We start from the raw sequence: 230,686 nt of genomic DNA on the forward strand, positions 1-230,686 counted from the left end.
CTTTAAAATTACCGCCCTTTTTCACATATTTGATGTCTGCGACAGTGCGTGTTGTATTCACAATTTCTACTTTTTCACCAATGCGAGGAATAACAGGTACATTCTCCCAAATCCCTAATAAATCTATATTTTGATTATCTTTTTCATAAAACCATAGTTTCATATTTGATCTCCTTTCGGTAGTTACGATTACATTTTTATTCATAATATATCATATTTATACTTTTGTGAAGGGGTTTTAAAAAAATATCGCATCTTGTATACAAAATGTATTATGATACAAGAAGGATTTGCAGAAAGGAGTTTATAATGGAAGCGTGTGAAGAGTTTGAACAATTACAGGAACGGATACAAATGTGGGAAATGATTTTAGATGAACGACTTGCCGGTTGTCATGTTTGGCAAGCGATTAAACGGATTGTAAGAACAGTTATGATCATCATTCCTGCCTTATTTCTGCAACTGATTTTACATTTAGGCTATGCTAAATACTATTGATAACTAGCATTTGTTGATGGATTTAAAATTTTTATAGAAAAAAGTAAGAATATTTTGTATAATAATAAAAACATCAAGAGAAACGAGGGAACGTACATGACAGAATTTCCGGCAATTACAAAAGTAGAAACGCTATTGGTGATGGCTAAAGAGAATGAAAAACGAAGAAAAGAGTTTTATGAAGCCTTGCTTGAATCGCATTTATATACATTCGGCACACTGGAGGCAGAAGAGGGAGCAGCAACTGGTCAGGTAACGCTCCGTTATTTCCAGGGAGACGGCAGATGGGTGCTACCTATCTTTACACGATTGGATTATATGCGAGAGGCCATGCCGGAAGATGTGTTAAAAGACGCTTCTGCCATCATGATTCGCGGAAAAGAGTTATTTGATATTGTTGATACAAAAGCGGCAGTTGTATTGAACGTTGGTTCTGAAGTGGACAAGTCATTTACAGAAGATGAAATCGAGGACATTAAAACAGGTAAAATTTTTACGTACTATAAATAAGAAGGGAGATCCCTTCTTTTTTTGTGACGTGCTGTCGCCAATTCTATTTCTTGCAATATAGTAGTAGTAAATGCACGAAAGGAACTGGTGAAAGTGGCAAAAAACAAAAATTCCAAGAAAAAAGCTACGCCGCAAGCAAAGCCTGTTCAGGCGCAAAAAGCTGCGAGCAAAAACAATAAAAATAAAAAGAAAAAATAGAGAAGCTGTCTTACATTGTATAGTCATACAAGAAGGTGTCCAGTAGTTTAGGACACCTTTTGTTTAATTTGCTATAACACCTGGTTCAATCGTAAGTGTTCCACTTTGTCCATCCATAGTTGCATAGCTTCCGAGCGGAATACCAATATTAGGGGTGCAATGACCAATTGAGAAACCGTTTAAAATGGGGATACCATACGGCACAATATGTGTGTAAACAATTTCTTCAATAGATAAAGATGTATTACCACCTGCCTCGCAATCATGAAAATCCGTTAAGAGAATGCCTGCGCATTCATTAAATTTGCCTGCAAGGCGCAATTGATTTAGCATACGATCTATACGATAAGGAGCTTCACCAATATCCTCCAGCAGCAAGATTTTTCCGCGCGTGTCGATTTCATATGGTGTACCAAGTGTGGAAAGGAGTACGGTTAAATTGCCGCCAACGATAGGCGCACGCACAGTATGAAAAAAGGGCGGATAATCAGGTCTGGAAGCTGTGAGCGAAATAGCAGTGGGAGAAAACAATTGGCCTAAAGAAGAAAATGTCTCGTGTGCTACATCTTCGGCGCCGCATTCTTCCATCATTGGCCCGTGAAACGTAACGAGCTCTGCAAATTGATTACATATAATATGTAAGAAGGTAATGTCGCTGTAACCCCAAAAAATTTTCGGTTGCCTTTTAAGAGGTTCAAGGTCTAGGTAAGGAAGCAAACGTGCGCTACCGTAGCCGCCGCGCGAACAAAAAATCGCCTTTATATTAGGATTTGTGATGGCGTCTTGCAAATCTGCAAGACGCAGTGCATCTTCTCCTGCTAAAAAACCATTTTGACGAAACATATTATTACCGAGTTTGACATGTACCCCCATCTCTTCTAGTCGCAGTTTCATTCGCATTACTCGTTCCTTATTCACCGGTCCCGCCGGTGCGACAATCATTACCGTATCACCGCTTTGTAACATATGTGGTTTGTTCATTCCCCTAACTCCTCTGCTGCAATATAAGTTTCATCTCATTTTATTCAAGATATAAAAGGTTTTTTCCTGTATGCATAGAATTGTTTCTAAAAGGTACTTATGTGGGGATAAGAGAAGAAGCACAAAGTGAAGTGGAAATGCATATAAAAGGATAAGTTATATAAAAAAGCTTGAGGCAAGCGCCTCAAGCTTAGTTTGTTATGTGATGGAACTGTTTTAATGATTCATTCATATAAACCCAGCCTTTCCAGCCGATGTGAATGGTATCCTTCATGAAATATGTGTCGTATTCATGAGCAGAAAAGTCAGCGACTGGGAAACCATCTTTTTCTATAAAGTGACGAATCTTTTGATAATAGACGTAGCGGCGTTCTTTTGGAAACTCTGCATAGTCATACCAAGGACCGTTTACCGGAATGGAAACGAACAACGCCTTGGTGTTATTTTGTTTCAGTAAATCTAAAATCATTTGCAAATCCTCATACTCAGGTGATTTGTCATATGATTCCATTGCTTTATAGCCTTTGAGCTCGGAAAGCTTTGGTGCAACTTTATGATGATAGTATTTGTCCACAATACCAAACGTATTAGAACGTGATTCTCGAGCACCCGTTTGCTCCGCATGAGCAGATAGTTGTTCGAGTGATAAACCTTTTAAGGAAGCATCTGTATTTGGCTTTCGCTTCTTACCGTTTGTTAATGTAGTTACGATATCTTTACGCTCTAGCACGTTTTTATACGTGTAGGCGAATGGCTTCATAACACCGGCTTTACATGTGCGAATAAAATCATCATGGACCAAACCCTCAAGCATGGTAGTCAGCAATTTGTCTTGTCTGACAACTTCAAACTTAAGAAGACGTTTCGCCGCCTTTTTTTTCATTTTTGGTGTTAAATTACTGTTGAAAACAAAGTCATATGCCTGTAATGTCGAGAAGTTAGGTGAAAAGTGTGCATCGTCTAATCCCTCTTTAATAAACCATTGAGGAGACAAGATAAACACGATGCGTTGGTTTTTTATTTCATTTGATGTTGCTGCCAAACTTAAAAAATGCACAAGAGACTGTGTACCACCACGTCCAATCAGATAAGGCGTAAAGCCTTCCGGATTGATTTTAAAATAGTTGGAAGGGTGGTATATGTCCAGTCGTGATAATTCAGATGAACCGTATAACGGTAAGTATTTGTGGTCTTGTAACATTTTCTTTTGTATCGCGGTTCCTTGAAACATATCTGTATCCAAAGAGGTTGCTGCTTGTTCCACTTTATCATCACTAATTAAAGGGAATAAGTACTGTACAGGCATAAACAGTAGTATGCCAAACAGAGCTAGTGCTAAAAGAAAAGGACCGAATTTCGGGTGTTTCATTTCATGTCAGCCAACTTTTGAACAATCATGTTCGGTGTTGCCCATTCATCGCGGTCAAAGTCAGAGATGGATACTTCAATGTTCAAACGCTCTTGAATTTCTACAAGCAATGTTACTGTTCCAAATGAATCAAGAATCCCTTCTTCAAATAAAAGAATATCTGGATTTTCTTTGACGATGTCGTTTTCGCATACTTCTTCTAATAAGTCCAATACTTGCTCTTTAAATTGTGTCATGATAGATAGTCTCCTTTTAGATCAATTGTTATAAAAGTCGTCCTGAGAAAATCAAGAAACCGAACGCCACAAAGTGAAAGGTAATAATAATAGAAACAACAGACATCCACTTGTGCTGTGGCCAAAATTTATGCTGCTTGTTTTTCCGTTCAAACCAATCAAACAGAACAAACAATAAAGCATGATATAAGCCGTATACGACATAATGTAGCTGTAAACCGTGCCAAATGCCCATAAGAAAGAAATTTAGGAAAAATCCAATATTGGATACAACATAGCGATTTTTAATAATTTTCTTCTTGGTCATAAAGAACACAAAGCGCATATAGACATAATCACGGAACCAGAATGATAGGCTCATATGCCAGCGATTCCAAAAGTCTTTAATATTCCGGCTCAAAAATGGCTTATTAAAGTTTTCGGGTGTTTTAATCCCCATTAAATAGCTTACACCGATAGCAAATGCGCTATATCCAGCAAAGTCAAAAAACAAGTACAAGCTGTAGCCATACATATAAGTAATTTGTGGAATAAGACTGTCGCCTTTTACTACATCCGTTAGTAAAATGTATTGATTAATTAAGTAACCAATAATGAACTTATACAAAAATCCTTGGAAAATTCTGTTGATGCCCGTATACAAAAATTCGCGATATTCTTCTTTAGACGGTATCTGGGCAATATCTTTTTGAAAACGGCGGTATCGATCAATTGGACCAGATGTAATCGTCGGGAAGAACAATAAAAAGCGTAAGAAGTCATACAAGGATACTTCTTTGATTTGTCCATCTCGAATTTCCATAATCATTTGCACGGCTTTGAATGTTAAATAGGAAATTCCTAAAAATCCAATTGCGCTAATGTCCGATAAAAACGGAATTACTTTCACAAGCACGAGCGGCAAAATCGACAGAATAACAGCACCATAAAACCTACGCGTTATATTATTTTGCTTACGAAGTTGTAAATACCCCTTCACAAGACTGGTTTGCCATATGGTAAATGCAATAAGAGAAAGAGCCTGCACTGGCTTACCACCAAAAATAATTGCCAATATCACAATCGTTACAATGGAGTTATACGTTCGTAAAGAATGACCTCGCAGTCCCGCGATGATAGAGGGCGCTAAAAGCAACGCCACAATGACAAAGAAGTAAAAGGTTGCGTAAGGTGTCATGCCGTAACCTCACTCATCAGCTTCTTGCGGTCTGCTTTTCCATTCGGTGTCATAGGAATAGATGACTGATACATAAATTTTCTTGGGATCATATAACTCGGAAGCAGAGAAGCTACCTCTTTTTTGATGGCGGAAGTAAGCTGAAACTCTTTTGCAAATGTATGATCTTCCGGTACAATGACTGCTAACAAGTGGTCGTACTTGCCATCTTTTTGAATGGGTAAAACCACAACGGATTTCACATAGCTGCTGCTGCGCAGATGATGTTCGATTTCTTCAAGTTCCATACGATAACCGTGTAGCTTGATTTGGAAATCCAAACGACCATTGTAAAATAATAGGTCATCCATCATATAACCTGCATCACCTGTTTTATATGCACGTTCACCATTTATGATAGTAAAGGATTTTTCTGTTAACTCTGGGCTACCAAGATAGCCAGTGCTCACACTTGGTCCCACAATCACAATTTCACCTTTTTCGCCTTCAGCTGCAATCGTACCATCTTCCTTTGTAATCAAAATACGGCAATCTGATTTACAACGACCCACAGGCAATGATTGATACTGATCAAGAATTTCTTTTGTCACTTCAATTTTTGTTACGGCAACAGTTGCTTCCGTTGGTCCGTATGTGTTCATAATGCGTGCGTTTGGAAAGCGCTCAGATAAATGACGCGCCACATTATTGGATAAAACTTCTCCGCAGAACAAAAATGTTCTCAAAGAAGGAAGCATTTCTGTGTTGAAAGATGGCTCCATTAAACACATTTCCGCAAAGGAAGGGGTTGATGTCCACACTTCCGTTCCTGATGCGGCTAACGAAGCAAATAATTCTTTTGGTTTCGCAATCATATCTTTATCGATTGCCCAAATTGTACCTCCTGTTACTAATGAAGGATATAAATCCATAACAGATAAGTCAAATGAGAACGGTGCTTGGTTTAAAAATACCTTCCCGGTACCAAGATCAAAATCAGATGTCATCCAATCCGTGAAGCTTGTTAAGCAACTATGTGTAATTTGTACGCCTTTGGGGTTTCCTGTGCTTCCGGACGTATAAATAATATAGAAGTTTTTATCATTTTCTTGTTTTATAGGTGCAGGTTTATCCGTCATAAATAAAGCTTTTAAAGCATCGCCTGCTTTCACAGTAAGCGGTAAGTCTGGTGCATCAGAAGCAGCAAGCATCAGCTTTGCACCAGAACTTTGCGCAATGCGAAGAACACGTTCTGTTGGAATGGATGTATCAACTGGAATATATGCATGACCCGCTTTGACGCACGCTAGAAAGGATACAATCATTTCAGGTTGCATATGACCATATACCATAATAGGGGCATCATCACTGTACTGTGCCGCGATCCAATGCGCAAGTGAATCGGAGTATGCTTTCAGCTCTCCATATGTTAATGTGCGGTCACGCCATATAAATGCGAGTGTATCAGGTTGTGTGACAGCCCATTGATCAATTTTTTTTAGTAAACTCATATTTTATCCCACCTAAAACTCGTTATAAATAAAGGTACTTGTATTTGTGTCGGTAAACCCGTATAACCACAGAAGTCCAAGTAAAATGCTGAAGTAATACAGTGTTTTACAAACCCATTGTGTAGCAGGCTTGTTCCATAGCGCTTTTACTGCTTTCATATGTTCCTCCTGTCTTACCTTTCTGGTACATAAAACAAAAAATCCCATGATTTGGATAAAAGGGAAGAGGTGTTCTTTTCTGATAGTAGCATTAATATGACAAAAAGAAAATCCTTTCTGTAACATTTTTGTAGTTGACATTTACAGGATGTAATAGAAAGGAGAAAAGGAAAGAAATCCAGAAAATAGTATAGTACATGTATGAATAAAAGTATATGGATCATGGAGATTTTACAATTTCAACACAATTTAGAAGGAGATGATAACAATAGAACAATCCATTCGTACAGAACGGCTAGTTAAGTGGCGCCGTTTTATGCATGCCAATCCAGAACTATCTTTTCAAGAAGTAAACACATCGCAATTTGTTTATGACACCCTACTTTCATTTGAGGGGCTAGAAGTTTCTAGACCTACTCAATATAGTGTGATGGCTGTACTTAGAGGCGCAAAGTCGGGAAAAACAATCGGACTTCGTGCTGATATGGATGCTCTTCCTATTCAAGAGGAAAATGAAACACCGTATAAATCTAGTGTGCCCGGTGTTATGCATGCATGCGGACATGATGGTCATACGGCTATTTTATTAGAAACAGCCTGTGTGCTATCACAACATAAAGATGAAGTTGCGGGAGAAATTCGTTTTTTCTTTCAACATGCTGAGGAGCAATTTCCAGGTGGTGGAGAAGAAATGGTAGAAGCAGGTGTGATGGAAGGCGTAGATGCGGTAATTGGTCTTCATCTTATGTCTGGACTACCTACGGGTAAAATTGGAATTGCATATGGACCGATGATGGCAGCACCTGATGTATTTGAAATCGTAATTCAAGGCAAGGGGGGACATGCAGCGCATCCGCAAGAGACAGTCGATCCTATAGTAATAGGGGCGCAAATCATTTCTAATTTACAACACATCGTTTCTAGAAATACGGATGCCTTTAAGCAACGTGTAGTGTCAGTGACGCAGTTCAATGCAGGAACAGCTGATAACATTATACCCGATACAGCTTTTTTATTGGGAACGGTGCGTTGTTTTGATGAGGAATTGCGCAAGGATGCAAAGCGCCGTATTGAACAGATGATACAAGGAATCACGGCTGCCCACGGAGCAACGTATACATATGATTATCGCTACGGTTATAGACCAGTGATTAACGAAGAAACCATCACAAAAGTAGTAGAACAAAGCGCCCTGGAGTTGTTTGGAAAAGAGGATGTGACATATGTATCTCCTTCAATGGGCGGAGAGGATTTTTCCGCGTTTTTACAAAAAGCAAAGGGATGCTTCTTTAAACTTGGTTCAGGTAATCCAGAAAAGGGCACAAATTACCCACATCATCACCCGCGTTTTGATATTGATGAAGATGCGCTCCCACTTGGTGTCCAAATGTTTCTGCGCGTTGTAAAAAATCTGAATTCGTAAAAGAAGACTCTGGTTACCAGAGTCTTTTTCGCATAGAAACATAAAAAGGACGGCTACAAGAGTAGCCGCCAAAACCGGACTGGAGAGGGTTGAAAAAACTATGTCCACTAGTAATGATATGCTTGGCTACTAGAAAAGCTTGTACATTTGCCTTATCTTCAAAAAATAGGCGCGCTTAAGTTCATTGTAAATAAGAAATAAGTAGAACAATAAAAATGATGCCAAACACAACAGCCCCCATTAATAATGGAGATAGACGAGGGGATTCTTCCTTTCTAATATCCTGCCGATAACCGGGTGAAATTTCTGCTGCATATTCTTCTTGATGAGATTTATCAGTATGGTCCATTGGGTTTGCTCCTTTTTGCTTAGCATCGGCTAATGAGAAAACTTTTATACATTTCGCCGAAAAATAATGTATCTTAATCTCTCTATGAAAAATATAGGAGAAAGAAGGAAAAGATTATTTTTCAGAGAATTACAAATAATAGAAATAGGCGATGTAAAAAGAGTGCATGAAATGAGAAGTACGAGGTGAGCGTTCTTGCCGTAATAAAAAAGCTGTACAATGAAGTGTGATGATTTAGAAGCCAACACGTATATATCAGTATTAGGGACTATATCAAACAAAACCGAGATAATGAAATATACTCGGTTCGGATGTCAGTACAAGCAAGGGGAGATGAAAATATGAATATAGAAGAAAAAGTGAAAAGGCTAGAAAAGAGAATTGCCCACTTGGAATCATCTCAGCTGTACCAATATAGAAGATCTAATACAAAAAAAGTAACTTTAGTTACGATATATATCGTAGTCAGTTTGTTTTTACTGTACTGTGTAATCGGTATCTTGTCTAATCATAACATAAATTTCGGTACGTTTTTTCCTGAATCCCATCATTATCAGCAACCAATGGAGTAAATAAAAGCATTGTCTCAAAAGAGGACAATGCTTTTATCAAGTCATTTAATAAGTTAAGCATTGTGCAAGCACCCAACCGATAGACAGGGATAGTAATAGCACCATAATCCCCACAGCTTTGTTGTCAGCTTCAATGGCATCTTTAATGCTAAAGCGAATTGTAACGAGTTCGGCTAAGTAGAAAAAGACGATTTGCGCTACAATGCCGATAACACCCCATAGCAACATATCCGTAATGGAAACAGAGTTAGCAATAGCTGAACCAAGAACAAATGCCAAACCAAGGAGTTTACCCCCAAGTGACATCGCAGCTGCTTGATTCCCTTCACCAATAAGTTTAAATTCTTTTGTTGTTGTGGTAATTTCAAACATCAGTAAACCAACAAATAACATCGCAATGCCAATACCTGCATAAGAGAGAAAATTTAAAATTAGTTCCATAGTATGTAAGAACTCCTTTCTAGATTTACTACTATCATAGCATAGTAGATGGAAGAAAAAGAATATTTTTCATAATTTCAGTATATGCCTCTTGATATGTAAATATATGAAGGTTGTTCGTAAAAGAAGTGCCTCTTTAGAGGAATTAGATAAGTGTATGTACTAATGATGAGAGTGCAACTAAATGAACAATATAAATTTGGGAGTGTCTTCACTTTTCTTATCCTGCAGCATGCAGTAATAGAAAGCAGACATATCTTGACATATGATTGCGCTTTCATTTATAATATAAATTGCATTTAAGTTAACCGTTTAACCGGAGGTTTTATGAAGAAAAAAGTTACAATTCGAGATGTTGCGAAGCATGCCGGCGTTTCCGTAGCCAGTGTTTCATATGTCGTGAATGGTATTCAAAAGGTATCTGAGGAAACAAAGGAGCGTGTACAACAGGCCATTGCAGAGCTTGGATATCAGCCCAATTTTGCTGCCGTCAGTTTATCAAAAAACAGATCGTATATGATTGGTGTGGTTATGCCGCTTATCGAAGATACACTCGCTCCCATTTTTAAAGAGAATTCATATTATAGTGAGTTTATTAGTGGTATTGAATATGTCGCTCGCAAAAATGGATATGACTTTTTAATTACGGGTGTGAATAAAGCGGAAGAGTGTAAAAACTGGATTGCTAAACGCAATCTTGACGGTATTATCTTTCTCGGTATGTTTCCGGAGCATTTACATGAAGAAATGAAAGCGTTATCTATCCCTATTCTGCTTATCGATGCGTATGAGGAATATGCTGATCATTTTCATACCATTCGTATCGCTGATGAAGAGGGGGGATTTTTAGCGGGGCAGCACTTGTTGCAAAAAGGGCATACCAAAATTGCTTATGTAGCTCATAGTGAAAATAGCCCTGTTGATGCAAGACGTTATATTGGTTACCAACGAGCACTGTATCGTGGAAACGTAAAAGAAGCCCTTCATTTAACGGCAAAATACAGTACTTTTAAAGAAGGATATAAAATAGGTGAGAAACTTAGTTCTTCCGATGTCACAGCTGTATTTGCTTCTTCTGACCTGGTGGCGCTCGGAATTATGAAAGCGCTACAAGATAGGGGGAAGAAAGTGCCGACAGACATTGCGGTTGTGGGGTTTGATGATTTGACGGTAAGCAGTTATACATCACCTGAACTCTCAACCGTTCGGCAGGATGTATTTCATAAAGGGTCGCTCTCAGCTCAAACATTAATTGATGTCATCACAGATCGCCCGCAAGAGACAAAGCATATTGAATTGCCGGTTGAACTCGTTGTTAGAGAATCATCAAATACATAGAAAGCAAGGTGCTTATATGCGTGTAACAGTATGGAATGAAAATCGACATGAACAAAAAAATCCGCTTGTAGCAGAAATATATCCACAAGGAATTCATACAACTATTGCGTCATTCTTACAAGAAGCGGGTATGCAAGTAGGGACAGCAACACTTGATGAGCCAGAACACGGCTTGACAGATGAGGTACTTGTAGCTACAGACGTACTCGTATGGTGGGGACATATCGCGCACGAAGAGGTGTCTGATGAGATTGTAAAAAAAGTCCAGCAACGTGTACTAGATGGTATGGGATTGATTGTTCTTCACTCTGGTCACTTCTCAAAAATCTTTAAAGAATTAATGGGAACAAGTTGTGATTTGAAATGGCGCGAAGCTGGTGAAAAAGAGCGTCTGTGGGTGCTTGACCCGTCTCATCCAATTGCTGATGGAATTGGTGAATACATTGAGCTTGAACAGGAAGAGATGTACGGTGAGCATTTTGATATCCCAGTGCCTGACGAACTAGTATTTATGAGCTGGTTCCAAGGCGGCGAGGTATTCCGCAGCGGCTGTACGTATAAGCGCGGCAACGGGAAAATCTTTTACTTCCGTCCTGGTCACGAAACATATCCAACATATCACAACAAAGAGATTCAGCGCGTCATTACAAATGGTGTAAAATGGGCGGCACCAACAGAACGTAATCGACCTGTTTACGGAAATGCAAAACCGCTTGAAAAGCTGTAAAACATATAAGGGGGAAGTTATGATGAAATTAAAAGTGGGAGTTATTGGATGTGGTAGCATCGCACAGCATCGCCATCTACCGGAATACGCAGCAAATGAGCAAGTAGAGTTAGTAGCAGTCTGTGATATTGTATCAGAGCGAGCTGAAGAAATTGCGACAAAGTATGGTGTACAAGCGTACACAAATTATGAAGATCTGTTTGCACACGTAGATGCAGTGAGCGTTTGTACACCAAACTACTTACATGCATCAATCACCATCGCGGCACTGCGTGCAGGGGTACATGTATTATGTGAAAAACCAATGGCAACATCGAAGGAAGAGGCACAGGCCATGATTGCTGCAGCAAAAGAGAGCGGGAAAAAGCTTATGATTGCGCACAATCAACGTTTTGTCGCTTCTCATGAAAAAGCGCGTCAGCTGATTCAAAACGGAGAAGTCGGTAAAATTTATAGCTTCCGCACAGCATTTGGTCATCCGGGACCTGAGGGATGGAGCGTAGATGGTAAAGAGAGCTGGTTCTTCCAAAAGGAAAAAGCATTTCTCGGTGCAATGGGAGACCTTGGTGTTCATAAAACAGATTTACTGCGTTATGTACTCGGTGAGGAATTTACAGAGGTTGGTGCCTTTGTAGAAACAACAGCAAAAGAATTTGCTGATGTTGATGACACAGCAGTATGTGTATTAAAAACGGAGAGTGGAATCATTGGTACCCTTGCGGCAAGCTGGTCATACCGCCGCGAAGATAACTCTACTATTATTTATGGTGAAAAAGCACTGCTTCGCATAGAAGATGACAGTACGTATGGCTTGATTGTACAGTATGCGACGGGTGAAACGGTCAAATATGAGCTTGGCAAAATTCAAACAAATGAGTCTGGTGGACAGCGAAACTCTCTTGTTATTGAAAAGTTTGTTGGCGCGATTCTCAACGATGAAGAGCCGGCTATTTCTGGCGAAGAGGGTATGAAATCGTTAGCAGTTATTCTAGCTGCACTGGAGTCAAATGAAACAAAACAAATTGTGAAGGTGACAGTATGATTCGAGTTGGTATCATCGGGGTGGGTGGTATTGCCAAAGGGCGCCACATCCCAGCTTTTTTACAGCTGTCTGACTTGTGTCAAGTGAAGGCGCTGAGCGATGTGAATATGGTACAAGCAAAAGAAGCGGCAGCACAATTTAACATTCCACACGTATTTGAGAATTACCAGGATATGTTTACGGAAGTTGATGCAGTATGTATTTGTACGCCGAATAAATTTCACGCGGAAATTTCCATTGCTGCGCTGGAAGCTGGTGTGCATGTATTATGTGAAAAGCCGATGGCATTGTCTGCGGCAGAGTGTGAAGCGATGCTTGCTGCCTCTAAAAAAAGCGGTAAAGTACTTGCCATTGCATATCATTACCGCTTCATGAAAGAATTGCAGGCTGCGAAAAAGCTTATGCAAGAAGGAGAAATCGGTACACCGCTTGTGGCGCGGGTACAAGCGCTTCGCTACCGCAAAGTACCCGGTTGGGGCGTGTTTACTAACAAAGCGTTGCAGGGCGGAGGTAGCTTAATTGATTATGGCTGTCATCTTTTGGACAGCGCTATTTGGTTAATGGGTAATCCAAAGCATGTGACGGTAAATGGGTGCACTTATAATGTACTCAGCAAAACGCCAGGACAGGTGAATCAATGGGGTTCATTCAATCATGAAACGTTTGATGTAGATGATCACGTAACAGCGTACATTACATTTGAAAATGGCGCCTCGTTATTGCTCGAGACCTCATGGGCGGCGAATATTAAGCAAGATACGGAGCACATTAGTATTTCAGGCACGGCGGGCGGTCTCAACGTATTTCCGTTTGAATGGTACGGTGCTAAGCACGGTATGCTGTTTAACAGCGAAGCGGCGTGGATTCCAGGAGAAGAAGATCCAAGCATACCGCAGGCGGCTAACTTTTTAGCAGCTTGCATGGGAAAAGCTGAGCTTGTTGTAAAACCGGAAGAAGCATTACAGGTTTCGCAAATTATTGATGCTATTTATGAAAGTGCAGGACAATTGTAAAGGGGGAGAATCATTTGAAATTGGGAGTGTTCACGGTACTATTTGCCGATAAATCATTTACAGATATGCTGGATACGGTGCAAGCAGCAGGATTACAGGCGGTTGAAATTGGCACGGGCTGCTATCCGGGTAGTGCACATTGCGACCTTGATGGATTGCTTGCAAGTGAAGAGGCGCGCAAAGCATACATGCATGAAATTGACAAACGCGGTTTAACTATTAGTGCGTTCAGCTGTCACGGTAATCCGATTTCACCAGACACAGATTTTGCCCAAGTATCGCATGAAACGCTACTAAAAACAATTGAGTTAGCTTCTTTGCTACAAGTGCCGGTGGTGAACTGCTTCTCAGGAACAGCAGGCGACCATGAAGGCGCTAAGCACCCGAACTGGCCGGTAACGGCTTGGCCAAACGAATACAATGATGTACTTCGCTGGCAGTGGGAAGAAAAACTAATACCGTATTGGAAAGAAGTAGGTGCATTTGCGAAGAAGCGTAACGTAAAAATTGGTTTAGAACTGCACGGCGGCTTTTTAGTGCATACACCCTATACCCTTCTTAAGCTTCGTGAAGCAACATGCGACGCAATTGGTGCTAACCTTGACCCAAGTCACTTATGGTGGCAAGGCATTGACCCAGTAGCTGCTATTAAAATTTTAGCAAAAGAAGGCGCCATTCATCATTTTCATGCAAAGGACACTTATATCGATCAGGACAATGTCAATATGTATGGTTTAACGGATATGCAGCCGTACGGCAGTGTGCAAACACGCGCATGGACATTCCGCTCTGTCGGTTGCGGTCATAGTCTACAAGAATGGTCTGATATGATGAGCATGCTGCGCACATATGGCTATGACTATGTTGTGAGTATTGAACATGAGGACCCAATCATGTCGATTGAAGAAGGTTTTAAGCGAGCGGTAACAAATCTGTCAGCGGTTTTAATTAAAGAACAACCTTCTCAAATGTGGTGGGTGTAGAAGACGCAAATGCGTCTTCTTTGTTTTATATGAAAATTGTATCTTTTTAAGAACGGTATAAGAACAGAGTATGATAGGAAACGTGTAAAAATCATATAATCTATCAATTATCACATCGAAATTGTATATGTTTTTTCTGATAATTTATATTGACCTGTTCACTATAAAGAACTAAAATGATATAGTACATGAATATATTATGGTTATTGAAATCAGTTCCGCCTTCAACCATAACATGACCGACCGGGAATATACACGGAGATGCTGGTGGTTTGTACGTACAAAAAATAATAAACGGAGGGAACCATGGAAAAAGAGATTAATTTAAAAAGCCTGTTCAACGTTATTAAAAGAAGAATAATGGTTGTTGCCGTGTTTACTCTATTGGCAGGACTGGTCGGTACTATATATACATTCTACCTAAAAACACCATTGTACGCTTCTTCAGCACGAATTCTAATTCAGGCTACACCTGAAGCAATGAATACATTACGCGTTATTATTAAAGAACCGGTTGTGATGCAGCGTGTTGCACAAGAACTTAACTTGCCACAATCACTAGGTGCGTTAAGTGGGCAAATTAGTACAGAAAATCTACAAGGATCCCAAATTGTTATCATTACCGCAGTTGATCCAATTGCTGCTAGAGCAGTGGATATCGTGAATGCTACAGCCACGATTTACAAAGAAGAAGTTGCGCGCATTATGAACTTTAGCGGTGTACAAATTCTTGCCGAGGCTGAAATGTCTCCTTATCCGATGCCTATTAACCAAAATCATGTATCTACCATTATCATGGCTCTGTTAGTGGGTTGTGTACTTAGCATTGGTTTAGTATTCTTGTTAGATTCCTTTGATGATACAATTAAATCTGAGCGAGATGTTGAGAAGCTACTGGGTGTTCCTGTATTGGGAAGTGTGTCTAAAAACACTCGTCAAAACACGTCTGATAAGTACAGCAAAAAGCACCTTGAAGCACTGAGGGGGGAATCCATTGGTTCATAATAAAAAGCCTGTGTCGTATACGGCGCCAAATTCTAAGGTTTCTGAGCAGTATCGTTTAGTTCGAACAAATTTACAATTCTCTGCAGAAGAAGAAAAAACCATTATTATTACATCACCTAGTTATGGGGAAGGAAAAACAACAGTAGCTGCCAACATTGCAGTTTCAATGGCACAGCAGGGAGAAAATGTGCTGCTGATTGATGCTGATTTAAGAAAACCGGAACTACATATCATCTTTGCTGCAGATAACAGTACAGGATTAACGAGCATTCTAGCAGGAAAAGCAAAGTACGAAGCAACGCTACAAGAAACTGAGATTGCGGGATTGCATATATTAACAGCAGGTCCGTATGTTCACAATCCAGCAGAACATTTGAGTATGCCAACAATGAAACAACTGATTGATATGGTACGTAAACAATATGATTTTATATTATTTGATACACCCCCTATTTTAGAGGTAACCGATACAAATGTATTGGCAAATCAATGCGATGGTGTTGTACTGGTTATAAAAAGCAATCATACAGATGCAGAAGCCGCTAAAGAAGCGCAGCGTATCTTAGGATTCGCCAACAGTAAACTTTTAGGTGCTGTACTGAATCATAAGTAATACATATAGCTTGAACCACAAGTCTATGTTCTTTTTTAAGAACATAGACTTGTGTAAGCTAAAAAATCATTTTTATGATAAGAGTATTCCGTTATTAAAAATCTATAGTTTATATTAGAGAAATATGTACTGTTTTATAAGGTGATGTCTCCTAACCTTTAGCAATGGAGGCACTCGGTTATGCTGTGGGCTGTTGCCTTAGACGTTCATCGTCGAGAGTGTGGCGTGAGGAAGGGTTCGATGCCCTGTATTTTATAAAGTTTTTGCCTGGAACACCTTGAAACAGGGTGCTGCAGGCAAAAACTTTATTATATTTCAGGAAGGAGTTCTTTATGACGTACAAACAAAGAATGACTGCGCTGATTACCATGGATTCGGCAATCGTTATGGGGACTATTTTTTTCGGTCATTTTCTGGTAAACGCAAGTTTGCAAGTCATTACGATGCCTATTGTAATTAGTGCCATTACATTGCTGATGAGTCATCATGTATATGCACTCAGGTACAAGTTGTACAAAAAAGCATGGGAATATGCCAGTGTTGGTGAGTTATTAGGTATTTTTAAAGCTGTTACTTTGTCTATTTTCACAACAGCCGTTATGCAACGAGTTTTTATACATGAAACACATTTTCGCCTGCTCATTATTACTTGGATGATACACATTATGCTTATCGGCGGGTCTCGCTTTATATGGCGTATGTACCGAGATACTTACATGAATCAGGGAACGAGTGCAAAGCGTACGTTAATTATCGGTGCCGGTGCGGCTGGGACGATGATTGCAAGACAACTCCATCAAAAAGATGCCACACTTTATCCTGTAGCCTTTATTGATGATAATCCGAAAAAACATGGACTGGACATTTTAGGTATACCAGTCGTGGGCGGGGTCGGTTCTATTGCTATGGCAGTAGAACATTTTGATATTGAGCACATTGTAATTGCTATTCCTTCTCTTCAAAAAAGAGAATTGAATGTCATCTTCAAAGAATGCTGCAAAACAAATGCGAAAACACAAATCCTTCCGATGCTAGAAGATCTTGTAACAGGTAAAGTGTCCGTGAATGAATTTCGTGATGTGCAAGTAGAGGATCTATTAGGTCGTGATCCAATTGAACTTGATATGCAAAGCATATCTGCATCAGTTACAGGAAAAACAGTTTTGGTAACGGGTGCAGGAGGATCAATTGGCTCTGAAATATGTAGGCAAATTTCAACGTTTATGCCGAAGCAACTTGTTTTGCTTGGACACGGTGAAAATAGTATTTACTCTATTGAAATGGAATTAAAGGAACGGTACAAAAACAGTGATATCGTGTTCATCACAGAAATTGCAGACATTCAAGATGATAAGAAGATGATAGATGTCATGAGTAAACACCAACCGCATGTTGTGTATCATGCAGCTGCACATAAGCATGTACCATTGATGGAACGAAACCCCGAGGAAGCCATTAAGAATAATGTAATTGGAACAACAAATGTTGCTAAAGCGGCGAGTTGGTGCGGTGTAGAAACGTTCGTTATGATTTCAAGCGATAAAGCAGTCAATCCCACTAGCGTTATGGGGGCGACGAAACGGTTGGCGGAAATGATAATTCAGCATCTTGATAAAACAAGCTCCACTAGGTTTGTTGCTGTTCGATTTGGAAATGTGCTTGGAAGTCGTGGGAGTGTGATCCCATTATTTAAAAAGCAAATTCAAAATGGTGGCCCCATCACTGTTACCCATCCTGACATGGAACGCTATTTCATGACCATTCCTGAGGCATCAAGACTTGTGATTCAAGCGGGAGCATTAGCCAAGGGTGGAGAGATCTTTGTGCTGGATATGGGCGATCCTGTAAAAATTGTAGATTTAGCAAAAAATCTAATTAAATTATCCGGTCACTCTTTAGAAGATATTGAGATTCAATATAGTGGCATTAGACCTGGAGAAAAATTGTATGAAGAACTTTTACAAACCGATGAGGTGCACGAGCAACAAATTCATCCAAAAATTTATATAGGAAAAACGTCAAATCTTTATATTGATGAAATCCATCACATTGTTCATTCCTATCATACGTTGTCTCAAGAGCAAATTCGTGAACAAGTACTTTTACTAGCAAATAAACGCGAGCATAAAATGTCTGTTATGGGATAAAAATCAGAAAGACCTAATATATAAACAGGGTGATGAAAATGCCAAATAAAATACTATTTTGTGCGACTGTAGATTTTCACTTTAAAGCATTTCATTTGCCGTATATGAGATGGTTTCAAGAGCGCGGTTGGGAAGTACATGTCGCTGCAGCAGGAGACATGGAGTTACCATATACGGACAAGCGGTATTATCTATCAATTCAACGTTCACCATTTCATTTGGCAAACATAAAAGCATATCGTGAAATACATCAAGTGATACATACAAACGAATTTCAAATCATTCATGCACATACACCAATGGGCGGTATGTTGGCGAGGTTAGCGGCAAGACACACGCGTAAATTTGGAACTAATGTGTTTTATACAGCACACGGCTTTCACTTTTGTAAAGGGGCGCCTTTTTGGCATTGGCTATTATATTATCCGATTGAAAAGATACTCTCTCACTATACGGATTGTTTAATTACCATTAATCAGGAAGATTATGTTTTAGCACAACGCTTACATGCTTCCAAAGTGGTACATGTACATGGCGTAGGGGTTGATACAACAAGGTTTCAACCAGCTGATTCTGTAAGGAAACTTGCTTTGCGTGAAAAACTTGGCTATCAAGAGAGAGACTTTCTATTATTTTATGCGGCTGAATTCAATCGTAATAAAAATCAACAACTCCTTATACAAGTACTGGCGCATATAAAAAACGATGTGCCGCATATACGTCTGTTACTAGCGGGTATCGGACCACTGCAGGAACAATGTCGACAACTAGCGAGGAAACTAGGGGTAGAGGAGAATGTAGACTTCCTTGGCTATCGTAACGACTTGGATCAAGTGCTACCAGCTTGCGATATTGCAGTTGCGTCCAGCCTTCGAGAAGGGTTACCCGTCAATATCATGGAAGCGATGGCATGCGGATTGCCTGTAGTGGCAACTGCGAATCGGGGGCATTTGGAGCTTGTTCATGATGGAGTGAATGGATATATTGTAAGTGAAGAAAATGTAAGGAAATTCGCAACAAATATTTATAAGCTTAGTCAATCTACAGAGCTAGTAAATGAAATGGGGAAACAAAATCAGCAAATCATCATGAAATATGCTATTTCATCCGTCAAGCGCGAACTATGTGATATTTACGATCAGTTTAATACGGAGGGAAGAAATGGAACCGAAAGTAAGTATTATCGTGCCTATTTATAATATGGAGAAATTCTTGAGTAGATGCATGGACAGTCTCTTAAATCAGACATTACAAGATATTGAAATTATTGCAGTAAATGACGGATCAGTTGATGGAAGTTTATCACTTTTACAACACTATGCTGCACTTGATACACGTATAAAAGTGATAGATAAAGAGAATGGTGGTGTTTCTTCAGCTAGAAACACTGGACTACAAGTAGCACGAGCACCGTACATTGGATTTGTTGATCCCGATGATTGGATAGACGATACTATGTACGAAACATTATATCGTGAAGCGATTACACACCATGCTGATATTGTGATGTGCACATATGTACGTGAATTCGAAACACATTCGAAAGTCAAAGATTTTCGGTTACCTTCTCCTGTGATTTACCAAGGGAATGAAGTAAAACAGCATGTTGTGAGGAGATTGATTGGACCTATACATCAAGAAATAGGACAACCTGACATGATAGATGCCTGGGGAACTATTTGGAATAAGTTGTATCGAGCAAACTGCATTAAGAACGGAAGGGTTTTATTTACTGATTTGCAAATTATAGGAACTAATGAAGACACGTTATTCAACTTACAAGTAAGTTGTAATGCCGAAACATTTGTTTTCATTAATACTCCGTTTTATCATTATTGGAAAGGAAATGAGACATCTGTCACAAGTGGCTACAAGCCAAAGTTGATTGAGCGTTGGTTTGTACTGTTTGATAAGATGGAAGATATTTTAAAATCTCATAACATGGAAGAAAAGTATTATCAAGCATTAGACAATCGTATTAGTTTAAACGTTTTAGGATTGGGGTTAAATACAATAAGTAAAACAAATAACGCCACAGCCTTAAAGAAACTATTAGAAGTTAGGGCCATCTTACGAAATTCTCGTATTCAGCGTTCGTTTAAACAATTGGATACAAGCTATCTTCCTATCATTTGGAAGTTTTTTTATGGATGCGCGAAATACAGACTCTCCGTAGTCTTTTACACCATGTTAATTACGATTGAATGGCTCAGAATAAGAGTACGATAGGAGTGAGACAATTGAAGCCAATTCGAATTCTCCAAGTGGTAACCGTGATGAACCGCGGTGGATTGGAGACGATGCTAATGAATTACTATCGAAAAGTAGATCGTAGAAAAATTCAATTTGATTTTATGGTTCATCGTTCGGAAGAGGGGCATTACGATAGAGAAATTACAAGTCTTGGCGGAAGAATTTATCGTATGCCTGCTATCAAACCTGGTAATTATCGTAAATATTTTCGAATGTTAGCTGAATTTTTTAAAGAGCATACCGAGTATGAAATTGTACATGCTCATAACAATGAGAATAGTAGTTTTGTGTTACGAGCAGCAAAGCGTGCCGGTGTTAAGTGTCGTATTGCTCATAGTCATTTGAGTGATCTTGGGTTTGATATCAAGCTTCCGTTTCGTTTATATGCAAGAATGGTAATGAAAGGCGCACCAAATCAATATTTCGCCTGTTCAGAACGTGCCGGTACATGGTTGTTTGGGAAACATGTGTCCCATATTCAAGTACTAAATAATGCCGTTGATGTAGCACAATTTAGTTATAATCCATTAAAAAGAGAAGAGATTCGCTCAGAATTACAAGCAGAAGAAAAGTTTGTAATTGGCCATGTGGGAAGATTCAATCGACAGAAGAATCATGAATTTTTAATTGATATTTTTGCTGCTATACATAAAAAAAATGAAAATGTGTTACTTGTGTTGATTGGAGACGGAGAGTTACGCCCCTCTATACAGGAGAAGGTACGGAATTTGGGTCTAGAAGAACATGTCAGGTTTTTAGGTGTACGAGAAGATATTGCAAATCTTTTACAAGGGTTTGATTTATTTCTGTTTCCTTCACTATTTGAGGGATTACCGGTTGTTTTAGTGGAAGCACAGGCAGCGGGATTGCCTTGCGTGGTTTCAAATAATATTACAACAGAAAGTAATGTAACCGGGATTGTACAATTCAAAAGTTTAAAAGAGAGTGCTGATAAATGGGCGCAACATATTTTATCGATGCCTGTACATCGTTTTGAGACGGCTCGTACTTTGAAAGAGACAGGATATGATACAACGACCATGTCTCAATGGCTCTCAGACTATTATGTAAGTCATTACAGTTCACGTTAAACTTACATGGAGGAATGAATATATGAAGCCAACATTAACTGTTTTTACACCTGCATTTAATCGAGCTTATACATTACACCTATGCTACGAAAGTTTGAAGCGTCAGACAAGTAAGGATTTTATATGGCTAATTATAGATGATGGTTCTACGGACAATACAAAGGGTGTAGTACAAAAGTGGATAGATGAAAATCATATTCCTATTGTATATCATTACCAGGAAAATCAAGGCATGCATGGTGCACATAATACAGCTTATCAACTAATAGATACAGAGTTAAATGTCTGTATAGACTCCGATGACTACATGCCAGATGATGCGGTTGAAAAAATTGTTTATTTTTGGGGAAGTAATAAGAGTGACAGGTACGCAGGAATTGTAGGTTTAGATGCAACGCCTGATGGAAGAATTATAGGTACAAAATTACCCGATCAAATAAAGGCTTTTACTTTGTCGGGACTATATAGCATTCATGGGGTTAAGGGCGACAAAAAACTCGTCTACAGGTCGGATATTACAAAGCAAATACCACCGTATCCCGTATTTGAAAACGAAAAATACTGTCCGCTTAGTTACAAATATATTTTAATTGACCAGCAATATACTTTATTACTGATGAATGAAGTACTGTGTCATGTAGAATATTTAGAAGATGGATCTAGCATGAATATTATTAATCAATATAAAAAGAATCCACGTGGCTTTTCCTTTTTTCGAAAAGTGGCTATGCAGTATGCACCGACCTGGAAAGATAGATTACGAGAATGTGCGCACTATGTCTCTAGTAGTTTAATTAGTAAAAATTATCGCTTTTTATTAGAATCGCCTTGTAAAGTATGTACAGTACTAGCAACACCTATTGGTTTATTATTATACATATATATTCAAAATACAAGTCGAAAAACGGTTATGAAAAAGGCGTAATAAAGTAAGAAGGGAGGTTTTTATATTGACAATGCTTTGGTTAAATTTAATAGTTGTATTCGTGTTTGCCTCCCTAGCCAGGTACTTTTCTGCACCAGCACTTGTAGGTCACAATGTTGTTAAACCAAACATTCTACTTTCATTATTTGCCTTGTCTTCATTAGTATTGGTGTCCGGTTTACGAAATAACATTGGTGATACTTTTTTTTATATGCATACATATGAACATACAGAGTTTACATGGGAACATATCATAGCAAATAAAGATATGGGGTTTGGTTTGTTGCAAATGTTGTTGCAACAAATATCTAAAGATTCACAAATTCTTCTTTTTACTACAGCTTTAATTACAAATGTTTTAATTGTTATGACGTTGTATAAGTATTCTAGAATGCTGGAGCTTAGTCTATACGTGTATATTACTAGCGGATTGTTTACAGTTTCTATGAACGGTATAAGACAGTTTTTAGCAGCAGCTATTATTTTTGCTGCAACAAAGTACCTATTGAGCGGTAATTGGAAGAAATACATTTTAGTGATACTGTTTGCTTCTACAATTCATCAGAGTGCACTAGTTTTAATACCCATTTACTTTATTGTTCGTACGAAAGCATGGACTAAGATGACATTTCTTTTGTTATCGGTTGCTTTGCTAATTGTAATAGGATTTAATCAATTTTCTGATTTGTTTTTTTCTTTAATAGGAGATACGCAATATGGGGAATACGGCAACTTTAATGAAGGCGGCGCTAACATTGTCAGGGTGATGGTAGATGCAGTCCCATTATTTATTGCTTTCTTAGGAAGAGAAAGGTTAAGAGAGTTGTTTTCTAAAAGTGATTATATTGTAAATATGGCTCTTATAGGATTTATGTTCATGATTGTCGCAACTCAAAACTGGATTTTCGCTAGGTTTACAATTTACTTTGGACTTTATCAATTAATCTTAGTATCCTGGGTTGTCAAACTGTTTGCATCAAATAATCAACGATTGGTCTACTACAGCATATTATTATTTTATTTTTTATATCACTTTTTTGAGCAAGTAATTGCATTACGAATGGTTTATAAGAGTGATTTTTTCTCATTGTAGTAGAACATAAATCTTGGAGGGGCAGCAATGGATAATAACAAGATTCCAAAAGTGATACATTACTGTTGGTTTGGTCGCGGTGACAAACCTGAAATAGTAAAAAAGTGCATAGCCTCATGGAAGTCTGTTTTACAAGATTATAAAATTATGGAATGGAATGAAGATAACTTTGATATAACGTGTAACTCATATGTGCAACAAGCGTATGAATGCCGGAAATTTGCATTTGTAAGTGATTATGTGAGAGTTCATGCGTTATATGAGTATGGCGGAATTTATCTTGATACGGATGTAGAGGTATTTCGGCCATTCGATCGATTTTTGATGCATGATTCCTTTTGGGGATTTGAGCAAGCAAATTATATTGCGACAAGCACGATTGGTGCGGCAAAAGGAAATGTTCTTATTAAAAGATTTTTAGATTCATATACTAGTAAAATGTTCTTAAAAGAGGATGGAAGTCATGATGAACTTACTAATGTAGCTATTGTGAGTGACATCTTAAAAAAACAGGGGTTACGATTGGATGGAACATACCAAGAAATAGAAAAAATCGGTGTTTTTTATCCTCAGACATTCTTTTCGCCTTATGATTACATCAATTGTCGAACACTTATGACAGAAGACACATGTGCAATGCATCATTTCTATAAGAGTTGGTTACCCTTTACAGTTCGAATCAAGGGGAATATGAAGAAGGTGCTGGCAAAATGCATAGGTGGGGACAATATCGCTAAACTAAGGGAGCGATTGTAATGATTATACAAAAAGTACTATGTACGTTAAATAACGAGAGGAAAAATAGAGGATTATATTTTGCGTTATTAATGAATATATCATATCTTGTTGCAGCAATGCGGGGTGCTTTTTTTAAACTCTTATATTTTAAAAATATAAAAGCTTCCATATTCTTTTTGCAAACAAATAGTAAGTTAGAGATATTTAATAAACATTCGAGCATTACAATTGGTAAGTTTGTGTTTATGAGAAAAAACATTAGCATTCGTATGGACGGTGAAGGAATATTAGAGATAGGAGACAAAACCTTTATTAATGACAATTGTAATATTAACTGCATTCATAAGGTTTCAATTGGCGCATATACGAAAATAGCACCTAATGTCTCAATTAATGATCACGACCACAATTATAAAGGTTTTGCAGAGGAACATTTATTAAAAGGTGAAGTGAAAATAGGTAATCATGTGTGGATTGGTTCTAATGTTGTTATTTTAAGAGATACAGTTATCGGTGATCACGCAGTAATAGCTGCAGGAAGTGTAGTAAAGGGCAATGTGCCAGCTCACACACTCTTCGTTAATAAGCGGGAAAATATATATATTAATTATGCTGAAAAGAGTAGCTAATAAGGGAGATGCAATGAAGAAAAGAATTCTAATTACCATGTATGATATGGAAATTGGCGGCGCAGAACGAAGTCTTATTAATATGTTACATACGTTTGATTATGAACAGTATCACGTTGATTTGTTTATTTGTCATCATGTTGGAGAATTTATAAAATTGATTCCAGCACAAGTCAATGTATTGCCAGAGGTTGAGGCATACACGACATTTCGAAAGTCTATTAAGCAAAGTATTCAGGATGGTTATTTGATTATACCTGCTATTAGAGTAATCAGTAAGTTGATAGGTAATAAGATAGCACACAAATACGGGTTTCATGAGGGATCGGGCTATGTTGAAATGCAGCTGGTATCAAAATATGCGATGAGGGTTCTCCCGTACTTTCAAAAAGAATACGATGTTGCAATTAGTTATGCTTGGCCCCATGATATTGTAGCAAGTAAAGTACAGGCGAAAAAGAAAATTGCTTGGATTCATACCGATTACAGCACTTTAGAAGTACAACGTACTATTGACTTGGAAATGTGGTCAAAGTTTGATTGTATTGTTGCGGTTTCGGAAGAATGTAAAAATGCTTTTTTAACTGCGTACCCTGAGCTAATAGAACAGGTAATGGTGATAGAGAATATTACCTCTCCTCAATTTATAAAGGATATGTCCTGTGAGGACGTTGAGCTACCGCTGCAAAAGAATGGGGAATTTTATTTAGTATCTGTTGGGAGGCTTTCTCATGCTAAGGGATTTGATAACGCTATTCAAGCACTGAGATTGCTTCATAATAAAGGTTATACGAATATCAAATGGTATGTTGTTGGCTATGGTGGTGAAGAAAAAGCATTACGTCAATTGATTCATGGTACTAACTTAGAGAATTCTTTTGTTCTTCTTGGGAAGCAATTAAATCCATATCCATACATACAAGTATGTGATCTTTACGTCCAGCCATCTAGATATGAAGGAAAAGCTGTAACTGTAACAGAAGCAAAAATATTAGGAAAGCCGATTCTGATTACAAACTATCCTACGGCTAAAAGTCAGCTGAATCATCTATTAGAAGGAATGATATGTGAGGGTAATGTAGAGGCGCTTGCTGAAGCAATTGAAAGTCTATATTTACAAAGTGAGCTACGTGAGAAGCTAAGTCAGTATGTGAAGAGTAGAGATTATAGTAATAGCTATGAATTAGATAAGCTGTATGACATGATTAATTAATCATTTTTGATAAGTAGGGAGGTGCAACATGGTTAAAGTAAGTGTCATTATACCTGTTTATAATTCTGCTACATATCTCAATGAATGTATCGAGTCGTTACTACAGCAAACCTTATATGATTGTGAATTCATATTCGTCAATGATGGTTCACAGGACAACAGCAAAGAAATTATTGAGAGCTATCAAGCACTTGATGCTCGAATCATTTTGTTAAACCAAGAGAATCAAGGGGTAAGTGTTGCACGAAACAACGGAATGAACGTAGCTACTGGGGAATATATTGGGTTTGTTGATGCTGATGATTATGTAAAGAAGGATATGTTTGCAAAACTATACAAGCAGGCAAAGTATTGTGATTGTGATTCTGTTTTGTCGGACTTTGAGAGCAAAATAGAAGGTCGTACAGTCATTACAACGTACCCATTTCAACAGGAAAAATGTCTTGACGCGAGTGTTATAAAGAAGGAAATTCTCCCCTATTTATTGCAGTATGAAGATTTAAATCAAGTCTGGAATAAACTCTATAAACGTAATGTTATTGAAGAGTATAAAATATGTTTTCCAGTCGGAATTGATTTAGGTGAAGATGGAATGTTTAATCTTCGTTTCTTTAGTAAGGCTAAATCATTAATATATGTACAAAAGTCTTACTATTACTATCGTGAAGTACAAGGAAGTGCCACAAGGAATATTAGTCAAAAAGATTATTTTAAAAATGCTTTAGAAGTATATTTACATAATCATGATAATGTTATAGTAGGCGAGGATAAGAGAGTAGAGGAGTTAAAGGCTAATAAATTAATTAGGAGTGTAATATCTTATACACATATATACTTTACGCCAACAAAAGATATGAGTTTTTTGAGACGATATTCATACGTTTCAAAGATGATTAATAACGAAGAAGTTATAAAAGCACTTGTTATATATAACAGACATGAGAGTAAACAATCCTCTAAATATGAGCAGTTATTGTTGCAAATGATACGAAAGAAACTTGTACTAGGTTTATATGTTCTTACAGCCTATAGTAGATATAGAAATAAATAGATCCGGAGGAAAAGTTATGAAAATTGTAATGTTCATGCATGGCGGAAGTGAAAATAGAGGTTGTGAAGCGATAGTGCGTTCATCAACGGATTTATTGAAAAAGGAAATTGAAGATGTAAAAGTACATCTAATATCAGATAAGCCAGAAACTGATAAATTGTTGAAGCAATTAGATGGCATCCATGATGGTGCTGCTCAGCCACTGCAAGAATATTCTGTGCCATGGTTTATTTCTTCATTCATGGTAAAATTATTTAAAGATGAGTCTTACGCGCTAAGCAAAATTCATGGGAAAGTTATTGAATCAATTAAAGACATGGATATCTGTCTATCAATTGGTGGAGATAATTACTGTTATGGAGAGCAACCTGGCTGGTATGAGGTGAATAAAAGGGCAAAATCTTTAGGGAAAAAGCTAGTTTTATGGGGTTGTTCTATCGGAGAAGAGGACATGTCTGAACGCAAGTTAAAAGATTTAAAGAACTTTGATTTAATCTTAGCCAGAGAAACATTGACACGTGATATGCTCATTAATAAAGGTATTACTAATGTGCAACTTTGCGCGGATGTAGCTTTTACAATGGAAAAGGAAGAACTACCTTTACCCAATGGCTGGCAGGAAGGAAATACAATTGGTTTAAACTTTAGTCCTTTAGTATACAAAAAAAATCAAGGTTCTCAACAAGCGGTAAGAGAGTTGATGCAACACATTTTAGATACAACTGAGGCAACAATTGCGCTTACACCGCATGTAATACAAGAAGGTAATAATGATTATGAAGTACTGCAAGCATATTATCAGGAATTTAAGCATACCAACAGAGTCATTTTGTTACCGGATAACTTGAATGCCATTCAATATAAGGGTTATATCGCAAGAATGCGATTTTTTATTGGTGCCAGAACACATGCAACAATTGCTGCTTACTCAAACTATGTTCCAACGATGGTGCTTGGGTACAGTGTGAAATCTAAAGGAATTGCCAAAGATATCTTTGGAGAAGAAAAGCTAGTTCTCAATATTGAACAAATCTCCAATGGTGCTCTGTTAAAAGCAAAGTTTGATGAGATGGTAAGGGAGGAAGAGGAGCTCACGCAAACACTTATGCAAAGTATCCCGCATATTAAAAAAATGTCGTATAAAGCGGTAGAGTATTTACAAGAGCTGGCGAACTAGATTGGGGATGAATATGAAGAAAAAAATATTGTTTGTTATCCCAAGTTTAACTGCTGGGGGCGGAGAGAAAAGTTTAGTAAACCTGTTGTCTCAAATTGATTTCAGTTTGTATGAGGTAGATTTGTTTCTGTTTCACCATGAAGGACTATTTGTTGATTTTGTACCAAAAGAAGTACGCATTATACCTTTACCCGAATCTTATCAAACATTTACTTTACCACTAATTTCATCGGTACGAAACTTTTTAAGTAAGGGAAATGTTTCATTGGCTTGGAAACGGGTGTTATTTTCTATGCAAAGTAGACTAGGGAAAAATGTTTCAGTTCGTGAGCAGTATAGCTGGAGGTACATGGCAGATGCGTTACCAACTTTAGAAGGGAAATATGATGCAGCCATTGGATTTCTTGAAAAAACAGCAACCTATTTTTGTATTGATAAGGTACAAGCCCATAAAACTATTGGCTGGGTCCATATCGATTATAATAAGTTAGGCATGGATGCTACTTTTGATAGACCTTATTTCCAGAAAGTAAATCATATTGTTACTGTATCTGAGGAATGTGCAAATATTTTAATCGACTGTTTTCCTGACGTTCAAGATAAAGTTCGCGTTATATATAATATCGTATCTCCTACAGTAATATGTAATATGGCGAAAAAAGATTTAGCTGATACGTACTTGTTTCAATCTGAGCAAATTAAAATTTTATCTATTGGTAGACTTCATTATCAAAAGGGATTGGAATTTGCAATAGAAGCATGCAAGATTCTAGTGGATAAGGGTTACAATGTACAGTGGAATATCATTGGTGAGGGAGAAGAAAGAGAGAAATTAACGTCTCTAATTGTAAATAAAGGGTTAGAAAATCATGTGAAACTTTTGGGACTAAAGGCCAATCCGTATCCGTATATACAACAAGCTGATATATATGCCCAAACATCCCGCTTTGAAGGGAAATCTATCGCTATTGATGAGGCGAAAATTTTACAAAAGCCTATTCTTGTGACGAATTTTAGTACAGCAAAGGATCAAATTATGGATGGTCATAACGGTTTAATTGTAGACATGACTCCTCAGGCAATTGCGCAAGGGATAGAGAAATTAATGGATAAGACCCTTCGGCAGCAACTTGCATACAATTTAGCCAAGGAAAAGCTTGGTACGGAAGAAGAAATTCAAAAGCTGTACGATATTATCTAGTAGGTGACACAATGAAAAAAAATATATTGTTTGTAATGAACAATTTAGTTTGTGGAGGGGCTGAAAAAGCCCTTCTTTCTTTATTACAATGCTTTGACTATAACAAATACAATGTAGACTTGTTTTTATTTAAACATGATGGAATATTTCTTAAAAAGTTGCCAAGAGAAGTTCATTTGTTGCCAGAACCTGAACATTATCAGTATTTTGATATGCCGGTGAAGGATGCAGCAACATCATTATTGAAGAAGCGAAAGTTTGATATCTTGTTTTACCGTCTTATGTTAGGATATTTTTCAAAGAAAGAGCGCAATGGTGCGGTAGTTGAGCAAAAGCTATGGAAGTATCTCTCTAAAGCGGTTGGTACACCGTCTAAACAATATGATGTAGCAATCGGTTTTCAGGAGAAAAACCCAATATATTTTTGTGTAGATAATGTAACAGCTAAGAAGAAAATTGGTTGGATTCATACCGATTATAATAAGTTAGGAATTGATTTTAAAAGAGAAAGTTTTTATTTTCAAACCTTAGGTCATATAGTGACTGTATCAGAAGATTTAGTTCGGTTATTACAGCAAGCATTCCCGAATCAACATCAAAAATTCACTTATATTCATAATGTTGTATCTGTTGATATGATACGAAATATGGCTAAGGAGCGTATCAATCTACCTGCGACAAAAGGAACTACATTAGTTTCGGTAGGGAGACTTGCGAAAGAAAAGGGACTAGAACTTTCTTTACAGGCAGTAGATTTGCTAGTGAAGAAAGGGTATCACATCATCTGGTATGTTATTGGAGAAGGAAATATGAGGAGTTACTTAGAAAACGAGATTGCAATTCGAGATTTACATAATCATATTAAGCTATTGGGGCTACAAGAAAATCCATATCCTTATATCAAAGCTGCTGATATATATATCCAGACATCCAGATACGAGGGAAAATCTATTTCTATTGATGAAGCTAAGATTTTACAAAAGCCAATTGTTATTACAAATTTTGAAACTGCGAAAGATCACATTGATGACGGAAAGAATGGCTTAATTGCAGATATGAACGCACATGATGTAGCAGAGAAAATTGAACAGTTTATACAAGATCAAGAGATGAGAAAGTTAGTTATACATAACCTTAGTGAAGAACAACTGGGCACTGAAGCAGAAGTACAAAAGTTATATGAAATCATAGAGAGATAAGTTATTGTAGGAAGGTGCGGTAAAAATGGTTTGGAGCATCATAAGTAGCATAGTACTCATTACTGTATGTATTATTTTTATAATAGACGTAGTACCAAAATTAAAGGATTGGTTCTCTCGTATTCATATTGGTCGGTATGAAAATACGAGTACTTGGCAGAAAAAAATGATAGAGCAAGGTAGCAAATGGCTTTTACGTACACCAAAGATCCCAGTGACAGATAATACGAGACTAATTGTTATTGATATGTTGAAGGGGAATTATACAAAGGCTGCGATCCAGCATTGGCAAGAAGCGGCGTTGTTGCTGGGCCTAGGAGAGTATGTGAAAACACATCAAGATGCTAAGCACAAACATATCATTGAAAGCTATCTTAACAAGACATTCACAACAGATGGAAATTGGGTGAAAGAGCCTGTCTATGTAGATGGTGCTATTCTGGCATATGCGGTAATGAAATTAGATTTTTTAGATACGAACAAGTATAAGAAAGCATTTGATGCTACCTGGGAGATGATTCAAAAGCATATAGGAGAAGACGATACAGTTGCCTATCGAACTTTTATGAAGGATTATCGATACGTAGATACAATTGGTTTTATTTGTCCGTTCTTAATAAAATACGGTTTAACTTATGATAAACTAGAGTGTGTTGACCTTGCAGTAAGGCAGATTAGAGCATATAACGCCTTCGGTATGCATCCCAAACTACATATTCCTTCTCATGCGTATCATATCAAAAGCGAAGCGCCGCTTGGTTTGTACGGGTGGGGAAGAGGATTGGGTTGGTATGCAATAGGGTTAGTAGATGCTTGGAAGGAATTACCTCATGATCGTATGGATAAAGCAGAGCTCAAGACGTATGTAAGAGAGTTTGCTAAAGTTGCTCTTTGTTGGCAACAAGCGCATGGGGGATGGAATTGGATCGTTACTAGGTCGGAATCTGTGACAGACTCTTCTGCAACCGCTACTTTAGCTTGGCTCCTTTTAGCAGCTTCAGAGCTGGAGGATATCTCGGTCGAGTGTTTACAAGGATATAAGAAAGCTATCCATTATTTAATGTCTGTAACAAGAAAAAGTGGATCGGTTGATTTTTCACAAGGAGATACAAAGGATATTGGGGTTTATTCTACGCTCTTTAGTATACTTCCTTTTGCACAGGGATTCTGTATAAGGGCAGTAAGTGCTATGGACAACAATAAAAGTTAATTACGTGTTGGTAGCTTTAATATTTAACGTTTAATCAAATATTCTTTTAACTTTAACCGGTATTTAATGGTTTTATATTTATAGCGAATTAATAAAAGGGAGTGCACTATATGCAAATTACAGTATTTACTCCAACCTATAATAGGGGCTATATCGTTGAAAATCTATATAAATCATTACAAAAACAAACATATAATAATTTTGAGTGGTTAGTGATTGATGATGGATCAATTGATAATACGGAAGAGTTGTTTACAGAGTGGGCGCATGAAAAGAATCTTTTTCCGATAAGATATTATAAAGTAGAAAACGGTGGAAAGCATCGAGCGATCAATAAGGCAATAGACTTAGCAAATGGAGAAGTGTTCTTTATAGTAGACTCTGATGATTATTTGGTACCAACCGCACTCGAAAAAGTAGCAAGTTGGTTCCATACCATTGAAAATCAGGATGGCTTTTGCGGTGTTTCTGGGAATAGAGGTCGTACCGAAATAGATGTTATCGGTACTACTTTTACAGGAGAGTATATAGATGCGACTTCATTAGAGCGAAATCAGTTTCAGATTACGGGAGATAAAGCGGAAGTGTTTTATACTCATGTATTAAAGAAATATAAGTTTCCTGAATATGAAGGAGAACGTTTTATTAGTGAAGCAACAGTATGGGAAAAAATGGCCTACGAAGGGTATAAAATACGTTGGTTTAACGAAACGATTTACATATGTAACTATCTTGAGGATGGTTTAACACAAAATATGATTCAAACATTTGCAAAAAGTCCGAAAGGAACGGCGCGGTATCTGAAGCAACAAATACAATTTCATAATTGTAATTGGAAAGGAAAAATGTCATATTACAATCTATATTATAGTTTTGTTAGATCTGAAGTGACTCTTAAGCAAGCTGCAGTACATATGGAAATTTCTTTGTTTACAATGATTACTAGTGTAACCTTAGTGAAAATTAAAAACATGTTGAGTGGATGGCGTTTCTATGCGAATTAAACATTCTCTTATCAATATTTCTACTGGTCTTGTAAATCAAATTATTATCACTTCGTTAAGTTTTATCTCGAGAACTGTGTTTATTTACACTTTAGGAGTAGAATACTTAGGTATTAACGGCCTTTTAACTAATATATTAGCAATGCTTTCTCTTGCTGAAGCTGGCATTGGAGCAAGTATTATGTATAGTTTATACAAACCTGTTGCCGAGAACGATCAACAAAAGATCAGTGTACTAATGCAGCTCTATAAAAGGGCCTATTTGGTAATTGCTGTAGTGGTCTTTTTACTCGGTTTAGCACTTTTACCTTTTCTTGATTATTTTATAAAAGATTCTAACGTTGAAAATGTGCATGTAATCTATCTCATTTTCTTATTTAATACAGTAGTTCCTTACTTTTATTTACATAAAAATTCCTTTTTAAACGTTTGTCAAAAGGGGTATATCGTTACAATCATGTATTCTGCATCAGCTATTCTTTCTACAGGGCTGAAGATTGGTATTTTACACTTTACAAAGAATTATATTTTATATCTAGCAATTGACAGTGTTATCACAGTTGCTACGAGCCTTATTCTAGCAAAATTGGTGAACAAGAGGTATCCTTTTTTAAGAAAGAAGGTTACAGAAAAGTTAGATGAAGAAACAAAGGCAAATATTATTAAAAATATTAAAGCAATTATGCTACAAAATGTAGGAAACTATTTAATCGTCGGAACAGATAATATTCTTATCTCATCGTTTGTGAGTGTCGCAGCTGTAGGTTTATATTCAAATTATCACATGTTAATTGAGATTTGTCGTAATTTCACCTATCAAATCTTTAACAACATGTATCACAGTATAGGAAATTTAGTGGCGAAAGAAAGCACTGAAAAGGTCTATAGTGTATATAAAGTGTACTTGCTTCTTAATTTTTGGCTCTATTCCTTTTTTGCAATTTCATTATGTATAATTCTCGATCCCTTTATCAGGTTATGGATTGGCTCTAAGTTTTTACTTAGTAAAAGTATACTTATTGTACTAATGCTTACCTTTTATGAGAGAGGGATGAGAAACGCTATTACAACGATAAAAACAACGGCGGGGGTATTTTACGCAGATCGATATGGCCCATTGGTACAAGCAGCTGTTAACTTAGTTATATCAATTGTATTAGTCAAACAAATAGGGCTAATAGGGGTTTTTATTGGTACATTAGTTAGCTCGTTAGTAATTCCCTTTTGGTTGACGCCTTATTTAGTTTATAAACATGTATTCCAAATGTCTATTTTTTCGCATTTTACCAAATATGTGTATTATGCAATGGTAGGTCTTACTGCATTTATACTTACATATTGGAGCAGCCAACTAGTAGTGATAGGTGGATGGTGGGGTCTTATCTTACAAAGTATGATTTGTATATGTGTACCGAATGTATTGTATGTTGTGATTTTTAAAAATACAAACGAATTTCAATACCTACGAGGGATTCTAGTAGGACTTTTAAGCTTAGGGCTACAAAGGCTAAAGAGTCAAAAAGGAATAAAATCTAGTATATAAGTAGATGATTCCTAGCACATGTATAAACAACTCTTTGTAGCTTTTATAAATGTTTATGGTACAATGTGTAAATTTTATAAAGCTGAAGTATATACCCAAACTATTTTCTGTTGTTAATCATAATATACAGAAACAGAAGAAAGGTGTGGTTATACAGGATGCCTAATCTAGAAGATTTAAGTAATGTGGACTTAACTACGAATTCTCCAATTGACGGAGATGTATTAACTTACAATAGCACGCAAGCTAAATGGGTAGCTGATAAGCCTTTTATTTCCACTGTTAGTGGAGGTAAGCCCTATATTATTGAATTAGATCGTTGGGGCATTAAAAATAATGGGACTGAATCTACTTTAACAACAAAAGGAATAAATAATGCTATTATGTGGGCAAAAGCACAAGGGTATACACATGTGAAGTTACAAGCAGGAACATATAGTATTAAGCTAGACGATACAACGTTTTCTGGAATTGTTATGCCGAGTAATATGCATTTTGAAATGGATGATAATAGTATCTTACAATTAGAAGCAACCTCATCACCAAAGTATCGTATATTCGATGTAAAAGGAATTAAACATTCAAAGATTTCTGGAGGTACTATTATAGGTGATAAAAAGTCACACATATATGAACTTCGTGTAAAGTTTATGCGTGGTGGTGTGAACGCGGATGGAACATTAAATAATAACCCTAACTTTATTCGCAGTGAAGTGATTGATCGATATGCGTCTCCAGGAATTCTTCGTGCGTTTCGCTTATGGTCTATCTCAGGAATTACAGCTAAAAACTATAATTTTTTTCAATACAAAGATACTATTTCTTCGACAACGCTTGTTGGTACACGAACAAATGGGCAGTTTGCTCCTAGTGCTTCAACTGGAAGAGGTTGGTTTGCGCCTATTGAATCCGCAAATAAGATGATTTTTACAATTGATATTACATCCTCTCCATTAACAGATGTACAAATTGCACAAATTAATGCCAAAATAGATAGTGAAAATTATACCCATGAATGGGGACAAGGTATTGAAATTCTCGGGTCAAGCTATATTGAGGTTGAACGTGTGAATATTAGTAATTGTACAGGTGATGCCATCTCAACAGGGTGGTTGGAATATAAATTAAACCCTGCAGAATATACACAAGAGCAGATGGGAGCACATGTATATATTCATAATTGTGAATTGCACCATTGTCGCCGTCAAGGTATCTCACTCTGTAGCGCCAATGATGTATATGTGTTTAATAATAAGATTCATTCTATTGGTAAAGCGGATGATGGTGTTACTGTTGATGGAATTGCACCAATGTTTGGTATTGATATTGAATCCATGTGGTCAGAAAGTAACATTCCTACGTGGAGGCCGGAATTAAATAGAGAAGGATTTGAACTTAACACGAGAATTCACATTTATAATAACCATATCTTCAATAATGCTCGTGGCCATTTCGTCAATGCTGACGGTATTCATGTTACAGTAGAAAATAATATATTTGAAGGTTCTAACGTTGGGGGAGTCAGTTCATATCAGAACAACTGGTATGTTAAATATATTAACAACACATTTATCGGCTGTGAGTTTACAATTAAAGGTGATAATTTCGTAAACGGTGCAATCTGTAATAAAGCAAATATTAAGATGCAGGATGTACGCGGCGCCGTAGTACAGAACTGTCAAATACAAAATGGTGTATTTTATGGATCGAGTGTATATGGTTATTTTGGACCACCAACAGTAAATGTTGCAACAAGTACGTTTAGTTATAATACACCTCATGGTATGGGTAACGGTGCGAAAATTTGTTTCGAGCAGTGGGTTGGTAAAGTACCAGCAGGAATTAGTGTTGATAAATTATATTATACGGTCAATATAACATCTACAAGTTTTCAAGTTTCAGAGACACTTGGAGGTAAGCCGGTTAGCATTAGCGATGCTGGTCAACCGGGCTTTCATATTAGCCGTTTTGATTATGGGCGCTGTTATATCTCAAATGTCACTGTAGAAAGAGAGTGGCGAAATGATAACGCAGTAGCGGTCGGATTTGGTTTATTAGTAACAGGTGCAATTCTAAAAAACATTAACGTTAAAAATTACGATGTAGATATTAAGCCACCTGCTAATTATGCAGGCCGTCCAATAACAGTAGAAAGTCTTACTGTTATTGAAGGTGCTACAAATATAGAGTGCAGTAATATAAGTGATTGTAAGTTTATCAGAGCTAAATCGAGTCGAATGGGTGGAGATATAGCGTTAGGTTCTACAAGTCCACAATACACTAGACGTGTTCAGGTACAAGATGTCTTGTTTCAAAACGTTGGTGTCAACTTTGAAGGAAATGTTGTTACTACTAACAGCACATTTCTAAACGTTAATATTGGAAAAAGTGATACTGCTGCAGTTGCAATTATTGCACAGTGTTACTTAGAAAGCACTAAAATCAATTTGCGTTGGCTTACAAAAGAAAAAACGGTAACTTTTGCGAATTGTGTTTTCAATAATATTACTTCAAATGTTAGCGCGAGCACAAGATTCATTGCCAATACCACATTGTAAACAGAAAACCGTCACATTTGTGACGGTTTTCTCATAGTGTTGAAAAACAATCTCGTCAATAGACAATCCATGTTTACAATGTTTTGTATAAGTATATAGGGGTGATGAGGTATTGTTTTATAAGGGGGTGTGATAGATGGAAAATACGTCGTCTCCATTTATCTTTACAGTAGATGTAGAAGATTGGTTTACTAACGGTAGAACAATTAAGATAGAGGAATGGGGGAATTATAAGCTACGCGTAGAAAGAAATGTGGAAAAGCTGCTATATCTATTAGATAAAACGCAACAGAAAGGCACTTTTTTTGTGCTGGGATGGATAGCAAAGCAACTTCCTTTACTTATTAAACGTATTCATCAGCACGGACATGAAATTGCGTCTCATGGCTATGCCCATGAACTGGTTTATCGTCAAAAGCCGCATATATTTCGGAAAGATGTTAGAAACGCCAAAATAGTACTAGAGGATTTGATTGGCGAACAGGTGTTAGGTTACCGAGCTCCATGTTTTTCAATTACACCGTGGGCTATTGATATATTACAACAAGAAGGGTACGTTTATGATTCAAGTATTGCACTTAATACGTGGAGACGAACATATGAACCAGAAATGCATATAATAAGTAATAATCATTTTATAGAGATACGGAATCAATTCTATGAATTTATGTTACCCTTTAGAAGGATAGGTTCCTATACTATTCCTTTAGGTGGTGGAGGATATTTTCGATTATATCCGTATTTTATATACAAGCGAATGCTTTATCATATCAGTCAAATACCATTTGTTTTTTACATCCATCCATACGAATTGGATGTGAGGCATCCACGTTATTGGAGCACAAACATTATGGAAAATGTAAGGATGTACTATGGTGTACATAGTACATATCAAAAGCTAGAACACCTTCTCTCTGCATTTCCGTTTACTACTATGAGAAGTTATTATGATGCATTTTTACGAAACAGTAACAATATTAAATGGTTTACAGAGTTTTAGCTAGGATGATGAAGGAGATGCTAATGAATTTATATCAACGTATTTTAGCGGATCATACATTATTAAAGGGAGTCGCATACTATTATTGCAAAGAAATAGGTGTACATTATCAGTCATTAAGTGCACCTTCACCAGAAACAGTAAAAACATTAAAAAATTTACGAATATTATCATCGGACATGATTGTTCTTTATAGAGAATTAGGGTATGCTTGCTATGAGCACTATCGACAGTGTTACGAAGAAAACGTATTTGATCAATTGCTTATGAAAGAAGGGATAGGTAGACAGCGAATATTAGATCTTTGCTGCGGTGCTGGTGCCACTATTAATAACCTAACTTCTTTAGGACCAGAAACAATTTATGCTATAGATAAAAACCAAGATTATATAGACTTTGTTAATACTGCTTATCCCCATGTAATAACATATTGTATGGATGCACATGTTTTACCTTTACATGATCATGCAGTTGATTATGTTATATGTCGTGTTGCCTTACAGTATTTGTATATAAAGCAAGTTTTAAAAGAGATTTATCGTACTTTAGATAAAGACGGTAAGTTTTTTGGAGTTGTGCATGGATCAGGATATATATTAGATTATCTATTTAATAGAAAAATGTTATTTCATTCACAAACTTGGTATACTTTATTACCAGGAAAAAAACAATCTATTCAACAGGGTTCGTTCTTAATGAAGAATAATGTTGTGAAGATAATGAAAGAAATCGGTTTTTCAAAGGTTAGTATATGTAAGGATGCACAGCATTGTATAGTTGGTATTCTTCCTGTATATTTTGCTGTTATAGCAGAGAAATAAGAACAAAAGAAGGTGTATACATATGAAAAGATGTCTAGACATCACCGCTGCAATTATTGGTCTGTTTCTAGGTTCTATTGTTATTGGCGTGGTATCCTTACTCGTTCGAACAAAGTTAGGCTCCCCAATTATATTTAAACAAGAGCGACCTGGCCTGTACGGTAAACCATTCTATCTTTACAAGTTTCGAACCATGACAGATAAACGAGACAGTGCAGGAAACCTGCTTCCTGATGCTGTAAGGTTAACTTCATTCGGCCAATTCCTCAGGAAATATAGTTTAGATGAACTGCCACAACTTTACAACGTTTTAAAAGGTGATATTAGTTTAGTAGGACCACGACCTTTATTAATGGAGTATATGGAACTTTATACGGACAGGCAAGCTCGTCGTCATGATGTTCGTCCTGGTATTACAGGATGGGCACAAGTAAATGGAAGAAATGCCATATCATGGGAAGAAAAATTCGAACTTGACGTTTGGTATGTCGAAAATCAATCCATCTGGCTAGATCTTAAAATTTTATTTCTTACAGCAAAAAAAGTTATAAAATCCGAAGGGATCAGCCAAGTTGGACATGTCACAGTAGAACGCTTTACAGGAACGAAGGGAATGTGAGAGAGCGATGAAGTTGGTGTTAATTGGGGCTGGGGGACATAGCAAGGTAATTCGAGATGTTGCACATAATGCAGAGCATACAATTGTTGCTTGCCTGGATGATCGTTACAAAGAGCTGTACTTTACAAGCGGTATGTACTTTGGTCCAATTTCAGCTGTTAAAGCAGTACTATTGGTTCATCCGGATGCAAAGCTAGTTATTGCGATTGGAGATAATGGAACGAGAAAAACAATTATGCAAAAGTTAATGCTACCAAGCAGTTTGTACGCAACTATTGTGCATCAACAAGCTGTAATCAGCCCAAGTGCAAAGATAGGATATGGTACAGTTATTATGCCGGGGGCTGTTATCAACGCGGATGCAGTTGTAGGAGAACATACAATTATTAATACAAGGGCTGTGATCGAGCATGATAATGCTGTTGAAGATTTTGCTCATATCTCTCCGGGAGCTGTGCTAGCTGGTGGTGTATGCATTAAACAAGGCGTGCACATTGGTGCAAATGCAACGGTTTTACCAAATGTGCTGGTAGGAGAATGGACGACCATTGGCGCAGGCGCTGTTGTAGTTACCAATATGCCCTCTTATGTAACTGCGGTAGGTGTGCCTGCAACAATTATAAAAACAAAAATGGTTAGGGGGATTTGAAGATGCTACAAGCAGAAAAAAAGAGAATATATCTATCTGCTCCTCACATGAGCGGAAATGAGCAAAAGTATATTCAAGAAGCATTTGAAACAAATTGGATTGCTCCGCTTGGTCCAAATGTTGATGAGTTTGAAAAAGCAATTGCTGAAACGGTGGGAGTAAATGATGCGGCTGCGGTAAGTTCTGGAACGGCAGCTATTCATTTGGCTCTACAACTACTTGGTGTTCAGCAGGGAGACAGTGTTTTTTGTTCTACCCTCACCTTTGTTGCTAGTGCGAATCCCATTCGATATATGAATGCTGAGCCGGTATTTATTGATTCAGAGCCTGATACGTGGAATATGTCGCCCAAGGCGCTTTCTCGCGCTCTGCAAGAAGCTAAGGAAAAAGAAAAAATGCCTAAGGCTGTCATTGTTGTGAACTTATATGGACAGAGTGCAAAGATGGATGAAATTATGCAACTATGTAATCAATATGGTGTGCCAGTCATTGAAGATGCCGCAGAGTCATTGGGTTCCTATTATAAGGGAAAGGCGAGCGGAACATTTGGAGCATTTGGTGTCTATTCCTTCAATGGTAATAAGATTATTACGACTTCTGGCGGTGGTATGTTGATTTCCAATGATACAGAAGCTATTCAGAAAGCTCGTTTTTTATCTACACAGGCTAGGGACGAAGCAGTGCACTATGAACATAGCCAAATGGGCTACAATTATCGTATGAGCAATATTCTTGCTGGGATTGGGAGAGCGCAGCTAGAAGTACTTCAGGATCGGGTTGAAAAAAAGCGCGCTATTTTTGACAGATACACCGATGCGTTAACAGACATCTCAAGTGTTACATTTATGCCTGAGTTGAAAGAAACATACTCTAACCGCTGGCTCACAGTAATAACAGTGGACGAAGAGCGCGCAGGGGTCTCAGTCTCTGACATTATTACATATTTAGACAGAGAAAACATTGAGGCGCGCCCCGTATGGAAACCGCTTCATATGCAACCTGTATTTAAAGGTTGTACATATTACACACATGAAGAAAATAGAGATTTCTCTGAAACTTTATTTCGTACGGGAATTTGCTTGCCGTCTGGAACCGGTATGTTAGATGAGGAGCAACAACGCGTAATTTCATCGCTTTTACATGTGCTTGCGGTTCCAGTTTGATGACTGTGCTTAATTGAAATTGCAGCGACTTTTTTGATACTTCATGCTAACAAACATTTTTTCTTAATATGGGAGTCGTTGCAATCTCGATATAAAGCAAAATAATAGCTGTACATATATGTATGATAAAAGTTCAACATTTTTTTCATTAAGAAATCCTCTCTTTCTATGGTGCAAAGAAAGAACATCACTAATCATCTATATTAAGGTGTTTCTTTGTCCTCTCACGCACATATGTGATGTTCCATCTGTTATCTGTGTATATACGTAACATATATGATAGTATTCATCCAGTAAAACCTCATTATAATAAGCTAATAGCTAATAGTGTTAAGTAATAGGGAAGAACAAAATGAAGGATAGGAGTAGGTAACGTCATGATTGGAAAAAACATTAGGAGACTGCGTGAACAAAAAGGATTGACCCTTTCAGATTTGGCGGATCAAGCGGGTGTTTCGAAGTCTTATCTGAGTGGAATGGAGAGGGATTTAAAACAAAATCCCTCTATACATATTATTGAGAAGGTATGTGGTGTACTGGATGTAACATTAGAAACGATATTAGAAACAAAAAGCATGTACGGAAATGCCCAGCAACTTGAAAGTGAGTGGTTAGAGTTAATCGAAGAATTGCGTGAACTATCGGTGGATAAAGAACAATTGCTTGAATACAAAGCATTAATGAGGTATATCAAATGGAAAGCAGAAAAGAATACAGACAAAGTTAACTCTTAGAAAAATCCTATTACATATGTTGACAAGTTAGGAAGAGACCATCACGTTTGAGAGCGCAAACAATAAATGATATGGATTAGAATACAATACTATGATTTTTAGATTGCTATCCTCTCTTGTAATTATCTTTCAATACATAATATCTATGTAATGATATAAAAAAACATTTTATATTTCTAGTATACGGATAATTGACAAGTAATTCGCAAGATGATAATCTTTAGATGTGTTCTCTATAAAGAATTTTTGTGTTCTTTTTAATGTGATTAATCTGTTTAAATACGAGCAACTATGCTTGCCATTAGATAATAGAGATGTCGCGACGGTGTTAAATTTATTGTATATCAGGAGGATAACATGAGTGCGATAGCGGGCATATATCAAACTACAAATGAACCAGTCGCTATAGATAACTGTAAGAGGATGATGAGTAGTCTTCAATGTTACCCTGCTGATCAAGTAGACGTTTGGGTGCAAAATCATATATTTTTAGGGTGCCATGCGCAGTGGATTACACCTGAATCAAGAGGAGAGCGTTTGCCGTATTATGATTGTAGTCGCAAGCTAGCTATTACTGCGGATGCCATTATTGATAATAGACAAGAATTATTTGATCGAATAGGTGTATCTTACGAACATAGAAAGTTGATGTCTGACAGTGAATTAATTTTATTAGCGTACGAAAAGTGGGGTGAAGAATTACCCGCTTATTTAATAGGTGACTTTGCGTTTATGATTTGGAATGAACAAACGCAAGAGTTGTTTGGAGCAAGAGATTTCTCAGGAGGACGAACATTATATTTTCATCATGACGAAAAACGATTTTCGTTTTGTACGGTAATTGAGCCGTTATTCAGTTTACCTTACATAGAAAAAAAACTAAATGAACAATGGCTCGCTGAATTTTTAGCAATCGTAGGAATGGTAGATGTAGCAGACTCGTTTATTACACCGTATCTTGGAATTCAACAAGTACCACCTTCACATAGCATAAAAGTTAAAAATGGAAAAGTCTCATTCTCTAGGTATTGTACGTTAGAGCGGAACACATCTATTAAATTTAAATCAAATGAAGAATACATAGAAGCATTTAGAGATATATTCCAAGAAGCTGTAAATTCACGAATGCGTACATATAAAGAAGTAAGTGCACAGTTGAGCGGCGGACTGGACTCCGGATCCATTGTTGGATTCGCAGCCAGAGGGTTGCGTGCTCAAAATAAACAGCTACATACCCTCAGTTATATACCAACAAGTGATTTTCCTGATTTTACGCCATATTACTTAATGCCAAACGAACAGGAATACATGAAGGAAACCGTTCAATTTGTAGGCAATATAAATGATCAGTATTTAGATTTTAAAGGAAGAAATTCGTATACGGAAATAGATGCTTTTTTGACTGCGATGGAGATGCCGTATAAGTTCTTTGAAAATTCTTTCTGGATGAAAGGGATGTTTGAACAGGCTAGCATTCACGGTGCAGGTGTATTACTAAATGGTGGTCGAGGCAATCTATCTATATCTTGGGGTTCCGCTACCGATTACTATGCGTTACTTTTAAAGAGATTAAAGTGGGTAAGGTTATATCGGGAGCTAGACCAATACAGTAAGCGCACAGGAGGAATGCGGTTACGAAGAATACCTTACATCGCTCGTCAAGCTTTTCCTGTTCTTGAAAGACACAATGCAGTAGAGGCTGCACCACCTGTTTTAATTCACCCTCAATTCGCCCATCGTACCCATGTTTATGAGAAGTTGCAAGGATATGGCATGAATTCTTCAGGATGGTTTTCCATGTCAGATCCATTTGAACAGAGAAATTCTCATTTTAAAGAATTGTTTCATTGGAATGCAAGTAACACGATCTCTACTAAACTTTCACTACAATACGGAGTATGGAAACGTGACCCCAGTAATGATCTTCGTGTAATACGCTTCTGCCTATCGATTCCAGAAGAGCAATATGTGCAGGACGGGTTAGATCGAGCCCTTATTCGTAGGGCAACAGAAGATATTCTTCCTGATAAAGTACGACTGAATCAACATATATACGGCGTACAGGGAGCCGACTGGGTGTATCGTATGACACCCCATTGGGAGAGATTTATGGATGAGGTAAGAGAAATGAAAAAAGATATAGATCTCTTAGTATTTGTCAATCCAGAAGCACTTCGGTTGGGCTTAGATATTGCAAAACAGGGACCAAAGGCTGAACATGCGATTGACTTTAACCATAAAAATCTTATGCGCAGTGTAATTATTTATCGATTTCTGAAACAGTTTTCTTGAAAGGGGGTGAGAATATGAAAAAGGCATGGCAACAACCTACACTAGAAGTTTTAGATGTAAACATGACAATGGCTTCTACGGTTACTGGTCCGTATACAGATGAGGCTTATGTACCAGGTAAAGCAGTTGATGAAAAAAATCCAGCTACATGGAAGCGATTTACAAGCTGATAGTATGGTACATAGAAATACTATTGTGCCAGACTGAGTTTGGTCAATTACATTTATTGTAGAATGCGTGTCAAAAACCCTTATGCTGTGAATACTGTATAGGGGTTTTTTCTTAAAGATAGTATTGGAGTGAATGTCCATGGTTACAGCTCAACAAACTTTTTTATATAAAGCATTTGGTTTTGTCATTACAAGTGAAATTGCTTTACCAGAACTAGTAACAGCAAATCCTGCTGCCCCTGATATTAGTATTATAATTGCAGATAGTAAGGTGGATTCAATGCTAATTGAAAAACCCTATTATCACTTTGTAGAAGATGATACAGTGAGGTTTTACATACCTGATGTAGGGAGTTTTTTTATAGCAGCAGGGAAGGAAATTATTATTTACCCTGTTGAAGGAGCTGACGAAGGGTTATTGCGTTTATATGTGTTAGGAACATGCATGGGAGTTATTTTGATGCAAAGGCGCATATTACCACTACATGGTAGCGCCGTTGTAATAGAAGGAAAGGCTTACGCTTTTATTGGTGAATCCGGTGCCGGAAAATCGACGCTTGCCTCTACTTTATTACAACGAGGATACCAACTTTTGAGTGACGATGTTATCGCTATATCTCTATTAGGAAATGTCCCGTTCGTCACACCTTCATATCCGCAACAAAAATTATGGCAAGATAGCTTGCAAAGCTTGAAAATGGATTCTAAGGAATACCTATCCATATATGGTCGAGAAGATAAGTATAGTGTACCAGTTTCTTCATATGTTCTAGATCAAGTACCTTTAGCGGGAATTTTTGAACTAGATAAAACAGATAATGACGAGATATATTTTCGTGCAATGAATACGCTTGAAGGGTTACAGCTTTCATTTAGTCATACGTATCGAAATTTTTTGCTTCCGCGTTTAGGGCTGATGGAATGGCATTTTCAAATGTCTGCGAGTATCGTTAATCAAATTGATGTGTATCAGCTGCATCGCCCAACTTCCCGATTTTGCGCAGAAGAGCTTGTAGCTATTATTATAAATACGGTAAAAAAGGAGCATGAAAAAGTATGAATCAAACATTGAATTTACAGCAAAAAATTGTCCGAACACAAGGAAATTTAGTAAGTGATATGGGCGGAGAAAAAGTGATGCTCAGCATCGAGAACGGTAAATACTATAATCTAGGGGAAATTGGCGGTGTTATATGGGATTTACTTGTAGAACCTATTTACATTGCTGAGCTAGTTGAAAAATTAGTAAGGGAATACGATGTTGAACAAAATGTTTGTAGAGCACATGTAATCTCATTTATATCTATGTTAGAACAAGAGAATTTAATTAAATTTGTAGTATAGTATTAATATTATGATTTTTTTAAAAAAACTGAAGAAAATTTGTTCCCTACATCCTAAAACATGTTTATTATTAGGAGAGGCATTTGTTTATCTGGCTTGGGCGCGGATTTTAAAAGCGCTACCGTTTGCAAAAGTAGCGCCATTACTAGGTGAACAAATGAATGAAACATCAACGGATGCTTGTCATACGAACTCGATTATACTGCAAGATATTTCAGATGCCGTACATGCTATGAGTTTGCATACATACTGGGAGAGTATGTGCCTAGTTAGGGCCATCGCGGCAATGAAAATGCTAGAAAGGCGGGGTATTGAGAGTACCTTGTATTTAGGAACGGCGCGAGATGAGAATGGGCAGATGATTGCACATGCCTGGTTGCGAAGCGGGCCGTTTTATATAACCGGAGCAGAGGAAATGCATCGATTTAGTGTAGTAGGGAAATTTGCCCGCAAACTGGGCTAAGTATAAAGGGAGATTAGCATGCAAGTAAGTTATACGTTAAACCTGAATCGCGTTCCCAAAGAGTTAAAACTATTACTCACACTGCTGCAAGATGAGGGGAATGTAGATGAAATAAATTTGCAAGACATAAATTGGAATACATTCTTAGAGTTAGTGATGCATCATCGAGTGTTTCCTATTTTACACAGACGGTTGCAGAAGTTGAATTTGCCAATAGACGGTTCTATTTTACAAGCGTTGCAGCAAGATTTTAAAAATAATACCTTTCAAATGTTGCATTTGAGCGCGGAGATGCAATACATGAGTCGTTTACTTGCAGAGAGAGGAATCCGGTCTCTGTTTTTAAAAGGCCCTATACTAGCTACGGAACTGTATAGAGACCTATCTTTACGAACATCTTGTGATTTAGATGTACTGGTCCCATTAGCAGATTTGCAACTGACAGAAGAACTGTTAATAGAACAGGGATATGAAAAGGATGACTATATTGAAACTGTACTTGGAGATTGGAAATGGCGACATCATCATGTTACGTATTTTCATCCTGTAAAGGGAATTAAGTTTGAGGTACACTGGCGTTTAAACCCAGGTCCTGCTATAGAGCCTCGTTTTCAAGATTTATGGCAAAGAAGACGAACGCGTCGCTTTGGCCATGAAGATGTTGCATTTTTAGGGCAAGAAGATCTATTCTTTTTTTTGGTTGCACACGGTGCTCGTCATGGTTGGTCGAGATTGCGCTGGCTTCTGGACATCCATCAATTTGTAAAGCAGGATGTAGATTGGAAAAAGGTCAGTCGCACCTTACAAGCACATGGATATTTACAAGTGGGTGGGCAAGCGCTCATCCTCGCTTCTTCTTTGTTAAAAACAAGTCTCTCAACGAATATGGTCACACTACTAAAAGGAAAACACCCTGAGCGCTTGGCGCAGGAAGCTGTTTTTTATTTAGAGAGCATGATTAATTTACATACAGAGCCATTGCCACATGATGTATCTGTGTACCATAAAAAGCATTTGGTTTCTCTAATGTCTCCCATGCAAAAGACGATGTTCTTAATAAGCTTTTTGTATCCATACCCAGAAGATGCGAAGACATTGCCACTTCCGAAGTCATTGCACTTTTTGTATTTCCCCTTACGTCCGGCCATTTGGGCATGGAAGAAAATTGTGCGATAGGAAAGGGGGATAAGTATATGAAAGAACTGCGATATTATATGAGGGAACTGCATATGTTCTCGGGAAAAGTTTTATATATAAATATGATAGCGATGGTGTTAATCAGTTTACTTGAAGGTGCCGGTATTTTATTGTTAGTTCCAATGATTCAGGCAAGTGGGATTATAGGAGAAATGGCCGGTGCTTCTTGGTTACAAAACTTTTTTGCATTTATTAATAAAGTACCGGAAACATGGGCACTTCCTGTTGTTTTACTGATATATGTAATTTTAATTTTGTTTCAAACTATCATACAGCAAAAATTGAATGTGAGAAATATGCAGATTTTAATAAAGTTCACAAATTATATCCGCTTAAGAATTTACCGTTCGTTGTTAGAAGTGGAATGGAGCTTTTTTGTGAAAAAACGAAAGTCTGATTTAATTAATATGTTGACGAGTGAATTTGGACGTTTTGTAAATGGAATAAACTTATGTTTGCAACTGCTTACCTCTTTTTTATTTACCTGCATCCAAATTTGCATTGCGTTTTGCTTGTCACCTAGTATTACGTTATTCGTACTTGTATCGGGGCTACTACTAAGCTATTTTTCTAGACGTTTTATTAAGCGTTCGCAATCACTTGGTAGTAGATCGACTGATATTGCAAAAGATTATCTCAGTGGTATAACTGATCACTTTAATGGTGTAAAAGATATTAAAAGCAATGCTTTAGAACGCTCACGCTATACATGGCTACAAACATGGTGTGAAACTGTGCAAAAAGAGCAACTGGCTTACGCAAAGTTGAGCAATAGCTCACAACTGTTTTATAAAGTTGTATCGGCTATACTGGTCGCACTTCTCATCTACGCCTCTATTCAAATGTTTCAGTCGAAACCAGCACAGCTACTCCTTATTGTGTTAATCTTTTCGAGGTTATGGCCAAGGTTTACTGGTCTTCAGTCTAACTTAGAACAGGTTGGAGCAACTATTCCGGTTTTTCAATCGTTTTTTCAACTGCAACAACAGTGCGAAAAGTGGCGTGAACTGAATCTTGCGAATCAGGAAAAAATAGTTCCTTTGCAAATACAAGAGGGGCTTACATGTAAAAATCTTTCCTTTCAATATAAAAACGAAGAGAATGCTTATGCGCTACGAAATATAAACTTACATATCCCTGTAAATAGCATGACAGCTATAGCTGGTCGTTCCGGTGCAGGAAAAAGTACACTTATTGATTTGATTATGGGATTGATGCAACCGGATACAGGAAATGTATATCTAGACCAAAAGCCTTTAACTCAAACAGAACTACCAGCTTTGCGAAAGGAAATGAGCTATGTAGCGCAAGATCCATTTTTATTTAATGCAAGTATCCGGGATAATTTACTAGTTGTGCGACCTGCTGCTACAGAGAAAGAAATATGGGAGGCTCTCGAATTTGCATCAGCTATATTTGTGAAACAATTACCGCAGGGATTGGATACAGTTATCGGTGATAGGGGTGTTCGGTTATCTGGAGGAGAGCGTCAGCGCCTTGTTTTGGCGCGTGCTATTTTACGAAAACCAACTATTTTAGTGCTTGACGAAGCCACAAGTGCTCTGGATATGGAAAATGAGAGACACATTCAACAAGCGCTCAATCGTTTAAAAGGGCAGATGACTATTATTGTAATTGCGCATCGCTTATCTACTATTTCAAATGCAGATCAAGTTATTGTAATTGACAAAGGAGAAGTAGTACAAACGGGAACCTTCGCTGATCTTGCCAAAGACAGCAAAGGCTTATTTCACAAGCTATTGGGTAATCAAGTAACTTTTCTGGCTGAGAAAACAGTGTCTGAAGCTGTACAATATTATTAAATTATGGCTTCTTTGTAATGTGAAAGGTTTTTCCGTCACACTGCAAGTATAATTTCTATCTTTATACTTTTATATAAAATTATAATCGTTCCTGATGTAGACACGGAAAGGAGGTGAGACAATGAAAGTAGTAAAAAAAATGCTAGTTCTACTTATATTTATAAGTGCATTTGCTTTTCCTACCTCTTCGTTTGCATCAGGATATAATTATCAACAAAAAAACACATATCAAACATACGTATATCAAGTGAAAACGTATTACCATACTAGCAAACAAATAAACTATTACTTTTCTTCTAAAGGAAACAGCCATTATACATATAGGTATGATTGCTATGATGATTACAAGGATTCCCTTGATATTTGGAGAGATTGGTATTGTAACTGGGACTGGTTCAGTAAATGGTATGAGTGGGTATGGGGTAAAAAGAAATAGGTAAGTGGACTTCACTGTATACGGTGAAGTCCTTTTTGTATACATTTTCATAACATATAATAATATTTAATTTTATAAATTCATAAGGTGTACCAGCTTCAAGAGCCGTTTTATCTTTATATAATAATGTGATAGAGTCGATTTCTACAAAAGAAGGGCAGTTTTTTGTGACGGTGTTTGAAAAGGCGCCCGGGCGGCATCCAAACATTCATGATTGGAAGCGTGACTTTTTTATAGAATGGGGTAGAACAACGGGGGCTATGCATAAAGCAGCAGTCTTGTTCGATTATACAACCAAGCGCCCAATGTGGCAGAATGAATATAATATTACAGCCATTCATACGTACGGTGAGCCTGATTTGATTGAAGTACAGCGGCAGCTCATCTGTGATCTAGAGGCTTTACCGAAGGATGAGAGTGTCTATGGTATCATTCACTCTGATTTTGAGGACGGCAACTTCTTCATTCATCATGGTACAATTCGTCCATTTGATTTTGATGAGTGTCAGTATCATTGGTTCGCATATGATATTGGCAATGCAGTGCGTGCAGCTTCATGGTTTGTGGCTGATACGAATCCTGTATATACAGTAGAGGAATTTTTGAACGATTTTTTAGAAGGATACTATAGTGAGTATCACTTAGATTTTCATTGGATCGAAAAACTTCCTACATTTATCCGTTTACGCGATTTATGTATTTATGTATATCTCATTGGTAAGCGCGATCACGATATGTCCGAGTGGGAGAAGCGTTTTTTAGCAAGCATGAAGGAAGAAATTCGTGCAAAAAAACCTTGTGTACAAATTAATTTTAGTCACATACGTCGTTATTAAGAAAGAGGTTCCATATGTCATGGAACCCTTTTTTGAAACGGTTACTACAAAGAAAAAGTAAGTTTTCCTTAAGTAAACTTATGAATTGTATAAGCAAATGATTAGACGGATAGAAGGGTATGATTATATAATAGGCTTCATTATTACACATAATGAAATATTTTGTAAGAATCTTTCTTACATGGAATTTGATATGAGAAGGTGTGTGAATGAATATAAAAATATCTGTATTAGATCTAGCCCCCATTGTCCAAGGAGGTACGGCGGCAGACTCCTTTCGCAATACACTGGATTTGGCGCAGCATGCGGAAAAATGGGGATATAACCGGTACTGGCTGGCGGAACATCATAATATGGCTGGTGTTGCGAGTTCGGCTACCTCTGTTGTGATTGGTTATGTGGCAGGCGGCACATCTCGCATTCGTGTCGGCTCAGGCGGAATCATGCTTCCCAATCATGCACCGCTGGTCATCGCTGAGCAATTTGGTACACTTGCTTCTATGTATCCAGGCCGTATTGACCTTGGGCTCGGACGCGCGCCAGGAACAGATCAGCTTACAGCACGCGCTCTGCGCCGTGATTTGCGAAATGCTGACGACTTTCCGGAGCAATTAGAAGAATTACGTGCGTACTTTGCCGGCGATGTAGAAAATGTTCGAGCAGTACCAGGTGAAGGACTAGATGTACCGATTTGGCTTCTTGGCTCAAGTGGATTCAGTGCACGTTTAGCTGGACAACTTGGTTTACCATTTGCTTTTGCTAGTCATTTTTCGCCTGACTATACATTACCTGCTATTGAGGCGTATCGCAGTACGTTTACCCCATCACAAGTATTGGATAAACCATACGTCATGGTAGGTGCCAATGTGATTGTGGCAGAAGCGGATGAAAAAGCGCGCTATCTTGCAACATCGCAGCAGCAACAATTCCTCAATCTCATTCGTGGCCGTACAGCGCCGCTGCAGCCACCAGTAGAAAGCATGGATTATCTGTGGAGCGAATATGAAAAGGCAGCTCTTGAACGTCAATTTGGTTCAGCAATTGTTGGCAGTCGGGAAACTGTAAAAGCAAAGCTTGAAGACTTTGTGAACATGACCGGTGCAGATGAAGTGATTGCGAGCGCGCACATTTTTCATCACGATGACCGGTTACGTTCTTATGAAATGTTAGCTGAAATTGTAAGCGGGTAAAAACTCTCTCACCGGAGAGTTTTTTTCTTTGGTATACTAGAGAGTAAGAAAGACAGCGGAGGAAGTACACATGAAAGTTCGTTACAAATTAATTTTGCTAGCACTACTTGCTTTAGTGGTAATACGCGTGTTTGATTGGTTCGGTGTATCATCTGATGATTTTCCAGCAGAATATAAAATGCCGCAAAAGCAGGAGTAATAGATTGTGAGATAGGGGGATGCTATGATAGCAAAATTGCTTGCAAGAATAAAAGAAACAGAGGAGGTGCAATGGCGTAACCCATACCTCCTGCCGTTGGCGACCGCAATTCACAACGCACGTATTACAGCGGAAAATGTGAAAGCAGCGGAAGAGCGTTTACGCAGATTTGAGCCATATATCGCGAAGGTATTTCCGCAAACCAATGGTGTTATTGAATCACCTCTTGTTACCATACCAGCTATGGAGCAGCACCTGCAAGTAAAATGGAAGTTGTTATTAAAGTGTGATAGCCACCTGTCTATCTCTGGATCAATTAAAGCAAGGGGTGGCATTTATGAGGTGCTGAAACATGCGGAACAACTGGCAGTAAGGCAGGGTATGTTGGCATTGGAAGATTGCTATTCTCGTCTAGATAGCGAAGTGTTTCGTACATTTTTCTCACAATACCGCATTGCAGTCGGCTCTACGGGGAATTTAGGACTCAGCATCGGCATAAAGGAAAAGAAACCTCTAATCTAGAATTATCTTGATTTAGTAATGTATTAAAAATATTGTTAAATTATAATAGTTCTAGGGGGTATGTTTATCATCAGGGGAGGGTATAAAACGAAAATAAAAGCAGCGACTTTGTTGCTCGGAGCAGTGGGGATGTTTACCACAGTATTTTCATCGTCTTGCTGCTCCTGTCACGGTAACAAACACACACAGTTACATTGATGCGCCGGATGCAACAGAAACAATCAGCGGTAACTACACAGTGTCCGGATGGTTTTTAGATCGGGCAGGTGTAGGAAGAGTGGAAGTATTAATAGACGGTGCTATGGTAGGAAACGCGGTATACGGCCAGCCAAGATTTGACGTACAGCAAGTATATCCGCAGTACAACAACTTGAATGCCGGCTACCGATTTGTATTGGATACGAAAAAATTCAGTAATGGTAATCATACGCTAACAATTCGAGAGCGGGGTAAAAACAATCGAGTGGTAACGTTGTCGAACGTACCGATTGTGATTGCAAATCATTAAATACGAGTAAAAATTAATCAGTGTGACTGAATTTTTGCGTTACACTGATATTGTGTAGTTCGATGAAACTTACATAAAATACGTGTACTAAGGGGAAATTGTGATGAAGACAAACAGATTATCGTTACGTCTGTTAACTTTAGAGGATGCAGCCGATGTATGGCAGCACTTTGCAGATCCGGCAGTAACAGAATTTATGGATATTGAGCCGTGCAAAGATATCGAGACAGCTAGGGAAATCATTCGGTTTCATATGATGGACAGTGGATGCCGATATGGTATATACAACCAAATAGGTGTATTTATTGGTACGTGCGGTTTTCACTATTTGCGCCAAAGTAAGCATAAACACATTACTGCTGAAATCGGATTTGATTTAGCAAAGGCCTATTGGGGTAACGGCTACATGAATGAAGCAGTACAAGCTTTGATTCAGAGTGGATTCACAGAGCTAGGATATCATACTATAGATGCGACCGTGGAACCGGGTAACAGTAGGTCAATTCGTTTACTGGAAAAGCTGGGGTTTGAGAGGGCTGAAGAAATGCAGGAGGGTTTGGTATATTTCCAGCTTAAGCGAGATAAGTGGCTGAAACGCGTAGCTAAGTAAAAATCGCTGGATAAGAAAGTAGATAAATTTCTACATGTTGGATATTTGGGTTTCAGGATAGTTATTGTGTTCAAGCAGTAACTGTTCAAAAAAGCCGTCTTTTTTCATTATTAAAATATGAGGAAAAAGCAGCACTATAGTAAGGTGAAGTGCGATAAAAGCCACACTTCACTTTATTTCCAACACAAATGCATACACCGCATCACCCTTTGAAATCTCCGGGTTCTTTTTACCAAACCAACGCACACTATATCCGTAATAATACACGCCTTTTTCAATCGGCGCTTGAAACTCTGACTTTTCCGCAACGGTTTCATAGTCGTAGCCGATTACATGTTTAGATAGAATGACTTCATCAGGCTTCGTTTGATAATCAATCTGCAGCTTTATCTGTTCGCCGCCCTTTACAATGATAGGTGTTTTGCCTTTTAACAGCTCAGCCGGCGCCTCGGTGTCAGCGCATATATGCTTCCAGCAATACGAACCAACCGTTGTATCATAGGAATGTTCTCCAATCATAATGACTGCTTGGGGTGGATTCGCTTGCTTGAGCTGTTGACAAGATGTCAACAGCAACACTACAAGAAGAAAGGAAAGTCTTTTCACGGTGTATCCCCCTTTATATAGATGCGTAACAATCATAAATGATAGCTATCCAACTCATACTTTTCTGATAAAAGCACCCCCGTCAAATACGTCCCATTAAAAAAAAGCAAAGTGTATATAGCTTCCAAGTAATCTTCATATCGAGTTTCCTCCCTATTTTTATGTAGTTCACGTCAAAACAGGGAGAGCTGGACGTACGACTTATCAGCAAGGTGGTCTAATTTTTATCAAATCTCTTCTTTACTACAATAACTTCGCCATACTATATTCATCAACGTATTGCCCATTTATGAGAAGTGATTGCTTACGCAAACCCTCTACGCCAAACCCGACTTTCTTATATAAAGATATGGCAGCTTCGTTGTGTTTCATGACAGTCAATTCTAAGCGTGTGATACCGACTGTTTTCGCGAAGGCTTCTGCTTCTTGAAATAGAAACTTTCCCCATCCCTTTCCAACATGTGATTGTAGTAGACCGATTGCGATATGAGCAGTATGTTTTTGTCGCGGTGCTTTACCGCCCATGAGCATTAACAAGCCAACTAATCGTTCTTGTTCTTCCACTACAAAGATATTGGCACTTTCTTGATTGAGAAAGCTTTCTATCATCTTAGTAGCTTGAACCTCTGTCATATTGCGCTCGCCTGCCCCATACAAAAGAAAATCTGTTTCTGCTTCAATGGTGGTCAGGAGTGCAGCGTAAGCTTTTGCATCTTCAAAGCGGATAGATCGAATCATATATATTCACTCCTTTGGAAATAGTATATCATGAGTTTATATTGTATTTTGAATTATTTTAAAATTGAACCAGCGAGGGGGAAAGGAAATGAAAGAGATCCTTATAGAAACATTGCAGCGCATTGAACGCGAGTATGATGTGAAAATTTTGTTCGCTTGTGAATCAGGAAGCAGAGCCTGGGGCTTTCCGTCTCAAGATAGTGACTATGATGTGCGCTTTATCTACGTACATAAGAAAGAAGCATATTTAACAATTGACCCGATAGGAGTAGGCTCTAAGCGCGATGTGATTGAGCTGCCGATTAATAATATGCTTGATGTAAGCGGCTGGGAGCTGACAAAGGCACTTCGCTTGTTTCGAAAATCCAATCCGCCGCTGCTAGAATGGCTACGCTCTGGCATTGTATACTACGAAGCTTATTCAACGATTGAGAAAATGAAAACGATTAGCAAAGAGGTGTTCGCACCAACGTCTTGTTTGTATCATTATTTGAATATGGCAAGTAAAAACTTTCGAGAATTCTTACAGGGTGACAAAGTTAAAATTAAGAAATATTTTTACGTGTTACGTCCAGTACTGGCATCAAGGTGGATTGAGCAGTTCAATGAATTTCCGCCTTTGGAATTTCAAACCTTACTTCAGACAGTTGTGCCAGAGGGAGAGTTAAGGCAGGAAATCCATACACTGTTACAAAGAAAAATGGCTGGGGAAGAGTTTGACTTAGAGCCAAAGATTACAGTAATCCATGATTTTTTGGAAGAGGAAATCACAAGGTTAAACGCGTTCGCGAAAACTTGTGAGGCAGATGTACCAAACTTTACAAAGCGGCTAGATAATCTGTTTAGAGAGACACTGGATGAAGTATGGGAGTCGTCACACTAAGAGATGAAGTACTAGTGGAAGATGATATCTGTTCATGATAATATGATACAAATGAGAAATGGAGTGTGAAGTGTATGCTAGAAAGGTCGATGGAGAATACAAGGGATGATAGAAAAAGGAAGGAAGTGATGAACAAAGCCTATTAATAGAAGAGAGGTTTATATATGAGAAGAGGTAGTCTGAACAGAGAAGGATTTGAACTGCAGTATTGTATAAAAGGACAGGGATATCCTATCGTGGTAGTCGGAAGTAGTGTGTATTATCCGCGTTTGTTTGCAAAAGCGCTATACGAGAAGTTTACTTTCATTTTTTTGGATCATAGAGGATTTGTGAAGCCAATTAGCGCTTTAAGGGAAGTCGATTGCACGTTAGAAGATATCTTGGACGATATAGAAGCGGCACGGCAACACTTGCAGCTGAAGGAATTTGCGATTTTAGGTCATTCGGGTCATGCTTTTATGGCGCTTGGCTATGCAAAAAAGTATCCTCAGTATGTGCAAAGAGTAATTTTATTGAACACTGCCCCAACTAATAGCCAAGAAAGACAACAGGAAAGCTTTTCTTTTTTTAATAAAACAGCTAGTAAAGAGCGGAAGGCACAGTTCGAAAAAGAAATTGCTTTTTTGGAACAGGATATTAAGCAGGATCCAGAGAGACGATTTGTTCATATGTGTATTCGTATGGGAGCGCATAGCTTCTATGATTACGCTTTTGACGGTTTGTATTTATGGGAAGACGTAAATACGAATATGAAAATCATTGACTATTTATGGGGAGACGCATTTGCGAAGCTCAACTTAATCGATTCTCTTCACAATGTTACAAAGCCTGTGTTTATCGGCTTAGGACGGTATGATTATTTAGTAGCCCCTGTTTCCTTGTGGGATTCTGTTGATGAGAATAACAACGTCAAGAAAGTGATTTTTGAATACAGTGGACACAATCCAATGTTGGAAGAGCCAGAAGTGTTTTATAAAGAATTGGTACAATGGATGAGTGAAAAGCTATAACAAGGTTGTTAAGCTCTTGCCCTAAGTGGGTGAAGAGCTTTTTCTTTTTGGGAAAAATATAAAAAACAGTATTGACCTTCACGTTACGTCAAGGTGTACATTGAAATTGTCAGGAGGTGCTGATATGGAATATACAGTGCAAAAGCTAGGGCAATTGGCAGGGGTGAGTACACGCACGCTTCGATATTATGATGAAATTGGCATTCTGAAGCCGGCCAGAATCAATTCGTCAGGATATCGAATTTACGGGCAAGAAGAAGTGGACCGTTTACAACAGATTTTATTTTACAAAGAGCTTGGCGTGGGGCTCGAACAAATTAAAGATATTCTTTGCGATCCTGCCTTTGACGCCTCAGCGGCACTACAAACACATTACAACGAACTTCTTGACAGGAAAAAGCAGCTAGAAAGACTTATTGCAAACGTGGAAAAAACGATAGCTGCGCAAAAAGGAGAGGTTATCATGTCAGATCAAGAAAAGTTTGAAGGCTTTAAAAAGCAGATGATAGAAGAAAATGAGAAGAAATACGGAAAAGAAGTACGTGAGAAGTACGGAGATATCACAGTTGAGAAATCAAATAGCATCGTAAAGAATATGACAAAGGAACAACACGAGGCGATTACACGCCTTGGTGAAGAGGTAAATGAAACGTTGCGCCTTGCGATGCAAGCAGGTGACCCAGCGGGAGAATTGGCGCAAAAGGCAGCTGATTTGCATAAGCAATGGATTAGCTTTTACTGGGGACATTACAGCAAGGAAGCACATATGGGGCTGGCGCAAATGTATGTAGATGATGAGCGTTTTACAGCCTATTACGACAAAGTACAGCCGGGTGCGGCGTTGTTTTTACGAGATGCCATTGCGGTATATACAGGTATGAAAGCATAAAGTGAGCCCCTGTTTAGAGAACAGGGGCTTTTTGTATGTGTAACTTCTTGTATCCACATGAATTAGAGTATATAACCATTACAATTACTAAAAACAGAGTAATGTTTATTTAGCCCCCACTAATTCTTCGGCTGTTCGAACAAACATGCTTCTACCAAAAGAATGAACCCCCTTAAATGGAATGCGTGCTTGTTTACAGCACTCCGTCGCCCAGTAGGTTGCATCGTGTGAGATGTGCTGCAGCATAAAAACAGCAGCATCCGCTTTATAAAGAGAAGCTTGCATAGAAGCTCTAGGTTCATCGCCGCTTAAGAACAAAAATTGACCACCGCGGCTGACGACTTCTCGTTCAAAGGCTGCGCGTTCTGGTTCAAAGCCAAGCATTAGAATGGTTTTGCCTGCCAGTGTTTTTTCTACTTCTTTTTTTTCTTTTTTCTCTTGCTTCTCAATTCTAACGGTATGTTTTATACAGGGAATTTCTGAAATATCGTATTTCCAGACAATCCGTTTCATGTTGGGATTGCTTTTGAGGTAGGCTACATCAATTACGTCACCGGATTTAATATCCAAATCTTTAATGTCTTTTTCAGGAAGCATAATGGTTTGAGGCGCTTCGTCAATTTTAATGAGTTTGCCATCGGCCTGTTTGTTGGTCACAAAAGAACGTAAGCTTGGATCATATTCAACGATGCAGTAATTGAGCTCTATCCGCTCTTTATTTTCTTGTCCCATCGCTTGGGCGAGTGTGTATAAATAACGAGGCGATTCACTGTTATCATCAATTCGTTTTGCATGAATGAGGTCGCCGTGAGAGAGGTTGAACTGCCTGACGATGTATTCTGGGACGAATGCGGAGAGTTCCGGAAGTAGGCCGCCGCGTAGCTGTCGCTCGAAACGATATACGGGCGATACCTTATGAGGTTGGGGATTAGTTTCCATAATAAGAGGTTGAGGTAAAGCAAGTAGGGCATGCAAAAAATGAAAATAGGCGTTTATTTCTTTTTCAACACAGCTTATATTGTCCGGATTTAGGTGCTGCAATCGCTCTTGCATAGCTTGTGCTGTTTTTTCAAACAGTTCCTGTTGCATGATCGTTCCCCTCTTTCCCTATTTTTTATATATATTATACGATATAGGCGGCAACACGTGGGATTATGCATGAAATTTTACATAAGAAGCAAAAAGGGAATATTCGCCTTTTTGTGGAATGTGTTTGATAGCATCGAAGAAACTCCTCATGAGATGATATGAAGGGGGAAATAGGTATGCAAAGACAGCAGTTAAAAGTGAATGCAAGCAGATTGCGCAGTGAATTGGAGCGTTTCGCCGTGTTTGGAAAAACGGAGAACGGGGGCGTAACTAGATTAGCATTATCGAAGGAAGATCGGGCGGTGCGTGATTATTTCCGGACCTGTTGTGAGGAGCTGGGCATGGAGGTTAAGATCGATGATATGGGCTGTATGTATGCAGTACTGCAGGGAAGTGAAGAACGACCCCCGGTTGTGACTGGCTCACATCTTGATACAGTAAAAAAAGGGGGACGTTTTGACGGTGTTCTTGGTGTTGTTGCAGGTCTTGAGGTCGTGCGAACGTTGGTAGAAAACAAGATGAAGCCAAAGGCACCAATCGTGATAGCCAACATTACCAATGAAGAAGGGGCAAGGTTTGAACCGTCCATGATGGCGTCTGGTGTGTTATCTGGTAAATTTAATAAAGCAGAGATGCTACAAAAACGAGATATAAGCGGTATTACGTTCGGCGAGGCGCTTCATGAGAGTGGCTACGAGGGAGACATTAGAAATCGTTTAGCAGAAGCGGAAGCATTTGTAGAACTTCACATTGAGCAGGGCCCTATACTTGAACAGGAAGGTCTTTCTATTGGTGTGGTCGAATGTGTAGTCGGTATGGTCTGTTATGAATTGACGGTGTGGGGCGATTCTAATCATGCAGGAACAACGCCGATGCGTATGCGAAAAGACGCACTGTTCGTAGCGAATGATCTCATGCAGGAGATTCGGACGAAGCTTGGGCGTATTGACCAAGACCTTGTATTTACTATGGGACGAATGAATGTGTATCCCAATATACATACGGTTATCCCTAATAAAGTTATATTTACGCTGGAGGCGCGTCACAAAGATCCGGCTATCATTAAACAGGTTGAAGATGTTATCGCCGGTCTTCATGTAGAAGTAGAAGCTCGTAAGCTATGGAGCCGTGATACTGTTTGGTTTGATAAAGATGTATGCAACGCGGTTCAGCAAGCGACAGAAAGCTGTGGTTATTCTTATAAACGAATGGTAAGCGGGGCAGGGCATGACGCACAGTTTTTGGCAAGCTATGTGCCAACTGCGATGATTTTTGTGCCGAGCGTTAATGGGAAAAGTCATTGTGAGGAAGAATACACGCCATGGGAAGCTTGTGAGAAGGGTGTAAATGTACTTCTTGAAACGATTTGGCAATTGTCACAATAAGTAAAAGAGGCTAGGACAAAAGGGTTTCAGCCAAAGAAAAATCCGAACTATTAGTCGGAATTCTCTACACAGAATTCGATTTAGTTCGGATTTTTCCTTTATGAGTATTATTTATTCTGTATTCTTTCTGCTTTAGAGTTATATGATTCAGTGATGTTCCGGCCTCTTTTTATATTTTTCGACTAAAGCGTTATTGCTGTATATGCATCTGTTTTTTTACTGTTATGCGCTGCAGACGGATAAAGTAGCAGCATACGATTGTGATGACGCCAAGAATGATGGGGGAGGAGAATAATAGAATACTAAAAAAGCAGCTAGCCAATATCGCCGCTCCCACTTTAAGGAATGGAGAAGAAAAGATACGCATACAAGCGAGTACCCCCAGTAAAGCGTTGCACAAAAAGAAGGCATTGGCAATGGCGACAAGCTGACTGATAGATACTATGTTTGCTGCATACAGTACAAACATGCAAACATGGATAATAAACATCAATGTGAGAGCCCGTGCAGGTACCTGCTTCTTGTTTTTGTGGCTGAGCCATCTTGGCAACACACCTTGTTTCGCTTGATCAGCGATTAAACGTGATACAGCGCCAATGACCAAAAGCACGGTGCTGATACAAAGTATAATGGTAATCGTTGAGATGAGAGGTGTTGCGAATGAACCAAACAAGCCGGTAAGTAAGCCGCTCATTGTATGATTTCCCCATTGAAATGCCATGGCAACAATAAGGCTGACAGAAGCAATTACCGTAAAACTGATAAGAATAGCCCTAGGAATGGTGCGTTCAGGATCCTTAACCTCAAGTGAATAGTTTCCAACAACTTCCCAGCCAATTAATGCCCAAAACAGAAGCAAAAGACTTTGCCCAAATTCTATCACTGTAATAGAACCAAGAGAGAGTGTTCCGTCTGTATAGAGAAGGGTATATGCACTGCCTGCAAATAAAGTGATAACGATAAAGCTTGACATAGCAAAAGCAAGCTTGCCGACCGCCGTAACGTTTTGGGTGAGCAGCAGATAGACAAATAGCAGGCAAATCCCAGTGAGCCATAACTCATTAAAGTGTGTTAAAAGTTCGAAATAATACCCTGCCGTCGCCATTACAGCAACTGGTCCAAAGCATACAGCGAGGGCGAAAAAGATTGCTGCCAAATTCTTTATATGTGTACCAAAAGCGCGCTCCACAGCGAGTGCAACACCGGAATCACCAGGAATCATTACACTCAGTTTTCCGAATAAGTGTGCGAACAGCATGCTTAAAGCGAGCATGATTACCCAGGCAAAAATCGCATAATTCCCCACGATTTCATACACAGCCGGCGGTAAAATGATAATCCCGGAGCCTAAAATTGGTCCTATCATCAAACCACTCAGCAATAAAGCGCCCATTTTTTTGTTCATTATCATCACCTCATATTTTAGATTGAAAAAACGAAATATTTCCTATAGTTTAAGTATATGTAAGTAGGTATCATCAGTAAAATGAATAAATACGATGATAACAATCGGAAAATACGATGGGAGGAAATAATGTGGAGATTCGTCATTTAATTACATTTAAAACAATCGCGGAACTTGGCGGTTTTACGAGAGCAGCTACGCATCTTGGCTATGCGCAATCGACAATGACAGCTCATATCCATGCTCTTGAACAAGAGCTTAAAGCCCCCTTATTTGACCGTATGGGCAAAAAAGTCCACCTTACGACGATGGGAGAACGTTTTTTACGGCATGCACGGGAAATGATTCGGTTATATGAGCAGGCAAAGGATATGTCAGAACAAGAAGAGGAAGGAACGCTTTGCATCGGAGCGCCTGAGTCGCTAACAATCTATCGTTTGCCCCGTATTATTCAAGCGTACCGAGAACGTTATCCCAAGGTAAATATCTTATTGAAGTCCGGTTCTTGTTGGGATTTGCAGGCACAGCTACGCAGGGGAGAGCTTGATGTAGCATTCTTTTTACAAGCCCCGTTTACGGACCACGAATTATATACAGAAACATTAATTGATGAAAAGCTTATATTTATTTTACCGCCAGGCACAATGCTGACCGAGAATGAAAATGTATTGTTTACTGAGAAAGGCAGCTATCGTGATTATTTTGAAGCATTTCTACGAAGGCAAGGAATTGCAACCGAAAACGGCATGGAGTTTTGGAGTATCGAAGCGATTAAGCAATGTGTAGCCTGTGGTCTTGGCATGTCTCTTTTGCCGTTTGTAACAGTACATGCTGAGTTGATTGAAGGGAAGCTTGCAGGCCAAGCATGGGATTCTTCGTTCGGAACAGTTTCTACTATTATGTCTTATCATAAAGAGAAATGGGTGTCACAAGCAGCTGCTGCGTTTATGGAGATTGTGCGTACACATGCAGAGGAATGGAGAAGTGAAGAAAAACAATATTCATCAAAACATGACAGAGACCTGACTTAAAAGGTCTTTTTCTAATTCGTGGTGCTTGTATATAAGAAAATGCGTATAATGATAAAATGAATTTAAAATAAAATGTATGAAATTGCCCGGTTTATGTAAATAAAAGGAGATTAATGAATGTCGATTCGAAAGAAAATTTCATGGCTGTTTATCGGCATAGTGACATTTATTTGGATATGCAACAATACAGTTCAGTTGTATTGGACCAAAAATATTATTTTGGAAAAACTAAGCGACTCGAAATGTGATGAAATGAAGGGCTATCTGTTTAGTAAGCCGTTGCCAGCACAGGAGTTTGAAGAGAAATTTTTGACGAAATAAAAGCGTTCGGGGCATTCCTGAACGCTTTTTCATAAAAAGTAAGAATGTTTTAATGTGCTTCTCTAGTTCATGCCAATTTCCTTCAAGTAAGTTTATTCTCATTATGTACAGTTTTAGGAGAATTTAATGAGAAACCGACCGTTTTGTGCGAACTAAGATGAAAATACCTATACATGCTGTACCTATAAGTGTATATATGCCGTATTGATATACGTAAGCTCCAATCGTTTCAATATGTTTGCCAAAATAAAAGCCGGTGATGAAATAAGCGAATGTCCACACAAATCCGGTAGTGTAAGAGAAGAGTGCGTATCGCCAAAACTTCATGCGGTTAATGCCGACGATATATGGTACAACATGGCGGACAACAGGCAGGAAGTAACTGAAAATCAACGCATAACTGCCATGGCGCTCAATCAATGCGTGTGATTTGGCAAGGTAAGGCCCAATATTTTTCTTTTTGGCTAATTTGTCTAGGATAGGGGCACCGACACGAAAACTAAGGACATATCCTAGAGAGAGACCGGAGACAACTCCTAAATACGTTAATATAAAAGCAGGTACACCGTGTAGAATATGTAAGGAAGACACGAAGCCCCCGGTCATGACAATCACTTCATCCGGAATTGGCATACCTACAATACCAAGCCAAAGCGTAAAAAACATAGCAGGATAGCCATACTTTGATACCAATTCGAGTACAAAATCCATATAAATCCTCCTCAGCTGTAGATATCTTTAGACTACACACAAAGTCTTAATAATCTTTACAGGAAAATCTTAAGAATTCTTAAAAACAGGTTTTTAAAATTAATAATCAGTACTTGTTCATTGGAAAGGAAGACTTATTCATTGGAAAGGAAGGAGGATCCTCCTGTAGGAAAAGCGAGTTATAGCGAATTCTACAGCGAAATGAACCAGGAACTTTTACAGAGTCATTTATGATTGTAATAGCTTTTCATATACCGCTGTGATATCATTGGTTTTTACAGTGAAAAGGACGTGAATACATGATTAATATTACAGTTCGAAAGCCAGATGTCACGATCACAAAACAAATGAACCCCGAGATGAGTAACATTTATAATAAAGCTAAGAAGATGCTGAAGGAGTTGATAAAGAGTGATACTTGCGAAGAAGGTGAGAATAAAGCCGACTAAAGAACAGGAACACCAGCTTTGGAAGTCTGTAGGAACAGCTAGATGGGCTTACAATTGGGCGCTGCATAAGCAAGAAGAAAACTACCGCAATGGCGGGAAGTTCATAAATGACAGTGATTTGAGAAAGTAATTAACTCAATTAAAACAGTCTGATGAATTTTCTTGGTTGTATGATGTGTCTAACAACATTACGAAACAAGCTGTGAAAGACCTTTGTGACGCATATAAGAAGTTTTTCAAAGGTCTTGCGAAGAAACCAAGACTTAAGAGTAGAAAAGGCTCTAAAGTCTCTTTCTACAATGACAATGTAAAACTAAAGATTAAAGAGATGTCTGTCTTACTTGAGAAAGTAGGGTGGTTAGAGACTTCTGAACAAATCCCTGTAGGTGTTACCTATACCAACCCAAGAGTGAGTTTTGACGGGAAGTATTGGTATCTGTCGGTTGGAACAGAACAAGAGCAAGAAAAAGAAACTCTAACGGATGAAGTGGTAGGGATTGATGTAGGAATTAAAGATTTAGCTATTTGTTCAGATGGAATGGTATTTAAAAATATTAACAAAGTAGTAGTGGTAAAAAAGATCGAGAAGAGACTCCGTCGGTTGCAGCGCAGGGTTTCTCGTAAATACGAAATGAATAAGGAGGGAAGCCGTTTTGTCAAAACGTGCAACATTATAAAAATCGAAAAGCAAATACGAAGACTACACAGACGATTGACAAACATTCGTGATAATCACGTTCACCAAGCTACAAATACTATTGCGAAAACCAAGCCTTGTAAAGTAGTTATGGAGGATTTGAGCGTGAGTGGAATCGTCACTTGGCTAAAGCTATCGCGAAGCAGAAACTGTATGAATTGATCCGTCAAATGAAATATAAGTGTGAAAAATACGGCATTACATTCATGCAAGTCAGTCGCTTTTTCCCTTCTTCTAAAACATGTTCATCTTGTGGTCAGATAAAATTAGATTTGAAATTATTAGATCGTATCTACAAGTGTGACTGTGGCTTAGAGATTGACAGGGATTATAACGCTGCTTTGAACTTAGCTAAGTTTGGAAAATTAGCAGACTAATCACTCACAAGATACTGTTAATGTGTACGATTTGTTGCATCGGAATTTACGCCTGTGGAGTGTTATATCAAACGAAAGTAGCTTCGGTAAAATTGGACACGTAGAAGCAAACAGGGCTTTATAGATTTTTATAAGGTTTTGGCATACGGACTTTATGTTTGTTTACACATATGCCTGTAGGCCAGAAGAAGAATCATTGTGTCAGCTAGAGCTTCGTGCGCTATTTGGTAAACAGGTAACTGGTACATTTCTCAGTGAAAGAAAGATAGATCCAACCCGAAGTCCGTTTATTAAGGAACGTATTGATGTTTTATATGAAAGCAATGATTGGCAAGAGCTTAAGCAATTGGTGAGCGAAATTGTGATGGGAGAAACAACTTTTAAAGTTATTTGTATACGAAATCCTGGCGATGAGAAAATACCACATGATGACAGGCGCGCAGCGGAACGTGAAATCGGTACTTGGATAAATGGAGAAGCTAATGTCAAAGCACCGATGCACATATTCGGTTTAGTACGCCTCCACGGAAAATGGTATTTTGGAGATTATCATAAAAGTGTGCCTGTATGGCTTGGACATGTGAAAAAGCCGCGTGAATATTCCACGGCACTGGATACACGTCTTGCTAGAGCGGTTGCTAATATTGCGGCGCCGGTAATTGAAGGTGTAACCATAATTGATCCATGCTGCGGCATTGGTACGGTTTTAGTGGAAGCACTATCCATGGGTATGCATATTACGGGACGCGACATTAACTATCACGCAGTGAGCGGCGCACGTGAAAATATTGCGCACTTTGGCTTTAGTGGTGAAGTAAAGCGTGGTCCGATTTCTGAAGTAAACGAGCACTATGACGTTGCCATTTTAGATATGCCGTATAATTTATGCACGCATGCCACACCTGATGATCAGCTAGACATTTTACGTCATGCTCGGCGCTTTTGTAATAGAGCAGTCGTTGTTACTATGGATAGAATTGATGAGATGATGATAGAAGCTGGATTCAAGATTATCGATCGTGCTATTGTGAAAAAAGGTTCATTTACTAGGGAAGTTGTTGTTTGCCAATAAGGCGATTCGGCGTAGTGAGCTAAACTGGACGATAAAGAGGTTGGGACAAAAGGTTTTTGACCAAAGAAAAATCCGAACTATTAGTCGGAATTCTTTACTCAGAATTCCATTTAGTTCGGATTTTTCTTTTATTAGTGTTATGTATTCTCTATTCTTTCGGCTTTAGAGTTATATGATTCAGTTATGTCCCAGCCGCTTTTTTGTTTTTCGTTTATAAAACTCATATAGATGCCGAGCGTCTTGCTCAGTCATCGCAATCCAATTGATAGGTTTAATTTCAATGTCAAATTCATGATAGATGCGCTCCATATAATGGGCAATCCGCTCTTTTTCCAGTTCATACAAATGTGTGTTTTCAGAAGTTTGATTATATAATAGTTTCATGCGTTTCTCCTCAAATCCTTATATTTCTGTCAATTCTGAGAATTGCAGTAGTATCAGGATTGCCGGATTTCGCAAATGTATACGTTATGTATGAAAGCTGAGGTTAACCTCAAGCTTCCTTCTCTTTCATAATTTCATCCTCGAGCACGAAGAACTCTTCCGCAATCTCCAAATGAATATCGGACATATCTTCATACCCCTTTTGCAAGTCCATCGGGTTCCAGGTTGTTTTTTTCTTCATACCACACACTCCCTTATCTGACGCATAGACAGATGAAAAATGAATTCTCTCTTATTATGAACAAAATTTGGACAGATGTCTAGAGGCAGCTATTAGATGGAATCTTACAATATTAGGGAATGTGATGCTTGTAAAAAAATAAGCGACTCTGTCTATTCTCATTAGAATAACAAAGTCGCTCATGTTATATACATGCTCATAGCTCTAGGTGTGCTCCTTTCTTTTTTGCAATCGCTTACAAATTAAGCCTTAGATTTGGAGTTTTTAAAGTATTGATCTAACATAATCGGTAACAAGAAAAAAGGAGAAAACAAAACCATTCCAATAATAAAACCTGTCATTATCCATCAACGTCCTTTCCATTGTCAATGTTATAGTGTATGCAAATGTGACAAAAATGTGAACTATTTATGTCATAATTGTGACATAACATATGATAAAAAGCAATATTATTTTTTTGATTAGTCAGAAAATTTTTCATTCGTATTAGTATTTACTGCTTTCTTTGTGAATTATTAATTTTCAAATTTTGCTACCGTGGGGGGGCTCAGAGGTTTAGAATATAAAGTCGCAACAGCGCAGTCACCTGCGGTTTGAATCCTACACAGCAAGGACAAGCTGTCTATAATGTGATGGGAAGCTATAAGAGAGTGGTGCCCACTATTGTATTCCATGGTTGGCTTAGACATAACGGTATCGCCGGTGAATGGCAATCAAATCTTAACACAATGGGCGCAAATCAAGCATTTAGCGGATGACGGCACCTATAGCCTAGCTCTTATTGTGACATAGTGAACTACTCACCACTTAGCTCCGCTTAAAGAGGGAGACTTCTTTCGGAATTATGTTAAAGCAGGAGAATAGCATAAAACGCCGTACATAGTTATAGTAGTAATATAAATGCGGGAGGTAACTGAATGTATAAGCTACTATGCACGCTGTTATTACTGCTAGGCTGCACAGCATGTACGGAAAATGAAGTAAAACAAGAGTCAATTATCTTTCAAGGTATTGTAGAGGGGGTAGATGAAACAGCACGCACGTTGCTCGTACAAAGTGACACGCACGGTACAGTACGTGTTGTTATTCCTGTACAAGATGAAGTAAAAAAATACAGTCCTAAGCAAGAAGTCTCCGTTTGGATAACGGGCGAACTACGTGAAAGTAATCCAGCTCAGGGAAAAGCCTCACGCATCGAAGTTTTAGAAGGACTAATGCTGCCGGAAGAATCACCTAGTACAAAGCTGTAAAAATGCCGCATCTCACCGCGGCATTTTTTGGTTTTTGCCGAAAAAAGAGGAAAGGAATTTCGACAATTCTGTGACCAATACAGTGTGCGAACGTTTCCGCACGGTTTCTGGTCATTCTTTCCCCTTGACGTATGCCCCTTGTTCGCTATTGAATAGAGAGAGAAGCGTTTTTAAACGGAGTAAACAATATTTTCATGTGGATAAAATGAAAAAATAGGACATTTTATGTTACAATGGAAGACGACTTTGAAAATAGAAAAGAGGATAATCATGCGAAGTGACGTGAAGGTAGAACAAAGTATGCAAGAAGCCTCTTTGGAGCTGGAGAAACAGAATTTGTCCAAAGTACTGGCAGAAACCGTAAAAACGGGTATTATTAAATCCAATTTACTGGCGATGTTCGCCGGATTGGCATTGGCTTTATATAAGGATAGCATCAGTCCATTCAATAAACTCCCTGAGATTTTCTTTTCCATGATTGGTTCCATATTGGTTATCGGTGCGGCGGGTGCATTTAACAACCTGTATGACCGGGATATCGATTCCATCATGGAGCGTACAAAAACGCGTCCAACAGTCACTGGAACCATTCAAGCGAAATCTGTGTTATTATTAGGAACTGTGATGACCATTGTCGGTCTTGGCACGTTGGCCCTGGCCACACCGCTTGCGGCACTGTTTGGTTTACTTGGTTTGTTTTTCTATGTGGTGCCATATACAATGTGGTCAAAGCGCCGTACTATTTACAACACAGAAATTGGTAGCATTTCAGGTGCGATGCCGCCGCTGATTGGGTGGGCTGCGATTAGTTCAGATCTTATGCACCCGGGCATTATTGGCTTGTTCTTATTTATGCTGCTGTGGCAAATGCCGCATTTTTATGCAATTGCAATTCGTAGACATGATGAATACAAGGCTGCAAACGTACCAATGCTTCCCGTTGTAAAGGGGTTTAAACGTACGTATATCCAAACAAATGTGTACTTAGTTGCCTTAATTGCAGCAAGCTTTTTATTTGCTTCTGTAAGCACAGGTATTTTGCTTGTATCTCTTATCTTGAGTATTGGCTGGTTTGTGCTTAGCATTGTTGGTCGTAAAAAGATGGAGATTGAAAAATGGGCGAAGACAATGTTTTTATATTCCCTTGCGCACATTACCATTTTATTTGCAACCATCATAGTTTACTCATTTATGGGTACGTTTTTTAAATTATAAAGTAATGAAAATCCCTTGGTTTTTAATCAAGGGATTTTTGTAGTACTAACGTCTGGAAGAAAGGGGAAAAGAATGGATTTATATATTTGGAAAGGGTTAGTCATTGGTTTTTCCATGGCGGCACCAGTTGGACCAATCGGCTTGCTTTGTATTCGTAGAACATTAACACAGGGCAGGTTTATTTAAAGAACGTATGAATACGCAGGCTTTAACGTGGGTAAATAGGGTATCGGGAGTCATTCTTATTATAGTTGGAAGTATAGTTTTATTTGTATACTAAAGTAAAAAGAATCAAGCATGCTTGATTCTTTACGTTTCATTTTTCAATAATAAGTACACAAAATACGGCGCTCCGATAAAGGCGACTATAATTCCTGCGGCGATGCCGTCCGGTTCAGCTAGATTACGACCGATGGTATCGGCAAGCAAAAGCAGCCAGCCTCCAAACAAAACAGCAACAGGAATAAATAACTGATGGCGAGAGCCGACAAGTGCTTTTGCAATATGCGGTCCCATTAAGCCGATAAAAGCAATACCACCTGTAACGGAAACGGCGGAAGCAGCTAATGCAACCGCGGCAACTAACAGCATAATACGTTCTTTTTGAATAGAAATACCAACACCTACAGCGATTGGTTCACTTAAGTTCAGAATGTTTAAACGGTTTGCTTTATATAACGTAAACGGAATAAACAGCAGTAACCAAGGTAAGATAGCTAGAATGAACGGCCAATCTGCACCCCATACATTTCCAGTGAGCCACTTTGCAATAAAATCCACTTTGGCACGTTCAGCGGAAGAGATAAGAACAATCATAATACCTGACAAGGCCATTGAAAAACCAACACCGATAAGCACAAGATGAACAGGCTGTATACCGGTTTGTTTGTTATAAGCGAATAGATAAATGAGTGTTGCAGTCAATAAAGCACCAATGAATGCCACCGCCGGCAACATGTAAATGAAAGAGCTCGAGTCGATTGGGAAGTACAGAAAAAACAACGCAATTGCCGCACCCGCTCCAGCATTTATACCGATAATACCCGGATCGGCTAAGTTATTGCGCGTAATACTTTGTAGGATGGCTCCTGATAACGCCAGCGCCATTCCAGCCAACAGGGTAATGACAATGCGCGGTAAACGAAGTGAAAACAGTACAAATTCTTCTTTAAAAGTGCCTTGTCCAAGTAAGGTAGGAAGTAGGCGGTCATATGACAAAGATGCTTGTCCGAGTCCCATGCCGATGATAATTGTAAATAGGATAAATGTGGTTGTAATGCCGAGAATGATGCGTTGTTTTCGTAAGATGGACGGATGAATCATGATAACTCTTTACCTCCTTTGCGCACGATAAACAAAAAGAAGGGCAAGCCAAATATGGCAATGATGGCCGCAACTGGTGTTTCGTAAGGTGCATTAATGGTTCTTGCCAACGTATCGGCAAGTAGCATGAATGTTGCGCCTGTAACGATGGACATTGGTAAAATATATTGATAGTTTGTTCCAACAAACATCCGCACAATATGAGGCACCATGAGTCCGATAAACGCCATGTTGCCGACAAGTGCAACAGAAGCCCCGGTAAGCAGCACAGTTACTACAAATAAAACAACCTTTACTTGTGTTGTCTTTTGACCAAGTCCTACAGCAACTTCTTCACTTAAGCTTAAAATTGTAAGCTGTTTGGATAAGAAAAGGGCGATCATCATACCTAGCGCAAGAAATGGCAGTATAGTTTGGAGCTGAGCCCATGTAATGCCGACTGTACCACCTGCCGTCCACATCGACACATCTTTTGAAATTTTAAAATAAATACTGATGCCGTCTGTGCAGGCATATAAAAAGGCGGAAACCGCAGAGCCGGCTAACACGATGCGAATGGGCGAGAAGCCGCCCTTTTTTGCCGATCCGATGCCGAATACAAGCAACGCACCTGCAGTAGCGCCTATAAAGCAAGCAAGCGTCGTGCCAAAATACGACACAGATGGAATGAGAGCCAGTGTCACAGCCAAAGCTACGTTCGCACCTGCCGTAAGACCAAGCAGGCCTGGGTCGGCTAATGGGTTTCGCGTCATCCCTTGCATAATAGCCCCGGCTACAGCTAGAGCCGCGCCGACAAACATAGCGGCGACTTCACGGGGCAGGCGAATTTCACGAATAACAGTTAATTTGTTCCCGGATACCTTGGAAGTAAGAGCGAGCCATACGTCTTTGACAGTAACATCAGCTGCGCCAAAGACCATGGCTGCTGCAAAGGATGCGATGCATACACATATACCTACGAGTAAGGTCGCAGGGAAGAAAATTTGTTTTCTTTCGGTCATAAGCAATCAACTCGTCTTTCTTAGGATACAGGAAGAGGAATTCTTTCATAAGAATTCCTCTGTGATATATTAGTTGCCAAGAAATAGTTTTTTAAATGTGTCAAGCTGGAAGTCCAATGTAATTGGATCGTTAAAGTAAAATTCTTTTGCGTTTACTTCAAACAATTGATTATTTTTTACAGCTGGAATGTTTTTGTATGTTTCTGTTGTTTGGAAGGAATTATCAGCATCTTTGTTTTTGCTGAAAATCACATAATCTCCGGCAAACTCAGGAAGAACTTCAGGCGATAGTGCGTAATAACCGTCTTTTAATGCCATTTCTTTTACCTTTTCAGGCATTTTTAGTTTCATTTCTTGGTATAGAATTTCAGTGCCTCGTCCCCAGTTATCGCCGAACACGTAAAGTTGTTTATCAAATCCTTCGATAACGGAAACTGTTTTATCTTCACCGATTTTTGTTTTAATATCTGTACCCGCTTTTGCAGCACGTTTTTTGAAGTCATCAATCCATGCTTGTGCTTCTTTTTCCTTATTTAATAGCTTTCCAATTTCCAAGTGTTGCGTTAAGTAGTCTACTTTTCCGTATGTATACGTTACAGTAGGTGCAATTTGTTTTAATTTATCTACGTTTTTAATGTTGGACAAGCCAATTATTAAATCAGGATCCAATTCAATAATTTTTTCAATGTTTTCATCTGATACTTCAGCCACGTTTTTTAGTTTGCTGTCAAAGCGTGGGTTCATTTTAGACCAAGAGTCTACTCCAACAAGGTTTACATTGAGGGCCATTACGTTACCCGCAAAGGATGAAAGGACAACAACGCGTTTTGGATCGGCGGGTACTTCAATTGGACCGTTTTCAGATTGATAGGTAATAGTACCTTTTTCTTTCTTTTCTTTTGTGCTTTCTTTTTTGTCCACCGCATTCCCGCAGGCGCTAATGATAAGTAAAAATAAAAGTATAAATGGTACAAGTAATTTCTTCATGATGATTCTCCTTTTATTAAATTATATGTGATACACATCGGCTTTTGGGTGCGAGGGTCGCGCCCAATTTCAGCATCAATGTGAAATATCTTTTTTAACACATCGGCATGAATGACTTCTTCACAGCTACCGGCCTTGACGACTTTGCCGTCCTTTAAGGCGATGATATAGTCAGCAAAACGCGCGGCTTGATTGAGGTCATGCAAAACCATTACAATCGTTCGTTTTTGCTCCTGATTTAAGCGCTGTAGTAGTTCAAGTACTTCGAGTTGATGCGCCATGTCCAAATAGGTTGTTGGCTCGTCTAAAAAGATAATATCCGTTTCCTGCGCCAGTGCCATCGCGATCCAGACGCGCTGGCGCTGGCCCCCCGATAAGGCGTCGACAGAACGAAACTTGAAATCTATTGTTCCGGTGACCTCCATGGCCCAATCAATCACTTCGTAATCTCTCTTTGTTAGGCGGCCAAAGCCTTTTTGATAAGGAAATCGGCCGTAAGAGACTAGTTCACCGACCGTTAAACCGGCGGCGCCTTCCGGAGTTTGTGGCAGAATCGCCATTTTTTTCGCGAGCGCTTTTGTGTTTTCTTTTGCAATATCTGCTCCGTCTAGCACAACGGTTCCGGATTGATACGCAATAATGCGCGTCATTGCTTTTAATAGTGTAGATTTTCCGCAGCCGTTCGAACCAATGATGGTGGTAATCTTTTTATCCGGTATTTGGATGCTGAGGTTTTGTACAATTAGCCGATCATTATAGCCGATGTTTAAATTATCTGTATATAATCTAACCATAGAAACCTCCATTTGTTAAAATAGATAACCAAAACAATGATAATGATTATCAAATTCGGTGGCAATCTCAATATAAAAGTATTTGTGAATAATGTCAATGATAATTTTTCTCATTGCAAACGTTTTGAAAAACAGGTATATTTAAATGAGAATGAGAATCACTTTTGTGATTATGGGGGAGTGGAAGGAATGCAAACAGATGTGTTTGATGTAACCATTATCGGCGGTGGACCAGCAGGTTTATACGCTGCTTTTTATAGTGGGTTGCGAGAAATGAAAACAAAAATTATTGAATTTCAGCCACAGCTGGGCGGAAAAGTACATGTATATCCGGAGAAAATGATTTGGGACATCGGTGGTCAACCCCCGATTTCAGGAGCGAAATTGATTCAGCAACTCGTCGAGCAAGGTATGACGTTCAACCCAGAAGTGGTATTAAATGAAAAAGTAGAATCCATTACAAAGGATGAAAAAGGCCTATTTTTTCTGCATACAGCCTCAGGTAAAACTCATATTTCGAAAACAGTCATTGTAGCAGTTGGAAGCGGCATATTGAAGCCGCATAAGCTAAATATAGAAGGTGCTGAAAGATTTGAGGTTTCTAATCTTAACTATACGGTAAAGTCATTGAAGCATTTTAGAAATAAGACAGTTATTATTTCAGGTGGAGGCAATTCAGCCATCGATTGGGCCAACGAACTGGAGCCAGTTGCAAAGAAGGTATACGTAACGTGTCGTAAAGCTGCTTTAGTAGGTCATGAGGCACAGGTTACACAGCTACTTAGTAGCTCTGCGACGTGCTTATTTCATACTTCCATCACGAAGTTAATTGCAGGATTGGATGACCAAGTAATTGAACAGGTAGAATTGACAAATCATGAGACAGGTGAGGTGTCTTACTTGACAATTGATGAAGTGATTATCAGCCATGGTTATGAGCAGGATACAACCTTGCTGGGGGATAGCGAATTACAGCTTGAGATGCTAGATAACTATTATATTGCTGGAAACGCGAACAGTGAGTCTTCTGTTCCAGGTTTGTATGCGGCAGGAGATATCTTAAAGCATGACGGCAAATTACACTTAATTGCCGGTGCATTTCAAGATGCGGCAAATGCTGTAAATAAAGCAAAACAATACATTCAGCCCGATGCAGAAAGAGCGGCGATGGTATCTTCGCACAACGAAGTGTTTAAGGAGCGTAATCGTGAGCTTGCTAAGCAAATGATTAGATAGAAAACCTAATAACTTTATTTTTGTAATATATAGATTATGAATTATTAAAACGAATTTTGGATGATTTTTCTAGAAACCATGTATGTAATTTGCAAAAAATGCATTGATTTTTACAAAAAGGCAGGTATCAAAACCTGCCTTTCTTGTTTTGCTTATTAGCGTGTTCTATTCACATAATGAAAGATAGGGTCACGTAATTCAAATTCATACGTAATGCCGTCCACAATTCCTACTACTTTGTCGCTATCGTATAATGCTAACAGGAAGTGTGCCATTTCTTTGGCTGTATGGAATTTTGGCACAACACCTTTGTATACAAAGGAATCTAGATCGGAAGCACGCTTTGCAAATTCCGTTTCGGTTGCGGCTGGAGCGAGTACCTTTGCTTGCATAGCAGCGTTCTGCTCCTTTAGTTCATGAGCTATCCCTTCAGTAAATGCACTTACATAGAACTTAGTTGCGCAATAAGTAACTGCATTTCCAACAATCGTATAACCACCGCCGGAAGAGATGTTAATCAATTGTGTACCTGGAACATGAGCATAATCACGTACAAATAACGAAGATAAGATAGTTAGAGCCTCAATATTCAAATGTAGCATTGTTTCAATTTTATCTAAATTTTGCTCGCCTACAGAAGCGAAGTTACCGAAGCCAGCATTATTGATGAATGTCTCAATTTCATAGTTTTTTAAGCTGTTGTAAAAGGCATGAACATTTGTAGAAACGGACAAGTCCGTCGTACGGATAATAACATCGACATTAGGGTGTGCACTGTATACAGCTTTTTTTAATTCTTCCAATTGTTCTGTTCTTCTTGCGGCAATTATCAAATTCTTACCGCGTGCTGCAAAAGCAAGTGCCGCTTCGTAACCAATACCAGAGCTTGCGCCTGTGATAACTGTATATTTCATAAGAAAAATCCTCCTCGTTGCTTCATATTATGACCAATTTCATTTTGATTATAGTCCTTAGAGTTTACTCTAAGTCAAATCTTTTTTATAATTATAGCTGTGAAAAGGAGGTCGCTATGTATACGATTGGTGAGGTTGCACACATGCTTGGGATAACGGCACATACGTTGCGCTATTACGAAAAAGAAAAGATTATTGTTCCAGAGCGGAACGAAAGCGGAGAACGGGTATATCAAGATACGCATGTAGCGTGGCTACGATTTGTAATGAAGTTAAAGCAAACGCAAATGCCGATTGCGCGTATTAGAGAATATGCACAGTTATTTAGTGAAGGGAAACGTACTGCGGAATTGAGACTACAGCTACTTGAAGACCATCATAACAGTATAAAGCAACAAATGGAGACGCTCCAAGAGACGGAGCGCATACTTGCTCAGAAGATTGTTTCGTATAAAACGATGTTAGAGTCAGAAAAGAGGGAAGAAACATGAAATCATTACTGCAAGCATTATTTTGCGCTATTATGCTCTTTCTATCAGCATGCGGTATTTTTTCTGCAGCACCGGTAGACGAGCTGGAATTTGCCACACAAATAAAAGATTTAAAGAAAATAGAAGCAGAGGTTGTGCGCTGTGCAGATGGCGATACGCTTACTGTCATCCCAAAACAGGGCAAGCACGCTGGTAAGGAGATGAAGGTACGGACGCTTTTGTTTGATTCAACTGAGTCAGTTAAGCCGGGTACAAAGCCTATGGCATGGAGTAAGGAGGCATCTGCACGACATAAGGAGTTGGTTATGGGTAAAATGGTTACGCTTGTTTTTGATAAAGGAAATCAGCAGGATCACTATGGTCGCTATCTCGCATATGTGTATGTGGATGGAAAGAGTGTAGGTGCACAGATGCTTCGCGAGGGTCTTGGGATTGTTCGCTATGTGGAAACGGGCACAGATACATTATATAAGCAGTTTAAAGAAGCTGAGCAAGTAGCACGGGAGCAAAAGAAAGGTGTATGGAGTATTCCGGGTTATGTGAAGCAAGGAAAGGGAAAAGAAGCCTACTATGATTTGAGAATGGCTTATTAGATAAGATGAAAGTTTAAGTAACATACAGATTTATATTGAAAATACAGAGGGTTTATTATATAATTTTGAAGATTTAAAATTATGAGTCATTAAAAAAGGGAGGGGTTCACATGAAAATATATATCAAACGTTTGTTTTGTCGTCCCCTTTTCTATTTTAGGGCCAAAGCATTTTGCTTTGGTCCTTTTATTTATTGCTAATCTTGTTGATAGGAGTGAAGGGGATGAGACTAAGTGAGTGCCCCGCAGGTGCATAACCCTGAGGAAGCTTCATGACTGCCTACAGATAGCGAATCCTCGTAATGTAAATGAACACAAACTTTAACAGAGCATTTACTTCAAAGGAGGGAATTTTGATGAGAAAATACAAACGAGTTTTAATTAAACTGAGCGGCGGCGCGTTGGCAGATGAATTCGGCAACAGCTTTGGCACGGCAAATTTAGAGCATATCACGGATGAGATTTTATCTCTTGTAGAAGAAGGTATAGAAATATCGGTTGTGATTGGCGGCGGCAATATTTTTCGCGGTAATTTAGCTCAAGAATGGGGTATCAATCGGGTAGAAGCCGATAATATTGGAACGCTCGGGACAATTATTAATAGTTTGATGCTAAGAGGGGTATTAACTGCTAAAACAGATAAAGAGGTAAGGGTCATGACGTCTGTTCCAACGCCGACTGTTGCTGAGCCGTATATTCGTTTGCGTGCTGTCCATCATTTGGAGAAAGGCTATATTGTCATCTTTGGCGGTGGGAACGGACAGCCATTTGTAACGACGGATTATCCGAGTGTACAGCGTGCAATTGAAACCGAGAGCGATGCTATTTTAGTCGCAAAGCAAGGTGTGGATGGCGTCTTCACTGCGGATCCAAAGCAAGATAGCAGTGCGAAAATGTATGAGCGATTGAATTATAATGATGTTGTACAAAACAATTTAAAAGCGATGGATCAATCCGCACTTTTGTTAGCAAGAGATTTTAATCTACCCGTACATGTGTTTAACTTCCTTGAAAAAGGTGCAATGAAGCGCATTTGTACCGGTGAAGCTATTGGTACACTCATTCATGGTGGGCGAACAAAGGTTAAAGCTATGTAAATTGTACAACAATCTGTAGTAAATTATTTCCAGGTGACAAGGAGATCTTTTTGGACGTAACGAATATCACAAAGAGATATCCAAACGTTGGGAGGAATGCGGTATGACGTATCATTACTTTACATGCGAAGAAGTGAGACCCGGTGTATATGTGGGACACACTGCAATGGATTCCAAGTAAAACACCGCGCAAAACGGGGATAGAAGAAGGTCTTGGCTTAAACCGTTGGGGTATCACGGTACTAGATGATGAATCTGTTGAGAAAATAAGTAATATTTTATATTTATGGAGGATATTATTTAAAATGTCCTCCCTCAACTTACACTTACTGGTGGTCTTATGTGGACAGAAGATGAGTTGGTGGAATACGAGCAACTGAAATTTCAACGAGAAGATGCGATGAAGGTAATGGAAAGTGGTGTTCCTTTGATTGCAATTGGACGAGAGTTAATCATTGACCCGGACTGGGTAGAAAAGGTTCAGAACGGACGAGAGGATGAAATTGAAACAAAGCTGGATTTACGTGCACAGGAACGTCTTGTTGTACCTACGCCTCTTTGGCAAGCAATTGTAAGCCGACCGGACTGGTTTCCAGTTGCGGAATAAAAACAGGCGACTCTATTAGAAGTCGCCTGTTTTTTATCAGCGTTTTACAAACAAAGGAAGCTCTGTATGTCCCATTGCTCGAACATATACAAAAAGATTGCCTTTATGATGGATCTCGTGTTCGTATGCCATTTGTAACACATGTGCACCAGGTAGGTTTGCACCGAACACGCGCGTCAAGTCAATAACGCGATCAAAATCTTCTTCCGTTAAAGACTCTAATAGAGAAATTGTTTCGCTTGTATACTTATCTGCAAGCTTTACAAGATTGGTTTCTGTATCTTCAATTGGTGCCATTAGCGGTGAAACATCACCTGCTTTTACAACCGTAGCAAATTTATAAAAAGACGTGAGCATATGTGTGACAAGCTGTTCTGCCGTCATAGAAGTTTCTGTAGGTTTAAAGTCGTAGTTACCTTGCTCAATTTTGTTGATTAAATCAATAGTTACGTTGCGGTGTGTCAAAAAGTTATGAATGAATTGCGATGCGCGATTCATAGTAATGCCTCCCTTTTACAAAAAGTATGTAGCTTACCTTTATGAATATATCGGATTGTGAGCTAAAAAGCTAGTGAAAACAATTAAGATATATATTTGAGTTTGTTAAATAGTTTTAGTCTTTTTAAGTCTAGTCGGAAAAAAAGGATGGGGTTAAGATGAATGATTTTGTGATGATAGAAATAGATAATCAAAGATTTGCGTTACGTGAGCATCATGATTTTCAGTGGCTGGCACAGTTTGGAACCGTTTTCGCTGTATTTGCAGAACAAGATTCAGGGAATCTTTGTTTTGGTGTGACGAAGAATGGTGCCAAGCAGTTTGTGAAGTATGCTGGCGCCAAAACGGTGGTTTATGAGGGGAAACCAGCAGATGCAGTGGAAAGATTGAAGCAAGCCGTTTTGCGATACGAAGTATTACAGCATCCTCACTTGGTAACGCTACAGGATCACTTTTCAACTGAATACGGTTATGCTGCTATCTTTGATTGGTTTTCTGGAGAGTCGTTACATATGCCTCGTTCGTTTCTGGGTGAAAGTAAATATATGGAACCGAGATCGCCGTTTTATCGATATCGCAAGTTATCAGTGTCACAACGTCTTGCTTCCTTACACGCTTTATTTTCTTTTCATGTGCATGTTGAAGCAAAGGATTATGTGGCAATTGATTTTTATGATGGGAGCATATTGTACAGCTTTGATAATCACATCACAAAAATGTGTGATATTGATTTGTACAGTCCTAAGCCATATGTGAATACAGTGGGGAGAATGTGGGGCTCATCACGCTTTATGGCACCGGAAGAATTTACCTTAGGTGCGCCCATTGATGAAAAAACCAATGTCTTCGCTATGGGGGCTACAGCATTCGTGTTGTTAGGCGGAGGTCTAAATCGTTCATTTACATATTGGGAGGCAAACGAAAATTTGTATGAAGTTGCAAGAAAAGCAATACAAGAGAAAAGGGAAGAGCGATATACTTCAGTGAAAGCTTTTTTTCAAGCATGGTGTGAAGCAGGCGGAGAGTGAGGATCTCCGCTTTTTTGTCATTTTGCAATATTTTTTTATTAGAATAAGTGCTCCTGCATTATACTTACCACTGTGCTGTGGGGAGTATATTTGGGGTATTAGTTGTCTAAAGATAGCATGGTTAAAAAAATGCCCCATATACTAATAAGGACACGCTGAACGGAAAGGAATGAGAAAATGAATTATGGTATATCCGGTATACCTATACTATCTATTGTAATTGTAGTCAGTTTATTTTCTGTCTTGCTTGGTTACTTGTTATTTGCATTTAAAAAAGAAAAAGAAGAGATTGATGGACAAATCAAGAGAAAAAGCGAGCGACTGACACATTTACAGGTGGAAAAGAAAAAGCTAGGCGATATGAGCTTATTAGTAGAATCAATTAATGCATCTGGAGGTAATACACAAAAACTAGATAACCGACTTGTAGAGATTGAAGAAGAAGCAGAGCGATTACAAGCGGACATTAAATGTTTAAAAGAAGAGTGGACAGGAAAGGGAAAGATGCAAAAACGACTAGAGCAATTTACAAAGTGGGGATTTCGTGGTGTATTCTGTGTTTTTTTTCTTGTGACAGTATGGCGTTTGTTTATACTGTTTGTATAAAAAGTAAAAGAGTTACAATTTCAAGATGTAACTCTTTATCTGAACTTTTCCCCAATTGTATCGTTCTTTTGCCCTTTCTTTGAAGGAAGGGCTTTCTTGAAAAACCTGTTGTTCTTGATGTTCTGTCGACTTAATGGTGACGGAATATGTTTTACTCTTAGTCCCTTCTTTGTAACATCCTGTTTAAAGCGGACACACTTTACACTTTTCAATATCAAAGTAATAGGCCTGACTCTAGTTCGGATTCGTTTTCTTTGTTCCGGTTCGCGCCTTGCGAACCGCCATATGCCCAGTCGGAAACACATACACTGCATCTTTGTTAACTACAAGCTCTTTTATCTGGCGAAGTATATTGTCTTTAGGTACTACAATATCATAGATAAAAAAATAGGGACTGGATTGAAGGCTTTGCGTTTTTACTTTTTCAGTGGCCTCATTCACCAATCCCCCTTTTTATGGAATTATTGCAAGTTATCTGTTAAAGTATGAAACAAGCGTTCAATCTGATTTCGTAGATTGAAAATGGTTGCCCCCATCGCTGTTTGTAAGAAATCTGACATCACACGGCCGTATCCATTTTTGCTTCAGCCCTTCCTTTCTAACGGGTTAATCATGGGGGTATTATCTCTATAGGATTGGAAAGAACGGTGAATTGGCAGCTTTATGAGCAAATAGAGAACTAAATAGCAAGAGCTCCATGGAACAAACTGGACGAATCTAATTCGCCCAGTTTGTTTTTATATTTTATAAAAGATTCTTTAATTCGCAATATATAAAAATGATTTGTATGATAATTTGTGGGGAGTTCTAAACAAAGGGGGATTTTGATGAGGTGGAAGAATAAGGGGTTCGTGCGAAGCGGAATGATAACCTTGTTTTGTGGGGAGCTTTTTGTTCTGTTTAATTAGGTCTTATGTTAGGATGCCTAACAACAGCTGCAGCGTTTTTCGGTATTGTCATGAACTTTAGTTTTTTACTTGCTGGCACTATATCTCATAATCCAACTGACATTTTAATGGGCTTTATCATCCTTGCTGCTGGTTATAATGCAGGTCGCTATGGATTAGATTATTATGTACTACCGTTAATTCAAAAAGTTTTTAAAAAAGATAAGGTAGTTCGACAAAGAAAAGAAAGCTTAAATGGCGTTTAATCAGGTGATAGATCTTCTTACAAAATGCGTTTTCTCATTTATGAGGAAGCACATTTTTTGTTTATTTGTATAAAGATTTTGTATGTGTTAGCAAAAAATTGTATGGGTGTAAAAAAACACCCTCATGAATTCTGAACTAACAGAAGTTATGAGAGTGTTTTAATCAAGGCGCAATTAATATACAAAGAGAGTTTTAATTGAGATGTTGTAGAACAATGCGTGTATAAAAGTATGGAGCATAGGGGGCTCGAACCCCTGACCTCTACGCTGCCAGAATAACAGGTGCATGTTCAATGCTATAAAATATGTTTAAATGCGTATAATGGAATTCAATAAACCCTTGGTACATCAGTGTTTGGAAGAGACGTGTTTACTAATTACGTTAAATAAAGTAAATTAAGAAAAATATGTCTGTGCACATTTTGTGCAGATTTTATGTGTAAGCATGTGGTCGATTTAATTGTTTCATCATGCATCGCCTTTCCCTAGGTTTGTCTTAGGTCCAGCTCATAAATTTCATTATTAGTTCTATATAAGGAGAGCGCTGCTTTCCATATAAAATTCTATTTCCACTATGTACTAATCAAAACGAAGGTTTTTAGCTGCTTTATCTAGAAATAGGTTAACATTAATCTATACGACAAGAGAAAGAAATATCAATTAGAACGGAACAAGAAATAAATGAAATATTAAGAAGCGAGGGAGAAAGAGATGGAAAAAGATAATAAAGATGCAAACCTAAAAAAACATGAGGAAGACAAGACAGTTCCTAATAAGGAAATTGAAGAGATTTTTCGTAGGATTATTGCCGAGCACGGTGAGGCATTAAAAATGCTAGGTAAGAGCTAGTGATTAAATAGGTTTTAGTTAATAGTATTCTCGAAGTTTAAATACCGGTGAATTTATCTAAAGCAATACTAATTATTATGTTTTTTGATGCAATATATAATAGCTAGACGGATACAAAGGGGAAGAAAGTATGGATAAATACAGGAAATATATTGCGAAGATTCAGGACTTTTATAATAATGAGGAGTATGCAAAAGCTGTGCGACTTTGCTGTAAATTAATAAAAGAATATCCCAATTACCCTGACGCATATTTTGAACGCGCGATGGCACGTTTGAAACAAGATAAGGATAAGCAAGCTTTTCTAGATTTTGAAAAAGTATTAGAACTAGATCCTCATTATCCTGGAGCAAAAGAAGAGAAGGGCGACGTATTAGCATCAGCAGCACTTAATCTAACAAGAAGCAAAATAAAAGGACTAAGTTATTTACAGCATAAGATTAGGGTTAACACATTAAATACAGAAAAGCAATTCACGCTATGTACAGAACAACAATTTCCAGATCAAGAGCTCCACGAGTTATTTGAACAGTACAGTAAAAGAGCTCATGCTGTTCACGATGAATATTTGCCGTACAAAGGGAAGAAGCAATTATGGAATATGTTGATGAACGATAAGAGTGAGAAAGGTTGGAAGTTTAAAAATGAGCAATGATGAATTAAACCAAATAAAAGTAAGGTTTTTTCATAAATTGTAGTTATTGTAAATGGACTAGTAGACCTTATAATGGTTGTTTCATCAGATGTTGAAGACGCTATTATGGGATTAGAACAGATGGCAAGAACTGCTACATTTAATTATTGCCACACAACGTGCTTCTGTTGATGTAATTATGGGTGTAAATATTCCTTCTCGTATCGCATTTGCGGTATTTTCACAGACTGGTTCAAGAACAATATTGGATTCTTCTGGTGCTGAGAAGTTGCTTGGAAGGGGAGATATGTTATTTATGCCCGCGGGCTCTTCTAGGCCAACACGAGTGCAAGGTGCCTTTTTATCAGACGACGAAGTAAACCGAGTTGTTTCTCATGTCATTTCACAGCAAAAAGCGAACTACCAAGAAGAGATGATGAATTTGGAGGCCCATGTAAAAAAAGAAGAAAAGCAATCTGCTAAAGATGACTTATATGAGGAAGTCGTTGCATTTGTTATTCAAGCACAAAGTGCATCTACTTCTTCGTTGCAGCGTAAGTTTAGAATCGGCTATGCACGCGCATCGAGACTTATTGACACATTGGAGGCAGATGGGGTAATTGGCCCTTACGAGGGAAGTAAGCCAAGAAAAGTATTACTAAAAGATGTAAAGCAAAAAACATCCTAAGAGGCGCGACTATGCGTCTTTTTTTATTATGGATTTATATATGTAGAGGGTTTATTTACATAGATTACATTTTGTATTCTTTAATCAGGGGCTGATACTGATACATTCGAGGAGGTAGGCAATGGCAAAGGGGATTGCACGTTGTTTATTGCAAAATGAAAATACATAGTATTGCAGAAAAGTTGTTCTGTAGCAACTTTATATGGAGTGGTGGGCATGATAGCCTTGTTCGGCATGCCAGCCCCTTGATACAGCTGGGTTTCTGGCTCGACAGTCATGCCCACAGAGGCTCCATGTCAAGTTGCAAACCTCTGCACTCGGCTCTGCACAACTCTGCATTTTTCATCTGCACAAAACATATGTCAATAACGGTGGCTTGGGTATTTACATTGATCATTCAAATGGAGTTGTATCTCGATACATTCATTTAGATAAAATAGAAGTTACTCCTGGAACTACTGTTAAAAAAGGACAAAGAATTGGCACTATGGGTGGTAGCAATTACGTAAACGGAAAACTTATAAGGTTTGGTTACGCTGTTCACTTAGATTTCCAGATTAGAGTAAATGATGTACCAGTTGATCCACTTAAGTATTATAATATTAAGTAACGGGAGAGAAATTCATGAAGAAGTGGATAATTATTGGAATATCCCTATTTATCATCTTAGGGGCTCTGATTTTAAAAATCTACATAGACTTGACCGGCATTCCTAAAGATAATGCACTAAAACCTCAAATTACAGAAGTTAAAAAGCCTCAAACTAAAGAAAAGAGGTTAGTAGCAAGAGATAATGTGGTACAACAGCTATTGGTTATGTTATCTAATCAAGATTATCATGTCCCAAAATTATTTGACTCGACTGCTTTTAATAAGAACCCGAAAACAATGGGAGAACAGGAACGAATGAAAGCTGCCGAATTTGTATTTTGGTACTTTCTAAAAGGTCATCAAATGTATAATATTGGAAGTAATGTCTAATGGCGGAAAATAGAGGGTTTTTAGGAAAGAAGTTTGGCGGTACAAATAGAAGAAAATATACGACAATAGAGCGAAGCGTAATCGCTAATGACGGCAGGAGGACAAAATAAAAACCCTAAAGAAGTTGGAGCTTCTCTAGGGCTAACACTTAACCAAATTCATGATTATGATAAAATATATAGCCAAGAGTTGCAAGGCGTATGTGAGGCAGTTCCAAAAAATACCTCCGGTACTGGGAGAGGGCTGCTCGTCCTGTGGGGGAAAGCTACATCGTCATGGCAGCTATGTGAGAAGTGTCGTCACCAAGGTGGGAGTCTATTGGATCCCTATTTACCGGTGGCGCTGTTCATGTTGCCGTAAGACCTTTTCGCTGTTGCCAAGCTTCCTATTTCCATACAGAGTGCATTATACGCTGGTGTACGAACAGTTTTGGGTCTCCATATTTCTACGAAAGAGAAGCTACAGCCATATACAGAACATGTTTCAGTCCCCCACTACAGGGGGAATAGCAAGACAAACATTAAAACGTTGGAAGAAAGAATGGAGAGGTAGAAATGAGGAAGTGAGCAAGTGGCTGGCAAGAACGCTTTTAAGCCTAGATCCTCTATCTCGCCCAAACCAGTACTTCCGGAAATATAATACAGAGCAAGTCGCGTACCTATTGACAGTGGAGCTCTGGAAAAAAATAAATGCTTCAGCTCCTCACCCTCTCTCCGGCCTGATATCAAGTGCAGTTTCCAGGGAGTTACAGCCCGGGGAGTTGGCACAATATCTACGGACGACAGCCAGTCAATTCCATCGCAATCCTCAGGGAGAATTACAGAAGGTGAGCATTAGAACATTAGAAAGATATATTCAGAACTATCGGAAAGACGGCTTTGAAGCATTAAAGCCAGCAGGAAGAACTCCAAGCTCGCCAAGAGCTATTTCAGAAGAAGTATTAGAAAAGGCAATTGAGCTAAAAACAGAGCGACCAGAGCGATCTGTCCAGCAAGTAATACGAATACTAGAGTTAGCCGGGCTCGCTGAGCCTGGGGGCGTTTCAGAAAGTACATTGTCCAAGCAGCTTCGCAAGAGAAATGTAACTCGCGCAGTGCTTCAAAAGCAGCCAGGCCGTCAGTACCGCCGCTTTGAAGCACCTCATCGGAATGCTTGTTGGCAGGGCGATGTACAGCATACCCTTTATCTGCCTGATCCGAAGGATCCGAACCGCCGACGTTTGGCGAAACTGTTCGCCTTTTTAGATGACTACTCCCGGCTTATTGTACATGGGGAGTTCCACTGGGAGGAACGCGGCCCACAGCTAGAGGATTGCTTACAGAAGGCCATACTGCGCCATGGCCAACCGGAGAAAATTTACGTAGATAACGGGTCCATTTACCGGGCGGATGTACTCAGATTGGCTTGTGCGAAGCTGGGCATCACTCTTACGCACTCTACTCCTGGGCGGCCGGAGGGACGCGGTAAATTGGAACGCTACTTCCGGTTTGTAGACACTTCTTTTAAGCCGGAGGCTTACGACCTGATTGAATCGGGAAAAATTCAAACTCTCGATGATCTTAACCGTTATTTTCAGATTTGGGTGGATACGATGTATCATGAGAGACGGCATGGAGAAACGAAGCAAACACCCCGGGAACGGTTTGAGAAGGATGAACACCCTCTTCACTACCCTACTATTGCCGACCTTCAAAGCGCATTTCTGTGGGAAGCTACCCGGAAAGTGGACAAGACAGGATGTATTTCCTTTCAAGGGAACAAGTACGAAGTCGCTATTGAATTGGCACAGCAGCAAATTACTATTCGGTACGACCCCATTAACCTGGCTCACCTTGAGGTTTGGCATGAAAGCAAGCAGTATCCTAACGCAGTTCCGTTGGAACTCCAACGGTCTCGTGACCAAAAACTTGGGGAAGAAGACTATCCGCAGCCTTTGGCCGAAAAAACAGGCTTAAACTTCCTAGAATTGATGCAGCCGGAACACGAAAAACAAAGGCAAAAGAAGCTTGGTCGAATGCGTTATGTGGATTTGATGGAGGGAAAGCAGCATGATTGAGCAACACTTCGGTTGGAATGGCGTTCCCTTTCAACGGCATATTTCTACAAATAATCTGTATTTGTCTGAGCAATTTAAGGAGACACAAGCACGACTGCAGTTCATGATTCAGCAGCGGGAGTTTGGGATGCTTACCGGATATGTCGGTGCCGGAAAAACAACAGCCATTCGAGCTTTGCGGGATAGTCTATCTTCCAGTGAGCATGTGTTTTTATATATGTCTGACTCTTCTCTCCAGCCAAGGGACTTCTATAGGGAGATGTTAATCCAATTAGGAATTGAACCGAAATTTCTTGTAAACGATGTAAAGCGGCAATTTAAAGCAGCTCTTATGGACATTTACGTTAACAAGGGACGAACACCTATCGTTGTAATAGACGAGGCACATTTATTGTCAGCAACCATGTTGCAGGAAATACGTTTCTTAACTAATTTTCAAATTGATTCCTTATCTCCACTGGCTCTTATTTTAGTTGGTCAGCCTGAGCTTCGTGAGAAGCTTAAAATTAGCAGCCTAGAAGCTATCTCTCAGCGGATTACAACCCGCTTTCACTTAACTGGCTTAGGGGAGGAAGAACTGGCAAGCTATGTTTCTCACCAGCTGAAGGTCGTGGGAGAAGAGCAGCAGATATTTAGTACGGCAGCCTTGCGAGAAATTTACAAGCATACTAAGGGAATATTAAGGCTTACTAACCGCATGTGTACAGACTGTCTCTTAGACATAGTTATACAAAAGCAGAAGGTTGTTGATGCAGATACCGTAGAACGGGTTTTAATAGACCAGAGTTACTAACAGACCCGCACGGGTCTTTTTCTAATTTCATGAATAGTATGTGAAGTCAGTTCTAACACAGTTGTAAGATTAATAAAGTGAAGAAGGTGGATGATTATGTAACACCAAGATATTAGGGTATTAAGGCAAAAGGAGGATGAATAGCTTGAAGAAGATTGTAGCATTTCTGTCTTTCCTGACACTCATGTTTTTAAGCCTAGGTGCAGGATTAAATACCTCGATAGCTTCAGCAGCTGAAGACCCTAGCACACCACCATTGGACATTCAAACAGCAGAGTTTATTTCCGCTTTACAGCAACAAGAGTTCCAATTTGACCTTTCTCGTTTAGAGAAGCAGGAAAAATCAGTATACAGCGAGAATGGAGAATACTTAGGTGTTGTTGGAATTGAACCGTTGGAACCAACGTCAACTCCCGTCATAAACCCTAAGGATCCAATTCAATACGGCCAGTACAACCTTGGCAATGGCTCAAGCACTTGGAAAATTTATTGGTACTCAGCATCTGTGAACTTTAGTTATAAACTTGATCTTTATGTTAGCAGCAGCACAGGTAGAACTACTTTCAACCGAGTATACGAGAAGTGGAAGCTTGTAACCCCTCCCTACACAGTTCAAAGTGACTCGTTAAAAATTCTTACAACTACGGAAACAGCTGGCGCTCCTGCGGACTCCCGCTATACTTTAAATCTCACTTCCGTTTGGGGTGGTACTTGGAGCATTTATCTATATGCCCGAGCCTACAACAAGGTACTTTACACTGGAACCAATTGAGTTTAAGCCGAAAGGTGGTGCAGTATGATAACTCTGATGACCTCGGTCTTTGGTTGGCTATTTTGGATTCTCGTAATAGCAGCACTATTCTTCCTATATAGATGGATTAAGCGGAAGAAATAAGGGGAACCTCTAGCCGAATAAAAGCATGCTTCCACTGTACATTGGGAAGTGTGCTTTTTGTTTTAAGGCGAGAAAGAGCTTGGATGTATTTAACAAGCGGATAAACTAGTTATCCGTATAGCCAACGTTAATGGCGGTTCTGAATGTACTTAGGAAATGTCAGTGACGGTTCCGAAAGGAACGCTGTTGCAAATTACGTTTAACAGTATAACGGTCATATAGTTGCTGTAAAAAGAGATGCTGCTACTGAAACAGACGTATACACCATACAGATAGAGTTTTATCAAAAGAATTTCATTGATACCAAAGTTATAGACGTCTCGGTCAATAAACAAGGTAAAATAGTAACCTATATATCAGATATACCTGATATACCTGATCTTCCCGTTGAGGATTAAAACAATAAAGAAAGGCACTCTATGAATTTAAATAGAGTGCCTTTCTTATTTTTATAATTTCATTAAATTTAATGAAATTAATCATTGCACCGGGAGTGTCAATATTTTTGTGTAAATGACTTTAAGACCTTTTCAGGTAGGCGGTCACTTCGATATTCAATTGAACTTGTTCGGAGGTTTGATTTTGGTTTCTAGGAAAGGGCTAGCCCTTTCCTAGAAACCAAAATTGTGTGCCGATTTTTCGGGCTGCGAATGAATCCTATTTCAAATTTTCAAACATTTCTTCTAGTGCTGCACGAGCCTTGTTAAAGCCAATGTGACAACGTGTAGCGAAACGTTCGTTATAATCTTCAAACTGCGTCACTAAGAAGCGTTCCAGCGATTCCTCGTTCGGAAACTGCTCTTTGCGCTTTGTATGTTTCTTGATTTGTTTATTAAAAGACTCAATTAAATTCGTCGAATAAATGCTTCGCCAAATGTCTTTTGGGAACTGATAAAACGTTAGGAGATGTGGATTTTCAAGCAAGGATTGCGTGACTTTTTTATAAGATTTGCCCCATTTATCACAGAATGCATCCAGAGCTTGCTTGGCTGTTTCTGCATCCATGGCTTGGTGGACTGTTTTGAAATCCTCGCCAATTTCTTGGCGATCTTCTACACGCACTTTATGGGCAATATTACGCCCAACATGTACAAGACACACTTGATATTTCGCTTTTGGAAACAGCGTCCGCCATACTTTTTAAACCATCTGAAACGAATAATAAAACGTCTTCAACGCCACGCTCCTTTAACTCTTCCAACAGCTCTTGCCAGTTGTAAGCAGATTCTGTTGGGGCAATTGTGTATGCCAGCACTTCTTTTGAGCCGTCTTCACGAATACCAACAGCGATATAAACAGCCTCCTTAGAAACCGTGTCACGGCGCACCGCAATATACGTCGCATCTAAATACACACATACGTAACGATTGTGCAGTGGGCGATTATTAAACGCTTCTACATTTTCAGAAACAGCTTTTGATATGTTCGAAATCGTTTGTGGCGTATAGTGATGCCCGTACATTTTCTCGATTAAATGCGCGATTTCAGCCATCGTAATGCCCTTTTTAAATAGGTGGATGACGGTTGTTTCTAACGTGTCATTTGAACGCTTGTATGGTGCGATTGTCTGTTGTTTGAACTCGCCATTACGATCACGTGGAATCTGAATCGTTAAATCACCGTACTCCGTGTGAAGCGTGCGTGAATAAGACCCATTGCGGGAGTTGCCCGAGTGAAAGCCTGTACGATCATATTTTTCATAGTCTAGGAATTCTGTTAGTTCGGCCGCCAAAAGAGTATTTATAGCCATTTCAAGATGCGAGCGAAAAACTTCTGTAATATCTTGTTTTTTCACTAGTGCATCGACCATTTCTGTTGTAAACTAATTCATAGGAAGACCTCTTTTCTGGGATTAGTTGTGGTGACTTAATTCTACCAAGAAAAGGTCTTCCTTTCTCTATGTTTACGGCTATTTACACAAAATATTTTATACTCTCATTGCACCTCCTTGTTTTAAAGTATATAATCTAACTATATAAATTTAACGGAGGAGACCAACATGAATGAACTATTTCGTTTAGCGCATGCGTATCAAATGTATAGACTTGGTAAAAGCACTGGATTAACAGGTCTTTTAGGGATTTTTGCTTCTATTGCTGTATTGTATTATCCGGTCAAGTATTGGAATGAGATTGTAAAATGGTTACATACATCTGAATTGATGGCTCCTATCATGCAGAAAACTGCAAATGCAAGTGATTTAGCAGTATTCACAGCATTAATACTTACAGGTATCGTACTCATTTTTTTAGCAGTTATTGCTTTCTTTTTAGCTCTATACGTATTTGCTTTTATTGCTTTAACACTTCAAGTAGGATCTGTAATTCTAGCTAAAGTAATCATAAAAATTTTCAATATTCAACCCAAAACAGTAATTTATAAAAAACGATGAGAGGAAATTACATATGAAAAAAACGATTTTTGTATTAGGTGGTTCACAAAAAAACACTCTTGAAAAATTAGCAGAAAAAAAGGGGGTAAATATTATTTTTCATGATGCGAAGAATAAAGGAGGTATTAAAAAAAGCTTTAAAAGTTTAATTAATAAGGCTGACGTTGTAGTATTTCAATCTTAAGCTGGTGGACATGTTGCGATGGATGTAGCAAAAGAATTAGCTAAAAAAACGGGGTGCCTTTTCTGGTAAATAAAAGCTTTGGAGCAAGTTCAGCTATCGAATTAGGTGTTTCTTACCTTGAAAAAGCTATAGCTTAAGGAGTTTATGAATGATTATAATAACATACCAAATAAAAGAGTTCCATTCTAATTACGCAAGTAGTAGTAAACTTGTAGGTTAGAATGGCTTTTTTATTTTTTTATCCGAAATAATCATCTATTCCAAATTTTCCCTATGTAACCGCAGGCTTGCACGATCTGGAGAACCTTCAATGGCTAGGATGGTCACCAATTTTACAGGTATTACTAGTAGCTTTCATTTATCTATATTTGTCAAGCTTGGATAAACCTGTTTTAGGAAATCAAATAATAAAGATTGGCCTAATTGTATTTTTAGTAACGTATGGACTAACGTTCATCACACAGATGTTTATATTTACTGTGTGATTTAAATAATCTTAAAAGAGGTGTCACGGCGATATGGAAAAGGAATTCAAGAAAAAAGCAATCATTATGGTCGTAATTGGGGTTGTAATCGCGTTACTTGGATTTACGAGCTTAATAAAGAGTGTTATAAATTTACTAGGGAATTAAGAAAGATGAAGTACTTTAAATTTAAACGGTTAACGAAAAAGAGAAAAGAATTTGCAAATATGGAGATGTTATTTGGGGGATTCCTGAATAAGTTTGCTGCTAGCGATTCCAAACGATAAGCATCAAAGAGAATGGCTTGAAAATATGTAGCATCATTACCTGTATTAGCAGGAGCAGCAATAGGCTATGCATATTTATGTCGGCAAAAAGAACCAAAAAAATAGGATTTAGAGACTGAATTGAAAACTAGCTTTAGTTGAATAAGAATTCGTCAAGGTTGTCTAATTAGACAGCCTCTTTTTCGGTTCAAAAATCAACATTTTAATTTAACAGAGCTCTTATTTATTATCTTTTTAGCCCCCTAATGAACTTGGACACTCTAAGGTGAGATTTTTTATACTTAGAGTAACAAGTGTCAGGGGGATTTTTTGATGAAACGAAATAAATACTCGAAGGAATTTAAGTTACAAGTTGTTCGAGAAGCAAAAGAAGTTGGCAATTACGCAGCTGTCGCAAGACGTTATGAAATTCATACGAATCTCATTTATAAATGGGTAAAAGAATTTGAACAAGATGTTGAAACGATTCTATCAGAAGATGTTCCTTCTCCTGTAGAAGTGAAACAGTTGGAACAAGAGAATGATCAACTGAAGAAACTTCTGGGTGAGAAAGATTTAGAGATTTCCATCTTGCGCGATTTACTAAAAAAGAAGAACCCTCATTTACGGAAAAGCTGGAAGTAGCGAAAAGTTGGATTGACAAAGGCTATCCAAAACAACAAGTGTTACGGATTTTGGGGATTTCTCGCTCTACCTATTACTATCAAGAGCGTACAGAGGATTCCGTCCAAACGGTAAGTGAGGGCCGACCAGCACCAGGATTTTCTTTGACAACCGATAAAAAGCGAATTGGTGACGAACAAATCAAAGAGTGGTTGTCCGAACTAATAGCCGGAGATGGTTATGTATACGGCTATCGAAAAATCACGTATGCGCTCAGACGAGAGTACCAACTGATTGTGAACCACAAAAAGGTATATCGCTTATGTAAGGAACTCAACCTCCTTCGCCCACAGCGTCGTTTGCGCCTTCGGCACAAGAAACGTCTCGCACGTAACCGAGTGATTACAAACTCCAATGAATTGTGGGAAATGGATATCAAATACGGTTACATAGAAGGAGAAGATCGTTTTTTCTTTATTCTCTCTGTCATTGATGTGTATGACCGTGCAATTATCGCTTATTACATTGGAACATCTTGTACAGCACATGATGCCGTACATACTGTGCAACACGCATTATGGAAACGTCGCCAATTTGAAGAAAAGCACAAACCCGTCATTCGAACAGACAATGGTCCTCAGTTCGTCTCTCGTGCCTTTGAAGAAGCCTGCGAAAATGTTGGTGTAGAACACGAGAGAATTCCACCTCGTACACCGAATATGAATGCACATATTGAGGCATTTCACAGTATTTTAGAAGAAGAATGTATGAAGAGACATGTGTTTGGGACGTATCGTGAAGCATACGAAACTGTAAGCCAGTTTATGCATTTCTATAACGAACGTCGGATTCATGCCAGTATTGGATATCGGCCGCCTAAAGAATTTTATGAATTAAGAAGGCAAGGAAACGCTGATACGGCTCAAGTTCGTGTGTAAGTAGTGAGGTAATCATCATTTGATTGCCTCACCAATAAAAACGAAGGAATTTGTAGGAATTTTGAGATTAGGTGAGATTTTAACTGGAAAGTGTCCAAATTCAGGGGGTTAACCCGCGCTCCTGTTGTTTTAGGTTACACCATGTATAGGTGTATGGATTGAAATATGGTCAAATTCCTTTTAGGAAATCCCGAATGTCAAGTTACACCTTGTATAGGTGTATGGATTGAAATAATTGCGCGCTCACTCATAAAAATGTTTTGGATGGTTACACCTTGTATAGGTGTATGGATTGAAATGAAAAATGGTTCTTTCCAAAGATGGTTGAAATTCTAACAATTTGTCCATACTGTTCCTAATTATTTAAGTGAAGGATGGTGCCGTAAAGTGGACGATGTGGTGAAACTGTTAGATGAAAATCTTAGCTATATCTCGCATGAAATCATAGAAGATACACTATTTATTCGGGTTGCCTCGGAGAAGTTATCAGTAATATGCCCTTCCTGTAATACAGCTTCTACTAAAGTTCATTCTCGCTATGAAAGAACGTTTCATGATTTGCCCATGCAAGGAAAGAAAGTTGTATATGTAATCCATAACCGCAAAATGTTCTGTCACAATGTGCGATGCCACCGCAAAACGTTTGCCGAACCCTTTTTATTTTTGCCCTATAAAGCGAAAAAATCCACTCGCTTGGAACAAGAAATCATAAAAGTCGCTCAACATGTCAGTTCGCTCACAGCTGAAAGGATATTGAACTGCGGTATTGCGAAGGTTGGAAAAAGCACGATTTGCAGTTTGCTAAAAAAAACAATCACAATTGATAAAATCCATGTAAAAAGAGTCTGCATTGATGATTTTGCTTTAAAAAAAAGACGTACCTACGGTACGATTATGGTCGATTTAGATACACATCGAGTGGTGGACTTAATTCCTTCTAGAGACGGCGAAGACGTGATAAATTGGCTGAAGACTTTTCCAAATCTAGAAATCGTCTCTAGAGATGGTTCTATTACGTATGCACATTCCATTACAGAGGCCCATCCGAAGGCGATTCAAATAAGTGATCGGTTTCACTTGCTTCAAAATCTGACAAGGTATTGTATAGAATTCTTCAAATCTGTCGTAAAGACGAACATCAAAATCCCAGTGACGACTTTAAAGGAAGCACCTCCTGTGAATGTGAATCATCTAAATATACCGTTCGCAGAAAAGGTCAAAGCAGCGAATGGCTTACTAGATAACGGCTATACATTTCATCAAATAGCGAAAGTTTTACAAATGGATATTAGAACAGTGAAAAAGATTGTATCCATGAGCTTACACGAACAGGAAGAATATCTGATGGGTACAATGAAACAATCTCATGCATACAAAATGTTACAAAAAGAGAAACAGATATCTGAAGTACGGCAACTGTATAAACAAGGGAACTCCAAGCGGAGTATCGCACGTCAACTCGGGTTAGATCCTAGGACCATCTCCAACTATTTGAATCCGGAAACAACAGGAACGCATGCAAGCTTAGGGCAAACAAGACCAAGCATATTAGATCCCTATGCAGAAGAAATCAAACGGTATGTCACCAATCGATATACAGCTATTCAGATTGATGCCATACTTCGAACGAAAGGGTATAAAGGTTCTGTCTCTACTGTGGGTCATTATATTTCCAAACTGAAAAAATCCTTATTTGAAGACCGTCAATTATTACAGAATGCGGAGTTTGAATTTGTGAAACGAAAAGAGATTATCCCTCTTTTGTTCCATTCAAAGAAAACAAAGACCAAATTATCTGAAAAACAATTATAGGAGGTTTACAAGTTGCATCCGAAAATCGAATCTATCATAGATTTGGTGGATGACTTTAGAGACATCTTGAGACAAAAAAGAAATGATGCGCTGCAGAGCTGGATGGACCGAGCTACTGCGCTGGATGCTCAACTGCTTAACAGCTTTATCAATGGAATCGAAAGGGACTTGACAGCTGTGAAAAATGCCATCACTTATGAATACAACAATGGTCTAGCCGAAGGGGAAATTAATAAATTAAAGTTGGTGAAGCGCACCATGTATGGTCGGTGTCTGTTCGATTTGTTGAGAAACAAAATTTTATTACTTGAATAGGAAAAAAGTTCTTTTCAACCAACTTTGGAAAGAACCATTTTTCGCTTGCAAAAAACACAGGGATAAATGCTAAGGTAGTAGCTGATCGTTTGGGGCATTCCCGCGTACAGATTACTCTAGATTATTATACACACACGGATGAAGAAGTGCAGAAGCAAACATCAGAGATATTAGCAGGCTTTCTACACAATGAATAAAAAACGAAATAGAGACGTGCAGATTTTGTGCAGATTTTTAAAATGCAGACAGATCAGCGCGGCGTCTAAAAAAATAAAAAAAGCCAAAACCCTTATATATCAAGGATTTTGACCTCTTTGAAAGTATGGAGCATAGGGGGCTCGAACCCCTGACCTCTACGCTGCCAGCGTAGCGCTCTCCCAGCTGAGCTAATGCCCCGTTTGTGTCATGATATTATTGTACACGGTTTCATGCAGAAATACAATAAAAATTTTCATAATTTTAAATATATAAGTGTGTTTGCGAATGTATGGTATGGGTATTAACTTTTCCAAAATTTTAAAAATACAGTTTTTTCTCTGCAACGTTATGATAGAATATAAGAATAAAAATAGAGTGTGAGGCGAATAGATTCGCTATCTGATCCATGTTACATAAGGGAGAGGTTTTAACATGAAGGCAAAGCTTCTTTGGGGAATCATCTGGTTTGTCATTATATGCGGTGCTGGTGCCATCGGTTATTTTGGTGCGCCGTATATTATGGATAAGAAACAAATCGGTATCAAGAAAGAAACAGCATCGGCACCAATCGAGGAAGCAACACCCGCGGGTATTAGTGACAGTGTATATGCATTTGTAAGTACATATCATAAGACGTTAAATGATCTAACAGGTTGGGGGCAAATTAATTCTCCGGAATGGACTACTGTACATACGTATGCGGGAGAAATTGTAAAAAAAGTTGATGAGATGCAATATGCGGGGGATGCAAACTTAGAACAAGATTTAAAAGCAATTCGTCAGCTTGCAGCAGATTTACAGCGAAGTAAAAGTAAGCGTGATTTAACAAAATTACATCGTTACTTTCATGATTTGGATGTGGTAATGAATCGGGCGAATGGAGACGGGAATTACTATAAAGTATCAAAGTGGGGGAATGCGCATAAATAGGAAGATGTTATACGTTCTTTTAATTTTTAAAACGATACATATGCTAGGGAGAACTTCATTTAGGTTTGTTAGTATCTAATAGAGGTAAAGGAGAAAACATGATAACAGACAATATATTTGAAGGAACATATGTAAGACTTGGGATGGCAAGATCGGAAGATGTGGAAGTGATGGCAAAGTGGGGTGAATCTTCAGTGTATTTGCGCCATGTTGATACAGATATTGCTTTCCCGGGTGGTAGAGAATTTACGGGGGGATTAAAGTCAAACAGTGTTTCATTTCGTTTACGCAGCAAAGAAACTGATATGTTAGTTGGATTTGTTGCTCTTCACGGTATTGAATGGAACAATCGAACAGGTTTATTGGCGATTGGAATCGGTGAAGAGCATTTAAGAAATAAAGGGTACGGTACAGATGCCTTACAATTGATCTTGCGTTATGCATTTTACGAATTAAATCTTGATCGTGTGGGTTTAGACGTTATTTCATATAACCAGCGCGCAATTCGTACATATGAAAAAGTAGGTTTTATCGTTGAGGGGGCGATGAGATCAGCTGTATATCGAGATGGTAAACGGTACGATCGAATTATTATGGGTATATTAAAATCTGAATGGGAAGCAAAGCTAACGAATACTATGCATAAAATATAAGCTCCGCCACACACTAATGACAAAAGGTGAGGTAGGTGACTTATAATGAACATCAATGATAACGATAAAGCGATTATTGAACAGGCGCTAAAAGCAGCCGCTGCGAATACAACAGATTATCAGGAAATTTATCAATATGAAAGCGTACTAGAAAAGATGGGAAAGAAGTCAAAAGCGCAAACAGATGGCTTTCGCTACGATTATGACGACTCCTCAAATGTATAAAAGCTGATGCGAAGGCATCAGCTTTTGTTTTTTGTGCAATACATCATACTTGTGTTCATCATGGCTGGGAAAGGATTGCTTTGATGTAATAAGGTAGCTTGCACTTTACTGTTGTATGGGTCTTTTTGTTCTCGATAGTAACGGCTACAAGTGGCTTTAGGCTTTCCACGCGCATTGTGCTTGCTGCATTTTGGGCAAATGACCGTGCGAATTGGATTGCTATGAATGTCCCTTTCATAGAAGAAATACATGCCACCATTCGAATTCACATGAAAGAAGCCACTATTGAATTAGATGTACCTTGGTCAATAGATTTACCATCTAGTTGCAGAGTGCCGAAAAAAGTGAAGAAAACAAAAAGTAACTCCAAAATCAACTTTTATTGTATATTTTGGAGTTACTTGACGTTTACGATTAATCAGTAAATTTGATAAAATTTATAATATACTTAATATTGAGATTTATATAGCAATTTTGTTTAAATAAGATATGTAAAAATATTTCTATGGGGGTATATAACTAATGTCTAAGCCGATAATCAGAAAATCTTTATTAATGATTTTTGTAGCCTTTTACTTTTTAACATCAGTCTTATTTTTACTTAGATTTTCTTTAACAAATCTCTTCTTAATTGAATCTACACCAAAACCTTTAGTTGTTATTAGTTTTATAGTTTCAGCAATTCTTCTAGCTTTTTTCCCTGAGATTAAGCAGTTTTTTAGTAGACATAAATATTTTTTAATGTATATTTATACTTTTTACCTTATTATTATATTAATTCTTTTCCTATTTGCAAAAGATCATTTAGTTCTTTATTTTGCTTCAATAACACTTTTATTTGCTTTAATGCGAGAGTTTAAAAATAAAAAAAGAGAATGAGATACTATTATCTCATTCTCTTTTTTCTTTAGTCTAAAGGTCGAGTTTGTACACTTACAGGACTTGTGTAATTTCCATATTTATAACGAACCAATGTACCGTAAATTCTGTATCGACCATTATAGCTATCATACGCTCTATATGTCCAAGTGCTTATATAGTTAGGTGCAGCAATTTCTCCCGCCCAAAAAGTAGCACTAGCTATAGCCCAAGAAATTGCTCCAGGAATTCTTGGGATTTTGGAAGTTACCCACTGAGCTGCTGCACTAATTAGTATTCTTGTTTCCAGGTTACTGAAAGTCGTATATCTTGGTGGATCAACTACTTGACCACCATCACCAGGATTCACTACTACATATGCACTTATACCATTTGCTTTATTTAGCAACGGGTTGCTAACTTGATTTACAACAGGACTGTTATTAGGAGAAAGAGTGCTATACAGAAATTTTAAATGATCTTCACTTAAAGGTTCTGAACTAGAAATAGGGATTCCATTATATACGTAGGAATACTCTTTTTTTTCTTGTTCTTTTTGTTTTACAGAGGCAACCTTTGAAGTTTGAGGAATACTAGATTCATCATTTTGGAAAGCAAAAGCTGTATTTGTACCTAAGCTTGTAACTAATAAGGCTGTAGTTACCCCGCCCACAAGTAATTTTCTCATTATTGTATCCCTTTTCACTTTATATCTACTTACAATAAGTATTTTAACTTAATATTAAGATAATTACTATAATTTTTATAAAATTTCGATTTTTATTTCTGTAGAGGTAGCGTCACATAGTCATCAACCTAATTAAAGTAAACTACCCTAAAACAAGAGCAATAAGCAAATGACCCCAATTTTCGTTTTGGGTTCATTTTATCTCTTTAGCTTGATGGGCATGCGTCAGAACCCCTGTAACTTCTTCTTCAGCTACCTCGGCTGACTCCTCGCCGTAGCTATAATCCTCCCTCAGCTTTGTATTTTGAATTACTTTAAACACACTGAAACCTATAACCATTATCATAAAGACCCCAATACACACTTGATTGAATAGTAACCTCAAGCTTTTGATTACCCCCTATTACAACTTGTTTTTCTTTCGTTTTCTATAACTGGATAGGCTACACTTAGTTGGACAGAAAAATTAAGGTCAAGTAGACTGGAGATATTATAATTGAGGAGAATCTACAATGACCAAACGAGAAAGACGAACGTTTACAGACGAGTTCAAGCACCAGATTGTTCAACTGTATCTAAGTGGCAAGCCGAGAAAAGAAATCATCCGTGAGTATGATCTGACACCTTCTTCTTTAGATAAATGGATCAATTGTAGTCAAGCGACCGGATCTTTCAAGGAAAAAGATAACCTGACAGAGGAACAAGCAGAGCTCATCAAATTACGTAAACATTCTATCCATTTTCATCTGATTTTGCATAGTATTCCTTTAATAATTTTTAACATATTTCAGTATGTAGGCAGGGAAGCGGACTAATAGTGCAAATCTATTCATATAGTCATACAAAAAGGAGGTAGGTATGATGTCTAATACAGTAGGACTGTTACTAACAATTTTATTACAAGTAGGTATATTCAGTTTGGCAAACTTTTTAGCATTTAAATATTCTATAAATGATATAAAGAGAAGGATTGTAGCTGGTGTTCTATTTTTACTGTGTACACCTATTGTATACGTCATTACTTTTTTCTTTGTTCTTATATACGATAACAGCGGCTGGGGTGCAGGTATATTGACGGTCATTTTCAGTGGGCTTTATATGATTAATGGCGTTATTATTGTATTGTCGGCACTTCATTTATATATGAAAAACCTTAAGTAACATGTTATGAAATTGTTAAAATGGAAGTAAAGGTTTACTTTTGTTTAAGATATAATAGAGGGAGAGGAGGGAAGCATGTGCGCAATAGACCGACACTGCCCGTCCAAAAGACAGTGATAGAAAGAGTTCTCAATATCATTTCTATCATTCTATTAGTTGGAATGATTGGTTACGTTGCTACGATGTGGGGAAGTATTGGTGATCGAGTTCCTATCCACTTTAACGCAGTTGGTGAACCTGACGCATGGAGCGGGAAATTTTCTATCATTGGTATTTTGATTGTACCTGTTGCTTTATATATGTTCTTAACGTTTCTTGGGAATCGTCCGCATACACATAATTATTTGGTGGAAATTACCGAGGAGAATGCACAGCGTCAATATAAAAATTCATGTTTGATGCTAAGTTGGCTAAAAATAATTTTAATAGCAACCTTTGCGTATGATACATGGCGTACAGTAGACATTTCACTTGACCGTGCAAATGGTTTAGGAACATATAGTGCAGTTGTATTTATAGGTTTATTGTTTGGGACCATTGCTATTTTTATCTTTCGAAGCATACGTTTAAAATGAAGAAGCTGCAGTTTTTATGCTGCAGCTTCTTTTGGTGTTTTTTTCTGTACATAAAGTAGGCGCATGGAGAGAAAAAGGGCGCCAAATGCGAGTCCGGAAATGAGACCGACCCAGTAGCCTTTTGCGGCTAAATCCGTTTGTATTGCAAGGAGATGGCCGAGCGGTAAGCCGATGACCCAATAGGCGATGAGCGTCATAATCAGCGCCGCATTTACATCTTTGTAGCCACGCAACGCTCCTTGTACAGGTGTTGCAATTGCGTCTGAGATTTGAAACAAAATGGCATACAATAAAAATTGCTGCGCCAATTCACGAACGACAGGGTCAGTTGTGTAAATGGCTGCGACTTGTTCGCCAAAAACAAAAATAACAACAGAGTAAAGCAGGGCAAACACAAGTGCAATCCCAATCCCAAGCCAGCTATACACTTTTGCGTCATGAAGGCGATTTGCACCTACTTCAAATCCAACAGCAATTGTCATTGCCATGGCTAAGCTAAGCGGTGTCATATAGAGCATAGAAGCAAAATTCAGTGCAGCTTGATGCGCTGCGATTGTATTAGTATCAAAGCTACTCATCAGCAGCGTAACTGCGGCGAAAATGCTAGTTTCAAAGAAAATAGCAAAACCAATCGGTACACCAAGTTTCAGAAGTTCCTTCCACTTGGCAAACGAAACGCGATATAAACGTTTAAAAATACCAAACGGTGCGAAGGGGTGTTTGGTATGAATCATGTAAGTGGCAATTAATAAAATACACCAATACGTAACAGCGGAAGCAATCCCGGCACCAACACCGCCGAGACGTGGAAAGCCGAACTTTCCAAAAATGAGTACGAAGTTTAACAAAATATTGATCGGTAACGATAATAGTGTAATAAACATTGTCACCCTTGTTTTTCCAAGAGCGTCAATAAAGCAGCGCAAAACAGTATATACAAACAATGGTACAATCCCAAACGAAAGAGCGAGTAAAAAGTTTGCAGCTATGGTCCGAACGTTGGACTCTAATTTCATATGATTGAGAATCGGAGAAACAGCAAAAATACCAATCAAAATCACAAGAAGTGCGGCAGCAATAGCAAGATAGATTGCTTGCATAATAACTGGAGCCACTTCATGTTCTCTCTTTGCTCCTTTTAACTGTGCGACAGTTGGCGTGACTGCCAGTAAAATTCCTGTTAAACCAGTGCTGGCTGGAATCCAAATGCTTGTTCCAATTGCCACGCCCGCTAAATCTGCTGAGCTAGCACGACCGGACATCATTGTGTCAAAAAAGCTCATGGAAAACAAGGTAATTTGCGTAACAAAAACTGGGAAAAACAAAATGAAAAATTGCTTTAATTTTTGAGTGAAGGTAGTAGTTTGTATCATGGCAGCTCCTTTCCTGTAGCAAAATACGTTCATTATAACACACGGATCTGTGTTTGGGTGAAAGAAAAATAAAAAAGAAGCTTCTAAATGAATAGAAACTTCTCGCACTAACGGTAAGAGGGCCTAGTTAGATAGGTCCTCTTTTCTATTGTACATGAATCAGCACTTTTTTACGGGTATCAATGCCGGCATCAATATCAACTTTAATCAAAAAATACACATCTTTTTCTGGATCATGTTCGCTTGCTGGATACAAGGTATGTGTGAATGGGAAGCTTCTTGTTTCATTCGGTGCAATTATAAATGCTTCCTTTGTTATAGAAGTAGCAGAGAGCAACTCTTTTTCACTCATCGGTAAGTCAGCAAAACCGCGGTACAATTCTAAATTCACTGCGCTGATATGTTGTTTGGTTTTCCCACCCTTGACAATAACTTCACCGTGAATTTGCTCGCCTGACTTGTATATATCTTTGGGTATATGTAAATGTACTTCAGCTGCGCCTTTCCCAAGCTTGGCCATAAAACGTTTTAGCATGCTGTCACGCTCCTGGTTGCATAAGATAGATAAAGCTCTGTCATAAGACTGTGGCTAGTATACCAAAAAAAGAAAGAGGCTGCGCAGGTGTTACCTAACTGTGATAATTTTGTAATACCTTTATGACATTTGCAACAGGATTTGCTTTTCTAATGTTAGAAAAAACGATGCGGTTTTTGTCAAAATGAGGTATGATGGATAAGTATGCTTTGTAAGGGAGGTTTCTGGTTTGGCGGATTGGTTAATTGGATTAATAATGGGAATCGTGGAGGGACTTACCGAGTTTTTACCGGTATCTTCGACGGGCCATATGATTTTAGTAGGACATTTAATTGGATTTGAAGGCGAACGAGCAAAAACATTTGAGGTTGTCGTACAACTCGGCTCTATTATGGCGGTCGTTGTTGTGTTTTGGAAGCGTCTTTGGACATTGGTTGGTGTCGGTCGCAAAAAGAGCGGTGCATCTTTGAATTTAATTCATATTTTACTTGGTATGCTCCCTGCGGCAGTACTCGGCTTTTTATTTCATGACGTAATTAAAGAAATATTATTTGGACCAGGTCCGGTCGTGATTAGCTTAATTGCTGGTGGTATTTTAATGATTGTAGCGGAAAAGTTTTCGAAAAGCAGCACGGCACAAACTCTAGATGAGATTACGTATAAACAGGCATTTTACATTGGTTTATTTCAATGTTTAGCGCTGTGGCCGGGCTTTTCACGATCTGGTTCAACAATTGCCGGTGGTCTTTTATGCCGTGTATCTCACACGACAGCAGCAGAATTCACATTTATTTTAGCGGTACCGATGATGCTTGGCGCTTCTGGTTTAGACTTAATTAAAAACTGGGACATACTATCAGCTGCGGATTTACCGTTGTTTGTAACGGGGTTTGTCACGGCATTTGTTGTAGCAATGCTTGCGATTGTATCGTTTTTAAAACTGTTAGCACGCGTAAAACTTACGCCGTTTGCATACTATCGCTTTGCGTTGGCGGCACTGTTTTATATTTTCGTTATGATGTAAGGAGCCGAATGTGCTCCTTTTAATATAAATGGGCGGAAGTACAACAGAACTGTTGAGGAAATACATTAACATAGCAAAAGCTAACTCATTGCGATGCAGTGAGTTAGCTTTTTGTCATTTATGAACTATTCTGGCATAGGTGTTGGTGTTGGTTTTGCATAAGCATTTGTGTATTTTCCATCGATATGGCGACGAATAAAAAGCGTGCTTTTTCCTTGTTCAGCAAGTAAAGAAGCTTCACGGGCGATTTCGAGGCAATTGATGCAGTGTGCCGCATGCGTATCCCACACAACCTCCCCATTTGCTCGTATCTCTCGTACAAAGCAATCTTTATTGTTTTCATGTTTGGCGCGTTGACCGCATCCGCAGTAGCAAGGAATCCACTTAAGTACATCTGTATGTGCACTTGCAAGCTTATAAACCGCTTTTACCTCTGGTTCATAGGCATCTAGAAAAGAAGGCAGAACATTTAAGCTTGTTGTTGTTTCAGTATAATTACCGGGAAAACAGTAATAATCTTGTGAAGCGGGGGTACTGAACGTGAGCATTGCTGCGATAAGATAGGTAAGCATCATACAACTCCTTTCTCTTTTGAGATGCCCAAAAGAAAGATCCTTCATACGTATGAAGGATCGTTCCTTTATACCTGAGGCACTGCAAGCTATGACAAACGTTCTGTTACACTTTCGATAACACTGTTCCAAATCGTTGTGTCTGTGGAAAGTTTATGGCGAAACGTTGCATACATTGCTTTTTGTTTGTCTTCAAATGTCGGATCTTCCTTCGTAGGCAACTGGGCACGCTCGGTTGTAATAAAGTCTTGTACCAGTTGTGAACGTGGTCCCCACACTGCATGTTCTTCCCAATTTTCATTTAGAAAAATAAAGATTGGAATGGCTCTAGATGTTCCATTTGTTAAATATTGATCCATGAGTTCTAAGTTTTCATCTCGGATCAAAAAGCGCGATTCTACGCCATGTTGTTCGCACATACGCTGAATAATCGGTACACACAGCATGGCATCACCACACCAATCTGCAGTTAACACAACAACGCGGGTTCCTATATTAAGCTCTAACTTAGGTAATTCAATCGTGTTATAAATGTGCAATAATTCCTTGCGATGTACACTCATGCTATCTACATATGTAGCAAATGTCATGCCCTTTTCGAACCAATCTTGTAACTTCACGTCAATACCCCCTATGTTAAAAGTATCTTTATTATACCATGAAGTGATTACAAACAAAGGCTGTGTTACAGATTGATATGAATTGGCACTTATTGATTGAAGTGAACAGTGCACATCTGTAGTAGAAATCAACAAAAAATTTTAAGGGAGCCTAAATAAAAAAAGAAGGGTGCAGTGCACCCTTTTATTGGCAGAACACCAATGAAAGCAACTGTTATAGGTATTGACAACTTTTGTGCAATTCATGCTGTCTGCATTTATTTTTTCACAAAAATAGTGACAGATTTGTGATTTAGGTGTATATTTAAGTATGTTTTTATTTCATAAAGTTAAGTATTTGAAGAGGTGACAATTTGAACGATGTAAAAGAGGAGTTATCGCTGTTCATGTTTGATGTGTTTCGAAGTTTTCGTATAGATATTCGAAAGCGATTCGAAGATTACTTACCTATTAATGAGTTCACTGTACTCCGTGTCTTAAAAGAACAGGGAAAGAAAAAAGTATCCCATGTTGCAACTGAATTACAAGTTTCAAGCAGTCATATTACTGCGGCTTCTGAAAAGCTTATTGATAAAGGGCTAGCAACAAGAAGCCGCTGTGATACTGATAGGCGTGTTGTATTTTTAGAAGTAACCGAAGCCGGTGCATTGCTTGTAGAAAAAATGGAGGCTTTAAAGAGAGATTACGTAAAAGAGAAATTTTCCGTGCTTACGGATGAAGAGTTAAACATGATGCTACTTGCGTATCGCAAGCTGAAAGGATGAGGAGATGGAACATCTTGATATGAGACGGAAAATGATTATTATGGCGTCTATTATGGTCGCTATGTTTTTTGCTTCTGTCAATCAAACAATTGTAGGAAATGCTTTACCACGCATTATTGCGGTACTCGGTGGCATGGATTATTACAGCTGGGTATTTACGATTTACATGCTAACATCAGCTGTCACCACAATTTTAGTGGGACGTTTATCTGATATGTATGGACGTAAACCATTTTTGTTGATTGGTATATTTGTGTTTACAGTTGGAGCGTTTTTGGCTGGGCTATCAAAAGATATTTATCAACTAATCGCGTTTCGAGGCTTTCAAGGTTTAGGAGCCGGTCTTATTATGTCTTCTGCGTTTACCGCTGTTGGCGATTTATTTTCTCCTCGCGAACGAGGAAAGTGGAATGGACTCATGAGTTCTGTTTTTGGATTATCAAGTGTGTTCGGTCCAACGATGGGTGGCTATATTGTAGATCACTTCGACTGGCATTGGGTATTCTGGGTGTTTTTGCCGCTTGGTATTGTTGCATTTGTATTAATTTGGGTGTTTTTTCCACGAGTGGAACGAGCAAAAGGACAACGAATTGATTATCTTGGTGCTTTGTTATTAACAGCTACAATCGTACCGATGTTATTGGCTTTTTCTTGGGCAGGTACCAAATATGACTGGTCGTCTATGTGCATTGTTGGTTTGTTCATTGGTGCTGCTGTAGCACTCGTGCTGTTTGTTATAGTGGAGAAGAGAGCAGAAAATCCAATTTTGCCGTTATATTTATTCCGCAACTCTGTGTTCACAATCTCAAATTTGGTCGGATTTACACTCGGAGTAGGAATGTTTGGAGCAGCGATGTACATTCCATTTTTTATTCAAGGGGTTCTTGGTTTTAGTGCTACACATTCTAGCTATATTACAATGACGTTAACATTGAGTCTTGTGGCTGCAAGTGCTGTGAGCGGACAAATGATTTCTAAAACGGGAAAGTATAAAACGTTATCGTTTATCGGATTGTTCATTACAGTTACAGGGCTATTCGGAATGAGTACCATGGATATTTACACAAGTCAATGGACTATTATTTTATATTTGATTGCGGTTGGTTTTGGACTTGGTATTGCGATGCCAGTGTTTACCTTGACAGTACAAAATGCGGTGGAATATGACTCACTGGGTGTAGCTACTGCTTCTGTCCAACTATTCCGCTCACTTGGAGGTACGGTTGGTGTTGCGATTATGGGAACCGTGTTAAGTACGCGTATGCAGGATAGACTTAGTACTTTCAGTGGTACTGCAGCGCAAATACCACAGGACCTTGCTAGTAAATTAGAAGCGCTGAAAAACCCACAAATCTTGTTGGACCCAGAAAAACTTTCACAGGTTGGTCGTTCTTTACCAGAGCAGATGCAACCAATGTTTACTGAGATTGTTGCACATTTGCGAGATGCGATGAGCTATGCTTTATCTGGTGTGTTCTTAACAGGTATGGTAATTATGATGTTAGCAATAGCCATTAATATATTTTTAAAAGAAGTACCTTTGCGCAGTGTAGCCCGTGGGACAGAACAATTACGAAAAGCAGATTAAATGGAAAATGTCATGCATGCGCACACGAGAAGTGGAAAAACTAGTGATAGTTTTTCTATAAGGAGGGATTGTATGACGAGCAAAAACGGTAGTAAAGGAAGCGGCAATCAAGGTACACCGAAAAAAGGAACGTATCAAATGGAGTTCGGCTCTGAGCTAAGTGGAAACGACAATAAAGGCAAAGAGTATCGTTCTCATAAAGGAAGCAAATCTAAACAAAATTACGAAGATTGAGCGGGCAACCGCTCTTTTTTATTTGCGTTCAGTTACAAAAGGAAAAATATAAAAAAACTCCTTGCCGATTGGCAAGGAGCAAGGGAAGGGGGGCAGTTTATATGAAAAAGGTGCGGTTCACGCGTTAGGGATCATGAACTACCTTACTTATACTATAGTGGTATGGTGTGAAATCTGTGTGAACTTCGTGTGACAGAAACAAGAACTTTGTAGTTTGACGTAAGAATGAAATGTGGGTAAAATTTGGACAAAAGCATACAGGAGGAAATAGTGTGAAAACAGCATTGATTACAGGTGGAACAAGAGGAATTGGGAAGGCAATTGCGCGTCGATTTGCAAAGGAAGGTTATCATCTTATTTTAAATTACATGCGTAAAAAGAGCGATGCAGAACAAACCAAAGCTGAAATTGAAGAAGAATTTGGGGTAAAGGTATTGCTTGTGAAAGCAAATGTGAAAGAAATGGAACAAATTCAACATCTATTTGCGGAGGTGCGGGAGCAATTTGGTCATTTAGATGTGTTTGTAAGCAATGCTGCATCCGGAGTTTTGCGTCCTGTCATGGAAATCGAAGAAAGTCATTGGCAATGGACTATGGATATTAATGCGAAAGCGTACTTATTTGCGTCGCAAGAAGCAGCCAAGCTTATGCCGAAGGGTGGTGCAATTGTTGCATTATCAAGTCTTGGTTCTATTCGAGCTTTGCCAAATTATGTGACAGTAGGTGTATCAAAAGCGAGTGTGGAGGCCATTACACGTTATTTGGCTGCAGAACTTGCGGGAAAAGGAATTGTTGTTAACGCAGTGTCAGGTGGTGCAGTTGATACAGAGGCACTTAAGCACTTTCCAAATCGTGAAGAATTACTGGGAGCAGCTGCGGCTCGTAATCCTGCCGGACGTCTTGTTGAGCCAGAAGATTTAGCGGAGGCGGTATACTTTTTATGTACGCCTGCTGCTAGTATGATTCGGGGTCAAACCATTATTGTGGATGGAGGCTTATCATTACTTTGCTAAGAAAAATTTATGTTGCAAAGATAGTGAAATAGACTTATGCTCAGATGTGGAATTAGCACACAATAAGGAGCAATTATATGGTAAAAAGAAACAAAGCAAAATGGAAAAATAAATTTATTCATTTAAGTCCACCGCAAATTTTAGCGGTTGGTTTTTTCTGTTTAATTGTAATTGGCGGAATACTACTTAAACTACCGATGGCGACAAATCAATCCATTAGCTGGGTAGACGCATTTTTCACTGCAACATCAGCTGCGACTGTAACGGGTCTTAGTGTAGTAGATACAGGAACAACATTTACTGCTTTTGGCCAAGTTATCATTATGCTGTTGATTCAAGCCGGTGGGCTTGGCTTTATGACACTAGCTATTTTAATCGTTATGGTGTTAGGGAAACGAATTGGTCTTCGACAACGATTATTAATTGGAGAAGCGTTGAACCAAACAAATATTGGAGGCCTGTTGGTTTTAGTAAAACGAGTGCTGTACTTTTCGCTTTGTATTGAAGCAATTGGCGTAGTTTTTTTATCAATACGGTGGATTCCGGAGCTAGGATTTGTCAAAGGATTACATTATAGCGTTTTTCATGTAGTGGCAGCATATAATAATGCAGGATTTGCACTTTGGCCTGACAATTTAACGAGATATGTTGGTGATCCTATTGTTAATCTTGGTATTTGTTTTTTAATTATTACTGGGGGAATTGGTTTTACTGTTTTAATTGATATATGGTACAGCCGTAAGTTCAGTAAACTTTCTCTGCATTCTAAAATTATGATTGTTGGTACAATTGTACTTACAATACTGTCAATTTTGACAATTTTTGTGTTGGAGTACACAAATCCAAAGACACTTGGAGCTTTAAATAGTATTGAAAAGTTTTGGGCATCATTCTTTCAAGGTATTACACCGCGTACTGCAGGGTTTAATACGATGGATTACGGGAGTATGAGAGAACCAACCTTACTTGTTACGATGGTACTTATGTTTATTGGTGCTGGAAGTGTATCAACAGGTGGTGGAATTAAGCTAACAACATTTGTGATTTTGTTGTTTTCTGTGTTGGCTTTTTTTAAGAGGAAAGAAGAGCTCGTTTTATTTAAGCGTACGATTAAAATAGCAACGGTAACACGTGCATTGGCGATTGCAGTTGCGAGTCAACTTTTAATTTTCATTGTTGTATTTTTATTGATGATTACTGAAAACTTTACGTTTATGCAGCTATTGTTTGAAACTATTTCTGCATTTGGGACGGTAGGGTTATCAATGGGAATTACAGCGGGGCTATCGTCAATAGGGAAATGCATCGTTATGTTCGTTATGTTTTGTGGTCTCATCGGCCCCTTAACATTGGTCTTTTCATTAGCTCGTCCTGATAAAGAACGAATCCGTTATCCGGGCGAGGATGTATTTACAGGATAACAGAAGCCGGGATATGGTATCCCGGCTTTTTGGTATAACATGGAGAATGAGTTGGTTTTACTTAAAATAGTGATAACAAGAAGCTCAGCACAGCCACACGGAATACGAGCGCCATAACGGCTGCTACAGCTCCTAAAATAATGGCGATGCGCCCTGTTGTGCGTGCACCTTTACTTGCAGCGTATAAGCCGATTAGTACAGCAGTAATTCCAAAGAAAACCGGAAATGTGAAAAACGATAAAATCCCAAGTGCTAAAGCGACAAAGCCAAAAATGGCACCACCGGATGTTGGTTCAGCAACGGTATGTTTTATGCGAGCAGGAGCAACTTCAGCAGCATACTCTTCATCTGTGTGATCGCGCAAGCGTTCATAATCTCTGTCTGCCATTGTACATTCCTCCTTACGAGATTTGTCTCTTCATGAGACTACTTTTAGTATGTCTGTTATATATGTCTTTCATTTGAACAACACATTGAAAAAAGTTGGTATGCTTATGTTATTTTTGGAAAACATAGGAGAGATAAAAAGTGAAAGCGAGTGATTGTCAGTATGCAACATCCTATTGAGGATTTAATGAAAACGGCAATGCATAACTTAAAAGAAATGGTGGATGTGAATACAATACTGGGTAAGCCTGTTTCTACAAAGGACGGCAGTGTCATCTTAACGGTATCTAAAGTCGCATTCGGTTTTGGTGCGGGGGGCAGCGACTTCGGTTCTACGTCTAAAAAGGTAAGTCGTCCGCATAACGGTCATCGCATGCCTGAAAAGCCAGAACATGAAGATGCTTATCCGTTTGGAGGAGGAAGTGGTGCTGGTGTGTCTATTGATCCTGTTGCATTTTTAGTGGTGGGCTCAAAAGGGGTACAAGTGATGCATTTGCATAGCAACACCCACTTGATTGAAAAAGCGATGGATGCAGCACCGCAAGCCCTACAATCTGTACAAAATATGATCAATAAACAGTAAAGAGGCCGGGACATAACTGAATCATGTAACTTTAAAGACGAGAGAATAGAGAATAACTGATACTAATAAAGGAAAAATCCGAACTAAATCGAATTTTGTGTGTAGAATTCCGACTAATAGTTCGGTTTTTTCTTTGGCTGAAAATCTTTTGTCCCATCTTCTTTTATATAAACATTCAATTCGCAACATAATCGTCAATTTTGTGAGTTGTACTTCTTCGTGTTTCTTGTTTTTGATAACTAAGAGCTTGGCGACCCATTTGAATCCATGTTTGTTCAAATTGGGAACGTTTGATACGTTTGTTAGGCATGTGATAAAGCGGATCATTAATATATACATATTGACGGGAATAGCCGGTAAGCAAGACGCTATGCATGGCATACGTTACATGCATGGGCCCTTCGTTTGTAAACCAAGTTTCAAATCGTTCATCTGGAAGAGGTGCGAATGTATCGTTGACAATTGTCCATACTGGAACGCCCTGGTCGAGTTTACGGTATAAATCTTCAGGATCGCCTCCAGTTAAGTTGTTGACGGTATGTAAGTAAGAAAAAGCAAGTTTATAAATAGGCTCTATATAGACGCCAAGTCCAGGTCTACTGAAGGAATACATATCTCCCACAAAACCTTCTTTCATGTTGCCGTGCAAGTTATGTTCCTCAAAAGCGACTTTGTCAATTTTAGAAGCTAATTCCATTTTATCTACATCAATTCCAGCGTGACAAAGTAGCATGGCAAGGCTTGTCACTTCACACCCGCGTGGGAGTTCTGGGTTTTGTTCAATATGGGGAGCGTGGATTAACACAGTATGATGATATCTTTTCTTCCAACCGTAATAGGAAATAGCAGCTAACACAGGAAGTGAAAGCAATACTTTCTTTTTGTGATTCTTTACAATTTGCAACAACAGAAACAGCCTCCTTTGCCTACTTGCTTTTCAAAAAAAGTACGAAATAGTGAAAAAGTATGCGTATGGACATATATTTCGTGATGATTACCAGGTTTCCTTTCATTAGCTAAAAATTATTAATTGAAAACATCCTTATCTTTTGGAAAGTTTTTATTTATGTATTTTCAGTTTAGGGGCTATGGTATTGGTGTAAAGTGAGATCTACAATGCAAAACCTACTATTCCGTTACTTAAGTGGTAAAAATCAAAACATATAATGTAAGAAAAAAAGCCGATAATGACAAAAACCTTCTATATAATATAAATGAAACGGCAGAAGCAATATAGGTGTAGAATACTTCCGAATCACTTGTATGATGAATATCCCCAGTAGAAATTAACAGCTTCGTGAACAGGAATTAATGTTAAAACTATGTATTTTTAGTTGACGTATATTTTTTAATAGTATATAATTTAATTTCGTGTCTCAGTTTCATTTACTTTACTTGAAAAAAAGTCGATATATATTAAGTATGCAACAGAAATTAGGGGGTAAGATTGGTGAAAGATCGGGCTGATTGCTAACAACTTTTACCATCTTGGGAGAAAACGCGTACTGACTGAAAGATCGGCTGATATGGAGCGGTCCTGGAGCCGTAGTGGTGAAAGAGAGGTAGGGCTTTCATCCGTAGAGTACAAAATAGTTACTTTCCCGTTACAGGTAAGAGCTCTCCGAAAAGGAGAGCTCTTTTTGTTTTTACTATGTCCAAACGCAATGTTCATAGGCGCAGGTAACTGTAGTATATTTTTTAATCGTTATATACCCCAGTGAGCATGCGACTTACAAGTGCATCATTCCACTCATTTTGTGACTGTACATCAATATAAGCTGTGAAGGCTAATTCATCTGCACTTAGCTTCGCCATTTCCTGCAATTTACACATGCCCTGCTCGTTCATAAAGTCAAACAATTGTAACATTTCCATTACTTCTTGACGCGTTCCTTTAATTTGTAATGTAGCCATTTCTATTCCTCCTTTAAAGTGTAGTGCTTTTTGAAAATAGGATTATGAGCAGAATGCGTTGGATATGTCTGTAATTTTATGCATTCACCATGTCCTGATTTTCTTTAGTTTGTCTTCGTATCCTTGTTGCAAAGCTTTTTATAACTTTCTGTATGAGATAATGGTGACGAATTATATTCGAACAATAACACACAAATCCTCTTTCTACAAAAACATTTTTAGTGAAAAAAATGTCGAAAAATTTTTGGGTAATATTTGTAAACGCTACCATCATTGATATATCAGTACTTGTAGCAATTGTAACAAATTTTAATATTTAAAATATTCTAAAAATTGTTTTGATTATTTTGAAAGAGAAGCGTAAACTAGAAAACAACCAAGGAAGCGGGAAGGTTTCCCGCAAAACATAAGCAAATGGGGGATCACTGGTGAGCGAGCAATGGATCTATTTGAATGGGAAATTCGTGCCAAAACAAGAGGCGAAAGTTTCTGTATATGATCATGGCTATTTGTACGGAGACGGTATTTTTGAAGGCATTCGAGTATACAGTGGCAACGTGTTTCGGTTAAAGGAGCATCTTGTACGTCTGTATGAGTCAGCAAAATCCATTTTGCTTGACATTCCATACTCTTTGGCTGAAATGACAGAAATTGTGGCTGAAACAATTAGACGTAATCATCTTTCTGATGGTTATATTCGCTTAGTTGTATCAAGGGGAGAAGGTAACCTTGGACTAGACCCAGCATCTTGCTTGAGACCAAATATTGTTGTAATTGCTGAGCAACTGGCCTTATTTCCGGCTGAATATTATAAAACGGGAATTCCAATTATTACTGTAGCAACAAGACGCAACCGACCGGACGTGTTAAGTCCACAAGTAAAATCACTTAATTACTTGAACAATATTTTGGTACGTATTGAGGCAAAACTCGCGGGTGTGCAAGAAGCGCTTATGCTGAATGAACAAGGATATGTAGCAGAAGGATCTGGAGATAACGTATTTATTATAAAAGGGAATAGACTCATTACACCACCTAGTTCTGCAGGAGCACTAGAAGGCATTACACGAAATGCCATTATGGAAATTGGTGCTGCGCTTGGTTATGACGTTAGGGAAGAATTGTTTACACGTCATGATGTATATGTGGCTGATGAAGTCTTTTTAACCGGTACTGCGGCGGAAGTGATGCCGGTAACAAAAGTAGATGGCAGAGTCATTGGAGATGGTGCACCGGGTGTACATACAAATCGACTTCTTGCTGAATTTAGAGCACTTGTTGTAAAAGACGGAGAAAAAATTTATGCCGATAAAGTGAGTTGATAATGTTGCGAAGCAATATGATTAAAAAAGGAATTGACCGTGCCCCGCACCGTAGTTTGTTATATGCGGCGGGTGTAAAAGAAGAAGATTTTGACAAACCATTTATTGCAATCTGTAATTCATATATTGATATCGTACCGGGACATATTCATCTACGCGATTTAGCTGATGTAGCAAAAGCAGCAATTCGTGCAGCAGGTGGCGTACCATTCGAGTTTAACACAATAGGTGTAGACGATGGTATCGCGATGGGGCATGTAGGTATGCGATATTCACTCCCGAGTCGTGAAATTATAGCCGATGCTGCTGAAACGGTTATTAACGCACACTGGTTTGATGGCGTATTTTATATGCCAAACTGTGATAAAATCACGCCTGGTATGCTAATGGCCGCAGTTCGTACGAATGTACCGTGTGTATTTGTATCAGGTGGACCGATGGAAGCGGGGGTATCTAAAGATGGCAAGCCGCTCAATCTAGTGTCTATGTTTGAAGGCGTGGGTGCTGTAAAGGCAGGGAAGCTCAGTGTAGAAGACTTAATTGCAATGGAACAAGCAGCGTGTCCAACTTGCGGATCATGCTCTGGTATGTTCACCGCAAACTCAATGAATACCATTATGGAAATGTTGGGCGTTGCACTTCCGGGAAACGGTACAATGGTTGCGACGAGTAAAGAGCGTCATGAATTGATTTATAAAGCTGCATTTCATCTCATGGATTTGATTAAGAAAGATATTAAGCCAAGAGATATTATTACAAAAGAAGCGATTGATGATGCATTTGCACTTGACATGGCAATGGGTGGGTCAACAAACACGGTGCTTCACATGTTGGCGATTGCGAATGAAGCCGGCATAGAATACGATCTCAGTCGCATTAACGAAGTCGCAAATCGTGTGCCGTATTTAGCTAAAATTAGCCCTGCCTCCGACTATTCTATGCACGATGTACATTTGGCTGGCGGTGTGTCTGCAATTATCAAAGAACTTGCCTATATTCCAGGAGCTATTCATCATGAACGTATTACCATTACAGGAAAAACGCTTCTTGACAATGTGGAAGACGCGGAAATCATAAATACTAATGTTATTCGCAGAAAGGAGAATCCTTATAGTAAAACTGGTGGTCTAGCAATTCTTTTTGGTAATATCGCACCTGACGGTGGAGTTGTTAAGGTTGGAGCAGTTGATCCTTCCATTGAAACATTCACTGGTGAAGCCATTTGTTTTGACTCACATGATGAAGCAGTAGCTGCAATACACAGTGGCATTGTAAGAGAAGGACATGTGGTTGTCATTCGTTATGAAGGGCCTAAAGGTGGACCTGGCATGCCAGAAATGCTAGCACCAACATCAGCCATTGTAGGCCGTGGTCTTGGCAAAAAGGTAGCCCTCATTACAGATGGACGCTTTTCTGGTGCAACACGCGGTATTGCAATTGGACATATTTCACCCGAAGCAGCCGATGGTGGTCCCATTGCTTATGTGGAAGATGGAGATGTTATCACAATTCAGCTTCGCAATAATCGTATTCACTGGGATATTACAAAGGAAGAGCTAGAAAGAAGACAGCAAAGCAAGAGTTTACCAGAGCCAAAGGTAAAGAGTGGTTATCTAGCTCGCTATGCGAAACTTGTAACCTCTGCAAATACAGGAGGAATTTTAAAGGTGTAAAGCGATGACGGGGAGGAGTAGTTGTACGTGAAGCCTCACAGAGAGTCGGTGGCTGGTGGAAACCGACGGTTCACACAATGAACATCGCCCCTGAGTGCCGGATTGAATAGGTAGGTTCGGACGGTAGCCGCGTTATAGGCTTGACTCTAAGTAGTCTCTGAGGCAAGGATATTCCTTGTGAAGAAGGGTGGTACCGCGGAAATCTTTCGCCCCTTTAAGCTGTATTAGGCTTGGGCGAGAGATTTTTTATTGGAAAAATTTCAAGTAGGGGGGTTAAACATGTCTTGGCAAACGCAAGAAAAGAAGGCGACGGGGGCAGCGCTTTTGTTGGAGGCGTTACAGCGAGAAGGAACAGAAATTATCTTCGGATATCCAGGCGGTGCAGTATTGCCGCTATATGATGCGCTATATGATTGCGATATTCCTCATATATTAACGAGACATGAGCAAGGTGCGATTCATGCTGCGGAAGGATATGCGCGTATTACAGGTAAACCAGGTGTTGTAATCGCAACAAGCGGTCCTGGTGCAACTAATGTGATTACAGGGCTTGCAGATGCGATGATGGATTCATTGCCGCTTGTTGTATTTACAGGACAGGTTGCAACAACCGTAATTGGAACGGATGCCTTTCAAGAAGCAGATGTAATCGGTCTTACTATGCCGGTAACTAAGCATAATTATCAAGTGCGTCATGTGTCCGATTTGCCACGCATCGTGAAAGAAGCATTTCATATTGCTTCTACAGGTAGACCAGGACCAGTTGTAATTGATTTACCAAAAAACATGATTGTAGAAACCGGGGATGTTACAGATATAGCTGAAATGGATTTGCCTGGCTATCAGCCAAATTATGAACCAAATCGCTTGCAAATTGCAAAGCTTCTCACAGCAATAGAGGAGGCAGAAAAGCCTGTTATTCTAGCAGGAGCAGGGGTGCTGCATGCGAAAGCCTCACAGGAACTCATTACCTTTGCACGTATGTATCAACTGCCGGTGGTTCATACCTTACTTGGTCTGGGAGCGTTCCCTGCTGATGATTCCTTATTTCTTGGAATGGGCGGTATGCATGGCTCTTATACAGCTAATATGGCACTGTATGAGTGTGATTTGCTTATTAATATTGGAGCGCGATTTGATGACAGGTTAACAGGGAATTTACAGCATTTTGCTAAGTATGCAACGGTGGCACATATTGATATTGACCCTGCTGAAATTGGGAAGAACGTTCCCACAGCAATTCCTATTGTTGCTTCTGCAAAGCGCGCATTGCATGTCATTTTAGAGAAAAGTGGTAAAAAGCTAAATCATATGGAATGGCTTGTGGAATTGCAAAAAAGAAAGGAAAGATATCCGTTTTCTTATAAGAAAAACAATGAAGCCATTCAACCACAATACGCAATGGAATTGCTTTATGAAGTAACAGGTGGCAATGCCATCATTACAACAGATGTAGGACAGCATCAAATGTGGGCCGCACAATATTACGGCTTGCAGGCGCCAGATCGATGGGTTACTTCAGGTGGACTCGGTACGATGGGATTTGGCTTTCCGGCAGCAATTGGCGCCCAATTCGCAAAACCGGATGAACTGGTCATCGCTGTTGTTGGTGATGCAGGATTTCAAATGACCTTGCAGGAGCTTAGTGTTTTGAAAGAACACGACTTGCCGGTAAAGATATTTATTGTCAACAATGAAGCGCTTGGTATGGTAAGGCAATGGCAGGAGTCATTTTATGCAAAGCGCTACTCGCACTCGTTGCTTCATTGTCAACCTGATTTTGTTGCACTTGCCGCAGCGTACGGTATAAAGGGGGTTCGTATCGAAAATCCGGAAACAGCGAAAGAGGAATTGGCTGCAGCCATCGCATATGATGGACCAGTTGTGATTGATTGCCGTGTGGTACAGTCTGAGAAGGTGTTGCCGATGATTGCGCCCGGAAAAGGTGTGCATGAAATGGAGGGGGTGGAGTGATGAAACGCATCGTAACTGCGACAGTACGCAATCAAAGCGGAGTGCTAAATCGGATCACAGGAGTGATGTCACGCCGGCAATATAATATTGAAAGCATTTCTGTTGGTCATACAGAATATCCTCATATGTCACGGATGACGATTGTTGTACATGTGGACAGTATCACCCAGATTCAACAGCTCATTAAGCATTTGCATAAGCAAATCGATGTACTAAAGGTATCTGATATTACAGATGAAGCGATGATTGCAAGGGAATTGGCACTCATCAAGGTATCAACAGCAATAGCTTCAAGAGCCGAGATTTATAGCTTGATTGAACCGTTTCGAGCGACCGTTATTGATGTTGGTAAGGATTCCATCATTGTGCAAGTAACGGGTACGCAAGATAAGGTAGAGGCACTTATAGAACTTTTGCGTCCATACGGACTAAAAGAAGTAGCGCGTACCGGTGTAACAGCTTTTACACGCAGTACAAAAAAGCAAGAAAAACAAATTATGCTTTTAAACTAAAAAGGGGGAAAAAAGGATGGCAAAGGTATATTACAAAGATGCAGTGAAGGAAAATGTGTTAGCGGGCAAGAAAATCGCAATTATCGGGTACGGCTCACAAGGTCATGCGCACGCGCAAAACTTACGTGATAACGGTTTTGATGTTGAGATTGGATTGCGTTTAGGTAAATCCTGGGATCAGGCTCAGGCGGATGGATTTACCGTTAAGTCAGTAAGCGAAGCTACAAAGACGGCGGATGTAATCATGATCCTTTTGCCGGACGAGAGACAACCTGAAGTGTATGAAGGAGAAGTTGAGCCATACTTGGAAGCGGGTAACGCTCTTGTGTTTGCACACGGTTTTAACGTTCATTTTAAACAAATCACACCGCCTCAGGATGTGGATGTGTTCTTAGTGGCGCCAAAAGGGCCAGGTCATTTAGTGAGACGTACTTTTACAGAAGGTGCTGCAGTACCGGCCTTGTTCGCTGTACATCAGGATGCAACGGGAACGGCACGAGAAAAAGCTTTGTCCTATGCAGATGGTATCGGTTCAACAAGAGCTGGTGTGCTTGAGACAACGTTTCAGGAAGAAACAGAAACGGATTTGTTTGGTGAGCAAGCAGTACTTTGCGGCGGTGCAACGGCTCTGGTGAAAGCAGGCTTTGAAACGTTGGTAGAAGCGGGGTATCAGCCGGAACTTGCATATTTCGAGTGCTTGCACGAGCTAAAATTAATTGTCGATTTGATGTATGAGGGCGGACTTGAGAACATGCGTTATTCTGTTTCTGATACAGCACAATGGGGTGATTTTGTATCAGGACCACGCATTGTCACTGATGAAACTAAGAAGGCAATGAAGAAGGTTCTTGCGGAAATTCAGGATGGTACGTTTGCGCAAGGTTGGATTGCAGAACATAAAGCGGGTCGTCCGGTTTACAACGCAATCAATGAAACGGAAAACAACCATCAGATTGAGAAAGTAGGACGTGAGCTTCGTGCGATGATGCCATTTGTGAAGCCTCGTGTAAAAGTGGAGGTCTAATATGAAACACATCCAATTCATGGACACGACATTACGAGACGGGGAACAATCAGCCGGTGTGAATTTGAATCCACAAGAAAAGCTGCAGATTGCAAAGCAGCTTGAGCGACTGGGTATACATGTGATGGAGGCGGGTTTCGCCTCCGCCTCTCTTGGTGATTTTCAGTCGGTCCAAGAGATTGGTAGAGTCATTCAACATGCATCTGTTATGAGTTTGGCTCGAGCGAAGGAATCAGATATACGTGAAGCTTATGAAGCACTGAAGGGGGCTGTAGCACCCCGGTTGCATATTTTTATTGCCACTAGCGACATTCATTTAAAATATAAATTGCGTATGTCGAGATTGGAGGTTCTGGCATCTATCAGGGAATCTGTGAAGCTTGCAAAATCATTGTTCCCGACTGTGCAGTTTTCAGCCGAAGACGCTACAAGAACTGAACATGCTTTTTTAGCACAAGCATTAGAGGAAGCAATTCGCTGCGGAGCGGACGTGGTAAATATTCCGGATACAGTGGGGTACACCAATCCACAAGAGTACCTTTCTCTGTTTCGCTATATGCAGCAACATGTTCCATCGTATGAAAAGGCAATCTTCTCTTGTCATTGTCATGATGATTTGGGATTAGCGGTAGCCAACTCACTTGCAGCCATTGAGGGCGGGGCTTTGCAGGTAGAAGGAACAATTAACGGTATTGGAGAACGAGCAGGTAATGCAGCACTTGAAGAGGTTGCGGTTGCCTTGCGTATACGTGAAGATCATTACAAGGCACAAACAAATTTGGTATTGAAAGAGATTAAAGCAACAAGCGCGCTAGTAAGTCGCTTAACTGGAATGGTTGTACCAAAAAACAAGGCAATTGTAGGGGCAAATGCATTTGCACATGAGTCAGGTATTCATCAAGACGGCGTATTAAAGGAAGCGTCGACCTATGAGATTATCTCACCGCAGCTTGTAGGTGAAGAACAAAATAAGTTGGTACTTGGTAAGCACTCTGGTCGTCATGCCTTTACCGAGCGTATGAAAGAAATTGGCTACGAGCTTACAGAGGAAGAGAGAGATCGTGCATTTCGTACATTTAAACAGCTAGCTGATCGTAAAAAAGAAGTAACAGAAGAAGATTTACACGCTCTTATTTTAGGAGAAACATCTCTTGTGCATCAGCCTTATGAAGTTAAACATTTGCAAGCACATTTTATCTCAAACGGTACGCAATCCGCAACAGTCGTAATCGAGGATGCAAATGGTAATGTGCTAGAAGATGCTGCAACAGGAGCGGGCAGTATCGAAGCCATTTACAATGCAATTGATCGCATTTTACAACTGAATTGCAAGCTTGTAGATTACCGCATTCAATCCATTACACAAGGCCAAGATGCATTAGCGCACGTACATGTGGAATTGGAAGGAGTTACTCGGGTCACAGGGTTCGGCGTTGCACAAGATGTGTTAGAAGCATCGGCACGAGCCTATGTGCATGCCGCAGGAAAACTACTTAAAAGGAGTGAAATGGATGGAAAAACGAATCGTATGCTTAGCAGGTGATGGGATTGGTCCAGAAGTGATGGCTGCCGGAAAACGTGTTTTACACATGATTGAACGTTTATACCAGCATAAGTTTCACTTACAGGATGAGTTGTTTGGCGGAGCGGCCATCGATGCATATGGAAACCCGCTGCCTGCTCGTACATTAGCTGCTTGTCTGGCAAGTGATGCTGTATTGCTTGCTGCAGTCGGTGGTCCGCGTTGGGATACAGCGCCCGAACGCCCAGAAAAAGGGTTACTTGCACTTCGCAAGGCACTTGGAGTATATGCAAATGTTCGTCCGGTTACAGTAGATGAAGCTACTTTGCATTTATCACCGTTAAAAGAAGAGTGTGCAAAGAATGTAGATTTCGTTGTAGTGAGAGAGCTAACAGGCGGTATCTATTTTTCGTATCCAAAGCATCGAACAAGAGAACAAGCAACGGATACATTGACTTATAGCAGAAGAGAAGTAGAACGCATTGTAGAATATGCATTTAGATTGGCAGCAACAAGAAGAAAAAAGGTGACGAGTATTGATAAAGCCAATGTACTGGAGTCTAGCAAACTATGGCGTGAGGTAACAGAAGAAGTAGCTCTGCGTTATCAAGGTATTGCGCTTGAGCATTTACTTGTGGATGCCGCGGCGATGGAAATGATTAAAAACCCAGGGCGCTTTGATGTGATTGTGACAGAAAACTTATTTGGAGATATTTTAAGCGATGAAGCATCGGTTTTAAGTGGGTCTTTAGGGATGCTACCGTCTGCGAGTCATGCTGAGCAGGGCCCTTCTTTATATGAACCAATTCATGGTTCTGCTCCTGATTTAGAAGCGGATCGAGCAAATCCGATTGCGATGATGCGCTCTGTTGCAATGATGCTGCAACAATCCTTTGGTTTGTCGGCAGAAGCAAATGCGATTGAACAGGCAATTCAAAATGTACTAAAGACGGGGAAAGCAACGAGTGATTTGGGAGGGAAAGAAACAACCTCTTCGTTTACAAATTATGTGTTGCAAGAGTTAGAAGCGCAGGTTTTGGTAGGGAGGGGTCGTGCATGAAGACTTTGCTAGATAAGCTTTGGGAGCGTCATGTTGTGGCAAGTAGAAACGGATATGATTTACTATACATCGATTTACATCTCGTGCATGAGGTTACTTCACCGCAAGCCTTTGAAGGCTTGCGGTTAAACGATAGAAAAGTTCGTCGACCGGACTTAACCTTTGCCACAATGGATCATAATGTACCTACAAGAGAAATCTGGAATGTGACTGATCAAATCGCTCAAAAACAAATGGATACACTTCGTATGAATTGTAAAGAGTTTGGAATTGAGCTTGCCGATTTGGACGATGAAAGACAAGGTATTGTACATGTCATTGGTCCCGAGCTGGGATTAACACAGCCGGGGAAAACCATTGTATGTGGTGATAGTCACACCTCAACGCACGGTGCGTTTGGTGCGTTAGCGTTCGGTATTGGTACAAGCGAAGTAGAGCATGTGTTAGCCACACAGACATTGTGGCAGAAAAAGCCCAAATCTATGGGGGTCGAAATCAGCGGTGTATTGCCTAAAGGGGTATATGCAAAAGATATTATTTTGCACCTTTTAAAAACGTATGGTGTTGCAATGGGATCTGGGCATATTATCGAATTTTACGGAGAGGCAGTTAGCCGTCTTTCTATGGAAGAGAGAATGACGCTGTGTAACATGGCAATTGAGGGAGGTGCTAAGGCTGGATTAATCGCACCGGATGAAACCACGTGGTTATATCTACAAAATAGACATTATACATCACCAAAAGTCACCGATTTATTTACGGATAAAGGCGCATCTTATGATACGTCCATTCATATTGACGTATCCCATCTAGCTCCTTATGTAACATGGGGAACAAATCCTGGTATGGGCGTACGTGTTGATGAGGTATTGCCACCGGTTACAGATGAGAATGAAGATCGTGCTTATGTATATATGGGTTTGAAACCTGGTCAATCCGTTTCAGATATTCCGGTGCAACATGTATTCATTGGTTCTTGTACAAATTCAAGGTTATCTGATTTGGAGGAGGCAGCGCTTTATATTAAAGGTAAAAAGGTAAGAGAGGGTGTTAGAGCGCTGGTTGTACCTGGATCAAAAGCAGTGCGCAACGCTGCAATGGCAAAAGGATTACATACCATTTTTATTGAGGCTGGTTTTGAATGGCGCGAGGCTGGTTGCTCGATGTGTCTTGGTATGAATCCTGATCAAGTACCAAATGGAGAGCATTGTGCCTCTACGTCTAATCGAAACTTTGAAGGGCGTCAAGGTAAAGGAGCACGTACACATTTAGTCAGCCCGGCAATGGCTGCCGCCGCCGCTGTATATGGCAAGTTTGTCGATATTCGAAAGGAGGAATACCGTGAAGCCGTTTCGTACGCATAAGGGAAAAGCAGTCGCATTACTTCGTGACAATATTGATACAGATCAAATTATTCCTAAACAATATTTAAAGCGCATTGAACGAACGGGATTTGGTGAATTTTTGTTTGATGAGTGGCGTTACAAGGAAGATAGAACAGAAAATCCAAAATTTCCACTCAACCAAAAAAAAGATGCGACAATTTTAATTGTAGGTGACAACTTTGGATGTGGTTCCTCGCGAGAACATGCGCCATGGGCATTAGATGATTATGGCTTTCGCGCTATTATTGCAGGAAGTTTTGCTGACATTTTTTATATGAATTGTACAAAAAATGGACTGCTTCCGTTAGTACTTGATGAAGAAAGTCGCCACATACTTTCTAGTGTACAAGAGGAAATCATAATTAATCTGGAGGTACAAGAAGTACGTACGTCAGAACATATCTTTAGATTTGATATTGATCCGATTTGGAAAGAAAAATTGCTCGGTGGCTTGGATGATATCGCTACGACCCTTCAATATGAAAAAGAAATTTCTTTATATGAAGCAACGCGTGCATAATCTCCGAAATACATTTCGGAGTTTTTTTGTTTGATGGAAAATCTCTTCTATAAAGTTGTCATTGTATAAGTACAACTAAAAAACTGACATTTTTTTGTGGGAAACAAGAACGGGCAATGTATGGTTGCGGTCAGTGCTTAAGAGATACGCTTGTCAAGTAAGAACATACACACGTAGCGAGGCGTTCTGGAACGGTGATTTTCTTGTCGTTTATATGTCGAAAAAACTATGTAGACGTATACAGTTCAGTTGCCGAAAAAATTTGACAGATGAAATCTTACTATGTATCTTGTAAACAAACAACTTACAAGAAGGTGTGAAATATGACAAAATGGAAGCGAGCAAACCCGACTGGTACACGGGATTTGTTTTTTGCAGATAGTACGCTACAGGAAGAAGTAGAGCAGCGTTTGCGCCGTGTGTTCATATCACGCGGATATGAAGAAATTCGAACACCTACAATTGAATTTTATGATGTGTTTTCGTTTCAAAATCGACCAATTGATGAAGAACGTATGTATAAGTTTTTTGATCATCGTGGACGGATTTTAGTATTGCGTCCTGATATGACAATCCCGATTGCGCGGGTTGTCGGTACAACCATGATGAAACCACCGCTTAAGCTTACATATAGCGGTAATATTTTCCGTTCCAATAAAAGCCTGGCTGGTAAATACAATGAGTTAACACAAGCGGGGATTGAAATCATTGGTATAGATAATTTGCGTGCTGAGGTAGAGTGTATTGTCAGTGCGATTACCGCACTACAGGCAATTGGTGTGAGTCAGTTTAAAATTGAAATTGGCCAAGTGGAGCTATATAAGTCCATCATTAAAAAGTTATCGTTAACAGAAGAAGATGAGATCGTGTTGCGTAGTTATATTGAGAACAAAAGCTACACAGGATTGACTGAATTTTTAAAGAGAAAGAATTTTGATGAAAAAGATGCGACAATTCGCTTGCTACAAAGGTTGCCACGTTTGTTTGGTGGTATAGAAATTGTAGAGGAAGCCGAGCGCTTAGCTACAAATAAAGAAATGAAGCAAGCGGTTGTGCGTGTACGACAAATTTATGAAACCATTGCGAGACTGGGCTACGGAAATTATGTGTCTGTAGATCTTGGAATGGTACAAAATCTACAGTATTACACAGGTGTTATTTTTAGAGGCTATGCAAATGATGTTGGTGAAGAAATCGTAAGTGGCGGCCGTTATGATGATTTGATGGGGCATTTTGGTGAGCCTCTTCCAGCAGTAGGTCTTGCGCTTCAAGTCGATCAAATTGTGCGTGTTTTAAAAGAACAAACGCCACCTGCTGAGATTGAATCAGCGGCAGTGTTGATTCATTATGCGTTAGAAACGATTGAAGAAGCAGAACGTCTGCGTTGCTTGCTCGGAAAAGACGGTGTGAAAGCAGAATTATCGATGTGCGAAACATTGCAAGAATCCTTTCACTTTGCAAGAAAGCATGGAATTCAACGAGTTATAGATACAGCTGGCGATCGATTGGCTGAATATGAGTGGAAAGAGAAGTGGCAGCTTATGAAGGAAGGAGAAACATCATGCGTCACATTCAAATTGCGTTAACAAAGGGAAGACTTGAAAAGCAAGTTGTGCCGCTTCTTGAGAAAATCGGAATTGATTGCACTGAACTAAAGGATAAGGGACGTAAACTTGTTTTTAAAAGTCATAACACGAATGTTAGTTTTATTTTGGTGAAAGCCGTCGATGTACTAACGTATGTGGAGCACGGTGTTGCAGATATTGGCATCGTTGGAAAAGATGTATTGCTTGAAAACGAAAAAGAACTCTACGAAATGATTGATTTAGGAATTGGGAAATGCAAGTTTGCAGTAGCGTCTATCCCGACATATGACCCAAGTAGCTATAAAAAGAAAACCATTGCTACAAAATATCCAAATGTTGCTTCAGCATATTTTCGCCAAAAAGGTGAAGATGTTGAGATCATTAAAATAGAAGGTTCGGTTGAAATTGCACCACTTTTAGGTTTAGCAGATGCAATTGTTGATATTGTTGAAACAGGACAAACTTTGAAAGAGAACGGCTTAATTGTATTTGAAGATATGCATGATATTTCAGCTAGATTAATTGCCAATAAAGCTTCTCTTAAAATGAAGAAAGAAGAAATGTTCGCTATTATTGACCTTGTCGAACAAGTTGTAAAGGAGGGTGAGTAATGAAAGTATTATACGGAAAGCAAGACGAAATCATTGCAGGTATGGAAACGTTACGAGAAGAGGCGAAGCAGTTTGAAAAAGAAGCAACGCATGTTGTCGAGCGCATTGTGACAGATGTAAAGGCCCGTGGTGATGAGGCGCTTCGGTTTTATACGGAAACCTTTGATAAAGTAACTTTAGAGTCGTTCCGCATTCCTGCCGTGCAGTTGGAAGAAGCTCTTGCATCAGTAGAAGTGTCATTTATAGAAGCTTTAGAAGGTGCGAAACGAAATATTGTATCATATCACGAAAAACAAAAGCGTTACGGGTTTTTAGAGGCTGAACAAGACGGTATTATACGGGGGCAATTGATTCGTCCGCTGGATACGGTTGGTGTATATGTGCCGGGTGGAACGGCGGCGTATCCCTCATCCGTATTAATGAACGTATTACCAGCCAAAATTGCTGGTGTCAAGAGAATTGTAATGGTAACCCCACCTCATCCAAGTGGTGTAAATCCTTACATTTTGGCTGCAGCCAAAATTGCGGGAGTAGATGAAATATACAGCATTGGGGGTGCGCAAGCTGTCGCCGCATTAGCATATGGGACAGAGAGTATTCCACGCGTTGACAAAATTGTGGGACCAGGAAACTTGTATGTGGCACTTGCAAAACGTGCCGTGTTTGGTGATGTTAATATTGATATGATAGCAGGGCCGTCTGATATCTTGGTTATTGCAGATGAAACAGGGGATGCGCGCTATATTGCAGCAGACTTGCTGTCTCAAGCTGAGCATGATGTGAATTCTGCAGCCATTTTGGTCACAACGGACCAAACCTTGGCAGAAGCTGTGCAGCGTGAAGTGAAAATACAGCTACAACAGTTACCACGAAAGGAGATTGCACAAGCATCCGTGGCGCGAAACGGCGCGATCATTGTTGTAGATTCTTTGGAAGAAGCGTTCGAAACAGCCAATCGCATTGCCCCTGAACATTTGGAACTACATGTAAAAGAACCAATGATGGCATTATCACAAGTGAAGCATGCTGGCTCCATTTTCCTAGGACCATATGCCCCAGAACCGCTTGGGGATTATTATGCTGGGCCAAATCATGTGCTTCCGACAAGTGGCACGGCCCGTTTTTTCTCAGCGCTTTCTGTGGATGATTTTATTAAAAAGTCAAGTATTCTTTCGTATACGAGAGAAGCGTTATATAAAGTAAGAGATCACATCACTATTTTGGCGGAAAAAGAGGGCTTACACGCACATGCGAAGTCCATCAACATTCGATTTGAGGAGGAAAAATAATGAGCCGTACAGCAACGCTATCACGTACAACAACAGAAACAGATATTTCCGTTTGGGTCGATTTAGATTATCAAGAGGAAGTAAGTATTGATACAGGTGTAGGTTTCTTTGATCACATGCTTACCTTGTTTGCAAGACATGGACGTATCGGTTTAAAAGTAAAGGCAGTAGGGGATTTACATATTGATTCTCATCATACGGTAGAGGATGTTGGCATTGCAATAGGAGCTTGTATCAAAGAAGCTCTTGGCGATAAAAAACAAATCAATCGTTATGGTACGAGCTATGTACCGATGGATGAGGCACTCGGATTTGTATCGCTTGATATTAGCGGTCGCCCATTCTTAGTATTTGATGCTGAATTGAAGGCCGATACGCTAGGAAATTATGATACAGAGCTTACAGAGGAGTTTTTCCGTGCTATTAGCTTTAATGCAGGAATCACGCTGCATGCGCGTGTATTATATGGAAGAAACACACATCACAAAATTGAAGCGCTCTTTAAAGCGTTTGGACGTGCACTACGCGAAGCAATAGAAATAAATGGAAACATCATCGGAATCAATTCCACGAAAGGAATGTTGTAAATGATTGCAATCATTGATTACGGCATGGGGAATTTACGCAGTGTATCAAAAGCGCTTGAGCATGTAGGTGTAGAGTATGTTATCACCGATAATGCCGATGTTATCCAAGATAGCACGGCCATCTTGCTACCAGGGGTAGGCGCTTTTCCAAAGGCAATGAAAGAATTACATGATAGAGGGCTTATTACATTGATTCGTGAGCAAGCACACATGGGTAAACCGATTCTAGGAATCTGTCTTGGCATGCAATTGCTGTTTGAGAGCAGCGAAGAAATTGAACCAACAGAAGGACTTGGGTTGCTTCCGGGAACGATTCGTAAAATTCCCGCAGGGCGCAAAATTCCGCATATGGGCTGGAACAATCTCCAGAAACGGAAAGACTCACCGCTATTAAAGAATGTACAGGATGGGGCGTACGTATATTATGTTCATTCTTTTTATGCAGATTGTCCTGAAGAGGTCATTGATGCCGGTAGTGAATATGGTGTATTTGCACCAGGTGTGGTATCTAAGGGCAATATTTTCGGTGCTCAGTTTCATCCGGAAAAAAGCAGTGAAATTGGTTTGAAAATGCTACAAAATTTTAAGGAGTTGGTCACATGTTGATTTTCCCGGCAATCGATTTAAAAAATGGGCGCTGTGTTCGCTTGTATCAAGGGCAATTTGAACAAGAAACAGTGGTGAACGAGAATCCACTTCAGCAGGCACTACGCTTTGAACAACTAGGTGCAAAAGTCCTTCATTTGGTAGACTTAGACGGCGCTCTAGATGGAACACCGACGAATTTGCCGGTTATTGAACAAATTGCTAAGACGCTTCGGATACCTGTTCAAGTAGGTGGCGGTATTCGCTCATTAGAAACAATTGCAACGTTGCTTTCTGTAGGTGTAGATCGAGTGATTATTGGAACGGCAGCACTGTTAGATCCCGCATTCTTACGAGCAGCTTTGGCAGCATATGGTGAAAAAATTGTAGTTGGTATTGATGCGAAAGAAGAATATGTGGCAACACGCGGCTGGCTCGATGTATCGGATGTGCATTATATTACACTTGCCAAACAGATGGAGGAGATGGGTGTAAAAACGATTGTGTTCACTGACATTTCTAGGGACGGCACATTGGCTGGACCAAATTTTGAACAATTAGCATCTTTGCAAAGCGCGGTTGCAGTTAACATTGTTGCATCAGGCGGGGTGAGCTCACTAGCAGATATTGAAAAACTCAATCGTATGAATTTGTACGGTGTTATCACTGGAAAAGCGTTATATGACGGTAAGGTTGTATTAGAAGAAGCACTTGAGGCGGTGAAAACATGCTAACAAAACGCATTGTACCATGTTTAGATGTAAAAGATGGTCGCGTTGTAAAGGGTGTAAATTTCGTTGGATTAGCAGATGTTGGCGATCCAGTAGCTATAGCAGCTGCCTACAATGAAGCAGGCGCCGATGAACTGGTATTTTTGGACATCACGGCAACACATGAAGGCCGCCGCACGATGATTGATGTGGTAGAACGCACGGCTGCTGAGGTATTTATTCCTCTTACAGTAGGGGGAGGTATCAGCAGTGTGGAAGACATGTATAATATGCTGCGCGCTGGTGCAGACAAAATTTCTGTGAATTCAGCAGCTATTCGTAACCCGCAGCTAATCGCAGATGGGGCAGCGCGTTTTGGGGCACAGTGTATTGTTGTAGCCATTGATGCCAAACGAGTAGGTGACAGGAAGTGGCACGTCTTTATAAATGGTGGTCGTATCGATACAGGATTGGATGCTGTAGAGTGGGCGCAAAAAGCAGAAGCACTTGGGGCAGGAGAAATTTTGCTCACTAGCATGGATGCAGATGGTACGAAAGAGGGATATGACTTAGAGCTAACAGAAGCTGTATCCAATGCGGTTACTATTCCAGTCATCGCATCAGGTGGGTGCGGGAACAACATGCATATTGTAGAGGTATTTGAGAAAACGTCCGCATCAGCCGCTCTAGCTGCCTCTATTTATCATTATGGTGAAACTACCATTATGGAAACGAAACAAGAGATGAGAAAAGCCAATATTGAGGTGAGATTATGAAGCCAGATTTTAGTAAAGGCTTACTACCTGCCGTTGTTATTGATGATACGACGCAAGATGTGCTTATGCTTGGTTATATGAATGAAGAGTCTTATGCCAAAACATTGGAGACGAAAACAACGTGGTTTTTCTCGCGCTCCCGCAATAAACTCTGGAATAAAGGGGAAACATCCGGTCACTTTCAGCACGTCAAGGAAATCTTTTTAGATTGTGACCAAGACACTATTTTAGTTCGTGTTAACCAAATTGGACCTGCTTGTCATACAGGCAGTCAAAGCTGCTTTTTTACAAAGGTATTGTGAGAGGAGAAGAGCAATGAGTATACTGCGTGAACTGTATGAAGATATTCAAAATCGAAAAAAGAATCCGCAAGACGGTTCTTATACAAATTACTTGTTTACAAAAGGTGAAGATAAGATTTTAAAAAAAATTGGTGAAGAATGTACAGAAGTAGTCATTGCTTCCAAACGTGATAACCATACAGAGCTGGTTAGTGAGCTCATGGATTTAACTTATCACTGCCTTGTACTTATGGCAGAAAAGGATGTCTCCTTAGAGGAGCTTGAGGAAGAAGCAAAGCGGAGAAGAGGAAAGTTATCTAAGGTGGGAGACAGAAAAGAAATCGATACGCTATAGGAGGGGGAAACGATGAGGGTAGATTATCACCTGCATTTGGAGGAAGGACCATATTCACTACGTTGGCTTGATCGCATAAATGTAGCATTGCAGCATTTTGTACCGGTAGCAGCCCCGAAGCATTCGTTAGATTGGCTTAAGCAATCACAAGCGCTATTGCAAGAACGCTTAGAAAAAGGAGCATTCTCGCCGTTTTGGATTGATTTATACTTAGAAGAAGCAGAGCGTAAAGGCTTGCAAGAAGTAGGGATTGTAGATCATCTCTACCGTTTTACAGAAGCGCGCGACTATTATTATCGTCATGTCGACATTAGTGATAGCGATTTAGGCCGTTTACAAAAGGAATGGCTTGATCAAGTAATGATTGAATCTATTCATCATTTTACAGCGGCGATTGAAGAAGCGAAGGAAAGATGGGCCAAACGCGGCATAACGCTCCGCCTTGGGCTAGAGGCCGATTACTTTGCTGATGGTGAAGAAGAGCTACGAGAACTGCTGAAGCTGGGGAATTGGGACTATGTAATCGGCTCTGTACATTTTACAGAAGGCTGGGGATTTGATAATCCAGACACACAAACGCGTTTTCAAACACAGGATGTACCAGCTTTATATGAGAAACATTTTGCGCTAATTGAGCGTGAAATTCGATCTGGTTTATTTGATTTTGTTGCCCATATCGACAATATGAAGGTCTTTAATTATCGACCTGATGAAAATCATTTGCTTCACTACTATGAGCACATTGCTCGTGTACTGAAGGAATGTGACGTGGCAACAGAGATTAACGCAGGTTTATATTATCGTTATCCGGTCAAAGAAATGTGTCCGAGCCCGTTGTTTTTAAGTGTACTGGCTCGTCACCGTGTACCTATTACGATTTCATCTGATTCCCATTATCCTGACGACATTGGTAGCTATGTGGCTCAAAATGTAGAAACACTACTTCGTCACGGTTATACTGAAGTAGCTACTTTCGCAAAGCGCCAACGCATTATGAAACCGCTACAAGGATAAATATGTTAATACTGAAAGACTTTATTTTGCTCACACTAATAGTGAACTTAATTCAAGGAGGCGCTTATGATGAGCAAAGAACAATATAAGGATACAGGGAAATTAACTAACAAGCATTATGGTGAAGCCAGGGAACAAAGTAATCAGTCGCTTACACAGGAACAAGTACAAAATACATTAACAGAAGGAACCATCGATCAACAGGTAAAGCGACATTAAAGGCTATAGCAAAGAGGCCTGGATATAACTGAATCATGTAACTCTAAAGCCAAAAGAATAGGGACTCACTTACTCCTGTTAAAAAGATTGTGATGAAAGAAAAAGAATAACCGTTCGGTTATTCTTTTTCTTTTTCATTTTTCTTATCAAAATGTCGTTGACGCAAGAATTGAGACAACATATACATAATGTAAAGCGGAATTGCGATAAATAAAAATTCTGGTATGCTTCCAAAATTGCGTTGATACATGGTTATGATAACTGCGATTAAAAATAATGTAACAATAATGCTGTACTTTGGAAGAGGAACATCTTTGAGACTTGGAATTTGAATGCGACTAACCATTAAAAAGGCAAACCCAACAAATAGTGTGATGAGTATAATGTTAGGAATTTTATTCGAGAACAGTGTTAAAAATGCCATGATACCACCTGCTGCAGTAATTGGGACGCCTGTAAAGTACTTGAGTGACGTAGAAGAAGGCGTTACATTAAAGCGCGCTAGGCGATAAGCGCCGAACAATGGAAATAATGCCGCTATGTACAGCCCAATAAAGCCGTATTGCGAAAAGGAAGTATAATACATTAAAAGTGCAGGTGCGGCTCCAAAAGTAACAATGTCAGCGAGAGAATCGAGTTCTTTTCCCATTTGAGAATCAACGCGCAATAAGCGGGCAATTCGTCCATCGAGACTGTCAAGCATCATCCCGATTAGAACAAGAATGGCAGCAGATTTATAGTGTCCCATAGAAGCATAACCAATTGATAAAAATCCGCTATAAAGGTTTCCTAAGGTAAATAAGTTTGGAATGGCTGCTCTGTACAAGTTAAGATCCCTTACTTTCTGTTAAAATTCTTTCTTAGTGTGTGAAAGTACTTGTTTTTTATCATACCATAAAATGCTAAAGGTGTTGAGTGTATTATAAAAAATAGGTGTTGTTAAAGTTCCTGAGCCATTTCTGTTAGTGTGTTTACTTGGTCAGGTAGCTTTTTAGACGCGCCTGCAGGTTCTTTCTTGGATTTTCTCCCAGGTGATGATTATAAACATTAAGCTATAACATAGCTGAAAATAAGCCGGAGAAAGTCCGGCTTTACTGAAATGAAGTGGTCATTGTGCCTGTTTTACGTTTGTTATGAGCATCAAAGCGAAGTAAATCACCATAAATTAATCTATCCGATAAACTAAGCTCTGTTTTTGCCTTTTCTGCATAAGGAGCACAAAGTGCGCGATCTACGATAGTACCATTTTTGTTATAGCAGATGCCTTTGGTATATGCGTAGTTTTCGGTAATAAAGCTACCGTCTCGCAAAACTGTCATTGCTTCTTGTTCAGCTACGAATAAATCTGTACCAAACTCCATATGATCTTTTGTTTTAATGCCTAGCAGGTGCAAAAGAGTTGGTTTTACATCAATTTGTCCAGACACCTTTGAAATGGTTCGTCCCCTCTGTCCTGGTATATGAATCACAAGTGGAACCCGCTGCAGTGTCAATGTGTCAAATGGTGTAATCTCTTCTTTGCCCAATACTTGAGCCATTGCTGTATTATGGTTTTCTGAAATGCCGTAATGATCACCATAAATGACTATCATGGTGTTATTGTATAGTCCTTCTTCTTTTAATCGCTGTACAAAATATTTAATTGCTTCGTCGGTGTAGCGAACTGTTGGAAAATAGCGGTTTACAATGTCGCTTTCTGAATTATATTCGTCTATATAACGGTCTTTCGATTCTAAAATGAACGGAAAGTGGTTAGTGAGCGTTAAAAATTTTGTATAAAAAGGCTGTGGTAATTCCTTTAAATAGCGTATAGATTGCTCAAAAAAGTCTTTGTCCTTTAAACCCCAACCGACGGAATTTTGCTGTGTTCCTGTAAAATCAGTCTGATTAAAAAAACGATCGTAACCTAGTGCTGGATACATGATGTCGCGATTCCAGAATGTTTTATCATTAGAATGAAATACAGCGGAATAATAACCGTAATCTTTTAACAGCTCCGGCGTTGCCATGTATTCATTGTTAGCATGAGTAAAAAAAACAGATCCTCTGTCGAGCGGATATAAGGAATTTTCAATAATAAATTCCGCATCGGATGTCTTTCCCTGTCCTGTTTGATGGTAGAAATGGTCAAAGTAGTAGCTTTCTTTGATAAAATCGTTTAAAAAGGGAGTCACTTCTTTCCCGTTAATCTTTCTACCGATCACAAAGTTTTGTGTGGATTCCATTGAGATAACAATGACATTTTTTCCTTTGGCTATACCAAATAAGGATTCATCCATATGCTTATCTCGTGCACGAATATAATTTTCAATCTCTACATAGCTATTTGTACTTGCAAACGCGCGTTGTGCTGAGGATCTTGATTGAAGCACGATATCATACAAGTGATAATTATAGAGTCCTAAATTCTTCACCACCATTTCACGATCAAATGAACGAGTAAACAGTGAAGGTTTGTAAAGCTCCGCTGCGGAAACCGTAAGAACACATAATGTAATTACACTGGCAAAATAAGATGTTTTTTCTCGCTTTGTTAGAGGGTCTGTGGAAAAATAATTTGGAAAACTACGAAGTAGCACAAATAAGAGAATAAGATCGCCAAACATCAAAAAGGTTTTATATGTTAGCAGTTCTCGTATGCTTGTGCCTAAATCAGCCATGTTATTTGTTTGAAATAAGACTGGTAACGTGACAAAATCATTGAAAAAGCCGTAAAATATAGCGTTTCCAAATAGTACAAAAGAAAGCAAAGCACTTATGCCCAATATAAAGCGATTACGATGTTTGGTTTGAAACAAGGCAAGGCCAATAAAGAAGAGTAAAGAACTTACAGGGCTAAACAGCAAAATCAGTTCATCCCAGTTGTTTTCAATTTTAATATCAAATGCCAATTTGTATACCACGTATGTTTTAATCCATAATAGAACAACCGCCAAAAGTGTAAACTTTAATTTTGGAAGTAGTCTGTTCATATGTAAACTCCCCCTGCATGGCCTGTTTCTGGACAAGCTATTTGTATAGAGTATTAAGCTTTGAAACAGGATATTCTTCTTTATTCAGTATAGTAGGAAATCTTCTGTATTGCATTATTTTTCTTTACATCGCCTGAGAAGAAATACATATAAGGAGTGAAAGGATAGCAAGGGGTTAAAATAAAAGGGGGGGTTTGAAGTGATGAAGCGATTAACAATTTTATTGTGTATGTGTTTGTATAGTATACCGCTACAAGTAAATGCTGATGCGATGCTTGAAGATGCATTCTTTTCGGTGTTGTTCCCAAAAATAAATGGGGCGCTGGAAAAGCGGTTTGGTGTGCTTAAAAAATATGATTGTCCGAAAATCGTTAGTATGAACAAAATGGTTAACGGTACCTACTTATTTCGTGCAACGCTAGAAGTGATTGTATATGAGCAACAGCCTGGTCAAGAACCAAAACCGCCATTTCAAAAAGTTAGTATAAATTTTAATAATGAGGATGGAGAGTGGGAGGCCAAGGAGCTACAAGTAACAAGCCTTCCTAATTCAACTAAGTTGACTTGTCGTAAGCCTGTATAAAAAAGATTTGACAAACTGATTTTCTATCTGTTATTGTAGGAAGCATCATAAAACAAAATATAACCCTCATCTGATCTCGAAATAGAGGTTGCGACATTTAAGAGTAGTTTGTGTGAGATTTTGTGGAATCGAAGACCGCAGCATGAAAGGAAATGTCGCCGAAGTAAAATGGTTGCCTCAACAACATTTTGCTGGGACTGCATTGAATAAATGTAGGACTGTCACAAGCAATTGTGGAGAACTATGGAGATGTTGATGCGGTTTCTTGTAATAATGATAAGAAACGCGTGTGAACATTGTTCCGCGCGTTTTTTGTTTTATAAAAGAATGATATCGAGTATGACCATGTTTAAATATCCGCATCTTAGTCTGTGGAGCCGAACGAACTGCTTTTGCTTTTCTTACAAAAAAGGGGGAACAACATATGTATTTACACGGAACAAGTAGAGTGAATGAAAAAGGACATTTAGAAATTGGTGGTTGTGATACAACGGAATTGGCAAAAGCCTATGGTACGCCTCTTTACATATACGATGAGGCGTTAATTCGTCAAAAATGCCGAGCATACCACGAAGCGTTTCGCCAAAGTGGTTTTTCTTATCAAGTTGCATATGCGAGCAAAGCATTTTTATGTATGGAGATGTGCCGCTTGGTAGCAGAAGAAAATATGTCTCTTGACGTTGTGTCAGGTGGAGAATTATATACAGCCTTGCAAGCGGGCTTTCCGGCAGAACGTATCCATTTCCATGGTAACAACAAAACAGAAGCTGAGCTTGTGATGGCACTTGAAGCAGGAATTGGTTGTTTTGTAGTAGATAACTTTTTTGAACTGGAAGTACTTCACGATTTAGCCAAAGAGCGTGCTCTCACAGTAAACATTTTATTGCGTGTAACACCAGGGGTCGAAGCTCATACACATGAGTATATCACAACAGGTCAAGACGATTCTAAATTTGGGTTCGGTATTTCAAGTAACCAAGCTTTGCAAGCTATGAAAATGGCCATACTGAAACCCCATTACCATGTCATAGGTATACACTCTCATATTGGATCCCAAATCTTTGAAACCGAGGGGTTTGTAAGAGCGATTGAAGTACTAAGTGCATTTTTGAATATCGTACGTGAGGAAACGGGACATACGATGCAAGTGTTGAATCTGGGCGGTGGATTTGGTATTCGTTATACAGAAGGTGACACACCACTGCCAGTTGCGAGCTATATTCAAGAAGTAACTGATGCAGTTAGAGAACAGTGTACAGCATACAATTATCCATTGCCTGAAATTTGGATTGAACCAGGGCGCAGTATTGTAGGGGACGCAGGAACAACATTATACACAGTCGGCTCTATTAAAGAAGTACCAGGGATTCGAAAATATGTCGCTGTAGATGGTGGCATGACAGATAATATTCGCCCTGCTTTATACAATGCATCATATGAAGCTATGCTTGCCAACCGTGCCAACGAAGCACCAACAGAAACGGTATCTATCGCCGGGAAATGCTGTGAAAGCGGCGATATGCTCATTTGGGACATTCAGCTCCCAACTGTTGCATCTTGGGATTTGTTAGCTGTATCTTGTACAGGAGCATACGGTTATTCTATGGCAAACAATTATAACCGCATTACACGACCAGGCGTAGTGTTTGTAAAAGATGGGAGTGCCCAGGTTGTTGTGGAACGAGAATCATTTGCTGATTTAATTAAAAATGACCGCGTCCGTACACGCGAATTTGTTTAATATATGGCTGTGTTAAAGCCTAATGTTGATAATGGGTACTTGTTGATGTGAGACTCCTGCGGGAAAAGCGAGTCAAAGGGAGGTCACGTAGGCGCATAGCGCTGAGGAGGCTCCTTGACCGCCCGTGGAAAGCGAACCCTGTAACGGAAATCAACAATGAACTTTAACAGAGTCTAATATGTAATAGAAGAAAGCTTGCGCAAATGCGCAAGCTTTTAGTATGCTCCGGAAGAGTATGTCATTTCGTAGCTATTTAAAGCTACCCCATCCAGGTCAAAGTGCATCGTTACGAAGCGCATACTTATTAAATGGTCTATGTTTAATGGAAAAAAGCAATGCTCCGGTTACCATCCCTACGCCTTGTGGTAAAATAGCAGACCAACCGTCAATTTCAAACCAGCGTATGATTACGAAATATGCCAAAAATCCGACTGTAGAAAATAGTAGGAGAAGCAACCCTTTTTTTCGATCACCGCTCTTATTTTTAGGTTTTTCTTTCACTGTAAAAAGTACTTCGATAATAATCAGTGCACTGGCAATACAGCCGATAAAAAAGATAAACCAGGATAGATCTCGTGTTTTGTATAGATATATAACAACGGAAAACAAAAAAGCACCGGATGCTGTACCAAGCAGTTGAGAGCGAGAGTCGCCACCAAGCTTAGTACTGGGCAAAACAAGACTGCCCCAACAAAGAGCTGAAAGCAAAGTCAACAGAAGATCCATAGTGTAAATCTTTTCTTTTTAGTATTAGTTTGACCTAGTGCATATATTTTTTATATGTAGAATGGTATGACATGCCGTATCATCCGTTTATTTCGTTATTACTTACAAGTGTATAAACTGCAAAAATATAAAACTTATCAGAAAAGTTGGATTGCAAAAATTTAGAATTGTGTTACAATAAACTAAATCACTTATCCAGAGAGGCGAAGGGAACTGGCCCGATGAAGCCCGGCAACCTGCGAAAAGCAAGGTGCTACTTCCAGCAAAATGGTACCCATTTTGAAAGATAAGGTAAAATAGTTACCTCAACAGTCTTTTCGAAATGGAAAGATTTTTTTGTTTATTATGGGAAAAGGGGGGGCTGTTTTGGTAGCAGAAGAACAGTATCGAGTGATTATGGAAAAAATTAAATTAATGCTCGACGATATGAAATTCGGATCCATTACACTCATCGTACAAGATGGCAAAGTTATTCAGCTTGAGAAAAACGAAAAAGTTCGCTTGAAGTAAAAGCGCTGACTAGAGAAACTAGAGGCGGTTTTAACCTAAGGGTTAAGACTGCCTCTTTTTTTATATAAAAGGAGGAAGGACGCATGATTACGTATGAAACGTGGGGAAAGCTCCCTTCGTTTTCGGAGGATGATGGTGCAAAAGGAGCACTTTCCGTACTGCGCTGGGCGTATGAAGAATATGGTGAGGATATTGTGTATGCCTGTAGCTTCGGTATAGAAGGAATGGTACTCATTGATCTTATCAGCAAGGTAAAACCGGACGCTAACATTGTTTTTCTTGATACGAATCTTCATTTTAAAGAGACATATGATGTGATTGCAAAAGTAAAGGAGAGATTTCCAAAACTGCGTATCGAGATGAAGCAACCTGCGCTGAACTTACAAGAGCAAGAAGATGCGTACGGACCAAAGTTATGGCAACGTAATCCGAATGCATGCTGTAACATTCGAAAAGTAAAGCCGTTACATGAAGCACTGAGTCAGGGAAAGGCATGGATTTCAGGTTTACGTCGTGAGCAGTCGCCAACGCGAAAAAATACAGAATTTCTCAATCAAGATCATAAGTTTCAGTCCATCAAGGTTTGTCCGCTCATTCATTGGACATGGAAGGACATATGGCGTCATGTACACCGTGAAAATTTGCCTTATAATACATTGCATGATCAGGGGTATTCAAGCATTGGTTGTGAAATGTGTACGCTACCTGCACAAGGAAGAGATGGCAGATGGTCAGGTACGAATAAAACGGAGTGTGGTTTACATTAGAAAACCAAGTAAAACAATTTGAAAACTGTATAAATAAAAAGACTGACATACTTTTCGCATTAGAAAAGAGTGTGTGCAGATGCGTTCAGTACCCAATCGAGGTGCGTGTCTTGTGGGCTAAAAGTTTTTTGTGATTTCGTGATTCTGCTGTTATCATGTCGGAAAAAATCTGCTGTATATGAATAAAGGAGCGAAAAAAGATGAGTCAGATTCTCCCGCACGGCGGTACATTAATTCAATTAGTGGATGAAACGTATGATACGTTTCATATTGAAAAAGAAGTTGAGTTAGATTCAGTGGCACTCAGCGATTTAGAATTAATTGCAACAGGTGCTTATAGCCCGTTGACTGGATTTTTAACGAAAAAGGACTATGACACAGTCGTCAACCATACTCGTCTTGCCAATGGTACTGTTTGGAGTATTCCCATCACGTTGGCTGTTACTCAGGAAAAAGCAGATGAACTACGTGTAGGTGAGCATGTTCGCCTTATAAAAGATGGAATAACATATGGCGTTCTTCAAATCGAAGATATATATACACCGGATAAATTAAAAGAAGCACATTATGTGTATGGAACAAGGGACGAGGCACACCCGGGTGTAAAGCGTGTGTTTAATCGACCTGATGTTAATTTGGGTGGTCGTATCACGCTTGTAAAGCGCGTTCCAAAAGATCAATTTGCATCATATCGATTCGATCCTATTGAAACAAGACAAAAGTTTGCCGAGTTAGGCTGGAGAACAGTGGTAGGGTTTCAAACACGAAATCCGGTACATCGTGCGCATGAATATATTCAAAAGACAGCATTAGAAACAGTAGACGGTCTATTCTTAAATCCACTTGTTGGTGAAACAAAGTCCGACGATATTCCGGCTGATGTTCGTATGGAGAGCTATGAAGTGTTATTGCAAAAGTATTATCCGAAATCTCGTGTGTTTTTAGGAGTGTTTCCAGCAGCTATGCGGTATGCAGGCCCACGTGAAGCAATTTTTCATGCACTTGTGCGTAAAAATTTTGGCTGTACCCATTTTATTGTAGGCCGTGATCACGCAGGAGTTGGTGATTATTATGGCACATACGATGCGCAAAAAATCTTTAGTAATTTTACAGCAGAGGAGATCGGGATTACGACATTGTTCTTTGAAAATAGCTTTTACTGTAATGAGTGTGGTGCAATGGCTTCTGCGAAAACTTGCCCACATGGAGCCGAAAGCCATGTAATTTTATCAGGTACTAAGGTTCGTGAAATGTTGCGAAATGGAGAGATTCCCCCGAGCACATTTAGTCGTCAGGAAGTCATCGAAGTGTTAATTCGTGGATTACGTCGGGAACAGGTTGCTGCTGGAGGTGTCCAATGAGTGAAAACATTATCTGGCACGATGCCTCAGTAACAAAGACAGAACGAAGAAAACAAAACAACCATAACAGCTTTGTACTTTGGTTCACTGGACTATCTGCTTCTGGTAAATCCACTGTAGCAAATGCGGTGGCACGTAAGCTATTTGACGCAAATATCCGTAGCTACGTGCTAGACGGCGATAATGTGCGGCACGGTTTAAATAGGGGGTTAGGTTTTTCCGAAGAAGATCGCAAGGAAAATATTCGTCGCATCGGCGAAGTTGCAAAGCTGTTTGTCGATAGCGGGACTATCGTATTAACAGCCTTCATTTCACCATTTCAAGAAGATAGAAAAACGGTGCGTGATTTACTTGAAGCTGACGAATTTATTGAAGTATTTGTTCACTGTCCGCTAGAAGAATGTGAAAAACGAGATCCGAAAGGTTTATATGAAAAAGCAAGAAACGGTGAAATTAAGCAATTTACAGGAATTGATTCACCGTATGAAGAGCCTGTAAATCCGGAAATTACTCTCCATACGCATGTATATACGGCAGATACGTGTGCGGAGCAGTTGCTGCAGTATTTACGAGACAAACAATACATTTAAGGGGGCGGAAAGTGTGAGCTATGAAAAAACATGGGCGGAGAACCCAAAGCTAAATGAAACAGAGAAAAAGAAGCTTGTCAAAGATGGTCTTGAGATTTATAAAGATATTCCATACTACGCGGAAAATGGATTTGATTCCATTCCAAAAGAACAATGGGATATGTTCAAATGGGCTGGCTTATATTTACAACGGCCAAAAGAAGCAGGGTATTTTATGATGCGTGTCAATGTACCGTCCGGTATCTTAACGAATAATCAGGCTATTGTATTGGCGGAAATTGCAAGAGATTATGGTCGTGACGTTGTGGATATTACAACGCGTCAAGCTATTCAATTTCACTGGCTGCGTATTGAGCAAATTCCTGATATTTTACAGCGACTTGAAAACGCTGGCTTGTCTTCAGCTGGTGCTTGTGGTGATATTACACGTAATATCGTCGGCAATCCACTTGCTGGCATTGATCGAAATGAACTATTTGACACCACTGAAATTGTAAAAGACGTGTACGAGTTTTTCCAATTTAACGAGGAGTTCTCCAACTTACCACGCAAATATAAAATGTCGATTAGCGCTAATACGTACAATGCATCAAACGCAGAAATTAATTGTGTGGCATTTACACCAGCTGTAAAAGATCTAGATGGAACTCGTGTTAATGGCTTTCATGTCAAAGTAGGCGGAGGATTATCAGCGCGTCCATTTTTAGCAAAAACGCTGGATATCTTTATTCGTCCAGAGCAAGTAAAGGATATTGCGATTGCAATTACGACTATTTTCCGTGATTACGGTTATCGTGAAAAACGCCACTTATCTCGTTTAAAATTCTTAGTTGCTGATTGGGGCGTAGATACATTTAAGGAAAAGCTGCTTGAGCTAACAGGTCCATTGCCAGAAAAGGGAGAAGATGCAACGGAAGGATGGAACGCCGGCTATTTTTATGGAGTACATGAACAAAAGCAGGATGGATTATACTACGCTGGTTTTAATGTACCAGTAGGGCGTATGAATGCAAGTGAATTGCTTGAAGTGGCGCGCATTGCAAAAGCATATGGAAATGGTGATATTCGCACATGTAACTCACAAAACTTTTTAATTCCGAATGTGCCAAAAGAGAACATTGAAGCATTGCTACAAGAGCCGTTGTTCCAGCGCATCAACCAACAGCCGCAATCGTTTATCGGTCACGCTGTTTCTTGCACAGGTATCGAATATTGCAATCTTGCTTTAGTAGAAACAAAAGAACGTTTACGTCGCATTGCCACCTATTTGGATGAACAGCTCACATTAGATGTACCAGTTCGTATTCATATGGTAGGGTGTCCTAACTCCTGCGGACAGCGTCAAATTGCTGATATCGGCTTGCAAGGCGTGAAAATGAAAACAGCGGACAAGCGCATGGTAGAAGCCTTTGAATTATATGTGGGGGGAACACTCCTTGACGGCGGAACTTATAATGAGAAGTTAAAAGGAAAGGTTGATGGCGAGCATTTACCAGCCGTCTTGTACGAATTTTTATCTGTATTCAAAACAGAAAAATTGCCAAATGAATCGTTTTTCTCTTATGTGGGTCGCGTTGGTTTAGAGCATCTGCAGCAAAAGCTTGATGATATTCTAGAGGAGGCGGCGGTGTAACGATGGAGCTATATCGTTTTGAGGTGGTGGCTGAAGAGAAAGTGATTCCAGTCATTATTGTTGCTGAAAATGAAGAAAAGGCGTTTCGGGCAGTTGAGGTAGAATTAGAAAAATATTTTTTACGATTACCTGTGATTACAGATATCACCTTATATGAGAAAAAGCGCATTCATAAAAGTGCTGGATATGTAATTTATGAGCAAGAAAATATTTTAATATAAGGCGTTCTTAAATCTCGCTGTGAACAAGCAACGGTGAGATTTAACAGAGTCCACCATAAAAAGTGAGGGGAAGCGTGTGGGAAAGGTATATCTTGTCGGGGCGGGACCGGGGGATCCGGATTTGATTACTGTGAAAGGTTTAAAATGCATTCAAGAAGCAGATGTAATCCTATATGATCGGCTTGTGAATAAGGAGTTACTGACGCACGCAAAGCCCGAAGCTGATTTGATGTATTGCGGTAAATTACCGGATTATCATACGATGCAACAGGAAACAATCAATGCTTTTTTAGTAAAGCTTGCGAAAAAGGGAAAGGTAGTCACACGTTTAAAAGGAGGTGACCCGTTTGTATTCGGACGGGGCGCTGAGGAGGCAGAGGCACTTGTGAAAAATGCAATCCCATTTGAAGTAATTCCAGGTATCACAGCAGGTATTGCAGCTCCTGCATACGCCGGCATTCCAGTTACTCATCGTGAGGCGGGAGCAAGCTTTGCTATCGTTACGGGACATCGACGTGCAGGTGCGGAAGAGCAAACAAAATGGGAAAGTTTAAAAGGTATTGATACGCTAGCAATTTATATGGGCGTGAGCAATTTACCATATATTTGCGGACAACTCATCCATTATGGAAAAAGTGAACAAACGCCGGTTGCTTTGGTGGAATGGGGCACAACTGAAAAGCAACGTACAGTCACAGGAACGCTCGGTACGATTGTGACGATTGCTCAAAAAGAACAGGTACAAAATCCAAGCATGATTATCGTGGGGGAAGTAGTGCGCTTTCGTGAAAAGATCAAATGGTTTGAACAACCACTTCCTTATGCAAGAGAGGCGTTTTAAATGCAAGCTGTATTATACGTATGTCATGGAAGCAGGGTAAAGGAAGCTAATGAACAAGCACGTTTTTTTACCGAGCAAGCGATGAAGCTTGTGGATGCTCCTATACAAGAAGTGTGTTACTTAGAGCTAGCTGCACCTTCAATTGCACAGGGATTTGCTACATGTGTTACAAAAGGAGCGACACGAATTGCTGTTGTACCTGTTTTATTGTTAACAGCTGTTCATGCAAAGGAAGATATTCCTAATGAGCTGCTTCATGTAAAGGAGCAGTATCCGAACGTTACAGTTACGTATGGAAGACCATTTGGCGTTCATAGCAGCATTATAGATATTTTACTAGAGCGTATTGATGTAAACCAAGCGGGAGAGGGAGCGCGAGTTCTACTGGTGGGGCGTGGCAGCAGTGATGCAGATGTGAAACGTGATATGAAACAAATTGCGCAACTCTTAAAAGAAGCGCACCCATTTCAAAGTGTAGAGATCTGCTTTTTAGCCGCCGCCGAGCCACGCTTTGAAGAAGCGCTCAGGACTGCAGCTACAATGCAAACACAACTGTTTGTCGTACCGTATCTCCTTTTTACAGGGTTGTTAATGAAAGGAATGGAACGAGAAGTTCGGCGCTACGGTAATCATGTTGTACTCTGTTCGTACCTTGGTTATCATGCGCATCTGCAACGTATTTTAGCAGAACGAGTAAGTGAAGCGATAAGGGGGGAGGCTTTTGTATCCGATTACAGTGCGTATGGAAGGTAAGAAAGTAGTGGTAGCAGGCGGAGGGAAAGTGGCTTCTTTTAAAATCCGCCTGTTGCTTGAGGCGAAAGCAGATGTAACTGTAGTTAGCAAAGAACTTTGTAGTCCCATCCGAGAGTTAGTAGAGACTAGTCGAGTGCATTGGATTCAAGGGACATATAAGCGAAGCGATTTTAAGGATGCGTTCTTAATCATTGCAGCAACGGACGATAAAGACATAAACATTCGCATTGAACAAGAAGCGAGTGAGCATCAACTTGTAAATGTAATTACGGACCCCGAGCGCGGTAATTGTCATTTTCCAGCAACACTAAAACAGGGAAAGTTACTTATTGCAGTATCTACGGGCGGTGCTAGCCCGAAGCTTGCAAAGCATATTCGCAATCAGTTACAGGAACAGTATAATCACACATATGAGCCGTACTTGGAGTTTTTAAACGAATGTCGTATTCTTATTAAAGAACGTTATGAAGCAAAAGCAGTACGACATCAATTATTGGCGGAAATGCTAGAAGATGAGTATCGTTTATCACTTCAAAAGCAAGAGCAGTTTAAAGAGCGTATTAGATGCGAAACCGTTGATTTGCGGTAACGTGTATATAACAAAGTGCCTATAAACATGGCACTTTTTTTCATTTTGTAGTAAGTTTGTATAGAGAATATATGAGCGACAGATGTAGGGGGGATGGCATGAAGATTCGTAACTCAGCAAAAGCTATCATTATCAAAGATAATCATTTGTTGGTGATACAAAAGCGGGACACCGATGGGGACTTTTATTTATTGATTGGCGGCGGCCAGGAGTTTGGAGAAACATTGCATGAAGCGGTACAGCGAGAGTGCATAGAAGAAGCTGGTATCGAAGTGAAGCCGGGTGATTTGCTATTTGTGAGAGAATATATTGGCAAGTTTCATGAACATGCTGCTTTTGATTCGCATTTACATCAGATGGAGTTTATGTTTTGGTGTGAAGCATTGACGGAGCCTAATAAACAAAGGGCATCACAACTAGATGAGGGGCAGATTGATGTTGTCTGGTTACCACTTGCCGATATTGAAAAGTATCGATTTTATCCACAGGAATTACGAGCTTCATTACGCCAGCGCTTTTTAAATGAAGACGCCGGACGTGTGTATCTCGGCAGTATCAACTGATACATAGTAGTAAAACGGAATAGTAAAGTGCTTGTTTGTATACACTGATAAAAAAAGATAAGGAATGATTTTGATGCTTCGAAAGGCAATAATAGCGCTTGTGTTACTAGCTATGGCAGGGTATGCAGGATACCAGCAGTTTACGAAAGACAAGCAGGTAAAACAAACAATCCAGGCAGAAGAAGCGATGGCAACCGCCGGACCAGAAATCGGTAAGCCAGCTCCGGATTTTGAACTGCAGGCACTAGACGGTTCGAAAGTGAAGCTCTCTGCATTAAAAGGTAAAAAAGTAATTCTTAACTTCTGGGCTACTTGGTGTCCGCCTTGTAAAGAAGAAATGCCAGATATGCAGAAATATTATACTTCTCATCAAAATGATGTAGTGATTGTAGCTGTCAATTATACTGTATCGGAGCGTGCGAAGGGACAAGAGAAAGTTCGTACCTTTGCTAGCGAAAATGGCTTAACTTTCCCGATTTTACTTGATACCGAATCTACTGTCAGCAATATATATAAGGTAATCAGCTTACCGACTTCGTATTTTGTTGATGAAAAAGGTATTGTGCGCCAAAAATATATTGGCCCGATGTCTGAATCTTTTATGGAACAAACAATTAAAAATATGCAGTAAAACCTGTGTTGGCACAGGTTTTTTATTTTGCTCTAGAGAACTACTCACCACTTAGCTTCCCTTGAAATAGGAGGTTTCTTTCGTAATTATGTTAAAGTTTAGACTTTATTCATTTTTATAGGAATTATGTCAAAAATCGGATTAAACTTACTTATTTTGTCTATACTAGCAAAAAAGTGATGGAAAGGAATGATTGTATGCGTCGCAGTAGAAGAAAATCATTTAAAGAGCTAGTGATGGAAAATAAATTGGAATTGATGCAAGATAGCAAAGCTATTGAGCGGCTTGAGGAGCGTTTAGAAGCGAGACTTGAAAAGCGTCTCAAACAAGCGGAATAAGGAAGAAGCCCCTTAGGTCATACTAGCTATGAAGGGGTGATAAAAATGGGAAATCCAAAAAAACATTCAATGCATTATACGCCAAATCATATTGGTACAAATACACGCGAAGCCGGTGGAAATAAAGGAAAGCAAATGCAGGACAAAACAGGAAAACAACCGATTGTAGATAACGGTTAACGTAAAAAGAGGCGAAGTTTCGCCTCTTTTTACGTTCATTGCATAGTCTTTTTTATTTTAAGCACAATAACGATGTATTCTATTACTAAGGAGGATTACAATGGATCATTATAAAGCGAACCCGGATGATAGAAGCGATAACGCAGCAAAACTGCAAGAAATGGTACAAAATACAATTGAAAATATGCATGAAGCAGAAGAAGCTGCCCGCTTTTCTAATGAACAAGATTGCGCTGACATTGAAGCGAAAAATCAACGCCGTTTAGAGAGCATTGAAGCGATGCGCAATGAAATCAAGGAAGAAGCAGCATATAATAATAAGCAACAATGATAAAAAAGCTGACGACTGTCAGCTTTTTTGATTTAACCTTTTTTGTTAATCGTAAAATTTTCTGACAATAAGCGACTGTTTTGAGGAAAGGGTAGGCCGATTTTCCAATAGCTGATGCCACGTAGGCCCTGTTCCTTTATTAGATTGAATTTCGCCTGCAAGGAACGAACGTCTTCAAACCAAACCTCGTGTTCTTTCCCATCTTTCACATAGTTGAAGGTTGGTGCCTGTGCTCTATAATCATAACGAATGGGAACGTTATTGTTGCGAGCGATTGCTACAGCTGCAACAGAGCTGACAGCTTGTGCTTTCCCTCCAGCTTTGTATGGAAGTGTCCAATCGAAGCCGTATAAATTTTGCCCTAATACGATTTTATTGGCTGGCATTTGTGTTTTTGCGTATTGAATAACTTCTTTTACAGGTCCTATTGGTGATACCGCTTGTGCAGGTCCCCCTTGCCATCCCCAGTCATAAGTCATAATGACAACAAAATCAACGATAGTTCCATGTGCTTTATAATCCAATCCTTCATAGATGGCGCCTTTTTGGTCAGATCTTGTTTTAGGAACGAGAGTTGTGCTTAATGTATAGCCTTCAGGCAAACGCGTTTTGACATTGCGTAAAAACTGATTGTACGGTTCTCGATCCTTGGGAGCGACATTTTCAAAATCAAAATGCACATCACGCATGTTATATTTTTGAGCAGTTGTAATTACATTTGTAATAAATGTATTTTGTAGGGAAGGATTATTAAAAATCAGTGATGTTACTTCAGAACTAAAATTGCCGTTCTCCAAATTGGTGATAACCAACATCGGAATGACACGGTTTTGCATGGTAATATTTAGAACAGCTTCTAGACTCACCGGCTCTTTCAAAGTACCATCTCGTTTTGCTTCAAAGCTGAAATATGCTAAATAGGTCAGGTTAGGACTGATGGCTTTTGTTGCGCTCAGCAAGCTTTCTTTAATGGGTACCGTTGTAGGCTGTAAATATGCGATAGGCTCAATGATTCGCTTTTGTCCTTTTGGGATATATAGCCGCTGATTTTCTAGAAGCATTTTATTGAGTGATAAATTGTTCACTTTCGCAAGTGTTTGTAACGGTACATTGTAAGTAAGTGCAATCGTATACAAGCTATCACCTGATTGGACATAGTATACATTTCCTTTTGTGTTAACGAGCAACGCCTGCCCGATGACGAGTGGTGCACTCGCGTTCAAACCATTATCCAGGACGATTTGTTCGATGGTTGTGCCGTACTGCGTTGCCATCTTAAATAACGTATCGCCTCGTTTTACAACTGCAATTTGAATCATACAACCACTCCTTATTGGAAAAGATGCATTGTTTCTATTTTATTTTGCAGAGGATTGTATTATGATAGTGTACATGGAAAGAACAGCCAAAAAGGAGCTTTTATTATGCATGTATCTGAACATATCATTGATATTCGTTACGCGGAAACTGATCAAATGGGCGTGGTATACCATGCCAACTATGTAATTTGGCTTGAGCTCGGTCGCACCAAGCTGATAGAAGATTTAGGTTTATCGTATATCCAAATGGAGCAAGACGGAATTGTGTCACCGGTTCTTGATTTGCAAGTTACATATAGGAAGGCAATGCGATACGGAGAGAAAGCTATTGTAAAAACATGGATTGAAGCTGTGAATCCACTGCGAGTTGTGTATGGATATGAAATCTTAAACGAAAAAGGCGAGCTATGTATTACAGCGAGCACAACCAATATTTTAGTGAAAAAAGATACGTTCCGTCCGGTATCATTTAAAAAGTTGTACCCAGATTGGTATGAAATTTATGTACGCGAGCAAAAGAATGAGAACATAAATTAAGCAAAGAAGCTGTATGTACAGCTTCTTTTTTCATATCTACATACTGGACTTGCATAAAGTAAGGTGGGGGGGAGTAGTGTGAGGAAGAGAATACGTTTGGTTTCGCTAACAGGAACGCTCTTAACGATACTGTTTATTACAGTGTTTGGATTTCGTGCTGCGCATCATAGTATGGCTGCATTTCAAAATGAAGCTCATCCGTATCGAGTAGATGTTGTGGAAGAAATGTTTCAGGTTGAATTACAGGGCTTCCGATCTTATACCTTTAGTGAGCTGATAGATCGAAGCGTGGAGGAGCCGGAATTACTATCGTTGCTTGCAAGCGTATCGAGTATTTGTGTCAAGGGATGTGAGGAAGAACCCATTGTATTTATGAAACTTAACAAGGGCTATGTTGTGTACGAGCAGGCTGGGGAAGCAAAATTACTTCAGATGCATCTTAGCAACGATGGATGGGAGGAGCAAAAGTAAAACGCGGCACTGTCGCCGCGTTTTACTTTTGCTTTGTTAAGGTTGTTTGTTAATTATCAGCAAGCTTTATTTTTCGTAATGAAAAGCAGGTTCTTCTTCTCCTTGTGTATATGTAATTGATAAGTTATGACCGTCAAAATACCACTCATCGTCCGCTTCCACAAAGAAAGTGAGTCCTTCTGCTTGTGTGCTGGCAGCTATATGCTGCGGAAGGTCTTTTCGAATACCAAGAGATAAGCCTTTTTGTACTGTACTGCAACCGCCGTATTGTACAAAAAAACGAATTTGATCACCTTCGTTTAAAAGCATTTCGCGCTTATACCAATTTGCTGCGTCATTTGAAATTGAAATGTGCATAGTGAATTCCTCCTAGTTCGTCACCTTAAGTATAGAGGATGTACAGGCAACTCGCTATCAATATGCTTAGAATTTCACTTTTGGCTCTGTTTTATTAATAATTCGTGAAATATTAGCACGATGGCGATAGATTACAAATATAGCAAGTACCGAAATCGCAATTAAAAATGGCGTATCATCCACAAATAAGGCAGCAATTACACCGCTTATAGCAGTGAGAATAGAAGATAATGATACGTATTTTGTTGTAAACAACAAGCTTAAAAACACAACTAACAAAATGACAAAAACAAAAGGTTGACAAAACAGTAACACACCAGCAGATGTTGCCACAGCTTTACCACCGCGGAAGTTCGCGAATATTGGATACATATGTCCAATTACTGCTGCAATTCCAAACCAAAGAGGATTCCACTCCAGTCCGAATAAAATAGGTAAAGAAGCAGCAATTGTTCCCTTTAAAATATCTCCGATGGTTACAATAAAACCCGCTTTTTTTCCGAGTGTACGAAATGTATTCGTACCGCCGAGATTGCCGCTACCGTGTTGACGAATATCAATGCCATAGCCTACTTTTCCCACAATCAAGGCAAACGGAATGGAACCGAGCAAATATGCAACTGCAAACAATACGTATGTAAGCATAGTCCATTCTCCTTTAAAAACATGATAAAAAATGATAAATATTGCTTGTCCATTGTATCATAACCAGCAGAAGCAATGTAAGAGAAGAGTATCTTTTTATATAGAATTCTTATCGTCATGATACATGGACAAGTAGGAAAATGAGTATTCTCTGATACACATGCCTCATACAGTAGGTGGTTTCGGTACCTTCTTATATCCAATGCCGCTAGATTAGAATGTATATGTTGTGTTTAAGCCAAAAATGTCTGCTTAATCTGGTAGTTTTAAAACCTACAAAATGAGTTTCATATGGTATGATATGAAAAACATTAGATAAAGGATGGGATATTGTTATGAATAAAACGGTGCTGCTTGTAGAAGATGAACAGCGCCTGCGCGAAATTGTCTCTGATTATTTTTTGAATGAGGGATTTACAGTCGTAGAAGCAGAAGATGGAAAGCAAGCGCTATCTCAATTTGAGGCACATGATATTGATTTAGTTATTCTGGATATTATGTTACCAGAAATTGATGGTTGGTCTATATGCCGTCGTATTCGAAAGGAGTCAGGTGTTCCAATTATCATGTTAACAGCACGTGCGGATGAGGAAGATACACTACTTGGTTTTGAACTCGGTGCGGATGAATATGTAACAAAGCCATTCAGTCCAAAAGTATTAGTAGCGCGTGCAAAAACATTGTTAAAGAGAGCGGAAGGTTCGCTTGGGCAAGAAGAACATATGTTATCTTTAAGCGGTATTGAGGTAAACAAATTATCGCGTACAGTATCCATTGAAGGAAATGAAGTGATACTGACTCACAAAGAATTTGAGCTTCTTTTATATTTTATGGAAAATAAAGGGATTGTTTTATCGCGGCAACATTTGTTAAATCAGCTTTGGGGCTATGATTATTATGGTGATGACCGTACGGTGGATACACATGTAAAGAAACTGCGAAGTAAGCTAGGAAACAAGGCGTATCATATTACTACCGTCATTCGAGCCGGTTATAAATTTGAAGAATGAATGTGGAATGATATATAATAAAACTAAAATTTCTTGTTGAAATTCACGATAATTTCACAGCGAATACACAGCAGTGTATTACACTGAATTTACTTACAAGAAAGGGGCCAGTAAAATGGGATATTATGACGAAACTGATATGACAAGATACGAGAAACGAAAAGGCAGCAAAAAAGGCTATTTCTTTACCGGCCTGGTCGGAGCGGTAATTGGTGCAGTAGCTGTTACAGCAGCAGGAGCATATATGCCAGGAGACAACACTGTACAAAATATACAGAAAACAGAAGGTACGGTTGTACCGGTTGTGCAAAACATGAAAGCAACTGATATTGCTGGTATGGTGGAAGGTGCCAAGGATGCGGTCGTAAGTGTAATGAAATATCAAAGCAACGACCCGTTTTCAAATAAGACACAGGCAGCTGGTACAGGATCAGGTGTTATTTATAAAAAGGTTAATAATAAGGCTTTGATTGTTACCAATAATCATGTTGTCGAAGGTGCGAAGGAGCTAGAGGTTGTACTCAGTACCGGTAAGAAGTTAGAAGCGAAACTTGTTGGTACAGATTCTTGGCTTGATTTAGCTGTTCTTGAGGTAGACGGCAGTGAAATTACAAAAGTGGCAACGCTCGGTGACTCAGATAAAATCCGTGCGGGAGAAACTGCTGTTGCCATTGGTAGCCCGCTTGGATTTGCTGGTACTGTAACAGAAGGAATTATTAGTAGTAAAGATCGTGAAATACCGGTAGATATTAATGAAGATGGTAATCCGGACTGGCAAGCACAGGTAATTCAGACAGATGCATCTATTAATCCCGGTAACAGCGGGGGCGCATTGCTGAGTGCAAACGGTTCAGTAATTGGAATCAACTCTAGTAAGATTGCGCAGCAAGAAGTAGAGGGGATTGGCTTTGCTATTCCTGTAAATGTTGCAAAGCCGGTGCTAGAATCAATTGAGAAATATGGAAAAGTACAAAGACCGTTTATGGGCATTCAGCTTAGGTCATTAGATGAAATATCGAGCTATGGGCTGTCACAACTAAACCTACCAAAAAATATAAATGGGGGTGTTGTTGTAATGGCCGTTACACCAGGTTCACCTGCGGCAAAAGTGGAGCTAAAGGATTTGGATGTAATTGTAGCGTTGGACGGACAACCGATTAGTAACGCGGTACAATTCCGAAAACATTTGTATGATAAGAAAAAAATCGGCGATTCTATGAAAGTGGAATTTTATCGCGCAGGACAAAAACAGGAGAAAACAATTACGCTTGATGTGAATGCTGAATAGGTGGAGGCAGAGTATATGTTCAAAAACCCAACGCGAGAAGAAATTGGTCGCATTTTAAAACGAAGCAAGCGTATTGCGGTTGTTGGTCTTTCGGATAATCCGGAACGTACATCGTATATGGTATCCAAAGCGATGCAAGATGCTGGATATGAAATTATTCCAGTTAACCCGAATGCGGATATGATTTTGGGAGAAAAAGCAGTAAAGTCATTAACGGATATCAAGGGGCACGTGGACATTGTAAATGTGTTTCGTCGTTCTGAATACCTATTAGGTGTTGCTCATGAGTTTATGAAGATTGATGCCGACGTATATTGGTCGCAACTTGGTCTGCAGGATGAAGCAACGTACGAATTTTTAAAGGACACTGGACGGACGATTATCATGGACCGCTGTATTAAAGTGGAGCATGCTTTAACACGGTAGTGAAGGATGCAAACTTTTTTCGCGGTTGCTTATGGGGTGTGATTTTGATCGCACCCTTTTGGATTTTTCTAATTTGGCTTATGAATAAAATTTGGGGAATTTAAGTATACAAGTACAAATAGAAAAATGATATTTGTTTTAGAAGGGAAGCAGAACGGAAGGTTTGTAGGTATAATATTAATAGAGAGTTACGAAAAGCATGTGTTGAACGCCATTATAGGCACTTAGCGAGTCGTTCTTTCTTACTGTTTATCATGATAGAAACACGCTATAAACTTATGTAGGTCATCTTAGCTAAGATTGACAAACGTATCTTTTTTTGGAATAGTAACGTAGAGGAATCCTTGTTATACACAAGGATTTTTCTGTTCAACCTTGTATATTACTAATGTATACGGTTGTCAATCGAGATAACAAATTGAGACATATTAGCAGACAATCTATGGAGGCATGCTTGTCAGAAACGGATAAGCTATGTTATAAAAGAAACATATGTTCTTGTTTTCGGAGGAAAGGAGTAAGCACTTTGGCGAATATACAATATAATGAAGATGCGATTCAGGTGCTGGAAGGACTGGAAGCTGTACGAAAGCGTCCTGGTATGTACATAGGTAGCACTGATAGCAGGGGATTGCACCATCTGGTGTATGAGATTGTAGATAACTCTGTAGATGAAGCTTTGGCTGGATTTGGCAATGAGATTAAAGTTATTATACATAAAGATAACAGTATTAGCGTGCAGGATAAGGGACGTGGAATGCCAACTGGTATGCACCGTATGGGAAAACCGACACCAGAGGTCATCCTTACTGTACTGCATGCAGGTGGTAAATTTGGACAAGGCGGATATAAAACAAGTGGTGGTTTACATGGTGTAGGTGCATCTGTTGTAAATGCGCTCTCTGAATGGTTAGTTGTAACTATTAAACGCGATGGTTTTATATATGAGCAGCGCTTTGAAAACGGCGGGAATCCGGTCACAACATTGGAGAAAAAAGGAACGACGAAACAAACTGGAACAACAATTCATTTTAAACCAGATTCACTCATTTTTAGTACTACCAATTATAATTACGAAACATTAAGCGAACGGTTACGCGAATCAGCCTTTTTGTTAAAAGGCATGAAAATCACTTTAAAAGATGAGCGCAATGATTTAGAGGATGTCTTTCATTACGAAACGGGGATTCAAGCTTTTGTCTCTTATTTAAATGAAGAAAAAGACGCTCTTCATCCTGTTGTCTATTTTGAAGGTATGCAAAATGAGATTGAAGCAGAAGTTGCGTTTCAGTTTAATGATGGATATTCGGAAAATATTTTATCGTTTGTCAATAACGTGCGTACAAAGGATGGCGGTACGCACGAAGCGGGTTTTAAAACGGCTTCTACTCGTGTATTTAATGAATATGCACGCAAAATGGGACTTTTGAAAGAGAAAGATAAAAACTTAGAAGGATCTGATATTCGAGAAGGCATTTCGGCTATTATATCAACTCGTATTCCAGAAGGATTATTGCAATTTGAAGGGCAAACAAAAGGTAAACTTGGAACAAGTGAGGCTCGCTCTGCTGTAGACGCAATTGTTTCTGAGCATTTGGCATACTTTTTAGAAGAAAATCCAGAGGCAGCAAACTTATTAATTAAAAAAGCCATCAAAGCATTTCAAGCGCGTGAAGCTGCTCGAAAAGCCCGTGAAGAGGCTCGTAGCGGCAAGAAGAAAAAACGGTCTGAAACATCGCTTAGCGGCAAATTGACACCGGCGCAGTCACGCAATCCGCAAAAAAACGAGCTGTACCTTGTGGAAGGGGATTCCGCAGGCGGATCAGCTAAACAAGGACGCGATCGTCGTTTCCAAGCAGTCCTTCCTTTACGCGGAAAGGTCATCAATACTGAGAAAGCAAAGCTTGCAGATATTCTAAAAAATGAAGAGATTAACACGATTATTCATGCTATCGGCGGCGGTGTCGGTTCTGAATTCTCAGTGGAAGATATTAATTATGATAAAGTTGTTATCATGACGGATGCGGATACGGATGGAGCCCATATTCAAGTGTTGTTGCTCACATTCTTTTATCGCTATATGAAGCCTTTAATTGAAGCAGGTAAGGTATTTATTGCATTACCTCCTCTTTATAAAGTGAGCAAAGGTACCGGTAAAAAGGAAACGATTTTATATGCTTGGTCAGATGAAGAATTGCAGGTAGTAATTAAAAAAATAGGTAAAGGCTATACAATCCAGCGCTACAAAGGTCTTGGGGAAATGAATGCCGATCAGCTTTGGGAAACTACAATGGATCCGGAAACACGCACGCTAATTCGTGTTAAAATTGATGATGCAGCTCGTGCAGAGCGCCGTGTGACTACGCTGATGGGTGACAAGGTGGAGCCGCGCCGTAAATGGATTGAGCGTAATGTGCAGTTCGGATTGCAGGAAGAAGGAAATATTTTAGAAAATGAAATGATTACAACGGAGGTGGAGTAACATGCAAGTAGAGAAATTTCATGATCTACCTCTTGAGGACGTAATTGGTGATCGCTTTGGTCGATATAGTAAATATATTATTCAAGACCGTGCATTGCCTGATGCACGTGATGGATTAAAGCCGGTGCAGCGTCGTATTTTATATTCCATGTATGTAGAGGGCAATGTACATGATAAACCATACAGAAAAGCAGCTAAAACAGTCGGAAATGTTATTGGTAACTATCACCCACACGGTGATACATCTGTGTATGAAGCGATGGTTCGCTTGAGTCAAACCTGGAAGGTTCGTAATGTACTTGTTGAAATGCACGGCAATAACGGTAGCATCGATGGCGATCCCGCAGCAGCAATGCGTTATACAGAAGCCCGTTTGTCACCAATTGCGTCGGAATTGTTACGCGACATTGATAAACAAACGGTAGAATTTGTGCCCAACTTTGACGATACAAGTGAAGAGCCAATTGTCTTGCCTGCAAGTTTTCCGAACTTGCTCGTGAATGGCTCTACAGGTATCTCCGCAGGGTATGCGACTGAAATTCCACCCCATAATTTGGCCGAGGTTATTGACGCTGTAGTGATGCGTATTGATCGGCCGAATTGTACGGTAAGTGATCTTATGCAGGTAATGAGCGGTCCTGATTTCCCAACAGGGGGAATCATTCAAGGGATGGAAGGTATTAAACGCGCGTATGAAACAGGTCGCGGTAAAATGATTATTCGGGGAAAAGCGATCATTGAGGATATGCGCGGCGGTAGGCAGCAAATTGTCATTACAGAGATACCTTATGAAATTAATAAAGCCAATCTTGTGAAAAAGGTGGACGATTTACGTATCGAAAAGAAGCTCGATGGCATTTCCGAGGTACGTGATGAAACAGACCGTACCGGTCTTCGCATTGTAATTGAGTTAAAAAAAGAAGCCAACGCAGAAGGAATTTTAAATTATTTATACAAGTCTACGGATTTACAGGTGCCTTATAATTTTAATATGGTTGCTATTCACAATCGTCGCCCAAAACTGATGGGATTATTGCAAATATTAGATGCCTATATTGCACATCAAAAAGAAGTAGTAACAAATCGGTCACGCTTTGATTTAAAAAAGGCAGAAGAGCGTCAACATATTGTGGCTGGTTTAATGAAGGCGCTATCTATTTTAGATGAAGTCATCGCAACAATTCGTGCCTCAAAAGATAAACGCGATGCAAAGGATAATTTAATTGCAGCATTTGCGTTTACCGAAGCGCAAGCGGAGGCGATTGTGTCTTTGCAATTGTATCGCTTAACAAATACTGATATTACCGCCCTGCAAAAAGAGGCGGATGAACTTGCAAAGAAGATTTACGAGTTGCAGACAATTCTTGGCAGTGAAAAGAAATTGTTGCAAGTCATTAAAACAGATTTAAAACGTGTAAAGAAAAGTTATGGTGATGAGCGTAGAACGATGGTTGAGCGCGACATTCAAGAAATTAAAATTGATATGGAAGTTATGATTCCGCAAGAAGATGTTATTGTTACAATTACAAAAGAAGGTTATGTAAAGCGAACAAGTTGGCGTTCACATAATGCATCTAACGGTAAGGACTTTGGTATGAAAGAAGGAGACCGTTTGTTGGCTCGGTTTGACTGTAACACAACAGATACCCTGCTTTTGTTTACGAACAAAGGAAATTATGTATATTTACCGGTATATGAAATCCCAGATATTCGTTGGAAAGATTTGGGGCAATATATTACAAATATTGTTGCATTAGAACGAGATGAAGCTTTAATTGAAGCTATTATTGTTAAAAACTTTGAAGAAGATCAGCGCTACCTTGTATTTGCAACACGAAACGGTATGATTAAAAAAACAGAACTGAAGCAGTATAAGGTGCAACGTTATTCTCGAGCACTTGTTGCGGTAAATATCAAAGGCGATGATGAGGTCGTAGCTGTAAAGCCAACAGACGGTACACGCAATATTATTTTGTTCACGCACGGTGCCTATGCACTGCGTTTTGATGAAGAAGAAGTAACACCAATTGGTGTGCGAGCAGCAGGTGTAAAAGGGATTAATTTAAGAGATGGTGATTACGTTGTGCAAGCTGTATGTGTAACCGATGATGAATATGCAACAGTAATTACACAGCGCGGTGCCGTGAAAAAAATGGCAGTAAAAGAAATTGATTTATCCAATCGTGCGAAACGAGGGCATTTGATTTTTAAAGAGGTTAAAACAAATCCCTATTATATTGTGGGTGTGTGTGTAATGAGGGAACAACAAGTGTTATATGTAAAGCATGCAAACCACGAGATAGAGGAAGTGGCTACAGAGCAATTAAAACCGCGCGATCGTTATAGCAACGGTAGTCCTCTTGTCGATAGTGGAAGCAATGCTGTTTTAGAAGTTTGGTTGGAAAATCGATAATATAAAGTAAAACTTGTTGTTGATTATTGATACGAGGTCTTAATACAACAAAATAAACAAGAAATATTTTAAGTAGGAGCATTTCTAGCGATATGTAGAAGTGCTCCTTTTTTGTCTCTCTTATAAAGTCTTTGAATAAGCACGCAAAGAGAAATGAAATTTCATTTCATTGAATGACCTTTGTGAATATATATAATTTATATATAAATGAAATAATAGTGTTGTATTTTTTAAATTTCACGTATCGTATGTCTAAATTTGTATAAAAATATATGATTGTACATTTATACAAATTCACTTATTATTTAACTAAATATTTTTAATATTTAAAAAACTAGGAGGGGCTTCAGTGATGTTAAAAAAAGGAACGGCACTAGTTCTGTCTACATCCCTGTTTATGGGGATTTTAGTAGGATGCAGCAGCAAACAATCGGAACCGACAGCAGGAACATCGGGAAACGGAGGTAGCAAGGTAATTAAAATTGTGACCCAGTCTCCGTTATCGGGCGCCTCAGCTACACAAGGAGAAGCCATTAAGCTTGGTGCACAATTGAAACTGGAAGAACAAAAAGAAGAATTTAAAAAACTAGGATTTGAATTGCAGCTTGTTCCATATGATGATCAAGCTGACCCGAAAAAAGGGGTTGCTAATGCACAACTTGTCGGGGCTGACAAAGCTGTTCTTGGGGTTGTTGGTCACTTGAATTCAGGGGTTGCAATTCCGTCCTCTGAAGTATATGAAAAAAACAATCTTGTTATGGTTTCTCCAGTAAATACAGCGACAGATGTAACAGATCGCAATTTGAAATCTGTTAACCGTATTTGTGCTCGTGATGATTTCCAAGGTCCTGCGGGTGCAACTCATGCAGTTAAAACGTTAAATACGAAAAATATTTTTGTGATTGACGATAAAACAGCGTATGGAACAGGTTTAGCTAAAGCATTTGAGCAAGCTGTTGAAAAAGAAGGGGGCAAAATTCTCGGTCACGAGTCTATTACAGTTGGAGAAAAAGATTTTAACGGTGTATTGAATAAAGTGTTGGCAAAGAAACCGGATTTAATTTATTTTGGCGGTTTGTATGCTGAAGCGGGTCTTTTAGTTAAGCAAGCGCGTGATAAAGGCTTAGATATCCCAATTATGGGTGGAGATGGCATTGATTCTTCTTCTCTCGTAGAGATTGCTGGTGTCACAATCAAAAATACATATTATACCTCTATTGCGGCTGACCCAATGAAGTCAGAATCTGGTAAAAAGTTTGCTGAAACCTACAAAAAGAAATTTGGTAAGGAAGTAGAGGGCTATTCTGCTTACGGATATGATGCAGCCGGTGTTCTTTTAGAGGGATTAAAAACAGCAATTAAGGATAACGGCAATAAATTACCGACACGTGAACAAGTTCGCGATTCAGTTCGTAAAATATCTAATTACGAGGGCGCAGTGACAAAGGTTGGATTTGATGAAAAAGGTGATAACAAGTATTCCAAAGTATATATTTATAAGTTTGATGAGCAGAAATATCCAGGTAAGCAAGAAGGAGAAATCGAAAACAAGTAGTGCAGAAGTGCGAGGTGCTGCCTCGCACTTCTTTTGTATAAACACACTAGATGTTGAAATTTGTCGAAAAGCCTTTTTTAGAAAAAGGTTGTCATTTGTCGAAAAATTATTTAGTATCTTATTAAAATATTATAAATTTTCTAAATTTTATATAAATTCAATCATGTTCTGTATAAAAGCATAAGTAACCTTCTAACATGTCAGAACCAGAAATGAAAGTGTGCAAATCATCCATCAGATGTCCATGATCTTATCTGGTGTAAGCTTCTTATAGCTTCTGACCGCACTTTTCTTTTTCAACTAAAAGTATGTTAGTTCGTCTACTTGTACATATAGAAGCAGCATGATTGGATTTTATATAGCTATACTTCAAGACTTATATACTTTTATGAAAGAGAGGAACATGCATGCTGACAGAAATTTTACACACGTTGCCGCAAGTCTTACTTGACGGTCTCACGCTCGGTGCCGTGTATGCCATTGTCGCTTTAGGCTATACAATGGTATACGGAATTTTAGAGCTCATCAACTTTGCTCATGGTGAGATCTTTATGACAGGTGCCTTTATCGGGACTGCGATTTTCTTAACAATGACGGGATTAGGAGTAATGAGCGCAATGCCAGCGTTATTGGCTCTTATTCTAGTTCTCGTTGTAACATCCGTACTAACAGGCGTTCTTGGAATGGGAATTGAGAGGGTTGCTTATCGTCCGTTGCGGAAAGCTCCTAAACTCATCACGTTAATCACAGCAATTGGGGTATCTTTCTTACTTCAGGACTTAGTTCGCTTTATCGCAGAACTGAAAAAGGGAAATTATATCATTACAGGTCCTAGTTTATTTACAAATCAAGTTACTGTTGAAGCATCTTCTCTTTTTTCGACATTTAACAATGCACAACTTAAGTCATCTTCAATTATTCTCATTGTTACAGCCATTATCATGATGTTTGCTTTAGACTTTTTCATTAACCGCACAAAATGGGGGATGGCAATGCGTGCCGTAGCACAGGATCGTGAAACCGCTGCTTTGATGTCGGTAAATGTAAACAAGGTAATTTCTTTGACTTTCTTTGTTGGATCGGCCCTTGGCGGTGCGACCGGCGTCTTGTTTGCAGTACAGTATGGTACGATTGATCCGTATATTGGTTTTATCTTGGGATTAAAAGCCTTTACCGCAGCAGTGCTTGGCGGCATTGGGAATATCCGCGGCGCAATGTTTGGAGGCGTTCTACTGGGGTTACTAGAAATGTTTGCAGCAGCGAATTTGTCCATTCTCTCCGGCGGTGTCCTTGGAGGAGAATATAAAGATGTATTCGCATTTGCAATTTTAATTTTAGTGCTGATTTTCAAGCCGGAAGGTATTTTTGGAAAAGCAGTTACAGAGAAAGTGTAGGTGAGAGAATATGTTGGCAAACCTAAAGGAAAATAAGATGCTACAGGCTGTGCTTCTTGCTCTATATGTATTCGTTACATCTTTAAGTCTCTATTTTGCACAAAAATCCGTTACGGCATTTTTGCTTCTATTGCTGTCTCTTTTATTATTATATTTCACGGGATTTTCTGGGAAGATGAAATGGCTGATTGGTTTGTTCGTCATGGTGGTATTATTGCCGTTTTCAGCGAATGGAGGCCCTTCCTACGAGGCGTATATGGAAGTCGCGACATTGGTTGGTATTTATGTAGCAATGGCATTGGGTCTTAATATTGTGGTGGGTTTTGCAGGGCTTCTCGATCTTGGCTTTGTTGCTTTCTTTGCAGTAGGAGCCTACACGTACGGTATTTTTGCAACGGCACAGGCTAATAATTTTATGCCGTTTGGTCAGTACCCGTTGTCTGGTGAAAGCTTTTGGATTTTCATTCTGCTCGGGTGCTTAATGGCGGCTATTATGGGCGTACTTCTCGGTATTCCTGTTTTACGTGTAAAAGGAGATTACTTGGCAATTGTAACCCTTGGATTCGGTGAAATTATTCGTATTGTGTTTAATAACTTGGACAAGCCGGTCAACATTACAAACGGTGCAATGGGATTATCCTCTATTAAATCACCAGAGCTGTTTGGTATGACGTTGAATAATTCTAGTCAATTTTATTACATTGTCCTGGCCATTCTTCTCTTTGTTATATTTGGTGTAAGACGGTTGGAGTATTCTAAAATAGGTCGTTCATGGAAAGCGGTGCGGGAAAATGAAATTGCTGCGCAGGCGATGGGGATTCATTTGGTGCGTACAAAACTCTTGGCATTTGCAATCGGGGCTTCATTCTCCGGCATGATGGGTGTAGTATTTGCGGCTAAGCAAACTTTCGTAGATCCAACCAGCTTTACATTACTTGAATCCATTACCATTCTAGTTATGGTGATTTTAGGCGGTATGGGTAGTGTACCGGGTGTTATTTTAGGTGCTGCGGTTATGACAATTTTGAACTTGCAGGTACTCACAGAAATTACAAATTGGTTAAATCAATTGAGTATGAGTGGTGTATTAACCATTCCGGATGCACTATCACCGGCAAAAATGCAGCGATTTATCTTTGGTGGAATTCTTATTTTATTTGCATTGTATCGTCCGCAAGGCTTAATTCCTGCGAAAAATCGCAAGTTGAGTATAGCGGAGGTTACAGGCGATACCCCGCCCAAATCAAAAGAAAAAGCGTTCGGCGCGTAAGGAGGATCGATATGAATATATTAACGGTAAAAGGCCTAACAAAGCGATTTGGCGGTTTAACTGCAGTCAAAGATGTTGATATGACAGTAAAGCGCGGCTCTATTACAGCGGTTATCGGTCCAAATGGTGCCGGTAAAACGACTTTTTTTAATATGATTACCGGCGTATATAAGCCGGATGAAGGTGAGATTAGTCTTGACACTCATGGGCTTGTTGGATTAAAACCTCACGATATTTCTAAATGCGGTATTTCGCGTACCTTTCAAAATATTCGTTTGTTTAATGAAATGACGGTGCTGGAAAATGTTATGGTTGGTTTTCATAATCATTTGAAAAGCACATTCCTTGGTACACTTTTGGCCTTACCACATGTTAGAAAGGAAGAAGCAAATGCGAAAAAAGAAGGTTATCGCTTGCTTGAATATGTAGGGTTGGCAGAATTTTTTAATGAAGAAGCACAAAATTTATCGTACGGTGCACAACGTCGCCTTGAGATTGCCAGAGCACTTGCTACAAAGCCGAAGTTGTTGCTACTGGATGAACCTGCAGCAGGTATGAACCCTAAGGAAACAAAGGAACTTACGGACTTAATTTATCGCATGCGAGAAGAACTTGATGTAACAATCGTATTAATTGAACACGATATGAAGCTTGTTATGCAGATTTCTGAGCATATTGTAGTACTTGATCATGGCGAGAAAATTGCAGAAGGAAAACCTGTTGAGATTCGTAACAACCGAAATGTGATTGAAGCGTACCTAGGAAAAAGCGCCGTGGTTGCGAACGAGGGGAGGGGACAGAATGTTAATTGAACTCAAAGATATTAATGCGTTCTATGGTGGCATTCATGCCTTAAAGGGTCTTAATATTCATGTAGATAAAGGAGAGATTGTAACACTTATCGGCAGTAATGGTGCTGGGAAATCGACCACGCTTAAAACAATCAGTGGGCAAGTTGTACCAAAAACTGGGGAGGTTATCTTTGAAGGCAATGATATTACAAAACAGCCGCCTCATGTCACTGCCGTGTCGGGTATTGCTCATGTTCCAGAAGGACGTCGCATTTTTCCGCGGCTTACTGTTCGAGAAAATTTAGAAATGGGAGCATTTTCTGTAAAAGATAAAAAGGTGATTGGTGAAAGAATGGAACGGGTATTTCATTATTTTCCGCGCGTAAAAGAAAGAATAAATCAGTTAGGCGGTACAATGAGTGGCGGTGAACAACAGATGCTTGCAATTGGTCGCGCATTAATGAGCGGTCCTCATTTATTAATGCTCGATGAGCCGTCCATGGGTCTTGCGCCAATTGTCGTAGAACAAATTTTTGAAATTATCCATGAACTTAATAAAGAAGGAATGACCATTTTACTTGTGGAGCAAAATGCGTATCAAGCTTTACAAATTGCACATCGAGGATATGTTATTCAGACCGGTGAAATCAAAATGGTCGGTGAAGGTCGTGTACTTATGAACGATGATATTGTAAAAGAAGCATATTTAGCGTAAAAGAAAAGAAGCTCTTTGGAGCTTCTTTTCTTTTATTGAAAGTTTTTGTTAAAGGTCTCTTTATCCATAGTAAGCTTTAGCACTATCTAATGAAAAAGTAAAAATTCACAAGATTAAACCATTATAATCCGTATCACTACTACTGATTTGGTCAAAATGCGCTCGCACATACTGTTGTATGTCTGGAGAGAATTGAATTCTAGACGCATTCGGTGTGTAGTCTAGAATTGCGCCGGTTTCAGAGTGACGTAAATGTGTAACGTGCTGTGTCCCAATAAAATGAGAGAACAAAATTTCATATACCATAGTATTACTACTTTTTTCTTAGGTTCTTGTGAGCAAGAAAAAAATATGTAGGGGTAATATTGGGGAAACTCATTTCGTTTCTTGTATCCAATGCTCGGCAATAAAGGCATCGCGGCCGGACTCAACGCGCTCTTGCTTGTATTTTTCTGGATTCTTTTTATAGAAGTGCTGATGATATTCTTCGGCCTCATAAAACGTAGAAGCCGGTAAAATTTCTGTTACAATTGGCTTGTTGAATTTACCGCTGGCAATTAGCTCTTGTTTGGATTTTTGAGCGGCTTGTTTTTGCTTGTCATTGTGATAAAAAATAGCAGCACGATATTGCGGACCGCGATCAAAAAATTGACCCTCCGCATCGGTCGGATCGATTTGAGGCCAATATAAAGACAATAATTTTTCATAAGAAAATACATTAGGATCGAATGTAATTTGTACGACTTCATAATGACCTGTTGTACCGGTTTTTACTTGTTCGTAAGTTGGATCTTTTACATGTCCGCCGCTATAGCCGGAGACTACGCCATGAATACCAGGAAGTTCATCAAAGGGTTTTACCATACACCAAAAGCAGCCGCCCGCAAATGTTGCAAGTTCATATTGTTTTGTCATCATTATCATCCTTTCATTAAAAAATCCCTTCTTCGTGAGCGAAGAAGGGATTTTGCGTCCAAAGTCTTCTTCTTATCTTGCAGGATTACCTGCCGGAGTTGGCACCTTCCGTAATGGGGTTGCCGAGGCTTTAACGGGCCGATCCCTACACCTCTCTGGATAAGAATTATGTAAGCCTTATTATATAAGATACGTGCAGTAAGTACAAATTTTTTTGTACATACTAACAACAAGTTCTTTGCTTGCAATTGTAAAAGAGAACAGTACCTTTTTACTTCAAAACAAAATGAGATTACGGAGGAGCGGGTATGAGACAAAATAAAAGCGGTGTGGAAATCGAAGGTATAGTATTAGTAAATGGCGATGAAGGGACAGTTTCCCACGAAGAATTTTTGGAAGCCTTTACGCGATTTGTACAACAACAAGGATGGATTTTCGCGGGCGCTACAAAGCAAAGTCGACCTGAATAATTGAAAAACATAGGAAAATGTTTGTTTTTTTCGTAATATAAAAGAAAAAGGTAAAGGGTGAACAGTATGAAGGGGAAAACGATTTTAATTACAAGTGGCGGCTGCTTAGAAAAGTGGGACAATGTGCGCGGTCACACAAATATGGCGAAAGGAACGATTGGAAGCTTGTTGGCAGAAGAAGCGCTATCTCTTGGTGCACGTGTTATCTACTTACACGGGTATTTTGCTAAAAAACCAGTAGCAAAAACCGGACAACCTTTGCAAACATGTATGTTTGAAGGAATTTTAGATTTACGTGACAAAGTCAAAGAAATTGTTACAAATGAGCGTGTGGATGCCGTCATTATGGCAGCTGCAGGGTCTGATTGGATTGTCGAAAAGATGGTTACACAATCTGGTGAAGAGTTGCCAAAGACAGGTAAAATTTCTAGCGACCACCCACCTATTATCCACTTTAAAAAAGCACCTAAAGTGATTAACTTTATCAAAGAATGGAGTCCGGAATCGCTTTTAGTTGGATTTAAACTCGAAAGTGATGTGAGACGAGAAGTGTTGTTAGAAAGAGCAAAACTGCGTATGACAACTTCAAGGGCAACGCTTATGGTGGCAAATGCATCAGATTCACTGTATACAACGGAAGCAATTCATTATATCGTAGACACAGAAGGAAACGTAACGACGTGTGAAGGAAAAGAAGAAACCGCAAAACGTTTGCTGCAATGTATTGCAGAGAAGGTTGCAATGTTTAGTTATACGCTGTAGCAGTATAATATATTGGTCAATTTTATACTTTTTTTGATATATATATTGTGCAATAAAATTTGGTTTGATATAGTATGTATTTAGAAAATGCTAGTAATCTTTACGGGAATATGGGGATTTCAGGGAGAAGGGTTCAAAGGCGGGGCTGCATTCAGCTTTTCACAAATTGTTATGTTCGGGTGATTAAAATGCAAACAGAAGAACAATTACTGGTGAAAATCGGGAGCACGATTAAATCAGAAAGAATGAAGAATGGGTTGTCACAAGCGGATTTGGCGGAGCAGTCTAACCTTCACAAAAACTTTATCGGTATGGTGGAGAGAGGACAGCGTGGTGCAACTATCGCATCCTTGCAAAAAATCTGTTTGGCGCTTGGTATCAGCTTAGGTGAATTCTTTCAATCTCTTAATTTGTAATGGTCTTCTCATGAAACGAAAAAAGACGTTGATAATCAACGTCTTTTTTCATTAGCAAGCGACTCTCTAACGCAGAGAAAGGCTTTGCTCTTTCTTCTCCTTGCTATACATGGTATAGTAAAAAGTATGTGCATATAAAACGATTTGGAGGAAATGAACATTGATTCAAGTAAGTAATGTAAGTTTAAGATATGGAGATCGTAAATTGTTTGATGATGTAAACATTAAGTTTACGCCTGGGAATTGCTACGGTTTAATTGGTGCAAATGGTGCCGGAAAATCTACGTTTTTAAAAATTTTATCTGGTGAAATTGAGCCTAACACAGGCGATGTAATTATCACACCAGGCGAACGCCTAGCTGTATTAAAACAGAACCACTTTGAATACGAAGAATACCAAGTGTTGCAAACCGTTATTATGGGACATGCTCGCTTGTATCAAGTTATGCAAGAGAAAGATGCGATTTACATGAAAGAAGACTTCAGTGATGAAGATGGTATGCGCGCAGCTGAACTAGAAGGCGAGTTTGCTGAAATGAACGGTTGGGAAGCAGAAGCAGATGCAGCGATTTTATTAAAAGGTCTAGGTATTGATGAAGATCTTCACTACAAAACAATGGCTGAACTTACGGGCAGCGAGAAAGTGAAAGTGTTGCTTGCTCAAGCATTGTTCGGTAAGCCGGATATCCTTCTTTTGGACGAGCCAACGAACCACTTGGATATTAAAGCAATTCGCTGGCTAGAGAACTTTTTAATGAACTTTGAGAATACAGTTATTGTCGTTTCCCATGATCGTCATTTCTTGAACAAAGTATGTACGCATATGGCCGACTTGGATTTCGGACGTATTCAAATCTATGTAGGTAACTATGACTTTTGGTATGAGTCCAGTCAACTAGCATTAAAGTTGGCACAAGATGCGAATAAGAAGAAAGAAGAAAAAATTAAAGAACTTCAGGGCTTTATTGCGCGCTTTAGCTCCAACGCATCTAAAGCGAAGCAAGCAACATCACGTAAAAAGCTTTTGGATAAAATCACCCTTGATGACATTCGTCCGTCTTCTCGTCGCTATCCATTTGTTGGATTTACACCAAACCGTGAAGTAGGGAATGATTTGCTTCGTGTAGAAGGATTGACAAAAACAATCGACGGTGAAAAAGTACTGGATAATGTAAGTTTCACTGTAAATAAAGGAGATAAAATTGCGTTCGTGGGTCGCAACGAAGCGGCGAATACAACGCTATTCAAAATTTTGTCAGGTGAAATGGAACCTGACGCAGGCACGTATAAATGGGGTGTAACAACGAGTCAAGCATATTTCCCTAAGGATAACTCCAAATATTTTGAAGGCAGCGATTTGACGCTTGTAGAATGGCTTCGCCAATTTTCACCGCAAGACGAGTCGGAAAGTTTCTTACGTGGTTTTCTTGGTAGAATGCTATTTTCTGGTGAAGAAGTATTGAAAAAGGCAAGTGTTCTTTCTGGAGGAGAGAAAGTGCGCTGTATGTTGTCCAAAATGATGCTCAGCGGTGCAAACGTTCTGTTGTTTGATGAACCGACAAACCACTTAGATTTGGAGTCTATTACAGCTCTGAACAACGGTTTAATGGCGTTTAAAGGCACCATTTTATTTACATCACATGACCATCAGTTTGTAGAAACAGTTGCAAACCGCATTATTGAAATTACGCCAAATGGTGTGATGGATAAGCAAACAACGTATGATGAGTATTTGGAAAATGAAGAGTTACAAAAACGCTTGGAAGAAATGTATGCTTAAGTAAAAAACTTGCGCAACTGCGCAGGTTTTTTTGTTTGGGTAAAAGTACTTTTAATATTGGCACATAATAAAGTGAAAAATTTAATTTGTACTACAAATTTGTCCGAAACATTTCAAAAACCTCTTGTCTAATTTGTTAGAATAATATAATATTTAAAATATTCAGAATAATATTACTCAGGGGGTATATGTATGAAGCGAAAAAAAGGCATATCCATGATGTTGGCAGGCGTTCTCATGAGCGGGTTGCTTGCAGGATGCGGTGGCAATGAAAAGACAAGCTCACCAACGACGACAGGTGCCAAGAATGATAGCAAAGTCATTAAAATTGTGTCGCAGTCTCCACTTTCCGGTGGTTCAGCTTCTTTTGGTGAATCAATGAAGCTAGGGGCGCAGCTAGCTGTGGAAAAACAAAAAGAAGAATTTAAAAAGCTTGGTTTTGATTTGCAATTTGTACCCTATGATGACCAGGGGGACCCTAAAAAGGGCGTTGCCAATGCCCAAACAATTACAGCAGATAAAGCGGTTTTAGGTGTAGTAGGGCACTTGATGTCTGGTGTTTCTATTGCAGCTTCCGAAACGTATGAAAAGCAAAATTTAGTTATGGTATCTCCTTCCAGTACGGCGGTAGATTTAACAGAGAGAGGGTTAAAATCGGTAGCTCGTCTCGTAGCACGTGATGATTTTCAAGGTCCAGCTGCTGCAAAATATGCAGTAGATACATTGAAGGCAGCCAACATCTTTATCATTCAAGACAAAACAGCATATGGACAAGGTTTGGCGGATGCATTTAAAAAAGAAGCTGAAAAAATTGGTGCTAAAGTTGTAGGTTATGAAGGGATTACAATCGGTGAAAAAGATTTTAATGGCGTGTTGAATCAAGTGGTTGCAAAAAAGCCTGATCTTGTTTACTTTGGTGGCTTGTACGCAGAAGGCAGTATTTTAGTCAAGCAGGCACGTGAAAAAGGGATTAAGGTGCCAATCATGGGTGGTGACGGTATCGACTCCCCAACAATGGCAGAAGTCGCTAAGGAAGCTTTAAAAGACACTTATTATACAACAGTTGCCACCTCACCAAGCACGACAGATAAAGGAAAAGCATTTGTAGATGACTATAAAAAGAAATTCAACAAAGATATCGAAGCATTTTCTGCATATGGTTACGACTCTGCTGCTGTAATTTTGCAAGGTATTAAAGATGCACTGCAGAAAAACGGTGGAAAGATGCCAACAAGAGAACAGGTTCGTGATGCAGTACGCAGTGTGACATCTTTCGACGGTGTAATTACGAACGTAAGTTTTGATGAAAAAGGGGACAATAAAAATGCGAAGGTATATATCTATAAGTTTGAAGAAGGTTCGTACCCTGGTAAGCAACAAGGAGAGGTTAGTAAGTAATGAGAGAGGCGTCCAATCGGGCGCCTTGTTTTTGTGTGATAAAAACGTGAAACCTATTTAGCGCTCAAGTGGGGTGTTTCCGCTTTTCTTAATGACTCTTTAGCGCTGTTTCAATGTATATAAGGCTACATGGTTTTTTCGATATAGAAACAGCAAGAAAATCATAGCTTTAGAACGCCTCGCTACGTGTATATGTTTTTACTTGACACGCGTATCTTTTAGGTACTGACCGCAATCATACATTGCCCGTTCTTCTTTCCCACCAAAAAAAGAATATCGTTTTTCTAATTGTACTTATATACATACTAACGAAGCAAATAGACTTGTAGCAACTTTCCTATACTACGAGAATATCTGCAAAACTTATTTCTCGACTTAGTATATGTATCCCCCCTATATCTTTTTATAAAATAGACATGTAATTCAAGAGTTTAATAAACGTATGGTAAGGAAACTATATTCAGGATCTAATGCTACGCTAATATAAATAAACATGTACACCAGTAATAAATAATAATTTTTATGTCATCAAATTAGTAAAAGAGCTATATATTGATAGGGATGTATTGTAAAATACAAGCTTTTAAGAGGGAAAGGAGAAAGAGGAACATGCATGAGGATGCATAAACAAGTATAAAAAATAAAACTATCTCTATTATCATGTAAAAGCACTAATGCAATATACAAATTTTGTTTAAATATGGATATATTTAGCCTGTGATATTCCGAGTTTTTACAATCTAGTGATAAATATTACAGTAATAAAATAAAATTTTAAAATTTTTTACGAATAGTACTTTACAAATCTTTAAAATTTAGTAGAATATAAACTAATAGAAATTTTCTGATAATTTTATCTCGAAATATTCATAGAATTAACAGAAATTTTCTATTGTCAGAAGATATATATTTTTTGAGGAGGGTACATGAGTATGAAAAAGAAAACCAAATTAGCTGCAGTGGTAGCGCCGGTTTTAGCTGTAAGCGTGGCGTTAACTGCATGTGGCGGCAACGATCAGAACACGAACACTGAGCCGAAAAAAGAGGGCAAAGGTGAAGAGAAGCTTGCTGCGAAGCAAGTATTAAACTTGCTAGAGTCTCAAGAAATCCCATCCATGGACTCGGTTAAAGCAACTGATGCGGTATCCTTCAACGTTATGAACAACGTTATGGAAGGTCTCTATCGTTTAGATAAAGATCAAAAACCAACTCCAGGTGTAGCTGAGTCTTTCCAAAAGAGCGATGATGGTAAAACATATACATTTAAACTTCGCAAAGATGCAAAATGGTCTAACGGTGACCCTGTAACGGCTAAGGATTTCGTATTTGCTTGGCAGCGTGCGGTGAATCCAGAAACAGCAGCTGAATATGCATATATCATGTTCGATGTGAAAAATGCAGAAAAAATTAACAAAAAAGAACTTCCGGTTGATCAATTGGGCGTAAAGGCTATCGATGATCAAACATTAGAAGTACAATTAGAAAATGCGGTTCCTTACTTTGTGGAATTGACTTCTTTCGCAACATTCTATCCGCAAAACGAGAAATTTATTAAAGAACAAGGTGCAAAATATGCGCTAGAAGCAAACACAGGCGTATACAACGGACCATTCGTACTTAGCGAGTGGAAGCACGAGCAAAGCTTCAAATTAACGAAAAACGATAAGTACTGGGATAACAAAACAGTTAAGTTGACGGAAATCAACTTCAACATCGTTAAAGACATTGGTACAGGTGTTAACTTATATGAAGCCGGCGATGTAGACCGCGCTCCTCTATCCGCTGAGTTTGTAGACAAGTACAAATCCTCTCCGGAGCTAGTAACGTCTAAAGATGCATCTGTATTCTTCTTACGTTTTAATCAAAAACGTGGTGGTCAAGATACTCCACTTGCAAACTTGAAAGTGCGTCAAGCACTTAGCATGTCCTTCGATAAAGCAGGTATCACAAACGTTATCCTAAACAATGGTTCTGTTCCTGCTGACTACCTAGTACCACAAGATTTTGTTAAAGGTGCAGACGGTAAAGACTTCCGTGCAACAAACGGCGCAATGAACAAGTTTAATGCTGATAAAGCAAAAAAACTTTGGGAAGAAGCAAAGAAAGAGCTTGGCAAAGATCAGTTAACAATCGAGTTGCTTAACTACGATACTGAAGCTGCAAAGAAAATCGGTGAGTACTTAAAAGCTCAAATGGAGAAAAACCTTCCAGGTCTAACAGTTAATATTAAGCAACAGCCTTTCAAACAAAAGCTTGATATTGAGTCTAAAGAAGACTATGAAATGTCCTACGCTGGTTGGGGCCCTGACTATCCAGATCCAATGACGTTCATTGATATGTTCGTTACAAAAGGTGCGCACAACCAAATGAACTACTCTAACCCTAAATACGATCAACTTGTTAAAGATGGAAAAACAACTTTAACAACAGATCCTAAGAAGCGTTTGGAAGCTCTAGCGCAAGCTGAGAAAATCTTGTTTGAAGATGCTGCAATCGCACCATTATTCCAACGTGGTACATCTTCTCTAATGCGTTCTAACGTAAAAGGTTTGGTAGAACACAACTTTGGTGGAGAATTCTCTTACAAATGGGGATACCTAACAGAGAAGGAAGACAAGAAATAATAAAAAAGAGAGCCTCGGCTCTCTTTTTTGATGTGATAGATTTTTTCTGTCAGAAAATTATTACGTTTCTTTTGCTATGCTAATGTTATATCACCTTTTAGGGGTATTTCGCATACATATACAGCAAAAAAGATAGCGGGGAGCATATGTATGCATTCTTACATTGATTTTTTGGCCCTGTTTGGTGTAGGTAGTGCACACCCAGGCGGATTTGCTCTTACAAAGCAATTGCTGACACTTTTGCCGCTCAACTCAAATACAAAAGTGTTGGATCTTGGTTGTGGCACTGGCAGAACAGCTGTGTATATTGCCAAACAATATGGATGTCAGGTAACAGCATTGGATTATCATCCTGTTATGATTGAAAAAGCCAAACGAAGAATATTACAGGAAAATGTCAACATAGAATTAGTACATGGCAACGCAGAACAATTGCCGTTTGCGGATGAAAGTTTTGATGTTATTATTACAGAGTCTGTTATAGCATTTACTAATATTTCTCGTACATTATCACAGCTGTATCGAGTGCTGCGCAAGCGAGGCTATGTAGCGGGTACAGAGATGACTATCGAAAGGCCTTTGTATGCCCAAGAATATGACCATATTAGAAAATTATACGGTGCTGCACAATATTTAACAGAACAACAGTGGCATGAGCACTTTACTAAGCAAGGGTTTCAACGTGTGGACGTGATACACAGAGATACAGTGGCAACAGCGCAATATGAGTGGACATCAGAGTGGGATATCTCTGCAAATATCTCTCAATCTCTCTATGAAATATGGGAGCAACATGAAAAAATTTTAGCTCTGTACGGTCATGTACTTGGACACCGTGTATTTCGATGTCAAAAATAAGAAGAAGCCTTGTATGAGGCTTCTTTTTTGTTTATAAGATGTGAACGAACATTAAAAGAAAAATAGAGCTGCTAAAGCGATGCCTACAATAAATCCTAACCCAAGCGCATACGCACCGCCGTAATAGTCATCGTCACATCCTCCGCGGCAATACCTTCCTTCATAACCATAACGGTCACTGTCGTATCCATATACTTCTTCGTCGTATGGAATGTAGCCAAAGCCACGATTATATCGTTGTCGAATAGGTTCAATCCAAACGGAATCATCAGAAACCTTTGTAATCCTTCCAATATGATAGTTGCCAGATTTGTCTTGAATACGTACAACCTTGCCATTATATTGGCAACATAGATGATAACATTGTTGTCGGTTCATTATAAACCTCCTTTCACCTCATGATAGAGTATGAAAAAGGACAAACATTGCTTGTGTGAATATCTCGAATGTATTAAGTTAAAAAGAAGTCTCTTATCTAATTGCAACTGCACATTGTTCATTCTTCTCTGTTATCTAAAAAGCATGCCTGCTGTTCTAGTTGCACTTCTTTAGCAAATTATGTTTTTTATTTGTATATATCTATATAAGTACAACTAGAAAAAACGACATTCTTTTTTGGGGGAAAGAAGAACGGGCAATGTATGGTTGCGGTCAGTGCCTAAGAGATACGCATGTCAAGTAAGAACATACACACGTAGCGAGGCGTTCTGGCGCAGTTATTTTTTTGCTGTGTTTATATCGAAAAAACTATCTAGACTTGTATAGCCATTGCATTTACCTGTAAAAATTTATAGTATTAGAGATATAGATGGATAGGGGATAGATGATGCTAGCTGAGAAATTACTATTACATATCTTAATTATTATGGCTCCGATGTTTTTCTATGGGTTATTTATAGAACATCACTCATTGAAGAAGTCAAAAATACTAGGTGGTATACTTCAAGGAGTGGCAGCTTGTTTGTGTATGTTATTTCCTTTTATAAGCCATGGATTTCATTGGGATTTACGATATGTCCCTATCATTGTAGCGTTTTTGTATGGGGGGCCGATAGCAGGAACTATCGCTTTTCTGATGGTTATATGTATGCGTATTGCGATTGGTGGCCCTATTGTATTATATGGTATAGGTATTATTGTGTTATCTGTATCGCTTTCTTGTATGTTCGTAAAGCGCTTTTATGAATATTCACCAAACCGTAGAATCATGATAGGTGTGTTAATGGGCGTTTGGTCCGCTTTCTCTGCTACCTTAACTGTGTTGCTTTACATGTGGAATACAAAATCTTGGAAATATGACCTGGCTGATGACTTATTACCTATTGCACTCATTCAAATGCTAGGTATGATTGCTTCTGTTTTAATGCATGAACTAATTGTGGAACGAATTGTGATGCGTCAAGAGATGAAACGCGTTGAAAAAATGAATACACTCGGAGAATTAGCGGCATCAATTGCTCACGAAGTACGAAATCCGCTTACTGTAGTGAAGGGCTTTTTACAAATGATGAAACAAGGGGAAAATTATCAATATGTACCGCTTGTACTGAGCGAAGTGGAACGAGCAGAAAAGATTATTAGCGATTATCTTAATTTTGCTAAACCGCAATTTCAAGAAAAAAAGCGTTTTTGTTTAGATATTGTATTAAATGAGGTTTGTATATTACTCGAACCATTAGCCATGAACAAAGGAATTTCTTTACAAGTTAAAATGGGGGCAAATCCACTTCTTGAGACCGATGCAGATCAGTTGAAACAAGCGCTGTTGAATATTATTAAAAATGCTATCGAAGCTACCTCATCAGGAGGTGTAGTTGTTACCACTGCCGCTGTAAAAAGTGGTGTTGAAATTCGAATTGTCGACACAGGGAAAGGGATGACCACCGAGCAGCTTGAAAGAATTGGAACGTTGTTTTACACAACGAAAGACAAAGGAACGGGACTTGGGACATTGATCTCTTTGCGTATTATTAACATGATGAATGGGACACTTATGTATAAAAGCCAACCAGGGGTCGGTACCGAAGCTACAATTACGTTACCTACAGTATAATTTTCAGCCCCATAAAATAAGACAATGCCGGTTATACTAATGTAACAATACAAATAATAGTCTTTTAGCTGTATTGTAAGTTGATAAAGGGGCGTCTAAGATGCGATACCGGGTACTTTTATTCATATGTTTTATCGTTCTCGGAGGTTGTGCGAAAGGAACAGCCAATTTTACAGTGCATAAAAATGGCAGTGCTGATGCAACAATTCAATTTGCACTAAAACAGGAATTAAAGCGTTATACAGCTGATTTAAATCTATTTTCGTCTATGCAAGATGTACTTCGTAATCAAGGATTTCAAATAGAAGCGTTCGATGGTCCAAAAGAATTTGGCTTTAAAGCAAAGCGTCACTATCATTCCTTGCGTGAATTACAAGGAAGTGAACCCACAAGTATTCCCGCTAGTGCAAAGAATCGTATGGTACATGTTTCTTATCAGGAAAAACAATCGCTATTTTTTAAGACGTATCGTGTACGTGCAAGAGTAGACTTGCAACCTTTGTATGAGGATTTTCTATACACGTTTACTCGTAAGTTTCAAGCAGCGGATTGGACAGCGAACTATATTGGAGATGAGCTTACTAAACAGTTTTTACTTCATGTGAGAGTGACATTACCCATTAGAGCGTCCTCATCTAATGCAACGCAAGTTGATAAAGGTGGTAAAGAACTGGAGTGGAAAATGAGTTTACGTAAGGTTAATGATTTGCATGTGGAAATAAAAGTGCCGCGTATACGCAACTTTGCTTTAGCTGCCGGAGCAGGACTATTACCTTTAATTATTTTTTTCGTTTGGTGGAAACAGCGCCGTTTGCAAAAAAAGAAATAATTATATAACTTTTCGGAATTATATTGACTTTTACACAAATAATCCTTACAATTTGGATACAATTGTATATCGTTATTTTCTTATCCAGAGAGGTGGAGGGACTGGCCCTTTGAAGCCTCGGCAACGGATTTATTATAATACCGTGCCAAGTCCAGCAAGCATTTGCTTGAAAGATAGGGGAATGAAATATTTGCATATTTCAGCCTCTTTCTGTCTTTAGAAAGAGGTTTTTTGTATAAAAGGGGGATGGCTATGAAGTATGGATTTTGGACGCCGATTTTTGGTGGTTGGCTCCGTAATGTAGAAGATGAAAATATGCCGCCAACTTATGCATATGCAAAGGAAGTAGTACAAGCAGCTGAGCGCTGGGGATACAATACTACTCTCATTGCTGAATTATATCTTAATGATATTAAAGGACCAGAACACGACTCATTAGAAGCTTGGACGACAGCTGCAGCTTTGGCAGCTGTTACAGAGAAAATGGAAATTATGACCGCAATTCGACCAGGATTTCATAACCCAGCTGTGGTAGCTAAGATGGCAGCTAACATTGATCATATCAGTAAGGGGCGCTTTACACTGAATGTGGTTTCAGCTTGGTGGGCAGAAGAAGCCAAGCAATACGGTGGTATTTTTTCAGAACATGATGAACGATATGAGCGTGCGAACGAATTTGTAGATGTATTAAAGGGACTATGGATAGAAGAGACCTTTACGTATGAAGGGAAATATTATAATATTCAAAATGCAAAGCTTGCTCCAAAGCCTATACAAAGACCAAATCCTATTTTGTATGCGGGTGGGGAAAGTGAAAAAGGAAAGCAAAGTATTGCATCTTTTGCGGATGCATATGTCATGCATGGAGGAACGCCTGAAGAGGTTGGCATAAAAATTGCTGACATGAAGGTGCGCAGACAAAAGATTGGCAGAGAGGCATTTCACTCCTTTGGTATGGCTGCATACGTCATTTGTAGGGACACAGAAGAGGAAGCATTACAAGAACTACAACGCATCACAGATATAAAAACGGGAAGTGCATATGCTGGATATGATGATTTTGTTAGCAAATCACAACTCGAACAACAAGTAAAGTTATATGATTACTCGGTATCTAATCGCGGGTTACGTCCTAACTTAATTGGAACACCTGAGCGAATTGCAGAGCGTATTCTGGCTTTTGAACAAGTTGGTGTGGACCTGTTGTTACTACAATTTTCGCCGCAATTAGAAGAAATGGAGAGATTTGCAAAGCAAGTGATGCCACTAGTTGAACAAAAAAGAAATCAAATCACAATATAGAAAGAGAGTGGAAATGATGGGGAAAATTTATGTAATTCATGAAAACAGTGAGTGGACAGTGCATTTAACTAAGCGCTTAGATGAGTTGCAACTACCTTATGAAGAGTGGCATCTAGATAAAGGGTGTATTGATTTATCAACCGTACCACCTGAAGGCATTTTTTTTAGTCGTATGAGCGCATCTGCGCATACAAGGGGACATCGTTACGCGCCGGAATATACAGCAGCTGTTTTGCATTGGTTAGAGGCACACGGTCGTAAAGTATATAATGGTAGCCGTGCTCTTTCTCTAGAGGTTAGTAAAGTACTGCAGTATCTTGAGCTTGAAAAGCATGGTGTACGAACACCAAAAACAGTTGTAGCGGTAGGTCGTTCTCAAATTTTAGAGGCGGCCAAGGCCTTTGATGGACGTCCTTTTATTACAAAGCATAATCGCGCTGGTAAAGGTCTTGGCGTGCAATTGTTTCAAAGTTTGGAAGCATTGCAAGGATATGTAGAGAGCCAAGCGTTTGAAGAGCCTGTTGATGGCATTACATTGGTGCAAGAATATATCAAGTCGCCTGAGTCGTATATTACACGCTGTGAATTTGTAGGGGGGAAGTTTGTGTATGCAGTACGTGTGGATACAACAGAGGGGTTCCAATTGTGTCCTGCAGATGCTTGTCAAATTGGAGATTTATTCTGCCCTGTAGGAGAGGAAGTGGAAACAAAGCCAAAGTTTCAAATAATAAACGATTTTCAGGAAGATGTCATTGCAAACTATGAAAACGTGCTTGCGGCTAACGGAATCAGCGTAGCTGGCATTGAGTTTATACGCGATGCAAACGGAATTATTTACACGTATGATATTAATACAAATACAAACTATAATTCTGATGCTGAAGCAGCGACAGGTGTATATGGCATGCTTGAAGTTGCGAAATTTTTACAGAATGAACTTCATAAGTACTATCCAAACAGTGTACCTACTCTTTCGTAATAGATATAGTGAAAAGATCTTCGTCAGATGATGAAGATCTTTTTTGTGTTTGATAGACATGTCAGCCCAGCTTGTACATATATTGTAACAGATACGATTGAGGAGGTTTATATGGATCCGATGTATACAGGCAGTATTATATCTTCGCTTTGCACAATAGCGGGGGCAGTTCCCGCTATGTTTTTAAAGCATGTTTCGCATCGAGGTCGTGATATATTACTAGCATATACAGCTGGGATTATGGTAGCAGCTTCTACATATGGATTAATCCCTTCAGCGATGAAACTATCAAATATATATGTGCTGACCATCGGTGTTTTGCTCGGAACGGTGGCGCTGACTTTTCTGGATAGTTGCTTGCCACATATGGAACTTGAAAGGAAAGAACATCCATTTCAAGGCGGCCACCCCTTACTTTTAATTGCGATGACCTTTCATAATATACCGGAAGGCCTTTCAGTAGGTGTGAGTTACGGTAGTCATGTAGCTGATTTAGGCCCATTGGTTTCATTTGCAATTGGACTGCAAAATGTACCAGAGGGGTTTCTTGTCGCGCTTTATTTAGTATCACACGGCGTAAAACCGATATATGCTCTGTTGTGCGCGGCTTCTACAGGAATACTAGAACTTGCCTTTGGTATCATCGGTATCTCGTTTGCGGGACAATTCTCGGCGATTGTTCCGTATGGATTGGCGTTTGCGGCAGGAGCAATGTTATTTGTCGTGTATAAAGAATTGATTCCAGAAAGTCATGGGGACGGAAACGAACGTTCTGCAACATTCTCCTTTATTGGCGGTCTCTTAACAATGATTGCACTAACGCATTTTATTCGCTAACAAAAATTGTTAATAAAGTTCTGAATAAGCTATTTTTTGAAAGGAAATTTCAGCGATGTTGTCGAATATGAAAGTATGTTGAAATGTGGGAGGCGAACGATGTTAGCTGAGAAATTGCTATTGCATATTTTAATTATCTTAGCACCCATTTTGATTCACCATGCTTTTTTCGAAAAATGGCGTTTTGGCAATTCGCCATATCTGTATGGGGTATTACATGGTGTCGCAGCAGGCTTATGTGTGTATGTTTCTTATTTTAGCCACGGAATGCATTGGGATTTACGATATGTCCCGATTGTGTTGTCCATGTTGTATGGTGGTCCAATTGCCGGTGGCATTGTGTGTGTGGTCGTGTTATTTGTTAGAGGTTTATTAGGTGGTGAGGCACTTGAAGCGGCTTATGGAGGCGTATTGTTGGTTGCTACAACTTCATATTTCCTTTCATTGGTGTTTCAACGTAAAAAAGTGAGAAAGCGAGTACGAATGATCTTGATTAGTAGCATCAGTGCAGTTTGTATAGCCTTCGCAATCATCGCTTTCTATGTTTTAAATAGCAGTGTGGCCAACCATCAGGTATTGTGGGACTATGCCTTGTTTAATATTATTCAAGTTATTGCAATCGGTTTCGCAGCCATGTTAATTGAAGAAAATCTAGAAAGAGTCCGTATAAAGTCTGAAATGCAACGTACGGAAAAATTAAATACATTGGGTGAGCTTGCTGCATCGATTGCGCATGAAGTACGCAACCCATTAACAGCAGTTAAGGGTTTTTTGCAGCTGATGGAGCAAGAGAAGCAGGTAAACCCTACGTATTTACCTATTATATTAAGTGAAGTGAACCGTGCCGAGGCGATCATTAGTGATTATTTGACTTTTGCTAAGCCTGAGATTAAAAAAGTAGAATCGTTTTCTATCGCAGATTTGCTAGAAGAAGTAGCGCAAATATTAGACCCACTGTTACTGCGTAGAGATGTACGTTTAACTCGAGCGTTTCAGTCCAATGCCCGAATGAAAACGGATCGTGATCAACTTAAGCAGGCACTTATTAATATTGTCAAGAATGCGATTGAGGCCAATGAGAGTGGAGGAACAGTGAGCATAGGTTTATATGTAGCCAATCATAATGCTTACATTCAAATTAAAGATACTGGTAAAGGAATGAATAAAGAACAGCTGTCTCGCATTGGTACATTATTTTACAGTACAAAAGAAACGGGAACAGGGTTAGGAACTGTTGTTTCAATTCGGATTATTGAGATGATGAGAGGGAAAATATCATACAAAAGTGAGCCAGGTTTTGGAACCGAAGTTACGATTCGATTACCCATTATAGAAACAAAGTGAGCCTTGCACCGTTGTGCAAGGCTTTTTTTATATTTATACGATAATTATATTATGTAAACAGATGAGCTTGACACAAATACAAGTCATATCAACTTTTTTCGCTCATATGATGAAGCATAGGAATTTGTCTATGCTTATCCTCGTGTAAAGGTGGCTTCAGCATATGAGAAAACACTTGATGGCCACATGTGCGCTGTTGCTTCTTGTTCTGATATGGACGCCTAACGTGGTAAAAGGCGAGCAGAAACAAAGAACAGTCGTATTGGTATACGATGACTCGGGAAGTATGCGTACTATGAACCGCTGGATGTATGCCAGTTATGCATTGCAAAGTTTTGTGGGTCTTCTTTATGAAAATGATATATTTTCATATGTTCCTATGAGCACACCAGATAAGGAAATCGCTGTTTCGCTTACAAACAGGCAATCTGAAATGCACAACATACGTAGCTGGAATAATTATAAAAATACGCCGTTTCAGTCTGTTGAAACAGCAATTCAAGCATTAAAACGTCAAGCAGGGAAGGGTGCTGATGAGTTGTGGTTGATTGTACTGACTGATGGAGCCTTTAATGAATTAGAAGATCCCAATAATCCGCAGTATGAAGGGAACAAAAAGCGAATTGCAAGTACACTGCGCAACTTTAAAAGTGAAATGGATCAAAAGAAAGTAGCTATACACACAGTGTTGATTACAATGGAATCGCATCTTAGCGAAATAGAAAAACAACAAGTTAATACATTTAAAGAAATTTGGCAAGATACGACTAAAGGAATTGTGCTTCCAACCGATGGAGAGTCTGGAATTATAAATAGTGTAAATGCAGCAGCTGCTTTAGTTGCTAACCGTGATCCATTTTCTCATGTAGAAGATGCTGTGAAAACAGAGATAGAAGATAACCATGTGAAGATTATCTCACCGTTTCCGGTGCGGCGTATAACGCTTGTGCAACAGGGAACACAACAAAATGCACGTGTGAAAACAAGTCCATTTGAAAAGGTAGATTCATATGTAATAGAAACACCGCAGCCGCTCATTCAAGGGTATATCACTCACTTGTCCTATACTCGTAAAGTCATCCAACCAGGCACATATGACATTATATTAGAGCAGCCACCGCCTCCCGATACAAGAATATTAGTAGAACCGGATTTAGATTATAAAGTTACTGTATATAAAGAAAATACACGTAGAGAAGTAAATGGAGAGGTGTATACAGGGGATCCGCTCATTATAGAAGCAAAACCAGAGGAATTGCCGACAAAATCTTCTTATTTTGCTGCGTATATTATGGTGGATAAACAACAACGTTCTATGACCTGGAATGAGGAAAGAAAAGCATTTCAGTATCGGTTACATGCTACATCACTTCGTGGTTCTATCAGTATGAACATTAAAGGCTTTTATCAACAAACTAAGGAATTTCAAATTACAGCGGTTCCCAAGCCGAAATTATCATTGCGCGTAGAAACCGTAAATTGGAAAGAATCTGTAACGGAGCTCGTGCATGCGAAGCCTCTTGTTTTACAACCGCTTTTAAACGGAAAAGCGATGACGAAGGAAGAACTAAAAAATGTTTCCTATCAAGTTCGTTTGAACAAAAATATTCGCTATGAATTGCATCATAATGAAAAACTATATGTCTATTTACGTCCGTTATATTCAAATACTTTCAATTTCACTGAAACAGGAAACGCAGAAGCAACTGTTACAATGAAACACCCGGAATTTGGAGAGGTGTCACAATCTATAATGTTCACTGTAGAAAACACCTCTGTGTGGCAACGTTACCATATCTTGTTGCGCTATGTTATTCCAAGTGTGCTGGTGTTTGTGTTAGTGATGTTTGTGATTGTTGGATGGATTGTCAAGCCGAGGTTTCATCGACGTGCTCTTGTTTCGTATGAATTAGATCAGTCTCTATCAGATGAGTGGATTCACAAAGCGGAACCTGAAGTGTTACGAGGACCTTGGTGGAAGCTAGGGATACCGTACCGGGCGGAACGTCGAACAGTCCAATCTATAACCTTTGTGGCTAAAAAAGGAACAAAAGCAGTGCTAGTAGCCAAGGAGTGTCAAGTGGAAGGGATGGTGATAGACGGGTCGTTTTTGCAACAAGATGAGATTGGTGCAGAGCATAGAACTTTATATCCGAACGAAACAATTATTGTAGATCGCGGTTATGGAAAAGAAACATATTGGTATGAGTGTGATTAGAAGGGGTGAGGAGTATGAGCACACAAGTTCCGACAATTTTAATTGGTTTAGGTGGGATCGGGAGCTCTATTACGCATCGTGTATACGGGAAAATTCCGAAAGAGCGTCGTAAGAAAGTGGCAATGCATGTGTTTGATACGGATATCAATACGGTAGGACGATTTGGTAACAAAAAATTTGTTACACAAACGAGCTCTAGTAAAACGCCGCGCGAGTATATTGCGGAGGATCCGACTATTACAGATTGGTTTCCAGAAGACCCAACTATTTTAGATAAACCGCTTACCGAAGGAGCGGGACAATTGCGCGTTATTTCACGTTTAGCCTTACGTGCTGCGATGAAGGATGATAAATTGACCGCGTTTTGGCAAGAGATTGAGGGGATTTTTCCGGTTACTAGTGACACGACTGAATATGGTGTTCGAGTTATTATTATCACGTCGCTTGCAGGTGGTACGGGATCGGGGATGTATCTGCAGACTGCCTTGTATTTACGTGAGATGTTACGAAAAAAATTACAGCATAATAACATTATTATACGAGGAGCATTTTTACTTCCAGACGCTTTGGTGAAAACACGAACAATCAGTGCTAAAGAGTATGAGACCGTTCAAGCGAATGGATATGCTTCGTTGAAAGAGTTACATGCGATTACACTTGGCTCTTCTGGTGAATTGTCGAGGCGAGGCGGAGCAACGATTGAACTCGAATATCGTCCCGATCAAGTAGATGAAGATGGTCGAACTAATCATACGATTATGCAAAAGCATCTTCCCTATAATTATTGTTTCTTGTACGACTACGAAAATTTACATGGCCATCATCTGCAAAACTTATCAGACTATATGGAACAAATGACGAATACGATTTACCTCCAATTGTTTAGTCCTATGTCAGCTAACCATTTTGCGCAAGAAGACAACCAAATTCAACAGTTAGCAGACTCAAATGGAAAAGCTCGTTATTGCGGTGCAGGTGCTGCAAAACTTATTTATCCGTATAGTCAAGTGGTTGAGTATGCGTCTTTAAAGTGGGCTGTACAGGGGTTAGACGAATCATGGTTACATCTTGATAAGCTGTATGATGAGAAGAAACTACGATATGAACAGGATATCAGGCGGGGCGTACAGCGAGAAAAACCTGACCGGGGCAAAAGTTTTCTAGAAGATCTGGAGCATTTGGCAACAAGACCAGAGCGCGCGCATCCTTTTTATAAACAAGTATATATAGAAACACGGGAAGGTGCGGAAGGAAATAAGCCAGGCACGTCAAAGGCGAAGCAGTTTTTAGAGGCTGTAGAAAGTTATGTACAGCGCACAGTGCAAAAAGATGAAGAGTTGAATCGTTTACAACGCGAGTGTAAAATCATGACCGCCAAACTAAAGATAACAGAGCACATGAAGGGAGAAGTGGGGCGGGTTGATCATGCAGTTCGTTTATATGCTTATAGCATCCCAAGCCGTGTCCACGAACATGTCACTACACTGGTATATGATATGATTGAAGCCGATCAATTCTCTCCGATTGGTACAGAGGGACAATCTTATCAGCTTAATACTTGGTTTTTAAAGCGACCATCACCAGTGCATCCTGTGACAGCTCGTTACATGTTATATGAGGTGCGCAAGCTTCTTGGAGAGCGCATGAAAAAGTTGCAAGAGAGCAATGAGCAAAAGCGTGTGCTGATTCAAAACTATGATAAGAAATTTAATCTAGGTAATATAGAGGGACCAGTGAGCGCAGTGCGGCGTGTGGAATTGGCAGAGCAGCAGGGCTGGTTTGGCAAAGTTTTTTATAATATGCATCGCTCTTTCCGCAAGGAGTTTCAAGATATTATTAGTCAATATGTAAATAAGCTCACGGCTTATCGCAAGGAAATGCTCTTAGAGCTTGTCTATCAGACAATTTATCAAGCTGTGGAAGAAATGATTCGACATTGGGAGCGCTTTTTTGATAATTTACATGAAACACGTGAAAACTTGTTGCTCGAAATTCAAAAGCGCGCGAAGGAATTCGAAGGAAAAACAAATCCGACAAATGTGTATGTGCTGGCCAGTGAGGATATGCAAGAAAAGCTTTGGAAGCAAGTGTACCAAAGTGTAGATAACGGCTTGCCGCCGGATATTTCAGCCGAAATCTATTTAAGCTTGTACCGAGCTTATTGCAAAAATAATGCAACAAATGAGAAGGCACAAAAGGTAGAAGACTTTTATCGTACGCATATCTTGGCATACTGCCGTAGTGAGCTTCAATCTCGTTATCGAGACAAACTTGATCTCAATATTGTGGAAGCGCTCCGTAAAGAGGCAGATTTAAAAGGGCAAGATCGCAACGAATATGTAAAAGAGCGGATCGACAGCTTAATTCGTCTTGCTAGTCCGTTTATCCCAAAGGTTGCTCACCATCGGGAGCTTCAGTATTGGGGCATACATCCATATGTATATCGTGAACTAAATGAAGAACTCCTTCAAGAAGTATTTGAAGAAAAAGAAACGGTAGATACAGCGTTTTCACCATATGAAGTCGTTTGTTATCGTGCGCATTACGGTTTATCGCTTCAAGATTTTCCAAAGTTATCAGCAGGTCATGCAGGACTGAGTGACGGGAAAGGTGATTACTTTCAAGCCTATTATCGCCGTGTGCATAAGTTAAATGGCAAAAAGTCTAATCTAACACCGCATCTTGATAAATATTGGCATCTTCCGGCGTTTATGCCTGACTTAAACGCCACGCAAACGAAGCTTGATGAAGAAAAATGCAATCGTGCCTTTTTATACGCTTATATTTTTAGGTGGGTAAGTCTGGCGCTGGTAGATGAGCAAATGGTGTATCAATATAACGGAGTAGGGCGCAGTTCTTTAATTCAGTCACGCGGTCAGAACGTGACAGGAGAAGGGTATAAGCTCCACAGAGGGCTTCTTCACAATCCGTTCATATATGAGAATATTATTACACGTTTTGAACAAGAGCAGGAACAAGCATTGCAAACGAGTGGCCATTTATACACACATCCATTTGTGACAGGAGCCCAAGATGTAAAATGGTTACGCAAAGAATTTGTTCATAATATATTAGATGTTGTGCTGATGTATGGTAGTGAAGCGAAACGCGATATCACACTTGAAGAAACATCCGATGAGTTACTCCGTCTGCTGCTCAATGAAATTGAGAGCTACTTTAAAAATTACTATGGGGCAGGAGCAGAAGGCGTGGCCCGAAAGGAAGCGGCTATTTTTATTGAGCACCTATGGAATCGCTCTTACGCAAAAGGTTTTGTAAATGAAAACAGCGCGTCATATCAGAAGTGGCAGCATATGCTTGGTGTACAGGATTCCTTTGAAGAAGCAGAAACAAATGCATAAAAGATTGGAAATGAGGTACCCTTACCGTAAGAACGTTTTACGGGAGGGTATTTTATATGCCGTTTACAGACGGAACGTATCAAGGTTTTGGATTATATCCAGGAACTTATAATATGCAGTTTGACTATACAAGCAAGATGCATCATGATTCATATGAAGTATATGTCAATGAGGATTTTGTTGGCATGAAAGCAATGACAAATGATGCAGAGCATATTCAAAGCGTCGCGGAATTTTTACACGGTCGCGGTTTTACAGATTTTACGTCCAGTATTGACGGAGATCATTATACGATTCACACGAAGGAGCAAGCTGCTTTGATGAAAGAATATATAGCGATGTATTTGAATAATCGTTAGCCACAGTACGCCACCTGCTCTTATGGTATAATACAGAAGTAGAGGAGTTGTGGTGGATGAAATGGGCATATATATTCGTTATAAATGTGTGGGCATTTTATTTAATGTGGTCTGATAAACAAAAAGCAAAGAAAAGAGAATGGCGAGTATCCGAAAGTGCATTGTTCTTTGTGGCAGCTATCGGAGGTGCATGGGGTGCATGGTTAGGTATGTATGCATTTCGGCATAAAACACAAAAAATGCCATTTGTTATTGGAATGCCTTTTCTCGCCTTTTTAACAGTTGCAATTTTATGGACAATGCGGTAAATACGCATTGTTTTTGCGTTGTATTACATATAGAGGGAGAAGATAAAATGAATATGCAGCAAAAAGGAGCCTGGTATGCCGGCAGTGCTTATGTGATGTGGGGGGTTTTGCCTTTATATTGGAAGCTTCTGCAACATGTACCTTCAGAAATTATTTTAGCACATCGTGTAATATGGTCATTTGTCTTTATGATGGGTATTATGGTATTCAAACAGCAATTCCATGCTTTATGGGTGTCCTGTCGAAATCTTGCAGCACAGCCTAAGTTATTGTTACTATTAGTGACAGCGTCCTTTCTGATTAGTATAAACTGGTTTATTTATATTTGGGCCGTAAACCACAATCACATTATTGAAGCAAGTCTTGGCTATTATATAAATCCACTCGTTAGTATTTTACTAGGGATGGTTGTTTTAAAAGAAAGGCTAACATTTTGGCAAATCATTTCAGTCCTTTGTGCAGCAACAGGTGTAAGTATTTTAACATTGTTATATGGTGCTTTTCCGTGGATTGCACTTTGCTTAGCCGTTAGCTTTGGGATATACGGTTTGGTGAAAAAGGTAATCGCTCTTGATGCTGCAGTTGGATTAACAATAGAAACGTTATTAATTGCGCCTGTTGCGCTTATATATGTTATGCTACCTCATACCAATACTGGTGTTATAGAATGGCACGACTTATTGCTTCTTGCTGGTGGGGGTGTAGCGACAGCACTACCACTTTTATATTTTGCTAAAGGTGCTAAGCTAATCTCTTTATCTATGATTGGATTTTTGCAATACATTGCCCCAAGTATTAGTTTGGGAATCGGGGTATTTTTATATAATGAGAGATTTACGCATGCGCATATGATTGCATTTTCATTTATATGGATTGCACTTCTTATTTTTTCATTTGCGAACACAAAGTTAATGAGGCGTTTGCGCCCAAATACCCGAAAAGATAAGGCGGTATAAGTATTTTTATAATCTTATAGAAAAATGAGAAAAGCGTATATTAAAATGGAAATAAGTATATAAGTCTAACTAAAAAATCCGACATTTTTTTGGATAGGGAAAAGCAATAGGCACTGACAGCAGTCACGTCCTAAGAGACCTAAGACGATATGTGTCTAAATTTACTGTTTATATTTGGAGAAACTGTATGGATTTATATAAAATAGATTTTGGGAGGGCGTTATGGAGATAGGAGTAGTACGGCAGATTGCGATGTATATCATCGGATGGGGAGGTGCAACGGCAGCAATGTTTCTGAATCAGACCGTGTGGACTACATTTGTATGTGTAGCTTCAGTTATATGTGCAGTCTTGCTTTGGAATTGGAAAAGTGGGCTTTTATATACATTAGGATTAGCGATGCTTCTTATTGTAATGGCTAATTACGTAAATGGAGTCTTCGCCACCATTACAGTTGCACTAAGTGTCACATACGCATTGAGTGTCATATTACAACATATATTGAAGAATCGTATGACAAGCAAGTTCGAGAGAATGTTAGCTACAGAAAAGCTGCAGTGGAAAAGAGAAAAAGAAGTGTTGCAAGAAACGATTCAGCATAGTCATGAAGTACTGTCCGCCATGCAAAAACTTGCACGGGCAGGAGAAGCACGCAGTGAACTTTTACATACATGTATGCGTACATTGCAAGCATATCTACGAACGGATGCAATTGGCATTTATGCAATCGATGAATCAAAAAATGTTTTGCAACTTGAAATGGGACTTGGCACACTACCGCGCATTATAGAACATGCTACCTATCCGGAACGAATGCAAGTAATTGAACAAGAAGGCTCATTCTTATTACTGCCATTTGTTTCTTTGCAAAAGGTGATCGTTATACCTGATTACGTACAACATATCGAAGACCCGTTTATCGAATATCTTCTGCAAACGACTGTGATTTATTTCCAACAGTTGCAAAAGCGCCAAGCTCGTTTTATGTATTATGAAGGCACGAAAGTGTATCAGATGTCTTCGTTTCAAAGGTGTGTAGAAGAAGAAAGAACGCATTTTCGTGAACTGGGACAGTCTTTCGTTTGTGTAGGTATGTACGTACGTGGCCTTGATAAAGAACGGTTGCAGGATGTAGAGCGTATCTTGCGAGAAGAACTATTCATATTGGACCGCATTGGCTTTAATCATATCAATCATATGCTTTATATTTTACTGCCGGCATGTAAGGTAGAACGAGTTGCGCATATCAGAAAACAGCTTGAAGCAATGCTTAAGAAACATCACTTCACTGTAATTAACTGGACGGTACTGGAAAACGAAAAAGCTGGGTGACGATTTGCCTTTTCCTACAGAAAAAATTATGATTAAGAAAATGTTTTTTGGGGGGATTGCGATGGAAAATATCCTTCAAAACGGCCCGTTGGTGACAGCTGTCATGTCTTGGTTTTTGGCGCAGCTCATTAAGGTTGTCATCGTATTGTTTAAAACAAGGGAGCTCGATGTAGCTAAATTCTTCGCCTCCGGCGGGATGCCAAGTTCTCATTCATCCACTGTAACAGCTTTAGCTACTGCTGTCGGTTTTGAGGAAGGTGTTACAAGCACGCTATTTGCAATTTCGGCCATTTTCGCAGTTATTGTGATGTATGATGCCTCGGGAGTACGTCTTGCGGTAAGTAAGCAGGCAAAAATCTTAAATGATTTTTTTCATGGTAGGACAAAGGATTATAAGCTATTAAATGAGCTTGTCGGTCATACCCCATACCAGGTAATTGTGGGTGCTATTTTAGGTATTGCTGTTGCAGCTTGGTATTACTAAGTAACAAAGCCTCGCGATATGGCGAGGTTTTGTGTTTTCTTAAGGAAAAACATACGTCTGCATCTCCTTGAATATGGTAATAGGGGGTGGCATATGTACAGTCAAGACCAAATTGAAGAGTTGCGACGCTTGCAGGAAGCAGATGGAACATGGCGCTTTTGTTTTGAAGGTGCACCTATGACGGATTGTTTGATGATTATTACAATGCGTATGTTGGATGTACAAGGAGAGGAATTGATAGAAAAACTGACAAAGCGATTAGCGGCATTGCAGGGTAAAAACGGAGCATGGAGCTTATATGAAGATGAGCGCGGTAACTTATCTGCAACCGTTTTAGCATATACCGCACTGCTTGTATCCGGTCGATACAAACTAAGCGATGACAATATACGTCAAGCGGAAGTCTATATACAAACACAAGGTGGCCTCGCACGTACACACTTTATGACCAAGTTTGTTTTAGCTGTAATTGGCCAATACCCGTATCCGAAGCTGTCCGTACCTACACCATTGTTTTTATTACCATCTTTTGCTCCTATGTCTATGTATTCCTTAAGCAACTATGCACGTATTCATCTTGTGCCTATGGTAATTTGCTTAAATAAGCGCTTTATCATACCACAAGATATAGATATGAGTCATCTTTTGCTAGGAGAAGCTTTTTGGTTTAAGCAAGAACGTAATGTGTCTTCAAACCTTATACAACAAGGAAAGCGATTGGCACTATATCCTAAAAAACTTCACGATAAAGGGTTTCAGGAAGCTGAGCGCTTTATGTTAAATCGTTTGGAAGACAACGGAACACTCTATAGCTATGCAACGTCTACTTTTTATATGATTTACGCTTTACTCGCACTTGGATATAAACCTGATGCTCCGGTTATTGTTAAGGCTATGCAAGGTCTGGTTTCCTATTTATTTCATACAGAAAAGGGACTGCATCTGCAAAATTCCCCTTCCGAAGTATGGGATACTGCTTTACTTAGCTATTCTTTACAAGAAGCAGGTGTGCCCTCTCACGATCCGATGATTCGAGCTGCAAATGCATATCTGGTGCATAAGCAGCATAATAAAATGGGGGATTGGAGTATTCGTGCACCGCGGGCTATACCAGGTGGCTGGGGCTTTTCAGATAGCAATACATTTGTCCCTGACAATGACGATACATCAGTTGTATTGCGAGCTCTAAAGGGAGAGGAAATGTATGAAAAAGTATGGCAAAGGGGATTGTCCTGGCTTTTGGAGATGCAGAATAAAGACGGTGGTTGGGGGGCATTTGAAAAAGGAGCAGACAATGAATGGCTTACTATGTTGCCACTTGATAATGCGGAAGATGCTATCATTGACAACTCTACACCGGATGTAACAGGAAGGGTGTTGGAGTTTTTTGGTAATTACGCGGGTTTGCATCAGGGACATAGCATTGTTAAACGAGGTGTGACCTGCTTGGAAAGGTTGCAACGTCAAGATGGCTCATGGTACGGCAGGTGGGGGATATGCTACATATATGGAACATGGGCGGCAGTCACAGGCTTGCGTGCGGTTGGTGTTCCGGCATCAGATTCACGTTTGCAAAGAGCAGCTGTCTGGTTAGAGTCGATTCAGCATAGTGACGGGGGTTTTGGTGAATCGTGCCGAAGCAGTGAAAAAAAGCGTTTTGTACCACTATCCTTTAGTACACCGTCTCAAACGGCTTGGGGAGTTGATGCTTTACTGGCCATAAAAGGATGCAATGCGGAATCAGTGCAGCGAGGTATCCATTTTTTAAGGCATCGGGAGAAATGGACAGAACGAGCCAAGTCTTATCCAACTGGTTTAGGTTTACCAGGGCAGTTTTATATTCGTTATTACAGCTACAATTACATTTTCCCGCTTTTGGCACTTGCTCATTATGATAAGAACAATAGCTAAAAAAGACAAAAGACTGTCGGCACACCGACAGTCTTTTGTCTTTTTTAGCTCATATTCACCCAAACGCTCTTTACTTCTGTATAGTTTTGCAGCGCATATGAGCCCATTTCGCGTCCGAGACCAGATTGTTTGTAGCCGCCAAATGGAGAAGCTGCGTCAAATGCATTATAGCAATTCACCCAAACGGTTCCAGCACGCAATTTTGCAGCTATGTAGTGTGCACTTTTGAGGTTTTCTGTCCATACGCCTGCTGCAAGACCGTAGTGAGAGCGATTGGCACGCTCAATGACTTCATCTAAATCTTCAAATGGCATCGCTGCGATAACTGGTCCAAAGATTTCTTCTTTGGCAATTGTCATTTCATCTTTTACGTCTGCAAACACAGTCGGCGCAATGAAGTAACCATTTTCGTAAGGGGTAGTCCCGCCTGCGACCAATTCTGCGCCTTCTTCTACTCCTTTATTGATGTAGCTGAGAACGCGTTTTTGCTGTTCTTTGGATACAAGAGGACCGATGTTAGTATCTGGATTGATACCCGCGCCTTGCCGTAGATTTTTGGAGTATAAAGCAAGATCTGCTACAACATTGTCAAACATCTTTTTGGGCACAAACAAACGTGAACCCGCGCAACATACCTGCCCTTGGTTGAACATTACGCCGTTTAATGCACCAGGGATGGCGCGAGATAAATCAGCGTCAGGTAAAATGATATTAGGCGACTTTCCGCCAAGTTCAAGTGTCACGCGCTTTAGGCTTTCAGAAGCCTGCTTCATAATAATTTTTCCGACTTCGGTTGAACCAGTAAACGCAATTTTGTCCACAAGCGGATGATTTACAAGCGCTTGTCCGGCAGACTCACCGTAGCCTGGAACAATGTTTACAACGCCTTTTGGAAAGCCAGCTTCTTCAATTAATTCTGCCAAATATAAGGCAGAAAGCGGCGTTTGCTCTGCCGGTTTCAAAACAACTGTGCAGCCTGTTGCAAGAGCGGCACCAAGCTTCCACATCGCCATTAAAAGTGGAAAGTTCCAAGGAATAATTTGTCCTACAACACCAACTGCTTCGTGGCGTGTATAGTTAAAGTAGTTACCGCTGACTGGGATGGTTTGTCCCACAATTTTCGTTGCCCAGCCTGCATAATAACGCATATGCTCAATGGCTAATGGCACATCTGCCGCCGTTGTTTCACGAATTGGCTTTCCATTATCCAATGTCTCAAGCTGCGCCAATTCTAATTGGTCTCGCTCCATCAAGTCAGCCAATTTATACATGAGTCTGCTTCGTTCTGCAGCTGCCATCTTGCTCCATGGCCCTTCATCAAATGCTTGGCGCGCTGCAATAACAGCTCTGTGGATATCTTCACGACCAGCTTCATAGACTGTAGCTAATGTTTCTCCTGTGGCCGGGTTAGGTGTTTCAAACGTTTTTTGGGAAGCGCTTTCAACAAATTGCCCATTAATGTATAACCTTTTTGTTCCTTGCAAAAAAGTAGCTACCTTTTCGCGTAATTCAACCGCTACTTGACTCATAAGATAACCCCCCTATACGGAATGTGATGAGTGAACAGGCTGAAGCATTCTAACATTTATTGTACACAAAATGTTAGAATATTGAAATTTCAATAACATTACAAACTTGAAATATTTGTAATATAGTATACGTCTTATCAAGTAGGACAAAGTAACAAGGGAGGTGAAGAAAATGGGCAAGCGTAAAAAAGATCCTGCACGTGCAAAGCTCGGCTCTGCACATGTTGAAGGGCAAGGCACAACAACAAGTGAATCAGGTACAGAGCGCTCTTCGGCGCGTCATAAACAAAAACAATCATAACTCACACGTTGCTGTGAGTTTTTCTTATGAAAATAATGGGAATAAATGATACAATATAAATTTGCAATTTGTATACCAAAAGGAGAGAAGAACATGAAAGAAACGAAGGATCCACGTTTTCGGGTTGCTCATCATGAAGCGTGGATAGGGTTAGCGTCGGCTCTTATATAATTTTTCATTTATTTTATCCAAACGCATTAGGTATGCATACTGTTATTTTTCCTATTTTGTTATCCTTTTTAGTCTATGTTATAGGAAGTTTTATGGAAAAATAACAAGAAGTCGCACTTTGTTGCGGCTTTTTTGTGTTAGTAGAGCTTTGTCGTTCATAAAGTGAACTATATAGTCGTTATCCCAAAAAAATGTAATATAAACTAGAGGCGTAATGAGAAAGGAGGGGGTGTATGAAAAAAAAGGTATTGTTATTTTGTGACCCCGGTATTGATGATTCATTAGCAATCATTTACGCGCTGCTACATCCAGATATTGAATTGGTTGGGCTTGTTACGAGTTACGGAAATGTCTCAAGAGAGCAAACTACAGCCAACGCCGCTTATTTGCTTTCATTGATAGGGCGAGAGGATATACCTGTTATTCGAGGTGCGTACCGACCGTTTAGCGGCGAAAGCAATGTGTATTATCCGGAAATACACGGTGAAAATGGTATGGGTCCTATTCAGCCGCCAAAAAGTTTTTTACAGGCTTCTACGTTCTCTATGGGGAAAGTAATTGATATTATGGATGAACATAAAAATGAGTTGATTATGGTGGATGTAGGCAGATCGACAACACTCGCGATTGTATGCAATATTGGTGAGGAACGGATGGAGCAAATTCAAGGTTATTATATTATGGGAGGCGCCTTTTTTGTACCTGGAAATGTTACACCTGTAGCTGAAGCGAACTTTTACGGTGATCCTGTAGCGTCTAATTATATTATGATGCATGCAAAAAATGTGACGCTTTGTCCGCTTAATGTTACAAAAGACGCGTTAATTACGGAAACGATAATTGAAGAAATTGCGGCTGTAAGTCAAAACCCGTTTCGTAACTTAATTAAAGATATTTTTATGTATTACTATCAAGCATACCAAAAGTTGATTCCTAAAATTACCGGTACGCCGTTGCACGATGTGTTAACGGTGATGGTTGTTGCAAACCCAGAATTGCTGCACTATGTGTACAGGCCTGTTTCGGTTGCAACAGAGGGTGTATCTCGTGGTGAAAGTATTGCCGACTTTCGAGCACTACCACATACGAATGGAAATTGGGTGAAGATTGGATGGGAACTCAATCAAAATTTATTTGTGGAGCGCTTTAAGCAAATTATGATAAGTGCTGTTGCGATGAATTAGAAAAACCCTTATACACCTAGAAACATAGAGAGAAGAAGGTGACGTGACGTATAAAACATCATATTGGCAACTCGTTCTTTTTTATACTGTTATTATGTTATAACATAGCGACTTGTACTTATATAATTCTGGTATATTGTACAATCACAAGAACGGCTGTTACCGCCTATGATAGGGTAAAAGCATGGAGGTATTGCCGTGAAAAGAAAGAAAGATGCATTTGTAAATGTGGAAGGAGAACGTTTTCCAGGAAAAACGTATGTAGATCAGGTATTGCGGCACGTTTTTGAAGGTCAGCGCGATTATTTACGAAGTTCAATGTTCGCAATTCATTATGCACATGTTATTATACTAACTGAACAACATGTTTTATCTTCAATCGATGCCCAAAAAATTTTACGAAGTATTTATCAAGTGGAAGCTGAAAATCATGGCAACGTGGCATATGATGAGCGCTATGAAGACTTTTTCTTTTTTATTGAAGATCGTATTAGACAAGTGGCTTCAGATGAAATAATTAGCAATATGCATATTGGTCGCAGTCGGAATGACATGGGTGTTGCGATGTATAGGATGGTTATTCGAACACATATGTTAGAGGTGCAGGAAGCTTTGTTAACGCTAGCTGATAGCATATTAGAGCAAGCTTGTCAACATGCAACCACAATTATCCCAGCTTATACGCATACCCAACCTGCACAACCTACCACACTTGGACATTATTTGCTTGCAATCTATGATGTATGCATGAGAGACTTGAAGCGGTTACAAGCAGCGTTTGTGACAATTAATCATTCGCCAATGGGAGCAGCGGCATTAGCTACAACCGGATTTCCAATTAATCGAGAACGTATTTGTGAGCTTCTTGGCTTTGAAAAGCTGGTGGAAAATTCTTATGATGCCATTGCGGGTGCCGACTATCTGGCAGAAGCAGCTGCTGCGATGGCAGTTTGTATGCTTAACTGTGGTCGTTGGATACAAGACTTTTTACTTTTAGCCACAAAGGAATTTCATGGGATAATTGTTGCAGATCCGTACGTACAAATCAGCAGCATTATGCCTCAAAAACGGAATCCAGTGTCAATTGAACATGCCCGCGCGTTAGCAAGTGGATCATATGCAGAAGCACTTGCCGTACTGCATATGATTCACAATACCCCGTTTGGTGATATTGTGGATACCGAGGATGACTTACAGCCTTATTTGTATAATAGTTTTGCTAAGGCAAAGCGAGTTTTTGCACTAATGGATGCAGTCATAAGAACAATAACTATTAACAAAGACGTGTTAAAAGAACGGGCTTCAAAACATGCGATTACAATTACGGAATTAGCGGATGAAGTAACACGCAAAGGTATCCCGTTTCGCAGGGCGCATGAAATGGCTGCTACAGTTGCCAAAGCATGTGCAGCGCAGCAGAAAGAATTATATGAATTTACACTAAAAGAAGTGAATACTATCTTAGCTGTTGTGTCACTTACCTATGAAGAATGGGATCATATTATTTCTCCAGCATCTTTTATTAATCGCCGAAACATTACTGGTGGTCCTGCCTTACCAGAAATACAACGGATGCTTCAAATAAGGCGGGAAGAAGCAAAGCAACACAAAGAGAGCCTTAGAAACATGCAAGCAAAAATCCAACACTGTGCCACGTACTTACGAGTACTTGTACAACAGTATGTAAAATAAGTTATTGTGCGAAACGTAGCGCAGTGGATGTATCTTCAGGCATAAAAATCATCGCTGTCGCTTCTCCATCAGTTGCATACAGGCAAAAGGCCACTTTGTTGCGTTTTACAGTGTCTTTACAATACCGAAGCACAGGAGTTGGAATTGTAGTTCGTTTACTGATACCAGTAGTGGATAGATTGAGCTTACGAAACTGTTTGGGTTCCATAATAATCACTAGTACATCGGTTTGTCCTTCTGTTTGAACACACATTTTATAATTGGAAAAATCATAATCTAGATTTAGTTTGTATTTGTTACGTGTTGGAATAAAAAGCTCTGGTGATTTCTTATACCATTCTATATTTTGGGGAGTGGGATAGATATAAGAATCTGTTGCACGCAGTAGCAAAGATTGAATAAAGCTCGTCATATTTTTCGAATTCGGTAAGATTACATTAGCAATTGTCATTTGTCTCATCCTTTCAATTTTTATGTAAACAAAAAGAGCCATGCAGGTATAAAAAATCCTGCATGGCTCTTAGCAACGCAGGTACAACGGCAATAACCCTTGTACCTGCGTGTAATATATACACGGGTTCAAGGGTTTATGTATGATGATGTAATTGTGCAACAATCAATAAACGCAACATAAGTTTGCACGTCCTTTTCCCTAAATTTTGTTTTAGTATATCATGATAGGATATATTTGCAAATATTTTTTACATCAAAGTCTATAAAAAGAGTATCCTTAATTTTCAAGATACTACTATTTTAGAGGCTATAGCTTTACTTTTCTAGCAAAAACAACTTGCTTCATTGAATGAAATAAGCTACACTGATGTCAACTTACTTCATTCAATGAAATAAGAAACAAGCAGCCATTTTTTACGATGAGGGACTGTGTAAGAGGTGATGCACAGCATGCAGAATCAAAACATGCGAAAGGGCAATAAAGCCTTTATAAAAGAATGGAATCGATATCTGTTGTTAGAGCAAATTCGTTTAAACGGTCCGATTAGTCGCTCAGAGTTAGCAAAGGTAACTAAAATGGGGCTGTCGACCGTAACAAACATTGTAGAGGAATTATTAACGCATAATCTAATTAAAGAGACGGGAACTGCAATGTCAACAGGGGGAAGAAAGCCCATTTTATTGCAGTTCAATGAAACATATCAGTATGCATTTGGTGTAAAAATTGAAGAAACAAAAATACGTATTGCATTAACAAATTTACAAGCGGACATTCTCCAAATTTGTCATGTTCCGTTTGCTGAAAAAAGCGAACCGGATGTTGTTATTCACAAGTTGGTACAATGTATGAGGGAAATGCTTGTTTCACAAAAGCTAGATGATAGTTGCCTATGTGGAGTAGGTATTGCAGCTTCAGGGCTTGTAGATCGGGAAACTGGGACCATTGTCCGATCTTCCATGCTGGGCTGGGAGAATGTACCTATCTGTCAGGAAGTTAGCAAGCGAATGAAAGACATATCTGTTTTTTTAGATAAAAATATAAACGCTTTCACATTGGCTGAACTCCATTTTGGACAGCCGCGAAAAAATTTTGTATGCTTGTCTGTTGGTGCTGGTCTAGGTATGACAACTGTTATTGACGGAAACATTTATTATGGTGAATTTGGCGGTGCCGGTGAATTTGGCCACACCACCTTACAGATTAACGGATATCGTTGTCATTGTGGTAAAAGAGGATGCTTGGAAATGTATGCATCTGAACCGTTTTTTAAGCATGAAGGAAAGCGCCTTCATATAGAGGCACGTTCTTATACATTTGAGCACTTAGGAAAACATATATCAAAACCAGAGATTGCAGGGTTATTTAAACAGCTTGGTGTTCATCTTGGATACGCCATAGCGAATATTATTAATACTTTAAATCCTGCTGCCATCGTGTTAACAGGAGAAGGAATGAAGTATGCAGCCTATTTCTTGCCATATGCACGTGCAGAGGCTTCGCAAAATTTTTTTGCGGCTACAAACGACACAGAAATTGTCGTGTCACTTCTAAGTGATGATGCGTGGTTGCAGGGTGCTGCCTTGCTTGTTATAAGAGAACAATTTCAGTTGCCGTTATATGAGAGGGAGTGACAATGTGAAAACAGAAAAAGAAAAAATGATAGCCGGTGAAATGTATATGCCTGCTGATGCAGAATTGTTAGAGGGGCGCATTCGTGCTAGGGAATTAACATGGGCGTTTAATACAGAGCCTGATGGCGAAAAGAGAAAGGCTATTTTGAAGAAGCTTTTCGGTTCTACTAAAGAAAATTTGTATATGGAGCCGAGCTTTCAATGTGATTACGGCTATAACATTCATGTAGGTGAGAACTTTTATGCAAATTACAATTGCGTGATTCTAGATGTATGTCCTGTTACATTTGGTGACAACTGTATGCTCGCGCCAGGTGTACACATTTATACGGCATCTCATCCGCTTGAAGCGAAAGCACGTAATTCCGGCAGGGAATTTGGAAAGCCTGTTGTGATTGGAAACAACGTATGGATTGGGGGACAGGCAGTCATTAATCCTGGTGTGACAATTGGAGATAATGCAGTCATTGCGTCCGGTGCAGTTGTTACTAAAGATGTTCCGCCTAATACATTGGTAGGCGGCAATCCGGCTAGCATAATCAAACATATTGACAATGGGGGAAACTAGTAATGCAAACGTTTGCGAAAGGTAATACAGAATGGTGGAAAAAAGCAACAGTTTATCAAATTTATCCAAGAAGTTTTATGGATTTCAATGGTGATGGAATTGGTGATATCCAAGGAATTATTTCAAAGCTTGATTATTTAAAAGAACTTGGTGTAGAAGTGATTTGGCTTAGTCCAGTATACGATTCGCCAAATGACGATAACGGTTACGACATTCGCGATTACGAGAAAATTATGGCTGAGTTTGGTACGATGGAAGATTTTGATCTTATGCTTGCAGAAATGCATAAGCGCGGTCTAAAGCTTGTAATGGACTTGGTAGTAAATCATACATCGGACGAGCATGAATGGTTTGTACAATCAAAAAGCAGCAAAGATAACCCATATCGCGATTTTTACTATTGGCGTAAAGGAAAAGACGGTAAAGAACCGAACAACTGGGGATCTGTTTTCAGCGGCTCTGCTTGGGAGTATGACGAGACAACAGATGAGTATTACTTACATCTATTCACGAAAAAGCAACCTGATTTGAATTGGGAAAATCCAAAGCTGCGTGAAGAAGTATACAAAATGATGCGTTTTTGGCTAGATAAGGGCATCGATGGTTTTCGCATGGATGTTGTGAACTTTATTTCAAAAGTCCCCGGCTTACCAGATGGTGAATTGCAACCTGGACAATTATATGCAGATGGTGGTAAATACTTTTTGAATGGGCCACGTATTCATGAATTTATGCAAGAAATGAATCGTGAGGTATTATCAAAATATGATATTATGACGGTTGGTGAAATGCCAGGTACAACACCTGAAGACGCGGTATTATACACAAATCCTGAACGAAACGAAGTCAATATGATTTTTACGTTCGAGCATATGGACCTTGATAGTGCACCGGGTGGCAAATGGAACTTAAAGCCGCTTGATTTGGTAGATTTAAAGGATAATCTAAATAAATGGCAAACGGGTTTGCACGGTAAGGGTTGGAATAGCTTGTACTGGAATAACCATGACCAGCCTCGCATTGTTTCCCGCTTTGGTAACGACCAAGAATATCGTGAAAAGTCAGCCAAAATGCTGGGCACTTGCTTGCATATGATGCAAGGTACACCGTATGTGTACCAAGGCGAAGAAATTGGGATGACCAATGTACGATTTGAAAATTTATCGGATTACGAAGATGTAGAAACAATGAATATGTATAAAGAGCGTTCGATGCTTGGCTATGCCCATGAAGATATTATGGAATCTATTTATGTAAAAGGACGTGACAATGCGAGAACACCGATGCTGTGGGATGACAGTGAAAACGGTGGCTTTACCACAGGGACGCCATGGCTTCGTGTAAACCCGCGTTATCTAGAAATTAACGTTAAACAAGCACTCGCAGATAAAAATTCTATTTTCTATTATTATCAAAAATTAATTGGGTTTCGCAAAGAGCTTGATATTATTACAGAGGGTAATTTCAAATTACTACATCGCGATCATAGCGCCATTTTTGCTTATAATCGTACTTGGAACAATGAAAAGTTGATTGTGCTCTGTAACTTTAGCGATCAGGTGCAGACAATTGAAGATGAGGCGCTACTTCATGAAATCCAACATGCTGATGTGCTTATTGCCAATGATGAGGTATATGAAAAAACATTAACATTACGTCCGTATGATGCAGTGGTATATTACAAGAAATGAAAAAAATGGGGAAAGGGAATAAAAAAATTCCTTTTCCTTTTAACTTGCTATTGATGTTTTACTTGCATTTTTGTAGCATTATATATTGTACAAATTAGGAAACAAGGAGACGGAAACATGACAAAACACTGGTGGAAAGAAGCGACAGCTTATCAAATATATCCAAGAAGCTTCATGGATTCAAACGGAGACGGTATCGGCGATTTGCCGGGTGTTATTGAAAAGTTAGATTATTTAAAAGAACTTGGAATCGATGTCATATGGATTTGTCCATTCTACAAATCACCAAATGATGATAACGGTTACGATATCAGCGACTATCAAGATGTTATGGAAGTATTTGGTACGATGGCTGACTTCGACAAGTTGCTTGCAGAAGTGCATAATCGTGGCATGAAACTCATTATCGACCTTGTTATTAATCATACAAGCGACGAGCATCCTTGGTTTATCGAGTCTCGTTCTTCGAGAGACAACCCGAAGCGCGATTGGTACATTTGGCGTGATGGAAAAGACGGCAAGGAACCAAACAACTGGGAAAGTATTTTTAGTGGTTCTGCATGGGAATATGATGAAGCAACGAAGCAATACTTCTTACATGTATTCTCAAGAAGGCAACCAGATTTAAACTGGGAAAACAAAAAAGTTCGCGATGCCTTGTATGAAATGATCAACTGGTGGCTTGATAAAGGAATCGACGGCTTCCGTGTAGATGCTATTTCGCACATTAAAAAGCGTGAAGGTTTCCCTGATATGCCAAACCCAGAGAACTTAGAGTATGTATCTTCGTTTGATTGTCATATGAACCAGCCGGGCATTCAACCATTTTTAGAAGAGCTAAAAGCGCAAACGTTTGCCAAATACGATATTATGACAGTTGGTGAAGCAAACGGTGTAACAGTAGAAGAAGCTGATGAGTGGGTTGGCGAAGAAAATGGTAAGTTCAACATGGTTTTCCAATTTGAGCACTTGGATCTTTGGGATAAAAGCAATGTTGGTACCATCGATGTTGTGTCCTTAAAGAAAACGCTAACGAAATGGCAAAAGGGCCTTGAAGGAAAAGGGTGGAATGCCTTGTTTATTGAAAACCATGATAAAGCGCGTGTTGTATCCACTTGGGGCAATGACAAAGAATATCGTGTGGAAAGTGCAAAAGCTTTTGCGGCAATGTATTTCTTAATGCAAGGTACGCCTTTCATCTACCAAGGACAAGAAATTGGTATGACAAATGTTCGTTTTGAAACAATTGAGGAGTACGATGACGTTGCCATTAAAAACTTCTACCGCATCGAGCGCGAAAAAGGCACATCTCATCAAGAAATTATGGAAGTCATCTGGAACAGCTCTCGCGATAATTCTCGTACGCCAATGCAGTGGAGCAATGAAGAAAAGGCAGGATTTACAACGGGAACACCTTGGATTGGCATTAACGAAAACTATACAAGTATTAACGTGAAGGACGATATGGCAAATCCAAACTCAGTTTGGAACTTCTATAAAAACATGATTCGTTTGCGTAAAGAAAACGAAGTATTGGTTTACGGTACGTATGATTTAATTATGCCAGAAGATAAACAAGTGTACGCATATACAAGAACACTTGGAGATAAGAAGGCAGTCGTTATTACAAACTTATCTAAAGAAACAGCACATTATGAATGTACAGGTCTTAGCTTGTCTACAAGTGAGCTAGTACTATGTAACTATGATGTAGAAGTACATGAAAACGTGCATGCATTTGAATTGCAACCATACGAAGCACGTGTATATATGATCTAAGCAAAAAACTGTCGGTCAACATACCGGCAGTTTTTTTATATAGTCAATATAATTTTAAGGAAGTTGCACATAATGATGAGCACAAATAAAAAATTTTTTCTTAAGAAGAGAAGAATGGACGGTGTAATCGAGGTAGTATACCTATGTTGAGTTACTTTAGCTTTTTTATTCTCTAGTTGCGTATCTATGAGAAACACTACACGATCCCATATATCAATGACGTATTGCAAAATAGGCATGTTATTGCAAATAGTTTCAAAAAATATTTGCAAACTTTTTGACTGTTGTGTATATTATAAAATAACATATGAAAGCGAAGAAAAGGACATGAATGATTGAAACCGGTTTACAGAGAGGGAAGCAGAGCTGAGAGCTTTCTAACGCAGGAAAATCATTTACCACCTTGGAGTGCATTGGTGAACCGGTGCCGTCTAAGCCGCGTTAAGGTAAACAAAGCCGTTGTATGACGGGAATTTGGGTGGAACCACGGGTGTAACACATTCGTCCCTATGATATAGGGATGAATGTGTTTTTTATTTGGAAAAAGCGAAGAAAAGGACATGAATGATTGAGACCGGTTTACAGAGAGGGAAGCAGAGCTGAGAGCTTTCTAACGCAGGAAAATCATTTACCACCTTGGAGTGCATTGGTGAACCAGTGCCGTCTAAGCCGCGTTAAGGTAAACAAAGCCGTCATATGAAGGGAATTTGGGTGGAACCACGGGTGTAGCGCATTCGTCCCTATTACAGGGATGAGTGCGTTTTTTATATTTTGGCTGTGTTAAAGCCTCATGTTACTAATGGGCACTTGTTGATGGGAGTGAAAGGGGCGAGACTCCTGCCGGAAAAGAGCGAGTCAAAGATAGATCTCGCAGGTGCATAGCGCTGAGATAGTTCCCTGACCGCCCGCGGAAAGCGAACCCCGGTAACGGAAATCAACAATAAACTTTAGCAGAGCTTATATTTTAGACAAAATGGAGTGAGTAGGATGCAATGTATTGAAATTTCTTTACCAGATGGAAAGAAGAAGTCGTATGAAAAAGGTATTACATCTGCACAAATTGCAGCTGATATTAGTCTTAGTTTACACAAGAAAGCACTTGGCGCAAAGGTGAATAGCGAGCTGTTTGACTTACAAAGACCAATCTATCATGATGCGATGCTAGAAATCATCACATCGTCAGTCAAAGAAGGTATTGATATGATGAGACATACTGCTGCACATGTTTTGGCCCAGGCAGTAAAAAGGTTGTATGGGGATGTAAAACTAGGGGGTGGTCCCGTAATTGAAAATGGATTTTATTACGATATGGACGTGACAGAACGTGTTCGTGCCGAAGACCTCGTGCGAATTGAGCAAGAGATGAAGAATATTGTTGCAGAAAATTTGCCGATTGAACGACTGGAAGTGAGTCGTGAGCAAGCGCAAATATTGTTTCAAAATGACAATCTGAAGTTGGAGCTTCTGCAGGATATTCCAGCAGGAGAAAACATCACATTATATCGGCAGGGAGAGTTTGTAGATTTATGCCGTGGTCCGCATTTACCGTCAACAGGTGCACTACAAGCATTTCGATTAACACATGTGGCCGGTGCTTATTGGAGAGGAGATAGTGACAAGCAAGTATTACAGCGTATATATGGCATTGCGTTTGCAACATCTAAAGAGTTAGAGAGTCACCTCGTTTTTTTAGAAGAGGCAGCAAAGCGCAATCATCGTAAACTAGGCAATGAACTCGAATTGTTTATGTTTTCAGAGGAAGCGCCTGGTATGCCATTCTACCTCCCGAAAGGACAGCTACTGCGAAACAAGCTTGAAGCATTTTTAAGAGGTGTACAAGAAGCGCGAGGCTATCAAGAGGTGAGAACACCTTTTATGATGAATCGTAAACTGTGGGAAAACTCAGGGCACTGGGATCATTATAAAGAAAACATGTATTTTTCAGAAGTGGATAATACGAGCTTTGCGATGAAGCCGATGAACTGTCCTGGGCATATGCTGATGTTTAAACATAAACTGCATTCCTACCGAGAACTGCCGATACGTATGGCAGAGTTTGGCCAAGTACATCGCCACGAATATAGCGGAGCGCTCAACGGGCTGCTTCGAGTTCGCACATTTTGCCAGGATGATGCCCATATATTTGCTACGCCTGAGCAGATAGAAGATGAAATTCAAGCAGCTGTAGCACTGATCGATCAAGTATATCGTACGCTTGGTTTTAAATATGAAGTAGAGCTATCTACAAGACCGGAGAATTCCATGGGAGAAGATAGTCAATGGGAAAAAGCAGAACAAGCGCTGCAAAATGTTTTGGAAAAACTGGGATACTCTTACCGTATTAATGAAGGTGATGGTGCATTTTATGGTCCGAAAATTGATTTTCACATTAAAGACGCTTTGCATCGAAGCCATCAGTGCGGAACAGTTCAGCTGGATTTTCAAATGCCGCAAAAGTTTGATTTGCATTATGTAGATGCGCAAAATCAGAAGCAAAGACCTGTTGTTATTCATCGTGCCGTGTTCGGTTCCATTGATCGTTTCCTTGGAATTATGATTGAACATTTTGCTGGGGCTTTTCCTTTATGGCTGGCGCCTGTGCAGGTAAAGATTATCCCGGTATCTCATATCGTGCATGCAGCGTACGCTAAGCAAATTGAAAGTAAACTGCAGCAAATAGGTATACGTGTAGAGCTTGATGTAAGAGCAGAAAAGCTGGGCTACAGAGTCAGAGAAGCACAAATAAAAAAGATACCGTATATTATCGTTGTTGGCGACCAAGAAGCAGCGGAGGAAACTGTGAATGCACGGAAATATGGACAACCGGATTCAGTAAGTCTTTCAGCCGAAGTATTTGTGAAGAAGCTCGTGCGCGAGATTGAAGAAAAGGTATTTTTATAAAAGAAAAGCCTGCTTGTGCAGGCTTTTCTCATGATTTTTCATCAATGCGTATGACACCGCCTTGTTCAAAATCATTAGCTTGGAGTAAATTGACAACCGCTTGCGCAACGTAGTCGGGAGAAAGGAGCTTATCTTCTTCTTTCAAAGCATGAAAACGTTCTACGTTCATAAAATCTTCTTTATCGGTACTGCGAATTTCGGCTTGCATATCTGTATCAACTACGCCTGGTGCAAATGAAATTACTTTTACCGGGTACTCTTTTCCTTCTTCTTCTAGCGCTATACAACGTGTGAACATATTAATACCTGCTTTGGCTGTACAATATGCCCCCCAGCCATAATAAGGGCTTGTCCCTGCGCCGGATGAGATATTAACAATACGCTTGTCGACAGGTGCATCTTGTGTACGTTTTAAGAATTCGTGAGTCAGTAACATAGGTGCCAACAAGTTAACGTGTACATTTGTGATAAGTTGTTTTGTTTCCGCTCGTCCAATAGGCTTTATTGGTGCCAGCATACCAGCGTTATTGATTAGATAAAGAGCTTGTGCACTGTCGACGTCCATTAATGCAAAAATCTCATCTGTTAAGTCCGCAATGCTGTCAATATTGCTAAGGTCAAAACCGAAAGGGTAAAACAAGGTATTGGTTTGTTTTGCAAATTCTTCTAGTGAGGTGTTCCTGCTTCTAGATATGGAAAACACAATGATTTCTTGCTCGAGAAGTTTGCGTACAATTGCTTCTCCTAAACCACGAGAGGTCCCTGTTACAATAGCATATCGCATAAAAAATCCCTCCTTTCTCTACAAACTAACAGAAATTTCTACAAGTGTAAATCGGGAAAGTGCGAAAAATGAAAAAAATCCAGGGAAATTGTTAAGGGATTGGAGTTATAAGGGGAACGATGTATTTTATGTCGAAATTCAACAATAAAGGAGGCACCATAATGATTGTGACAATGAAGTGGTGGTGGCTTGTTATATATATAGGATAGCTATTACTGCTGAGTGTTTAGAAACCGATCATGCTTCTATCCATGTCTAGGGGAAGGGTCACTTCATGCGTACGAAAACATAGGGCGACATAATAAATGGGCAAAACAAGAGCGCTGATTTAGTGCTCTTGTTTTGTCCATTCGTCTTTTAATAGCCCGAAGATAACAACATCTTCAAGTCCTTCTGAGGTTTTTGTGCACTTTCGAAGGACTCCCTCTTGCTTAAAGCCAAGGCGCTTTGGAATTGCTTGGCTCTTTGTATTTCCGACTGCTGCCAAAATCTCAACGCGCTCTAGCTTCATCACGGAAAAAGCATGATCTACAAAAGCTCGGCACGCCTTTGTCATGATTCCTCTTCCTTGATGTTTTTCAAGTAACCAATAGCCAATCTCGATTTTATTGAGTGTTGTATGTAAACCATGAAAGTCAATGATACCGGCAAACTCATCGCGCCACCAAATGCTTGTACAAAACCCTTTATGCTGCGCAAATTGATCCATTGTTGCTTGAATAAATTTCTTTGTATCTTCTAACGTATGGGTGTCGTCTACCCAGGGGAGCCAGCGTCGCAAATGTTCACGAGAAGTGTTTGACGCTTTAAAAATGAGATCAGCCTGCGACATGTCGAGTAGTCGTAATGTAATATCTTCATCTACTTGAAAAGCAAAAAACATATGTAGTCCCCCCAGCTTTTGTTATATCATAGCAAACGTGTAGATAAGAGAAAAACAACTAAATTTAGTTGCTTTTTTCCAATGATTCTTCTGATGGTGAAGCATCTTGCACCGCTTTGGCAACATATAAAAATCCAATTACAAAAATAGCTGAGAAGCCCCAGTTGATTGCTTGACGCAAAATAATGCCCTTATCAAACGCTTCTACACCGTATTTAGTAATGAGCCAAACTTTTAAGCTGGCTAAAACAATATCGCGAACAGCGAAGCCGAGTGTAATTAGCTGAAACACATTGAACAGCTTCTTGCTCATAAACAGTTCACGTAGTTTGCCTCGGTCCTGGCCCTGCAACTCTGCAAGATCTAATGCAAAGTACAAGGCAAGTGGTTTTCGAAACAGTGCTGTCAGTGCAAATACAGCAGCTAAGGCATATGCATAATATACATTGTTCCAAAGAAGTTGTATGGCAGAACCTGCTAAAACATCTACAAGTGCGCCAAGTATTAAGTTAGCAAGCATAAAAATACCGAATATATTGAATTGCTTCAAAACCACAAATCGATATACGCTGTAGATGATACCAGGTACAGAAGAAAGGAGCATTGCGTAATAATCACCAATTATATCACGACCATAATTCCATACAACGAGCGGGAAGACAAGAAAAAAAATAATATCATATAGCGCAACTCTATTTTTCAAAGGAAACCACCTTTCTATATAAGCGCACATAGAAAAACGACATTCTTGACAGTGAGGAAAGAAAAACGGGCGATATGTAGTTGCGAGCAGGGCTAAAGAGGTGCCCATACCAAATATCTAACCAGCCGTTCTAGTTATGTGTCGAAAAAACTACATGGGCTTATATACACCAATTCTATCATTATTATAATAAGAGAGGGATAGAGATACAACAAAAGGATTGAGCGAATATGCTCAATCCTTTTGCTTTTACAATTGCGCTGACAGCGTGTTCAGTTCTTCTGCAGAATAATACACCTGCTTTACTGCCTCATTCGCATCTTGAATCATGCGTGAAATCTTAAGTAACTCTTCTTGTGTTTGTACATTTTGTGCTTTATTAGAATGAATGCTTAACAGCACTGTTTCAAATGATTCGCTCATTTTTTCTGTTTGGCTATGACTTTGTTTAATCAGTTCAGCTACATCTTTCATACGATTAGACGTCATAGCAATTTGTTCATTAATTTTAGCGATTAAATCGGAAACACCTGAAACGGAAACTTTGGTCTCTTCAGACAGTTTACGAACTTCGTCTGCTACTACGGCGAAACCTTTACCATGCTCACCCGCACGCGCTGCCTCAATGGCTGCGTTTAGCGCCAATAGATTTGTTTGTTCAGCAATCGCGGTAACAATGCTTGCAATGTTATGAATCTCGTTGGATACATTATGTAACACTGTGATTTTATCCATAATATCTTCTGTGCTTTCTTGAATACGGTTCATTAATGTTTGTTGATTATCTAAATCATGTTTTCCTTTTTCAGCAGCCGTTTCTGTTGTTGCTGCAATTTCCAAAGTCTGAACAGACATGCCATTCAGATCTTTTGTTTGTTCATTTATGGCAGAAACTGAGCGACTTGTTTGTTCGGCGACAGTTGCTAATTGCTGAGCGACACCGCTAAGGTTGTTACGAAGTGCTTGTTGTTTTTGGATGTTTGCTTCATTGTTTTGCTTGACTTCGTTTTCATATGCTTCGAGTACGAGCTGCTGTTCTAGTGTAAACATCTTAGAAACCGCCTGCATAGCAAGCTTGTATTCGGTTAGGTCCTTAACGTGAAGTGAGATAACATCTGATACATACATCAGCAGATGTTGGAACGCAGCCATATACCATTTTGGCTTCAGACCAATTCGGAAATGTGTCATTGCAATCTTCTGTCTTTTTTCCATGAAAATTGCATCAACTGTACCACTGAACATTTCGCTAATGTGTGTTGCTAATGTGCCTTTTAATTTTTCTACTGTACTGTTTTCATTAATAATTTCTGATAAATGTGCCTCAGCCCCGATGTTTTTGTAAAAATCGGTTAGAATTTCTTCCATATGTTGCTGTATAATAGGTTGTAAAAGTAATAGAATGGCGAGATCTTTTTTTTCTAATCCAATCATGTCAATATGTTTGTTTAAGGCAGCATGATCTTTGTGTAAGCTTACTTTCTCTTCATATTGAGGTAAATCATTGAATAGGAAAACACTTTTTGTTTTCTTTTTAAAAAATAATGGACTCATAATATAATCTCCAATCTTTTAATAGAAAAATATTTAGATATACAAAAATTATACTAAAAACAAAGATGATAGTGAAGATGTTTTCAAGGTATATAGGAAAAGAATAAATTATTTTTTAAATTGTAATGAAGGAAATAGGTAGGACATAGCAATTCGGATTCTTATACAAACAAATATAAAAAGAAATTAGTAAGAATGCAGACGCTTCTGCAGTGGGGGAAATATGAACAGCATCTACAGCTTTATAGAAATGATTGAACACCAGTTATTACCCGAATTGATATTAGAAAGTGAATATGTATATGATCCTGTGCGTATTACTCGAATTCCTAGTGAATGGGAATGTGTAGGAACTGGCAACTACGCAGGGGTATTTACACATGTAGATTATCCAGATTGGGTTGTAAAGGTATATGCCAGGGATTTTGCTTGTTTAGAAAAAGAAGCGGATGTATATAAAAGACTAGGTGATCATCCTGCGTACTCTCAGTTATTACATAAAGGAGATGTATATCTGATACTGAAAAGGTTATATGGAATTACGTTGTATGATGCATTTCATCGCGGCCTCCCGATTCCAGAATCCGTGATTATCGATGTAAATGAAGCGCTTAGTTATGCAAAAGAGAGAGGTCTTAATCCTTATGATGTGCATGGTAAAAATGTAATGATGCATAATAATCGTGGATATGTGGTTGACATATCAGATTTTTATAAACAAGGAGAAGACACAAAATGGAGAGATCTTGTTAGGGCTTATTATCGTATATATCTTCCTTTGTTTTATAAACGGCGCATTAAAGTGCCCTACACATTGCTTGATATAGTCAGGTACTCTTATCGAATATATAAAAAATTTAAATATTTGCTGTAGTTGCTGAATTATTTAGGAAAGTTGCCAAATTACTCGTTAAAGTCGCCAGATAAATGCGCTAGAGTCAAAAAAAGCGTGGGAAAGTCGCCCAATAAATCCTAAAAGAGATGTTTGTAGATACAAAATTACTACAAATGTCTCTTTTTTTATATGAGCATGCAATCTCATACTCATTTTAAGCGCTAAACGAGCCGCTTGCGCTTTTCTATTGTCTAGCTCCAGCGGCTAGCTCCTTCGGTCAGAGAACCCCAGCCCATAAAGGCAAAAAACGCCTTTTGGTGCTGGGAACCTCTGTCCTATGGAGCTAAATGAGCCGCTTGCGCTTTTCTATTGTCTAGTTCCAGCGGCTAGCTCCTTCGGTCAGAGAACCCCAGCCCATAAAGGCAAAAAACGCCTTTTTGTGCCGGGAACCTCTGTCCTATGGAGCTAAACGAGCCGCTTGCGCTTTTCTAGTTCACGTCAGATTTTCTGACAATATTTCTGTACATAGTGGTAAATAAGCTTGTGTAATCATTTAACTGATTGTCTAATGTAAATTTATCAGAAAATTATTACAATTATAAAGAACTTATCGTGATAGCTTTGTGTTGTGATGTTGAAGGGGGGAGACAAGTTGAACCATTTGCGATTAGAGAATAACTTTCAAGAAATTGAAAGTGCTTTGTCAAAGCGAGAGGCGGTAGAAGAAGCAAATCGTTGTTTGTATTGCTACGATGCACCTTGCATCAACGCATGTCCCACTGGAATTGACATTCCGTCTTTTATCAAAAAAATTGCATCTGGCAATATGAAGGGATCTGCGAAGACGATTATGGAGGCAAATCCGGTAGGTGCTAGTTGCGCAAGGGTATGTCCAACAGAAGAGTTGTGTGAGGGCGCTTGTGTCTTAAATCATTCAACAAAGCCGATTATGATTGGGAATTTACAACGCTATGCAACAGATTGGGCCATTGTGAATGAACAAACGCTCTTTACACCTAGAAAATATAACGGCAAAACTGTCGCGGTTGTTGGTGGTGGACCGGCAGGGATATCGGCAGCACGAGAACTAGCACGTAAAGGATACGAGGTTACCATTTTTGAAGCGGATGAAGAAGCAGGAGGATTAAACACGTATGGAATTGTTTCCTTCCGTTTGCCTCAAAGTATTGCACGCTGGGAAGTGGAACAAGTCAAAAAACTTGGGGTGACGATACGAGTCAATACGCGAATCGGAAAAGATATAATGCCTGATGATTTGCTAGCAACATACGATGCGGTCGTATTAGCAATTGGAATGGGAGATGTACCTAATCTTCATATTCCTGGAGAACAATTAGAAGGTGTATACGATGCAATTCAATTTGTCAAAGAAACAAAGCGGACACTCCCTACCAAATATATTGGAAAAAATATAATTGTCATTGGTGCAGGAAATACCGCGATTGATGCGGCGACATGTTCCGTTCGACTAGGGGCTGAAAATGTAAAAATCTTATATCGCCGTACAAGAGCAGAAATGACGGCGTATGACTTTGAATATGAATTTGCAAAGCAGGATTGTGTTGAATTTCGCTGGTTAACAGTACCAAAGCGGATTATTGGAACAAACGGTAAGGTAACTGCAATCGAGTGCATAAAAATGAAGCTATCAGAGGCAGGGGAAGATGGACGTAAACGTCCCATACCGATTGCTGGATCAGAATTCATTTTACCTGCAGATGGTGTTATTAAAGCAATTGGTCAAAAGCGTCATACTAGCTTAATAGAAAGCTTTGGCCTCCATCATACAGACGGCGTTCTCACAATTGATAAGGCGCATCGCACTTCTCATCCGAAAGTATTTGCATGTGGTGATGTGGTGTTCGGAAAAGGACAGGGGGAGGCCATGGTTGTAACCGCCGCTCAGCAAGGAAAATTAACAGCACATGCGATTCATGAGGTATTGCAAAAAGAAGCACAACTAAAGGAGGTATAACATGGCGGATTTACGAATCAACTTTGCAGGCATTCAATCGCCTAACCCGTTTTGGCTCGCCTCCGCGCCTCCCACTAATTCCGGTTATCAAGTACAGCGGGCATTTGAGGCTGGTTGGGGTGGTGCGGTATGGAAGACGCTGGGGGAACCTATTTTAAACGTTTCTTCCCGATTTGCAGCAGTCAGCTTTAACGGGCAGCGTGTTGCAGGTTTTAACAATATTGAACTAATTACAGATCGTCCTTTAGAGGTGAATTTGAAGGAGATCTATGAAACAAAAAAACGTTTCCCAAATCATACTGTTATTGCTTCTTTGATGGTAGAGCCAAAGCAGGAAAAGTGGCATGAAATTGTCAAGCGTGTCGAGGCTGTAGGTGTAGATGGACTAGAACTCAACTTTGGATGTCCGCATGGTATGGCTGAACGCGGTATGGGTTCAGCATCCGGACAGGTGCCGGAACTGGTCGAAAAACAAACATATTGGGTAAAAGAAGTAGCCCAAACACCTGTTATTGTTAAACTTACACCAAATATCACTGATATTACAGTTACTGCTGAAGCAGCTGTTCGAGGCGGTGCAGATGCAGTGAGTATGATTAACACCATCAATAGCCTAGCGGGTGTAGATTTGGATACGTGGAATACCATCCCGCATGTTGCGGGAAAAGGAGCCCATGGTGGCTATTGCGGACCGGCAGTGAAGCCGATTGCATTAAATATGGTTGCTGAATGTGCACGGAATCCGCACATTTCTGTACCCATTTCTGGCATGGGCGGGGTGTCAAGTTGGCGCGATGCGGTAGAGTTTATGTTAATGGGAGCAACTGGTGTACAGGTATGTACAGCTGCTATGCACCACGGCTTTCGAATTGTCGAGGACATGCTTGATGGCCTGCATAACTATTTAGATGAGAAGGGCATTGCTTCTGTTATGGATTTGGTTGGAAAAGCAGTTCCGCGCTACTCAGATTGGGGTAATTTAGATTTGAACTATAAGGTTGTAGCTCGTATTAATACAGATGTATGTATCAACTGCAATAAGTGTCATATCGCCTGTGAGGACACGTCACACCAATGCATTGATATGTTGAAGGACGAGAAGGGAAAATCGTATTTGCGGGTACGAGAGGAAGACTGTGTTGGTTGTAACCTATGCTCCATTGTTTGTCCGGAGGAGGGAGCTATTTCTATGGTAGAGCTTCCGCATGAGCTGCCACCGATGACTTGGAATGAGAGGCAATCCGCGTGTACGCTGTTAAATCAGCCAGTAAAATAAAGGAGGATATTATGAAAAAACTGATTATAAATGGAATCATTGTAACCGCTTCTGATACATACCAAGGTGATATTTGTATCGAGAATGGCGTGATTACCGCAATTGGAAAAAGCTTGTCACCAGAAGGGGCGGAGGTAATTGATGCGAGCGGACGTTATGTGTTTCCGGGCGCGATTGACCCGCATACCCATTTGGATATGCCTTTTGGTGGTACGGTAACGAAGGACGATTTCGAGACAGGTACCATTGCTGCAGCCTTTGGCGGTACGACCACAATTATTGATTTTTGTTTAACGAACAAGGGAGAGCCCCTGCAAACAGCTATCAACACATGGCATGCAAAAGCAAAAGAAAAAGCGGTCATCGACTATGGATTCCATCTCATGATAGGCGAAATTACGGATGAAGTATTACAGGAATTACCAAAGGTTATTCAAGAAGGGATTACATCTTTTAAGGTGTTTATGGCATATAAAAATGTGTTTCAGGCAGATGACGGTACATTATATCGGACGCTTCTTGAAGCAAAAAAATTAGGTGCTCTCGTCATGGTACATGCTGAAAATGGTGATGTGATTGAGTACTTGACGAAGCAAGCGCTCGCAGAAGGCAATACCGATCCTATCTATCATGCATTGACAAGACCACCTGAGATAGAAGGGGAAGCAACAGGCCGAGCATGTCAGCTTACAGGCCTCGCAAATTCACAATTGTATGTTGTGCACGTTTCTTGCCGTGAAGCGGTACAAAAAATTACTGAGGCGAGAAACGCAGGATTTGATGTGTGGGGAGAGACGTGTCCTCAATATTTGGTGCTTGATCAATCTTATTTAGAAAAACCAAACTTTGAAGGTGCAAAATACGTGTGGTCACCGCCTTTACGAGAAAAACATCATCAGGAAGCGCTTTGGACGGCTTTGAAAAATGGACAATTACAAACGTTAGGTTCTGACCAATGTTCCTTTGACTTCTATGGCCAAAAAGACCTTGGGAAGGACGACTTTACCAAAATTCCGAATGGAGGTCCAACCATTGAAGACCGAGTCAGTATTTTATTTTCAGAAGGTGTGAAAAAAGGGCGCATTTCGCTCAATCAGTTTGTTGATATTACGTCTACTAAAATAGCAAAGTTATTTGGCTTGTTCCCAAGAAAGGGAACCATCGCAGTCGGTTCTGATGCAGACTTGGTTATTTTTGATCCATATGTGGAACGTGTCATATCCGCTCGTACACATCATATGGCGGTAGATTACAGTACATTTGAAGGAATGTGTGTAACAGGTGAACCTGTGAGTGTACTAAGCCGCGGTGAATTTATTGTGCGTGATAAACAATTTGTCGGAAAGCCAGGACAAGGTCAATATGTGAAACGTGCGCAGTATGGAAGTGCTCTCGCATCAAAAGAAAATGTAACTGTGCTATAGGAGAGGAGGAGCGATATGACGAAACGAGCAGATTACTTAAAATCACCGGACTTATTACCCGTGGCTCATGCAGATAAAAAAATAGGAGCATGGGGATTTGCATTTATATGGGTCGGTATGGCAGTTGTGCTAGCTGCCTTCGCAATTGGCGGAGCAGGGGTGCAAAACTTACCGCTTAGTTGGGTCATTGTAGCAACGTTAATCGGGTCTATTGCAATCGGATTGTTTATGACAATCATTGGTGATATTGGTATTGAGCATGGTTTGTCGTTCCCTGTATATATGCGTGCTCCATTTGGAACAATGGGTACGCATATCCCTTCGATAATTCGTGGATTTGCGGCTTCGTGCTGGTTTGGAATTAATACGTATTTCGGATCAACAGCCATTAATGCCATTTTGAATGCATTATACGGATTTGACAATTGGTTTTTATGCTACGTATTATTTGCCGTACTGCAGGTATTTAACACAGCCCTCGGTATTAAAGCGGTTGAACGCTTTGCTGATTTAGCAGCACCAATCATTATCTTAATTTCCGCTTGGATGTATACAACGTTGTCCGATAAAGCATTGCAAGAAGGTAGAGACGTTTGGAGTTGGATTGAAAGTCCAGTAACAGGAGGTGCAGCAGTCACCGCCTTTATTGTTGTTATTATGAGCAACATGGGATTTTGGTCTACGTTAGCTGCCGATATGCCGTCGCTGTCTCGTTTTATTCAAGCACCTAAGTATGAAAGAAATTGGTTCAAGCGTAATCAAGCTTCTCTAATAGGGAATGTTGTGGCACTTACACTTACACAAACATTTATGGTCGTAATTGGTGCAGTATCGTATATTGCTGTTAAAAACGCCGATCCGGTTGTTGCGCTGCAGCAAGCAGCAAGTGGGTTTATACTTGGAATTTTACTGCTGATGATTGTGCTGGCGCAGTGGTCAACAAACGTAGCTGCGAACCTTATTCCGGCAGCAACCATTTTTTCTAATGTGGGAGGTCCGAGAGTTCCGTTTTGGGTAGGGGTTGTACTAGCGGGATTGATTGGCTCTTTCGCGCAGCCTTGGAGTTTATTTAGCGTCATCATTCCAGCACTTCTAATTGTAGGCGGTGTGCTTTCAGCAATTGTAGGTATTTTATTTGCAGATTATTACTTACTTCGTAAAAGACGAGTCAATGTGCCGGATTTATACGAGTATGATGGACAATTTCGCTACTACAAAGGGTTTAATATTGCGGGATTTCTTGCTTGGATTATCGGCGGAGCAGCTGCATATGCATTAGCTACGTATTCGTTTGTTGTCGGTTTTATTGTTGGTGCAGCTGTATATTATATACTAGCAAAATACTGGTGGTTCAAAGTGTATCAACAAGCAGAATTAGAAACACCGAGTGATGATGTTTTCTTAGGAATTACAGTTGGCCGGGATTGGCAAATTGATATGCCCCTAGATATAGAGGTTGTGAGTGAAGAAGGACGACCAATGTAAAGGAGATATGTTATGTCTTACAATGAGTTTATAGCAGAACGTGAAAAAATTGATTTTTTGTTAGAAAGAGGCTATCAAATTGTGAGTGTGCACGAAGATTTAGATGGTGCCTTCGTCTTGTTTCAAAAAGCGGAGGATCATATTACATTGCATATCCAAACAGCTGATGCACGGAAATACTTTTCAGTAAAATTGTTGCGATGAAGGCCGGGGAAAACCGGTCTTTGTTTTTTTATAAATCTACAGCGGGATGTATGTCGGGCAGGAATGGCAGAAAAAAAAAAGAATAGTATAGCTATTACCTGTTAAGAGGGGTGGAGATATGCATCACTTCCCGTTAACCGTCTGTGATGTGTTGAAGCGTAAGCATTTCGGACATGTGGAAATTATTGCAGGCAACCGTGGGCTGAATCGAACTGTCAAGTGGGTACATATTCTAGAAGTGACCGATATTAAGTCGCTTTTAAAAGGAAATGAGCTCATCTTATCTACTGGTCTTGGTTGGCGAGAGGATGAATCGTTGTTTACATCTTTTCTTGAAGAACTCATTGAAATACAAGCAGCAGCACTATGTATTGATATGACAAGACAACCGTTTTCTATTTCTCCCCGGATTATCTCGTTAGCAAATGAGCACCACTTTCCAGTTTTATTATTTCAAGAAGAAGTTCCTTATGTGGAAATTACACAAGATATTCATTCTTATCTTATTAATAAACAATATCAAATGATTAGAGATCTTGAATGCTATTCACAGATACTCAATAAAAAGCTGCTATCTGTACGGAGCTATGAAGAGATTGTAGAGTTGCTACATGAGCATACAGGTCATGCGGTCTTGTTTCAAATGGAAGAAACAGAAATTTTGTTTCCAACAGGAGCTTGTATAAAGCCAAATACGCAGCGTACACTGCAACAATGCATTCGTTTGTTTGGGCAAGACTATGCGCAGCTCTATCTGTTTGGTAATCGTGATGTAACAGAGTACGATAATCTAATGTTAGATCGGACTGCAACAGCCATTGCACAATTTTTGTTACGTGATCTATTTGTTGCCGAGAAAAGAAGAGTAGAAGAAAGTGAATGGGTACATAGCTGGTTGGCTGGTGAATATGAAGAAAGAGAGATTGATGATATTTTATGTAGTCATCGAATTGTAGCTACAAAAGGTGGAACGGTATGCGTTTCTAAATTTCAGGGCGCTGATGCGGATTTTACTTACTATAAGTTGCTGTTTCGGACTATCTTTGAACAGTTTGGCTTTTTTTCTTTATGTACAGAAAAGCGAAATGAACTTTCAGTTATATTGCTGAATCAGCGTGAAGGAAAAGTAAAACAGCGTTTAGAACAAGCACTTGAGCGTCTGTTGCAGACCGATTTTATGAGAAAACAAAAATATGCTTTTTTTGTAGGTATCGGAAAATTTGTAGAGTTTTTGGATGAGTTTCCAAAAGCACTTCGAACTGCAAAGGAGACCATCAAAATACAGCAAGTGATGCAAAGTGATTGCCGTTTCTATGAAGATATGCATATGTACCGTTTACTTTCCATGTATAAGCATGAAGACCTACAAGAGATTGTCATGGAATATTTAGAGCCGGTCATTTGGTACGACCAAAAATATAAAGGAAAGCTGATAGAGACATTACGCGTATATTTAGCGTGTCACGGTTCCAAGCAGGAGACAGCTAAAAAATTGTTTGTTGTACGACAAACATTATATCATCGTATCACCAAGCTTGAACAACTTCTCGGTGAAGACTTCATGAAGCCTAATAAGCGGTTAGTTATTGAATTTATGCTTCAAGCATATGATTACTTACTTACTACAAAACGAATGAAAACATACGAAAAAAGTCTGTGATACTTTCGTTTCATCGTACAACAGGAAAAAAGAATGTGCAGTAGTCAACTTGTAGCAGAAACGCTGTTGCAAATTTGACATTCTGTCTAATGAATGAACCGTTAATATACGAGATAATAATAGAAAGCCATTTTTATAGAGGAGGAGTTTTATGACGGCTACGGATACACAGGTGTTAAAAAATTTGATCGGCGGTAATTGGGTGAATTCGCAAGGAACGGAAGTATTGGATGTGCTAAACCCGGCTACAAAAGAAGTTATAGCTAAGGTCAATATTTCAAGCGTTGCTGATGTGCATATGGCTGTACAGGCGGCAAAAACAGCATTTATAACATGGAAGAATACACCTACGCCCAAACGCGCTCGTATTTTGTTCAAGTACCATTCCCTACTAACCGAGCAGCATGAAGAATTAGCAAAATTGATTGTAAAAGAAAACGGAAAGGCATACAAGGAAGCGTACGGTGAAGTCCAACGAGGTATAGAGTGTGTGGAGTTTGCTTCTGGTGCGCCAACGCTTTTAATGGGAGAAACGTTATCTGGTATTGCAGAGGACATAGACTCGGAAATGTTCCGATATCCACTTGGTGTGATTGGGGGAATTACGCCATTTAATTTTCCGATGATGGTACCGCTTTGGATGTTCCCTTTAGCAATTGCATGTGGAAATACATTTGTTTTAAAGCCTTCTGAACGTACTCCGATGCTAGCAAACCGGCTTGCAGAATTATTTCAACAAGCAGGTGCACCAGACGGAGTATTAAATATTGTGCATGGTGCTCATGATGTGGTAAATGGTCTACTTGATCATCCGGATGTCAAAGCAATTTCATTTGTAGGCTCACAGCCTGTCGCAAAATATGTGTATCAGCGTGCTGCAACGCAAGGAAAACGAGTACAAGCGTTATCGGGTGCGAAGAATCATCATGTTGTCATGCCTGATGCAGATATCAAAAAAGCGGCAGAACATATTGTTTCCTCCGCTTTTGGTAGTGCTGGGCAGCGTTGTATGGCATGTAGTGCTGTTGTGGTAGTAGGTGAAAATGATAAGTTTGTAGATGTACTGCAAGAAAAAGCAATGGCATTAAGCATTGGAAGTGGTATGGATGAAGATGTATTGCTGACACCGGTTATTCGTGAGTCCCATCGTGAAAAAGTAATTGGTTATATTGAAGCAGGCGTGAAAGAAGGTGCAATTCTTCTATGTGACGGACGCAAGGAAATGGAATCTATGCCAGAAGGGATATTTTTAGGAGCGACTGTATTCGACCATGTTACACCTGAAATGACGATTGCAAAAGAAGAAATCTTTGCTCCGGTTTTAAGTGTATTGCGCGCGGAGGATTTAGATGAAGCCCTGTCTTATATTGAGAAATCTCGCTACGGTAATGGAGCAACCATTTATACGAGGGATGCGAAAGCGATTCGACAATTTCGAGAAGAAGCGGATGCGGGGATGCTTGGTGTTAACGTTGGCGTGCCGGCAACGATGGCATTTTTCCCGTTTTCTGGTTGGAAGGATTCGTTCTATGGCGACTTACATGTAAATGGAAAGGATGGCGTAAACTTTTTTACAAGAAAAAAAATGATTACGTCACGATTTGATTTTTAAGGGGGGAAATATAGTGGTAACGAGACAAAGCGGAGAGTCTTTAGTGAAAGACGAGAAATATGTTTGGCACGGGATGCGCCCATATAGTCCGGATGCTACAATGGTTGTTGATACAGCAAGCGGGGCGTGGATTACAGATGAAAACGGAAATCGTTATCTCGATGCGATGGCTGGCCTATGGTGCGTAAATGTTGGATATGGACGAGAAGACCTTGCGGAAGCAGCATATGAACAATTAAAAAAACTTGCATATGTACCGATGACGCAAAGTCATGGTCCGGCCATCGCATTGGCTGAAAAGTTGAATGAACTGCTTGGCGGCGACTATGTAATCTTCTTTTCCAATAGTGGATCAGAGGCAAATGAGACCGCGTTTAAGATCGCTCGTCAATATCACCAGCAAAAAGGAGAAGGAAGTCGTTATAAAATTGTGTCTAGATATAGAGCGTACCATGGTAATTCCATAGGAGCACTAGCTGCAACAGGGCAAGCCCAACGTAAATATAAATATGAGCCACTCGCACCTGGATTTCTTCATGTGGCACCACCTGATAGCTATCGCTTTCCCGAAAGTGGGGCATCATCTGAGCAACTGCAATCTGTGCAAGCTGTGGATAATGCGATGACGTGGGAATTAAGCGAAACCGTTGCAGCTGTGATTATGGAACCTATCATTACAGGTGGAGGGATTTTAATGCCACCTGATGGTTATATGAAAGGTGTGAAAAAGGTTTGCGAAAAGCACGGAGCACTATTAATTGTTGACGAAGTAATTTGTGGTTTTGGACGTACCGGTATGCCATTTGGTTTTATGCATTATGGTGTAAGTCCAGATATTATTACAATGGCCAAAGGGTTAACAAGTGCTTACTTGCCGCTTTCGGCAACTGCTGTTAAACGAGAAATTTACGAAGCGTTTAAAGGCTCAGAAGAATATGATTATTTCCGTCATATTAATACATTTGGTGGTAACCCAGCTGCATGCGCGCTAGCGCTTAAAAACTTAGAAATTATGGAGCGAGAACATTTATTTCAACGATCGGCTAAACTAGGAGCGCAGTTGCTAGAGAGCCTGCGATCCGCTCTTTCTCAACATTCGCTTGTCGGCGACGTGAGGGGGAAGGGGTTACTTGTTGGAATCGAACTTGTAGCTGATAAAACAACAAAGGAACCACTTGACGTCGCTCTTGTGAATCGTGTGATAGCTGCTTGTAAACAACAGAATGTTATCATTGGGAAGAATGGAGCAACTGTTGCTGGATATAACAATGTGCTTGCTATTTCACCTCCGCTTACAATTGAAGAAGCTGATTTGGATTTGATTGTTAAAGTTTTAACGGTAGCACTAGAAACTATCAAATAATGTAAACAGGAGCGTACCGGATTGGTACGCTCCTGTTTATGTTGCTTAGGTAATTAGGTTAGTCTTATAGTATAATCTTTATTTTTCATCGTATGTTACTGCGGTATGGATAAAAGAAATCCATTTATTCAATGCAGCTATCGTTTCAGATGTATTAGCAAATAAGTACACTTTATTAAAAGAAAATTAATCAGAAAATAATAAAAAAATTTATTTTTTTGAATGTATCGTTATATAATAATAAAAAGAGGTGATGCAGTATTAGTACTATAAAAGAGTAGATACATATACTTAAAACTTGGTTGAAGGGGGAAGCGCCGGGATGAAGCTGAATATTAGGAAAAAAATTTCGTTTTCTTTTTTATTGGTCATTGCATTGATGCTCAGTGTGGTTGTTATATCAAATTATGGAATGAGGTCACTACATAATCAGTATTCACATTTGCTTGAAGTTGAATCTAAAGACTTAGAGAAAACACGCTTAATTCAAGTATCCTCAACGCGACTGGAAAGTCAGTTTTACTCATATTTGCTTTCAAAAGAAGCGGATGATGTAAAAGCGATGCAAAGCGAGCAAGGAATCATTTTAAAACGAATTCAAAGCATCAAGGAAAACGAAACAAATAAAAAAAGCAAAGAATATCTAGGACAAATTGAGGGATTGGTACAGGCACATGAAAAACGGTTAACACAAGCCATTAAACAAAATGAGATTGAAACATCCATACAAGAAAATATTTTAGCTATATCCCGTGAAATTCGTACGATTGCAGACCAATTGGCGCTAGAAAAGCAACGTGAAATTGATGAGGTGGTTGCTTCTAGTTCGGCTGATATTGAGAAAAAGCTCAGATGGAGTCTACTGATGAGCGCTGGTGCTATTATCTTATCTGTTGCAGTGGGAATTATCTTATCGATTGTATTATCAAGACCAATTAAGTTAATTAGTGCGCAAGCGGAAGAAATTTCTAAAGGGAACTTAGCGATTTCAGATTTACAAATTCGAACAAAAGATGAAACAAGTATACTAGCGCATTCATTTAATACAATGAAAGCGAACTTAAGGGAACTTATTCATCAAATCCAAGCAGGTGCCGGGCAAGTATCAAAAACAGCGAGCGAACTTGCCTCCGGGTCAGAAGAGAACACAGCAGCAACCCAACAAGTGTCAGAGCATATTCAGTGCACATCACAGGATATGCAGGAACAGCTGTCTCACATTCATATGAGTAAAATGCAGCTGCAAGAAGCAGCGCAAGATATTGAAGGTATTGCCATAAATGTACAAGACGTCTCAGTATCTGCAGGATATGCTGCGGAACTGTCTATGCAGGGACAAAATGTCATTCAAGCGGTAATAAAGCAAATGGCAGTAATTCAAAGTACAATTGATGCTGTTGCAGAAAATGTGGAATCTTTGAATAAACGTTCAACCGATATTAACAGCATCACAGAGGCCATTAAATGGATTGCTGATCAAACAAACTTATTATCACTGAATGCAGCAATTGAAGCTGCTCGAGCAGGGGAGCACGGCAGAGGATTTGCAGTTGTAGCTGATGAAGTTCGAAAGCTTGCTGTGCAATCCGCTAAATCTGCACAGGATATTACTGCTCTTGTAAAGTTGGTGCAAGAGGAGGCCAATCAAGCATTTCAGGCAGCGCAGCAAGGAATGAGTGAAGTGAATCAAGGTTTAGAAGCAGTACAAACTGCAGGAAAGCAATTTACAAATATTCATGAGTCGTTTACGAATGTAGATGATAAAATAGCGGGTATTAGAGAGGCAATACAACAAGTATCTACTCAATCAAAGGAAATTGTGCAAGTATTTGAACAAATGTCATCCAAAACGGATGAAATGGCGATGCGTCTTCAAACTGTGGCTGAAACGGCGAAGGAGCAATCGGCAACATCTGAGGAAATTGCCGCATCTGCTGAAGAGATGACAGCAATGGCTGAGGGACTTCACAAAGGAATTGCAAAATTTAAAGTATAACAAAAAACAGACAAGCAACGGCTTGTCTGTTTTTTGTTTCTATTCATTTAATTTACTATGTTTTTTGCTGTATACGAAGTAAATAACTAAACCGATTAACAGCCATCCTCCAAAGCTAATCCACGTTGTCAACGGCAGTTGTAAAACCAAATATCCGCAAAATGCAATGGCTAAGATAGGGATAAGTGGCACAAGAGGTACTTGAAAGCCTCGTTTAATGTTCGGTTGTGTTTTACGAATGACGAGAATGCCGATGGAAACAGTAATGAATGCAAACAGAGTACCGATATTTGTTAATTCTGCTAATTTGCTAAGAGGTAATACACCGGCAAAGAAGGCAACAAAAATAGCGATGATCCAGTTGTTTATGCGCGGTGTTTGTGTTTTGTTGTTTACACGTGAGAATACCTTTGGTAACAAGCCGTCGCGGCTCATTGCATAAAACAAACGAGATTGACCATATAGCATAACAAGTAATACGGTTGTAATACCAACAATAGCTCCTAAAGAGATAAAACCGGCAACCCAATCTTGATTAATATAATTTAGTGCGAATGCAACAGGGTTTTTCACATTTAACTGGTCGTACGGTACGATACCCGTTAGAATTGCGGAAACAATAATGTAAAGTGCTGTACACACAGCAAGAGAAGCGATAATCCCAATTGGCATGTTACGCTTTGGATTGCGCACTTCTTCCGCAGCAGTTGAAACAGCATCAAAGCCAATGTAAGCAAAGAAAACTGTTGCGGCGCCTGTAGCAACACCGGAAAAACCAAACGGCATAAAGGGTGTCCAGTTTTCAGGTTTTACGTAGAATGCGCCAACACCGATAAAAAGAAGAATAACTGCTACTTTAATAATAACCATAATTGTATTAAAGCGAGCGGATTTTTTAACGCCTTTTGTTAATAGGAATGTAATGATTAAAATAATAAGAATAGCAGGTAAATCAATGAATGTACCTTTCTCAGGATTATAAGCGCTAGATAAAGCTGTAGGAATGGTTATACCGAATCCTTTCAATAAACCTTGAAAGTAGCCAGACCACCCTACTGCAACAGCAGAAGAAGCTACGCCATATTCTAAAATTAAATCCCAACCAAGAATCCAAGCGATTAGCTCACCAAATGTTGCATAGCTGTATGTGTAGGCACTACCTGCTACAGGAACAGTAGAAGCAAATTCCGCATAACAAAGAGCTGCAAATACACATGCAAGACCTGAGAGAATGAACGATAAAATTAGGGCAGGACCAGCATGTTCTGCCGCGGCAACTCCTGTTAATACAAAAATTCCTGTACCGATGATGGCACCAATACCTAACATTGTTAAATCAAAAGCACCTAAATCTTTTTTTAAGGAAACGCCAGTGCCACCCGATTCCTGAATTAAGCTTTCTATGGATTTTTTTCTGAATAAGCTCATGTTGTTCCTCCTTGTAAATAAAATGTCGAAACTTGATGTGTATGTAGAGATTGTACAACAATCTGAAATCGTTGTAAAGTTAGAAAAGTTAGAAAACTTATAAAAACCTTATTTTTTTGTTATTTTCAGGTGTATTTATGAAAGTTATTGTAGTTGCGGATAGTCATATTTCAAAATGATTTAAGCAGTTGCCATTCGTACTTGAGGAAGATTTGAAATTTGCAGATCTTATCATTCATGCAAGGTGACTGGCAAACGATTGCAGTTTATGAGACATGTGAACTACCCGTCAATTACCACCCTTACGGGTTGCTTAAAGCGGGGACTTCTTGGTTAACAACCGAAAGTTTGGCGTATCACTAATGCCTGTGCTTCTGTCGGATACAATCAAACTCATATCCTTTATTTGTTTTAGCCATATCAAATCACCTCACTTTATTTCTTGATTTTCGATATACTTCAGGAACACTGTTTGATTACTACTATCTAAATTCACTGTTATATCAATTTTTATCATTTATGTTTTAATTATACTATGTAGTATTTGGGAACAAATGCTTTTAGGCTAACGTCCAACCGAAATTCATCTTCGCCTTACCGTTGGACTACGCCCTTTACACGCTTGAAGAGGGAGATGAATTTCGGATTCCGTTAAAATATACGAAAATGTAGTAGGGGTTAGTGGCCATGTAGATGAACTGGAATTGAAGGTCAAGTTACAAGAGCGTTTAATTTTGCAGTTGGGTTCGTATACGGTTGGCGTTGTGCATGGACATGGACAGTCGAAAACAACTATAGAACGTGCCTTTCATGCTTTTGCCAGAGATAGAGTAGATTGTATTATATTTGATTATTCCTCTATACCAGTAAACGGAAAAAGAGAGGACATTATTCTGTTTAATCCCGGCTCATCTAAGGGATAAAAAACGATAGCCGATGTATTCGTACGGTGTGATTTACTTGGAAGGTCGTCTAGAAGCAAAGTACATGTTTTTTTAAAATATGGAAATGATATCCTGTATAAACACGGAGGTGAACAACATGAAGGAAAAGAAAAGTAGCCATGATCTTGGTGCAACAGAGCGCATTGCACAAATGGAAGACCAACAAGATAACGAAACAGAGATACGCCAGGAAAAGCGTCCCATTGACCAGTTTCGTCTCGATGTTATGAATATGGATTAAAAAGAGGTGTGTTAAAGTTTGACATTAGTAATTGGTACTTGTTAATTGGAGTGAAAAGGTGAGGAGATTGCAAAAAGCACCCGCCATAACGGACTCCTAGCAAAGATAAACAAAAAAGCCGCTCTTTGCGGCTTTTTTCGTAAGTCCCGCTCTGCCGTAACTCTAGTGTCTCAAAACCCGCTCTCGCAGGTGGGCATCCTCATCCACTTTTTCAACGTCCTGTCTATGCAGGCATGTTGGCAAAATGTCATATTGAATTCCCGATAAATGTTTATAGGTTTGAGACAACGAAGAGCATACGCACATCGCAGGGGAGAGAAGTTATTATATGGTAAGAAATTGCTGCATGTCAAACTTTATAGTTACGCATGTATATTGCTTTTGTATAGTGTTATTCTACTCTGTCTTAAATAAAAATACAAGGGTAAAAAGTATCTTTCTTATCAGACTCAACATGTTAGGGTATTTTATGGAGGAAAGGGCGACTGTTCATAAAATATAGATAAGTAGGATACATAAAGTAACAAAAAAAGAACCTGCAGAGCAGGATCTTTTCAAAAGCTATTAAGCTTTGTGTACGTTAGAAGCTTGGTCGCCACGGTTGCCTTGAACGATTTCAAAAGTAACTTTTTGACCTTCTTCTAAAGTTTTGAAGCCTTCGCCTTGAATTGCAGAGAAGTGAACGAATACATCGTCTCCACCTTCGCGCTCGATGAAACCGAACCCTTTTTCTGCGTTAAACCATTTTACTGTACCTTGTAACATAATGTTACCTCCTGCTATGTGCTGTGCACATCTTGTAATACTATCCTTGCTCTTTGAAAATACCAAGACGAAAACTTGTTATCTTACAAGCCGAACAAAAATAATTCTTCTTTATCATAACAGGTGATACAGAAAATAGCAAGCTTTTCCTTTTACCCAAGGGAATTGACAGTTTGAAGTGGATAACGTACCATTGAAAGCGCGCTATAATTATATAGATATCAGCTAAAAACTAATATTGTTTATTAGATGAGAGAGCAGAGCGGTTGATATATAATTATGGTCAGAGCTTAACAAGTGCATGTGCAAAAGGTAAGAATATAGGTATCTGACAAGTTGTTTTTGTGTTTCTATTTCCATGTGTGAAAAGCACTTGTATTTATTTACAGGCTCTGTTAAAGTTCGTTGTTGATTTTCGTTACTTGGGGTGCGCTTTCCTCGCATTAGTCTCACCCCCTTCACTCCAATCAACAAGTGCAAATGATTAACATGGGGCTTTAACACAGCCTATTTAAATAGAACTACTTCCATATTATAAAAGTAGGAAGCGTAATTTATGAAGGAAAGGACTATACATATGAGTGAACAATCTAATATACAAACGTCATCGCGCCGGACATTTGCGATTATTTCGCATCCGGATGCAGGTAAAACAACATTGACGGAAAAGTTGCTTCTTCTTGGTGGTTCCATTCGTTCAGCAGGAACGGTGAAAGCAAAAAAGTCAGGTAAATATGCAACATCTGACTGGATGGAAATTGAAAAGCAACGTGGTATTTCCGTTACCTCTAGTGTGATGCAATTTTCGTATCGTGATCATCATATTAACATTGTTGACACACCAGGTCACCAAGATTTTAGTGAAGATACCTATCGAACACTAACAGCTGTTGATAGCGCAGTTATGGTGATTGACGGTACAAAAGGTATTGAGGCGCAAACACTTAAATTATTTAAAGTATGTCGTATGAGAGGAATCCCTATCTTAACGTTTATCAACAAATTAGACCGTGAAGGGAAAGATCCTCTAGAACTGCTAGAAGAAATCGAAGAGGTACTTGAAATTGAATCTTACCCAGTGACATGGCCGATTGGTATGGGGAAAAGATTTCAAGGTACATATGATCGCTTTGAAAAACAAATTGAAGTTTACCGCGGTAATGAGGAGTCGTTATTTGTTAACTTTGATGGCGAACATGTAACAGATGAAGTAGCGGAGCACATTAATGAAGGGATGCTACCGTCTTTAATGGATGAGCTAACGTTGCTTAATGAAGCGGGAAATGAGTTTTCAATGGAAAAAGTAAAGAATGGCACATTAACACCTGTTTTCTTCGGAAGTGCGATTGCAAACTTTGGTGTACAATCATTTTTCAATGCATTTTTGCAGTTAACATCACCACCGCAGCCACGAAAGTCATCTATAGGTGAAATTGATGTAAACAACCCTGAGTTTTCTGGATTTGTTTTTAAAATTCAGGCGAATATGAATCCGGCGCACCGAGATAGAATTGCTTTCGTGCGTGTGTGTTCTGGGAAATTCGAGCGAGGCATGACAGTTACGTTATCTCGTACTGGTAAAAAAATCAAGCTCGGCCAGTCTCAGCAATTTTTAGCATCAGAGCGTGAAACAGTAGACGAAGCATATCCAGGTGATATTATCGGCTTGTATGACGCCGGCACCTATCAAATTGGTGATACAATTGTCGGAGGCAACAATACCTTTAAGTTTGAGGCGTTGCCAACCTTCCCGCCAGAATTATTTATGAAAGTTCGTGCAAAAAACGCGATGAAGCATAAACATTTTGATAAAGGGATGAATCAACTTGTACAAGAAGGTGCGGTGCAACTTTACCGTACACCATTTTTTGGAGATTACATTTTAGGTGCGGTTGGTGAACTTCAGTTCCAAGTATTTGAATACCGTATGAAAGCAGAATATGGTGTGGATTTGGAAATGATTATGATGCGCCATGATATTGCAAAGTGGGTAACTGGCGGCGAACTAAAAGACAGTATGCTGGACTCGCGTGTAATGAAGGTTGAAGATCGTGAGGGGAATCCGGTACTGTTATTTGAAAATGACTTTGTATATAGAATGTTCCAAGATAAATATCCAGATATAAAATTAAGCAGCGTGTTGGAGTTGTAGAAAGTGGTCTTGTCCAAGACCACTTTCTTTTTTGTTTACTTATTTTTGAATCTTTGTAATAATCAATTTTAATATGAAGGAGGGATGTAGATGGAAGTGAAGTTGTTGCAGCCTGATGATGCGGCAGGGTATTGGAAATTGAGATTAGAGGCACTTAAGAACCATCCTACAGCGTTTGGAACCAGTTATGAGGAAGCTTTGCAGCGAGTGAATCCGATTCAACAGATAGCGGAGCGATTCGCAAATACTGGAGAATATACGTTCGGTGCATTCGTGGAAGGTGAATTAATTGGCGTTGTAACACTGATGCAGGAAAAAGCGAAGAAGTTTTGTCATCGTGCTACCATTTTAGCAATGTATGTCACACCTGAAAAGCGCGGTAGAGGTGTGGCTAAGGCATTGTTACAGGCGGCAATTAAACGGGCTCAAGAAGTAGAATCCATTATCAAAATTAATTTAACGGTTGTGTCAGAAAATGTAAGCGCGAAAGCTTTGTATCAAAATTTGGGTTTTCAAGTATTCGGTACAGAAGAGAAGGCTCTTTACTATAACAATGTATACTATGATGAAGAGCATATGGTTTTGTTTCTGTAAAAATATATTAGGAGATGGATAGGATGATAAAAGCCATTTTTTTTGATTTAGACGACACGCTGTTATGGGATCAAAAGAGTGTAAACGAGGCATTCGAAGCAACATGTCGCTTTGCTAGTGAACGATGCGGCGTAGATCCAAAGCTTTTAGAGGAAGCTGTACGAAAAGAGGCAGCAGCACTATATGCAACATATGAGATATACCCGTTTACACAAATGATTGGGATCAATCCATTTGAAGGGATGTGGGGGGACTTTTTAGATGAAGGGGACGATTTTCGTAAAATGAAGGAGATTGTTCCGATATATCGACAAGAGGCTTGGACAAGAGGCCTACGTGCGCTTGGCATTGAACATGTAGCGCTCGGTCAAGAACTTGCCGAAAGGTTTCCAATAGAGCGTAGAAGTAGACCCTTTGTATATGATGAGACGTTTCAAGTATTAGATGCGCTGCACGGTACATATAAATTGTTGTTGCTTACAAACGGATCTCCAGATTTACAAAACACAAAACTCTCCATTACACCGCAAATTGCACCTTATTTTGATCATATTGTAATCTCTGGAGCTTTTGGGAGAGGAAAGCCTGATCCATCTATTTTTGCACACGCACTGGAGTTGCTTTCGTTGCAAAAGGAGGAAGTCATAATGGTTGGAGATAACCTTATGACCGACATTCTTGGTGCATCTCGGGCAGGCATCACAACGGTTTGGGTTAACCGTCATCAGAAAGAGCGAAATGAAGTTATACCAGACTATGAAATTACACACTTGGAAGAGTTATACAAAATTTTGAAAGAAATAGATAAAAGATAAAAGGCTTTGCGTCTAGTACGCAAAGCCTTTTATCTTTACCCAATATATATTAAAAAGTAGGAAGCAATGACTAGGATAAGTAAAATGACACCTAATGAAATCCAAATTGTCATAGGCTCAACTGCTTGAAAGGTTTGCTCATTAATTTCCTTACGCTTAACCAAATAGCTGCATGTAGCTAAAGCAATCATAAGAAAGGAGATGCATTATGCAAATATGGATGGGAAATGCTAACAGTATCTCTTACATAAGGTGGTTTATACAATGGAACTATATAATGGAAAACCATATTGGCTCACAACATATCCACATGCACCTGCATATCCAAAGTTAGAGGAAGATATTACATGTGATGTATTGATTGTCGGCGGGGGCAGCTGCGGTGCGCAATGTGCATATTATATGGCAGATACAGGACTTGATGTGGTGGTTGTAGATCAGCGGAAAGTTGGACACGGGAGTACATGTACAAACACTGCACTTGTTCAATACTTGGGGGATAAAATGCTCTATCAGCTTGTAAACTCGTTTGGAGAAACAAATGCCA

At 39.4% G+C, this 230,686-nt stretch carries 230 protein-coding genes, 1 tRNA gene, 1 other RNA gene, 10 pseudogenes, 4 riboswitches and 1 other annotated feature (2 of these 247 running past the window's edge); of the genes and pseudogenes, 189 read left to right on the top strand and 53 right to left on the bottom strand.

Annotated features, from left to right (window positions below; all coding sequences use genetic code 11):
* On the bottom strand, nucleotides 1–163 hold the 5' portion of the coding sequence (locus EEJ45_RS00830) for a DUF3913 family protein (protein ID WP_124562886.1). It extends 23 nt beyond the left edge of the window; only the first 163 of its 186 coding nucleotides appear in the window; its start codon is at nucleotides 161–163; the stop codon falls past the left edge of the window.
* A gap of 146 nt (nucleotides 164–309) precedes the next feature.
* Here EEJ45_RS00830 and EEJ45_RS00835 point away from each other — a divergent pair, with 146 nt between their 5' ends.
* The gene (locus tag EEJ45_RS00835) at nucleotides 310–498 is read left to right on the top strand and encodes a hypothetical protein (protein ID WP_124562887.1); all 189 of its coding nucleotides are present in this window, start codon (nucleotides 310–312) and stop codon (nucleotides 496–498) included.
* 96 nt (nucleotides 499–594) lie between these two features.
* A complete protein-coding gene (locus tag EEJ45_RS00840) occupies nucleotides 595–1,008 on the top strand; it encodes an SseB family protein (protein ID WP_124562888.1) in 414 nt (137 codons plus the stop codon).
* 261 nt (nucleotides 1,009–1,269) lie between these two features.
* On the opposite strand, the gene EEJ45_RS00845 is transcribed toward EEJ45_RS00840, so the two are convergent.
* The 6 genes from EEJ45_RS00845 to EEJ45_RS00870 all read right to left on the bottom strand — a co-directional run bounded on the left by EEJ45_RS00845 (nucleotide 1,270) and on the right by EEJ45_RS00870 (nucleotide 6,618).
* Nucleotides 1,270–2,187, bottom strand: a complete 918-nt coding sequence (locus tag EEJ45_RS00845) for a S66 peptidase family protein (RefSeq protein ID WP_124562889.1) — start codon at nucleotides 2,185–2,187, stop codon at nucleotides 1,270–1,272.
* A 190-nt stretch (nucleotides 2,188–2,377) separates the two neighbouring features.
* Entirely contained in the window at nucleotides 2,378–3,556 is a 1,179-nt protein-coding gene (gene dltD, locus EEJ45_RS00850) for a D-alanyl-lipoteichoic acid biosynthesis protein DltD (RefSeq protein WP_124562890.1), read from the bottom strand.
* On the bottom strand, nucleotides 3,553–3,792 hold the full coding sequence (gene dltC, locus EEJ45_RS00855) for a D-alanine--poly(phosphoribitol) ligase subunit DltC (RefSeq protein ID WP_124562891.1): 240 nt from the start codon (nucleotides 3,790–3,792) through the stop codon (nucleotides 3,553–3,555). The genes dltD and dltC overlap by 4 nt, the downstream gene beginning before the upstream one ends.
* 28 nt (nucleotides 3,793–3,820) lie before the next feature.
* Complete coding sequence (dltB, locus tag EEJ45_RS00860; RefSeq protein WP_124562892.1) at nucleotides 3,821–4,969, bottom strand: D-alanyl-lipoteichoic acid biosynthesis protein DltB; 1,149 nt, start codon at nucleotides 4,967–4,969, stop codon at nucleotides 3,821–3,823.
* Nucleotides 4,966–6,459, bottom strand: coding sequence for a D-alanine--poly(phosphoribitol) ligase subunit DltA (gene dltA, locus EEJ45_RS00865; protein WP_124562893.1), 1,494 nt, complete (start codon nucleotides 6,457–6,459; stop codon nucleotides 4,966–4,968). Before dltA ends, dltB begins: the two co-directional genes overlap by 4 nt.
* Nucleotides 6,460–6,471: 12 nt before the next feature.
* Nucleotides 6,472–6,618, bottom strand: a complete 147-nt coding sequence (locus EEJ45_RS00870) for a teichoic acid D-Ala incorporation-associated protein DltX (protein WP_124562894.1) — start codon at nucleotides 6,616–6,618, stop codon at nucleotides 6,472–6,474.
* Nucleotides 6,619–6,877: 259 nt separating this feature from the next.
* Between EEJ45_RS00870 and EEJ45_RS00875 the strand changes: the two genes are divergently transcribed.
* Complete coding sequence (locus tag EEJ45_RS00875) at nucleotides 6,878–8,041, top strand: M20 family metallopeptidase (RefSeq protein WP_124562895.1); 1,164 nt, start codon at nucleotides 6,878–6,880, stop codon at nucleotides 8,039–8,041.
* Between the two features lie 181 nt (nucleotides 8,042–8,222).
* Here EEJ45_RS00875 and EEJ45_RS00880 read toward each other — a convergent pair whose 3' ends face one another.
* On the bottom strand, nucleotides 8,223–8,390 hold the full coding sequence (locus tag EEJ45_RS00880; RefSeq protein ID WP_124562896.1) for a 2-isopropylmalate synthase: 168 nt from the start codon (nucleotides 8,388–8,390) through the stop codon (nucleotides 8,223–8,225).
* A 617-nt stretch (nucleotides 8,391–9,007) separates the two neighbouring features.
* On the bottom strand, nucleotides 9,008–9,394 hold the full coding sequence (locus tag EEJ45_RS00885) for a DUF350 domain-containing protein (protein WP_187695343.1): 387 nt from the start codon (nucleotides 9,392–9,394) through the stop codon (nucleotides 9,008–9,010).
* 336 nt (nucleotides 9,395–9,730) lie between these two features.
* Here EEJ45_RS00885 and EEJ45_RS00890 point away from each other — a divergent pair, with 336 nt between their 5' ends.
* From EEJ45_RS00890 to EEJ45_RS01100, 44 genes and pseudogenes are all read left to right on the top strand, one after another.
* Nucleotides 9,731–10,741, top strand: a complete 1,011-nt coding sequence (locus EEJ45_RS00890) for a LacI family DNA-binding transcriptional regulator (protein ID WP_124562898.1) — start codon at nucleotides 9,731–9,733, stop codon at nucleotides 10,739–10,741.
* A gap of 16 nt (nucleotides 10,742–10,757) precedes the next feature.
* Entirely contained in the window at nucleotides 10,758–11,468 is a 711-nt protein-coding gene (locus tag EEJ45_RS00895) for a ThuA domain-containing protein (RefSeq protein WP_124562899.1), read from the top strand.
* Nucleotides 11,469–11,487: 19 nt separating this feature from the next.
* On the top strand, nucleotides 11,488–12,510 hold the full coding sequence (locus EEJ45_RS00900; protein WP_124562900.1) for a Gfo/Idh/MocA family protein: 1,023 nt from the start codon (nucleotides 11,488–11,490) through the stop codon (nucleotides 12,508–12,510).
* Nucleotides 12,507–13,523: a Gfo/Idh/MocA family protein gene (locus EEJ45_RS00905; protein ID WP_187695339.1), complete on the top strand. Its 1,017-nt coding sequence runs from the start codon at nucleotides 12,507–12,509 to the stop codon at nucleotides 13,521–13,523. Before EEJ45_RS00900 ends, EEJ45_RS00905 begins: the two co-directional genes overlap by 4 nt.
* A 14-nt stretch (nucleotides 13,524–13,537) precedes the next feature.
* Nucleotides 13,538–14,506: a sugar phosphate isomerase/epimerase family protein gene (locus EEJ45_RS00910; protein ID WP_124562901.1), complete on the top strand. Its 969-nt coding sequence runs from the start codon at nucleotides 13,538–13,540 to the stop codon at nucleotides 14,504–14,506.
* Nucleotides 14,507–14,812: 306 nt separating this feature from the next.
* A complete protein-coding gene (locus EEJ45_RS00915) occupies nucleotides 14,813–15,511 on the top strand; it encodes a YveK family protein (RefSeq protein ID WP_124562902.1) in 699 nt (232 codons plus the stop codon).
* Entirely contained in the window at nucleotides 15,501–16,124 is a 624-nt protein-coding gene (locus EEJ45_RS00920) for a CpsD/CapB family tyrosine-protein kinase (RefSeq protein ID WP_124562903.1), read from the top strand. Before EEJ45_RS00915 ends, EEJ45_RS00920 begins: the two co-directional genes overlap by 11 nt.
* Before the next feature lie 332 nt (nucleotides 16,125–16,456).
* Nucleotides 16,457–18,271 (top strand): polysaccharide biosynthesis protein, encoded by a 1,815-nt coding sequence (locus EEJ45_RS00925; protein WP_124562904.1) that lies wholly within the window; start codon nucleotides 16,457–16,459, stop codon nucleotides 18,269–18,271.
* Between the two features lie 38 nt (nucleotides 18,272–18,309).
* The gene (locus EEJ45_RS00930) at nucleotides 18,310–19,470 is read left to right on the top strand and encodes a glycosyltransferase family 4 protein (protein WP_124562905.1); all 1,161 of its coding nucleotides are present in this window, start codon (nucleotides 18,310–18,312) and stop codon (nucleotides 19,468–19,470) included.
* 13 nt (nucleotides 19,471–19,483) lie between these two features.
* Nucleotides 19,484–20,500: a glycosyltransferase gene (locus EEJ45_RS00935; RefSeq protein WP_245999790.1), complete on the top strand. Its 1,017-nt coding sequence runs from the start codon at nucleotides 19,484–19,486 to the stop codon at nucleotides 20,498–20,500.
* Between the two features lie 11 nt (nucleotides 20,501–20,511).
* Nucleotides 20,512–21,615, top strand: a complete 1,104-nt coding sequence (locus EEJ45_RS00940; RefSeq protein ID WP_124562907.1) for a glycosyltransferase family 1 protein — start codon at nucleotides 20,512–20,514, stop codon at nucleotides 21,613–21,615.
* A 22-nt stretch (nucleotides 21,616–21,637) separates the two neighbouring features.
* Entirely contained in the window at nucleotides 21,638–22,540 is a 903-nt protein-coding gene (locus EEJ45_RS00945) for a glycosyltransferase family 2 protein (RefSeq protein ID WP_124562908.1), read from the top strand.
* Nucleotides 22,541–22,565: 25 nt separating this feature from the next.
* Nucleotides 22,566–23,633, top strand: a complete 1,068-nt coding sequence (locus EEJ45_RS00950; RefSeq protein WP_124562909.1) for an EpsG family protein — start codon at nucleotides 22,566–22,568, stop codon at nucleotides 23,631–23,633.
* A 27-nt stretch (nucleotides 23,634–23,660) separates the two neighbouring features.
* Nucleotides 23,661–24,389, top strand: a complete 729-nt coding sequence (locus tag EEJ45_RS00955) for a glycosyltransferase family 32 protein (protein WP_124562910.1) — start codon at nucleotides 23,661–23,663, stop codon at nucleotides 24,387–24,389.
* A complete protein-coding gene (locus EEJ45_RS00960) occupies nucleotides 24,389–25,000 on the top strand; it encodes an acyltransferase (RefSeq protein ID WP_245999792.1) in 612 nt (203 codons plus the stop codon). Before EEJ45_RS00955 ends, EEJ45_RS00960 begins: the two co-directional genes overlap by 1 nt.
* A 13-nt stretch (nucleotides 25,001–25,013) precedes the next feature.
* Nucleotides 25,014–26,213: a glycosyltransferase gene (locus EEJ45_RS00965; protein ID WP_124562911.1), complete on the top strand. Its 1,200-nt coding sequence runs from the start codon at nucleotides 25,014–25,016 to the stop codon at nucleotides 26,211–26,213.
* A 28-nt stretch (nucleotides 26,214–26,241) separates the two neighbouring features.
* The gene (locus tag EEJ45_RS00970) at nucleotides 26,242–27,264 is read left to right on the top strand and encodes a glycosyltransferase family 2 protein (RefSeq protein ID WP_124562912.1); all 1,023 of its coding nucleotides are present in this window, start codon (nucleotides 26,242–26,244) and stop codon (nucleotides 27,262–27,264) included.
* A 16-nt stretch (nucleotides 27,265–27,280) separates the two neighbouring features.
* Nucleotides 27,281–28,441 carry a polysaccharide pyruvyl transferase family protein gene (locus EEJ45_RS00975; protein WP_124562913.1) on the top strand — a complete coding sequence of 387 codons (1,161 nt, stop codon included), beginning with the start codon at nucleotides 27,281–27,283 and terminating at the stop codon, nucleotides 28,439–28,441.
* 13 nt (nucleotides 28,442–28,454) lie between these two features.
* Nucleotides 28,455–29,642 (top strand): glycosyltransferase, encoded by a 1,188-nt coding sequence (locus tag EEJ45_RS00980; RefSeq protein WP_124562914.1) that lies wholly within the window; start codon nucleotides 28,455–28,457, stop codon nucleotides 29,640–29,642.
* Between the two features lie 11 nt (nucleotides 29,643–29,653).
* The gene (locus EEJ45_RS00985; protein WP_124562915.1) at nucleotides 29,654–30,841 is read left to right on the top strand and encodes a glycosyltransferase; all 1,188 of its coding nucleotides are present in this window, start codon (nucleotides 29,654–29,656) and stop codon (nucleotides 30,839–30,841) included.
* Nucleotides 30,842–30,866: 25 nt separating this feature from the next.
* Nucleotides 30,867–32,051, top strand: a complete 1,185-nt coding sequence (locus EEJ45_RS00990) for a glycoside hydrolase family 88 protein (protein ID WP_124562916.1) — start codon at nucleotides 30,867–30,869, stop codon at nucleotides 32,049–32,051.
* Nucleotides 32,052–32,161: 110 nt separating this feature from the next.
* Nucleotides 32,162–33,055 carry a glycosyltransferase family 2 protein gene (locus EEJ45_RS00995; RefSeq protein WP_124562917.1) on the top strand — a complete coding sequence of 298 codons (894 nt, stop codon included), beginning with the start codon at nucleotides 32,162–32,164 and terminating at the stop codon, nucleotides 33,053–33,055.
* The gene (locus EEJ45_RS01000; RefSeq protein WP_124562918.1) at nucleotides 33,045–34,598 is read left to right on the top strand and encodes a lipopolysaccharide biosynthesis protein; all 1,554 of its coding nucleotides are present in this window, start codon (nucleotides 33,045–33,047) and stop codon (nucleotides 34,596–34,598) included. Before EEJ45_RS00995 ends, EEJ45_RS01000 begins: the two co-directional genes overlap by 11 nt.
* A 383-nt stretch (nucleotides 34,599–34,981) precedes the next feature.
* On the top strand, nucleotides 34,982–37,156 hold the full coding sequence (locus tag EEJ45_RS01005) for a right-handed parallel beta-helix repeat-containing protein (protein ID WP_245999794.1): 2,175 nt from the start codon (nucleotides 34,982–34,984) through the stop codon (nucleotides 37,154–37,156).
* A gap of 136 nt (nucleotides 37,157–37,292) precedes the next feature.
* Nucleotides 37,293–38,156: a DUF3473 domain-containing protein gene (locus tag EEJ45_RS01010; RefSeq protein WP_124562920.1), complete on the top strand. Its 864-nt coding sequence runs from the start codon at nucleotides 37,293–37,295 to the stop codon at nucleotides 38,154–38,156.
* 23 nt (nucleotides 38,157–38,179) lie between these two features.
* Nucleotides 38,180–38,977: a class I SAM-dependent methyltransferase gene (locus tag EEJ45_RS01015; RefSeq protein WP_164464157.1), complete on the top strand. Its 798-nt coding sequence runs from the start codon at nucleotides 38,180–38,182 to the stop codon at nucleotides 38,975–38,977.
* 22 nt (nucleotides 38,978–38,999) lie between these two features.
* The gene (locus EEJ45_RS01020; RefSeq protein WP_124562922.1) at nucleotides 39,000–39,596 is read left to right on the top strand and encodes a sugar transferase; all 597 of its coding nucleotides are present in this window, start codon (nucleotides 39,000–39,002) and stop codon (nucleotides 39,594–39,596) included.
* Between the two features lie 7 nt (nucleotides 39,597–39,603).
* A complete protein-coding gene (locus EEJ45_RS01025; protein WP_124562923.1) occupies nucleotides 39,604–40,245 on the top strand; it encodes an acetyltransferase in 642 nt (213 codons plus the stop codon).
* Between the two features lie 2 nt (nucleotides 40,246–40,247).
* A complete protein-coding gene (locus tag EEJ45_RS01030; RefSeq protein WP_124562924.1) occupies nucleotides 40,248–41,408 on the top strand; it encodes an aminotransferase class I/II-fold pyridoxal phosphate-dependent enzyme in 1,161 nt (386 codons plus the stop codon).
* A gap of 377 nt (nucleotides 41,409–41,785) precedes the next feature.
* Entirely contained in the window at nucleotides 41,786–42,142 is a 357-nt protein-coding gene (locus tag EEJ45_RS01035) for a helix-turn-helix domain-containing protein (RefSeq protein ID WP_124562925.1), read from the top strand.
* A gap of 357 nt (nucleotides 42,143–42,499) precedes the next feature.
* A complete protein-coding gene (locus EEJ45_RS01040; RefSeq protein WP_124562926.1) occupies nucleotides 42,500–44,434 on the top strand; it encodes an asparagine synthase-related protein in 1,935 nt (644 codons plus the stop codon).
* 14 nt (nucleotides 44,435–44,448) lie between these two features.
* Entirely contained in the window at nucleotides 44,449–44,604 is a 156-nt protein-coding gene (locus tag EEJ45_RS01045) for a paeninodin family lasso peptide (RefSeq protein WP_124562927.1), read from the top strand.
* A gap of 139 nt (nucleotides 44,605–44,743) precedes the next feature.
* Nucleotides 44,744–45,664, top strand: coding sequence for an aldolase (locus EEJ45_RS01050; protein ID WP_124562928.1), 921 nt, complete (start codon nucleotides 44,744–44,746; stop codon nucleotides 45,662–45,664).
* Entirely contained in the window at nucleotides 45,661–45,948 is a 288-nt protein-coding gene (locus tag EEJ45_RS01055) for a lasso peptide biosynthesis PqqD family chaperone (protein ID WP_124562929.1), read from the top strand. Before EEJ45_RS01050 ends, EEJ45_RS01055 begins: the two co-directional genes overlap by 4 nt.
* A gap of 10 nt (nucleotides 45,949–45,958) precedes the next feature.
* Nucleotides 45,959–46,411 carry a lasso peptide biosynthesis B2 protein gene (locus tag EEJ45_RS01060; RefSeq protein ID WP_124562930.1) on the top strand — a complete coding sequence of 151 codons (453 nt, stop codon included), beginning with the start codon at nucleotides 45,959–45,961 and terminating at the stop codon, nucleotides 46,409–46,411.
* Between the two features lie 18 nt (nucleotides 46,412–46,429).
* Complete coding sequence (locus EEJ45_RS01065; protein ID WP_124562931.1) at nucleotides 46,430–47,587, top strand: nucleotidyltransferase domain-containing protein; 1,158 nt, start codon at nucleotides 46,430–46,432, stop codon at nucleotides 47,585–47,587.
* A gap of 17 nt (nucleotides 47,588–47,604) precedes the next feature.
* A complete protein-coding gene (locus EEJ45_RS01070; protein ID WP_124562932.1) occupies nucleotides 47,605–49,431 on the top strand; it encodes an ABC transporter ATP-binding protein in 1,827 nt (608 codons plus the stop codon).
* Nucleotides 49,432–49,552: 121 nt separating this feature from the next.
* Nucleotides 49,553–49,867, top strand: a complete 315-nt coding sequence (locus EEJ45_RS01075) for a hypothetical protein (protein WP_124562933.1) — start codon at nucleotides 49,553–49,555, stop codon at nucleotides 49,865–49,867.
* Between the two features lie 167 nt (nucleotides 49,868–50,034).
* Complete coding sequence (locus tag EEJ45_RS01080; protein ID WP_164464158.1) at nucleotides 50,035–50,703, top strand: phosphotransferase; 669 nt, start codon at nucleotides 50,035–50,037, stop codon at nucleotides 50,701–50,703.
* 209 nt (nucleotides 50,704–50,912) lie between these two features.
* Entirely contained in the window at nucleotides 50,913–51,893 is a 981-nt protein-coding gene (locus tag EEJ45_RS01085) for an LLM class flavin-dependent oxidoreductase (RefSeq protein WP_124562935.1), read from the top strand.
* Nucleotides 51,894–51,963: 70 nt separating this feature from the next.
* Nucleotides 51,964–52,092 carry a hypothetical protein gene (locus tag EEJ45_RS18815; protein ID WP_278018503.1) on the top strand — a complete coding sequence of 43 codons (129 nt, stop codon included), beginning with the start codon at nucleotides 51,964–51,966 and terminating at the stop codon, nucleotides 52,090–52,092.
* A gap of 24 nt (nucleotides 52,093–52,116) precedes the next feature.
* Nucleotides 52,117–52,590: pseudogene (locus tag EEJ45_RS01090) on the top strand (D-serine ammonia-lyase); the annotation flags it as partial.
* A gap of 217 nt (nucleotides 52,591–52,807) precedes the next feature.
* Nucleotides 52,808–53,122 (top strand): Ig-like domain-containing protein, encoded by a 315-nt coding sequence (locus EEJ45_RS01095; protein ID WP_164464180.1) that lies wholly within the window; start codon nucleotides 52,808–52,810, stop codon nucleotides 53,120–53,122.
* A gap of 103 nt (nucleotides 53,123–53,225) precedes the next feature.
* On the top strand, nucleotides 53,226–53,732 hold the full coding sequence (locus tag EEJ45_RS01100; RefSeq protein ID WP_124562938.1) for a GNAT family N-acetyltransferase: 507 nt from the start codon (nucleotides 53,226–53,228) through the stop codon (nucleotides 53,730–53,732).
* Nucleotides 53,733–53,900: 168 nt separating this feature from the next.
* Here EEJ45_RS01100 and EEJ45_RS01105 read toward each other — a convergent pair whose 3' ends face one another.
* Both EEJ45_RS01105 and EEJ45_RS01110 read right to left on the bottom strand, forming a co-directional pair.
* The gene (locus EEJ45_RS01105; protein WP_124562939.1) at nucleotides 53,901–54,338 is read right to left on the bottom strand and encodes a hypothetical protein; all 438 of its coding nucleotides are present in this window, start codon (nucleotides 54,336–54,338) and stop codon (nucleotides 53,901–53,903) included.
* A gap of 243 nt (nucleotides 54,339–54,581) precedes the next feature.
* Nucleotides 54,582–55,076: a GNAT family N-acetyltransferase gene (locus tag EEJ45_RS01110; RefSeq protein WP_124562940.1), complete on the bottom strand. Its 495-nt coding sequence runs from the start codon at nucleotides 55,074–55,076 to the stop codon at nucleotides 54,582–54,584.
* Nucleotides 55,077–55,164: 88 nt separating this feature from the next.
* Here EEJ45_RS01110 and EEJ45_RS01115 point away from each other — a divergent pair, with 88 nt between their 5' ends.
* The 3 genes from EEJ45_RS01115 (at nucleotide 55,165) to EEJ45_RS01125 (ending at nucleotide 57,858) form a co-directional block, all read left to right on the top strand.
* Entirely contained in the window at nucleotides 55,165–55,959 is a 795-nt protein-coding gene (locus EEJ45_RS01115) for a nucleotidyltransferase domain-containing protein (protein ID WP_124562941.1), read from the top strand.
* Nucleotides 55,960–56,123: 164 nt separating this feature from the next.
* Nucleotides 56,124–56,969, top strand: a complete 846-nt coding sequence (locus EEJ45_RS01120; RefSeq protein ID WP_124562942.1) for an alpha/beta fold hydrolase — start codon at nucleotides 56,124–56,126, stop codon at nucleotides 56,967–56,969.
* Nucleotides 56,970–57,093: 124 nt separating this feature from the next.
* On the top strand, nucleotides 57,094–57,858 hold the full coding sequence (locus EEJ45_RS01125) for a MerR family transcriptional regulator (protein WP_124562943.1): 765 nt from the start codon (nucleotides 57,094–57,096) through the stop codon (nucleotides 57,856–57,858).
* 105 nt (nucleotides 57,859–57,963) lie between these two features.
* Here EEJ45_RS01125 and EEJ45_RS01130 read toward each other — a convergent pair whose 3' ends face one another.
* Nucleotides 57,964–58,947 carry a DUF2325 domain-containing protein gene (locus EEJ45_RS01130; protein WP_124562944.1) on the bottom strand — a complete coding sequence of 328 codons (984 nt, stop codon included), beginning with the start codon at nucleotides 58,945–58,947 and terminating at the stop codon, nucleotides 57,964–57,966.
* 176 nt (nucleotides 58,948–59,123) lie between these two features.
* Between EEJ45_RS01130 and EEJ45_RS01135 the strand changes: the two genes are divergently transcribed.
* Nucleotides 59,124–60,332, top strand: coding sequence for a Zn-dependent hydrolase (locus EEJ45_RS01135; RefSeq protein ID WP_124562945.1), 1,209 nt, complete (start codon nucleotides 59,124–59,126; stop codon nucleotides 60,330–60,332).
* Between the two features lie 190 nt (nucleotides 60,333–60,522).
* Here EEJ45_RS01135 and EEJ45_RS01140 read toward each other — a convergent pair whose 3' ends face one another.
* Nucleotides 60,523–61,737, bottom strand: coding sequence for an APC family permease (locus tag EEJ45_RS01140; RefSeq protein WP_164464159.1), 1,215 nt, complete (start codon nucleotides 61,735–61,737; stop codon nucleotides 60,523–60,525).
* 131 nt (nucleotides 61,738–61,868) lie between these two features.
* Between EEJ45_RS01140 and EEJ45_RS01145 the strand changes: the two genes are divergently transcribed.
* A complete protein-coding gene (locus EEJ45_RS01145; RefSeq protein ID WP_124562947.1) occupies nucleotides 61,869–62,768 on the top strand; it encodes a LysR family transcriptional regulator in 900 nt (299 codons plus the stop codon).
* 117 nt (nucleotides 62,769–62,885) lie between these two features.
* Nucleotides 62,886–63,089, top strand: a complete 204-nt coding sequence (locus tag EEJ45_RS01150) for a hypothetical protein (RefSeq protein WP_124562948.1) — start codon at nucleotides 62,886–62,888, stop codon at nucleotides 63,087–63,089.
* A 123-nt stretch (nucleotides 63,090–63,212) separates the two neighbouring features.
* Here the strand turns inward: EEJ45_RS01150 and EEJ45_RS01155 are convergent, their stop codons facing one another.
* Nucleotides 63,213–63,806 (bottom strand): DedA family protein, encoded by a 594-nt coding sequence (locus EEJ45_RS01155; protein ID WP_380018055.1) that lies wholly within the window; start codon nucleotides 63,804–63,806, stop codon nucleotides 63,213–63,215.
* A 405-nt stretch (nucleotides 63,807–64,211) separates the two neighbouring features.
* On the opposite strand from EEJ45_RS01155, the pseudogene EEJ45_RS01160 reads away from it, so the two are divergent.
* Both EEJ45_RS01160 and EEJ45_RS01165 read left to right on the top strand, forming a co-directional pair.
* Nucleotides 64,212–65,323, top strand: a pseudogene (locus EEJ45_RS01160) (RNA-guided endonuclease InsQ/TnpB family protein).
* Between the two features lie 154 nt (nucleotides 65,324–65,477).
* Complete coding sequence (locus EEJ45_RS01165; protein ID WP_124562950.1) at nucleotides 65,478–66,395, top strand: TRM11 family SAM-dependent methyltransferase; 918 nt, start codon at nucleotides 65,478–65,480, stop codon at nucleotides 66,393–66,395.
* Between the two features lie 177 nt (nucleotides 66,396–66,572).
* Here EEJ45_RS01165 and EEJ45_RS01170 read toward each other — a convergent pair whose 3' ends face one another.
* Both EEJ45_RS01170 and EEJ45_RS18820 read right to left on the bottom strand, forming a co-directional pair.
* A complete protein-coding gene (locus EEJ45_RS01170) occupies nucleotides 66,573–66,779 on the bottom strand; it encodes a hypothetical protein (protein WP_124562951.1) in 207 nt (68 codons plus the stop codon).
* A gap of 109 nt (nucleotides 66,780–66,888) precedes the next feature.
* Nucleotides 66,889–67,020 (bottom strand): hypothetical protein, encoded by a 132-nt coding sequence (locus tag EEJ45_RS18820; protein WP_278018510.1) that lies wholly within the window; start codon nucleotides 67,018–67,020, stop codon nucleotides 66,889–66,891.
* Nucleotides 67,021–67,937: 917 nt separating this feature from the next.
* On the opposite strand from EEJ45_RS18820, the gene EEJ45_RS01175 reads away from it, so the two are divergent.
* The 3 genes and pseudogenes from EEJ45_RS01175 to EEJ45_RS01185 all read left to right on the top strand — a co-directional run.
* Nucleotides 67,938–68,270, top strand: coding sequence for a DUF3221 domain-containing protein (locus EEJ45_RS01175; protein WP_124562952.1), 333 nt, complete (start codon nucleotides 67,938–67,940; stop codon nucleotides 68,268–68,270).
* A gap of 300 nt (nucleotides 68,271–68,570) precedes the next feature.
* Nucleotides 68,571–69,485, top strand: coding sequence for a heme o synthase (cyoE, locus tag EEJ45_RS01180; RefSeq protein WP_380018057.1), 915 nt, complete (start codon nucleotides 68,571–68,573; stop codon nucleotides 69,483–69,485).
* 72 nt (nucleotides 69,486–69,557) lie between these two features.
* Nucleotides 69,558–69,662 (top strand): annotated as a pseudogene (locus EEJ45_RS01185) (LysE family translocator); the annotation flags it as partial.
* Between the two features lie 132 nt (nucleotides 69,663–69,794).
* On the opposite strand, the gene EEJ45_RS01190 reads toward EEJ45_RS01185, so the two are convergent.
* The 4 genes from EEJ45_RS01190 to EEJ45_RS01205 all read right to left on the bottom strand — a co-directional run bounded on the left by EEJ45_RS01190 (nucleotide 69,795) and on the right by EEJ45_RS01205 (nucleotide 73,590).
* Entirely contained in the window at nucleotides 69,795–70,808 is a 1,014-nt protein-coding gene (locus EEJ45_RS01190; protein ID WP_124562954.1) for a FecCD family ABC transporter permease, read from the bottom strand.
* Nucleotides 70,805–71,809 carry a FecCD family ABC transporter permease gene (locus tag EEJ45_RS01195; RefSeq protein ID WP_124562955.1) on the bottom strand — a complete coding sequence of 335 codons (1,005 nt, stop codon included), beginning with the start codon at nucleotides 71,807–71,809 and terminating at the stop codon, nucleotides 70,805–70,807. The genes EEJ45_RS01190 and EEJ45_RS01195 overlap by 4 nt, the downstream gene beginning before the upstream one ends.
* Nucleotides 71,810–71,878: 69 nt before the next feature.
* Nucleotides 71,879–72,796, bottom strand: coding sequence for an iron-hydroxamate ABC transporter substrate-binding protein (locus EEJ45_RS01200; protein ID WP_124562956.1), 918 nt, complete (start codon nucleotides 72,794–72,796; stop codon nucleotides 71,879–71,881).
* Nucleotides 72,793–73,590 carry an ABC transporter ATP-binding protein gene (locus tag EEJ45_RS01205; protein WP_124562957.1) on the bottom strand — a complete coding sequence of 266 codons (798 nt, stop codon included), beginning with the start codon at nucleotides 73,588–73,590 and terminating at the stop codon, nucleotides 72,793–72,795. Before EEJ45_RS01205 ends, EEJ45_RS01200 begins: the two co-directional genes overlap by 4 nt.
* Before the next feature lie 189 nt (nucleotides 73,591–73,779).
* Between EEJ45_RS01205 and EEJ45_RS01210 the strand changes: the two genes are divergently transcribed.
* Nucleotides 73,780–74,826: an NAD(P)/FAD-dependent oxidoreductase gene (locus EEJ45_RS01210; protein WP_124562958.1), complete on the top strand. Its 1,047-nt coding sequence runs from the start codon at nucleotides 73,780–73,782 to the stop codon at nucleotides 74,824–74,826.
* 155 nt (nucleotides 74,827–74,981) lie between these two features.
* Here EEJ45_RS01210 and EEJ45_RS01215 read toward each other — a convergent pair whose 3' ends face one another.
* The gene (locus EEJ45_RS01215) at nucleotides 74,982–75,740 is read right to left on the bottom strand and encodes an SDR family NAD(P)-dependent oxidoreductase (RefSeq protein ID WP_124562959.1); all 759 of its coding nucleotides are present in this window, start codon (nucleotides 75,738–75,740) and stop codon (nucleotides 74,982–74,984) included.
* A 116-nt stretch (nucleotides 75,741–75,856) separates the two neighbouring features.
* Between EEJ45_RS01215 and EEJ45_RS01220 the strand changes: the two genes are divergently transcribed.
* The 4 genes from EEJ45_RS01220 (at nucleotide 75,857) to EEJ45_RS01235 (ending at nucleotide 78,527) form a co-directional block, all read left to right on the top strand.
* Nucleotides 75,857–76,231, top strand: coding sequence for a MerR family transcriptional regulator (locus EEJ45_RS01220; RefSeq protein ID WP_124562960.1), 375 nt, complete (start codon nucleotides 75,857–75,859; stop codon nucleotides 76,229–76,231).
* The gene (locus EEJ45_RS01225) at nucleotides 76,228–76,824 is read left to right on the top strand and encodes a thermonuclease family protein (protein ID WP_124562961.1); all 597 of its coding nucleotides are present in this window, start codon (nucleotides 76,228–76,230) and stop codon (nucleotides 76,822–76,824) included. The genes EEJ45_RS01220 and EEJ45_RS01225 overlap by 4 nt, the downstream gene beginning before the upstream one ends.
* 355 nt (nucleotides 76,825–77,179) lie before the next feature.
* A complete protein-coding gene (gene pyrH / locus EEJ45_RS01230; RefSeq protein WP_124562962.1) occupies nucleotides 77,180–77,920 on the top strand; it encodes a UMP kinase in 741 nt (246 codons plus the stop codon).
* Nucleotides 77,921–78,260: 340 nt separating this feature from the next.
* Nucleotides 78,261–78,527: an oxidoreductase gene (locus EEJ45_RS01235; protein ID WP_124562963.1), complete on the top strand. Its 267-nt coding sequence runs from the start codon at nucleotides 78,261–78,263 to the stop codon at nucleotides 78,525–78,527.
* Between the two features lie 36 nt (nucleotides 78,528–78,563).
* Here the strand turns inward: EEJ45_RS01235 and EEJ45_RS01240 are convergent, their stop codons facing one another.
* Nucleotides 78,564–79,025 carry a DinB family protein gene (locus EEJ45_RS01240; protein ID WP_124562964.1) on the bottom strand — a complete coding sequence of 154 codons (462 nt, stop codon included), beginning with the start codon at nucleotides 79,023–79,025 and terminating at the stop codon, nucleotides 78,564–78,566.
* A gap of 158 nt (nucleotides 79,026–79,183) precedes the next feature.
* On the opposite strand from EEJ45_RS01240, the gene EEJ45_RS01245 reads away from it, so the two are divergent.
* Complete coding sequence (locus EEJ45_RS01245; protein ID WP_124562965.1) at nucleotides 79,184–80,053, top strand: serine/threonine-protein kinase; 870 nt, start codon at nucleotides 79,184–79,186, stop codon at nucleotides 80,051–80,053.
* Between the two features lie 177 nt (nucleotides 80,054–80,230).
* The gene (locus tag EEJ45_RS01250; RefSeq protein WP_124562966.1) at nucleotides 80,231–80,659 is read left to right on the top strand and encodes a coiled-coil domain-containing protein; all 429 of its coding nucleotides are present in this window, start codon (nucleotides 80,231–80,233) and stop codon (nucleotides 80,657–80,659) included.
* A gap of 18 nt (nucleotides 80,660–80,677) precedes the next feature.
* Here the strand turns inward: EEJ45_RS01250 and EEJ45_RS01255 are convergent.
* Nucleotides 80,678–80,992: pseudogene (locus EEJ45_RS01255) on the bottom strand (IS5/IS1182 family transposase); the annotation flags it as partial.
* 571 nt (nucleotides 80,993–81,563) lie between these two features.
* On the opposite strand from EEJ45_RS01255, the pseudogene EEJ45_RS01260 reads away from it, so the two are divergent.
* From EEJ45_RS01260 to EEJ45_RS01295, 10 genes and pseudogenes are all read left to right on the top strand, one after another.
* Nucleotides 81,564–81,812 (top strand): annotated as a pseudogene (locus EEJ45_RS01260) (Crp/Fnr family transcriptional regulator); the annotation flags it as partial.
* Between the two features lie 711 nt (nucleotides 81,813–82,523).
* Nucleotides 82,524–82,661: a hypothetical protein gene (locus tag EEJ45_RS18245; protein WP_164464160.1), complete on the top strand. Its 138-nt coding sequence runs from the start codon at nucleotides 82,524–82,526 to the stop codon at nucleotides 82,659–82,661.
* Between the two features lie 130 nt (nucleotides 82,662–82,791).
* Complete coding sequence (locus tag EEJ45_RS01265; protein ID WP_124562967.1) at nucleotides 82,792–83,316, top strand: tetratricopeptide repeat protein; 525 nt, start codon at nucleotides 82,792–82,794, stop codon at nucleotides 83,314–83,316.
* Between the two features lie 36 nt (nucleotides 83,317–83,352).
* Nucleotides 83,353–83,983 (top strand): annotated as a pseudogene (locus EEJ45_RS01270) (DNA translocase FtsK); the annotation flags it as partial.
* Nucleotides 83,984–84,344: 361 nt separating this feature from the next.
* Nucleotides 84,345–84,581 (top strand): annotated as a pseudogene (locus tag EEJ45_RS01275) (M23 family metallopeptidase); the annotation flags it as partial.
* 26 nt (nucleotides 84,582–84,607) lie between these two features.
* Nucleotides 84,608–84,964 (top strand): hypothetical protein, encoded by a 357-nt coding sequence (locus EEJ45_RS01280; protein WP_124562968.1) that lies wholly within the window; start codon nucleotides 84,608–84,610, stop codon nucleotides 84,962–84,964.
* 87 nt (nucleotides 84,965–85,051) lie between these two features.
* A complete protein-coding gene (locus EEJ45_RS18600; RefSeq protein ID WP_164464161.1) occupies nucleotides 85,052–85,324 on the top strand; it encodes a hypothetical protein in 273 nt (90 codons plus the stop codon).
* A complete protein-coding gene (locus EEJ45_RS18255) occupies nucleotides 85,251–87,020 on the top strand; it encodes a DDE-type integrase/transposase/recombinase (protein WP_245999814.1) in 1,770 nt (589 codons plus the stop codon). Before EEJ45_RS18600 ends, EEJ45_RS18255 begins: the two co-directional genes overlap by 74 nt.
* Complete coding sequence (locus EEJ45_RS01290) at nucleotides 87,013–87,813, top strand: ExeA family protein (protein WP_124562970.1); 801 nt, start codon at nucleotides 87,013–87,015, stop codon at nucleotides 87,811–87,813. Before EEJ45_RS18255 ends, EEJ45_RS01290 begins: the two co-directional genes overlap by 8 nt.
* Before the next feature lie 145 nt (nucleotides 87,814–87,958).
* On the top strand, nucleotides 87,959–88,585 hold the full coding sequence (locus EEJ45_RS01295; RefSeq protein WP_124562971.1) for a DUF5626 family protein: 627 nt from the start codon (nucleotides 87,959–87,961) through the stop codon (nucleotides 88,583–88,585).
* Between the two features lie 780 nt (nucleotides 88,586–89,365).
* Here EEJ45_RS01295 and EEJ45_RS01300 read toward each other — a convergent pair.
* Nucleotides 89,366–90,458 (bottom strand): annotated as a pseudogene (locus EEJ45_RS01300) (IS256 family transposase).
* A gap of 249 nt (nucleotides 90,459–90,707) precedes the next feature.
* Here EEJ45_RS01300 and EEJ45_RS01305 point away from each other — a divergent pair.
* The 6 genes and pseudogenes from EEJ45_RS01305 (at nucleotide 90,708) to EEJ45_RS01330 (ending at nucleotide 95,703) form a co-directional block, all read left to right on the top strand.
* On the top strand, nucleotides 90,708–91,100 hold the full coding sequence (locus EEJ45_RS01305) for a hypothetical protein (protein WP_124562972.1): 393 nt from the start codon (nucleotides 90,708–90,710) through the stop codon (nucleotides 91,098–91,100).
* A 13-nt stretch (nucleotides 91,101–91,113) separates the two neighbouring features.
* Nucleotides 91,114–91,421: pseudogene (locus tag EEJ45_RS01310) on the top strand (DUF2325 domain-containing protein).
* 926 nt (nucleotides 91,422–92,347) lie between these two features.
* Complete coding sequence (locus tag EEJ45_RS01315) at nucleotides 92,348–92,659, top strand: transposase (RefSeq protein WP_124562973.1); 312 nt, start codon at nucleotides 92,348–92,350, stop codon at nucleotides 92,657–92,659.
* Nucleotides 92,660–92,670: 11 nt separating this feature from the next.
* On the top strand, nucleotides 92,671–93,576 hold the full coding sequence (locus EEJ45_RS01320) for an IS3 family transposase (protein ID WP_281274440.1): 906 nt from the start codon (nucleotides 92,671–92,673) through the stop codon (nucleotides 93,574–93,576).
* A 387-nt stretch (nucleotides 93,577–93,963) separates the two neighbouring features.
* Nucleotides 93,964–95,388, top strand: coding sequence for an ISL3 family transposase (locus EEJ45_RS01325; protein WP_124562975.1), 1,425 nt, complete (start codon nucleotides 93,964–93,966; stop codon nucleotides 95,386–95,388).
* A 12-nt stretch (nucleotides 95,389–95,400) separates the two neighbouring features.
* Nucleotides 95,401–95,703: a transposase gene (locus EEJ45_RS01330; protein WP_124562976.1), complete on the top strand. Its 303-nt coding sequence runs from the start codon at nucleotides 95,401–95,403 to the stop codon at nucleotides 95,701–95,703.
* A gap of 323 nt (nucleotides 95,704–96,026) precedes the next feature.
* Here EEJ45_RS01330 and EEJ45_RS01335 read toward each other — a convergent pair.
* Nucleotides 96,027–96,099: transfer RNA gene (locus tag EEJ45_RS01335), tRNA-Ala, on the bottom strand.
* A 234-nt stretch (nucleotides 96,100–96,333) separates the two neighbouring features.
* Between EEJ45_RS01335 and EEJ45_RS01340 the strand changes: the two genes are divergently transcribed.
* The 5 genes from EEJ45_RS01340 to EEJ45_RS01360 all read left to right on the top strand — a co-directional run bounded on the left by EEJ45_RS01340 (nucleotide 96,334) and on the right by EEJ45_RS01360 (nucleotide 98,588).
* Complete coding sequence (locus EEJ45_RS01340) at nucleotides 96,334–96,831, top strand: hypothetical protein (protein ID WP_124562977.1); 498 nt, start codon at nucleotides 96,334–96,336, stop codon at nucleotides 96,829–96,831.
* Nucleotides 96,832–96,929: 98 nt separating this feature from the next.
* On the top strand, nucleotides 96,930–97,484 hold the full coding sequence (locus EEJ45_RS01345) for a GNAT family N-acetyltransferase (RefSeq protein ID WP_124562978.1): 555 nt from the start codon (nucleotides 96,930–96,932) through the stop codon (nucleotides 97,482–97,484).
* A gap of 45 nt (nucleotides 97,485–97,529) precedes the next feature.
* Complete coding sequence (locus EEJ45_RS01350) at nucleotides 97,530–97,709, top strand: hypothetical protein (RefSeq protein WP_124562979.1); 180 nt, start codon at nucleotides 97,530–97,532, stop codon at nucleotides 97,707–97,709.
* 125 nt (nucleotides 97,710–97,834) lie between these two features.
* A complete protein-coding gene (locus EEJ45_RS18605; RefSeq protein WP_245999796.1) occupies nucleotides 97,835–98,134 on the top strand; it encodes a hypothetical protein in 300 nt (99 codons plus the stop codon).
* A 97-nt stretch (nucleotides 98,135–98,231) separates the two neighbouring features.
* The gene (locus EEJ45_RS01360) at nucleotides 98,232–98,588 is read left to right on the top strand and encodes a hypothetical protein (RefSeq protein WP_124562980.1); all 357 of its coding nucleotides are present in this window, start codon (nucleotides 98,232–98,234) and stop codon (nucleotides 98,586–98,588) included.
* Nucleotides 98,589–98,616: 28 nt separating this feature from the next.
* Here the strand turns inward: EEJ45_RS01360 and EEJ45_RS01365 are convergent, their stop codons facing one another.
* Both EEJ45_RS01365 and EEJ45_RS18260 read right to left on the bottom strand, forming a co-directional pair.
* Nucleotides 98,617–99,255, bottom strand: a complete 639-nt coding sequence (locus tag EEJ45_RS01365) for a hypothetical protein (RefSeq protein WP_124562981.1) — start codon at nucleotides 99,253–99,255, stop codon at nucleotides 98,617–98,619.
* A gap of 193 nt (nucleotides 99,256–99,448) precedes the next feature.
* Nucleotides 99,449–99,601 (bottom strand): hypothetical protein, encoded by a 153-nt coding sequence (locus EEJ45_RS18260; RefSeq protein ID WP_164464164.1) that lies wholly within the window; start codon nucleotides 99,599–99,601, stop codon nucleotides 99,449–99,451.
* A 166-nt stretch (nucleotides 99,602–99,767) separates the two neighbouring features.
* Here EEJ45_RS18260 and EEJ45_RS18610 point away from each other — a divergent pair.
* From EEJ45_RS18610 to EEJ45_RS01380, 3 genes and pseudogenes are all read left to right on the top strand, one after another.
* A pseudogene (locus EEJ45_RS18610) lies at nucleotides 99,768–99,989 on the top strand (transposase); the annotation flags it as partial.
* Nucleotides 99,990–100,113: 124 nt separating this feature from the next.
* Nucleotides 100,114–100,416, top strand: a complete 303-nt coding sequence (locus tag EEJ45_RS01375) for a hypothetical protein (RefSeq protein WP_124562983.1) — start codon at nucleotides 100,114–100,116, stop codon at nucleotides 100,414–100,416.
* Between the two features lie 77 nt (nucleotides 100,417–100,493).
* On the top strand, nucleotides 100,494–100,991 hold the full coding sequence (locus EEJ45_RS01380) for a DUF1648 domain-containing protein (RefSeq protein ID WP_164464165.1): 498 nt from the start codon (nucleotides 100,494–100,496) through the stop codon (nucleotides 100,989–100,991).
* 14 nt (nucleotides 100,992–101,005) lie between these two features.
* Here the strand turns inward: EEJ45_RS01380 and EEJ45_RS01385 are convergent, their stop codons facing one another.
* Both EEJ45_RS01385 and EEJ45_RS01390 read right to left on the bottom strand, forming a co-directional pair.
* Nucleotides 101,006–102,364: an MATE family efflux transporter gene (locus EEJ45_RS01385; RefSeq protein WP_124562985.1), complete on the bottom strand. Its 1,359-nt coding sequence runs from the start codon at nucleotides 102,362–102,364 to the stop codon at nucleotides 101,006–101,008.
* Nucleotides 102,365–102,509: 145 nt separating this feature from the next.
* Nucleotides 102,510–102,899, bottom strand: a complete 390-nt coding sequence (locus tag EEJ45_RS01390) for a sporulation protein (protein ID WP_124562986.1) — start codon at nucleotides 102,897–102,899, stop codon at nucleotides 102,510–102,512.
* Nucleotides 102,900–103,128: 229 nt separating this feature from the next.
* On the opposite strand from EEJ45_RS01390, the gene bacA reads away from it, so the two are divergent.
* The gene (bacA, locus tag EEJ45_RS01395) at nucleotides 103,129–103,923 is read left to right on the top strand and encodes an undecaprenyl-diphosphate phosphatase (protein WP_124562987.1); all 795 of its coding nucleotides are present in this window, start codon (nucleotides 103,129–103,131) and stop codon (nucleotides 103,921–103,923) included.
* Nucleotides 103,924–104,048: 125 nt separating this feature from the next.
* On the opposite strand, the gene EEJ45_RS01400 is transcribed toward bacA, so the two are convergent.
* Nucleotides 104,049–104,498, bottom strand: a complete 450-nt coding sequence (locus EEJ45_RS01400; protein WP_164464166.1) for a PCYCGC motif-containing (lipo)protein — start codon at nucleotides 104,496–104,498, stop codon at nucleotides 104,049–104,051.
* Between the two features lie 86 nt (nucleotides 104,499–104,584).
* A complete protein-coding gene (locus tag EEJ45_RS01405; RefSeq protein ID WP_124562989.1) occupies nucleotides 104,585–105,115 on the bottom strand; it encodes a thioredoxin family protein in 531 nt (176 codons plus the stop codon).
* 386 nt (nucleotides 105,116–105,501) lie between these two features.
* On the opposite strand from EEJ45_RS01405, the gene EEJ45_RS01410 reads away from it, so the two are divergent.
* From EEJ45_RS01410 to EEJ45_RS01430, 5 genes are all read left to right on the top strand, one after another.
* On the top strand, nucleotides 105,502–105,879 hold the full coding sequence (locus EEJ45_RS01410) for a MarR family winged helix-turn-helix transcriptional regulator (RefSeq protein WP_124563191.1): 378 nt from the start codon (nucleotides 105,502–105,504) through the stop codon (nucleotides 105,877–105,879).
* 4 nt (nucleotides 105,880–105,883) lie between these two features.
* Nucleotides 105,884–107,467 carry an MDR family MFS transporter gene (locus EEJ45_RS01415; RefSeq protein ID WP_124562990.1) on the top strand — a complete coding sequence of 528 codons (1,584 nt, stop codon included), beginning with the start codon at nucleotides 105,884–105,886 and terminating at the stop codon, nucleotides 107,465–107,467.
* 72 nt (nucleotides 107,468–107,539) lie between these two features.
* On the top strand, nucleotides 107,540–107,701 hold the full coding sequence (locus EEJ45_RS01420) for an imidazoleglycerol-phosphate dehydratase (protein ID WP_124562991.1): 162 nt from the start codon (nucleotides 107,540–107,542) through the stop codon (nucleotides 107,699–107,701).
* A gap of 230 nt (nucleotides 107,702–107,931) precedes the next feature.
* The gene (gene fabL, locus EEJ45_RS01425; protein WP_124562992.1) at nucleotides 107,932–108,714 is read left to right on the top strand and encodes an enoyl-[acyl-carrier-protein] reductase FabL; all 783 of its coding nucleotides are present in this window, start codon (nucleotides 107,932–107,934) and stop codon (nucleotides 108,712–108,714) included.
* A 77-nt stretch (nucleotides 108,715–108,791) separates the two neighbouring features.
* Complete coding sequence (locus EEJ45_RS01430; RefSeq protein ID WP_124562993.1) at nucleotides 108,792–110,135, top strand: TrkH family potassium uptake protein; 1,344 nt, start codon at nucleotides 108,792–108,794, stop codon at nucleotides 110,133–110,135.
* A gap of 61 nt (nucleotides 110,136–110,196) precedes the next feature.
* Here EEJ45_RS01430 and EEJ45_RS01435 read toward each other — a convergent pair whose 3' ends face one another.
* Nucleotides 110,197–110,523, bottom strand: a complete 327-nt coding sequence (locus EEJ45_RS01435; RefSeq protein ID WP_124562994.1) for an imidazole glycerol phosphate synthase — start codon at nucleotides 110,521–110,523, stop codon at nucleotides 110,197–110,199.
* A gap of 162 nt (nucleotides 110,524–110,685) precedes the next feature.
* Between EEJ45_RS01435 and ytfJ the strand changes: the two genes are divergently transcribed.
* Nucleotides 110,686–111,105, top strand: a complete 420-nt coding sequence (gene ytfJ / locus EEJ45_RS01440) for a GerW family sporulation protein (RefSeq protein ID WP_124562995.1) — start codon at nucleotides 110,686–110,688, stop codon at nucleotides 111,103–111,105.
* Between the two features lie 175 nt (nucleotides 111,106–111,280).
* Here ytfJ and EEJ45_RS01445 read toward each other — a convergent pair whose 3' ends face one another.
* Both EEJ45_RS01445 and EEJ45_RS01450 read right to left on the bottom strand, forming a co-directional pair.
* Nucleotides 111,281–112,012 (bottom strand): C39 family peptidase, encoded by a 732-nt coding sequence (locus tag EEJ45_RS01445; RefSeq protein WP_245999799.1) that lies wholly within the window; start codon nucleotides 112,010–112,012, stop codon nucleotides 111,281–111,283.
* A gap of 791 nt (nucleotides 112,013–112,803) precedes the next feature.
* Nucleotides 112,804–113,019, bottom strand: a complete 216-nt coding sequence (locus EEJ45_RS01450; RefSeq protein WP_124562996.1) for a DUF3911 family protein — start codon at nucleotides 113,017–113,019, stop codon at nucleotides 112,804–112,806.
* A 428-nt stretch (nucleotides 113,020–113,447) separates the two neighbouring features.
* On the opposite strand from EEJ45_RS01450, the gene ilvE reads away from it, so the two are divergent.
* The 20 genes from ilvE to EEJ45_RS01550 all read left to right on the top strand — a co-directional run bounded on the left by ilvE (nucleotide 113,448) and on the right by EEJ45_RS01550 (nucleotide 132,024).
* Complete coding sequence (ilvE, locus tag EEJ45_RS01455; RefSeq protein ID WP_124562997.1) at nucleotides 113,448–114,341, top strand: branched-chain-amino-acid transaminase; 894 nt, start codon at nucleotides 113,448–113,450, stop codon at nucleotides 114,339–114,341.
* A gap of 5 nt (nucleotides 114,342–114,346) precedes the next feature.
* On the top strand, nucleotides 114,347–116,014 hold the full coding sequence (gene ilvD, locus EEJ45_RS01460) for a dihydroxy-acid dehydratase (RefSeq protein ID WP_124563193.1): 1,668 nt from the start codon (nucleotides 114,347–114,349) through the stop codon (nucleotides 116,012–116,014).
* Nucleotides 116,010–116,231 (top strand) — a binding site (T-box leader). It overlaps the preceding gene by 5 nt.
* 62 nt (nucleotides 116,232–116,293) lie before the next feature.
* The gene (gene ilvB, locus EEJ45_RS01465; protein WP_124562998.1) at nucleotides 116,294–117,988 is read left to right on the top strand and encodes an acetolactate synthase large subunit; all 1,695 of its coding nucleotides are present in this window, start codon (nucleotides 116,294–116,296) and stop codon (nucleotides 117,986–117,988) included.
* Nucleotides 117,988–118,500: an acetolactate synthase small subunit gene (gene ilvN / locus EEJ45_RS01470; protein ID WP_124562999.1), complete on the top strand. Its 513-nt coding sequence runs from the start codon at nucleotides 117,988–117,990 to the stop codon at nucleotides 118,498–118,500. Before ilvB ends, ilvN begins: the two co-directional genes overlap by 1 nt.
* A gap of 16 nt (nucleotides 118,501–118,516) precedes the next feature.
* Complete coding sequence (gene ilvC, locus EEJ45_RS01475; RefSeq protein ID WP_124563000.1) at nucleotides 118,517–119,524, top strand: ketol-acid reductoisomerase; 1,008 nt, start codon at nucleotides 118,517–118,519, stop codon at nucleotides 119,522–119,524.
* A 1-nt stretch (nucleotide 119,525) separates the two neighbouring features.
* Nucleotides 119,526–121,067 (top strand): 2-isopropylmalate synthase, encoded by a 1,542-nt coding sequence (locus tag EEJ45_RS01480; RefSeq protein ID WP_124563001.1) that lies wholly within the window; start codon nucleotides 119,526–119,528, stop codon nucleotides 121,065–121,067.
* On the top strand, nucleotides 121,036–122,106 hold the full coding sequence (leuB, locus tag EEJ45_RS01485; RefSeq protein ID WP_124563002.1) for a 3-isopropylmalate dehydrogenase: 1,071 nt from the start codon (nucleotides 121,036–121,038) through the stop codon (nucleotides 122,104–122,106). The genes EEJ45_RS01480 and leuB overlap by 32 nt, the downstream gene beginning before the upstream one ends.
* Nucleotides 122,103–123,470, top strand: coding sequence for a 3-isopropylmalate dehydratase large subunit (leuC, locus tag EEJ45_RS01490; RefSeq protein WP_124563003.1), 1,368 nt, complete (start codon nucleotides 122,103–122,105; stop codon nucleotides 123,468–123,470). The genes leuB and leuC overlap by 4 nt, the downstream gene beginning before the upstream one ends.
* The gene (gene leuD / locus EEJ45_RS01495; protein ID WP_124563004.1) at nucleotides 123,448–124,011 is read left to right on the top strand and encodes a 3-isopropylmalate dehydratase small subunit; all 564 of its coding nucleotides are present in this window, start codon (nucleotides 123,448–123,450) and stop codon (nucleotides 124,009–124,011) included. Before leuC ends, leuD begins: the two co-directional genes overlap by 23 nt.
* A gap of 323 nt (nucleotides 124,012–124,334) precedes the next feature.
* Nucleotides 124,335–125,597 (top strand): ATP phosphoribosyltransferase regulatory subunit, encoded by a 1,263-nt coding sequence (locus EEJ45_RS01500; RefSeq protein ID WP_124563005.1) that lies wholly within the window; start codon nucleotides 124,335–124,337, stop codon nucleotides 125,595–125,597.
* A complete protein-coding gene (gene hisG / locus EEJ45_RS01505; RefSeq protein WP_124563006.1) occupies nucleotides 125,573–126,208 on the top strand; it encodes an ATP phosphoribosyltransferase in 636 nt (211 codons plus the stop codon). The genes EEJ45_RS01500 and hisG overlap by 25 nt, the downstream gene beginning before the upstream one ends.
* A complete protein-coding gene (gene hisD, locus EEJ45_RS01510; RefSeq protein ID WP_124563007.1) occupies nucleotides 126,208–127,497 on the top strand; it encodes a histidinol dehydrogenase in 1,290 nt (429 codons plus the stop codon). Before hisG ends, hisD begins: the two co-directional genes overlap by 1 nt.
* Nucleotides 127,497–128,084, top strand: a complete 588-nt coding sequence (gene hisB, locus EEJ45_RS01515; RefSeq protein WP_124563008.1) for an imidazoleglycerol-phosphate dehydratase HisB — start codon at nucleotides 127,497–127,499, stop codon at nucleotides 128,082–128,084. The genes hisD and hisB overlap by 1 nt, the downstream gene beginning before the upstream one ends.
* The gene (hisH, locus tag EEJ45_RS01520; protein ID WP_124563009.1) at nucleotides 128,085–128,690 is read left to right on the top strand and encodes an imidazole glycerol phosphate synthase subunit HisH; all 606 of its coding nucleotides are present in this window, start codon (nucleotides 128,085–128,087) and stop codon (nucleotides 128,688–128,690) included.
* A complete protein-coding gene (gene hisA / locus EEJ45_RS01525) occupies nucleotides 128,684–129,403 on the top strand; it encodes a 1-(5-phosphoribosyl)-5-[(5-phosphoribosylamino)methylideneamino]imidazole-4-carboxamide isomerase (protein WP_124563010.1) in 720 nt (239 codons plus the stop codon). The genes hisH and hisA overlap by 7 nt, the downstream gene beginning before the upstream one ends.
* On the top strand, nucleotides 129,397–130,155 hold the full coding sequence (gene hisF / locus EEJ45_RS01530; RefSeq protein WP_124563011.1) for an imidazole glycerol phosphate synthase subunit HisF: 759 nt from the start codon (nucleotides 129,397–129,399) through the stop codon (nucleotides 130,153–130,155). Before hisA ends, hisF begins: the two co-directional genes overlap by 7 nt.
* Nucleotides 130,152–130,457: a phosphoribosyl-AMP cyclohydrolase gene (gene hisI, locus EEJ45_RS01535; RefSeq protein ID WP_124563012.1), complete on the top strand. Its 306-nt coding sequence runs from the start codon at nucleotides 130,152–130,154 to the stop codon at nucleotides 130,455–130,457. The genes hisF and hisI overlap by 4 nt, the downstream gene beginning before the upstream one ends.
* 13 nt (nucleotides 130,458–130,470) lie before the next feature.
* A complete protein-coding gene (gene hisE, locus EEJ45_RS01540; RefSeq protein ID WP_124563013.1) occupies nucleotides 130,471–130,791 on the top strand; it encodes a phosphoribosyl-ATP diphosphatase in 321 nt (106 codons plus the stop codon).
* Between the two features lie 12 nt (nucleotides 130,792–130,803).
* Nucleotides 130,804–131,805, top strand: coding sequence for a histidinol phosphate phosphatase domain-containing protein (locus EEJ45_RS01545; protein ID WP_124563014.1), 1,002 nt, complete (start codon nucleotides 130,804–130,806; stop codon nucleotides 131,803–131,805).
* Between the two features lie 66 nt (nucleotides 131,806–131,871).
* Nucleotides 131,872–132,024 (top strand): DUF4025 domain-containing protein, encoded by a 153-nt coding sequence (locus EEJ45_RS01550; protein WP_124563015.1) that lies wholly within the window; start codon nucleotides 131,872–131,874, stop codon nucleotides 132,022–132,024.
* Between the two features lie 118 nt (nucleotides 132,025–132,142).
* On the opposite strand, the gene pssA is transcribed toward EEJ45_RS01550, so the two are convergent.
* Together pssA and EEJ45_RS01560 are read right to left on the bottom strand one after the other, a co-directional pair.
* The gene (gene pssA, locus EEJ45_RS01555) at nucleotides 132,143–132,850 is read right to left on the bottom strand and encodes a CDP-diacylglycerol--serine O-phosphatidyltransferase (protein WP_124563016.1); all 708 of its coding nucleotides are present in this window, start codon (nucleotides 132,848–132,850) and stop codon (nucleotides 132,143–132,145) included.
* 265 nt (nucleotides 132,851–133,115) lie between these two features.
* Entirely contained in the window at nucleotides 133,116–134,996 is a 1,881-nt protein-coding gene (locus EEJ45_RS01560; protein WP_124563017.1) for an LTA synthase family protein, read from the bottom strand.
* A 229-nt stretch (nucleotides 134,997–135,225) separates the two neighbouring features.
* On the opposite strand from EEJ45_RS01560, the gene EEJ45_RS01565 reads away from it, so the two are divergent.
* Both EEJ45_RS01565 and lysA read left to right on the top strand, forming a co-directional pair.
* Nucleotides 135,226–135,579, top strand: coding sequence for a DUF3888 domain-containing protein (locus EEJ45_RS01565; protein WP_380018060.1), 354 nt, complete (start codon nucleotides 135,226–135,228; stop codon nucleotides 135,577–135,579).
* 74 nt (nucleotides 135,580–135,653) lie between these two features.
* A riboswitch (Lysine riboswitch) is annotated at nucleotides 135,654–135,831 on the top strand.
* 172 nt (nucleotides 135,832–136,003) lie between these two features.
* Nucleotides 136,004–137,320 (top strand): diaminopimelate decarboxylase, encoded by a 1,317-nt coding sequence (gene lysA, locus EEJ45_RS01570; RefSeq protein WP_124563018.1) that lies wholly within the window; start codon nucleotides 136,004–136,006, stop codon nucleotides 137,318–137,320.
* A gap of 273 nt (nucleotides 137,321–137,593) precedes the next feature.
* Here the strand turns inward: lysA and EEJ45_RS01575 are convergent, their stop codons facing one another.
* Nucleotides 137,594–138,046, bottom strand: a complete 453-nt coding sequence (locus tag EEJ45_RS01575; RefSeq protein WP_124563019.1) for a GRP family sugar transporter — start codon at nucleotides 138,044–138,046, stop codon at nucleotides 137,594–137,596.
* A gap of 188 nt (nucleotides 138,047–138,234) precedes the next feature.
* A riboswitch (SAM riboswitch) is annotated at nucleotides 138,235–138,339 on the top strand.
* A gap of 103 nt (nucleotides 138,340–138,442) precedes the next feature.
* On the opposite strand from EEJ45_RS01575, the gene EEJ45_RS01580 reads away from it, so the two are divergent.
* From EEJ45_RS01580 to tlp, 14 genes are all read left to right on the top strand, one after another.
* A complete protein-coding gene (locus tag EEJ45_RS01580) occupies nucleotides 138,443–138,556 on the top strand; it encodes a YezD family protein (RefSeq protein ID WP_245999815.1) in 114 nt (37 codons plus the stop codon).
* 83 nt (nucleotides 138,557–138,639) lie between these two features.
* Nucleotides 138,640–139,323 carry a phosphoadenylyl-sulfate reductase gene (locus EEJ45_RS01585; RefSeq protein ID WP_124563020.1) on the top strand — a complete coding sequence of 228 codons (684 nt, stop codon included), beginning with the start codon at nucleotides 138,640–138,642 and terminating at the stop codon, nucleotides 139,321–139,323.
* Nucleotides 139,324–139,523: 200 nt separating this feature from the next.
* A complete protein-coding gene (gene sat, locus EEJ45_RS01590) occupies nucleotides 139,524–140,684 on the top strand; it encodes a sulfate adenylyltransferase (RefSeq protein ID WP_124563021.1) in 1,161 nt (386 codons plus the stop codon).
* On the top strand, nucleotides 140,681–141,274 hold the full coding sequence (gene cysC, locus EEJ45_RS01595; protein WP_124563022.1) for an adenylyl-sulfate kinase: 594 nt from the start codon (nucleotides 140,681–140,683) through the stop codon (nucleotides 141,272–141,274). The genes sat and cysC overlap by 4 nt, the downstream gene beginning before the upstream one ends.
* A 13-nt stretch (nucleotides 141,275–141,287) precedes the next feature.
* A complete protein-coding gene (locus EEJ45_RS01600) occupies nucleotides 141,288–142,907 on the top strand; it encodes a nitrite/sulfite reductase (protein ID WP_124563023.1) in 1,620 nt (539 codons plus the stop codon).
* Nucleotides 142,908–142,909: 2 nt separating this feature from the next.
* Nucleotides 142,910–143,128 (top strand): DUF3906 family protein, encoded by a 219-nt coding sequence (locus tag EEJ45_RS01605; RefSeq protein WP_124563024.1) that lies wholly within the window; start codon nucleotides 142,910–142,912, stop codon nucleotides 143,126–143,128.
* Between the two features lie 76 nt (nucleotides 143,129–143,204).
* On the top strand, nucleotides 143,205–143,969 hold the full coding sequence (gene cobA / locus EEJ45_RS01610; protein WP_124563025.1) for a uroporphyrinogen-III C-methyltransferase: 765 nt from the start codon (nucleotides 143,205–143,207) through the stop codon (nucleotides 143,967–143,969).
* Nucleotides 143,970–144,722: a sirohydrochlorin chelatase gene (locus EEJ45_RS01615; RefSeq protein WP_124563026.1), complete on the top strand. Its 753-nt coding sequence runs from the start codon at nucleotides 143,970–143,972 to the stop codon at nucleotides 144,720–144,722.
* The gene (locus tag EEJ45_RS01620) at nucleotides 144,691–145,311 is read left to right on the top strand and encodes an NAD(P)-binding protein (protein ID WP_124563027.1); all 621 of its coding nucleotides are present in this window, start codon (nucleotides 144,691–144,693) and stop codon (nucleotides 145,309–145,311) included. Before EEJ45_RS01615 ends, EEJ45_RS01620 begins: the two co-directional genes overlap by 32 nt.
* 98 nt (nucleotides 145,312–145,409) lie before the next feature.
* Nucleotides 145,410–145,874 carry an NUDIX domain-containing protein gene (locus EEJ45_RS01625; RefSeq protein ID WP_124563028.1) on the top strand — a complete coding sequence of 155 codons (465 nt, stop codon included), beginning with the start codon at nucleotides 145,410–145,412 and terminating at the stop codon, nucleotides 145,872–145,874.
* A gap of 73 nt (nucleotides 145,875–145,947) precedes the next feature.
* On the top strand, nucleotides 145,948–146,505 hold the full coding sequence (locus EEJ45_RS01630) for a redoxin domain-containing protein (RefSeq protein WP_124563029.1): 558 nt from the start codon (nucleotides 145,948–145,950) through the stop codon (nucleotides 146,503–146,505).
* A 197-nt stretch (nucleotides 146,506–146,702) separates the two neighbouring features.
* Nucleotides 146,703–146,843: an FbpB family small basic protein gene (locus EEJ45_RS01635; protein ID WP_124563030.1), complete on the top strand. Its 141-nt coding sequence runs from the start codon at nucleotides 146,703–146,705 to the stop codon at nucleotides 146,841–146,843.
* A gap of 45 nt (nucleotides 146,844–146,888) precedes the next feature.
* On the top strand, nucleotides 146,889–147,023 hold the full coding sequence (locus EEJ45_RS01640) for an acid-soluble spore protein N (RefSeq protein WP_124563031.1): 135 nt from the start codon (nucleotides 146,889–146,891) through the stop codon (nucleotides 147,021–147,023).
* 100 nt (nucleotides 147,024–147,123) lie between these two features.
* Nucleotides 147,124–147,354 carry a small acid-soluble spore protein Tlp gene (gene tlp / locus EEJ45_RS01645; RefSeq protein WP_124563032.1) on the top strand — a complete coding sequence of 77 codons (231 nt, stop codon included), beginning with the start codon at nucleotides 147,124–147,126 and terminating at the stop codon, nucleotides 147,352–147,354.
* Nucleotides 147,355–147,386: 32 nt separating this feature from the next.
* On the opposite strand, the gene EEJ45_RS01650 is transcribed toward tlp, so the two are convergent.
* Nucleotides 147,387–148,673, bottom strand: coding sequence for a glycosyl hydrolase family 18 protein (locus EEJ45_RS01650; RefSeq protein WP_124563033.1), 1,287 nt, complete (start codon nucleotides 148,671–148,673; stop codon nucleotides 147,387–147,389).
* Between the two features lie 105 nt (nucleotides 148,674–148,778).
* Here EEJ45_RS01650 and EEJ45_RS01655 point away from each other — a divergent pair, with 105 nt between their 5' ends.
* Together EEJ45_RS01655 and EEJ45_RS01660 are read left to right on the top strand one after the other, a co-directional pair.
* On the top strand, nucleotides 148,779–149,210 hold the full coding sequence (locus EEJ45_RS01655) for an acyl-CoA thioesterase (protein WP_124563034.1): 432 nt from the start codon (nucleotides 148,779–148,781) through the stop codon (nucleotides 149,208–149,210).
* 78 nt (nucleotides 149,211–149,288) lie between these two features.
* Entirely contained in the window at nucleotides 149,289–149,681 is a 393-nt protein-coding gene (locus EEJ45_RS01660; RefSeq protein WP_124563035.1) for a hypothetical protein, read from the top strand.
* Between the two features lie 66 nt (nucleotides 149,682–149,747).
* Here EEJ45_RS01660 and EEJ45_RS01665 read toward each other — a convergent pair whose 3' ends face one another.
* Both EEJ45_RS01665 and plsY read right to left on the bottom strand, forming a co-directional pair.
* Nucleotides 149,748–150,038, bottom strand: a complete 291-nt coding sequence (locus EEJ45_RS01665) for a HesB/YadR/YfhF family protein (protein WP_124563036.1) — start codon at nucleotides 150,036–150,038, stop codon at nucleotides 149,748–149,750.
* A gap of 66 nt (nucleotides 150,039–150,104) precedes the next feature.
* The gene (gene plsY, locus EEJ45_RS01670; RefSeq protein WP_124563037.1) at nucleotides 150,105–150,683 is read right to left on the bottom strand and encodes a glycerol-3-phosphate 1-O-acyltransferase PlsY; all 579 of its coding nucleotides are present in this window, start codon (nucleotides 150,681–150,683) and stop codon (nucleotides 150,105–150,107) included.
* 335 nt (nucleotides 150,684–151,018) lie between these two features.
* On the opposite strand from plsY, the gene EEJ45_RS01675 reads away from it, so the two are divergent.
* The 10 genes from EEJ45_RS01675 (at nucleotide 151,019) to EEJ45_RS01720 (ending at nucleotide 164,027) form a co-directional block, all read left to right on the top strand.
* Complete coding sequence (locus tag EEJ45_RS01675; RefSeq protein ID WP_124563038.1) at nucleotides 151,019–151,693, top strand: response regulator transcription factor; 675 nt, start codon at nucleotides 151,019–151,021, stop codon at nucleotides 151,691–151,693.
* A gap of 115 nt (nucleotides 151,694–151,808) precedes the next feature.
* On the top strand, nucleotides 151,809–152,981 hold the full coding sequence (locus EEJ45_RS01680) for a S1C family serine protease (protein WP_124563039.1): 1,173 nt from the start codon (nucleotides 151,809–151,811) through the stop codon (nucleotides 152,979–152,981).
* Between the two features lie 15 nt (nucleotides 152,982–152,996).
* Nucleotides 152,997–153,407 (top strand): CoA-binding protein, encoded by a 411-nt coding sequence (locus EEJ45_RS01685; RefSeq protein WP_124563040.1) that lies wholly within the window; start codon nucleotides 152,997–152,999, stop codon nucleotides 153,405–153,407.
* A gap of 526 nt (nucleotides 153,408–153,933) precedes the next feature.
* Entirely contained in the window at nucleotides 153,934–155,889 is a 1,956-nt protein-coding gene (parE, locus tag EEJ45_RS01690; protein ID WP_124563041.1) for a DNA topoisomerase IV subunit B, read from the top strand.
* A 1-nt stretch (nucleotide 155,890) separates the two neighbouring features.
* Complete coding sequence (parC, locus tag EEJ45_RS01695; RefSeq protein ID WP_124563042.1) at nucleotides 155,891–158,302, top strand: DNA topoisomerase IV subunit A; 2,412 nt, start codon at nucleotides 155,891–155,893, stop codon at nucleotides 158,300–158,302.
* A gap of 352 nt (nucleotides 158,303–158,654) precedes the next feature.
* Entirely contained in the window at nucleotides 158,655–159,857 is a 1,203-nt protein-coding gene (locus tag EEJ45_RS01700) for a branched-chain amino acid ABC transporter substrate-binding protein (RefSeq protein WP_124563196.1), read from the top strand.
* Between the two features lie 407 nt (nucleotides 159,858–160,264).
* Nucleotides 160,265–161,251, top strand: a complete 987-nt coding sequence (locus EEJ45_RS01705) for a branched-chain amino acid ABC transporter permease (RefSeq protein WP_124563043.1) — start codon at nucleotides 160,265–160,267, stop codon at nucleotides 161,249–161,251.
* A gap of 10 nt (nucleotides 161,252–161,261) precedes the next feature.
* Complete coding sequence (locus tag EEJ45_RS01710; protein ID WP_124563044.1) at nucleotides 161,262–162,521, top strand: branched-chain amino acid ABC transporter permease; 1,260 nt, start codon at nucleotides 161,262–161,264, stop codon at nucleotides 162,519–162,521.
* Nucleotides 162,522–162,532: 11 nt separating this feature from the next.
* The gene (locus EEJ45_RS01715; protein ID WP_124563045.1) at nucleotides 162,533–163,333 is read left to right on the top strand and encodes an ABC transporter ATP-binding protein; all 801 of its coding nucleotides are present in this window, start codon (nucleotides 162,533–162,535) and stop codon (nucleotides 163,331–163,333) included.
* Nucleotides 163,323–164,027: an ABC transporter ATP-binding protein gene (locus EEJ45_RS01720; protein ID WP_124563046.1), complete on the top strand. Its 705-nt coding sequence runs from the start codon at nucleotides 163,323–163,325 to the stop codon at nucleotides 164,025–164,027. The genes EEJ45_RS01715 and EEJ45_RS01720 overlap by 11 nt, the downstream gene beginning before the upstream one ends.
* Nucleotides 164,028–164,132: 105 nt before the next feature.
* Here EEJ45_RS01720 and EEJ45_RS01725 read toward each other — a convergent pair whose 3' ends face one another.
* A complete protein-coding gene (locus EEJ45_RS01725) occupies nucleotides 164,133–164,333 on the bottom strand; it encodes a hypothetical protein (protein ID WP_124563047.1) in 201 nt (66 codons plus the stop codon).
* A 69-nt stretch (nucleotides 164,334–164,402) separates the two neighbouring features.
* Complete coding sequence (gene msrA, locus EEJ45_RS01730; protein WP_124563048.1) at nucleotides 164,403–164,945, bottom strand: peptide-methionine (S)-S-oxide reductase MsrA; 543 nt, start codon at nucleotides 164,943–164,945, stop codon at nucleotides 164,403–164,405.
* A 66-nt stretch (nucleotides 164,946–165,011) separates the two neighbouring features.
* Nucleotides 165,012–165,108: riboswitch (SAM riboswitch) on the bottom strand.
* Between the two features lie 142 nt (nucleotides 165,109–165,250).
* Here msrA and EEJ45_RS18265 point away from each other — a divergent pair.
* From EEJ45_RS18265 to EEJ45_RS01760, 7 genes are all read left to right on the top strand, one after another.
* Nucleotides 165,251–165,412 (top strand): hypothetical protein, encoded by a 162-nt coding sequence (locus EEJ45_RS18265; RefSeq protein WP_164464168.1) that lies wholly within the window; start codon nucleotides 165,251–165,253, stop codon nucleotides 165,410–165,412.
* Between the two features lie 66 nt (nucleotides 165,413–165,478).
* A complete protein-coding gene (locus tag EEJ45_RS01735; RefSeq protein ID WP_124563049.1) occupies nucleotides 165,479–166,174 on the top strand; it encodes a phosphopantothenoylcysteine decarboxylase domain-containing protein in 696 nt (231 codons plus the stop codon).
* A 188-nt stretch (nucleotides 166,175–166,362) separates the two neighbouring features.
* A complete protein-coding gene (locus tag EEJ45_RS01740) occupies nucleotides 166,363–166,590 on the top strand; it encodes a helix-turn-helix domain-containing protein (RefSeq protein ID WP_164464169.1) in 228 nt (75 codons plus the stop codon).
* Nucleotides 166,591–166,750: 160 nt separating this feature from the next.
* Nucleotides 166,751–168,370, top strand: coding sequence for an ABC-F family ATP-binding cassette domain-containing protein (locus EEJ45_RS01745; protein WP_124563051.1), 1,620 nt, complete (start codon nucleotides 166,751–166,753; stop codon nucleotides 168,368–168,370).
* A 192-nt stretch (nucleotides 168,371–168,562) separates the two neighbouring features.
* Nucleotides 168,563–169,768 (top strand): branched-chain amino acid ABC transporter substrate-binding protein, encoded by a 1,206-nt coding sequence (locus EEJ45_RS01750; protein WP_124563052.1) that lies wholly within the window; start codon nucleotides 168,563–168,565, stop codon nucleotides 169,766–169,768.
* 926 nt (nucleotides 169,769–170,694) lie between these two features.
* Complete coding sequence (locus EEJ45_RS01755; RefSeq protein WP_124563053.1) at nucleotides 170,695–172,392, top strand: peptide ABC transporter substrate-binding protein; 1,698 nt, start codon at nucleotides 170,695–170,697, stop codon at nucleotides 172,390–172,392.
* Between the two features lie 150 nt (nucleotides 172,393–172,542).
* Complete coding sequence (locus EEJ45_RS01760; protein WP_245999804.1) at nucleotides 172,543–173,250, top strand: class I SAM-dependent methyltransferase; 708 nt, start codon at nucleotides 172,543–172,545, stop codon at nucleotides 173,248–173,250.
* A gap of 51 nt (nucleotides 173,251–173,301) precedes the next feature.
* Here the strand turns inward: EEJ45_RS01760 and EEJ45_RS01765 are convergent, their stop codons facing one another.
* On the bottom strand, nucleotides 173,302–173,628 hold the full coding sequence (locus EEJ45_RS01765; RefSeq protein ID WP_124563055.1) for a hypothetical protein: 327 nt from the start codon (nucleotides 173,626–173,628) through the stop codon (nucleotides 173,302–173,304).
* A gap of 445 nt (nucleotides 173,629–174,073) precedes the next feature.
* On the opposite strand from EEJ45_RS01765, the gene EEJ45_RS01770 reads away from it, so the two are divergent.
* From EEJ45_RS01770 to shc, 14 genes are all read left to right on the top strand, one after another.
* Nucleotides 174,074–175,303 (top strand): ATP-binding protein, encoded by a 1,230-nt coding sequence (locus EEJ45_RS01770; protein ID WP_124563056.1) that lies wholly within the window; start codon nucleotides 174,074–174,076, stop codon nucleotides 175,301–175,303.
* Nucleotides 175,304–175,403: 100 nt separating this feature from the next.
* Nucleotides 175,404–176,132 carry a DUF3153 domain-containing protein gene (locus EEJ45_RS01775; RefSeq protein ID WP_124563057.1) on the top strand — a complete coding sequence of 243 codons (729 nt, stop codon included), beginning with the start codon at nucleotides 175,404–175,406 and terminating at the stop codon, nucleotides 176,130–176,132.
* A gap of 77 nt (nucleotides 176,133–176,209) precedes the next feature.
* Nucleotides 176,210–176,312, top strand: a riboswitch (SAM riboswitch).
* A 72-nt stretch (nucleotides 176,313–176,384) separates the two neighbouring features.
* The gene (locus EEJ45_RS01780; protein WP_124563058.1) at nucleotides 176,385–177,434 is read left to right on the top strand and encodes an LLM class flavin-dependent oxidoreductase; all 1,050 of its coding nucleotides are present in this window, start codon (nucleotides 176,385–176,387) and stop codon (nucleotides 177,432–177,434) included.
* Nucleotides 177,435–177,450: 16 nt separating this feature from the next.
* Entirely contained in the window at nucleotides 177,451–178,413 is a 963-nt protein-coding gene (locus EEJ45_RS01785) for an ATP-grasp domain-containing protein (RefSeq protein WP_124563197.1), read from the top strand.
* A gap of 111 nt (nucleotides 178,414–178,524) precedes the next feature.
* Nucleotides 178,525–179,250: a ZIP family metal transporter gene (locus tag EEJ45_RS01790; RefSeq protein WP_124563059.1), complete on the top strand. Its 726-nt coding sequence runs from the start codon at nucleotides 178,525–178,527 to the stop codon at nucleotides 179,248–179,250.
* Nucleotides 179,251–179,349: 99 nt separating this feature from the next.
* Nucleotides 179,350–180,594: an ATP-binding protein gene (locus EEJ45_RS01795; RefSeq protein ID WP_124563060.1), complete on the top strand. Its 1,245-nt coding sequence runs from the start codon at nucleotides 179,350–179,352 to the stop codon at nucleotides 180,592–180,594.
* Nucleotides 180,595–180,757: 163 nt separating this feature from the next.
* Nucleotides 180,758–182,812 (top strand): vWA domain-containing protein, encoded by a 2,055-nt coding sequence (locus EEJ45_RS01800; RefSeq protein WP_380018013.1) that lies wholly within the window; start codon nucleotides 180,758–180,760, stop codon nucleotides 182,810–182,812.
* Between the two features lie 14 nt (nucleotides 182,813–182,826).
* Nucleotides 182,827–186,174 carry a tubulin-like doman-containing protein gene (locus EEJ45_RS01805; RefSeq protein ID WP_124563061.1) on the top strand — a complete coding sequence of 1,116 codons (3,348 nt, stop codon included), beginning with the start codon at nucleotides 182,827–182,829 and terminating at the stop codon, nucleotides 186,172–186,174.
* Nucleotides 186,175–186,230: 56 nt separating this feature from the next.
* Nucleotides 186,231–186,533 (top strand): hypothetical protein, encoded by a 303-nt coding sequence (locus EEJ45_RS01810; RefSeq protein WP_124563062.1) that lies wholly within the window; start codon nucleotides 186,231–186,233, stop codon nucleotides 186,531–186,533.
* A gap of 56 nt (nucleotides 186,534–186,589) precedes the next feature.
* A complete protein-coding gene (locus tag EEJ45_RS01815; RefSeq protein ID WP_124563063.1) occupies nucleotides 186,590–186,841 on the top strand; it encodes a DUF1294 domain-containing protein in 252 nt (83 codons plus the stop codon).
* Between the two features lie 47 nt (nucleotides 186,842–186,888).
* Nucleotides 186,889–187,797 (top strand): EamA family transporter RarD, encoded by a 909-nt coding sequence (gene rarD, locus EEJ45_RS01820; RefSeq protein WP_124563064.1) that lies wholly within the window; start codon nucleotides 186,889–186,891, stop codon nucleotides 187,795–187,797.
* Between the two features lie 222 nt (nucleotides 187,798–188,019).
* On the top strand, nucleotides 188,020–189,129 hold the full coding sequence (locus EEJ45_RS01825) for a hypothetical protein (RefSeq protein WP_124563065.1): 1,110 nt from the start codon (nucleotides 188,020–188,022) through the stop codon (nucleotides 189,127–189,129).
* Between the two features lie 61 nt (nucleotides 189,130–189,190).
* Nucleotides 189,191–189,613 carry a divergent PAP2 family protein gene (locus EEJ45_RS01830; RefSeq protein ID WP_124563066.1) on the top strand — a complete coding sequence of 141 codons (423 nt, stop codon included), beginning with the start codon at nucleotides 189,191–189,193 and terminating at the stop codon, nucleotides 189,611–189,613.
* A 93-nt stretch (nucleotides 189,614–189,706) separates the two neighbouring features.
* Entirely contained in the window at nucleotides 189,707–191,524 is a 1,818-nt protein-coding gene (gene shc / locus EEJ45_RS01835; RefSeq protein ID WP_124563067.1) for a squalene--hopene cyclase, read from the top strand.
* Nucleotides 191,525–191,568: 44 nt separating this feature from the next.
* On the opposite strand, the gene EEJ45_RS01840 is transcribed toward shc, so the two are convergent.
* The gene (locus tag EEJ45_RS01840) at nucleotides 191,569–193,053 is read right to left on the bottom strand and encodes an aldehyde dehydrogenase family protein (protein ID WP_124563068.1); all 1,485 of its coding nucleotides are present in this window, start codon (nucleotides 193,051–193,053) and stop codon (nucleotides 191,569–191,571) included.
* 172 nt (nucleotides 193,054–193,225) lie between these two features.
* On the opposite strand from EEJ45_RS01840, the gene EEJ45_RS01845 reads away from it, so the two are divergent.
* From EEJ45_RS01845 to argH, 3 genes are all read left to right on the top strand, one after another.
* Nucleotides 193,226–193,354 carry a YuzL family protein gene (locus EEJ45_RS01845; RefSeq protein WP_124563069.1) on the top strand — a complete coding sequence of 43 codons (129 nt, stop codon included), beginning with the start codon at nucleotides 193,226–193,228 and terminating at the stop codon, nucleotides 193,352–193,354.
* Nucleotides 193,355–193,758: 404 nt separating this feature from the next.
* Entirely contained in the window at nucleotides 193,759–194,709 is a 951-nt protein-coding gene (locus EEJ45_RS01850; protein ID WP_124563070.1) for a nucleoside hydrolase, read from the top strand.
* A gap of 198 nt (nucleotides 194,710–194,907) precedes the next feature.
* Nucleotides 194,908–196,401, top strand: a complete 1,494-nt coding sequence (gene argH / locus EEJ45_RS01855) for an argininosuccinate lyase (RefSeq protein WP_124563071.1) — start codon at nucleotides 194,908–194,910, stop codon at nucleotides 196,399–196,401.
* A 1-nt stretch (nucleotide 196,402) separates the two neighbouring features.
* Here argH and EEJ45_RS01860 read toward each other — a convergent pair whose 3' ends face one another.
* Nucleotides 196,403–196,852 (bottom strand): hypothetical protein, encoded by a 450-nt coding sequence (locus EEJ45_RS01860; protein ID WP_124563072.1) that lies wholly within the window; start codon nucleotides 196,850–196,852, stop codon nucleotides 196,403–196,405.
* A 452-nt stretch (nucleotides 196,853–197,304) separates the two neighbouring features.
* Here EEJ45_RS01860 and EEJ45_RS01865 point away from each other — a divergent pair, with 452 nt between their 5' ends.
* The 5 genes from EEJ45_RS01865 (at nucleotide 197,305) to thrS (ending at nucleotide 205,425) form a co-directional block, all read left to right on the top strand.
* Nucleotides 197,305–198,486, top strand: coding sequence for an ROK family transcriptional regulator (locus tag EEJ45_RS01865; RefSeq protein ID WP_164464170.1), 1,182 nt, complete (start codon nucleotides 197,305–197,307; stop codon nucleotides 198,484–198,486).
* Nucleotides 198,487–198,490: 4 nt separating this feature from the next.
* Nucleotides 198,491–199,054: a maltose acetyltransferase domain-containing protein gene (locus EEJ45_RS01870; protein ID WP_124563074.1), complete on the top strand. Its 564-nt coding sequence runs from the start codon at nucleotides 198,491–198,493 to the stop codon at nucleotides 199,052–199,054.
* A gap of 2 nt (nucleotides 199,055–199,056) precedes the next feature.
* Nucleotides 199,057–200,745, top strand: a complete 1,689-nt coding sequence (locus tag EEJ45_RS01875) for a glycoside hydrolase family 13 protein (protein WP_124563075.1) — start codon at nucleotides 199,057–199,059, stop codon at nucleotides 200,743–200,745.
* Nucleotides 200,746–200,862: 117 nt separating this feature from the next.
* Nucleotides 200,863–202,524 carry a glycoside hydrolase family 13 protein gene (locus EEJ45_RS01880; protein ID WP_124563076.1) on the top strand — a complete coding sequence of 554 codons (1,662 nt, stop codon included), beginning with the start codon at nucleotides 200,863–200,865 and terminating at the stop codon, nucleotides 202,522–202,524.
* A 987-nt stretch (nucleotides 202,525–203,511) separates the two neighbouring features.
* Nucleotides 203,512–205,425: a threonine--tRNA ligase gene (gene thrS, locus EEJ45_RS01885; protein ID WP_124563077.1), complete on the top strand. Its 1,914-nt coding sequence runs from the start codon at nucleotides 203,512–203,514 to the stop codon at nucleotides 205,423–205,425.
* A gap of 28 nt (nucleotides 205,426–205,453) precedes the next feature.
* Here the strand turns inward: thrS and EEJ45_RS01890 are convergent, their stop codons facing one another.
* The 4 genes from EEJ45_RS01890 to EEJ45_RS01905 form a co-directional block, all read right to left on the bottom strand.
* Entirely contained in the window at nucleotides 205,454–206,209 is a 756-nt protein-coding gene (locus tag EEJ45_RS01890) for a (S)-benzoin forming benzil reductase (RefSeq protein ID WP_124563078.1), read from the bottom strand.
* Between the two features lie 328 nt (nucleotides 206,210–206,537).
* Nucleotides 206,538–207,092, bottom strand: coding sequence for a GNAT family N-acetyltransferase (locus EEJ45_RS01895; RefSeq protein ID WP_124563079.1), 555 nt, complete (start codon nucleotides 207,090–207,092; stop codon nucleotides 206,538–206,540).
* Nucleotides 207,093–207,156: 64 nt separating this feature from the next.
* Entirely contained in the window at nucleotides 207,157–207,795 is a 639-nt protein-coding gene (locus EEJ45_RS01900; RefSeq protein ID WP_245999805.1) for a VC0807 family protein, read from the bottom strand.
* 249 nt (nucleotides 207,796–208,044) lie between these two features.
* A complete protein-coding gene (locus tag EEJ45_RS01905; RefSeq protein ID WP_124563081.1) occupies nucleotides 208,045–209,349 on the bottom strand; it encodes a globin-coupled sensor protein in 1,305 nt (434 codons plus the stop codon).
* Between the two features lie 223 nt (nucleotides 209,350–209,572).
* Between EEJ45_RS01905 and EEJ45_RS01910 the strand changes: the two genes are divergently transcribed.
* The 10 genes from EEJ45_RS01910 (at nucleotide 209,573) to EEJ45_RS01955 (ending at nucleotide 223,200) form a co-directional block, all read left to right on the top strand.
* Nucleotides 209,573–210,223 (top strand): serine/threonine-protein kinase, encoded by a 651-nt coding sequence (locus tag EEJ45_RS01910; protein WP_124563082.1) that lies wholly within the window; start codon nucleotides 209,573–209,575, stop codon nucleotides 210,221–210,223.
* Between the two features lie 592 nt (nucleotides 210,224–210,815).
* Nucleotides 210,816–212,180 (top strand): NAD(P)-dependent oxidoreductase, encoded by a 1,365-nt coding sequence (locus EEJ45_RS01915; RefSeq protein WP_124563083.1) that lies wholly within the window; start codon nucleotides 210,816–210,818, stop codon nucleotides 212,178–212,180.
* A gap of 1 nt (nucleotide 212,181) precedes the next feature.
* Nucleotides 212,182–213,456, top strand: coding sequence for an NAD-dependent dihydropyrimidine dehydrogenase subunit PreA (preA, locus tag EEJ45_RS01920; protein ID WP_124563084.1), 1,275 nt, complete (start codon nucleotides 212,182–212,184; stop codon nucleotides 213,454–213,456).
* 11 nt (nucleotides 213,457–213,467) lie between these two features.
* Nucleotides 213,468–214,880, top strand: coding sequence for a dihydropyrimidinase (gene hydA / locus EEJ45_RS01925; RefSeq protein WP_124563085.1), 1,413 nt, complete (start codon nucleotides 213,468–213,470; stop codon nucleotides 214,878–214,880).
* 15 nt (nucleotides 214,881–214,895) lie between these two features.
* The gene (locus tag EEJ45_RS01930; protein ID WP_124563086.1) at nucleotides 214,896–216,365 is read left to right on the top strand and encodes an NCS1 family transporter; all 1,470 of its coding nucleotides are present in this window, start codon (nucleotides 214,896–214,898) and stop codon (nucleotides 216,363–216,365) included.
* A gap of 12 nt (nucleotides 216,366–216,377) precedes the next feature.
* Complete coding sequence (locus tag EEJ45_RS01935; protein WP_124563087.1) at nucleotides 216,378–216,569, top strand: hypothetical protein; 192 nt, start codon at nucleotides 216,378–216,380, stop codon at nucleotides 216,567–216,569.
* 118 nt (nucleotides 216,570–216,687) lie between these two features.
* Nucleotides 216,688–218,229 carry a PucR family transcriptional regulator gene (locus tag EEJ45_RS01940; RefSeq protein WP_124563088.1) on the top strand — a complete coding sequence of 514 codons (1,542 nt, stop codon included), beginning with the start codon at nucleotides 216,688–216,690 and terminating at the stop codon, nucleotides 218,227–218,229.
* 151 nt (nucleotides 218,230–218,380) lie between these two features.
* A complete protein-coding gene (locus EEJ45_RS01945) occupies nucleotides 218,381–219,841 on the top strand; it encodes a CoA-acylating methylmalonate-semialdehyde dehydrogenase (protein ID WP_124563089.1) in 1,461 nt (486 codons plus the stop codon).
* A 10-nt stretch (nucleotides 219,842–219,851) separates the two neighbouring features.
* Nucleotides 219,852–221,204, top strand: coding sequence for an aspartate aminotransferase family protein (locus tag EEJ45_RS01950; RefSeq protein WP_124563199.1), 1,353 nt, complete (start codon nucleotides 219,852–219,854; stop codon nucleotides 221,202–221,204).
* Between the two features lie 322 nt (nucleotides 221,205–221,526).
* Nucleotides 221,527–223,200: a methyl-accepting chemotaxis protein gene (locus EEJ45_RS01955; RefSeq protein WP_124563090.1), complete on the top strand. Its 1,674-nt coding sequence runs from the start codon at nucleotides 221,527–221,529 to the stop codon at nucleotides 223,198–223,200.
* 39 nt (nucleotides 223,201–223,239) lie between these two features.
* Here EEJ45_RS01955 and bcaP read toward each other — a convergent pair whose 3' ends face one another.
* Nucleotides 223,240–224,628 (bottom strand): branched-chain amino acid transporter BcaP, encoded by a 1,389-nt coding sequence (gene bcaP / locus EEJ45_RS01960; RefSeq protein WP_124563091.1) that lies wholly within the window; start codon nucleotides 224,626–224,628, stop codon nucleotides 223,240–223,242.
* A gap of 333 nt (nucleotides 224,629–224,961) precedes the next feature.
* Nucleotides 224,962–225,015, bottom strand: coding sequence for a helix-turn-helix domain-containing protein (locus EEJ45_RS18990; RefSeq protein ID WP_124563200.1), 54 nt, complete (start codon nucleotides 225,013–225,015; stop codon nucleotides 224,962–224,964).
* Between the two features lie 269 nt (nucleotides 225,016–225,284).
* Between EEJ45_RS18990 and EEJ45_RS01970 the strand changes: the two genes are divergently transcribed.
* Both EEJ45_RS01970 and EEJ45_RS18270 read left to right on the top strand, forming a co-directional pair.
* The gene (locus EEJ45_RS01970) at nucleotides 225,285–225,551 is read left to right on the top strand and encodes a metallophosphoesterase family protein (protein WP_336619197.1); all 267 of its coding nucleotides are present in this window, start codon (nucleotides 225,285–225,287) and stop codon (nucleotides 225,549–225,551) included.
* 118 nt (nucleotides 225,552–225,669) lie between these two features.
* Nucleotides 225,670–225,813, top strand: a complete 144-nt coding sequence (locus EEJ45_RS18270) for a hypothetical protein (RefSeq protein ID WP_164464171.1) — start codon at nucleotides 225,670–225,672, stop codon at nucleotides 225,811–225,813.
* A 139-nt stretch (nucleotides 225,814–225,952) separates the two neighbouring features.
* Here the strand turns inward: EEJ45_RS18270 and ssrS are convergent.
* Nucleotides 225,953–226,130, bottom strand: a non-coding RNA gene (gene ssrS, locus EEJ45_RS01975) — 6S RNA.
* Nucleotides 226,131–226,377: 247 nt separating this feature from the next.
* Nucleotides 226,378–226,578 (bottom strand): cold-shock protein, encoded by a 201-nt coding sequence (locus tag EEJ45_RS01980; RefSeq protein WP_124563093.1) that lies wholly within the window; start codon nucleotides 226,576–226,578, stop codon nucleotides 226,378–226,380.
* A 577-nt stretch (nucleotides 226,579–227,155) separates the two neighbouring features.
* Between EEJ45_RS01980 and EEJ45_RS01985 the strand changes: the two genes are divergently transcribed.
* The 4 genes from EEJ45_RS01985 to EEJ45_RS02000 all read left to right on the top strand — a co-directional run.
* Complete coding sequence (locus EEJ45_RS01985) at nucleotides 227,156–228,730, top strand: peptide chain release factor 3 (protein ID WP_124563201.1); 1,575 nt, start codon at nucleotides 227,156–227,158, stop codon at nucleotides 228,728–228,730.
* Between the two features lie 90 nt (nucleotides 228,731–228,820).
* A complete protein-coding gene (locus EEJ45_RS01990) occupies nucleotides 228,821–229,324 on the top strand; it encodes a GNAT family N-acetyltransferase (protein WP_124563094.1) in 504 nt (167 codons plus the stop codon).
* A 23-nt stretch (nucleotides 229,325–229,347) separates the two neighbouring features.
* Complete coding sequence (locus tag EEJ45_RS01995) at nucleotides 229,348–230,139, top strand: HAD family hydrolase (protein ID WP_124563095.1); 792 nt, start codon at nucleotides 229,348–229,350, stop codon at nucleotides 230,137–230,139.
* Nucleotides 230,140–230,403: 264 nt separating this feature from the next.
* On the top strand, nucleotides 230,404–230,686 hold the beginning of the coding sequence (locus EEJ45_RS02000; RefSeq protein ID WP_124563096.1) for an NAD(P)/FAD-dependent oxidoreductase. 932 nt of this gene lie beyond the right edge of the window; 283 of the gene's 1,215 nt are visible here — the first part of the coding sequence; it begins with the start codon at nucleotides 230,404–230,406; its stop codon lies off the right edge, out of view.

The sequence above is a fragment of the Ectobacillus antri genome, from assembly GCF_003852715.1.
In the GTDB taxonomy this organism is placed as follows: Bacteria; Bacillota; Bacilli; order Bacillales; family Bacillaceae_G; genus Ectobacillus; species Ectobacillus antri.

Excerpts from the sequence above, each read along its gene's own strand:
- EEJ45_RS00835 (WP_124562887.1), top strand. The coding sequence starts at position 310 with ATGGAAGCGTGTGAAGAGTTTGAACAATTACAGGAACGGATACAAATG.
- EEJ45_RS00840 (WP_124562888.1), top strand. The coding sequence starts at position 595 with ATGACAGAATTTCCGGCAATTACAAAAGTAGAAACGCTATTGGTGATG.
- EEJ45_RS00845 (WP_124562889.1), bottom strand. The coding sequence starts at position 2,187 with ATGAACAAACCACATATGTTACAAAGCGGTGATACGGTAATGATTGTC.
- dltD (WP_124562890.1), bottom strand. The coding sequence starts at position 3,556 with ATGAAACACCCGAAATTCGGTCCTTTTCTTTTAGCACTAGCTCTGTTT.
- dltC (WP_124562891.1), bottom strand. The coding sequence starts at position 3,792 with ATGACACAATTTAAAGAGCAAGTATTGGACTTATTAGAAGAAGTATGC.
- dltB (WP_124562892.1), bottom strand. The coding sequence starts at position 4,969 with ATGACACCTTACGCAACCTTTTACTTCTTTGTCATTGTGGCGTTGCTT.
- dltA (WP_124562893.1), bottom strand. The coding sequence starts at position 6,459 with ATGAGTTTACTAAAAAAAATTGATCAATGGGCTGTCACACAACCTGAT.
- EEJ45_RS00870 (WP_124562894.1), bottom strand. The coding sequence starts at position 6,618 with ATGAAAGCAGTAAAAGCGCTATGGAACAAGCCTGCTACACAATGGGTT.
- EEJ45_RS00875 (WP_124562895.1), top strand. The coding sequence starts at position 6,878 with ATGATAACAATAGAACAATCCATTCGTACAGAACGGCTAGTTAAGTGG.
- EEJ45_RS00880 (WP_124562896.1), bottom strand. The coding sequence starts at position 8,390 with ATGGACCATACTGATAAATCTCATCAAGAAGAATATGCAGCAGAAATT.
- EEJ45_RS00890 (WP_124562898.1), top strand. The coding sequence starts at position 9,731 with ATGAAGAAAAAAGTTACAATTCGAGATGTTGCGAAGCATGCCGGCGTT.
- EEJ45_RS00895 (WP_124562899.1), top strand. The coding sequence starts at position 10,758 with ATGCGTGTAACAGTATGGAATGAAAATCGACATGAACAAAAAAATCCG.
- EEJ45_RS00900 (WP_124562900.1), top strand. The coding sequence starts at position 11,488 with ATGATGAAATTAAAAGTGGGAGTTATTGGATGTGGTAGCATCGCACAG.
- EEJ45_RS00905 (WP_187695339.1), top strand. The coding sequence starts at position 12,507 with ATGATTCGAGTTGGTATCATCGGGGTGGGTGGTATTGCCAAAGGGCGC.
- EEJ45_RS00915 (WP_124562902.1), top strand. The coding sequence starts at position 14,813 with ATGGAAAAAGAGATTAATTTAAAAAGCCTGTTCAACGTTATTAAAAGA.
- EEJ45_RS00925 (WP_124562904.1), top strand. The coding sequence starts at position 16,457 with ATGACGTACAAACAAAGAATGACTGCGCTGATTACCATGGATTCGGCA.
- EEJ45_RS00930 (WP_124562905.1), top strand. The coding sequence starts at position 18,310 with ATGCCAAATAAAATACTATTTTGTGCGACTGTAGATTTTCACTTTAAA.
- EEJ45_RS00945 (WP_124562908.1), top strand. The coding sequence starts at position 21,638 with ATGAAGCCAACATTAACTGTTTTTACACCTGCATTTAATCGAGCTTAT.
- EEJ45_RS00955 (WP_124562910.1), top strand. The coding sequence starts at position 23,661 with ATGGATAATAACAAGATTCCAAAAGTGATACATTACTGTTGGTTTGGT.
- EEJ45_RS00960 (WP_245999792.1), top strand. The coding sequence starts at position 24,389 with ATGATTATACAAAAAGTACTATGTACGTTAAATAACGAGAGGAAAAAT.
- EEJ45_RS00965 (WP_124562911.1), top strand. The coding sequence starts at position 25,014 with ATGAAGAAAAGAATTCTAATTACCATGTATGATATGGAAATTGGCGGC.
- EEJ45_RS00970 (WP_124562912.1), top strand. The coding sequence starts at position 26,242 with ATGGTTAAAGTAAGTGTCATTATACCTGTTTATAATTCTGCTACATAT.
- EEJ45_RS00975 (WP_124562913.1), top strand. The coding sequence starts at position 27,281 with ATGAAAATTGTAATGTTCATGCATGGCGGAAGTGAAAATAGAGGTTGT.
- EEJ45_RS00980 (WP_124562914.1), top strand. The coding sequence starts at position 28,455 with ATGAAGAAAAAAATATTGTTTGTTATCCCAAGTTTAACTGCTGGGGGC.
- EEJ45_RS00985 (WP_124562915.1), top strand. The coding sequence starts at position 29,654 with ATGAAAAAAAATATATTGTTTGTAATGAACAATTTAGTTTGTGGAGGG.
- EEJ45_RS00990 (WP_124562916.1), top strand. The coding sequence starts at position 30,867 with ATGGTTTGGAGCATCATAAGTAGCATAGTACTCATTACTGTATGTATT.
- EEJ45_RS00995 (WP_124562917.1), top strand. The coding sequence starts at position 32,162 with ATGCAAATTACAGTATTTACTCCAACCTATAATAGGGGCTATATCGTT.
- EEJ45_RS01000 (WP_124562918.1), top strand. The coding sequence starts at position 33,045 with ATGCGAATTAAACATTCTCTTATCAATATTTCTACTGGTCTTGTAAAT.
- EEJ45_RS01005 (WP_245999794.1), top strand. The coding sequence starts at position 34,982 with ATGTGGGCAAAAGCACAAGGGTATACACATGTGAAGTTACAAGCAGGA.
- EEJ45_RS01010 (WP_124562920.1), top strand. The coding sequence starts at position 37,293 with ATGGAAAATACGTCGTCTCCATTTATCTTTACAGTAGATGTAGAAGAT.
- EEJ45_RS01015 (WP_164464157.1), top strand. The coding sequence starts at position 38,180 with ATGAATTTATATCAACGTATTTTAGCGGATCATACATTATTAAAGGGA.
- EEJ45_RS01020 (WP_124562922.1), top strand. The coding sequence starts at position 39,000 with ATGAAAAGATGTCTAGACATCACCGCTGCAATTATTGGTCTGTTTCTA.
- EEJ45_RS01025 (WP_124562923.1), top strand. The coding sequence starts at position 39,604 with ATGAAGTTGGTGTTAATTGGGGCTGGGGGACATAGCAAGGTAATTCGA.
- EEJ45_RS01030 (WP_124562924.1), top strand. The coding sequence starts at position 40,248 with ATGCTACAAGCAGAAAAAAAGAGAATATATCTATCTGCTCCTCACATG.
- EEJ45_RS01035 (WP_124562925.1), top strand. The coding sequence starts at position 41,786 with ATGATTGGAAAAAACATTAGGAGACTGCGTGAACAAAAAGGATTGACC.
- EEJ45_RS01040 (WP_124562926.1), top strand. The coding sequence starts at position 42,500 with ATGAGTGCGATAGCGGGCATATATCAAACTACAAATGAACCAGTCGCT.
- EEJ45_RS01045 (WP_124562927.1), top strand. The coding sequence starts at position 44,449 with ATGAAAAAGGCATGGCAACAACCTACACTAGAAGTTTTAGATGTAAAC.
- EEJ45_RS01050 (WP_124562928.1), top strand. The coding sequence starts at position 44,744 with ATGGTTACAGCTCAACAAACTTTTTTATATAAAGCATTTGGTTTTGTC.
- EEJ45_RS01055 (WP_124562929.1), top strand. The coding sequence starts at position 45,661 with ATGAATCAAACATTGAATTTACAGCAAAAAATTGTCCGAACACAAGGA.
- EEJ45_RS01060 (WP_124562930.1), top strand. The coding sequence starts at position 45,959 with ATGATTTTTTTAAAAAAACTGAAGAAAATTTGTTCCCTACATCCTAAA.
- EEJ45_RS01065 (WP_124562931.1), top strand. The coding sequence starts at position 46,430 with ATGCAAGTAAGTTATACGTTAAACCTGAATCGCGTTCCCAAAGAGTTA.
- EEJ45_RS01070 (WP_124562932.1), top strand. The coding sequence starts at position 47,605 with ATGAAAGAACTGCGATATTATATGAGGGAACTGCATATGTTCTCGGGA.
- EEJ45_RS01075 (WP_124562933.1), top strand. The coding sequence starts at position 49,553 with ATGAAAGTAGTAAAAAAAATGCTAGTTCTACTTATATTTATAAGTGCA.
- EEJ45_RS01085 (WP_124562935.1), top strand. The coding sequence starts at position 50,913 with ATGAATATAAAAATATCTGTATTAGATCTAGCCCCCATTGTCCAAGGA.
- EEJ45_RS18815 (WP_278018503.1), top strand. The coding sequence starts at position 51,964 with ATGAAAGTTCGTTACAAATTAATTTTGCTAGCACTACTTGCTTTAGTG.
- EEJ45_RS01100 (WP_124562938.1), top strand. The coding sequence starts at position 53,226 with ATGAAGACAAACAGATTATCGTTACGTCTGTTAACTTTAGAGGATGCA.
- EEJ45_RS01110 (WP_124562940.1), bottom strand. The coding sequence starts at position 55,076 with ATGATTCGATCTATCCGCTTTGAAGATGCAAAAGCTTACGCTGCACTC.
- EEJ45_RS01115 (WP_124562941.1), top strand. The coding sequence starts at position 55,165 with ATGAAAGAGATCCTTATAGAAACATTGCAGCGCATTGAACGCGAGTAT.
- EEJ45_RS01120 (WP_124562942.1), top strand. The coding sequence starts at position 56,124 with ATGAGAAGAGGTAGTCTGAACAGAGAAGGATTTGAACTGCAGTATTGT.
- EEJ45_RS01125 (WP_124562943.1), top strand. The coding sequence starts at position 57,094 with ATGGAATATACAGTGCAAAAGCTAGGGCAATTGGCAGGGGTGAGTACA.
- EEJ45_RS01130 (WP_124562944.1), bottom strand. The coding sequence starts at position 58,947 with ATGCAACAGGAACTGTTTGAAAAAACAGCACAAGCTATGCAAGAGCGA.
- EEJ45_RS01135 (WP_124562945.1), top strand. The coding sequence starts at position 59,124 with ATGCAAAGACAGCAGTTAAAAGTGAATGCAAGCAGATTGCGCAGTGAA.
- EEJ45_RS01140 (WP_164464159.1), bottom strand. The coding sequence starts at position 61,737 with ATGAACAAAAAAATGGGCGCTTTATTGCTGAGTGGTTTGATGATAGGA.
- EEJ45_RS01150 (WP_124562948.1), top strand. The coding sequence starts at position 62,886 with ATGTCGATTCGAAAGAAAATTTCATGGCTGTTTATCGGCATAGTGACA.
- EEJ45_RS01165 (WP_124562950.1), top strand. The coding sequence starts at position 65,478 with ATGTTTGTTTACACATATGCCTGTAGGCCAGAAGAAGAATCATTGTGT.
- EEJ45_RS01170 (WP_124562951.1), bottom strand. The coding sequence starts at position 66,779 with ATGAAACTATTATATAATCAAACTTCTGAAAACACACATTTGTATGAA.
- EEJ45_RS18820 (WP_278018510.1), bottom strand. The coding sequence starts at position 67,020 with ATGAAGAAAAAAACAACCTGGAACCCGATGGACTTGCAAAAGGGGTAT.
- EEJ45_RS01175 (WP_124562952.1), top strand. The coding sequence starts at position 67,938 with ATGTATAAGCTACTATGCACGCTGTTATTACTGCTAGGCTGCACAGCA.
- cyoE (WP_380018057.1), top strand. The coding sequence starts at position 68,571 with ATGCAAGAAGCCTCTTTGGAGCTGGAGAAACAGAATTTGTCCAAAGTA.
- EEJ45_RS01190 (WP_124562954.1), bottom strand. The coding sequence starts at position 70,808 with ATGATTCATCCGTCCATCTTACGAAAACAACGCATCATTCTCGGCATT.
- EEJ45_RS01195 (WP_124562955.1), bottom strand. The coding sequence starts at position 71,809 with ATGACCGAAAGAAAACAAATTTTCTTCCCTGCGACCTTACTCGTAGGT.
- EEJ45_RS01200 (WP_124562956.1), bottom strand. The coding sequence starts at position 72,796 with ATGAAGAAATTACTTGTACCATTTATACTTTTATTTTTACTTATCATT.
- EEJ45_RS01205 (WP_124562957.1), bottom strand. The coding sequence starts at position 73,590 with ATGGTTAGATTATATACAGATAATTTAAACATCGGCTATAATGATCGG.
- EEJ45_RS01210 (WP_124562958.1), top strand. The coding sequence starts at position 73,780 with ATGCAAACAGATGTGTTTGATGTAACCATTATCGGCGGTGGACCAGCA.
- EEJ45_RS01215 (WP_124562959.1), bottom strand. The coding sequence starts at position 75,740 with ATGAAATATACAGTTATCACAGGCGCAAGCTCTGGTATTGGTTACGAA.
- EEJ45_RS01220 (WP_124562960.1), top strand. The coding sequence starts at position 75,857 with ATGTATACGATTGGTGAGGTTGCACACATGCTTGGGATAACGGCACAT.
- EEJ45_RS01225 (WP_124562961.1), top strand. The coding sequence starts at position 76,228 with ATGAAATCATTACTGCAAGCATTATTTTGCGCTATTATGCTCTTTCTA.
- pyrH (WP_124562962.1), top strand. The coding sequence starts at position 77,180 with ATGAGAAAATACAAACGAGTTTTAATTAAACTGAGCGGCGGCGCGTTG.
- EEJ45_RS01235 (WP_124562963.1), top strand. The coding sequence starts at position 78,261 with ATGTGGACAGAAGATGAGTTGGTGGAATACGAGCAACTGAAATTTCAA.
- EEJ45_RS01240 (WP_124562964.1), bottom strand. The coding sequence starts at position 79,025 with ATGAATCGCGCATCGCAATTCATTCATAACTTTTTGACACACCGCAAC.
- EEJ45_RS01245 (WP_124562965.1), top strand. The coding sequence starts at position 79,184 with ATGAATGATTTTGTGATGATAGAAATAGATAATCAAAGATTTGCGTTA.
- EEJ45_RS01250 (WP_124562966.1), top strand. The coding sequence starts at position 80,231 with ATGAATTATGGTATATCCGGTATACCTATACTATCTATTGTAATTGTA.
- EEJ45_RS18245 (WP_164464160.1), top strand. The coding sequence starts at position 82,524 with ATGGAAAAAGATAATAAAGATGCAAACCTAAAAAAACATGAGGAAGAC.
- EEJ45_RS01265 (WP_124562967.1), top strand. The coding sequence starts at position 82,792 with ATGGATAAATACAGGAAATATATTGCGAAGATTCAGGACTTTTATAAT.
- EEJ45_RS01280 (WP_124562968.1), top strand. The coding sequence starts at position 84,608 with ATGAAGAAGTGGATAATTATTGGAATATCCCTATTTATCATCTTAGGG.
- EEJ45_RS18600 (WP_164464161.1), top strand. The coding sequence starts at position 85,052 with ATGACGGCAGGAGGACAAAATAAAAACCCTAAAGAAGTTGGAGCTTCT.
- EEJ45_RS01290 (WP_124562970.1), top strand. The coding sequence starts at position 87,013 with ATGATTGAGCAACACTTCGGTTGGAATGGCGTTCCCTTTCAACGGCAT.
- EEJ45_RS01305 (WP_124562972.1), top strand. The coding sequence starts at position 90,708 with ATGAATGAACTATTTCGTTTAGCGCATGCGTATCAAATGTATAGACTT.
- EEJ45_RS01315 (WP_124562973.1), top strand. The coding sequence starts at position 92,348 with ATGAAACGAAATAAATACTCGAAGGAATTTAAGTTACAAGTTGTTCGA.
- EEJ45_RS01340 (WP_124562977.1), top strand. The coding sequence starts at position 96,334 with ATGAAGGCAAAGCTTCTTTGGGGAATCATCTGGTTTGTCATTATATGC.
- EEJ45_RS01345 (WP_124562978.1), top strand. The coding sequence starts at position 96,930 with ATGATAACAGACAATATATTTGAAGGAACATATGTAAGACTTGGGATG.
- EEJ45_RS01350 (WP_124562979.1), top strand. The coding sequence starts at position 97,530 with ATGAACATCAATGATAACGATAAAGCGATTATTGAACAGGCGCTAAAA.
- EEJ45_RS01360 (WP_124562980.1), top strand. The coding sequence starts at position 98,232 with ATGTCTAAGCCGATAATCAGAAAATCTTTATTAATGATTTTTGTAGCC.
- EEJ45_RS01365 (WP_124562981.1), bottom strand. The coding sequence starts at position 99,255 with ATGAGAAAATTACTTGTGGGCGGGGTAACTACAGCCTTATTAGTTACA.
- EEJ45_RS18260 (WP_164464164.1), bottom strand. The coding sequence starts at position 99,601 with ATGATAATGGTTATAGGTTTCAGTGTGTTTAAAGTAATTCAAAATACA.
- EEJ45_RS01375 (WP_124562983.1), top strand. The coding sequence starts at position 100,114 with ATGATGTCTAATACAGTAGGACTGTTACTAACAATTTTATTACAAGTA.
- EEJ45_RS01385 (WP_124562985.1), bottom strand. The coding sequence starts at position 102,364 with ATGATACAAACTACTACCTTCACTCAAAAATTAAAGCAATTTTTCATT.
- EEJ45_RS01390 (WP_124562986.1), bottom strand. The coding sequence starts at position 102,899 with ATGCTAAAACGTTTTATGGCCAAGCTTGGGAAAGGCGCAGCTGAAGTA.
- EEJ45_RS01400 (WP_164464166.1), bottom strand. The coding sequence starts at position 104,498 with ATGATGCTTACCTATCTTATCGCAGCAATGCTCACGTTCAGTACCCCC.
- EEJ45_RS01410 (WP_124563191.1), top strand. The coding sequence starts at position 105,502 with ATGTTTGATGTGTTTCGAAGTTTTCGTATAGATATTCGAAAGCGATTC.
- EEJ45_RS01415 (WP_124562990.1), top strand. The coding sequence starts at position 105,884 with ATGGAACATCTTGATATGAGACGGAAAATGATTATTATGGCGTCTATT.
- EEJ45_RS01420 (WP_124562991.1), top strand. The coding sequence starts at position 107,540 with ATGACGAGCAAAAACGGTAGTAAAGGAAGCGGCAATCAAGGTACACCG.
- fabL (WP_124562992.1), top strand. The coding sequence starts at position 107,932 with ATGTGGGTAAAATTTGGACAAAAGCATACAGGAGGAAATAGTGTGAAA.
- EEJ45_RS01430 (WP_124562993.1), top strand. The coding sequence starts at position 108,792 with ATGGTAAAAAGAAACAAAGCAAAATGGAAAAATAAATTTATTCATTTA.
- EEJ45_RS01435 (WP_124562994.1), bottom strand. The coding sequence starts at position 110,523 with ATGGCAGACAGAGATTATGAACGCTTGCGCGATCACACAGATGAAGAG.
- ytfJ (WP_124562995.1), top strand. The coding sequence starts at position 110,686 with ATGCAACATCCTATTGAGGATTTAATGAAAACGGCAATGCATAACTTA.
- EEJ45_RS01450 (WP_124562996.1), bottom strand. The coding sequence starts at position 113,019 with ATGGCTACATTACAAATTAAAGGAACGCGTCAAGAAGTAATGGAAATG.
- ilvB (WP_124562998.1), top strand. The coding sequence starts at position 116,294 with ATGTCTTGGCAAACGCAAGAAAAGAAGGCGACGGGGGCAGCGCTTTTG.
- ilvN (WP_124562999.1), top strand. The coding sequence starts at position 117,988 with ATGAAACGCATCGTAACTGCGACAGTACGCAATCAAAGCGGAGTGCTA.
- ilvC (WP_124563000.1), top strand. The coding sequence starts at position 118,517 with ATGGCAAAGGTATATTACAAAGATGCAGTGAAGGAAAATGTGTTAGCG.
- EEJ45_RS01480 (WP_124563001.1), top strand. The coding sequence starts at position 119,526 with ATGAAACACATCCAATTCATGGACACGACATTACGAGACGGGGAACAA.
- leuB (WP_124563002.1), top strand. The coding sequence starts at position 121,036 with ATGGAAAAACGAATCGTATGCTTAGCAGGTGATGGGATTGGTCCAGAA.
- leuC (WP_124563003.1), top strand. The coding sequence starts at position 122,103 with ATGAAGACTTTGCTAGATAAGCTTTGGGAGCGTCATGTTGTGGCAAGT.
- EEJ45_RS01500 (WP_124563005.1), top strand. The coding sequence starts at position 124,335 with ATGACAAAATGGAAGCGAGCAAACCCGACTGGTACACGGGATTTGTTT.
- hisG (WP_124563006.1), top strand. The coding sequence starts at position 125,573 with ATGCGTCACATTCAAATTGCGTTAACAAAGGGAAGACTTGAAAAGCAA.
- hisD (WP_124563007.1), top strand. The coding sequence starts at position 126,208 with ATGAAAGTATTATACGGAAAGCAAGACGAAATCATTGCAGGTATGGAA.
- hisB (WP_124563008.1), top strand. The coding sequence starts at position 127,497 with ATGAGCCGTACAGCAACGCTATCACGTACAACAACAGAAACAGATATT.
- hisH (WP_124563009.1), top strand. The coding sequence starts at position 128,085 with ATGATTGCAATCATTGATTACGGCATGGGGAATTTACGCAGTGTATCA.
- hisA (WP_124563010.1), top strand. The coding sequence starts at position 128,684 with ATGTTGATTTTCCCGGCAATCGATTTAAAAAATGGGCGCTGTGTTCGC.
- hisF (WP_124563011.1), top strand. The coding sequence starts at position 129,397 with ATGCTAACAAAACGCATTGTACCATGTTTAGATGTAAAAGATGGTCGC.
- hisI (WP_124563012.1), top strand. The coding sequence starts at position 130,152 with ATGAAGCCAGATTTTAGTAAAGGCTTACTACCTGCCGTTGTTATTGAT.
- hisE (WP_124563013.1), top strand. The coding sequence starts at position 130,471 with ATGAGTATACTGCGTGAACTGTATGAAGATATTCAAAATCGAAAAAAG.
- EEJ45_RS01545 (WP_124563014.1), top strand. The coding sequence starts at position 130,804 with ATGAGGGTAGATTATCACCTGCATTTGGAGGAAGGACCATATTCACTA.
- EEJ45_RS01550 (WP_124563015.1), top strand. The coding sequence starts at position 131,872 with ATGATGAGCAAAGAACAATATAAGGATACAGGGAAATTAACTAACAAG.
- EEJ45_RS01560 (WP_124563017.1), bottom strand. The coding sequence starts at position 134,996 with ATGAACAGACTACTTCCAAAATTAAAGTTTACACTTTTGGCGGTTGTT.
- EEJ45_RS01565 (WP_380018060.1), top strand. The coding sequence starts at position 135,226 with ATGTGTTTGTATAGTATACCGCTACAAGTAAATGCTGATGCGATGCTT.
- lysA (WP_124563018.1), top strand. The coding sequence starts at position 136,004 with ATGTATTTACACGGAACAAGTAGAGTGAATGAAAAAGGACATTTAGAA.
- EEJ45_RS01575 (WP_124563019.1), bottom strand. The coding sequence starts at position 138,046 with ATGGATCTTCTGTTGACTTTGCTTTCAGCTCTTTGTTGGGGCAGTCTT.
- EEJ45_RS01580 (WP_245999815.1), top strand. The coding sequence starts at position 138,443 with ATGGAAAAAATTAAATTAATGCTCGACGATATGAAATTCGGATCCATT.
- EEJ45_RS01585 (WP_124563020.1), top strand. The coding sequence starts at position 138,640 with ATGATTACGTATGAAACGTGGGGAAAGCTCCCTTCGTTTTCGGAGGAT.
- sat (WP_124563021.1), top strand. The coding sequence starts at position 139,524 with ATGAGTCAGATTCTCCCGCACGGCGGTACATTAATTCAATTAGTGGAT.
- cysC (WP_124563022.1), top strand. The coding sequence starts at position 140,681 with ATGAGTGAAAACATTATCTGGCACGATGCCTCAGTAACAAAGACAGAA.
- EEJ45_RS01605 (WP_124563024.1), top strand. The coding sequence starts at position 142,910 with ATGGAGCTATATCGTTTTGAGGTGGTGGCTGAAGAGAAAGTGATTCCA.
- EEJ45_RS01615 (WP_124563026.1), top strand. The coding sequence starts at position 143,970 with ATGCAAGCTGTATTATACGTATGTCATGGAAGCAGGGTAAAGGAAGCT.
- EEJ45_RS01625 (WP_124563028.1), top strand. The coding sequence starts at position 145,410 with ATGAAGATTCGTAACTCAGCAAAAGCTATCATTATCAAAGATAATCAT.
- EEJ45_RS01630 (WP_124563029.1), top strand. The coding sequence starts at position 145,948 with ATGCTTCGAAAGGCAATAATAGCGCTTGTGTTACTAGCTATGGCAGGG.
- EEJ45_RS01635 (WP_124563030.1), top strand. The coding sequence starts at position 146,703 with ATGCGTCGCAGTAGAAGAAAATCATTTAAAGAGCTAGTGATGGAAAAT.
- EEJ45_RS01640 (WP_124563031.1), top strand. The coding sequence starts at position 146,889 with ATGGGAAATCCAAAAAAACATTCAATGCATTATACGCCAAATCATATT.
- tlp (WP_124563032.1), top strand. The coding sequence starts at position 147,124 with ATGGATCATTATAAAGCGAACCCGGATGATAGAAGCGATAACGCAGCA.
- EEJ45_RS01650 (WP_124563033.1), bottom strand. The coding sequence starts at position 148,673 with ATGATTCAAATTGCAGTTGTAAAACGAGGCGATACGTTATTTAAGATG.
- EEJ45_RS01655 (WP_124563034.1), top strand. The coding sequence starts at position 148,779 with ATGCATGTATCTGAACATATCATTGATATTCGTTACGCGGAAACTGAT.
- EEJ45_RS01665 (WP_124563036.1), bottom strand. The coding sequence starts at position 150,038 with ATGCACATTTCAATTTCAAATGACGCAGCAAATTGGTATAAGCGCGAA.
- plsY (WP_124563037.1), bottom strand. The coding sequence starts at position 150,683 with ATGCTTACATACGTATTGTTTGCAGTTGCATATTTGCTCGGTTCCATT.
- EEJ45_RS01675 (WP_124563038.1), top strand. The coding sequence starts at position 151,019 with ATGAATAAAACGGTGCTGCTTGTAGAAGATGAACAGCGCCTGCGCGAA.
- EEJ45_RS01680 (WP_124563039.1), top strand. The coding sequence starts at position 151,809 with ATGGGATATTATGACGAAACTGATATGACAAGATACGAGAAACGAAAA.
- EEJ45_RS01685 (WP_124563040.1), top strand. The coding sequence starts at position 152,997 with ATGTTCAAAAACCCAACGCGAGAAGAAATTGGTCGCATTTTAAAACGA.
- parC (WP_124563042.1), top strand. The coding sequence starts at position 155,891 with ATGCAAGTAGAGAAATTTCATGATCTACCTCTTGAGGACGTAATTGGT.
- EEJ45_RS01700 (WP_124563196.1), top strand. The coding sequence starts at position 158,655 with ATGTTAAAAAAAGGAACGGCACTAGTTCTGTCTACATCCCTGTTTATG.
- EEJ45_RS01705 (WP_124563043.1), top strand. The coding sequence starts at position 160,265 with ATGCTGACAGAAATTTTACACACGTTGCCGCAAGTCTTACTTGACGGT.
- EEJ45_RS01710 (WP_124563044.1), top strand. The coding sequence starts at position 161,262 with ATGTTGGCAAACCTAAAGGAAAATAAGATGCTACAGGCTGTGCTTCTT.
- EEJ45_RS01715 (WP_124563045.1), top strand. The coding sequence starts at position 162,533 with ATGAATATATTAACGGTAAAAGGCCTAACAAAGCGATTTGGCGGTTTA.
- EEJ45_RS01720 (WP_124563046.1), top strand. The coding sequence starts at position 163,323 with ATGTTAATTGAACTCAAAGATATTAATGCGTTCTATGGTGGCATTCAT.
- EEJ45_RS01725 (WP_124563047.1), bottom strand. The coding sequence starts at position 164,333 with ATGGTATATGAAATTTTGTTCTCTCATTTTATTGGGACACAGCACGTT.
- msrA (WP_124563048.1), bottom strand. The coding sequence starts at position 164,945 with ATGATGACAAAACAATATGAACTTGCAACATTTGCGGGCGGCTGCTTT.
- EEJ45_RS18265 (WP_164464168.1), top strand. The coding sequence starts at position 165,251 with ATGAGACAAAATAAAAGCGGTGTGGAAATCGAAGGTATAGTATTAGTA.
- EEJ45_RS01735 (WP_124563049.1), top strand. The coding sequence starts at position 165,479 with ATGAAGGGGAAAACGATTTTAATTACAAGTGGCGGCTGCTTAGAAAAG.
- EEJ45_RS01740 (WP_164464169.1), top strand. The coding sequence starts at position 166,363 with ATGCAAACAGAAGAACAATTACTGGTGAAAATCGGGAGCACGATTAAA.
- EEJ45_RS01750 (WP_124563052.1), top strand. The coding sequence starts at position 168,563 with ATGAAGCGAAAAAAAGGCATATCCATGATGTTGGCAGGCGTTCTCATG.
- EEJ45_RS01755 (WP_124563053.1), top strand. The coding sequence starts at position 170,695 with ATGAGTATGAAAAAGAAAACCAAATTAGCTGCAGTGGTAGCGCCGGTT.
- EEJ45_RS01760 (WP_245999804.1), top strand. The coding sequence starts at position 172,543 with ATGCATTCTTACATTGATTTTTTGGCCCTGTTTGGTGTAGGTAGTGCA.
- EEJ45_RS01765 (WP_124563055.1), bottom strand. The coding sequence starts at position 173,628 with ATGAACCGACAACAATGTTATCATCTATGTTGCCAATATAATGGCAAG.
- EEJ45_RS01770 (WP_124563056.1), top strand. The coding sequence starts at position 174,074 with ATGATGCTAGCTGAGAAATTACTATTACATATCTTAATTATTATGGCT.
- EEJ45_RS01775 (WP_124563057.1), top strand. The coding sequence starts at position 175,404 with ATGCGATACCGGGTACTTTTATTCATATGTTTTATCGTTCTCGGAGGT.
- EEJ45_RS01780 (WP_124563058.1), top strand. The coding sequence starts at position 176,385 with ATGAAGTATGGATTTTGGACGCCGATTTTTGGTGGTTGGCTCCGTAAT.
- EEJ45_RS01785 (WP_124563197.1), top strand. The coding sequence starts at position 177,451 with ATGGGGAAAATTTATGTAATTCATGAAAACAGTGAGTGGACAGTGCAT.
- EEJ45_RS01790 (WP_124563059.1), top strand. The coding sequence starts at position 178,525 with ATGGATCCGATGTATACAGGCAGTATTATATCTTCGCTTTGCACAATA.
- EEJ45_RS01795 (WP_124563060.1), top strand. The coding sequence starts at position 179,350 with ATGTTAGCTGAGAAATTGCTATTGCATATTTTAATTATCTTAGCACCC.
- EEJ45_RS01800 (WP_380018013.1), top strand. The coding sequence starts at position 180,758 with ATGAGAAAACACTTGATGGCCACATGTGCGCTGTTGCTTCTTGTTCTG.
- EEJ45_RS01805 (WP_124563061.1), top strand. The coding sequence starts at position 182,827 with ATGAGCACACAAGTTCCGACAATTTTAATTGGTTTAGGTGGGATCGGG.
- EEJ45_RS01810 (WP_124563062.1), top strand. The coding sequence starts at position 186,231 with ATGCCGTTTACAGACGGAACGTATCAAGGTTTTGGATTATATCCAGGA.
- EEJ45_RS01815 (WP_124563063.1), top strand. The coding sequence starts at position 186,590 with ATGAAATGGGCATATATATTCGTTATAAATGTGTGGGCATTTTATTTA.
- rarD (WP_124563064.1), top strand. The coding sequence starts at position 186,889 with ATGAATATGCAGCAAAAAGGAGCCTGGTATGCCGGCAGTGCTTATGTG.
- EEJ45_RS01825 (WP_124563065.1), top strand. The coding sequence starts at position 188,020 with ATGGAGATAGGAGTAGTACGGCAGATTGCGATGTATATCATCGGATGG.
- EEJ45_RS01830 (WP_124563066.1), top strand. The coding sequence starts at position 189,191 with ATGGAAAATATCCTTCAAAACGGCCCGTTGGTGACAGCTGTCATGTCT.
- shc (WP_124563067.1), top strand. The coding sequence starts at position 189,707 with ATGTACAGTCAAGACCAAATTGAAGAGTTGCGACGCTTGCAGGAAGCA.
- EEJ45_RS01840 (WP_124563068.1), bottom strand. The coding sequence starts at position 193,053 with ATGAGTCAAGTAGCGGTTGAATTACGCGAAAAGGTAGCTACTTTTTTG.
- EEJ45_RS01845 (WP_124563069.1), top strand. The coding sequence starts at position 193,226 with ATGGGCAAGCGTAAAAAAGATCCTGCACGTGCAAAGCTCGGCTCTGCA.
- EEJ45_RS01850 (WP_124563070.1), top strand. The coding sequence starts at position 193,759 with ATGAAAAAAAAGGTATTGTTATTTTGTGACCCCGGTATTGATGATTCA.
- EEJ45_RS01860 (WP_124563072.1), bottom strand. The coding sequence starts at position 196,852 with ATGACAATTGCTAATGTAATCTTACCGAATTCGAAAAATATGACGAGC.
- EEJ45_RS01865 (WP_164464170.1), top strand. The coding sequence starts at position 197,305 with ATGCAGAATCAAAACATGCGAAAGGGCAATAAAGCCTTTATAAAAGAA.
- EEJ45_RS01875 (WP_124563075.1), top strand. The coding sequence starts at position 199,057 with ATGCAAACGTTTGCGAAAGGTAATACAGAATGGTGGAAAAAAGCAACA.
- EEJ45_RS01880 (WP_124563076.1), top strand. The coding sequence starts at position 200,863 with ATGACAAAACACTGGTGGAAAGAAGCGACAGCTTATCAAATATATCCA.
- thrS (WP_124563077.1), top strand. The coding sequence starts at position 203,512 with ATGCAATGTATTGAAATTTCTTTACCAGATGGAAAGAAGAAGTCGTAT.
- EEJ45_RS01890 (WP_124563078.1), bottom strand. The coding sequence starts at position 206,209 with ATGCGATATGCTATTGTAACAGGGACCTCTCGTGGTTTAGGAGAAGCA.
- EEJ45_RS01895 (WP_124563079.1), bottom strand. The coding sequence starts at position 207,092 with ATGTTTTTTGCTTTTCAAGTAGATGAAGATATTACATTACGACTACTC.
- EEJ45_RS01905 (WP_124563081.1), bottom strand. The coding sequence starts at position 209,349 with ATGAGTCCATTATTTTTTAAAAAGAAAACAAAAAGTGTTTTCCTATTC.
- EEJ45_RS01910 (WP_124563082.1), top strand. The coding sequence starts at position 209,573 with ATGAACAGCATCTACAGCTTTATAGAAATGATTGAACACCAGTTATTA.
- EEJ45_RS01915 (WP_124563083.1), top strand. The coding sequence starts at position 210,816 with ATGTTGAAGGGGGGAGACAAGTTGAACCATTTGCGATTAGAGAATAAC.
- preA (WP_124563084.1), top strand. The coding sequence starts at position 212,182 with ATGGCGGATTTACGAATCAACTTTGCAGGCATTCAATCGCCTAACCCG.
- hydA (WP_124563085.1), top strand. The coding sequence starts at position 213,468 with ATGAAAAAACTGATTATAAATGGAATCATTGTAACCGCTTCTGATACA.
- EEJ45_RS01930 (WP_124563086.1), top strand. The coding sequence starts at position 214,896 with ATGACGAAACGAGCAGATTACTTAAAATCACCGGACTTATTACCCGTG.
- EEJ45_RS01935 (WP_124563087.1), top strand. The coding sequence starts at position 216,378 with ATGTCTTACAATGAGTTTATAGCAGAACGTGAAAAAATTGATTTTTTG.
- EEJ45_RS01940 (WP_124563088.1), top strand. The coding sequence starts at position 216,688 with ATGCATCACTTCCCGTTAACCGTCTGTGATGTGTTGAAGCGTAAGCAT.
- EEJ45_RS01945 (WP_124563089.1), top strand. The coding sequence starts at position 218,381 with ATGACGGCTACGGATACACAGGTGTTAAAAAATTTGATCGGCGGTAAT.
- EEJ45_RS01955 (WP_124563090.1), top strand. The coding sequence starts at position 221,527 with ATGAAGCTGAATATTAGGAAAAAAATTTCGTTTTCTTTTTTATTGGTC.
- bcaP (WP_124563091.1), bottom strand. The coding sequence starts at position 224,628 with ATGAGCTTATTCAGAAAAAAATCCATAGAAAGCTTAATTCAGGAATCG.
- EEJ45_RS18270 (WP_164464171.1), top strand. The coding sequence starts at position 225,670 with ATGAAGGAAAAGAAAAGTAGCCATGATCTTGGTGCAACAGAGCGCATT.
- EEJ45_RS01980 (WP_124563093.1), bottom strand. The coding sequence starts at position 226,578 with ATGTTACAAGGTACAGTAAAATGGTTTAACGCAGAAAAAGGGTTCGGT.
- EEJ45_RS01985 (WP_124563201.1), top strand. The coding sequence starts at position 227,156 with ATGAGTGAACAATCTAATATACAAACGTCATCGCGCCGGACATTTGCG.
- EEJ45_RS01990 (WP_124563094.1), top strand. The coding sequence starts at position 228,821 with ATGGAAGTGAAGTTGTTGCAGCCTGATGATGCGGCAGGGTATTGGAAA.
- EEJ45_RS01995 (WP_124563095.1), top strand. The coding sequence starts at position 229,348 with ATGATAAAAGCCATTTTTTTTGATTTAGACGACACGCTGTTATGGGAT.